This window comes from Nocardiopsis sp. CNZ308, from assembly GCF_004217075.1.
Map to the genome: position 1 here is coordinate 2702505 of NZ_SHKJ01000001.1, position 230686 is coordinate 2933190.

A 230686-nucleotide genomic window follows, 5' to 3' on the forward strand; every position below is an offset into this window, starting at 1 on the left:
GCCGACAGTGAGCAGCCCCAGGACTGATCCGACGACGACCCGTCGCCTGTCGCGTGGCGGGGTGTTCCCGCGTGTCTCGGTGGTCACGTCGGTCATTCGGGGCCGACGCGGGGGCGGATGGGTGTTTCCGCGGAATTTTTTTCGGACCGCGCGAGAAAGCCCGTGACCTGCGGTGACGTGGGGCAGTCGGCGGCCGCCGGAGCGCCGCCCGTTGCCCGCCACCCGTCCGGGGCGTCCCCACCGCTTGTCCGGGGCTCCCCCGGGCCCCGCTCCCGGAACCCGTTCGAGGCCCGTCCGGGTCCCGCCCGGGGCTTTCGCGCCGACCGGATCGCCCCGCACCGGGCACCGGCCGCCAAGCGGACGTAACCCTCCAACAGAGGGCAGGGTGGTCGGTTCCGCCTCGCGGGTACAGGAGGATGTTGCCCGTACGTCTCCTCAACGATCGGAGTTCCCCCACATGGCGAGGAAGTCGCCCCTACCCCTGGTCGCGCTGGCGGTCTCGGGCAGCCTCCTGCTCAGCGGCTGTACGGTCACCGAGGGGGTGTCCGACTGGTGGTCCGAGACCTTCGGAAACGCGTCGGGCCCGCCCGAGGTCAGGGAGGAGTTCCCCTACGTCCGTGAGGGCCGCATCTTCCAGGACACCGGCCGGGACAACGAGATGCGCTTCGCCGTCACCGGCCTGGAGCGCACCGACGACTACACCGTCATGTACTACGAGGTCACCTACCTCGACGAGTTCACCGGGCCCAACCGGAACATGAGCATGGCCCACACCCTCGTCGATCCGCTCACCGGCCGCGTCTACCGGCAGTTCCTGGACGAGGAGGGCCTCAAGTACGGTTCCGAGAGCCCCAACCAGGACGGCCTCTACCCGGTCCACGACGGGGTCGCCAACGAGTACGTGCGCTACTTCCCGCGCCTGCCCGACGAGGTCCGGCAGGTCACGTTCGTCGGCAGCGGACTCGGGGCCATGACCGGCATCCCGGTCGTGGACGTGGAGGAGGAGCGGGCCGACCCGCAGGACCCCAACGGGGCCGACCACCTCACCCCGGACGACCCGCCGCCGAGCGGGGAGAACCTCACCTTCGCCAACCGCCGCCCGGACGCGGACGCCGTGGCCGACGAGGGCTGGGTGCAGAGCTTCGTGGACTCCGAGATCGCCTCCACCACCCGCGACGGCGACCGGGAGATCATCTCCCTGCACTCCGACGTCATGTTCGAGTTCGACCGCTCGGACCTGACCTCCGAGGCCGAGGACGTGGTGCGCCGCGCGGCCACCAGCCTGGCCCGCAACGTCGATCCCGACGAGCCCGTCATCACCGTCATCGGCCACACCGACAGCATCGGCGACGACGCCTACAACGACAACCTGTCGGTGCAGAGGGCCGAGAGCGTGCGCGACCTGCTCGCCGAGGAGCTGGGCACCGACTACACCCTTGAGGTGGAGGGCCGCGGCGAGCACGAGCCGATCGCCCGCGAGGGCGGCCCCGACGACGACGAGGCGCGGGCGCGCAACCGGCGGGTGGAGTTCTCCTACGTCTTCAACACCACCGTGGAGACCACGGAGGAAGAGGAGTACGACGACGACGCCCTGGGCGCGGCCCAGCGCAACGTCACCTGGCCCGCGCCCTACGACGACGACCCGGGGTCCGTGGTGGCCGAGGGCGAGCTGGACGGGGTGCGCCTGGAGGTCTACCCGCTGCGCCGCGACGGCGCGTACGTCATCGGCACCGTGGCGCTGACCAACACCACCGACGAGCCGACCATGCCCGACATGGGCGGGCAGGAGGCCGTCCAGGCGGGCGGCCCAGAGCAGTTCAACAAGGGCACGCTCGGAGGTTTCCAGCTGCTGGAGCCGGAGAGCGGCCTGGTCCGCTACGTGGCCCAGATGGACTTCGGCGAGGGGCGCTACAGCAGTTTCGCCGAGGAGGTCCACATGCTCCAGCCCGACAACACCTACAGCCTGGTCGCGGTCTTCCCCGCGCCGCCGGTGGACGTGGAGGAGCTGACCCTGCGGGCGGGCCCGTTCGGTGAGTTCGAGGAGATCCCCGTGGAGTACTAGCGGGCTGGCCGGAACTGCCGCCGGTGTGGGTGTGGGGCTGACCCCGTCCCGGCCGGTGTCAGCGTTCCGGGACCGCCACAGGCACGACGAGGCCCTGGCGAGGAGCACCGGGCGCGAACCCTTCGGGCCATCCCCGGGGGCCACCGGGACCGCTCTCACACACGAGGGGGCCGCCGATCGGCGGCCCCCTCGGTCGTTCGCGTCGCGGATCAGCCCCGGATGCGCTCGGCGGCCAGCATGACCACCCGCTCCAGGTCCTCGCGCGGCACCTCCTCGCCGTAGGCGATGGCGGTGACGTACAGCTCGTCGGGCAGCGCCAGGTACAGGTGGCGGCTGGAGCCGTCCACGGTGCCCACGTACTCCAGGTCGCCGCCCAGGGAGTCGGACTCCTCGGTGTGGTAGGTGTCCACGTCCACGTCGATGTCCACCTCCCAGTTCATCTGCTCCTGCTCCCCGGGCACCCGCACCACGTCCGGGTTGGCGCTCGGGTCGGCGTTGAGGGTGAACACCAGCGTGAACGAGGAGGCGCCGGGTCCGGTGCTCCCGTCGCTGAACGAGCACACGACCTGCTCGGCGCCGTCGACTCCCTCCACCTCACCGACCTCCTCGGTGAGCACCTGCCCCGGGGCCAGCTCGCCGACCACCTCCGCGGCGCCGGCGGCAGCGCACGACTCGGGCAGCCCGTACTCCGGCGCGGCCTGCTCCGGCTGTTCCTCCTCGGGGCCGGGCGAGGCCCCGGCCTCCTGTTCCGGCGCCTCCTCACCGTCCCCGAAGGGCAGGTCCACGCCGTCTCCGAAGGACAGGTCCATCTCGAACTCGTCGAGGTCGATCACGCCGAAGCCGACGAGGGCGAACCCGCCGACGACGGCGACGGCGGCGGCCGTGCCCAGGCACGACAGGGGAGTGGACGGGATCAGGCGCATGGATGGCTTTCGGTCGGGGGAGCACCGGAGTTCGGGGTGGGGATCCGGCGGGGACACACGAAACTTAGCAAGTCCGCGGAGCGCCCGCGGCAGGGGTCGCCGTCCGCCTCCGACGGACGCCGCCTTCGCGGGTACGGCGCGGCCCCGCCGCCCTCCCGGGGCGGCGGGGCCGAGGGCGCCGGTGCGTCACATGTTGATCATGTGACCGGCCAGGCCGTGCACGGCCTCCTTGACCGCCTCGCTGAGCGTGGGGTGCGCGTGGATGTTGCGCGCCACCTCGTGCACTGTCAGGTCCCACTGCTGGGCCAGGGTCAGCTCGGGCAGCAGCTCGGTCACGTCCGGGCCGATCATGTGCGCGCCGAGGAACTCCCCGTACTTGCCGTCGGAGAGGATCTTGACGAAACCGCGCGTGTCCCCGAGGCCGTGCGCCTTGCCGTTGGCCATGAACGGGAACTTGGCGACCTGGACGTCGAAGCCCGCCTCCCGGGCCTCCTTCTCGCTGTAGCCGAAGCTGGCGATCTGCGGCTGGCAGTAGGTGGCGCGCGGGATGAACCGGTAGTCGATCTCCTGGGTCTCGGCGCCCGCGATGGTCTCCGCGGCGACGATGCCCATGGCCTCGGCGGTGTGGGCCAGCATCAGCTTGGCGGTGACGTCGCCGATCGCGAAGATGTGCGGGACGTTGGTGCGCCCCCGGGAGTCGATGCCGATCGCGCCCCGGTCGGTCAGCTCCACGCCGGTCTTCTCCAGGCCGTAGCCCTCCACGTTGGGGGCGAAGCCGATGGCCTGGAGGAGCTTGTCGGCCTCCAGGGTCTGCTCCTTGCCGCCGCCGCTGACGGTGACGCGCACGCCCTCGCCGGTGTCCTCGACCGACTCCACCCGGGTGGAGGTCATCACCTTGACGCCCAGCTTCTTGTAGGCGCGGCCCAGTTCCTTGGAGACCTCCTCGTCCTCGGTGGGCACGAGGCGGTCGAGGAACTCCACGATCGTCACGTCCACGCCGTAGTTGGCCAGGACGTAGGCGAACTCGACGCCGATGGCGCCCGCGCCGGCGATGACGATGCTCTCCGGCAGGGTGTCGGTGAGGATCTGCTCCTCGTAGGTGACGACCCGCTCGGACAGCTCGGTGCCGGGGAGCAGCTTGGTGGAGGAGCCCGCCGCGATCACCGCGTGGTCGAAGGTGACGGTCTCGGTGGCGCCGTCCTCACCGCTGACCTCGACGGTGTGGTCGTCGGTGAAGGTGCCCCGGCCGTTCAGCTCGGTGATCTTGTTCTTCTTCATCAGGTAGTGGACGCCCTTGACCCGGCCGTCCGCCACCTCGCGGCTGCGGCTGTGCGCCTTGCCGAAGTCGAACTCCACCTTGCCGTCGACCTTGATGCCGAAGAAGTCGGCCTCGTTCTGGAACAGGTGGGCGAGTTCGGCGTTGCGCAGCAGCGCCTTGGAGGGGATGCAGCCCACGTTGAGGCAGACCCCGCCCCAGTACTTCTCCTCGATGACGGCGGTCTTCAGTCCGAGCTGGGCGGCGCGGATGGCGGTCACGTAGCCGCCGGGGCCCGCGCCGAGAACCACCAGATCGAAGTGTCGCTGTCCCATGACGGGATCTCCTTGAGTGTGTTTGTGACGCACCCAGCGCAGTCGGCTTGCCCGGGTTGTCGGATTGCCGAACGCCAGCCTAGTCGGGTGCCCCCGGCGCGTGGGTGACCAGCCGCTTCCTTCACGGTACTTTCCGTGGAAGCGCCTGGTCGCGGCGGATCGCGCGCGTTCGGCGGCGGGAGGTCCCGCTCCGCGGTGCCGGTCCCGCGGTGTCAGCCCCGCGGGTCCCGCGCCCTCTCGTCATCCTGCGCCGCTCCGGCCCCGTCAGCGGCCTCGGCCTCCTCCGCGGTCCCGGCCTCCTCTACGGCCTTGGCCTCCTCCGCGGCCTTGGCCCTCTTCTGCGCGCGGTTCTGCTTGAACACGGGGACGAAGGCCATGACGACGACGATGGCCAGGGTGAACCAGAGGGCGTACCTGTCGACCAGCAGGACGATGTCGACCCCGGTCTGGCCCGCCGCGTAGCCGACGGAGGCCACGGACGCGGTGAGGACCAGGGCCCCGAGGGCGTCCAGCAGGAGGAAGGGCACCAGGCGCATCCCGGTCCAGCCCGCGATGACGAGGACGAACACGGTGGGGATGCCCGGCAGGTAGCTGAGGATGAGCGCGACCGGCATGATCCACGGGTTCATGTCCTGCGCCCGGTCGGCGAAGCGCTGCGCCCTGTCGCCCGGCGCGATGAGGTTGACGAAACCTCGGCCCCAGCGCCTGCCGACCCACCAGAACAGCCAGTCGATCTTCACCTTGCCGACGACGCCCGCGACCACGACGAGCCACAGGGGGATCTCCCCGATCCGCGCGAACGCCGCGGCCGCGCCGATCGCCGCGTTGCTGCCGGTGACGAACTCCAGCAGGACCGGGTGGTGGGCGATCAGGAAGGGCTTGAGCGGCGTCAGGGCCATGAAGAAGAGGGGAACGCCGACGAAGGCGGCCATCAGCGCCTTGTCCTGCCGGGTCGCCCTGCCCTCCCAGGGCTTGATCGCGCGCAGGGCGGCCCGGGCCTCCTCCTTCTGCGCCTCCCTCTCGGCGGCCTTGCGCTCCTCCGCGGACAGGGGTGCGCGGTCCGCGCGCGGGGAGTCCTCACCGGCGGGCGCGGTCCCGGACGCGGACACGGTTCCGGACCCGGATCCTGTTCCGGCTCCGGACTCGGCGTCGGTGCCGGGGCGGTCGCTGTTCAACGTCGTCATACCCCCAAGCTTGGCCGACCCGGGAGGCCCGCCCCCAGACGCAGGAGTCACCGGGTCGGTGTGAGAGCCGCCTGTGTCGCGGCATGACACCTGTCATACGGCGGTACCGGGGCGTGGCCCGGGCCGGCGGTCCCGAGCACGTGTCCCGGACCCGTGACCGCCACCCGGTCCGCGGCCGGGAACGCCCTCACCGGCGCCGCGGGCCGTCCCTCAGTCGGACGAACCGGGAGGCGCGGGCCACTTCCAGCCCGGAGCCCACGCCCAGCTGTCCGAGACGCCCGGCGGCATGGGCGGCAGCAGACGTGCGCCGGGGCGCCTGTCGTCGCCGTGGTCCCCGGAGTCCGCCGGGTCCTCCGCCCGGTCCTCCGGCTGCCCCCAGGCGCCCAACGGGTCCTCCGGGGCCACGGGGTCCCAGGACCGGTCCGGGCCCGTCCGGCCCGCCTGCCCCATGTGCTCCTCGGGTTCCACGGGGGGCAGGGAGTCCAGCGGCTCGGGAGCGCGCCATTCGCTCATCGGCTCCGCGGGTTCCGCGGCGCTCCAGGAGTTCTCCGAAGCCGCCAGGGGCCAGGGCCGGGCCCGGTCCGTGCTCTCGTCGGCCTCCGTGGGGGCCCGGAAGCCCGGGTGCTCGGGGCTGCGCCATTCGCTCATCGGCTCCGCGGGTTCCGCCGTGCTCCAGGAGTCCGGTTCCTCCGCCGTTCCTCCGGACCGCCAGGGCTCCCTCGGACCCGAGAGCGGGTCCGAGAAGGGGTCCGCGAGCGGGTCCGGGAGCGGGTCCCCGGCCCGGGGGGCCTCCGGCGGTTCCGGACGCGTGCGGGAGGGCAGCGGGTCGGCGGCCCACGGGTGCGGTTCGGGCGCTTCGGTCCCCGGGGGCCCGCCCCGGTCCTGCGACGGGGCCTCCCACGGATCCGGCGGGGACGGCGGTTCCTCGGCCGCGGCACCGGTCCCGCCGGGAAGCGGGTCGTCATCGGCCTCCGGTTCCAGCGACCGGAACGAGGCCGACATCGGGCCCGAGTCCACCTCGGCGAAGTGCGCGGCCACACCGAAGTGGCGGGGCGCCTGCGTCCGGTGGGTCCCGGTCTCGTCGTGCTCGATCGGCGGCGCCATCGGATGGCGCACCGAACCGGCCATGTGGATCCGCGTCCACCACGCGGCCGCGTCCTCGTGGCGCAGCTCCTCCAGCACCTCCAGCGACCCCGGGATGTGCGGGTGCCTGCGCCCCGCGCGCCAGGAGTGGCTGAGCGACTGCGGTTCCAGCACCAGCACCCGCGTGCCGTCGACCAGCGGGATGTCCCCGGGAAGGGCCTCGTTGCCCACCCACGTGCCGTCGCCGCCGACCAGGTCCCACTCGCCGCGCACCACGTCCGCCAGCGGGTCCACCGGCGCGTCCAGGCACGCGGCGGTCCAGCGGGGGTCGGGCCGGGTGCCGGGCACCAGCCGTCCCTCCTTGCCGATCAGCGCGTCCGCGAGCAGCGTGTGCAGCTGGAAGTTGTCGCCGATCCCGTCGAAGCGCACCTGGAAGCCCCGGCGCGAGGTCCGGTCCAGCACCAGGAGCGTGCTCGCCTCCGCCATCCGCAGCAGTTCGTTCACCTCGACGAACTCGCTGAGCTGCGTGGACAGCGCGTGCACGATCTGGGTCAGCCCCTCCAGGGCGCTGGAGTCGGCGCGCACGGCCGCCCGCACCCCGGGGTCGCCCAGCATGGCCTTGGCTGCCAGCCCGTAGCGCAGGGACGTCCACCAGCCCACGGTGGCCAGCGGGGCGTTCTCCCCGAGGACCTCCTCGACGCGCTGCTCGTCGGCCGCCGACACGTCGTTGGGCGCGGGCAGCCGTCCGCCGCCGGTCTTGTCCCACGCGTGCATGAAGGCCACCGCGGCCTGACCGTAACTTCCCAGCTGGCGCAGCACCTCCAGCCCCACCTGTCCAGCGGGCGCTCCGGCCTCCACGAGGGCGCCGGCCAGGACGGCGAGGTCGGCCGCGATCCCGGCGACGGGTTCGCTGTCGCCCAGAACCGGGGCCAGCGCCTCCATGGCGATGGCGAGTTCTTCGACGGGCACCTGGGAGGACAGCCGGAACACGTCGTGCACGGCCGCCGGAAACGCGGGTGCCTGGCTGGCTGCGGTGTCGAGCACGCGTTGGAACGCGGCACGGAACTCATCGGTCACCTGTGAATCCTTCCATACCTACACGTAGTGTCCGTGGTCCGGTCACATGCGCCGATGTCGGACACCGAAAAGGATCCCGTCGGAGAGGACCCGCCCGTGTCCGCCTGGACGTGCGGCGGTCAGGCGGGCGACGCGAACCGGACCTCGTGCGCGTCGCGTTCCGGCGCCAGGAAGGCCAGCAGCCGCAGCCCCTCGGCCTCCGCCTCCTCGCGGTCGGCGGCCCCGATCGGCCGGAACGGCGTCACCTCCACGGCCGCCGTCCCCTTGGCGCGGACCACCTTCCAGGAGCCGCGCACCTCGCCGTCCACGAGCACCGTGGCGGGCGGCATCCCGTTGCGGGAGGCGAGCCGCTTCAGGTCCTCGGCGGAGAGTATCCGGCCGCGGTCGGCGTGGCCGCGCAGCACGTTGTCGAAGTCGTAGAGGAAGCGGACCGGCGCCGGGACGTCCGGTCCGGGGCGCGGGGCGTCGGGGAGGTCGAACAGCTCGGCACCGTCCTCTCCGCGCAGGACCACGAGGCGCTCGCGCAGGCGGTCGACCACCGCGCGCAGCCGGGTCAGCCCCGACCAGGCCTGCACGTCCTTCACGGTGGCCGGTCCGAACGCGGCCAGGTAGCGCAGCACGAGCGCCTCCGGATCGGGCTCGGCGTCCATGGCCAGCCCGGTCCAGGTGTCGGCGGGGGCGAACGCGGGCGGTCCCGAGGAGCCCCACACCCCGCGCGGGGGTATCTGGACGACGGGCAGCAGGGAGCGCACCGCGTAGGACAGGTCGTCGCCGGGAACCCCGGGCCACCGCTCGGCCAGGCGCGCGCCCAGCTCGCCGGGGGTGAGCGGCTCCTTCACCAGCAGGGCGCGCCCGGCGTCCACCACGGCGTCCAGGCCGGTCCCGGCGAGGGCCCTCCCGTGGCCGCTGTGCGCCAGGCCGCGGGCGATGACGGGTTGGACCGTGGGGCGCAGCGCGCGGAAGTCCTCGGGGGTGACCAGGTGCAGGGTGCCGCGCATGAGGGTGGCGCGGACGAGTTCGCCCTCGGTGAGCTGGCGGCCGACGTCCTCGGGGGAGGGGTCCTCGATCCGGTTCTGGAGTCCGACGTACCAGGTGTGCGCGGTCTGCGCCTGGAGGCCGGCCAGGTGGGAGACGACCTCGGTCACCGGCCGGTCCACACGCCGCAGGAGGAACTGGCGGGCGAGGGTGGCACGGCCCAGCGCACGCCGGGAGAGGACGGTGTCGGTGGCGGCCATCGCTCGGTTCCTCCAGGATCGCCGGTCGGTGGGGGCACACTACCGGCCGGGTCCGACAGGCGGGCGCCGCGCGCGGGGCGGCCCGGTGCGTTCCCGGACGGCGGACGGGCGGCGGGCGGGACGGCGGCTGTGTGGGGTACCCCACTCGACGGGCGGCCCGAGGGGCGACACTACAATCCGCAACGGACATAACGCCGTACACCGGAGGAGTGCCCATGTCGTGGTCCGAGCAGTCGCGTGTCCGGTTGGAGAACGAGCACGTGCTGCTCACCCCCCTGGTGGAGACGGACCGCGAGGGGTGGCGTGAACAGGCCATGGACTCCGACATCTGGACGCACTTCGTGGCCCGCGTGGACGACGAGGCGAGCTTCGTCCGGTTCTTCTACTCCTACCTGGCCGCCAGCGACGGCGGAGAGCGCTCCACGTTCACCGTCACCGACAAGGCGAGCGGACGCATCGCGGGCAGCATGAGCTACGGGCACATGTCCGAGCCCGACCTGCGGCTGGAGATCGGCAGCTCCTGGCTGGGGCGCGACTTCCGGGGCCGGGGGGTCAACCACTGGTCCAAGTACCTGCTGCTGCGGCACGCCTTCGAGGAGATGGGCGCCGAGCGGGTCGAGTTCAAGACCGACGTGCTCAACGAACGGGCCCGGCGCGGCCTGCGCTCCATCGGCGCCACGGAGGAGGGCGTCCTGCGCAGCTACAACGTCATGCCGGGCGGGCGCCGCCGGGACGCCGTGTACTACTCGGTGCTGCGCAACGAGTGGCCGGGCGTGCGCGAGCGCCTGGAGGAGGGCCCGCGCTTCCGGTGAGGCCCGCGTCGGCGGCGGGCGGGTTCGCCCACCCGCGCCCGAACCGGTGGATGGTGGGGACGCCTGGCGAGGGGAAGACACCCCCCTCAACACCGCCCCCCCCGGTGTCACGGGCGGCTCCCGTCCCCTGGGAGCCGTCCGCCCTGCGGGCGCGGGTTCCGCCCGGGAGGGAACCGTTCCCGCCCCGCGCAAGTCGTAGATCCGAAACATCCTTCGTCCCGCTCACGACCCCGACCGGGAAGGCGTCTCCCCCGTGAACCCCCACACCCCCGCACCCCCGATGCCCGGCACGCTCAAGGCGGTCCGCGTCATCCTCGTCATCAGGATCGTGCTCGCCGTCGTCATCTACTCCCTGGCCCTGATCGGTCTCGTCGCCCTCGTCAACCTGCCCAGCGCGCAGGTCGAGGCGGAGATGGGCATGGGCGTGGGCGGACTCGTGGCCATCCTGGTCTACGGCCTCGCCCTCACGGCCTTCGAGGCCTACGTCGTGATCGCCCTGAAGAAGGGCGGGGCCAAAGCGCGCACACTCGTGCTCGTGGTCGTGGGCCTGGGGCTCGCCAGCGCGCTCCTCAACCTGCTCAGCGACGCCTCCAACCCGGCCGTGGGCGTGATCCTGATGGTCGTCATCGTGATCCTCATCCGGACCGAGAGCGCCCAGGAGTGGTTCCGCGTGACCGACCCCGGGTACCGGCCCCTGCCGGGCGGACACCCCGGCCAGGGCGGTCACCCGGGTCACCCGGGTCACCCGGGCTACGGCGGCCAGCCGGGCCACCCCGGTCACCCGGGCCAGCCGGGCTACGGGGGCCAGCCGGGCCACCCCGGCCAGGGCGGGTACCCGAACCAGCCCGGCCCCGGCGGTCACCCCGGCCAGACGGGTCCCACCGGTCACTGAGCGGTCCCGCCCAACGCCGCGGGTCCCTCCCACGGCGAAGGGGCGCCCGTGGACCCGCTCCCCCCGGCCCGCACGGGCCGGGGGGGAGCGCGCCGCGGACGCCCCTTCGGGTCCTTCAGAGGCGGTCGAGCAGCTGGGCGCAGCGGATCAGGCCCAGGTGCGAGTACGCCTGCGGGTGGTTGCCCAGCGCCCGCTCGGTGACCGGGTCGAACTCCTCCGGGATGAGCCCGGTCGGTCCGGCGCAGTCCACCAGGTGCTTGAACAGCTCGTCCGCCTCCGCGCGGCGGCCGGTCAGCAGGTACGCCTCGATCAGCCACGCGGTGCACAGGTGGAAGCCGCCCTCACCGCCCGGCAGGCCGTCGTCGCGGTGGTACCGGTACACGGTAGGGCCGCTGCGCAGCTCCGCCTCCACGGCGGTCACGGTGGCCTGGAAGCGCTCGTCGGCCGGGTCGATCAGACCGGACAGGCCGATGTGCAGGGACGCGGCGTCCAGGTCGGTGCCGTCGTAGGCGGTGGTGAAGGCCTGCGCCTCCTCGTTCCAGCCCTTGTCCAGCACCTCGGCGGCGATGCCGTCGCGCAGGTCCGGCCAGGACGGGTCCACCTCGCGGCCGTAGGCGCGGGCCAGGGAGACGGCGCGGTCCAGGGTCACCCAGCACATCACCTTGGAGTAGACGCGCTGGCGGGGCTCGTCGCGCTCCTCCCAGATGCCGTGGTCGGGCTCGTGCCAGCGGCGGGCGACCGCCTCGGCCATCGACCGCACCAGGTCCCAGTCGCGGTCGGCCAGGGTGCCGCGCACCGAGGACAGCTTCTCGATCAGCTCCACGACGGGGCCGAACACGTCCAGCTGCACCTGGTGGTCGGCCAGGTTGCCGATCCGCACCGGCCGCGAGCCCGCGTACCCGGACAGCGACTCGATGACCTCCTCAGGGCCCAGGTCCGTGCCCCGCAGCGAGTACAGCGGGCGCAGCGTCTCCGGGCCGGGCAGCGAGTCCACGACCCGGTGCACCCAGTCCAGGAACTCCTCGGCCTCGGCGGTCGAGCCCAGGGAGACCAGCGACTGCACGGTCAGGGCGCCGTCGCGCAGCCAGCAGTACCGGTAGTCCCAGTTGCGGACGCCGCCGATCTCCTCGGGCAGCGACGTGGTCGCGGCGGCCATCACGCCCCCGGAGGGGGTGCACAGGCCGCGCAGGGTGAGCGCGGAGCGCGCCGCCAGCTGCTGGGCGGTGTCGGGCAGGGTGAGCCCGTCGAGCCAGCGCGACCAGTGCTCGCCGGAGGTCCGCTGACGCTCGGACTCGGGCAGCGTGCCGTGCACGAGGGAGTCGGTGCCGCAGCGCAGCTCCAGCACCACGGGCTGCTCCGAGCGCGGGTGGACGACCGCGCGGGCGAGGTCGGAGACGCCGTCGTGGTCGATCTCCCACTCCACACCGGGCGAGTACAGGGCCATCGGGAAGTCGGCGCCCTCGACGAGCAGGCCGTTCTCCTGTGGCGTGATGCGCACCGGCGCGCGGCCGAAGTCGGGGCGGGGGGCGAACTCCACCGTGGCCGGGGTGACGCCGCTGATCACCCGGATCAGGTCGGTGCGCCCTTGGGGGGTGCCGTGGGCGAGGTAGTCGGTGACGTCCATGCGCGACCAGCGTGTGCGCACGGTCATGGTGCCCGGCAGGTAGCGCTGGCCCAGCGGTCGGCCGCCGTGGGCGGGGGCGACGGCGAACACGCCCGCCTGGCGGCCGCCCAGGACCTCGGCGAACACGGCGTTCGAGTCGGGCTCGGGGTGGCAGAACCACAGCAGGCGCGCGTCCGGGCCGACGAGGGCCACGGAGCCCTGGTTGGAGAGCATCGACATGCGCTCGATGGGCGTGGGGCGCTCGCCGAAGACCCAGAAGCGGCGCTCGGCGGCCAGCGCGGACAGCAGGGCCGCGGCGGTCGGGGTGTCGGCCACGCGGTGGGAGGCCACGGTGGGGCCCTCGCCGACCCGCACGCCCGCGTCGGCGCCGGTCAGCCGCATGAAGACGGGCTCCTCGCCCTCGCCGCCGCCGATGTAGAGGATGGCGGTGGCCTCGACCTGGTCGCGCAGCAGCTCCAGGGCGGCCGCCTTGTCCGAGGGCGAGTCGGCGTTGCGGTGGTCGGGGTCGACGGTCACGTCGGTGTCGAACTCGGTGCCGTGGGCGCCCACGAGGCGCACCTCGGCGGGCAGGCGCGAGAGCGCGGCCAGGTCGCGCAGGGGGCGGCCGGAGATGACCGCGCACACGGTGCCCGGCAGGTCGGCCAGGTCGCGCAGCGCGCGCAGGGCCTCGGGCAGGGGGCGCCGGTCGGCCGGGTCGACCGTGGAGAGGGCGCCGTCGTAGTCGCAGGCCACCAGGAGCCGTGAGGTTCTGGCGAGGGCGGAGACGCGTTGCCGGACGTCCACGGGCATGAGCGCGGGAGCGGTGTCCCCCGGCATGCCCGGAACCGCTTCGACCGCTTGGGTGACCGTCACGCTGCCTCCTCCGTTGGTCCGCGTTGACCTGGGGAATCGGATGATCTGTAGGACTCCGCGCGCATGCTGCTGGTTCACTCTGATATGGGTGTGCACAAGAGTGAGCCCAGGGCTTGTGGCGCGGGATGGGACTTCCGGGGACGTCAGAGGGATCCTCAGGAGCTCTTCACGTGTGCGCGGGCGAGAGGTGGTGCCGAACGCAAAGATCCGGTCCGCAAGAAGTCAACGCGAGACTACCTGCGTCCCACAGGTACCTGCGACCTCAGATTCCAGTGATGCAGGTCACGAATCGGCCGCAAAACAGGGCGAAGGTCGCGGATCCTGACCCGGGCGAGCCCGTGACCACCCACCGTCGCCGAGGATGTGGCTGGTAGAGGGGGCGGGTGCGTTCCCTCGGCGCGGGACGTGCGATGGGACACGTCGGCGCTCGGCGGCGGACCCCCGGTCACCGCACCGGTCCGGCGGTCCCCGTTCCGCCCGGGACCCGGGTCACGGCAGCCGGTAACCCACGCGGGGCACGGTCTGGATGGGGTTCGGGGTGCCCAGCTTGCGCCGCAGGGAGCGGATGGTCACGCGCACGATCGTGGTGAACGGGTCGATGTTCTCGTCCCACACCCTCTCCAGCAGGGCCTCCGCCGACACCGGGGCGCCGTCGGCGCGCAGCAGCTCCTCCAGCACCCCGAACTGCTTGGGCGACAGGTGCAGCGGCCTGCCGTCGCGGAAGGCCTCGTAGCGGGTGGAGTTGAGCCGCAGGCCCGAGCGCTCCAGAACCGGCGGTTCGGCCAGGCCGGGCCTCCGGGCCAGGGCGCGGACCCGGGCGATCATCTCCTCGCGGTCGAGGGGCCTGATGAGGTAGTCGTCCGCGCCCAGCTCGAAACCGGCGAGTCGCTCCTTCGGGCTGGTGGGAGAACTCACCATGAGCACCCGCACCTGACCGTGCAGGGCGGTGGCCACGCGGCACACCTCGTTCCCGCTCAACCCCGGCAGCGCCCGTTCGAGCAGCATGACCCCGTACTCGTTGACGGCGAGCTTGTACAGCGCCGTCTCCCCGTCAGGGGCGGTGTCCACGGCGAAACCGGCCTCCCGCAGCCATGAGGCGGTCGGCTGTGCGGGGTCCTCTCCGTGGTCCACGACCAAGACCCTCATACGCTCTTCCTTCTCCCTCCGCGCGCGGCGGGCGTTTCCGTAGGACGTGGCGAGGGGGGCGCTCACACTCTGTTCACAGCGCGTCGTGTCTACTTCTTGGTCATGCCGTCGACCGACCCCGGGGAGCACCCGCTCCACCTCCCCGGCCACCCGGCCTCGCCCCTGGGTGAGGCCCTCGTTGATATAAGCGCGATCGCCCACAATGTACGGTTCATGGCAAAGCGGACCAATTCCGAAATTCTTGCCGTCGTCAAGGCGAACGGCTTCGGCCACGGGGCCGTGGAGGTCGCCCGCGCCTCCCTGGAGGCCGGAGCGACCTGGCTGGGCGTGACCTCCCTGGAGGAGGCGCTCGCCCTGCGCCGCGCCGGGCTGCGCGCCCCCGTGCTGTGCTGGCTGCACCGTGCGGACCAGGACTTCGACTCCGCCGTCGCCGCCGACGTGGACCTGTCCGTCCCCTCGGTCGGCCACCTGCGCGCCGTGGCCGACGCCGCCGTGCGCACGGGCCGTGTCGCGCACGTCCACCTCAAGGCCGACACCGGGCTGAGCCGCAACGGCGCGCCGCCGGACGCCTGGCCCGGACTGGTCGGTCTGGCCCGCGTACTGGAACTGGACGGCCTGGTCCGGGTGCGCGGTGTCTGGTCACACCTGGCCTCCGCCGACCTGCCCGGCGCGGGGACCACCGCGCAGCAGGTCGCCGCCTTCGAGGGGGCGCTCTCCCAGGCCCGCGCGGCCGGGCTCGACCCGTCGCTGCGGCACCTGGCCAACACGGCCGCGATCCTCAACGAGCCCGCCACGCACTTCGACCTGGTCCGGGCGGGGGTCGGCCTCTACGGAGTGGAGCCCGTCGAGGGCAGGCGCTTCGGCCTGCGCCTGGCCATGACCCTGCGCGCCCGGGTGGCCATGGTCCGCCGGGTCCCCGCGGGGACGGGCGTCAGCTACCACCACGCCTACACCACCCCGCGCGAGAGCCTGCTCGCCCTCGTCCCGCTCGGCTACGCCGACGGCGTGCCCCGGGCGGCGGGGGACCGGGCCTACGTGTGGATCGCCGGACGGCGGTGCCCCGTGGCCGGACGCATCGCCATGGACCAGTTCGTGGTCGACGTCGGCGGCATGGACGTGCGCGAGGGCGACGAGGTGGTCGTGTTCGGCCCCGGCGACCGCGGCGAGCCCACCGTCGAGGAGTGGGCCGACTGGGCCGGAACCATCCCCCACGAGATTCTCACCGGTGTGGGCGCGCGCGTGCCCCGCCTCCACCAGGACCTGGCGCGGCCCGTGCCGCGCGAACCGAGCAAGGAGAGATCGAGTGCCTGAGGCAAGGACACGCGTCGCCGTCGTCTTCGGTGGACGCAACGGGGAGTACGACGTCTCGTGCGCGTCGGCGATGTCGGTCCTCACCCACCTGGACCGCGACCGGTACGAGGTCGTCCCGGTGCGGATCACGCGCGCCGGGGCGTGGGTGGTGGGCGCCGACACCGACGACCCCGCCGCGCTGGACGCCGAGCGCCTGCTGGCCCTGACCCCCGAGCCCGGCGGCGAGAGGGAGCTGCGCACGGGCGACGGCCTGGGCGAGGCGATCCTCGCGTTGGGCGGGGCGGACGTGGTCTTCCCCGTCATCCACGGCCCCTACGGGGAGGACGGCACGATCCAGGGGATGCTCGAACTCCTGGGAGTGCCCTACGTGGGCAACGGCGTGCTCGCCAGCGCCACCGGTATGGACAAGGCGACCACCAAGACGCTGCTGCGCGCGGCGGGGCTGCCGGTCGCGCGGGACGTGGTGCTGCGCGGACCGGACGACGAGGTCTCGCCGCAGGAGCGCGCCGAGCTGGGGCTGCCCGTGTTCGTCAAGCCCGCGCGCAGCGGCTCCAGCCTGGGGGTGACGCGGGTCGGCGACTGGTCGGAGCTGGAGGCCGCCGTCAAGACCGCGCGCGAGTTCGACACCAAGGTCCTGGTGGAGGAGGCGGTCGTCGGCCGCGAGGTCGACCTGGCCGTCCTGGAGCTGCCCGACGGCGCGCTCAAGGTCGGGCCGCCGCTGGAGATCCGGGTCGCGGACACGGAACGCTTCTTCGACTACGACACCAAGTACGGGGGCGACGCGGTCTTCGACATCCCCGCCGACCTGCCGGTCGGGCTCCAGACGCAGCTGGGCGACCTCGCCCTGGGCGTGTTCGAGGCGGTCGGCTGCTCCGGCCTGCTGCGCGTGGACTTCTTCCTGCGCGGGGGCACCGAACCCGTCGTCAACGAGGTCAACACCCTGCCGGGGTTCACCGCGCACTCGCAGTACCCCCAGATCTGGCGGGCTACGGGCCTGGAGTACCCCGAGCTGCTGGACAGCCTCATCCGGACCGCGCTGGCCTGAGGGCCGCGTCCGTCCCGGGAAACGCGGGGGCCCGCCACACGTGTGGCGGGCCCTTCCCTGTGGCTGTGGGGGGGAGGGGGCTCAGCCCTTCCCCGGCTTGCGCAGGTGGTGCACCCACGCGGGCGGGACGTTGGCGAACACCTTCTCGGAGCCGATGCCGTAGCGGTCGATCCACTCCTGGACGAGCCAGCTCGTGCGGACCTGGCGCAGGTAGTCCTCGCGGCGGGCGATGACCGCCTTGACCTCCTTGGTGTACAGGTACCCGTAGAAGGACATGGTGCCGCCCGGTTCGAGCACCTCGAAGTAGTAGTCCAGGATCTCCCGGACGGCGTCGGCGGTGAAGTTCGCGAACGGCAGGCCCGACACGATCACGTCGTAGGACCGGTCGGTGCCCATGTCGTTGACGAGTTTGGCGTGCACGCGGGAGCCGTCGGCCACCCGCGACATGACCGGGTCGGTCTTGAGCAGACCCTCCACGTGGGCGGCGAACTCGGGGTTGGCCTCCACCAGGTCCAGGGTGTCCCCCGGCTGCATCGAGGCGGCGATCCCGCGGCTGATCGCGCCGGTCCCGGCTCCGGCCTCCAGGATGCGCAGCGGGCGGTCGGGTTCTGGTCGGCGCCGGACGTACTCGGCCATCGCACGCGCCAGCGCACCGCTGCTGGGGAGGATGGAACCCGTGGCGTGGAAGGTGCGCAGCGCCTGGCTGAAGAACAGTCGGGTGTCACGCAGGCGCTCGTCCAACCTCAGGGAGGAAAGGGGTCCGGCAGGGCTGTGGGTCTCGGACATACACGCACGCTAACGCCTCACCCCTCCCCGAAGGGAGTCGGCGCGGCCGCGTTCTGGGAAAACCCAGGTGAAACCGTGTGTGTCCATACCCACCGCGCAAAGGGGAACTCCGACGCCGCGGGGAGCGCCGCGCGGGCCGGGGCGCCGCCGGACGCCGCCGTACGCGCGCGCCGACCCGGCGTCCGCCGAGGCCGCTGTCCCCGCGACCGGTGACGGCCTACCCTGGGGGGATGAGCGAACCGGCCAGCACCTCCGAGACCCCCGCCCACCCACGGACCGCGCTGGTCACCGGAGCCTCCACCGGGATCGGCGAGGAGTACGCCCGCAGGCTCGCCGAACGCGGCTACTCCCTCGTCCTCGTCGCCCGCCGGGGCGAGCTCCTGGAGGCCCTCGCCGAGGAGATCGGCGGACGCTACGGGGTCGGCGTCCAGCCCCTGCCCGCCGACCTGGGCACCGACGAGGGCCTCTCGCTGGTCGTCAAGCGCCTGTCCGCCGACGGCAGCGGTGACGAGGCCCCCGTGGACCTGCTCGTCAACAACGCCGGGCGGGGCGACGGCGGCCCCTTCGTCAAGCAGGAGCCCTCCGAGATCGACGCCATGCTCGACCTCAACGTGCGCGCGGTCCTGCACCTGACCCGCGCCGTCCTGCCGGTGCAGATCGCCCGCCGCGGGAGCCTGCCGGGCCGGACCAGGCTCGGCGTCATCAACCTCTCCTCCGTCGCGGGCGAGATCACCGCCAACCCCGGCGGCTCGGTGTACGGGGCCGGGAAGAAGTTCGTGTCCCTGTGGAGCGAGAGCGTGGCCGCCGAGGTCGCCGAGCACGGCGTGCACGTCACCGCGGTCCTGCCGGGTTTCGTGCGCACCGACATGACCAGGGGCGTCCAGGAGAGCGGGATGCCCGCGTTCGCGTTCGTCCCCAAGGAGCAGGTCGTGCGCGAGTCCCTCACCGCCTGGGCGGCCGGTCGCTCCAGCGTCGTCGCCGGCGCCCAGTACAAGGCGGCCACGGGGCTCCTGCGCTTCATCCCCAAGCCGATCGTGCGCGCCGCCGCCCGCAGGGTGTGGTGAACCGGGCGGAGGCGAGGCGGACCGGGAGCGAGGGCCGCTCTGCGCGGGGACGCGACCGGCGGGGCGCGGCGCGGTGTGGCGCACGCCGCCGCCCACATGATGAGACATCACCGCGAGGGTGCGGCATCGGGGCGCCGGACCGCCTACGCTGGTAGCGCATCTGTCGGTCGAGGAAAGACACCATGAAGACCTTCGAAGAGCTGTTCGCCGAGCTGTCCGAGAAGGCGCGTTCCCGCCCCGAGGGCTCCGGGACCGTCGCCCAGCTCGACGCCGGCGTCCATGCCATCGGCAAGAAGGTCGTCGAGGAGGCGGCGGAGGTCTGGATGGCCGCCGAGTACGAGTCGGACGACCAGGCCGCCGAAGAGATCTCGCAGCTCCTCTACCACCTCCAGGTCCTGATGCTGGCCCGCGGCCTGCGTCTGGAGGACGTCTACAAGCATCTGTAGGCCGACGCGCCGCCCGTGCGCATCCGGCCACCGACGCCACGTCCCCGTACACGCAGCCACGAGAAAGCCGTGAACATGCCCGACATGCTGAGAATCGCCGTGCCCAACAAGGGCCAGCTCTCCGAACCCGCCGTGGAGATGCTCCGCGAGGCCGGGTACCGGCAGCGCAAGAGCAGCCGCGACCTGGTCATGATCGACCCCGACAACGACACCGAGTTCTTCTTCCTGCGCCCCAAGGACATCGCCGTCTACGTCGGCGAGGGCATCCTCCAGGCCGGGATCACCGGCCGCGACATGCTGCTGGACTCCGGCGCCGCCGTGGACGAGGTCCTGCCGCTGGGCTTCGGCGGCTCCACCTTCCGCTTCGCCGCGCCCGGCGGCGCCGGCATGAAGGTGTCCGACCTCAACGGCAAGCGCATCGCCACGTCCTTCGACGGCCTCCTGCGCTCCTACCTGGACGAGCAGGGCGTCGACGCCCGCGTCATCCACCTGGACGGCGCGGTCGAGAGCTCCGTCCAGCTCGGCGTCGCCGACGCCGTCGCCGACGTGGTCTCCACCGGCACCACCCTGCGCCAGGCGGGCATGGAGACCTTCGGCGAGCCGATCCTGGTCTCCGAGGCGGTGGTCATCCGTCCGTCCGGGGCCCCCGAGAACCCCAGGTTCGACACGCTGCTGCGCCGTCTGCGCGGCGTCCTGGTCGCCCGCGACTACGTGATGATGGACTACGACGTGCACGCCGAGCGCCTGGAGGCGGCGGTCGCGCTCACCCCGGGCATGGAGGGGCCGACGGTCTCCCCGCTGCACAGGGAGGGCTGGGTCGCGGTCCGCTCGATGGTGCGGAGCAAGGACGCCCAGCGGATCATGGACGACCTGTGGCAGCTAGGCGCCCGCGCCATCCTGGTCACCGACATCTACGCCTGCCGCCTGTAGGCGGTGTCCTGAGCGACGGACCGGCGGGGACCGGCATGACGCCGGTCCCCGCCGGTCCTTTCGCGCTGCTGAAGGGTGTCCGCGCCCCTCGGAGCCGTCGGTCGGCCCGACGCCGTCCGTCAGTCCGGTGCCGCCCCGGTGCGCCGCTCGCGACGTGAACGGGTGAGGCCGTGGGCCGTGCGGAGCAGCTCCCTGGCCGCCTCCCCGGTCCGCGGCCCCGGGTTCACCACGGCGAGCCAGCCCAGGCCGCCGTAGACGGGGTGCGCCACCACCGTGTCCGCCGCGCTCGGGTCCGCGTCCGGATCGGCCGCTTCGCGGGGCTCGTGGCCCGTCCAGCTGACGAAGGCCTCCCTTCCGGCGGCGACGTTCAGACGGAAGACGCCGGGCCGGTCCAGGCGCGACGCCCGGTCGTCGGGGTAGTCCTTCGTCACGATGGTCGCGAAGGGCTGGGTCGCGGTGGGGACGACGCCGTCGGGCGCGTAGTAGAAGAACGTGTCGCCCCAGCTGAGTTCGGGCGAGCCGTCGCCGGGCCGCGGCCTGAGGGTCAGTACGCCCTCAAGGCCCTCCAGGAACGCGGTGATCTCTTCGATGCTCATGTGTTCCAGCGTTACATTCATGTGGTTGTGGAGACTTTTCCCCGAAGAGTGCGAGGTGGGGGAGTGAAAAGTCGCGACTCGACCGCCATGCGCACGGTCGACGTGGCCCGGAGCTCCGGGTACTCCGTCCAGCAGGTGCGCAACCTCGAACGCGACGGTGTGCTGCCCCCGGCGGCGCGCACGGCCTCGGGCTACCGGGTCTACACCGAGGCGCACGTGTGCTCGGCCCTGGCCTACCGGGCCCTGGCCGCCGGAACCGGCCCGGTCGAGGCCGGGCGGATCGTGCGCGCCGCGCACGGGTACCCGGCCTCGGACCTGCTCGCCCTCCTGGACGCCGCGCACGCCCGGCTCCACACCGAGCGCCGGGAACTCGGGCTGGCCAGGCAGGCCGCGGAGGCGATCGCCGCGGAGCCGGTCGGGGACGTCCGCCCGGCGGACTCGATGGGAGTCTCCGAACTCGCCGCCGCGCTCGGCGTGCGTCCCTCGACGCTGCGGCACTGGGACGCCGAGGGGCTCGTCGTGCCCGGCCGGACCTCCCCCGGGGGAGCGCGGAGGTACTCGCCCGCCGACGCCAGGGACGCGCGGATCGTCCACCAGCTGCGCATGGCCGGGTACCGCGTCGCACCGCTCCGTTTCCTGATGCCGCAGCTGCGCCGCGCGCACCGGTGGGACGAGGTGATGGCCGCGCTGGCCGCCCGGGACGCGAGCATCGACGCCCGGTCCGCGGCCCTGCTCGAAGGCGCCGCCGCGCTCGGCGCCCTGCTGCGGTCGGCGCGGACCCCGGGCCCTCACTCCGGAGCCTCCGACAGGGGCCGCAGCCCGACGGCGAACTCCACACCCCCGTCGTACTCCGACTGACGGAGGGCGCCCACGTCGGCGAACATGCCCTCGACCTCGTGCCCGAACAGGTGGGTCAGCGCCAGGGTGAGGCCGCCCAGGCTCTCCCGCCCGGGCATCAGCAGCCGGACCTCGGTGCCCTCCCCGTACTCCACCAGCTCCACGCCCTCCGGCAGCGGGGACGGGGAGGGACCGGTCTCCGCGACCGGCACGCACACCCGGTAGCCCGCGCCCTCCGACCCCGGCTCCAGGCTCTTCCACCACCGGCCGTCGGAGCGCCACCCGCGCTCCTCGACCAGCGCGCCGAGCCGCCCGGCGAGGGCGTGCACCTCGGCGCGCTCCCGGTCCAGGTCGAAGTCCCCGTCCGAGGAGAGCGCGGTCACCCCTGTCAGGGCCGTGCGCGCCCGCCGGGGCCGGACCTCCACCCTCGGCTCCCACGCCAGGACCGCGAGGGCCTCCGCCAGTGCCCGGTCCTGGGCCTCCCGCTCGCGCCGGAGGTCCTCGGCGTGCCGGCGCAGCGCGTCCGGGGCCAGGCCGGGGTCGTCCACCACGCGCCGGACGGTGTCCAGGCCCATGCCCGCGCGGCGCAGGGTGACGATCTGCCCGGCGCGCTCGATCTGGTCGACGGTGTACCAGCGGAACTGCGTGTCCTCGTCCACGCGGGCCGGGACCAGCAGCCCGAGGGAGTGGTAGTGGCGCAGCGCCTTGTGCGAGAGGCCGGTGAGTTCACTGAAGGAACCGATGGGAAGCATGGTTCCACTGTGGCTCCTCCCCCCAGGGGAGGGGCAAACGGGCGCTCGGGGCCCGCCGACGTCCCGGCGCGGGGCGCCGTCAGTCCTTCCGGTCCCCGCGGCGGGCTTGGAGGGCGGCCCAGACGAGCGGGATCTGGAGCGGCACGCGGCCCCAGGCCACGAGGCGGTTGTCGGCCGGGCCCCGGAGCCTGCCCGTACCCGAGTCGAGGGCCATCTGGACGTTGGCGGGCCACACGGCGAGCAGCAGGGCCGCGCTCGCCGGACCGGCCCACGCCCTGCGCGTCAACAGCCCCGCGCCGCAGACCAGTTCGGCCGCGCCGCTGCCGTAGACCCACGCGCGCGGCGCGGGCAGGGAGCGGGGCATGATCGCCTGGAAGGGTCCGGGCACCGCGAAGTGCAGCACGCCCGAAGCCGCGAACAGGACGCCGAGGGCGTGGGGAGCGACCCCGCGCACCCGGTCGAGCGGTCCGCCGCGCCCGCGCTTCACCCGCATGGAGTCCTCCTTCGGTGGGGTGGACATCGACCCTACTCTTGGGTAACCCCACGGTCCGGGACGACCCCGCGGACAGCGCCCCGTCCTTCCCCCCGGCGGGAGCGCGGGCGCGCCCGCCGGGCGGGCACAATGTGGGGTATGGACCAGCCGACGACGTACACCGCCCCGGTTTCCCGTGAACCCGAGGAGGAGACCGCCACCCTGGCGAGGGTGACCGGGGAGACCGGCGGCGACCTCGTGCTTCGCCGCGTGGGCGCGCACTACGAGATCTACTCCAACGGGGTGTTCCTCATGGACACCCGCGACGGCACCTCCGAGCGGGAGATGGTGCGCGCCAGCCTCGCCGCCCTCCCCGCGGGCCGCTCGCGCTCCCGGGTGCTCATCGGCGGCCTGGGCGTGGGCTTCTCCGCCCGCGAGGCCCTGGAGCACGCCCGGGTGGCGGTGGTGGACGTGGTGGAACTCGAACCCCACGTGATCGCCTGGCACGACGGGGAACTGGGCGAGGCCGCCGAGTACGTGCACCGGGACCCGCGCTGCCGGGTGGTCAACGCCGACATCGTGGCCTGGCTGGAGGAGGCGTCCTCGGCCGCGGCCCCCGTCCGCTACGACGCGATCTGCCTGGACACCGACAACGGGCCCGACTGGACGGTGGTGGAGAACAACAACCGCCTCTACGAGGCGGCCGGGCTGGACCGGCTCACCCGCCTGCTCGCCCCCGGCGGGGTCCTGGCCTTCTGGAGCGCCAACGCGGTGCCCGCCTTCGAGGAGTCGCTGCGGGGCAGGTTCGCCTCGGTGGAGGTCATCGAGGTGCCGGTCGCCCGCGGCGTGCCCGACACCGTCTACCTGGCGCGCGAGCCGCGCTGAGGCGGGCGGCCGCGTTCGCGGCGGTGCCGCCCGCGGGCGGCACCGTGGGGCGGCACCCGCCGGGGGCTCAGCTCCTGGTGTCGGACATGTAGGCCGTGAACTCGTCCAGGGTGATCAGCCTGTCGCCGTCCTGGTCCATGGCCTCGATCGCACGCAGGGCCTGCTCCTCCGTGCAGCTGTCCCCGAGGCGGTGCATCAGGTCGGCGTACTCCTGTGCGGAGATGCGGCCGTCGCTGTCGGCGTCGACGAACGCGAAGGTCGTCGCGTACTCGTTGGTGTCGGGCATCTGCGTTCGTCTCCAGGGAGTCGCGGTGGCGGGTCCGGCGCAAGATTACCGGTGAGGGGGCGGTTCGGGAAGCCGGCGGGACGTCGGCGCCCGCGGAGCCGAAGGGGCCGCGCACCGGAGGTCTCTCCGGCGCACGGCCCCACGGGGTCGGGCTGTGTCAGCGGCTGCCCACGGAGGCCCGCGAGCCGATCCACCGCGCGATCACGGTGAACAGCAGCACCAGCAGGAACAGGCACAGGGCGGCGCCCCACGCGCGGTCGATACCGGCCTCGAAGGGCTGCATGGCGCCCCGGTACAGCTGCATCGGCACGGCGCCCTGAGGCTCGCCCTGGAAGGCGGTCACGACCAGGCCGGTGCCGAACGCGGTCAGCAGCAGCGGGGCGGTCTCGCCGATGCCGCGGGCGACGGCCAGCATCGAACCGGTGGTCAGGCCGGGGGCGGCGGCGGGCAGCACCGTGTGCACGATGGTCTGCCACTTGCGCGCGCCCAGGCCGTAGCTGGCGTTGCGCATCTCGTTGGGCACGAGCCGCAGCATCTCCTCCGCGGACCGCGTCACGATCGGCAGCATCATCATGGCGATCGCCAGAGCACCGGCGAAGGTGCCGAAGCCCATCTGGCCCCAGCCGATGACGATCAGGCCGTAGACGAACAGACCGACGAAGATCGAGGGGATGCCCGTCATCACGTCGGTGAAGAAGCGGATCGCGCCGGTCAGGCGGTTGGGCCCGTACTCCACGACGTAGACGGCCGTGGCGATGCCGAACGGGATCGACATCACGACCGCGAGCGCCATGATGTAGAGCGTGCCGAAGAACCCGGCCGCGTAGCCGCCGCCCTCGCGCCGCGGCGGGGGCTCGGTCGCGGTGAAGAACTCCAGGTTGACGACGCCGATGCCGCGCCGGGTGACCTCGAAGATGATGAGGACCAGCGGGATCATCGCCAGGACCATCGCGGCGGTCAGCGCCACCGACGCCGAGCGGTCCTTGAACCTGCGGAAGCCGGAGCCGGGCGGGCGCTGGCTCAGGGGGGTGTGCCGGGCGTCCGGAGGAGTGGTGGTTGCTGTGCTCATACGGCGGAGTCTCCCGTGAACTGCCCCAGGCGCCAGACGATGACGCGGGCCAGGATGTTGACGATCATCGTGACCAGGAAGAGGGCGACGCCGATCGCCATCAGCGCCGTCCGGACCTCGGGCGAGGCCTCACCGAAGGACGCGGCGATGTGCGAGGCCATGCTGCTTCCGGTGCCGAACAGGCTGCCGCTCCACCCCTGGGTTCCGCCGATCAGCATCAGCACGGCGATGGTCTCGCCGAGGGCGCGGCCCAGCCCCAGCATGGCGGCGGCCACGATCCCGGAGAAGCTGGCCGGCAGGATCACCTTGGTGATGACCTCCCACCGGGTGGAGCCCAGGGCGTAGGCGGCCATCTGCTGCTCGATCGGCTGGACGACGACGACCTCGCGGATGAGCGCGGTCATGATCGGCAGGATCATGATGGCCAGCACGATGCCCGCGGGCAGGTAGCCGACACCGCGCACCGGTCCCTCGAAGAGGAAGAACCAGCCGAAGGTGCCCTCCAGCCAGACGAAGAAGGGGCGCATCACGTTCGGCAGGAACCAGTGCAGGCCCCAGAGGCCGAAGATGACGCTGGGCACGGCGGCGAGCAGCTCGACCGTGTACGACAGCGGCTTGGCGAGGCGGCGCGGGGCCAGGTGGGTCAGGTAGACGGCGACCATGATCGCCAGCGGCAGCGCGATGACGATCGCGATGGTCGCCGTGACCAGGGTGCCGTAGATGAAGGGCCAGGCACCGTAGGTGCCGGTGATCTCCGTGCGGGAGCCGCCGCTCTGCCAGTTCTCCCCGAGGAGGAAGCCGAAGAAGCCCTCCTTGGCGAAGACCGGCCAGGCCTCGCTGGTGGTCCGGATGACCATCAGCGCCAGGATGACCAGGACGATGGTGCCGCAGGCCGCGACGGCCCACTTGAAGATCGGATCGCCCAGGCGCCCCTTGCCGGACTTCAGCGTCCCCCGCCGGGAGTCCTCGGGGGCCTGGGGGGCCTCACGGGCCTCGGTGGACATGTGCTTCTCCTCTGTGGCTTTCGTGGGGAGTGGAGAGCGTCCCGCCCCGGGACGGGGGCGGAGGTTGGGAAGAAGGCGTGCGGGGCCGGGATGGCTCTCCCGGCCCCGCGGGGCGTTCCTACTCGGTGGTGGCGTCGGCCTCGGGAGCGCTCTCCTCGGCGCTCTCCTCGGTTCCGGCCTCCTCCTCGGCACCGGCGTCGGCGCCGCCCTCGGCGGAGTTGGTCTTCTCCAGCTCGGCGACGACGCGGTCGGTCAGCTCCTGGCCCAGCGGCGCGTAGCCCAGCTCACCGGCCAGGTCGCGGGCGCCCTCGTCGGTCAGGGCCCAGGTCCAGAAGTCGATGATGGCGTCGGCGCTGGCCTGCTCGTAGCCGCAGGTGTAGGTGAAGATCCAGTTGGAACCGGCAATCGGGTAGCCCTCGCCGCCGATGTTGTCGATCGCGAACTGGAAGTTGTCCGGGATCTCGGCCTCCTCGGAGGCCGCGATGGTGGACTCCAGGGTCGGCTCGATCGGGTTGCCGTCCTCGTTCACGATGTGGGCGACGGACAGGCCCGCCTCCTGCGCGAAGGACTGGTTCACGTAGCCGATGCCGCCGGGGTTCTGGGTGATGCCCTGGGCGACGCCGTCGTTCTGCTGGCCGCCGACCAGGCCGTCGGCCCACTCGATCTCCTTGCCCTCGCCGTACTTCTCGGCCCAGGAGTCGACCTCGGTGCTCAGGTAGTGCGAGAACACGTAGGTGGTGCCGGAGCTGTCGGAGCGGTGGACCGGGATGATCTCGTCGCCGGGCAGCTCCATGTCCGGGTTGAGCTCGGCGATGGCCGGGTCGTCGAACGTGGTGATCTGGCCGTCGTAGATGGCCGCGATGGTCTCCGCGTCCAGGACCAGGCCGTCCAGCTCGGGGTTGTTGAAGGCGATGACGACCGCGCCGAAGACGACCGGGAACTGCACGGCCTCACAGCCGCGAGCCTCGGACGCGGCCGCGAGGTCCTCCTCGCCCAGCGGCTCCTCGGAGGAGCCGAAGTCGACGGTCTGCTCCAGGAACTGCTCCACGCCGGCACCGGAGCCCACGCTCTGGTAGTTGACGCTGACGCCGGGCTGGACGTCGTTGGAGTAGGTGTAGATCCAGTCCTGGAACAGGGGGTCGGGGAAGCTGGCCCCGGCACCGGTCAGGGAGGCGCTGAGGTCGCCCCCGCCACCGCCGGAGCTGTCGCCGCCGGTGTCGCCTCCGCTGCTGCACGCCGCCGCGAGCAGGGGGATGGCCGCCAGGACGGCGAGCTTGGAACGCCCGTTGCGCATGTCGTAGTTCTCCTCGTTGAATCACCGCTGTCGGGGCTGACGTGAAATGACAGTAAGCGCGCAGGAAGACGCTGTGTCATCGAGATGGAGGCGGGATGGTAGAAGAAGGGTGAATGCGGAGTGAATGGCGGTAACCATCTGATAACGGGTGCGTGTTTTTCGGCTCCGCGCGGATCCTGTCATGTTCTGGGGACAGGCGGTGATGACCTGCGGGTATGGCCGTGGAGTCCGGGATGGCGCGGTGGTCCCCCGGTGGTGAAGGTGACACGTCGGATTGTTCGGTGATTCATCTTCGCGTTCGTCTCGGACCGAGGTGACGTGAAGATGAACAAGGGGTCTCGTCGGCATCACCGAAAGGACCCGGCGGAGGGGAATTCACCGACCCCGTCCCGCGCTTTTCCTCCGCTCAGGAACCGTTCGCCGTGTCCAGCCGGTAGCCGATTCCCCGGACCGTGTGGATGAACCTGGGCTGTGCCTCGGAGTCACCCAGCTTGTGCCGCAGGCGCCGGATGTGCACGGCGATGGTGTTGTTCACCGGAGGCAGCGGCTTGTGCCAGACCTCGGTCCACAACTCCTCGCGGCTGACCACCCTGCCGCTGTGCCTCAGCAGGAAGTCCATGATCCCGAACTCCCGCAGCGCCAGGTTGACCGGGTTGCCGTCCACGAAGAGCCGGTGCCCCAGCGCGTCCAGCTCCAGGGCGCCCGAACGCAGCGCGGCCGGGGAGGCGGTGCCGTCCGGGCCGCCGCCGTCCGGTCCCGGGAGGGAGCCGCGCAGCAGCGCCGCCAGCTCCGGGATCCGGTAGGGGCGGTTGACGCACGCGGTGGCTCCGGCCGCCAGCGCGCGCATCGCGCGCTGGGAGTCGCCGGGGCCCACCCCGATGAGGATCGGGATGTCCGTCGCCCGCCGGGTCACCCGCACCAGCGTCTCCAGGTCCACCTCGGGCGGAGTGGCGCTGGTCACCAGGGTGTCCGGCCGCATCATCCCCACCCGCAGCAGCGCCTCGGCGCCGTCCACGCACACCGTGATGTCCACGTCGTGCCCGCTCAGCGACAGCACCAGCTGGTGCGACTGCTCCGATTCGGGCTCCACCAGCAGGACCCGGAGCGGTCCCTCCGACCGTTCCGAGCGCTCGACCGTTTCGTCCTCGACCGGGGCACCCGGGAACGGGACGGATGCGGACGTTGTGAGCGCGGGCATGGGAGGTCCACTTCGTCGAAGGAACAGTGGGGCGGATCCCCGGGGAGGGTGCTCCGGCCTGACCGAAACGGCCCTCCGATCGGCGGTCGCGACCGGAGGGCACGCGGCCGTGGGAGGGCCGGAGGAGAGCGGTTGGGCCGAGGCGGCCTCGCCGATCAGCGGTCCCGGTCCGTGGGAGGGCCGGAGGTCAGCGGTTGGGCCGAGGCGACCTCGCCGATCAGCGGTCCCGGTCCGTGGGAGGGCCGGAGGACAGCGGTTGGGCCGAGGCGACCTCGCCGATCAGCGGTCCCGGTCCGTGGGAGGGCCGGAGGACAGCGGTTTAGCCGAAGCGACCGCTGATATAGTCCTCGGTCCTCTGGTCGGACGGCTTGCTGAAGATCGTCGCGGTCTCGTCGAACTCCACCAGGCTGCCGTAGCGGTCGCCCGCGTCGTCCACACCGGCGGTGAAGAAGGCCGTGCGGTCGGACACACGCGCCGCCTGCTGCATGTTGTGCGTGACGATGACGATGGTGTACTCGCTGGCCAGCTCGTACATCAGGTCCTCGATCTTGAGGGTGGCGATGGGGTCGAGCGCCGAGCAGGGCTCGTCCATCAGGATCACCTCGGGGTTGACCGCGATGGTGCGCGCGATGCACAGGCGCTGCTGCTGGCCGCCGGAGAGGGCGAAGGCACTCTCCTTGAGCTTGTCCTTGACCTCGTCCCACAGGGCGGCCTTGGTCAGCGTCTCCTCGACCAGGTCGTCCATGTTGCCGCGGACGCCGTTGATCTTGGGGCCGTAGGCCACGTTGTCGTAGATCGACTTGGGGAACGGGTTGGGCTTCTGGAAGACCATGCCGATCCGGCGGCGCACCTCGATGGGGTCCACCTCCGAGGCGTACAGGTCCTCGCCGTGGTAGGTGACCTTGCCCTCGATGCGGGCTCCGGGGATGAGGTCGTTCATGCGGTTCAGGGTCCGCAGGACGGTGCTCTTGCCGCAGCCGGACGGCCCGATCATCGCCGTGATCTGACGGGGGCCCACCTTCAGGTCCACGTCGCGCACGGCCTTGTTGGAGCCGTAGTAGATGGAGAGCCCGGAGACGTCGAAGACGGGGTCGCCCAGGTCGGGAACCTCGCGGTTGTACCGGACGGTGTCGGGGGCGACGCCGCGACCGGTCTCGGTGCCGCGAGGGGAGGCGGTGTTGCTGACAGACATGAGGCCACTTCCGGGTCGGACTGTGCGTGCGCGGGAGGTGCGCGGCCGGAGCCGCGGGGCGCGGTCGAACCCATGCAAATATGTCCGTATGAAGCAACGGTGAACGAACCCCGTGGCGAAGGTGAACGTGGGCGGTGAACTCGGAGGCGTGGCGATCGCGAGGCGTTGTCCTCCCGTCACCGAAGGAGGTGCGGACCGCCTCTGGAGTGCGGTTCGTCCCGTCTGGGAGGATCGGGCCCCGGGCGGGCCGAAACCCGCCGGGCGGGTGGGCAGGTGACCGGTCGCAAACCTCTTGATGACGTTTCGGTCTTCCTGATTCACCCTTTTCGGTCCTACCAGGGCGGGGTCCAGTCTCCTGCCGGGGTGGGGCGGCGTCTCGCCCGGAGGCCGCCGCCGCGCCCGCCCGGCCCGGCCCCGTCCGGACGCGCGAACGCCCCGGACGCCGCCCTCCGGGGGAGGGGGCGTCCGGGGCGCGCGGAAACGGTCCGTGTCGCTCCGGGGAGTGGTGCTCCGGAAGTGTTACTCCGGAGAGCCGCCCTGCTCGGCGATCTTCTCCCGCACCTCGTCCATGTCCAGCTCCTTGGCCTGCGTGATGAGGCTCTCCAGAGCCTCGGAGGGCAGGGCCCCGGGCTCGTTGTAGATGACGGTGCGCTCGCGCACGATCATCAGGGTCGGGATGGACTGGATCTTGAACTCGAAGGCGAGTTCGCGCTGCGCCTCGGTGTCCACCTTGGCGTGGACGATGTCGGTGTGCTTCTCCGAGGAGGTCTCGAACACCGGGGCGAACTGCCGGCAGGGACCGCACCAGTCCGCCCAGAAGTCGATGAGGACGAAGTCGTTGTCCTTCAGCGTCTCCGCGAAGTTGTCCTTGGTGAGCTCGACCGTGGGCACGTGGTCTCCTGTATCTGTTCGTTGGTTGGTGTCGACCGTCGGCCAACCGCCATCTCTCAGTGCTACAGCGGTCGTGCCCGTTCGTTTGTTCCGCATGCCTGCCGCGGCCGGTGAACCACCCCGCAGTCCGGTTGTTTTACGCCATAACACGCCTTACATACCTGTTTGGGAGGAAAGAGGCGCGACGGCTAGTGTCGACTGGAGGGACGCGGGCCCCGCGTGGCGGGCCCGGCCCGGTTCGGGGGCGAACCCGGGATCGTCCCTGTCGAAAGGGGGGAGCGGGATGGGTTCCGAAGCCTCTCCGCGGGACCCGGAGGGTCCTTCCGTGGACTACCGGTTCACCCTCGCCAACGAGCGGACCTTCCTCGCCTGGGTGCGCACCGCGCTGGCCCTGCTCGCCGGTGCCGTCGCCGTCCTGCACCTGCTCCCGCTGGGCTGGGCGGAGGGGCCGCGCACCGCGGTCGGCCTGCTGCTGGCGGTGCTGGCCGGGGTCATCACCGTCTACGCCCCGCTGCGCTGGTACCGCGTGCAGCAGCTCATGAGCCGTGGCGCGGCCCTGAAACTGAGCGCGCTCCCGCTGGTCACCGCCCTGGCGGTGGGGCTGGTGTGCGTCCTGGTCCTGCTGGGCAACCTGCTGTGACCACTCCCGTCGAACGCGACCCCGGCATGCAGCCGGAGCGCACCCTGATGTCCTGGCACCGCACGATCGCCCTGCTGGTCGTGGTGGGGCTGCTGTTCCTGCGCGGCTCCCTGGCCCCAGGCGACGACGCCTTCCCGCAGGCTCCGCCCGAGGTGCGCGTGGCCACCGCGGTCGGACTGCTGCTCCTGGCGGGGGTGCTGGCCGCGCACGTGTGGCTGCGGTGGCGGGCCGGCGGGCACGGTGCGCCCGTTCCGGGAACCGGGCGGCCCTCGCCGTCCGTGGCGGGCCCGTGGGCGATGGCGCTCCTGTGCGCGGGCGTGCTCGCCCTGAGCTGCGTCCTGGTGGTGACGGTGCTGCTGGCTCTCTGAGGACCCGGCCCCTCGTCCGCGCCGCCCGGAGGCGGACGCACCCGTCCATGCCCTTGGCGGGCCCGGGGTCCACCGGCGCCGATCGCCCTCGTGCGGGCATGGGGGAGCACCGGACACGTCGGGGACGCGCGACCGTCCCGTCGGGGGAAGGGTCGGAGCCGTGGCCCTTCGTCTCCTTGTCCCGTGTCGGTCGGCCGAGGCGGAGAGGGCGCCCCGGACCGGACCCTTCAGGTTCGGTTACGCCGGCTGCGGTACGGAGCCGACCGCGCGGCGGTGTTCCATGATCGAACGGATGATGTCGTTGAGGTCGCGCTCGGGGCGGTACCCGATCAGCCGCGCGGCCAGCGAGGTGTCCGGGTAGCGGCGCTGCATGTCCTCGTAGCCCTCGCCGTAGGCCTCCTCGTAGTCGACGTAGGTGACCGCGCTCCTCGAACCCGCCAGCTCCACGACCCGGTCGGCCAGGCCCTTGATGGAGACCTCCTCGTGCCCGCCGAGGTTGACGGCCTGGTTGTAGGCCTCGGGGGTGTCCATCAGCCGCAGGAGCGCGGGCACCACGTCGAACACCGAGCCGAAGCAGCGGCGCTGCGTCCCCGTCCCGTACACGGTGATGGGCTCGTCCGCCAACGCCTGGTCCACGAAGCGCGGGACCACCATCCCGTACCGGCCCGTCTGGCGGGGGCCGACCACGTTGAAGAAGCGGGTGATGACGCACGGCACGCCCGACTCGACGCCGTGCACGTAGGCGACGAGCTCGTCCAGCCCCTTCGCCGCGGCGTAGGACCAGCGGCTCTTGGTCGCCGGCCCGTAGACGCGGTCGTCGCCCTCCTTGAGACCGTCGGCGTCGTTCTTGCCGTAGACCTCGCTGGTCGAGGCGACCATGTAGGGCACGCGGTGCGCCACGGCCGCCTCCACCACGTTCTCCGTCCCGTGCAGGTTGATCCGCAGGGAGCGCAGCGGGTTGTCGACGATGTTGTACACGCCCACGGCCGCCGCGAGGTGGAACACGGCGTCCGCCGGGGCGACCAGGGAGTCGACCAGTTCCCGGTCCAGGACGTCCCCCTCCACGAACCGGAACCCGGGCGAGCCCTGCGCCTGGACCAGATTCGCCAGGGATCCGGTCGACAGGTCGTCCAGGACGGTGACCTGGTGGCCCCGGGCGATCAGGTGGTCGCACAGGTGTGAGCCGATGAAGCCGGCTCCTCCGGTGACTACAGCCTTCATGGTTTCCCCTCCACTCGGTGTTCTCTTCCGCCGTTCCCCGACTGGGAACGGCGTGTGCGCGCGGTCGTCGCGGCCGCGCACGGTGGGGCGGCGCACGGCGCCGCCGGCCGCGGGTCCGGGAGCGCTCAGGCCAGGCAGCGCAGCACGTGGAACCCCTCCCCGAGCGCCACGCCCGCCTGCATGCCCCGCAGGACGGCGAGGCTGCGCAGGGTGGGCTCGGAGCGGGTGTGCGGGTGCTGGTGGGACTGGGATCCGTACAGCTGCATGCCGTGGAGCTTGTCCACCACCTGCACCTCGTCCAGTTCGACGATGAGGTTGGGCGGGCACAGCGGCTCCGAGCGCCAGTGGTCGGCGGCCTCCTCGTAGGCCAGCGCCAGGCGCGGGTGGTGGCGCAGCGCGGTGTTGGACGGGCGCAGGGCGGTGTGCACCGCCTCGGCCACGGCCCGGTGGTCCTGGTTGTAACTGGAGTGGTGCGGTCCGAGCACCACGGTCGGGCGGAGCCGCTCGATGGACAGCGGGCTCTCGCGCTCGATCAGCTGGGCGAGCTCCACCCGGGCGACGGAGTCGAGCCTGAGGTGGTACTGGTCGCCGGGCAGGGCCATGTGCCAGTCGTCCCAGCGGAAGTGGTCGGCGACCTTCTTGATCTCCGCGTAGCGCTCCTCCGCTGTGGAGAAGCCCTTGGGAGACATGTCGGCCGTGTCCCCGACGGTGAGGAACTGGACGAACACCTCGGCGCCGGCCGCCTTGGCCTTGCTCATGAGGCCGCCGCAGCCGAGCGTCTCGTCGTCGGGGTGGGGCGCGAACACCAGGATGCGTTCCTGGGACCAGTCCGTCGTCATACCGTTTTCCGTCCTTTGCCTAGAGAGCGATCGGGTTTTTCCCGGGGAGCGGCGCCGCGCCCGGTGGCTCGGCGCTGTGGTGGACCCGTGTTCGGGTCAGCTCTGGGTTCTCGCCTGCCGGAGCACGTGCAGTGCCTCCGGGCCGGTGTTGAGGAGAAGGTCGATCGCCGACAGACGAGGGACGAAGTCGGCCGGGGCGCGCCCGTGCTGCGGGTACACCGGGTGGCGGAAGTCCTGCCACCGGACGCCGATCCCGTAGCGGCGCAGGGTCTCGGGCTCCAGGTAGTCCCGGGCGCCGTCGCCCGAGAGCATGGTGTGCGCCCCCGTTTTGGCGCAGATCTGGGCGAGGAGCTCGCTCTTGCGGCCGGGGAAGTCCCCGATCTCACTGGCCAGCGTCAGCGGCGTGTCGATCCCGAAGCACCGCATCAGCATGCGCGTGGTCGCCACGCACAGGTCCGCGAGACCGTCCCACTCCTGTTCGTACAGGTGGGCGATTTCGTCGCGGTAATCCTTCCAGTAGGGCGCCTTGCGGTAGCAGTGTTCCGCGAGTGACTTGTAGTGTCTTGACTTCCAATTCTGACTGTTATCAACAACCTTGTCCCGTATGCGGTCGTCCCGACTGCCCTGGACGACCGGAACGGTCAGCAGGACGGGTTTCCCGCTGCCGCCGATGTAGTTGCGGTTCTGCCATCCGCGACGTTCGAACTGGACGTTGTCGAGGATGATGAAACGGTCGGAACGGTCAATTTTATCCAAAAGCCCCAGCCACGGAAGGTAGTGCGGCTGGTGCAGTGCCACGGTGCGTGACGCACCGTCCTGGCTGCTCATGGCGGAGCGACCCCCCGGGCTGGTGGCCTGTGGGATTCGAGTGGAACCGGATGAGGATGAGGACGGAACGCCGATCACTCCGAGCATTCTCCTTCTCTCCGCTGGTCACTTTCCGCAGACTTTTCCAGAACCTGGACAATGATGGACAAACCACAGACGAGCCGTAGCTACAGCTCACAAATATCCTCTTATGGTTACCATCTTCCGCAAGCCCGTGTATACGATTTGTGTGGCCTACATAGGACGCGAACCCGGGTGAACCTCTCGGTGTCGTAGGGCGTCAAGATAACACCGACTTTGCGGGTTAATGTCGGTCCGAAACCGAGAACTTCGGAGGGTCCTAGCGCTGTGCGTACCGCACGTTTCATAGGCGGCCTGCTGATCGGGCTCATCGCCCTCGCCCTGGCCGCGGCACTCTTTGTCTACTGGTTCGGCTACGCGACGGACGTGGCCGAGGCCTCCGGTCTCGGCGCCCTGGGTTACGTGTTCCTGTGGTTGGCCTTCGGCGCCAACCTGCTGCTGTGGACCACCGTCGGACTCGTGCGTCTGGGAGAGGACTCGGTGCGCGCCGTGCTCCGGTCACCGCGCGCCGGGCACCGCGGCGCCGTCGGGGGCGGGGCCCGCGAACGCGTCCTGGTGGGCGCGGGCGGTTCCGGCGGCACCGCACTCGCCGAGCGGGGCGGCGACGCCTCCGAGGGGGGCGCCTCGGCGGCCGTGGCGGCCCGGGCGGAGGGTTCCGGGCGGGAGGTGTCCCTGGCCGTCATCATCCCGGCGCACAACGAGGAACCCGTCATCGGCGGCGCCATCGCCTCCGCCATGGGGCTGTTCGAACGCTGGGACATCTACGTGGTCTCGGACTCGTCGAGGGACTCCACCGCCCAGATCGCGGCCAAGACCGGCGTGAACGTCCTCGAACTCCTCGCCAACCGCGGCAAGGCCGGGGCCATCGAGGCGGTCATCGAGGAGTTCTCGCTGACCGACAACTACGACGGCGTCCTCATCCTGGACGCCGACACCGAGCTCGACCCCGGGTACGTGGAGGGCGCCCGGAGGCAGCTGGCCGACCCGTCGGTGGCGGCGGTCGCGGGCTTCGTCGTCTCGGAGTGGAAGCCCGGGGAACGCGGTTTCGTCGGCCGGATGATCTCGGCCTACCGGGACCGCCTGTACTTCATGCTCCAGTACCTCATGCGCTTCGGGCAGACCTGGCGGCACGCCAACACGGCCTTCATCGTGCCGGGCTTCGCCAGCGTCTACCGCAGCGAGGCGCTCAGGGAGATCGACGTCAACCCCAAGGGGCTGGTGATCGAGGACTTCAACATGACCTTCGAGGTGCACCACAAGCGCCTCGGCAGGGTCTCGATGAACCCCGACACCAAGGCCTACAGCCAGGACCCGTTCACCTTCCGGGACTACTACAAGCAGGTCACCAGGTGGACGCTGGGCTTCTGGCAGACCGTCCGGCGCCACCGGGTGTGGCCGAGCCTGTTCTGGGCCTGCCTGGCGCTGTACATCCTGGAGGTCGTCCTGGTCTCCGCCGTGCTGCTGGTCACCACCGTGGTCGGCCTGTTCGTCCTGGCGGGGACGCTGGGCGGCGAGTTCTTCCTGAGCCTGCCCTTCGTCGGGGAGGCCTTCACGGCGGTGACGGCCTTCCTGCCGCTGCTGGCGATCGCCATCGGCCTGTTCATCCCGGACTACATGCTCACCTGCCTGATGGCGGCGATCCGGCGGCGGCCGTCCTACCTGGTCTACGGCCTGCTCTTCTTCCCGATCCGGCTCGTGGACGCCTATCTCGCGCTGCGGATGATCCCCAAGGCGTGGACCACCGAGTCCGACGGCCGGTGGAGCAGCCCGGACCGCGTCTCGGGCAGGTGACCCGACCTGCGGTGATGTGAGATCGTCCGGCCCCGGGTACCCCGGGCGCCCGGGGTACCGGACAGCGTTTAGGCTGATTTTCGCCCGCCCGCGGACCTGTCCCGCCGGAGCGGGGACGCAGTCGTCTGAGGGGGATCAGCCGTGGACAAGAGGCGCGTGTCGTTCGCGTTGTACCGGGTGCTGGCGTACGTGACCGGAGTCTTCCTGGTGGGCCTGACCTTCGTGGCCATGCCCGCCAAGTACCTGGTCGGGGAGACCGCCCGGTTCTCCCTGGTGGCCGCGCCGCAGGGCCTGGAGCACTGGTTCGGCCCCGAGTCGCCGCTCATGCTCTACATCGCGATGCCGCACGGCTACATCTACATGGCCTACGTCTTCGTGGTCCTGTGGGTCGCCCTGGACCGCCGCTGGAGCGCCTCCCGCACGCTGGGCGTGGCGCTCGCGGGCACCATCCCCGTGCTCGGCTTCGTGGTCGAGCACCGGATCGTGCGCTCGGAGCGGGCCAAGGACCGCGAGGCCGGACGGGCTCAGGAGCCCGCGACGGCGGGCTGATCCTCCCGGGAGCCGCCCTCGCGCAGCTCCCGGCGCATCAGCAGGATCCAGAAGACCACGGCGGAGACGCCGAACATCGCCCACTGCACGGTGTAGCTGAGACTGCGCCAGTTGACGGTGAACCCCGTGGGCGGCTCGGGCGGCGGCGCGGGGACGAGCGAGGCGGTGGCCGGATCCGTCTCGGGCAGGGTGACGTAGCCCTCGTAGAGCGGGTGGTCCCACTCGTTGACGAGCACGGACGTGGCGATCCGCTCGACCTGGCCCTCGGAGACGTCCACCGGCACGACCCCCTCCGAGCCCGCCGGGGGCAGCAGCCAGCCGGTGACCGTGACCTCGCCCCCCGGCACGGGCGGGATGTCCCGGCCCTCCTCGGCCCAGCCCCGGTTGACGGTGACGGCGGCGCCGCCGTCGTCGGTGACCAGGGGGACGATGACGTCGTAGCCGCGCACGCCGTCCACGACGCGCGGCACCAGCAGCTGGGCGTCGGCGTCGTAGCTGCCGCTGGCCTCCACCGCGCTGTTGGCGAAGGAGTCCGGGTGCATGTACTGGCCCGGTTCGAGCAGGTCCGAGACGGGCACGGCGCCGGCCAGGTCCGCGACCGGGTTGGTGATGACCTCGCGGTCGGGCTCGAAGGCGCGGACGAACTGCCAGGCGGTACCGGCGACGCAGACGACGCCGACCAGCAGGGCGAGCAGGTGGATGCCGAGCCACCGTGGGCTGAGGAGCGGTGATCTCACCAGACCAGGCTAAGCGCGGTCCCCGAGCGCCCCGTCATGACCCCGGTTTGACGCTGCGCACACACACTTGGCCCGCCGTCTGCCGAGGAATGACGATCACTTTAAGTAGTTCATCGTGACTCAGGGTTGTTCTTCGAGGTTGTGGTGGGTAGTGTCTCCATCAACGCGGGACGATCGGGTCGTTTCCGCGGCAGGCCTTCAAGGCCGCGACTCCAGGGGGGAGGAGTCGCTGGCCGCTTCCCAGCGCGAGGGTCGCTTCCGTACTTTGAGGGGGGATGCGGAAGCGACCCTCGCCACCTCGTAACCGGGGGCGTTCCCACTGGTCAGTGGGGACGCCCCCGTCGTTTCCGTTTTCCGTGTGGTTTTTCGGAACGCGGATCTCAGCGGGGGCGTGCACGGAAGTCGCTCCAGAGGTCACCGCCCGGGGATGCCCGGCTTCCGGCTCCTCCTCCGGGAGGAGGACCTTCTTCAGGACCTCGGGCGCTGCGTCCGGACCGAGTCGCCGCAGATCGTCGATGGTGGCGGCGGGGAACCGGACTCTGTGCTCCGTGCGTGTTCCCCGCCGCCGGTACCGCCCGGCAACCGGTTCGGGTGGGCGTGCGTGTCAGCCCATGCTCTTCTGGCCGTCCAGGGCCTCGCGCAGGATGTCGGCGTGCCCGCAGTGCTGCGCTGTCTCGCGGATGACGTGCAGCAGCACGTCGCGGGCGGACCAGGACGCGCCCTCGGGGAACCACGGCGCGTCCGGGAGCCGGTGGCTGACCTCCAGGTCCGGCAGGCCGTTGACGAGCTCCTCGGTCTCCCGCGCGGCCAGTGCGTAGTCCGCCAGGACGCCGTCGAGGGTCTCGCCCTCCAGCAACCGGAAGCTGTCGGCCTGCTCCTCCCAGGTGGCCGGGTCCTCGTAGTCCACCTTCGGGTGGACCGCTCCCTCACGGACGAATCGGATCCAGTTGCGCTCGGCCCGGGTCACGTGCTTGACCAGTCCGCCGAGGGTCAGCTCGCTCACCGTGGTGCGCCGGGCGGCCTGTTCGTCGTCCAGGCCCCGGACCGTGAGGCGGAGGAAGTCGCGCTGGTCCTCCAGGAACCGCAGGAGGCTCGCGCGCTCCACGTCCACCGTGCTCGTCACCGTCGTGACCACCATGACCACCGCTCTCTCGCCCTGTCCGACTCGGTACACGAGGACTCTAGGAAGAGTGGAGGTCAGTTACCGTCCTCCACCGGATGGAAAACGGGAGAAAACGGTGCGGCCCCGAACGGGGCTCTGCCGATAACCTGGCGTTCTGGCGACTCGGAGGTTCCATGGCCTTGATTCCGCTCCAGTACCGGCTCGACGGACCCCGGCACGCGCCCGTCGTACTGCTCGTGCCGCCCTTCGGCACCACGATGTCGGTCTGGGAACCGCAGCTGCCCGAACTCACCCGCGACCACAGGGTCCTGCGGGTCAACCACCGGGGGCACGGCTCCTCTCCTGCCCCGGAGGGCCCCTACACCGTCGAGGAGCTCGCCCTGGACCTGCTCGGGGTCCTGGAGGCCCAGGGCCTGACCCGGGTCCACGCGGTGGGCGCCGGGCTCGGCGGGGCGCTGCTGGTGTGGATCGCGGCCAACTCGCCGCGCACCCTGGAGCGCCTCGTGCTGCTGGCCGCGGCGCCCCGCACCCCGCGGACGCACCGGTGGGACCTCCTCGCCTCCCGGGTGCGCTCGTCGGGCCTGGACTCGGTGGCCGCGGACGTGGTGCGGCCCTGGTTCACCCCGGACATGGGCGAGGGGCGGCCGCGGGTCGTGGCCCGCCTGACCGAGGAGTTCGGCGGGCTCGACCCGGACGGCTTCGCCGCGGTGTGCGACGCCGTGGCCGGGATGGACCAGCGCAACCTGGTGGCCTCCGTGCGGGTGCCGACCCTGGTGGTGTCGGCCGCCCACGACCCGATGCTGCCGCCCGGCCACGGCCGCAGGCTGGCGGACGGGATCCCCGAAGCCCGGTTCGAGGTGGTCTCCGGCGCCGCGCACCTGCTCGGGGTCGAGCGCGCGGACCGGGTGAACGAGCTGCTGGTGGAGCACCTGTCCGGCTGAGGGGAGCCCGTCCGGGGCAGCGGGATCAGACCTGCGCCACGGGGATCAGCGGGCTGTTGATCTCCAGCAGGTAGCCGTCGGGGTCGCGGAAGTGCGCCGCGCGGATGCCCCATGCGGTCCAGTCACGCGGCTCCATCACCTGCCGGGCGCCGTCCGAGACCAGTCTGGCGGCCGTGGCGTCCACGTCGTCCACCTCGAAGATCACCGCGAACCGGTCCTGGTTCGGCAGCGCCGGGTCGGCGGTGTCGGTCTCCAGGGCCTCCGCCATCACCTCGCGCTGGTTGATCGCCAGCCGCGTCCCCGACTCGACGTCGAACTCCGCGTAGCGGCTGCCCTCGTCCCCGCGCAGCACGGGGAGCTTGAGCACCTCGGAGTAGAAGCGGAAGCAGGCCTCGTAGTCGTTGACGAGGAGCCTGATGTAGCTGCAGCGCATGGGGTCTCCTGCCGTTCGGCGTCGGTGTCAGCACCATTGTCCCGTTCCGGGCGTCGCGTGGGGGGTTGTCCACACCCGTTTTTTCTCTTCCCCGGCACCGGGTTCGAAACGCGCTCTCCGCGTCGCGGCTCGGGCTCCCCGCTCGGGGCGCGGTCCACCGCGTTCCGTGGTCCACCTTCGAACCCGACCTGTATCCCCTGTTATTCAGGATGTAGTACATGTACTATCAATGGCAGCAGGAAGACGACGGAACGGAGAATTGGTGTGATGAGTGCGGATGCCCGGTCGGGCGCCGAGGCGGTCCGGGAGAGGGCGGTGCGGAGTGTCCGCTGAGAGCGGTGGGGCGACCGGCCGCCGTCCCAGGGCCGCAGCCGGAGGCGGCGAGGCCGTCTACAACCGGATCGCGATGCTGCGGGCGGAGCGCGGCGTGTCCCGCCGCCAGCTGGCCGAGGCGCTGGGCGTGCACTACCAGACGGTCGGCTACCTGGAGCGGGGCGAGTACAGCCCCAGCCTCCACCTCGCGCTGCGCGTCGCGCGCTACTTCGAGGTTCCGGTGGAGGTCGTCTTCTCCACCGAGCCCTTCCCCCGCATCGGCCAGTGACCCCACCAGGAAGAAGAGGTGAACCCGTGTCCCCCACCCACGACACCACGACGTCCCGCATCGCCCGGCTCCGGGCCTCACGGTCCCGGCGGCGAAACCACACGCTCCTGCTCGTGCTGGTCTTCCTGGTCGCCACGGTGCTCCTGACCGCGGCCCTCTTCCAGCCCGGCGCGACGCTGACGATGATCGTGCTGGTGCCCGCCTACCTCGTGCTCCTCGTCGCGGCGGCCGTGGTCCACAGGCGACTGAGCCGGGCCACGGGGGTGACGGCGGGTTACCGCAACCTGGACGAGCGCCAGCGCGCCGAACTGGACCGGGCCACCCGGCTCGGGCACAGGGTGACGTCGGCACTCATCTTCGCGCCGTTCCTCGTGATCGCGGTACTGGAGGGGCCCACACCCGACCACCTGTACTTCCCGGAGGAGCTGTTCATGCCCGTGCTGTGGGTGATCTACATGGCCCACGTCGCGGTTCCCACCCTGTACCTGGCCTGGACGCAGCCGGACGAGATCCCCGACGACGAGGAGGTCTGACGGGCGGGCCTCAGAGGATGTCCGGGCCCGCCCAGCCGTAGGCGTCGCGCTCGCGGACCCGGGCCAGCTCGTCCTCGGACAGCACGCGGGGCTCGCCGATCTGGCGGGCCCTCAGGTACGCGCCGCTGAGCCAGTCGAGCAGCCGCAGGTTCTCCAGCGCGTGCCCGAGGTCGCGGCCCAGGGCGAGGCCGCCGTGGTCGGCGAGCAGCGCGGCGTCGCGGCCCTTGAGCGCCTTGACGGCGTGGTCGGCGATCTCGCCGGTGCCGTAGGTGGTGTACGGGGTGACGGCGACCGCCCCGCCCAGGCCGGCGGCGCGGTGGTGGATCGGGGGCAGCTCGGCCAGGACCGAGGACACCGCGACGGTGTCGGTCGTGAACGCGTTGACCACGGCGGTGACGTCGCGGTCGTGCTCGGCGGCCAGGCGGTGCACGGCCATGTGCAGGGTGGCCTCGGCGGCGGGGTCGCGCCTTCCCTCCAGCACGCGGTCGTCGAGCGACATCACCGGGCAGTCGGCGGGCTGGATCTGGTCGAGGCGGACACCGTGGGGCGTGACGACCACCAGGTCGCCGCTGCGGACGCTGACGGTCCCCGACTCGCCGGGCGCGGTGCCCGGGTCCGCGGCGAGGGCGCGGGCGGTCAGACACACGTCGCGGCGTTCCTGTTCGAGCAGCATGCCTTCCTCAAGGGGTGCGCGGTGGGCGCGGTCCGTGCCGCGGGGGCTCGGGAGTCCGGACGAACCCGCTTAGGTATGCCTCAGCTAAGGGCACACCTCAATGTACGTCAAACTCTCGTTCCCGTCTTCCCCAGGCGGGGGTGTTCCACCGCTCCCCCGATCGTCACTCCGAGTAGTTGTTGGCCCGGGTGTGGCGTGGGCCGGACCACGGGCGACTCCGCTGGGTCGGGTCGTTCGCGCAGATCAGGCCGGTTCACAGGGTGTATATGGCGGAAGAGTCTGATGAGACGAGGCTGTTTGTGACTAACGATCCCGGGCAAACCGGACCCGTGAACGAGCTCTACGCAACCCTCCCGTCCGTGCCGTACCTGGCGGAACCCGGGTCGGCGACGGCCACCAGCCTCTACATCGACGGCCGGTGGCGGGCGGCCGGGAACGGCCGGGTGCGGGAGATCCTGAACCCCGCCGACGCCTCCGTCCTGACCATCGTCAGCGAGGGAGGAAGGGCCGACTCCGAGGAGGCCATCGCCGCGGCCCGCCGCGCCTTCGACGGCGGAGAGTGGCCCCGCACCCCCGCCGGGGAGCGCGGACGCGTCCTCGACCGCATCGCCGACCTGCTCCAGCGCGACCGCGAGGAGATCGCGGTCATGGAGTCCCTCGACACCGGCAAGACCATCGAGGAGGGCGGGATCGACGTCGACGACGTCACCGGCGTCTTCCGCTACTACGCCGGTCTCGCCGACAAGGACACGGGCCGCCTGGTCTCCGCGCCCGAGGGCGTGCACAGCAAGGTGGTCTACGAGCCCGTCGGCGTCTGCGGCATGATCACGCCCTGGAACTACCCGCTGCTCCAGCTCGCCTGGAAGATGGCCCCGGCCCTGGCCGCGGGCAACACCATGGTGGTCAAGCCCAGCGAGATCACACCGGTCACCACCGCCAAGCTGGTCGAGCTCACCACCGAGGCGGGCGTCCCGGCGGGCGTGGTCAACCTGGTCACGGGCAGCGGCCCCGACGCGGGCGCCCCGCTGTCCGAGCACCCCGACGTGGACCTGATCTCCTTCACCGGCGGTCTGGCCACCGGCAGGCGGATCATGGCGGCGGCCTCCGCGACGGTCAAGAAGATCGCCCTGGAACTCGGCGGCAAGAACCCCAACATCATCTTCCCGGACGTGGACCTGGACACCGCCGTGGACTACGCGCTCAGCGCCGCGTTCTTCCACTCCGGGCAGGTCTGCTCGGCCGGGGCGCGCCTCATCGTGCACAACGACGTCCACGACGCCTTCACCACCGAACTCGCCCGCCGCGCCGAGGCCATCCGCATCGGCCGCGGCCAGGACGAGGGCGTGCGCTGCGGCCCGCTGGTGTCGGCCGAGCACCGCGCCAAGGTGGAGGCCGCGGTCGCGCGCGGCGTCGAGGAGGGCGCCCGGATCATCGCCGGGGGCAGGCGGCCCGACGACCCGGACCTCGCGCAGGGCTACTTCTACCGGCCCACCGTGTTCGTGGACTGCGACCGCGCCATGGACATCGTCCAGACCGAGGTGTTCGGCCCGGTCGTGACCGTGGAGCGGTTCGAGACCGAGCAGCAGGCCGTCGAGCTGGGCAACGACACCGACTACGGCCTCTCCGGCGGCGTGTGGACCGACGACACCGCCCGCGGGGAGCGCGTCGCCGCGGCCCTGCGCCACGGCACCGTCTGGATCAACGACTACGGCCCCTACTTCCCCGGCGCCGAGTGGGGCGGCTACGGCCGCAGCGGGATCGGCCGCGAACTCGGACTCGCGGGCCTGGACGAGTACCGCGAGGCCAAGCACGTCTACCGCAACCTGTCCCCCGAGCCGCAGCGCTGGTTCGGCTGACGGTGACGAGTGACGAGAGGACCCGGACCGTGGACCCGACCGAGAGCACCTATGACTACGTGATCGTGGGAGGCGGCACCGCGGGATCGGTGATCGCCAACCGGCTCACCGAGGACCCCGGCACCACCGTGTGCCTCATCGAGGGCGGTCCCGACGACCGCGACCTGGAGCACGTCCTGCGCCTGCGCGACTGGCTCAGCGTCCTGGACGGGGAACTCGACTACGGCTACACCACCGTCGAGCAGCCGCGCGGCAACTCCCACATCCTGCACTCCCGGGCCCGCGTGCTCGGCGGGTGCTCCTCGCACAACACGCTCATCAGCTTCCGGCCGTTCGCCGAGGACCTGGACGACTGGGTCGCGGCGGGCGCCGAGGGCTGGGACAACGCCACCGTGCAGTCCTACGCGGACCGGATCAAGTGCAACATCGTCCCGGTCGCCGCGAAGGACCGCAACACCATGGTCAAGGACTGGGTGGCCTCGGCGGCCGAGGCGGCCGGCGTCCCGGTGGTGGAGGACTTCAACGCCCTGACCTCGCACGGAGGCGGCTTCGCGTGCGGGGCGGGCTTCCTGTCCATCGCCTACGACCCCTACACCGGCCACCGATCCTCGGCCTCGGTGGCCTACCTCCACCCCATCATGGACGTGCGCGGCAACCTCACCGTCATGCTGGAGACCTGGGTCGACCGGCTGCTGTTCGACGGCGACCGCGCCACGGGGGTCAGCGCCACGGCGAAGGACGGCACGCGCACCACCGTCAGCGCCCGCCGGGAGGTGATCCTGTGCGCGGGAGCGGTCGACTCGCCCCGGCTGCTCATGCTCTCGGGGGTCGGCAACGCCGGGGAACTGCGCGAGGTGGGCGTCGAACCCCGCCACGACCTGCCCGGCGTCGGCGAGAACCTGCTCGACCACCCCGAGTCGATCATCATGTGGGAGACCAGCAGGCCGGTCCCGACGAACACGGTGATGCACTCCGACGCGGGCCTGTTCGTGCGGCGCGACGACTCCGACCCGCGCCCGGACCTGATGTTCCACATCTACCAGGTCCCCTTCGACGACAACACGAGGCGGCTGGGCTACGAGTCCCCGCCCGACGGATACGCGGTCTGCATGACGCCGAACATCCCCCGCGCGCGCTCGCGCGGCAAGCTCCGCCTCGCCAGTAGCGACCCCCGCGAGAAGCCCGAGCTGGACTTCCGGTACTTCACCGACCCCGAGGGCTACGACGAGAGGACGATCGTGGACGGCCTCAGGATCGCCCGCGAGGTCGCCGCCACCGAGCCGTTCCGGTCCTGGATCACCAGGGAGGTCGCCCCAGGCCCCGGTGTCCAGAGCGACGAGGAGCTGTCCGAGTACGGCCGCCGCGCCGCCCACACCGTCTACCACCCGGCGGGCACCTGCCGGATGGGCGCCGCCGCCGACGACGGCGCCGTGGTCGACCCGCGCCTGCGCGTGCGCGGGCTGCGCGGCCTGCGGGTGGCCGACGCGTCGGTGTTCCCCACGCTGCCGACGCCCAACCCCATGGTCATGGTCCTGGCCCTGGGCGAGCGCGCCGCCGACCTCATCCGCCAGGACGCCCTGGCCGGGGAGGGCACCGCGGACGCCTGAGCCGGCCGGGGGAGCGGCCGGGGCGGCGAGGCCCCCGCCCCGGCCGCTCCCCCTGATTCCGCTGGTCACCGTCGGCAGCCGGTGAGCCGCTTCGCGCCGGGGGCGGGGCCCGTGCCCCCGCCCCCGGCGGCGCTTCCGGAAACCGCTACCGCTCGACCCCCTTGCCACGGCGGGCGCGGAACATGAGAATTCCTCGTGTCCACCGAGGAAGCGGAGGGCCATGCGCCGGGACCTGCTCGCCGCCGCCGTCGGGACCGTGCTGTTCCTGGACGCCCTCCGGGTGTTCCTGCCGTCCCTGATCACCGTGTTCGGCCAGGCCGGGACGACCGATCCCGCGCTGATGGGCGCGTTCGCGCTCGCCTGGTTCCTCGCCCCGTTCCCCTTCGTCCCCCTCGCCCGCCGGATCCCGCCCACGGCCATGGCGGGCACCGCCGTCGTGGTGATGGCGGCGGGGCGCCTGGCGCTCCAGGCCACCGGGGGCGGCGACCCGCAGCTGTACGTCTCCGCGGCCACGGTCGGCGCGGGAACCGTGTGGCTGGTGTGCACCGCGATGGCGTCCGCCGTCGACGGGCGCCTGCACGGACGCGAGGTGGTGACCGTGGTCGTGGCCGCGATCGCGGCCACCGCGGTCGTACGCTCCCTCTTCGGCGCGATCGACCTCGTGTGGTGGCCGACGCCCCTGGCGTGGGCGCCGGTCATCGCGGAGGTCGGGCTCCTCCCGCTCCTGCTGCTCAACGTCCGGGACACCGCCCCGGAGCCTGCCCGTCCCGTGCCGCCCCGGGCCTGGCTGGTGCTGGGGCCCCTGTTCTTCCTCACCGGCCTGTACACCGCCAATCCGGCGGTGGGCCAGACCCTCGCGGGGTCACCGCTGGGCGCCGCGGCCGTCGCCACGGGCGCCGTGCTGTCGGTGGGCCTCGTCCGGCGTCCGCTCCTTCCGGGCCGGAGCCGGTGGGCGGCCCCCGCCGTGCTCCTGGCCGCGCTGGCGTGGCTGGCCTGGGCGTCCTCCGACGGTGTGCCCCCGGACGCGACGGCCCTGCCGTCCACGGCGGCGCTGGTCGCCGGACAGCTCGCCCTGGCCGCCTGCGCGGGCCGGGCCGTGCTCGCCCGGCCCGGGCGGGCGTCGGCGGCGCGCAGCGGGCTGGCCGCCGCGTCGGGTCTGCTGTCGTTCGTGGTGCTGGTGTTCGCGTTCTACTCCGCCTACGACCTGTACGTGCCCAACGCGTACGTGCCCTTCCTCGCCGCGGCCCTGCTGCTGCCCGCCGTGTCCTCACGGGTTCCGGAGGTCCGTGAGCCTCCGCGTCCGCGCGCACTCGCGCTGACCGCCGGGGCGGCCGTGCTCACCCTGGCCGCCACCGCCCTCTGGCCCGTGTTCGCGGCCCGGACGTTCGCACCCGCACCCGCGAGCGGGGCGGAGGGGCTGCGCGTGGCCGCCTACAACGTGCGGATGGGCTTCGGCATGGACGGCCGGTTCTCCGTCGCCGAGCAGGCTCGGGCGCTGCGCCGCCTGGACGCCGACGTCGTCGTCCTCAGCGAGGTGGACCGGGGCTGGCTGCTCAACGGCGGCAACGACGTGCTGTCCCGGCTCGCGCTCGAACTGGGCATGGCCGCGCACTGGGGGCCGGCCGACGGGCCGCTGTGGGGCGACGCCGTGCTCACCTCCCTGCCCGTCACCCGCGAGCGGAGGCACCCGCTCACGCCGAGCGGCCCCACCGGGGCCCAGGCGCTGGAGGTGACCGTGGACCACGGCGGCACCGGGATCACGGTGGTCTCCACCCACGTGCAGCCCGCCGACCTCGGCTTCCGCGCGGAGTCCTCCCGGCGCCAGCTGCGCGAGATCGCGGAGATCGCCCGCCGGGCGCGGGAGCGCGGAACGCCCGTCGTGGTGGCGGGGGACCTCAACATCGAACCGGACGCCCCCGCGTGGGGCCTGCTCACCGAGCACGGGCTGCTCGACGCGTTCCGGGACGCGCGCCCCTTCCCCACCCTGCCGGGGGAGACCGGCTCCGACCAGCAGATCGACCACGTCCTGCACACCGGGGACCTGGCGCCGAGCGATCCGGCCAACCCGGACGTGCCCCACTCCGACCACCGGCCGGTGGCCGTCACGCTGACCCCGGTCGCCTGACGGTCAGGGGGAGGGGTGTTCGTACCTGCGGCGCCTGGACACCCAGTACACGTTCACGCACGCGGCGACGAAACCCGCGCCGAGCAGGACGACCAGCCAGAGCTGGTCGGTCCACATGTACGCGGCGATCGCGCCGGACAGCAGTACCAGGGCGCCGAACACGGCCAGCACCGCGCGGAAACCCAGGGCGCTCGCCGGGCGCTCGTGGCTGCCCAGGGGGCCCTTCAACCTGCCGCGTCGCATGACGTCCGCTCCCTTCCGTCGCCGTACGCTCCCGGTTCCCGCGTGGGACCCGGTCCACCGCTTCTTCCCGGTCCCCTACCCAGCCAGCGGCAACCACGCGGAAAACCTCCTCCGGGAGCCGGTCCGGCCTCCACGCTGGCGAACACGGACAGCCGGACCCGTGATCGGCGGGTCGCGATCCGCGGACTCCAACGTAACGCCGACGCGTTGTTCGACCGGGCGCGGCAGGGGGAGTGCTTCACGGCCACCAAGCGCGGTCAGCCCGTCGGCCGTGTCGTTCCTCCGCCGAGTGACGCTCCACTCCGCTTCCCGGAGCCGACGAGTCAGGTCAGTGGCGGTCCTGATACCGAGAGACGGTATCCCGCGCGGAACACCTCTGTGGGTCCTACGTGATGGACCCGCAGCGGGAGGCAGACGGATGAGCGGTTACCGGGAACTGGAGGGGCAGCGGTCGGCTGAGACGACGCGGCGGGGGCGCCCCGAAGGACGCCCCCGCCGCGAACGGCCAGTGTCACACGCCGTCCATCAGGGCGGGCAGGGCCGCCTCGTAGGAGGCGCGCAGGTCGGTCAGCGCGATCTCCACGGCGCCGCCGGGGTGCGTGACCGACAGGGTCTCGCCGCCCACGACGCCGATCTGCTCCACCGGCACGCCGTGCTCGTTGGCCAGCGCCACGAACGCCTCCTCCTCGCCCGGCCGCACCGCGACGACCGCGCGGGCGCCGGACTCGCTGAACAGGGCGGTGAACACGTCCCCGTCCACGGTCACCCGCACGCCCCGGCCGCCGCGCATCGCCGACTCGGCCAGCGCGACCGCCAGGCCGCCGTCGGACAGGTCGTGCGCGGCCTCGGCCAGACCCCGCTCGGCGGAGGCGGCCAGCACCTCGCCCAGGGCGGCCTCGGCGGCCAGGTCCACCCGCGGCGGCAGTCCGCCCAGGTGGCCGTGGACCGTGTCGGCCCACGCCGAACCGCCGAACTCCGGCCGGGTCTCGCCCAGCAGGAACACCCGGGCGCCGTCGGTGCCGAACGCCGTCCGCAGCCGGGTGCGCACGTCGTCGATCACGCCGAGCACACCGATCACCGGGGTCGGGTTGATCGCCACGTCACCGGTCTGGTTGTAGAAGCTCACGTTTCCGCCGGTCACCGGGGTGCCCAGCTGCTGGCAGGCGTCGGCCAGCCCGCGGGTGGACTCGGCGAACTGCCACATCACCCCGGGGTCCTCGGGCGAGCCGAAGTTGAGGCAGTTGGTCACCGCCAGCGGGCGCGCGCCCGTGGCGGCGACGTTGCGGTAGGCCTCGGCGTAGGCCAGCTGCGTGCCCGTGTACGGGTCCAGCCGGGTGAAGCGGCCGTTGCCGTCCGTGGACAGGGCCACGCCGCGGTGGGAGTCGTCGGAGACGCGGATCATCCCGGCGTCGTGCGGGGTGGAGACCACCGTGTCGCCGCGCACGTAGCTGTCGTACTGCTGGGTGATCCACGTCGGGTCGCCCACGCCCGGGGCGCCCAGCACGCGCAGCACCTGTTCGCGCAGCTCGGCGTCGCCGGAGGGCCGGGGCAGCTTCCCGGCGTCGTCGGCCTGGAGCGCGTCCTGCGAGGCCGGGCGCGAGTACGGGCGCTGGTAGACGGGGCCCTCGTCGGAGGCGGTCCGCGGCGGCATGTCCACCACGGTCTCGCCGTGCCAGGTCATCACCAGGCGGCCGCCGCGCTCGGCCTCCTCGGGGGTCACGTCGGTGACCTCGCCGATCTCGGTGGCCAGGATCTGCCACTTGTCGCAGATGGCCAGGAACTCGTCCAGCTTCGCGGGCTCGACGATCGCCATCATGCGCTCCTGCGACTCGCTCATGAGGATCTCCTCGGGAGTGAGCCGGTGGTCGCGCAGCGGAACCCGGTCCAGCTGGACGCGCATGCCGCCGGTGCCGCCCGCGGCGAGCTCGGTGGTGGCGCAGGACACGCCCGCGGCCCCGAGGTCCTGGATGCCGACGACCAGGTCCTTCTCGAACAGCTCCAGGCTGCACTCGATGAGCAGCTTCTCCATGAACGGGTCGCCGACCTGCACGCTGGGCCGCTTGGCGTGCGACTCCTCGTCGAAGGTGGCGCTGGCCAGCACCGAGGCGCCGCCGATCCCGTCGGGGCCGGTGGTGGAGCCGAACAGCACCACCTTGTTGCCCGGTCCGGGCGCCTGCGCCAGCTTGATGTCCTCGTGCCGCATCACGCCGACGCACAGCGCGTTGACCAGCGGGTTGCCGATGTACCCGGCGCCGAAGCCGATCTCGCCGCCGATGTTGGGCAGGCCCAGGCAGTTGCCGTAGAAGGAGATGCCCGACACCACGCCGGGCAGCACCCGCTTGGTGTCGTCGGCGTCGGCCGGGCCGAAGCGCAGCGCGTCCATCACCGCGACGGGGCGGGCGCCCATGGTGAGGATGTCGCGCACGATGCCGCCCACGCCGGTGGCCGCGCCCTGGTGCGGCTCCACGTAGGAGGGGTGGTTGTGCGACTCGATCTTGAACGTGACCGCGCGGCCGTCGCCGACGTCCACCACGCCCGCGTTCTCACCCATGCCGACGAGCAGGGCGTCGTTCTCGGGCGCCTTCTCCCCGAACTGGCGCAGGTGCACCTTGGACGACTTGTAGGAGCAGTGCTCGCTCCACATGACCGAGTAGATGGCCAGCTCGGCGGAGGTGGGGCGGCGGCCCAGGATCTCGCGTACCCGCTCGTACTCGTCCTTGGCCATGCCCAGTTCGGCGTACGGCTGGGGTGTGTCGGGGTTGTCGTGCGCCACGGCGACGGTGTCGAGACCAGGTGCTTCAGACATGCGTGGTTCCGTTCGGGGTGTTCGGGTGGAAGCCGGGCCGTGGCGTCCGACCAACGGCGCGGAAGGTCGGGTCAGGACGTTCGGGGCCCGCTCGCGTCGCCGAGCATCAGCGTCGCCGGGGACTCGGGTTCGTCGTGGGCGGAGGTGTCGGCCAGCATGTGTTCGCCGTCGCTGAGGAAGACCTGCTCCTCGGGCGCTCCCTGGGGCTCCTGTTCCTCCCAGCCCCGGCCGAGGAGGTGGGAGACCACCGTGTCGACGGTCTCGCGCGAGTCCTCGGTGAGCTCACCGTCCTCGGTCACGACCATCACCAGCCGGACGCACTCGGTGCCCTCGCAGTAGACGTCGGCCTCCGGGTCGGAGACGTAGGACAGGCCGGAGGGCGCCTGGCCGAGCACGTCCACGTCCGGCGGCGGGTCCTGGGACGGAGCGCCGCCCCGGTCCCCGTCCTGCTGGCCCTGGGGAGGGGGCGAGGCGACGGGTGCCGAGCCGATGGCGTTGAACAGGCCGATGCCCGCGGACACCACCAGTCCGACCACGACCAGCCCCACGAGGACGAACATCGTCCTTCTGGAGCGCAGCAGTCCCATCATCGGCCAACCCTCCAGTTCGGGATGCGGCTCAGGCGTTCACCGGCGAACCGGCGGCCAGGTGGGCGAGGATCGAGGAGAAGAAGCCCAGGCCCTCGTCGGAGGGGCCGGTGAGCGCTTCGACGGCGTGCTCGGGGTGCGGCATGAGACCGACGACGTTCCCGTGCTCGTTGGTGATCCCGGCGATGTCGCGGCGGGAGCCGTTGGGGTTGCCGCCGGCGTAGCGGACCACGACGCGGCCGGTGGCCTCCAGCTCGTCCAGGGTGTGCTCGTCGGCGACGTAGCTGCCCTCACCGCTCTTGAGCACCACCAGGATCTCCTGGCCCTCGGTGTAGGCGCCGGTCCACGCGGTGCCGGTGTTCTCCACGCGCAGCACCTGGTCGCGGTTGACGAACCGCAGCGAGGAGTTGCGGGTCAGGGCTCCGGGGAGCAGGTGGCTCTCGCACAGGATCTGGAAGCCGTTGCAGATGCCCAGGACCGGCAGCGCGCCCGAGCGGGCGGCCGGGACCAGCTCCGACATCAGGGGGGCGAACCGGGCGATGGCCCCGCAGCGCAGGTAGTCGCCGTAGGAGAAGCCTCCAGGCAGGACCACGGCGTCGACGCCCCTGAGGTCGGCGTCCGCGTGCCAGAGCGAGACGGGTTCGGCGCCCGCCAGCGCGACGGCGCGCGCGGCGTCCTTGTCGTCGAGGGAGCCGGGGAAGGTGACGACGCCCACACGGGCTGTCATGAGCACACTCCGAGAGATCGGGTCGAGTCCGTCCCCGCGTGACACGGGGAGAGTGCGGCGAGGGAGACGCCGCTGCCTGGCCCCGTCCCTGGGGACGGTGCGTCCGCACTCCGCAGCGTACCCGCTCACCTGTGGTCGGGTACGACGGCGGAACCCCTCGGGGGCCTTTCCTTTGGAGGATGCTCCGAACTCCGGTGGTCACGCACCGCGTTCCGGTGTGGCATTCCACAGGCGGAAACGGTGGTGTCGGAAGGGTCCTGTGTGATGCGTCACGGGGATGGTCCGCGGTCGCGGCGGGGCGGTGGACGCGCGCATCGACGGCGCGGTCCGGGCCCTGGCCGGGGGCCGCCGCGTCCCGGGGCCGGGGGACACGCGGCTCGGCCCGCTCACATCAGGGCGTAGCGCTGGGCCGGCACCTGATCGGCGGCCCTTTCGTCCGGCGGTCCGTCGCAAGCCGTGAGCCGCTTGCGCAGCAGGACCGTGGTCCTTGGTTCCCCCTCGAAGGCGACCTCGTCCATGAGGTAGCGCATCAACAGAATGCCCCTGCCCGATTCCGCTTCCAGACCGGGGAGGGGCGTGTGGTCGGTGGTGAACCGCTCCGCGAGCGCCACGGGATCGGGCGCTCTCCCGGTATGGGAGATCCGCAGTTCACACCATCGCCCGCCCATCTCCGCCTCGACCCTGTAGTCGCGGGCCGGCCCGCCGTGGTCGATCGCGTTGGCACAGGCCTCGGAGACGGCCAGGAGGATGTCGTCGACGCAGTCCCCGCACACTCCCGCGCGAACGAGGAGGGTGCCCAGGACATCGCGGGCGACGGCGACCGTGTACGCCTGCCTTGGGAGGGAGATCGAGAAATCGGCGTCCATTCGTACACCTCTCGTGCTCCGTTGTCGTGTTCATCCCGGCATGTTAGGAACCTTCCCCGAGGGCGGACGGAGTAAAACGAACAGCCGTGTCCCCGGCGGGGACACGGCTGTTCTCTCCGGCACTTCGGGCACGTCGGACACCGTGCGGACGAATTCCCACGAATTTCCCCGCGGGTTTCCCGCGGCGGCGGAATCCGGGAGGGGCGCGGCGCGAGGAGTGCCTCGGGTCACACGCGCGGAGGTCAGTCCTCCACGCGCACGCTGTACTCCTCGATGACGGTGTTGGCGAGGAGGGTCTCGGCCAGACGGCGGACGTCGGCGAGCTTGGCCTCGTCCACCGCGCCCTCCACCTCGACCTCGAAGCGCTTGCCCTGGCGGACCTGCTCGATCCCCTCGAAGCCCAGCCGGGAGCAGGCCCCGGCGATGGCCTGGCCCTGGGGGTCCAGGATCTCGGGCTTGAGCATGACGTCAACAACGACGCGGGCCACAGGGTCCTCCACAAGGAAAAGGGGTGTGCCGCACGTGCCTGCGGCGGGCGGGCCGCCTCCCCGGACCGGCGGGGAGGGGGACGTCGCAAGCGTACGGCACGCGCAAACGGGTAGGCATCCTGACCAGGAGGCGCGCCGGGCCTTTACCCCACGTTGGGCAGTACTGGTGACTGTTTCGGGGATCCCGTGACTCGTATCACGTGGATTGATGTCATCATTGGAGGCCTGCGGCGGCGTCTTACACAGTGGAAGTGACCGTCCGGTCGTCCTGAGGGGGAATCTTGACGACTATCGAAATGGACCAGGCCTCCACGACCGGTGAGACCCGCGAGGGGGAGCAGACGCTGGACTTCGCCACCGCGGTGACACCGTTCGCCGACCAGCTCTACCCCACGGCCCTGCGGATGACCCGCAACCCCGCCGACGCGGAGGACCTCGTGCAGGAGACCTTCGCCAAGGCCTTCGCGAATTTCCACCAGTTCCGCGCGGGTACGAACCTGCGAGCCTGGCTTTACCGGATCCTGACCAACACCTTCATCAACAGCTACCGCAAGAAGCAGCGCGAACCGCGCCAGGAGACCACCGACGAGATCAAGGACTGGCAGCTCGCCGCCGCCGAGGCGCACACGTCCTCCGGCATGAGGTCGGCCGAGAACGAGGTCCTGGACCACCTGCCCGACTCCGACATCAAGCAGGCGCTCGCACGCCTGCCCGAGGAGTTCCAGGAGGTCATCTACCTCGTCGACATCGAGGGCTACGCCTACAAGGAGGTGGCCGAGCGGATGGGGACGCCCCTGGGGACGGTCATGTCCCGGCTGCACCGCGCCCGCCGCCAGCTCCGCGAGATGCTCGCCGACTACGCCCGCGACCGCGGCATGAGGGTCCCCGCCTCCAGGGCGCACGCCGCGGCCGAGTAAGCCGAGTAACCGGCCGCGCAGGGCCCCTCCCCCGGGTCCGAACGACCCTGCCCGGTACTCGAACCGGGCTCATGGGCGGATCCCGCGATCCCCCGCTCCGGTCACGCGTTCCGTTCCGCCACCGGGGTCGGGGCCGCCTCCACGGGGGTCGCCTCCGGTCCCCTCCCCCGCGTGCGCAGCCACACCACGGCCGTGATCGCGATGAGGAGGACGCAGGGCACGAGCATGACGGGCGACCCGGCGCCCACCGACCGGTCCATCCCCTCCATGAGGTCGGCGTGCGTGACGATGGTGATGAGGAAGGCGACCGTGTTGTTGACCGCGTGAATGACCACGGCGACCTCCAGGCCACCCGTGCGCCACGTGATGAGGGCGAGGGTGACGCCCATCGTGAAGTAGTACAGGTTGAGCCACGGGTCGAACGCCAGGTGCGCCGCCATGAACAGCAGACTCGACACGAGCACGCCGAGAACGAGGCTGGTGCGCGCGCCACGGCCCCAGCTGGCGGCGACGCGGAAGGCGAGCCCGCGGAAACCGTACTCCTCGCCGGCCGACTGCAACGGTGCCAGCAGCACGATGACGGCGAACATGGCGATGAGGTCGGTGAACAGCCAGGAGGTCTCGGGGTAGGGCGTGAAGACGGAGAAGACGGCCAGGTAGACCGTCCAGACGGGCAGGATCACCAGGAGGGACCGCCCGAACAGGTCGGCCCGGAAGAGCGACCGGACCGAATGCAGCGAGGCGCCCCTCACGCCGTAGAGCCACCGTTGGATGAGCATGCTCCACGGCAGCAGCAGGGCGAGCCCGAGCAGAGCGGAGGCCTGGGTGACGGGCGTGAACTCGTCCCCGCCCAGCATCACGCTGGAGCGGCCGAGCGCCAGGTCGGCGAACGCGCCGAGGATCCCGGCGGCGAAGGAGAAGACCAGCATCCCGCCCATGAAGAGGACGAGAGCGGCGACGCCGCGCCAGACGCGGCGCTTCTCGTGGGCGAGGACACGGTGGTAGGGCACACCCGGCGGGACCGGGCGGGGGCCGCGCCGCCGCCGGGTCTCGGGTGATGGGTGCTCGGGGCCCGCACTCGGGGCCGGGGGATCCGTCCGGAGCGGTTGCGCGGGGGGATGTTCGTCGTCGCGGTGCATGTTCTGAACCTAGTTTCGGCGGATTGCGCACAGTAGTACCGCTGATCATCTGATTTTTCCGCGTTTCACAGCGATCGTCGTATGACGGTTGTCATGCGGGCGTGCCCGGAGGCGCCTCGGATCGGCACTCCGCGCCGGTGCCGGAGAACCGGGTGCGCGGTGCCTCCGGGCCCGTGACGGAAGGCGTCCCCCGCACGCCGACCGGTGCGGGCGGGCGGGCGTTCCCCGTGCCGGGGCGGTTCTCGTGTCCCCTGGCCCCTCCGCGGGCCGCGCGGGTCGCGGCCACGTCCTCGAAAAGTCGTTGGAAACCCTTGTAAGTGCTAGGAAGCCCTGGTAATCGCACTGGTCGGGGATCGGGGATCATGGGGCCCGCAGCTGAAAAGGTGACGCTGAGGGCTTGCGCTCTCCATGGTGAGTTCTGTCACGATATGGAGAGGGCTGTCCGACTCCCGCCCACCACCCCGGGTGGGACGAGGACCGTGATTCGGCCGATCAGCGTTCACCCACGCGAATTCGGCCCCGAGAACCCGAGGGAGCAACGTGTCGGACACGACCGTGCACGAGGAACCGGAGCTGATCCAGCTCCTGACACCGGAAGGGGAGTTGACGGGGCACCCCGACTACCCCCTGGACATCAGCGCCGAGGAGATCCGCGCCCTGTACCGCGACCTGGTCCTGGTGCGCAGGTTCGACAGCGAGGCGGTCTCCCTCCAGCGCCAGGGCGAGCTGGGCCTGTGGGCCTCGCTGCTGGGCCAGGAGGCCGCGCAGATCGGCTCCGCACGCGCGCTGGGCGCGAAGGACATGGCCTTCCCCTCCTACCGCGAGCACGGCGTCGCGTGGTGCCGGGGCATCGAGCCCCGCGAACTGCTCGGCATGTTCCGCGGCGTCACCAACGGGGGCTGGGACCCCCACGAGCACGGCTTCCACCTGTACACGATCGTCATCGGCAGCCAGGCCCTGCACGCCACCGGCTACGCCATGGGCGTCCAGCGCGACGGCGCCGTCGGCGAGGACGGCACCGCCGTCATCTCCTACTTCGGCGACGGGGCCACCAGCCAGGGCGACACCAACGAGGCGTTCAACTTCGCCTCGGTCAACAACGCCCCGGTGGTCTTCTTCTGCCAGAACAACCAGTGGGCGATCTCCGAACCGCTGGAGCGCCAGGCCCGCGTGCCCATCTACCGGCGCGCCGCCGGGTTCGGCTTCCCCGGCCTGCGCGTGGACGGCAACGACGTCCTGGCCTGCCTGGCCGTGACCCGGGCCGCGCTGTCCAACGCCCGCGAGGGCAACGGCCCCACGCTCGTGGAGGCGTTCACCTACCGGATGGGCGCCCACACCACCAACGACGACCCCACCCGCTACCGCGCGTCGGCCGAGCTCGACGAGTGGAAGGCCAAGGACCCGATCCTGCGGGTCCGCCGCTACCTGGAGCGGGGCGGCCACGCCGACGAGGAGTTCTTCGCGTCCGTGGACGCCGAGGCGGACCGGCTGGGCGAGCGGGTGCGCACCGAGTGCCGGTCCCTGCCCGACCCCGAGCCCCTCGACATCTTCCACGAGGTCTACGCCGAGCCCAACGTCCACATCGACCAGCAGCGGTCCGAGTTCGCCGACTACCTGGCCTCCTTCGAGGGCGCGGGCGCGGAAGGGGGCCGTTAGGCCATGGGAACCAACCTCACCATCGGCAAGGCCATCAACGCCGGCCTGCGCGCCGCCATGGAGCACGACCCCAAGGTCCTGGTCATGGGCGAGGACGTCGGCAGGCTCGGCGGCGTCTTCCGGGTCACCGACGGCCTGTACAAGGACTTCGGCGCCGACCGGGTCATCGACACCCCCCTCGCCGAGTCCGGCATCGTCGGCACCGCGATCGGCATGGCCATGCGCGGCTACCGCCCCGTGGTGGAGATCCAGTTCGACGGCTTCTTCTTCCCGGCCGCGAACCAGACCTTCACCCAGCTGGCCAAGATGCGGCGCCGCTCGGCGGGCACGCTCAGCATGCCCGTGGTCATGCGCATCCCCTACGGCGGCGGCATCGGCGCGGTCGAGCACCACAGCGAGTCCCCGGAGGCCTACTTCACCCACACCGCCGGGCTGCGCGTGGTGTCGGTGGCCAACCCCGAGGACGCCTACTGGATGATCCAGCAGGCCGTGCGCTCCGACGACCCGGTGATCTTCCTGGAGCCCAAGCGGCGCTACTACGAGAAGGCCGAGGTCGACACCGAGGCGTCCATCGCCGAGGCCGCCCCGATGGGCGCCGCGCGCGTGATCCGTCCCGGCACGGACGTGACCCTCGTGGCGTACGGGCCCATGGTCAAGACGGCGCTCCAGGCCGCCGAGGCCGACACCGACCACTCCGTCGAGGTCGTCGACCTGCGTTCGCTGTCCCCCGTGGACTACCCGACCCTGTTCGCCTCGGTGAAGAGGACGGGGCGCCTGGTCGTCGCCCACGAGGCCCCCCTCTCCGGCGGCCCCGGCGCGGAGATCGCCGCCCGGGTCACCGAGGAGTGCTTCTACCACCTGGAGTCGCCGGTCATCCGCGTGGCCGCGTTCGACACCCCCTACCCGCAGTCCCGGCTGGAGGAGCACTACCTGCCGGACCTGGACCGGGTTCTGGACGGTGTCGACCGGGCGTTCGCGTACTAGGGATCGGGGAAACCGAAGGACATGGCGATTTCCAAGAACGAACCCGCCGTCGGCGGAGTGCAGTCGTTCAAGCTGCCCGACGTCGGGGAGGGCCTGGTCGAGGCCGAACTCCTCTCCTGGTACGTCAAGCCGGGTGACGAGGTCGGGGTCAACCAGATGATCTGCGAGATCGAGACCGCCAAGGCGGTCGTCGAGCTCCCCAGCCCGTACGCGGGGACGGTGCGCGAGCTGCTGGCCGAGGAGGGCCAGACCGTGGAGGTCGGCGCGGTGATCATCACCGTGGACGACGGCTCCGGCGGTTCCGCCCCGGAGGCCGCCCCGTCGGCGGACTCCGAGGAGCGGGAGAAGCCGCTGGTCGGCTACGGCGAGAAGGCGGCCTCCACCCAGCGCCGCCCGCGCCGCCGCCCGGGCCCCTCGGCGCCGGTGTCGCCGCCCGTGCCGCGCGTCAGCGAGCCCGCGCCCGCCAACACGCCCGCGGTGCGGGAGACGCGGGCGGCCCCGGCCCCCGCCCCGGCGCGGGCGCCGGGCCGTCCGCTCGCCAAGCCGCCGGTGCGCAAGCTGGCCAAGGACCTCGGCGTGGACCTGGCGTCGGTCATCCCCACGGGGGACAACGGCGTCGTCACCCGCGAGGACGTGCGGGCCGCGGTCGGTCAGGCTCCGGGGGGCCCGGCGGCCGCGGAGACCGTGCAGGCCGCCCCCGCGGCGGCCGTGGACCGCACCGCGCGCGAGCGGCGCGTGCCCGTCAAGGGCGTGCGCAAGCACACGGCCGCGGCGATGGTCGGCAGCGCGTTCACCGCTCCGCACGTCACCGAGTTCCTCCAGGTGGACGTCACCAGGACGATGAAGGCGGTCGCGCGCCTGCGCGAGCGGCCCGACTTCGCCGACGTGCGGGTGTCCCCGCTGCTGCTGGTCGCCAAGGCCCTGCTCATGGCGGTCCGGCGGCACCCGGAGGTCAACGCCTCCTGGGACGAGGAGAACCAGGAGATCGTGGTCAAGGACTACGTGAACCTGGGGATCGCGGCGGCCACCGAGCGCGGTCTGGTGGTGCCCAACATCAAGGACGCCGACGCCATGACCCTGCCGGAGCTGGCGGCGGGGCTGAAGCGGCTGACCGAGACCGCCCGGGCGGGCAAGACCAGCCCGGCGGACATGTCCGGCGGCACCATCACGATCACCAACGTCGGCGTGTTCGGCGTGGACGCGGGCACCCCGATCCTCAACCCGGGTGAGGCGGCCATCCTCGCCTTCGGGCAGATCCGGGACATGCCCTGGGTGCACAAGGGCAAGCTCAAGGTCCGCAAGGTGACGACCCTGTCGCTGTCCTTCGACCACCGCCTGGTCGACGGGGAGCTGGGCTCCAAGGTGCTGCGCGACATCGGCACGGCGCTGGAGGACCCGGAGCTGACCGCCCTGGCCTGGGGCTAGGGACTCTCGCGGAGCGGGTCAGGGGGCCGGTGCGCGTATGTCGCACCGGCCCCCTTGCGTGGCGGGGGAAGCCCAGCCCCCGAGGGTCTCCCGGCCGGACTACGGGGTGCCGTCCCCGCAGTCCACGTAGTCGGCGACGCTGGCCGCGTACTCCTCCTGGGTGTCGAGGGTCTCCCAGTGTTCGTCCATGTAGGCGTCGACGAACTCCTCACCGCCGACGGGTTCACCGCACCAGGTGACCTCGTTGGAGTACATGGCGTCGATGAGGGCGTCATCGACCCTCGCGGTGCCGTCGACCCCCTCGGTGCTCCACGCGTCCTTGTCGAGCTCGACGGCGTATCCGTCCTCGGTCTGCTGGAGAACGCCGCTGTCGAGGAGCCTGTCCCGGCTGCCGCCGATGTCTGCGACGACTTCTTCGGAACCGTTCTCGGTGAGCATGCGGTCGAGTGTGCGCACCATGGCCTCCCGTTCGACCCAGAAGCGGGAGACGCTGTCCGCCGGAGGACTTCCTTCGGGTTCGGGCTCGGGCGCGGAGCACGCGGCCAGGGTCAGGCACACGGACAGGGGAATCGTCAGGAAGACGGGCGCACGGCCTCCGAGGTGTGTCACAGGGCCTCCAGAACGGGTGGGTTGGCGGCGGTCACGCGGATCACGAGCCTCCGGGCGGGTTCCCGAACGTTTCGAGTCCGCCTCCGAAGTAGGTCTCCGCCTCCTGGTAACCGCCCATGTACTGGTCGGTGAACTGCTCCACCCCCTCGTGGGCGGGCGTGCTGTGGTCGACCGTGTACCCGTACTCGTCCTCGTAGGTGATGTTGACGGTGGTGCCGTCCATGACGGCGCTGAGCGCGTCGTCCATCCCGGAGAGCGCGTCGTCCTCGTTGTCGCTCCACCGGTTCGGGTCCGTTTCGAAACTCATCGTGACGGAGTCGTCGATGACGAAGTCGTTGGGGATGTCGGCCGCACCGAGTGCCACGCCGTTCTGCTCGATGGTGAGCGCACCACCGTCGACCAGCGCCCTGAGGTGACCCCGTTCCACGCCGTCGAACGCCCCGGGGTCGCTGTGAGCGAGGAAGTCGAACGTGGCCGCCTGGAAGGCGCGCGTTGTGCTCTCCTCGCCGGTGTAGACGGGGTGGCGGGGGGAGACCTCGTACTCGCCGTCCACGATCGCGTTCACGATGCTCTCCTCGGCCAGACCCATCCCCATCGACAGGGCCTTGCCGATGACCGGGACTTTCTCGGAGAGGCCTCCCGCCTCGCCCACCACGAACTCGGCGATCTGCGTGTTGCGTTCGATGGTCTTGTCGAGGTCGGCGCTCCGATCCTGCGAGTCCAGGTACAGGGCGCGTTCCAACAGCCCCTGGAGCTGTCCGGCGCCGCGCGCGGCGGTCGCTTCGTTGCCGGACTCCAGGAAGGCGATGGATTCCAGCTGCTTGTACACGTCCACCGTGTTGACCATGCGTCCGGCGGTTTCGTCGTTGCCCACGAGGAGCTGCATGTACAGGGCGCGCTCCTCGGCGCCCAGGCGCACGGTGCCCGTCTCCGGATCGAAGTCCCCGATACCCGTCACGGGGTTCTCGTTGAGGTCCAGGATGTCGGTGTTGGCGAAGCTGTAGATGTGCGCGTCGAAGACGTCGGCGAGGCTGTCGGCCAGTTCCCCGTTGAACTGGGTGAACGAGGCGTCGGAGTACTCGTTGTCCCCCTCGGTCACGTCCACGCCGGTGTTGACGAGGGCCTCGTGCATGTCCTTGTCGGTGATGGTCTCCATGAACCCGGCGAAACCGTCCCCGGCCCGCTGGCGCACGTCGGGGTCCTCGCTGTGGATGTCCTCGGCCAGCCAGTCGGTGAGCTGGCGCGCGGTGCGGCCGTCGTCGTGCCACTCGTGGGTGAGCGTGCCCTCCAGCGCCCGCGTGCGCAGGTCCTCGTCGCCGTGGTCGACGCCCTCCTCCGCGTTGATGTGCTCGCCGGTGAGCATGTAGTAGTTGGCGTCGGTGTTGCGGCTGGCCACGTCGATGATGTGGGAGACCTGCTCGGAGTCGGGCAGCACCCCGTCGGGGTCGGGGTCGTCGCCCCAGGCGTCGAGGAACGCGCCGGTGGTCAGGTGCAGGTTGGTCGACAGCCCGTAGCCGCCCTGGAGGCCCTCGTCCGTGTGCTCCATGAAGGCGGAGAGCGCCTTCATGTCCATCCCCATGCTCACGGGCGTGCCGGGGAGCTTGTTCTCGGCGTCGGGGTTGATCCAGGAGCCCTCGACGGCGTACCGGAAGCTCTCGGGCAGGTTGTCGTACCCTCCGCCGAGCGCGGGGTCCGAGAGCGCGAGCAGCCCGTTGCCGAGGACGCCGAGGGCGTCCTCCCGCTCCTCGTCGCTCATGCCGGACTCGTTCATGAGGTCGGGGTAGACCATGATGCCCGCCCCGACCCCGTCCCTGCGGTAGGGCTCCTCCAGCTGGGCGTAGAACTCCTCCAGGAACGCGATCTCCTCGGGACTGAGCTCCGTGCCGTCCTGCTGGTTCTGCCGGGCGCCGGTCCCCACCATCGTGAGCACGAGCATCATCTCGTGGTAGCGGTCGTCCAGCGGCTTGTCACCGGACCAGTAGGCGGCGAGCTCGTCGGCGTACTGCTCGGCGTTCTCGGGCGTGAGCTCGCTGTCGTCGATGAGCGAGGAGTAGCGGGAGGGGTCCAGGTTGAGGAACGCCCAGTTGGCGTTGCCCGTGTCCATGAGCTTGCGGACGTTCTCCGGGGTCGGGCCCTGTTCGAGCATCGTCCGGACGTCCTCGGCGCCGTCCTGGAGCTTCTGCCAGTTGGTCTGCTCCTGGCTGATGAGCCCCTCCTGCACGGTGGCGAGCTCGTCGTAGAGGGCCCGGCACCGCGCCTCGTCCCCCGCGCCCCAGTCCGTCCACAGGAAGCCGTCGGCCTGGGGGTGGGACGAGGTGATGTGGTCGTCCTGGTACTTGGCGGGGACGGCGTTCTCCTTCTCCGTCCTGCTGCTCTCCCAGGCGGTGACCTGGGAGTCGCGCTCCTCGTGGAAGGCCTTCACGATGTCCCCCCACCTCTCGGCCACCGAGGCCGCGTAGGAGACCGAGACGGCGGCGTCCCGCCAGTTCTGGAGGTCCTCCTCGGACAGGCTCCGGATGTCCCAGGCGATGACGTCGGTGAACTCGCCCGCGGCCGAGTCGAAGCTTCCGCTGAGGTCGTCGGCGCGGCCGAGGAGGCGCGCGTTGAGGACCTCCAGGTCCGCCGCGCAGTCGTAGACGGGTTTGGAGTCGTAGTGGAAGTCGCGGGGGACGAAGACGAGAGAGAAGGTTGCCACGGTCTTCCTCGGAGGGGCGGGGGAGGCGGGTACGGAGGGGGAGGGGGAGGGCGCCGTCAGCCCCCGAAGTTGATGTCCCGGTGGGACTCCCAGGGGTGGTCGAAGTCCTCCGAGCTGTCCAGGTCGTTCCGCGCGATCTCCGCCGCGCCCGCCTGGACGTTGTCGGCCAGGGACAGGCCGAGTGTCTGGACGTCGATGAGCGCCTGCGCGGTGTTCTCCTTGAACGCGCTGAACCCGGCCCTGACGTCGTCGTGGCCGGAGACGCTCTCGGCGTCCTCCATGAGGAGGTCGAACGCGTCGGCGAGTCCCGCCATGGCGGCCGCGAGTGTTTCGGCGTACTCGCCGCCCCGCATCCCCTCGATCGGGTTGCCGCCCGCTTCGGTGGTCATGTGGGGGTCTCCTCTCTCCTCGAACGCGGGACCCGCGGGGAGGGGGCACGGCGCCCTCCGCGCACGGAAGGCCCGTCCGCGGCCGTCGGGGCCGCCGGAACGGGTCCGGATGAAGGGTGGGACGCGCGGACGGGGGCAGGAGTTCCGCCGATCCCCTGAACTGTGGGGATGCTACCCGGATAGGCGCCGCATGTGTACCTTTCGCCCCGGGATGTTAGCTCCTTGTTCAGCCGACGCCGGGGTTCGGGGGGTCCGGAACCGGCACGGGGCTCCGGACCCGGGTCCGCTCAGGACACCAGCCACACGAAGCCGTACTGGGCCCCCGTCACGATGACGGCCGTCGCGGCCAGGACGACCAGGGAGAGGTGGATCCGCCCGGCCGGGCGCAGCCACCCCCTGACCCAGGCGGTCACGGCCACGGCCGCGGTGGCCAGGGTGAGCGGGACGGCGACGGCGAGCGGCAGGGTGAGCGCGAGGGACTCGCTGAAGATCCACTGCTGGAGCGTGTGGCTGTCGAACAGCCCGTACGCGACGAGTCCGACGGCGACGAAGCAGCTCAGCGCGGTCAGCGAGGCCAGCGTGCGGGCCAGGACGGTGAACCGGTCCGGTGCGCGGCGGAACTGCACGAACGCGGTGAACAGGACGAGCAGCCCGGCGGCGGCGACCACGCCGTGCGTGATCGGGCTGGTCAGCGGGGTGGTCCGCTCGTAGACCTGGGTGGCGTTGGTGTCCGTGGCCAGGGCGACGACCTCGCCGTCCTCCTCCAGGAAGGTCAGCCGGTCCGCGCCGTTCTGCGCGGCCATCCGTCCCCCGCCGAGGGGCAGCCAGCGGTCGTCCGCGGCCATCGGGCCGCTGACGGAGAGGGTGCCGTCCCCGGCGTCGCGCACGGTCATGTTGTCGAAGAGGGAGACGATCTGGCCGGGCCCGCTCACGGAGCGGCGGCTGCTGATGTAGGTGCCCGTGTAGGCGCCGAGGTCGGCGCCGGTGTCGGCCTCCCCGGACGGCGCGGCCTGCGGGTCGAACGTGTCCCAGAACTCCTGGGCCACCGTCATCCGCAGGTCCTCCAGGGGGTTTCCGGGGACGGAGTCGTCGCCGTTGACCGCGACGAACATCCCGGCGTCGATCCCGGGGATCAGGGTGTAGGCGGTGTGCATGCCGTCCAGGTCGCCGGCGTGGCCGATGACGGGGGAGTCCCCGCCCCGCCACTGGTAGGTGCCGTAGCCCACCGCGGGGGCCTCCGGGTGCGACTCGTGCTGGCTCGCCAGCATCTGCTCGGCCACCCCGGCGGGCAGCACGCGCTCGCCGTCGATCTCTCCGTCGCCCAGCAGGGCCAGCATGAACCGGGCCATGTCGTCGGTCGAGGCGAGGGAGGCGCCCGCGGGAGCCTGGGAGACGTGCAGGTCCCCGGCCCTGCTGCCGTCGGGCAGGTGGAACGCCGGGACCTCGTAGACCTCGCGGGCGTCGTAGATCTGGAGGAACGCGCTCCGGTCCATGCCCAGCGGCTCGAACAGGTTCTGGGCGACGTACTCCTCGAAGGGCTGGCCGCTCACCTCCTGGACGACGTACCCGGCCAGGCCGTTCCCGTGGTTGGAGTAGGCGGTGAACCGGCCGGGCTCGTAGAGCTCCTCGGGCTTGAGGGTGCTGTACACCTCCTCAAGGTCCAGGTGCCGTTCGGTGTCCCCGGCCGAGGGGAAGTCCAACACCTCCGCGAACCCCGCGGTGTGGGTGAGCAGGTGGTGCATCGTGACGCCGTCCATGGGCAGCCGGGCGGCCTCGGGCAGGTAGGTGTTGACGTCCTCGTGCAGGTCGATCTCCCCCTCCTCGGCCAGGAGGAGGGCGGCGGCCGCGGTGAAGGACTTGGACACCGAGCCGGTGGGAAGCGTGTGGACCGTGTGGTCCATGGGGGTCTGGGTGGCGAGGTCGGCGTACCCGTGGGAGGCGGAGGCGACCTGCTCGCCCCCGGCCACGACGGTCACGGCGACGCCGGGCGCGCCGTGCTCCTCCAGCAGTTCGGCGACGCGGGTGTCCACGAACTCCCGCGCGGTCTCGGGGTTGAGCGGCGCGGCCTCGGCCGGGGCGGTCGGCGGGGCCGCGGCGGCGCCGGGCGCGGCGGCGGCCGAGGCCGCCCCGGGCGCCAGGACGGCGGCGATCATCAGGGGCGCGGCCAGCATCGGCAGGACGCGTGGAACTCGTGGCATCAGGGGCTCCCAGGGTGTTTTTCGCTACCCCTCGAACCTAGGATTCGGCGCTGTTCGGAGCACTGGTGCGGGCGGGCGTCCCGGTACTACAGCCAGCTGCACCACCGGGGGTCCCGAGCCCGGAGCGGAAGGGGAGCGAACGGGTGCGGCCGGGGAGGATCCGCCAGCTGGGCGCGGTGTTCGCCGCGCCGCTCAGCCGCTCCGGGACGGCCCGGGGCGGGCTCCGTCCCGGCTCACCCCAGCAGGAAGGTGACGGTGAGCAGCGCGGGGATGGTGAGGAAGGTGGTCACGAGCACCACCTCGCGGACCATCACCTCGCCGGTGCGGTACTGGGTGGCGTAGTTGAAGACGTTCTGGGCCGTGGGCAGGGCCGCCAGCACGACGACGGAGAACAGGCTGGAGGCGTCCAGGTCGAAGACCAGGGCGCCCAGGGCCCACGCCGCCAGCGGCTGGACCACGGACTTGAGCGCCACGGCGAACAGCATCGGCACCCGTTCGGGGCCCCGGCCGGGGAACGGGCTGCCGTGCAGGGAGATCCCGAAGGCCAGCAGCATGGCGGGGACGGCCATGCCGCCGATCAGGTGGAAGGGCTCCATCAGGGGTTCGGGCGGCACCCAGCCCGAGGCGGAGACGGCCACGCCCGCCAGCGACGCGATCACCACGGGGTTGCGGACCGGCGTGCCCAGCGCCCGCCGGAAGACGGGGCCCACCCCGCGCACGTCGCCGTCGGCCAGGTCCAGGAGGGTGAGGCCGACCGGGGCCAGGACCAGGAGCTGCGTGAGCAGGATGGGCGCGACCAGGGACGCGTCGCCGAGCACGTAGACGGAGATGGGGATGCCCAGGTTGCCCGCGTTGACGTACGAGGAGGCGAGCGCGCCGACCGTGGTCAGGCCGACGCCCTGGCGCCGGACGAGCCCGAACACGACGAAGGCGAACGCCACGACGGCCACGCTGATGACGCTGACCAGGACCGGCCCGGACACCAGGACGGAGAGGTCGACGTCGGCCAGGATCGTGAACAGCAGCGCGGGGCTGGCCACGTAGAAGGCGAGCTTGCTGAGCACCTCCCTGGCCCCCGGGCCGAGGAGCGGGATGCGCCCGAGCATGTAGCCGATGACGACGATGCTGGTGATGACACCGAAACCGATCAAGACCCCGGACAAGAGGCGCCCCCACTGCGCACGCGCGACACAACCCGAAGACGCTATCCGAGGTCGGGTTTCGGCGATACGTCCCAGATCACACCGGTATGTGCCTTCGGTTGTCTAAGGCGAGGTTCGCCGTGCGCGGCGGGGGCTTCGGGACGCGGCCGCTCCCGGGACGGTACGGGTTCCGGCGCGGCGCCTCACTCCGCGGGCTCCTCCGGGTCGGGGGACGGCGAGGGCTCCTCCTCGGCCGCCTCCTCCTCCGCCTCCCGGGCGGCCTCCTCCTCCGCGGCCTCCTCCTCGGCCAGGCGCTCGGCCTCCGCCTCGGCGCGGTCCGCGGCGCGGGTCGTGCAGACCTCCTCGGCTGGGGATGCGGAGCCGTCCACGGCGATCACCGTGAAGCAGTACTCCATGCCCGTGTAGCCGGTGGCGACCTGCGCGGTCACCACCCCGGGGCCGGTCCGGGCCAGGGTGGCGGCCTCGTGGCCGAAGGGGCCGCCCAGCACGAAGAAGGAGGCGGTGCCGCCGCTGTTGTCGGTCCAGCTGAGTTCGACGGCGTTGAGGCTGTCCGCCAGGACGACGCCGGTCGGCGCGGAGACCTCGGGCGGTGCCGAGGGGGCGACGACCGGTTCGGCGGCCTCCTCGTCCGCCGCGGGCTCCGGCTCGGCCTCCTGCTCGGCGGCCGCGACCACCGGGGCCGGCGACTCCAGCGCGGCGAACACCCCGGAGACGCTGGTGACCATGAGGATGCCGCACACGGTCACGGCGATGTGGAGGTGGCGGCGCCACCGCGGCTGGTGCTGTTCGGTCTCGGGCACGGGGCCCCAGGAGGGGGTGTCGTCCTCGGCCCGCGTGGACTCGTCCACGGGCAGGGCGCAGGATTCGGCGGTGCCCGTCCAGCCCTCCAGGCGCGACCAGGCGCGCAGCGCGGAGATCTCCTCGCCGCGCAGCTTGGCCATCATGATCTCGGCGGTGCCGCCCGCGTCGACGGCCGGGAGCCTGCTCCCCTCCAGCCCGGTGGGCCGGGGCCTGAGTTCCCGTGACCGCGGCGGCTGCGGCTGTTGCGGCTGTTGCGGCCCGGTCGCCGGGTGCCGGGCCGCCTCGGCGGGGAACGGCGGCGGTGCGTGCGGCGGGACGTGCGGGGCGGCGGGCGCGTGCGAGGCCTGGGGGCCCGAGGGCCGGAACCACGCCGTGGCGGGCGGGTTCTGCGGCCCCGAGGACGGGAGGGCGGGGGAGGGCGGGGCGTCCGTGCCGGGCGGGGTCTGCGGTTCGGGAGGCGCCGGGGGAGGGGTCTGGGGGCCCGTCCAGGGGGTGTAGGCGTCCTGCTGGGGGCCAGCGGCGTACGGCGGAGGCGGGAGCTGGGGCCCGGTGTGCGGGGTCCGCGTGTCCGTGGTCGGGGGCTGGAAGTTCTCCATGGGCGCCTGGGCGCCGGACATGGGCGTCTGCGGCCCCGACACGGGCGTCTGGGGCCCGCTCATCGGCGCCTGGGCACCGGACGCGGACGTCTGCGGGTCCGGTGCGTGGGGGTGCTGCTCCCACACGGGGGCTTCGGGGCCCGGTACCGGCTGCTGCGGGCCGGAGGCCGAGGACCGCGGTGCCGCCGGGTCCGGCGCGTACGCGGGGCCCTGGGCGCCGGACATGGGCGTCTGCGGCCCCGACACGGGCGTCTGGGGCCCGCTCATGGGCGCTTGGGGGCCGGACACGGACGCCTGGGGCGGTGCCGTCGGGTGCTGGGGTCCGGTGTGCGGGGTCCGCGTGTCTGTGCTCGGGGGCTGGAAGCCCTCCATGGGCGCCTGGGCGCCGGGCAGGGACGTCTGCGGCCCCGACATCGGCGCCTGCGCACCGCTCAGGGGTTCCTGGCCGCCGGTCGCGCCCAGCGTCGTGGCGGGCCGGGACGTGCGCGCCTGCTCGAAGGCCGAGGCGAACGCCGCCGGGGTCGCGAAGCGCTCCTCGGGCAGCTTGGCCAGCGCCCGGGTGAGCACACCCCGCAGCTTGCGGGAGATGTCGGAGCGGGGAACCGGCTTGGGCTCCTGTGTCAGGACGCGCTCGGCGTAAGCGCGGGGGTCGAACGGCGTTCCGTCCGTCGACGAGAACGGCGTGTACCCCACCAGCATCGTCCAGACGGTGGACGCCAGCTGGTAGACGTCGGAGGCGGGCGTACGCGGCTCGCCCCGCAGTGCCTCGGGCGCCGCGTGCAGGAACGACTCCGTCGCCGGGTCGGGCGGGGGCAGGGCCTCCCCGGACCGGTGGACGGAACCGAAACCGGTCAGCACCGGTGTGCGGCCCGCACGCAGGACGTTGCCGGGGCACACGTCCCCGTGCAGCAGCCCGCGCCCGTGCATCGAACCCAGCGCGGCCGCGACACTCCGCGAGACGGCCGCCGCCTCCTGGATCGGAGCGGGCCCCCTCCGGGCGAGCATGTCGCCGAAGGAGCCGTCCGCGTAGAACGGCAGCACCACGAACAGGTCACCGTCGGCGGTGGTCCCCGCGTCCAGCAGGGGGACCACACCGGGAACCCCGCTGAGCTCGCGCAGCTGGTTCAGCTCGGCGCGCCCCAGGTGCTCGGGCAGGACCTTGAGCACGACGTCGGCACCGCTCGTGGACCGCGTGGCCCGCACGATCCGGGCGCGGCGCCCCTGGCGGAGCAGGGCCGGGTTGCCGTAACCGGGCGCCCAGGCGGCGTGCTCGGAGCCGGACATGGGAGAGCGACCCCCTGGTGGTGTTCGTGGTGTGGAGGATCCCCGTCAGGCGGCGGGGAGGGCGGCACCGGGTGCTACGGAGACGAGGGCGCCTCGGTGGCCGGGCTCTGGAACGTCTGCTGGCGGGCGCCCCAACCGCGCTCCTCGTTGACCTCCTGCTGCCTGCCGAAGGCCCCGATGAGGGCGATGACCCCGCAGATCAGTGCGACCAGGATGAGCCCGCCGATCACCGCGGGCCACACCTGCTGCCGCCGCCGCCAGTACCGGCTCGAACCGTACATGAGGGCCGACCGCAGCTGCCGGTGCCGCAGGGCGTCCGCCTGGAGGACGTACTTCTCCTCGTTGGGCGTGTAGTGGAACGCCTCGGGGAGCTGCGGATCCGGGTCCGCCGGGGCGGACGCGGGGGATGGGGACGACATCGCCGCTCAGCCTACTAGAACAGTCCGTCGAGGTAGCGGGTCAGCCTGCCGTAGTTGTCCGCGGTGTTGCTGGTCGCGGCGATCACCTTGGCGAAGGCGGCGTTGACCTCGGAGAACTGGGTGTCGAACTCCGTGGCCTTGGCCTGGAACTGGGCGCTGCCCGAGCCCTCCCACTGGCTGACGGTGCTCTCGGACTGCTCGTTGATCTGGCTCATGATGGCGGAGAAGCGGCCGAGGTGGGCCTGCTGGTCCTCGGCCAGGCCCTGGAGGCCCGCGACGTCGCCGTACACGTCGAACTGACTCATGGGAAACCTTTCTGGGGAGAGCGTGGGGGACGACTCAGGCGTTGACCGGGCGGGAGAGGCCGCCGAGGTCGCTTCCGGCCTGGGAGTAGTCGGAGCTGGAGTCGGAGTCGGTGATGTTGAACTGCCCCTGGCCCTCGTTCAGCTTGATGCCGTTCTGGCTGCACCAGGACATCAGCTCGTCGAAGCGCTCGGTGAGCTGCTCGCGGGCCTCGCGGAAACGGGCGAGGGCCTCGCCCTGGAGGGCGTCGGCGTCGTTGCTCATGTCCTGGATGAGCTGGTTCATCTGGGTGCGGATGCCCTCGGACTCCAGTCCGAGCTGCTCACCGCCGACCGCGAGGCTGTTGACGTTTTCAAGACCGGCGTGGGACATCTGTGCCTTTCCCGGGAGTTGGGGGTGGAAGGGGCCGCCTCTTCGTTCCGTCTCGGGCCGCGTTCGCGTGGGGATTCGTGTGGCCACGGTAAAGAGGGGAGATTACGGACGATAGTAAGGATCGCACCTTTCGGTCAACGGAGGTGCGCTTCTTGTGACATCGGTCGTCGGGCGGCGAACGGCCTGATCGCAGGCAGTGCCCCGCACGCGGCGGCTGACCGCTTCCGGCCACGGTTTCGGCCCTGACCGGAGCCCGGCCGCCCTCACTGGCCGCCGTCCGCGCCGGGGCTCGCGCCCGGGTCCGCGGCCACCGGCTCCGTCACCCAGCGCACCGCCAGCGGCCAGCCGTCCATGGACGAGTCGTGGAAGCGGGGGAAGAGCTCGGCGGCCTCTCCCGCCTCGCCCTCGGCCAGGTCCACCCGGTGCCAGGACCGGCTGGTCTGGAGCAGGACCGCGTCGCGTTCGGGCGAGGGCGCATACTGCACCACCGGCCCGTCTCCCTCCTCCAGCAGCCGTGTGGCCGTGTGGCCCTGCCCCTCCACCGTCACCAGGTACGCGCCCGCCGGGGGCTCCCCGCCGCCGGCGGGCGCGTCCGGGCGCAGCAGCGCGGTGCCCCCGCCCCAGACCAGGGAGTTGTCGAAGGTCTGCCACTGGCCTCCGTCGACGTTGAGGGTCGCATTGACGACGCTGTCCGCCGTCTCCCGCACCACGAGGGTGCCACCGTCGGCGGCGTTGCTCTGCCGGGTCTGCACGCTGTTGCGGATGTGCAGCGACCCGTCCGGGGTCAGCGCCCAGTCGCTGGGCCGCTGGTTCTCGCCGATCAGGAGGCTGCCCTCCTGGTTGGGTGTGCCCGTCGGGGCGTCCAGGGGCACCGACAGCACCTGCGGGGGCACGCCGTCCTGCGGGGTGTCGGAGACGAACCACAGCCGGTCGCCGTTGACGACCGGACGGGACAGGACCTCCCCCTCCGAGGCGGGCACGGACTCGACCGGCTGGTAGGAGACCTCCTCGGCGCCGGACTCCCGCGGATCGGTGAGCGTCGCCACCTGCACGGCGTGGGGCTCCTCGGTGACGTAGGCGAAGTACGTCCAGTCGGCGGAGAACTGCGCGTGCACGGGCAGGTCCCGGGCCATCGGATCGACCGCGCCGTCGGGCAGCGCGATCCGCTGGAGCGGCTGCCCGGTCGCGGGGTCGTGGAAGACCAGGACCTGGTCGGTCTCCGGGTCGCCGCCCTCGAAGCCCCGGTGCAGCAGGGCCAGGCCGGACAGCCCCTCCTCGGCCACTTCCTCCCCGGCCCCGGATCCGCCGCCGGAGCCGCCGGGCGTGTCGGTGCACGCGGTCAGGGCGAGCAGGCACACTGCCGAGGTCAGGGCGAGGGGGCGCCGCATGGAGCCGCCTTTCGGGGGACGACGGGGTCGGTGGGGAGGCCGCGGGGGCACGGGGTGGGACTGTCCCGGGGACGCCGAGGTTCGCTCCGGGACGCGGTACCCATTATCCGGTCCGCGACGACACGACGCCCCGGCCGGGAAGCCGAGCCGCCGCTCCGCGCCTCGCGGAGGACGCGGGTCGCGGCCGGGCAGGCCCGTCACGCGGGCCCCGCCCGGGCCGGGAGGGCGGTGAACGCCCTCCCGGGGAACGCAGACCACACGGGTCCGCCTGGCCACATCCGGCCACGGCGGGCGAACCCGCGCCGCGCCGGGACCGGCACCGCCCGGAGGCCGGGGCCGCGCGCAGCCTCCACCGGGGGAAGGCCCTCGTCACCCGAGGAGCCGTACCGCCCGGAGGCCCGCGCCGCGCGCCGCGCCGCGGGCCCCCGGGTCACGCGGGCGGTTCGCTCCATCCCACCTGGACCAGGTCCGGGCGCTGGCCTCGGCGGGCCAGCTGGGCGCGGCCGACCGGCAGCTGCTTGGACGCCGTGCCGTTGGCCAGGCGCCCCTCCATCCGGTCTCCGGAGAAGAGCACGCCCGGCGTGGCCATGTCGCTGAGCGCCTGGAGCACCGGCTCGAACATCGCCCGCGCCGAACCGCCCGTGCGGCGGGCCGCGATGATGTGCAGCCCCAGGTCGGAGCCCTGCGCGATGAAGGGCACCAGCGGCGCGAGCGGGTTCGCCCTCGCCCCCAGCATGTCCATGTCGTCCACGACGATGAACAGGTCCAGGCCCTTCCACCAGCTGCGCTCACGCAGCTGCTTGGGGGTCACGTCCGGCCCCGGCAGGCGCTGCTTCAGCGATCCCGCGAGGTTCGCGGCGACCGCCTGGGTCTGCTCCGCGCTCGTGCAGTAGGCCAGCAGGTGGTCCTCCGGGACCAGTTCCAGGTGGCTGCGGCGGAAGTCCACCATGACCACGCCGATCTCCGTGGGCGGGCGCTGCACGATCTGCTTGACCAGCCCGCGCAGGAGGGTGGTCTTGCCGGTCTGCGGGTCGCCGTACACCACCAGGTGCGGGTCCCGGGACAGGTTCGTGGTGACCGGTGCCAGCGTGCTCTCGGCCAGGCCCACCACCAGTTCGGCGGCGCGGCCCTTCGGCGCCCGGCGGCCCTTGAGCAGGTCGGACAGCTCCACCTTGGAGGGCAGCGTCTTGACGCCCTGGACGGCCTTCTGCGGCCAGCGCTCCCCGATCCGCTTGACCAGGTCCCGGATCCCGTCGGTGACGTCCTCGTCGCTGGCCACCGCGTCCACCCGGGGCAGGGCCACGTGCGTGTGGTGCTCCTCGGCGGTCAGGCCGCGCCCCGGGGTGTCCTTGGGCAGCGCCTCGGCGACCTTGCGCCCGATGCCCGAGTCCATCGGGTCGCTCAGCCGCAGCTCGAACCGGCCGCCGAACAGCGCCTGCAACCGGGACCGGATCTGCGAGGAGGCGGCGCCGGTCAGGATCGTGTGCACGCCCAGGGACGGGCCCCGGGTCGCGATGTCCATCAGGACCTCGTCGGCCTCGTCGAAGGTGTCGCGCACCGAGGACCAGCCGTCGACCAGCAGGAACAGGTCGCCCACCACGTTCGCGGGCACGGTCCCGTCCGCGCGCGCCTGGCGCAGCGCGGCGGGGGAGTCGAGCCGGTACTTGCGGAACACGCGCTGGCGCCGGTCCAGCTGGGCGCGCACGTCCACCAGCACCCGCTGCACCTTCTCCGGGTCGGCCCGCCCGGCCACGCCCGCCACGTGCGGCAGCTCCTCCATCGCCTGGAGCGCGCCGCCGCCGAAGTCGATCGCGTACACGCCCACGCGGCCCGGCGGGTACCGCCACGCCAGGCTCGCGATCACCGTGCGCAGCAGGGTCGACTTGCCGGACTGGGGTCCGCCCAGGACGATGACGTTGCCCTCGGCGCCGGTGAAGTCCATCTCGGCCGGAACGACGCGCTGCTCGCGGGGGATGTCGGTCAGGCCGATGACGGCGCGCATGTCCGAGGGCCGCGGCTCGGTTCCGGGGCCCTCCAGGTCCTCGCCCTCGCCCAGGTCCTCCAGGACCCTGTCGAGGGTGAGCAGTCGCGGCAGCGGCTCCAGCCAGATCGGCCGGACCTTCTCCGCGCCCGAGGCCACCAGCCGGTCCACCGTGACCTGGAGCGTGGTGCGCTTGTCCTCCCCGCGCCCTGACCCCTCGCCCCTGCCGCGGATCGACTCCACCAGCGACTCCACCAGCGAGCCCGCCCCGGTCACCTTGTTCAGCCCGTTGAAGGAGAGCAGGGGCAGCACCGGTTCGTGCTCCTCCTTCTCCTCCCGGACCGGCGGCTCGTAGGGCTGCGACACCATCGCCGCCTTGAACCGCTCGAAGACCGACGTGTCCACCTTCAGGTAGCCCGAGCCCGGCTCGGGCGGCAGGTGGTAGGCGTCGCCCACGCCGATGGCCTCGCGGCTCTCCGCCTCGGAGAACGTGCGCAGGCCCACCCGGTAGGACAGGTGCGACTCCAGGCCCTTGAGCTTGCCCGACTCCAGGCGCTGGGTGGCCAGCAGCAGGTGCACGCCGATCGACCGGCCGATGCGCCCGATGGCCACGAACAGCTCGGCGAAGTCGGGGTGCGCCGTGAGCAGCTCGGAGAACTCGTCGATGATGATCAGCAGGTGCGGCAGCGGTTCCAGGCCGGGGTCGTTCTCCCGGGCCGCCTCGTAGGCGTGCAGGTTGGGCAGGTTGCCCGCGTCCTTGAGGATCTGCTGGCGGCGCACCAGCTCGCCGTAGGTGGCCTCGCGGAACCGCAGGACCAGCGAGTCGTCGTCGGCCAGGTTGGTGATCAGGCCGGTGCTGTGCGGCAGGCGGTCGGTGTCGGCGAAGGTCGCGCCGCCCTTGAAGTCCACCAGCAGCAGCGCGAGCGACTCCGGCGAGTGGTTGATGACCAGCGAGGCCACCATGGTCCGCAGCATCTCCGACTTGCCCGAACCGGTCGCGCCGACCACCAGGCCGTGCGGACCCATGCCGCCGAAGGCCGACTCCTTCAGGTCCAGCAGGACCGTGTTGCCGCTCGGTCCGACGCCGATCGGCACCCGCAGGTAGTCGCCCGTGCTGCGCCTGCGCCAGGTCTGCCGGGTGTCCAGCTGGGCGACGTCGGCCACGCCCAGGATCTCCGGGAGCCCCACGGTGGCGTGCATGGCGTCGTCGCCGTCGGTGACGGCGATGCCGTACGGGGCCAGGATGCGGGCCAGGGAGGTCAGGTGCGCGACGTCGGACCGGTCCGCGCGGCCCTCCAACGGGACGCGCGGGGCGTCCTCGGAGGTGTCGGCGTGCTCGGTGACCTCGGTCAGCGTGCCGTCGGCGTCGATGCGCAGCCGCAGGTCCACGCCCTCCGGCTCCTCGCGCCGGTCCGCCACCAGGGCGATCACGTGGATGCCCAGGTCGGCCAGGGAGGTCACCGGCGGTTCGGCGTGCAGTCCGGACAGGGTCGACTGGTACTCGCCGTCCAGGACGACGACCAGGCGCTGGGTGCCCGGGCCGGGCGGGGCGCCGCGGCGCCGCTGGAGGTCGACGGTGCGCCGTTCGATCTCGTCGGAGAGCAGTTCGGCGATCTGCACGGTGTTGACCGCGACGAAACGGGCGGGCATCGGCCCGTCCTTGGCGTCGTCGAAGGTGTTGTGCGGCAGCCACTTCAGCCACTCCCAGTGGGACCGCAGCTTGTTGTCGCGCACCACGCCGATCCGCAGGTCGTGCGGGGAGTGGAAGGTGGCCATCTGCGCGACGAGCGCGCGGGCCAGCCCCCGCGCCGCCTCGCGGTCGCCCACGACCGACACCACGCCGTGCTCGCGCAGCGGCAGGACCAGCGGCATCTCGGGGACGTTGGCGTACAGCTCGATGAGCTGGTCGGCCGCCCCCTGGCACACGGGGTCGTAGACGATCAGCGGCGAGGAGGTGTCGACCTTGAGCCTGAGCCGCCGCGCCAGCGGCCGCGTCCCGGTGCCCGCCCGCAGGTCCAGGAAGTCCGGGTCGGCGGCCCGCCGCTCCCACCGGCGCGTCCGCGACCGCGCCGGATCGACGAGCAGCTGCGGGTCGGGGTGGCGGAACGCGCTGTCGGCGCGCTGGACGGAGGCCACGTCCCGGACGATCTCGCGGAGCTGGTCGAGGTAGTCGACGTAGCGTTCGCGCTGCTCGCGGATGCGCTTGCGCGGGCCGTTGTGCTGGGCCACGAACATGATGATGCCGACGACCACGCTGGCGATCATGATCATCACACCGGCGACGGCCATCAGGGGGCGGTGGCCCATGGTGATGGACATCAGCAAGGAACCCGAGCCGGTGATGATCGGCATGATGATCATCGCGCCGGAACTCGACGAGGGCGGGTTCTCCGGCATCTGCGGAGGGGTCGCGATGACGAGCGGAGTGTTCCCGGGGGCGGTCGGGACGCTGCGAGCTGGGCGGGGTACGGGTCTCGTCGCCACGGGGATCTCTTTCGGTCCGCCTACGGGGGCTGGTGTCTGGGTGGCTACGCTAGGAATGATCTCGCGATCCCCGCGAATCGCCTAATTCGCGTCCGTCCCTCCCCCGAGGGTGACAACCGCCCACGACGAACGACAAAGGAATTCTTGGTGTGAGTGGATACTGCCGGGTCACGGTGACCGGACCGGAACGCTGGGCCGATCTGGCACTTCCCGGAACGGTTCCCGTGGCCACACTGATGCCCCGCATCCTGGAGGTCTGCGCACCCGAGGAGGAGGGCACCGAACCCGCCGCGTGGACGCTCACCACCGTGGAGGGCGACCCCGTCCACCCCGACCAGCCGCTGGAGAGCGCGGGCGTCTACGACGGCGACGTGCTGGTGCTGGACCGCCGCACCGCGCCGGGCAGGCCCGCGCACGTGGACGACGTCCGCGGCGCGGTCGAGGACCGCGTCGACGCCACCGCGCACATCTGGAACCCCACGACCACGCTGTCCTTCGGCCTCCTCGTCGCGGCCATCGGCCCCCTGCTGCTGCTCGGGCTGATGACGCGGCTGAGCCCGTCCGCCTGGCACCTGGGGATCGCCTCGGCGGGAACCCTGTTCACGGTCGCGGTCATGCTGCTCGCCGCGCGCAGGCCGCTGCCCGCCGTCGCGCACGTGCTGTTCACGACGGCCTGCGCGTGGGGCGCGGTCACCGCCGTGCTCGCCGCGAACCTGCTGACCGACGCGAACTTCCTGGTGCAGGCGGCCTTCGCGCTCTCCGGCGCCCTGCTGGTGGCGGTGATCGGCTGGACGATGCACGAGACGGGGCTGGCCTACATCTGCGCGCTCGGCGTGCTCGCGGTGACGGCCGGAGTGCTCGTGGTGGTGGGCGTCTTCGTGGAGCCGGTGCAGGGGGCGCGGTCCATGGGGCTGGTCCTGGCACTGTGCGTGGGCGCGCTGCCGCGCGTGGCGATGGTGATGGGCGGGCTGTCCGGGCTCGACTACGAGGTGGGGCGCTCGGGGCAGGTCACCACGGACCGGTTCGAGGACACCTTCGGCAACACCGACCGCATCCTGTTGGGCGTCGTGCTGGGCGCGGCGGTGAGCGGCGGCGCGACGACCGTGCTGCTGGCCTACCTGGCCACGGGCCTGCCCGACCTGCTGCTGTGCGCGCTGCTCTCGCTGCTGCTGGTGCTGCGCTCGCGGCTGTTCGACCGGATCCGGCACGTGCTGCCGCTGCGCCTGGCGGGGGTGCTGGGCCTGGGCGCGGCGGGTGTCGCGACGGTCGGCGAGTACGCCTTCCTGGCGCCGTGGCTGCCGCTGGTCGCGCTCGTGGCGGGGATCGCTCTGGGAGTGCTGAGCTGGGTGCGGCTGACCGACGTGCCGCGTGCCTCGCTGCGCCGCCTCCTCAACTGGACGGAGATCCTGGTGATCATCGCGATGTGCGCGGTGTTCGCCTGGGGGATGGGCCTGTTCGCGTTCGTGGAGCGGATGACCTCGTAGAGGAACAGGTTGCGCCGCGCCGCCTCACCGAGGAAAGAACGGATATCCGTTTCTCGTGATCACCGGGGAGGACAACGGTTTCTGGAGGGAGTGGGATTGGCGTGAGCGCCTACTCCACATCTGTCCTGGCGGCGTGGTGGAGCACGACCGGAATCCGCGGCATATCGCGTAGGAGACTGCGGATATTGCTGGCGGTTGTGGTGGCCCTCGTTGTGCTGACGGCGGGTCAGTCCGTGTGCTCGCAGGAGGTCCGCGCGGCCTGGTGGGACTCCCGCATCGCGGTCAGGGCGCGGCGGCGGCGCGCCTCGCGCAGCGACACGCCCACGATGCGGGTGGCCGCGGCGGCCGTCACCACGGCCAGCGGGATGACGAGGAGCGAGGCGGGCTGCCGGATGGGACGGTACCGCGCCCCCTCCCGGTCGATCAGCAGGAAGCCCGCGGGCCGCACCCGGACGAAGCCGCTGCCCCCGGCGCCGTCCCCTCCCGCGACGAACAGGCGGCTGGAACCCCCGCCCATGATGGTCAGCGCGGTCACCCGGGCCACCGGGACGACCGTGGCCCCCTCCGCGACCACGGCCTCGCCGAACGCCGACGAGGACCGCGCCGAGGCGCCGGTGTTCTCGATCAGCCTGGCCAGCGCGGACAGGGCGGGACTGGTGCGGCGGGCACGGCGGCCCAGGGCGGTGTCCGGCATGGCGGCGGGTCCCTTCGTGGCGGTTGCGTACCCGCCCCATTGTGTAACGCGGCCGCGGTGCTCGGAACGTTCCTGGCCTGTTCCGGACACCGGGTCGCGGCCCGCGGAAGGCGGCGCTGTCCGGGACGCTGTGTGACGGAATGTGAGGGGAGGGCGATATGGTGTCCGCCGTTCGCGTTCCCCAGGAAGGAAACCCCCGGTGCCCCCTGCGCCCCACACGACGAAGACCGCGACCGCGCTGGTCCTGGCCCTCCTGCTGACCGCCTGCGGCGGCGCGGAGCCGGAGCAGGCCGCGGACGCCCCCGACGCCGCCGCGGCCGACGCCCGGGACTCCCCGCCCGAGGGGACCCCCGAGGCGGCGGTCGAGCTGGTGGACCCGATGGAGCTGGCCCCCGACGACCTGTGCCAGGTGCTCTCCGAAGAGACCAGCACCGAGCTGCTCGGTCCGCCCGAGGACCGGGCCGGCAACCAGGAGTCCGATGCCGGTGTCCCCGACGCCGAGGACGTGGAGAATCTCGGTGGCCTCTCCATGACGTGCGTCACCGTGGCTACGAGCATCGGCCCGCCGCCGCGCAGCCACAGTCTCACCTACCGCCTGGAGATCAACGAGGGCCTCTACGAGGAGGACACCTCGGCACCCGCGGAGGAGGACGCCGACCCCTCGATCGAGATCGGTGACTACGCGGTCGTGGAGGTCGACCCGGAGGGCACCGACGTCGACCTCCAGGTGGTCCAGGGCCAGGTCGGTGTGAGCGTCGACTACTCGGCGACGGAGGTCGTCGACTACGAGGGCGTCCCCTACGTCGACGAGGAGGAGATGGTCGCGCGCGCCCTCATGGCGGCGGAGGAGATCCTCGCCGCCACCGGTGTCTAGCGTCTCCTGAGGTCGGTACAGCGGCGGCCCCAGCGCCTCCGGGCCCCGGGCCCCACCGGGGCGATCCGCTCCTCGGGGGTGGCCGCCGCTTCCCGGACGGTGATCGCGCCGCCGTCGTCGGTGGCCCCGCGCTCGGGGTCCGCGAACACCGCTCACGCGGCCCGGCTCAGGGCGTGAGCACGTTGAGCAGGCTCAGTTCGGTGTCGTAGACGGCGACGTCGCCGGTTCCCGTGCGCAGGCCCGCCACCCGGGACCCGTCCTGGGACAGGGCCATGGGGAACACCCGGGGCAGGTCCGGGCCCAGCGCGACCTCGGTCGCCGAGGCGTACCGCCACGCGACCATGTCGCCGCGGCCGGTGGAGGGGTCCAGACGGGCGGCGAACACGCGGCCGCTCGCGGCGCTGTACGCGACGTCCACCAGGATGCCCTCGTCCGAGCCGGGAACGAACTCGCGGACGATCGCTCCGGTCCCGGGCACGACGAGGAACACGGAACCGGAGCGGATGAGCAGCACGGCCGAGCCGTCCGGGACGAGGTCGAACGAGGCCGCGCCGACACCGGCGCGCTCACGGATCAGGCCCCGCAGCGAGAGGCTCCCGGTGTCCCACACGGCGATCCCGCCGCCCTCCTCGCCGCCCGCCACCACGCTGCCGTCGAGCGAGTACCTGATCGAGCCCAGCACGCCCGAGCCGGACAGCCGCGCCTCCAGCTCCCAGGTACGGGTGTCGTGCAGGTGCAGGTGGCGTCCGTCGGGGTCGCCGCGCACGCCCAGCGCGAGTGAGGAGCCGTCGGGGCTGAAGGCGATCGACCGCACGGCCCTCTCCTCACCGACGTCCCGCCTCCTGCCGGTCTCCAGATCGACGACGGAGGCGCCGTCGAGGGTTCCGTAGGCGAGCAGGCACCCGTCGGGGCTGAACGCCGCCGGGGTCGGCGGCACGGCGGAGGAGTCGTGGTCGATGCGGGCGATGGCGCGCGACTCCCGCCAGTCCCACAGGGTCACCGTGTCGATCTGGGAGACGGCCAGGACGGAGCCGTCGGGCGAGAAGGACAGCGCGAGCGGCACGTCCTCGGGGAAGGAGGTCATCTGGGTTCCGGTCGGCGCGAGGCTGCCGGAGACGGTCGATCCGGTCGCGGAGCAGTCGGCGGCGCCCTCGGCCGCCTCGGGGTCCCAGGAGGGTGCGGTGAAGGAGTACAGCCCCACGCTCACCAGGAGCACCACCACACCGGCAAGCGCCGTCGCGCGCAGCAGGGAGCGGCGGCGGCGTTCCCCGAGGTGTGAGGGTTCTTCGGGGTGGAGGGGGCGCATGGGTCCTCTGGGGGGGTGTTACAGGGGTGAGCGAGGACGGCCCGTCGTTTCCGGACCGGTGCGTGTGTGGTTGTCAGCAGCCACCGTAACCCCAGAAGACCGCTGGTGGGGAATGGTTCTGGAGGGTTCGGACAGGTTATGTGCCTGTCTGTCAGTTTTTGGTGCCTTGGGTCCGAAGATCTCTCGGCTGGAGGAGGGCCGCAGGGACGCGCGGCGGGCGAAAGGTCCGCCGGGGCCCGTGGAAACGGGACGCGGGAACGCCCACGTGCCAGGGGATTTCGGCTTTACGCCGGACCGGGGCGTGTCGAGCCCTTCTGCGCGGGTAGGCGAAGGGGCAAGAGATCGTCCGCACGCGCGCCGGACAGGTGGCCGAGGGGCGTGTGCGGGAAGAGGGTCGTCTCCACGGGAGAGCGGCGCCGCGCGGGGCGACGGGGTCCGCGCGCGGGGTCCGGGAACGCCGACGGGCGTGCCGGGCGCGTTCGGCGCCCGTACGGGGCCGTGCACCGCACAGGGGAGTGCGCGGGCGGGTACGTTTGCGGAGCGGGCTCCGCGGGCGGCAGCCGAGGCCTCAGCGGTGCTGGGCTGGCCGGGAAGGTCTCAGATCCGGCCGCGTGGCCTCAGGCCGCGACCGTGTGGTTGATGACGCTGCCGTGGCCGTAGACCGGCTCGGGCCCCTGTGCGAAGGGGTTGAGGAGCTCGGCGGCGCCGACGGGGTCGCTCGCGGGGTGCGAGACCGGGCCGCCGTGGAACAGGTCGTTCCAGAAGAAGCGGCCGTCGCGACACCAGACGTTGACGTCCCGCTGGACCGAGACGACGGCCAGCTCGGAGCTGCCCGACCAGTAGAACTGGCGGGGGGTCACGGAGGCGAGCTCGCCCAGGAGTGCCGTGATCGCGCGCTGGGCGCAGAAGGCGTGGCGGGGCTTGTGCTTGATTCGCCTGGCGAGGGCCGATTTCGCCCGGGAGGCCCGGGGGTTGTTCAGGCGCCAGTGACTCAAGGTCGTCTCCAGTGGTCTAGGTTGCCGCGGTGCCGTGTTCGCTTGTGCGGCCACGTCGCCGCGATCCGAGGTGCTCCGCCTCAGGTGGCCTTGGCGGGTTCCCTCCACAAAGTTGGTGAGGCGTGAACGATGTCGTTACCTCGTAGTTATTCTTTGCGCTCCGGATGCTAGCAGCAACTGACCCCTTGTAGTCGAGGCTTCTACAAGTGACCAATGTCACATTTAACGAATGTGTCTCGACTTCACCAAACCAAGAACCACCAGCTCAGGACATGTATTCCGAACACCAGACCGTTTTTTGGGCGGCGCGAAAAGCCTGTCCATTTGCGGGAGGGATGTCGCCAGTGTCACTCGTTGCGGCGACTCTTGGCGTGTTTGTCGTGACTCTCCGCGACTTCGTGCAGGTTACGGGCCCTTGACCCGGTCAAACCCCGGCTTTGCCGTCTGCGCGTCCTCCCGACATGCCGGTGTTCCCGTCGGTTTTGCCCGCGCTTTCACCCCGGTGTAAGGGCTGGTCCCGTATGTGGAGGACACTGGAACGGTCGTACGAAACGGAGAGAAGTCGCCCAGTGACACAGACCGAGACATCCGGTGACCGGACTACTGCACGGGAGGGCGTCGTGGCCTCCGAACCCGCTGGCGGCGCCAGGGCCTGGCTCGTGTGGGGCGTCGCCGTGGGCGGGTACTTCCTGGCGATGCTGCACCGCAACGGTCTCGGTGTGGCCGCCCTGGAGGCCCAGTCCCGCTTCGACGTCGGACCGGCTCTGCTGTCCCTGCTGCCGATGCTGCAACTCCTGGTGTACGTGGTCCTCCAGGTGCCCGCCGGGCTGCTGGCCGACCGGCTCGGACCCCGCTACACGCTCGTCATGGGCATGGCGGCGATGACGGTCGGCGCGTGCCTGTTCGCGCTCGCCCCCGGCATCGAGGTGGCGGTGGCCGGGCGGTTCCTCATCGGCCTCGGCGACGCCCTGGTCTTCCTCAACGTCATCCGGCTGGCGGCCCTGTGGTTCCCGCGTGCGCGCTACGCCCTCGTCAGCGGGCTCACCGGCGTCGTCGGCGGAACGGGGCAGGTGGCCAGCGCCGCGCCGCTGGCCTGGGCCCTGGACGGATTCGGCTGGGTGGCCGCCTTCCTGGCCACCACGGTCCTGACCGCGCTGATGGCCCTGCTGATGCTGGTGGTCGTGCGCGACCGCCCGGCCGGGGCGGCGGGCCGCTCCACGGTCGCAGACCCGATCTCGGTGTGGGCCGCGCTCAAGGAGGCGCTGCGCTCGCGCGGCCCGCAGATCGGCATGGCCCACCACGCGGCCGTCATGGCCCCGTTCACGATGATGATGGTGCTGTGGGGCTACCCGTTCCTCGTGGGAGGCCTGGGACTGTCCGAGGACACCGCCGCCCTCACCCTCACCGCCCTGGCCGCGGGCGGGCTGTGGATGGCTCCGCTCGCGGGCGTCGTGATCGGGCGCAGCCCCGGCGTGCGCCGGTGGCTGGGACTCACCCTGAGCACGACGCTGAGCCTGGGCTGGCTGCTGATGGTGGCGTGGCCCGGGGGAGTCCCGGTGGCCGTGGGGCTGACGGTGCTCGCGGCGAGCGCGATCGGCCAGACCCTGGCGCCGACGGTCTCCTTCGACTTCGCGCGCGACGGGATCCCCGCGAGCCGGACCGGCGTCGCCTCCGGCCTGGTGAACATGAGCGGGTTCACGACCGCCGTGGTGTGCACGGTGGCGGCGGGCGCGCTGCTCCAGACGCTGCCGGAGGGCCCCGAGGCCTACCAGCTGGCGTTCGTGCCGATGGCCGTCGCCACGGTGTGCGCGACCGCGGCGCTGTACTACTTCGTCCTCCGCCGCCCCCGCGCCTAGGACCCCGCCTCGCGCGCGTGCGCGGGGACGCGGGGACGAGGACGAACCGCCTCCCCGGTGCGCGGCGGACCCCGCGCGCGTGCGCGCGTGAGGACAAGGGACAGAAAAAGGGGCGTGCGTGCCCCTTGTGCCTCCCCGGGCCGCGTGGGATTTTCTCTGTCATGAGGTGGAGTCCGGAACGGTCCAGGGAGATGTTCGCGCGGAGCCGCGTCGCCAGGCTGGCCACGGTGGGCGAGCACGGGCAGCCCCATCTGGTGCCCGTGGTGTTCGCGGCCTACGGCGACACGATCGCGATCCCCGTTGACCACAAGCCCAAGACCACGTACCGGCTCAGGCGGATGCGCGACATCGAGGGCAACCCCCGGGTGTCGCTGCTCGCGGACGAGTACTCCGACGACTGGGACCGGCTGTGGTGGGTCCGCGCGGACGGTGAGGCGCTGGTCCAGCACGACGGCCCGGCCTGGACCGAGGCCCGCGACCGGCTGGTGGAGCGCTACCCCCAGTACCGGGACACGCCGCCCGAGGAGGCGATCATCCTGGTGGAGGTCCACCACTGGTCCGGGTGGTCGGTCGCGGAGGAGCCCGGCGCGGAGTCCGGCACAGGGCCCGGCGCGCCGAAACACTGACGGCGCGGTGCGCTGACGGCGCGAGACACGGACGACACGGTGTGCTGACGACACCGTGCGCTGAAGGCGTGGAACATGGACGCCCCGGTGCGCTGACGGCTCGGCGCGGGGCGCGTGCGTCCGGTGGTGGTCCCGTTTCCGGCGCCACCGTCGGCGGCCGACGGCGGTACCGCAAACGGGACCCTCTGAGGGGGGACCGCCGCGCACGGCCCGCGGGGTGACGCCGGGGCGGGCCGGAGCCACCCCGCCGACCGCGGCGGCGGATCCCGGGTGCGGCCGGAGGTCAGCCCGCTCGCCAGGTGGCGTCCTGGAGCGCGCCCCCCGCCTGCGGGCCCATCAGGGAGAGCCCGCCGTCCACGAACAGCGAGGCGCCGGTGACGTAGGACGCCTCCGGCTTGGCGAGGAAGGCCACGGCCTCCGCCACCTCGTAGGCGTGGCCCGGCCGGGACAGCGGGTACCCGGCGCGCGAGTCCAGCGCGGGCTCCTCCTCGTGCTGCCCGGTCATGGGCGTGGCGATCTCGCCCGGCGCCACCGCGTTCACGGTGATGCCGTACAGGCCCAGTTCCAGGGCCAGGACGCGGGTGAGCAGCTTCAGGCCGCCCTTGGCGGTGCAGTAGGCGCCCGCGGTCACCCGCGGGAACTCCTCGTGCACGCTGGTGATGTTGACGATGCGGCCGCCGCGACCGGCGTCGCGCATGTGCGTGGCCGCGATCTTCGAGCAGAGGAAGGGCGCGTCCAGGTCCACGGACAGGACCTCGCGCCAGCGCTCGTAGCTGGTCTCCAGCAGGTGCTCTCCGGAGCCGGTGCCCGCGTTGTTGACCAGGACGCCCACGCCGCCGAGGTCCTCGATCAGCTCGGAGACGGCCTCCGAGCCCCGCACGGGGTCGGAGAGGTCGTGCTGGCGCACGGACACCCGGCGGCCGGTCTCGCGGATCTCGGCCTCCGTGCGGTGCACGCCCTCCTCGTCGTGGTGGAAGGTGACACCGACGTCGAAGCCCTGCTGCGCGAGGCGGATCGCCGTCGCCCGGCCGATTCCGCTGTCCGCGCCCGTCACCACCGCCACGCGGTCGTAGTCGTCGAACTCGGTTGCTCCCTCGACGCGGTCGTCGCGTGCCATGCTCTGCCCCCTTCCGTGCGCCTCCCGGCGGCGCACGCGCTCGGGTGAGCGGCTACCCAGCGCCACCCCCCGTACACGTGGGACCGGTGGCGCGGACGTGCGGGGACCGTGGGGCGGGGAGCCCCGCCCGGCCGCCCGAGAAAACCGGTTGACCTGCGCGGGGAAGTCCGTAGGGTCGCCCCGTGACGACGAAGCGGGGCCTGCTCAGGGCCTATGACGAACAGATGCGGGGCGTACCCCGTACCCTCCCGGCCGGGGTCCGTGCCGAACCGGACGGTCCGGTGACGCGGCTGGTCGGACAGCGCAGGGGCCTGGTCTGCGCACCGCCCGACACCGGCGTGCGAGGGGCCGAGCTGGACCGGCTGATCGCCCGCCAGCGCGACCGCTTCGCGGAGCGCGGGGAGTCCGTGGAGTGGAAGACCCACGGGCACGACCTGCCCGAGGACCTGCCCGACCGCCTCCGCGCTGCGGGGTTCGTGCCCGAGGAGCGCGAGACCGTCCTGGTCGGCCGCACCGAGGCGGTCGCCACCGCGTCCACCCCGCCCGACGGGGTCGTGCTGCGCAGGGTGGCCGAGACGGTGGACCTGCGCCGGATCGCCGACATGGAGTCCCGGGTGTGGGGCGAGGACTGGGGGTGGCTGGCCGACGACCTGGCCGCCCGGATCGCCGCCGACCCGGAGGGGACCGTCGTCATGACCGCCGAGGCCGGGGACGAGGTGGTGTCCGCCGCGTGGCTGGTGTTCCACGAGGGAACGGACTTCGCCGGGCTCTGGGGCGGTTCCACACTGCCCGAATGGCGGGGCCGGGGGATCTACCGGGCGCTGGTGTCCGCCCGCGCCCGGATCGCCGCCGCGCGCGGGGCCCGCCACCTCCAGGTGGACGCCTCCGACGACAGCGCGCCGATCCTGCGCCGCCTGGGCTTCGAGGAGGTGACCACCACGACCCCCTACGTGTGGTCCCCGCCGGAGGAGGGGTGACCGAAGGGCGGGGCGGATCTGTGGCCGCCCCGCCCTCGTGGCGGGGTCCGTCGTGCGGGGTCCGGGGCTGCCTGGAAGGCGGACTCGGGGACGTCCATCAGGTCCACCGTCACGCCCTCGGCAGCAGGGACGCTCAGTGATATCCTTGGATATCACTTGGAGGTGGTCCCATGGCCGACGTACTGATCCGCAACGTGCCCGAAGACGTCCTGGAAGCCATCGACGCGGACGCCAGGAGACAGGGGCTGTCGCGTAGCGAGTACCTGAGACGCTTACTGGAGCGGACAGCGCACGCCTCCGGCGGTGCGGTGACCGTGGACGATCTGACGCGCTTCTCCGAAGCCTTCTCCGACCTCGCCGATCCCGAGGTCATGAAACGGGCGTGGGAATGATCTGGCTCATCGACAAATCCGCGTTCGTGCGACTGGCGGCCAGCCCCGACGCACAGGAGTGGGCCACGCGGATCGAACGCGGCATGGTGCGTATATCCACGGTGACCCGTCTGGAGGTCGGGTTCTCCGCCAGGACCGGCGGCGAGTTGCGCAACTTCCTCGGACGGCCACCGCTCGCTGTGATGCCCGTCGAGTACGTCACGCCAGCGATGGAGGACCGGGCCGTCGAGGTCCAGGCGATGCTCGCGGACCGGGGACAGCACAGGGTTCCGGGCATCCCCGACCTCCTCATCGCGGCGGTGGCCGAACGCGCCGGGCTCACCCTCCTCCACCTCGACAAGGACTTCGAGCTGATCGCGGAGATCACGGGACAGCCGGTGGAGCGGCTGAGAACGGTCTGACCTCAGCGCCCGGCGGAGGCGAGGGCACACGCCGAAGGGCGGGGCGGCCCGGTGGCCGCCCCGCCCTCTCCCGGGGTCCGACGTGGTTAGAAGGCGGACTCGGGGACGTCCATCAGGTCCACCGTCACGCCCTCGGCGATGCGGCGCTCGGCGGCGATGCGCGGCAGGAACTGCTCGGCGAAGAAGCGCGCGGCGGCGATCTTGCCGGTGTAGAAGTCCTTGTCCTCGTCGCTGGCGCCGTCGATGCTGTTCAGGGCCACCTCGGCCTGGCGCAGCAGCAGCCAGGACAGGACGACGTCACCGAAGGCCATGAGCAGGCGGGTGGAGTTCAGGCCCACCTTGTACAGCTCGCGCGCGTCCTCGGCGGAGCCCATCGCGTGGCCGACCATGAGCTCGACGATCTTCTCGACGTTCTCGGCCGCCTCCAGGAGCAGCGCGCGCTCCTGCTTGAGCTGGCCGTTGCCCGCGTCGCTCTGCGCGAAGGCCTTGATCTCCCCGGCCAGCTTGCCCAGGGCCTGGCCGCCGTTCCTCACGATCTTGCGGAAGAAGAAGTCCTGGGCCTGGATCGCGGTGGTGCCCTCGTAGAGGGTGTCGATCTTGGCGTCCCGGATGTACTGCTCGATCGGGTACTCCTGGAGGAACCCGGAGCCGCCCAGGGTCTGGAGGGACTCGGCGAGCAGCGCGTAGGAGCGCTCGGAGCCCACGCCCTTGACGATCGGCAGCAGGAGGTCGTTCATGGCCTCCAGCTCCGCGGCGTCCTGGCCCGTGCGGTGCGCGATCTGGATCGCGTCCTGCTGGGTGGCGGTGTAGAGCACCAGGGCGCGCATGGCCTCCACGTAGGACTTCTGCGTCATGAGGCTGCGGCGCACGTCCGGGTGGTGGGTGATGGTCACCTTGGGGGAGTCCTTGCCCGCGGCCAGGTCGTTGCCCTGCACGCGCTCCTTGGCGTACTCCAGGGCGTTGAGGTAGCCGGTGGACAGGGTGGCGATCGCCTTCGTCCCGACCATCATGCGCGCGTACTCGATGACGAGGAACATCTGGCGGATGCCGTCGTGCTTGTCGCCCACGAGGTAGCCGATGGCGGGGTGCTTGTCGCCGAAGGTCAGCTCACAGGTGGTGGAGGCCTTGAGGCCCATCTTGTGCTCGACGTTGGTGACGTAGGCGCCGTTGCGCTCGCCGGGCGAGCCGTCCTCGTTGATGAGGTACTTGGGGACCAGGAAGAGCGAGAGGCCCTTGGTGCCGGGGCCGGCGCCCTCGGGACGCGCGAGCACCAGGTGGAAGATGTTCTCGGTCATGTCCTGCTCGGCCGAGGTGATGAAGCGCTTCACGCCCTCGATGTGCCAGGTGCCGTCGCCCTGGTCCACGGCCTTGGTGCGGCCCGCGCCGACGTCCGAACCGGCGTCCGGCTCGGTGAGGACCATGGTGGCGCCCCAGCCGCGCTCGATGGCCAGCTCGGCGAACCGCTTCTGCTCCTCGTTGCCCTCCGCGTGGAGGATGCTCGCGAAGCCGGGACCGGCCGAGTACATGTGCACGGCGGGGTTGGAGCCGAGGATCAGTTCGGCCGCGGACCAGACCAGGGAGCGGGGGGCGCCCAGGCCGCCCAGCTCCTGGGGCAGGTCGAGGTTGTACCAGCCGGCGTCCATGTAGGCCTTGTAGGACTTCTTCAGGCTCTCGGGGATCGCGACGGTGTTCGTCTTCGGGTCGAAGACCGGGGGGTTGCGGTCCGCGTCCTCGAAGGACTCCGCGATGACGCCCGTGGCGAGGCGGTTGATCTCGTCCAGGATCGTGCGGGCGGTCTCCTCGTCCAGCTCCTCGAAGGGGGCCTGCCCCAGGACGTCCTGGCGCTTGAAGACCTCGAAGAGGTTGAACTCGATGTCGCGCAGGTTGCTCTTGTAATGCGTCATGGACAGCTCCGCTGTGTCCCTGGCCGCGGTGTCTGTACACGCGGATCTACCGACTAGTAACAAGTCAATGTTACTACCCAGTAGCGACCGGCGCCAGTGGGAGGGAGGGAGTTGTGTCCCAGGGGATACCAAAAGGAGGGGCGGGTTTTGGTGAGGCGCGCTGAACGGGCTGTTCGGGGGCTCGCGCGGGGCGGGGAGGCGCTGGCCGGGGCCTCCCCGCCCCGCGCGGAATCCGGTCTCAGTCGAGGAGGACATAGGGGCGCGTGGCGGGCGGTGCGCCACCCGTGGGGACGGCGAACGTGGCCCACACGTGGGTGCCCAGGTCGGCCCAGGGTGCGAGGCGGAAGTGTCCCCAGGCTGTGGACAGGTTCTCCACGAGCAGCAGCCCGCGCTGGCCCTCGGCCCAGCTCCACTCGTCCTCCGTCCGTTCCTCCGGGACGGCCGGGATCGCGCCGCCTCCGCCGCAGTCGCTCACCGAGAACCGGAGCGTTCGCGCGTTGGGCATCGACAGCGCGCGGACGACATCGCCGTCCCTCTCTCCCGAATCCGTGTACTTGACGGAGTTCGCGAACAGCTCGCTGGCGCACAGCCGCACGGTCTCGACCAGGTCCCCGTCGAAACCGTCCAGGTCGGCCGCGAGGTCGGCGCGGACCCGCGCGAGCTGGGCGAGGCTGCCCGGGTAGACGCGGTGCTCCCAGCGGACGAGGGGGCGCGGAACCTTGGGCGTGGTCAGGAAGATCATGCCGGGACCGCCTGTCGGCAGTGCTCCGCGCGGGGCTGGGGTGCCTGCCGTGCTCGCTGCGTCCGCTCGGCTCGTTGCTGCTGCTGGTCGAGCCAGACGCGGGCGAGCCGGGTGAACGCGCGCCAGTCCTCGGGGTCCTCGCACGCGGGGGACGGTGCGCGGGGGGCGGGTGCCGGAGCCGGTGCGGGCTCGGAGGCGGGGGCCTGCGCCGGGATCGGGGCGGGAACCCGGGCCGGGGCTGGGGCCGGAACCGGGACGGAGCCGATCGCCAGGAGGTCGCCGGAGAACGGGGTGTTCGTGCCGGGCCGCTGGTCGGGGTGGGCGGTCGCCTCGCTGCGGACTCGTGCGACTCCGGGTGCGCGGGTTCCCTCGCGGGCCCCTTCGCGGGCCGCGTAGTAGGGGCGGACCAGGGCGATGTCGTCGGCGGGGAAGCGGGCGCTCGGTGGGGCCAGAAGGCGCGCGGGCGCGGGGAGGGGAAGAGGGCCGGGGACGGGGCCGGGAGCCGCGGGGCGCTCGGGGCGTTCTGGGGCCCGGTTGGTTCGTGTGAGAGGTGCGGGAGGCGCTGTGGCCTCGACCGGAGCGTAGACCTGGGCGGGAACCGGGACGTAGCGGCGGACCCGGGTGGAGCGGCGGCGACGGCCGCCGGTGGTGGAGTGGCGTCCGCACGGGGGCGCGAAGAGGGCCTTGACCATGCCGAAGGCGCGGATCAGGGCCGCAGCGCTAAACTGGCGCATGCTGGCAATCCTTGTTGTTAAAGGGGTGAAGTTGCTGGCCACGGCCCCGGACGGTGAGTAACCGTCGCGGGGTCATTGCGTGGATGGAGTTGTGTGTCCGGTGCCAGATTAAGGGCAGGGGCGGAGTGGAAGCGAACTTTTCTGCGGACTACTCCCGAGTAATTTCATGCCGGTCGCATCATCGCAGCTCATGGATGCTTTGTGGGTCTTGATCGGCCCCCCGGTTGTCTTTTGTATGACCCTGATGTCGGAATTCATTGCTTTTGCTCATAATTTCGGTTCTTGTATGGCGATGTGAAAGGCGAGCCGGGTGTCTTGTCGGCTCTGCTAGAACCCCTGGCTCGGTCCAGGCGTCGGGGTTAGCCTTTCCCGTATGGAGCACGAGGGCTGTGGTCACGCGGACGTGCGGTTGCCTTCACCGTTGGAGGAGGTCAACGACGAGTTCCTGCGCGAGCACGGGGTCCGTCTGCTGCTCAAACGCGATGACCTCATCAGCGCCGAGGTGCCGGGGAACAAGTGGCGCAAGCTCCACCTCAACCTCCGGGCGGCGCACGAACAGGGCCGTTCCACGCTGCTGACCTTCGGCGGCGCCTACTCCAACCACATCCGCGCGGTGGCCGCGGCCGGAAGGGCGTGCAGGTTCTCGACCATCGGCGTCATCCGGGGAGAGGAGCACCTGCCGCTCAACTGGTCGCTCGCCTATGCCACGGGACAGGGGATGCGACTGGAGTACCTGGACCGGACCGCCTACCGGGCCAAGCACACGTCCGGGGTCATCGACGGGTTGCGCGAGCGGTTCGGTGACTTCTACCTGCTGCCCGAGGGCGGGAGCAATGCCCTGGCCGTGCGCGGCTGCGCCACGATCGCTGGCGAGATCGACGAGGACTTCGACGCCGTCTGCTGTGCGTGCGGTACGGGCGGAACCCTCGCTGGCCTGGCGGCGGGGTTGTCCGCCGGGCAGGAGGCCATTGGTTTCTCGGTGCTGAAGGGCGGTGACTTCCTCAACGAGGAGGTACGCCGGTTCCAGGAGGACGCGGGCGTGGTGACTGGTAACTGGTCGATCGAGACCGGGTACCACTTCGGGGGGTTCGCCAAGTACCCGCCCGAGCTGGCCGCCTTCATCCGGGAGTTCCACGCGCGCCACGGGGTGCTGCTGGAACGGATCTACGTGGCCAAGATGCTCGCCGGGGTCTACGACCTGGCGGCGCGAGGAAGGTTCCGCCGGGGAAGCACGGTGGTCGCGCTCATCACCGGCCCGCCCGAGGGCGCGGATGACCAGAACGCGGGAGGCCGGGCGGCGACCTGAAAAGGGCGGTACCCCTGGCGGAGTACCGCCCCGTAGCTCCCGGTGGCTAGCCGAGGGTCTTGAGCGAGTCCACGAGTGCGGTCCACTCAGCAGCCGTGAACGACAGGTGTCCCAGCTCGCGGTTCTGCGTGTCCCGCACGGCCGTGGTGACGCCCTCGGCGACCTCGACGCAGTTGGTTTCGCCTGCGCTGTAGGTGGACTTGTGCCATGAGGGGGTGTTCAGGCGGGCTTCCACGCAGTTGGTGTCGCCCCTGCTGTACGTGGACTTGCGCCACATTCCTTCGGTGATCACTCGATCTCTCCTAGTACTTTCTTGATCAGCGACCGTGACTGATCGGGAGGGAAGGCTAACCCCCGCAGATCCCCCAGCCGGGAGATGTGCTCATCGACCGTGCCAGCGTCGGTGATCACTCCTCCGCTTGACTTGGTTTCCAAGTACAGGAGCATGCCCGCGTCCGGGACTCTTAACAGAGTGAACCCACTGTCCAAGCCTGGGTGGTCCCAGGTGTCTGCGGGGATGACCAGAACCTCCACCCGGTTCCAGACGGAGACCTCCAGCAGGTGCCCCAACTGTTCCCTCATGATGTCAGGGCTGCCAAGGCGTCGGTGCAGCGCGGTCTCGTCCAAGACCACTGAAAGGAAGGGCGGGTCTTCGCGGCGCAGGATGGTCTGACGTTCGGTGCGTTCCGCCACCTTGGCATCCACCGCCGCCTGTGGGACAGGGCGGTTGCTCGCCCTAATCGAGGCGCCCGCATACCCTCGCGTTTGTAGAAGTCCAGGAACGAGGAGCGGCTGGTACTGCTGAATCTGGGTGGCCCGCTGCTCCACGATCGGCAGCTTCCTGTACCAGTCCGGCGGCTGGTATGCCTCGTGCTGTTCCTCCCACACGGCGATCAGCCGTCCTCCGCTGTTAAGCACCTGGTCAATTCGTTCCGCCGTGTCCTTTTTGGCAGGTGTCTTTCCCAGCTCGATATCACTGACCGTCGCCTGGGACGCTGGTAGCAGGCTTGCCAGCCTGCTCTGCGAAAGCCCCGCCTGTTCACGGAACCGGCGCACCTCAGCGCCGAACTTCCGAGCCTTCGGATCGACCTCGTTCGCCATGCACAGCTTCTTACCAGTCCGCTATCAGGCGCCAACAGGGTTTACCAGAGAATTTCGCATTCCCCAGCGATCGGTAGATCAGACGAGGCTTCCGATGAGACTGTGACGACGGCCGAAGAAAAGTCCCGGCGGCTGTACTGACAACCCCGGGACCTGGTCCGGAACCCGTGCTTCTCACGACAACAGGTACGAACATGAACCAGGCTATCCCTCGTCAGTCCGCCCCGGAAGGCGTCCCCAGCCGCCGAACGCCGACGCTCCAACCGCCCTGGCGGATGCGGTTCGAGGACTCCGACCGCTGCGGCATCGTCCTGGGCAGCGACCCCCGCCACGTCGGGATCGCCCGGGACTGGGCCTACCGCAACGCCCGCTCCCCGCGCCGTGCGGCCTTTCCGCTGGTGCTGGCCGTGAGCCTGCTGGTCACCAACGCGCAGCAGCACAGCCGGTCCGGCGACCCCGGCGGCACCGTCCGGGTCACGCTGCACCGCAAGCCCCACACCTACACCCTGACGGTCACCGACAACGGCCCCAGGCCGGACCAGCCCATTCTCTTTCCGCGCCCGCGAAAGCCCACGGAACCGCTGGAGGCCACCGGCAACGGGCTGCTGATGCTGGACGAGCTGTCGGTGTCGTGGGACTGGACGGGGAACGCGGGCGGACCCCTGACGGTGCGCGCCCTCATCGACCGCGCCGGGCACCAGTGGACCGAGGCCCTCACCGCCAGCGCCTGAGGAACGGCACTGCCTCACGCCACGCCCACCTGACGAACACGGAAAGCACCTCATGCCCGACTACAGCTACCTTCTCGACGGCCGCCCCGATGTTTTCACCCCCGGCGAAGTCGCCCAACTGTTCAACATCCGACCCCGCAGCCTCCACCGAGGCGACTGGGACCGCGTCCTCCGGCCCTTCCGCACCCCGGGCGGAGCACGCCGCTACCCCAAGGAACACATCGCCGCACTCCTGAACCAGCCGGACGCCTCCGGTCCCTACCTGTAGGGCCGCCACGAGCCGTCCGCGCATCCGAAACGGCCTGCCGACCTGGCCGAGACCCCGTGGGAGACACGGACTCAGCGGCACGGCGAAAGCTCCCCGGTTCCGCGGGCACCGTCCGAGCGGAACTGGTGGAACCCCGCACTGACCTGGTGCGAGGTATCCGAGCAAGGAAGGAACTCCCTATGCCCACGAACCTCTCGACACTGCTGGAGTCACCCGACGGAGAGTCCCGCACGCAGATCGCCCGCCTCATCGACACCCTCCGCACCATCACCTGACCCAGCAGAAGACCGCACTTCCTCCGCCCGCGCCCGGTCACACGGACAGACCGATCCCGGCCAATGTCCTGACGCAGCGTGCTGGCGGGACTACCTTCACATCAACCGCCCCTTCACACCGAGGAGACCGCCATGGGCAAGCATGAAGACGACTCGAACAGTGACGGCCACAAGCCCGACCGCCCCATCCCGCCGCCCTCCCCCAACGACGGGGGCAGTGGCGGAGGAAAGCACGAGCGCGACGGCAAATGATGGGTGCCGAAAACCTTCGGTCCCGCCTCGCTGAGGAGATCAACCCCTCCTCAGCCTGGCGGGGCACCTTCGAGCGGGTTCCCCGCCACCGCTTCATCCCCGATCGAATCTGGGTCGAGGACGGGGACGAGCTAGCAACCCTCGACAGGGCCGACGACCCCGACGCGTGGTTGCGTGCCTGCTACGCCGACCGGCCGGTCATCACCCAGATCGACGATGGAGACCCGACCGGGCGCGGTCACCGGTCCTCGTCGGCGTCCATGCCGAGCATCGTGGCGCTGATGCTGGAGGCCACCGACCTCGCCGCCGGGCAGCGGGTGTTGGAGATCGGCACCGGAACCGGGTGGAACGCCGCGCTGCTCGCTGACAGGGTCGGCGCCGGGAACGTGACATCGGTGGAGATCGACCCGGCCGTGGCCGCGCGGGCCGAGGAGAACCTGGAGGGCCGCGGTGTCCGTGTGGTCGTCGGGGACGGTGAGAAGGGTTATCCACCTGACGCCCCCTACGACCGGGTGCTGGCGACCGCCGCCGTCCAGCGGGTTCCCTACCCGTGGGTGGAGCAGACCGCACCCGGCGGGCGGATCGTGACCCCGTGGGGGACGAGCTTCCACAACGGCACGCTGCTGCGGCTCCAGGTCGGCGCGGACGGGACGGCGTCCGGGCGCTTCGGCGGGAACGCGGGCTTCATGTGGGTGCGCGGCCAGCGGACGCCGCACGGCACGCTCGATGAGCGCGTCCGTCCCGACCACGAGTACACCGAGACCACCACGGACCTGCACCCGTACGAGCCGGTCGGTGACTTCGACGCGAGCTTTACGATCGGTCTGCGGGTTCCCGGTATGAAGGACCTGCTGGTCTTCGACGATGACGTGCCGGGCAACCCGGACTACACGGTGTACCTGATGGACCCCGGTTCGGGTTCATGGGCCTCGTGGCGGGTCCGGTCCGGCGCTCGTGAGTTCGGGGTCCGCCAGCACGGCCCGCGCCACCTCTTCGACGAGCTGGCCGCGGCCTACGCCTGGTGGCGGGAGGCGGGCCGCCCGGAGCACTCCCGGTTCGGCGTGACCGTGACCCGCGGGGGCCAACGCGTGTGGTTGGACGATCCCGGCAACGTCCTCCCCGTGGGGCAGAGCGCCGCCGGACAAGCGGAGAACGGCCAGGCATGACCCGAGTCGTTCACGAACTCTCGTCCGGGCTCACCGACCGTCGTACCAGCACGTGTGGTTCGGCTCGGCGGAGTGCGACCAGCGCTGGCCGCTGTCGCTTCCGTAGGCACCAGCCTTCCTGTTCTGGAAGAGGCCCGACTCAAGGACATCAGTGACCTCCTCCTTTCCCGAGACAACGCCTGGCCTCCACCAGGCGTGGCACCACGCGGTCGCCGCCCTGAACCTGGCCGCACCCGATGACGATGGTGTCGTTCTGCATCCCGGGGTGAGTGGCCGGACCCTCAGCGGTCCGGCCACCACCACCGAGGGAACACCCGTGTGGCTACGCGTCATGGCCGCGCCCCAATCAGGCGGGAAGGTGTGGGAAGGCGCGGCCCTAGCCGATGCGTTGGTAAGCGCCGATGTTCCCCGGCCGCGCCTACTCGCCGAGCACACCTGGGGCGAGAACCCTGCGTTCCAAGCCCTGTTGTGGGAGCACACGCCGGGGACTGTAGCCTCACGGACCCCAGATCTGACCGTTCCCGTGAAGACCGACGCCCGCTGGTGGCACGACCTGCGCCATGCGCTGACTGTTCTCCGTGCCGCTCCCGCTCCGGAGGAGCGACAGGTGTTCTCCCAGGCGTTCGTCCACCGCATCCCCAACCACATTCCCGAGATCGCGTCGGCCGACGTGGATCTGGACGTCCGGACGTGGGTGGCCTCCCACGGGGATCTGCACTGGGCCAACCTGGCCCGCGATCCGCTGATGATCCTGGACTGGGAGGGCTGGGGCCTGGCACCGCTGGGCTACGACGCCGCCGTCCTTCACGCCTACGCGCTGGCCCAACCCGAGACGGCGGCCGAGGTCCGCGAGGTCTTCGCCGACGTGCTGAACACCGACGCGGGGAGACTGGCGCATCTGATCATCTGCGCCGAGATCGTCCAAGCGGCCGAGCGGGACGCCGTCCACGCGCGTCTGGCTCCCTACGCACACAGGTTCGCGGCGGAGCTGTTGACCGCGCGGTAGCAACGACCTCCCTCCCGCTAGGGGCCGGTGTGTGCACGGCCGCCGCGCGGAACGGCTGGGAGAGCAACGGGAGAGGGGCGGCGCTCCGTGGAGGAGTGCCGCCCCTTCGGGGCCTCTCGACCGCTGTCCCGGTTCCCGTGGATCAGGCCTGGAACTCGGTGATCGTCTGGGCGATACCGTCCTCGACCACGACCCCGGCCAGAACGACGGTCCCGTCCTTCAGCTCAGCATCGAACTCCTCCATGCTGCACTCCACGGTCCCGGTCATGTCGTCGTTGGGGACCTCGGGCGCGCAGGTGTACAGGCCGCCGAGGATCTCGGTGTCCTCGGTGACGTAGAACGCCTGGTCACCGACGATGTACTCGTACGGAGCCAGGTACACGACCTCGCCGGAGAGGGTTCCGGTGAACCCTTCGGCACCGGCCTCCACACCCTGGGTCTCGGCTCCTCTCTGCTCGGCGGCCGCCGCCGGGCTGAAGCCGGTCGCACCGAGGGTGAGCAGGCCAGCGGAGAGAACGGCCAGCGCGCTGGTACGGATATCGCGATTCATCGCGTTCCTTTCCTGTGGGGAGCGGTGTGTCAATGGACTCGCCAGGGATTGGGGGATGAGTGCGTTATGCGTGGTCGTGCCCCCGGGCTGGCTACTCAAACGCTGATCGTGGATATCGGGGAGAATCCCGAGGGTGTCGGAGTCGTATCGGCCCGAGGAGGTCAGAGGGTTCACCGTCGAATTTCAAGGATTGAACATGGTGGAGCGGTTTGTGCTGTCCGGGTGAGGGAAGGGTGGCCCTTCGCCTGGTCGGAGCCGCTGTCCGTACAGGCTGGCGCGACCCCGGGCGTTCCGTGTCCGGGAGGGGCCTTGCCGCCTGTGCCAATGATCAATGACGGAAGCTAAATATCCCGTTAGGCTGTGCTGTTTTCGCAGATTTGTCCACGGCGAGACGACCGTCTCTTGTCGGCGGGCATGGAAGCGGTTGGAAACCGGCCTGATTCGCCTTGGACGCGCGTTCGGGTTCCGTGGTTCTCCCGTCCGGGAAAATACGTGGATTATCCGGGGCGGACCCCGGTGAATCCGCGCCACCCGAACGGTCCCCGGAAGACCCTGGGCCGTCCCGCCGCCCGCCTCCGCCTCCGCTTCCGCCTTCCGACCCTGGCCCGTGCGCTCTCGGCGCGCTCGTATCCTCGGACCCGGACCCGTCACCCGAGGTGGAGAGCGACGACGCGATGCTGGAGATGCTGCCCGGACTCGTCCGGATCTACGAGGAGTGGGCGGAGCGGTACCCCGACGTGCAGCCGCTGACCATCCAGTTCGCGCCGGACGGCGAGCCCGCCGACGGCCTCGACGGGGTGCTCGCCTACCCCCTGGAAGGCCACTGGCTGCTGGTGTCCTTCGGCCTGACCGAGCTGGGGGAGAAGACCAGCGAGGAGCCCCGCGTCTCCGGGGCGGGCTTCGAGTTCACCTGCCGCCTCCCGCGCGAGGACGGCGACGAGACCGTGCCCGCCTGGATCCTGCGCGTCATGCACGCCCTGGCCGACCGCTTCGTCGCGGGCAGCGACCTGGACGTGGGCCACTGGATCGTCACCCCGTCCCCGCTCGGCGGCGAGCCCGCCAACGGCGACATGACCTCCCTGGTCATCGTCCCCGACACCGAGATCCGCGCCATGGACACCCCGAACGGGATCGTCCTCTTCTTCCAGCTCGTCGGCCTGCTGGCCGAGGAGGGCGAGGCCATGCAGCAGGCGGGGACCGCCGCCCCGCTCGTCGCCCTCCTGCGCGACCGCGACCCGAGGATGGTCACCGACCCCTCGCGGGAGCCCGTCCGCCTCTGACCCCCGCGCGCGCGGCTCAGGAGCCCTCAGCAGAGAAGTGGGTCCTGATCACGTGGACGACCTTGTGCACATCGGTCCACGGATAGTCCTCGTAACAGTCCGCACGGGTGCGCGCGGCGTGTTTGCAGGCAGAGGCCAGCCCGTCCGCGAAGTCGGAGAAGTCGGTTCCTGACTTGCCGCGCCTGCGCTCGCCCTTGGCCCAGCCGGGCACGGTGGCTCTGAGGAGCTTCTCGCAGTCGGCCGGTCCGTGGCAGCCGTTCAGCATGCCGCGGTCCAGATGATGCAGCAGGAGCCAGATCTCGAACGAGGGATGGGAGACGGCGGTGTGGACTGCGGCCTCGGCGAGGGAGGAGGGAGTTTCCTGAACCTGTCGGCGCAGGGGTGTCACGGTTTCACCCTCGGTGTCGAAGACAGCCCAGATCTCGGAATGTCCCTCGGCCCTTCGGCTGAGAGCTTCCTGAACGATGAGCCTGGCCGCAGTCCGACGGGCTGGTTTGACGTCCACCGGGTCAGGTTGGCACCTCTGCCCGGGCTGGTTCGGCCGGAGTGATTTGAGGTGTTCTTTGAGTCCCTCGAAGTACGCCACCTCGGTCTCGCCCTCGCATAGGACGAGGACCTTCTTGCATTCCTGCTTCGGGCCTGGACGTATTCCCTTGCTAGGGCCCTTTTTCATCAAGGGGATTCCTTCTCTGTTTTTTCCTCCCCTGCTGGGGCGAAATTCGGAACCAGGGCCTTCGCCAGGAGGTCCTCATCCACGAAGGGAACGGCCCCGTAACGTCCGACCAGGTAGCGGCGATCCCGGTTCTCCTCGCCGGAGCTCTCGTAGCTGGACATCGGAAACAGAGAAGTGCAGCCGTCGGTTCCCTTCTCCGTCAGCCAGATCTCGTCTTCGGTGAGAACCTCACGGCCGTGCACACGGCCGAGTAGGCTGGTGTCGTGGCTGGTGAAGAGCAGTTGTGCTCCCAGCGGGTTGTTGCCAGGGTCCTTGAAAAGCGAGATCAGGTTCCCCGATAGCAGAGTGTGCAGACTGGTATCGATTTCGTCCACCACCAGGGTTCCTCCGCGTTCGAGGAGGTTGATGAGGGTTACCCCCAAGGCGAGGACGGCCTGTGTCCCGGCCGACTCGTTGAAGTAGTCCAAGGGATGGTTCTCACCTGAGGCCCCCCTGTGGTGGAACAGGACGCGGCCGTTCTCCCGCTGCCTGATGACGGAGAGAGCGCGTTGTTTGCCGAGGCTCTCCTCTATCTCCCTGCGCTCCTCCTCACTGAGGAAGTCGCGCTCCACGCTGTAGCCGTTGATTCCGGTGTCGACCGCTTGGGCCAGCACTTGGAGGCGATCGAGGAGTTCGGGATTGTTGAGAGGAAGCCGGCTGCGTGGGGAAGAGAGCCTTGGTTCGCCCAACCTGACACGCAGTGACCGCCGGAACCACTGGCGTACACGTGTCAGCGCGGCCACCGCCTCTGAGTGGAACATGGTGGGGCTGGCGTTCGCGAGAACGGAGATGAGGAGCGCGTTCGGCTCGACACTGAGGAAGTCGGTGAGTTCCGGTGCCTCTGGGTCGCGTTCTCCGTAGGTGAAGGTGAGTCCCTCCCGCTCGAAGACGACCTGGTCGACCCCGTCCCCCGACTGGAGGTGAAGCCACTCCTCCACCACCGTGGTGTCATCGACGGCGAATCCGTAGGAGTGTCTTTTCCCGTCAAGGAGGAGTTCGACCGCGAACGCCGAAGGCCGGTCCGCTGAATCCCTGTCCAGCAGGAACGGTTCCCGGGGGATACGGTCTTCGTCGTCATCCTCTGGCCCGAAGAGGGGGCGCTGCTTGAGGACCATGCCCGGAGGGCCGTAGGAGACCATTCTCTCCATGAACCAGAGAGCCTTCACCAGGGCGGACTTACCGGACGCGTTGGCCCCGAAGATTCCCGTCGCACGGAGGGGGGAGATCTCCGAGGGCGGAGGGAATCCCTGCGTGCTCTGGTTCGCCGGGATGAGGAGAAGCTCCTGTTCGTCACGGAGTGACCTGTGGTTCTCCACCCGAAAACTCAGCAGCATGCCATCTTCTCCCCGATCGGTGCGACGCCCCCTGGGCTTGGCTCCAATATGCCCTACCAACCCTAGAGGAGCGGGGACTCGCTCTTCGGTGGACAAGCCACTTCTTCGAACGGAGCGGGCCGCGCCACCTCCTGCGGGCGGCGGCCCGCACGTGTCACCCGGTCAGCGCCTGGAGCCCCGTCCCGCTCGACCATGGCGCCTGTCCCGCCCGCCGGAACCTCCGCCCTCCGCTCAGAGTGCCGGGCACCGGCTGAGGACACGGAAGGGGCGGCACTCCGTGGAGGAGTACCGCCCCTTCGAACCCGGTCGCCCGCTCTCCCGGATCCCGCAGATCAGTTCTGGTATTCGGTGATCGTCTCAGCGACCCCGTTGACGATCGCGACCTCGGCGTAGACGTAGGTTCCCTCCGCGAGGGCGGTTTCGAGCTCGTCGAAGGGGCACGACAGGTTTCCGTGACCGTCCTCGTGGAGGCCCTCCGGGCCGGGGCAGACGTAGATGCCGCCGACGTGCTCCGTGGTCTCGTCCACGTAGAACGCCTGGTTGCCGACGAGGTACTCGTACGGGGCCAGGTACGTGACCTCGCCCGTCAGGGTCGTGGTCACCCCTTCGGACGAGGAGTTCCCGCCCCCGGAACCGGAACCGTTCTCGGGGTCCCCGTGGCCGTCCGTCCGGTACTCGGTGATCGACTCGGCGAACCCGTCCACGATCGCGACCTCGGCGAGAACGGCGGTTCCCCCCTGAAGGGCGGCGTCGAGCTGGTCGTAGGAGCACTCCACGATTCCGTAACCGGTCTCGTCGACGCCGTCCTCGGCGGGGCAGACGTTGATCCCGCCGAGGACCCGCGTGGTCTCGTCGACGTGGAACGCCTGGTTCTCGACGAGGTACTCGTTCGGGGCCAGGTACGTGACCTCGCCCGCCAGGGTCGTGGTCACCCCTTCCGCGCTGACGCTCTCGGCGCTCTGGGCCTCCGCGTCGAACGCCTCCACGACCGCGTCCGGGCTGAAGCAGCCGGTCGCGCCGAGGGTGAGCAGACCGGCGGTGAGAAGGGCGAAGAGGGAGGAACGGGTGCTGCGGCTCATCATGTTCGTTTTCTTTCAAGGAGTGGATGCGCGAGAGGTTCACACCGGAGTTCGAGAGCTTTGGTCGACCGCTTCAACGGGTTTGCCGGGGCTTCCCGAAACGTCTGGCGAAGGTGAAGGAGGGAGTTACAGGGTCATGGGAACCGCGCCCGCCCTGACAACTCCTTGAATGTACCACCGAATTCCGGTCGCCCTTGTCCTGCAAAGCCCTTTTTCGTCTCGGCGCTGAGCGGTCCGCATTGCGGGGCGGTCCGCGGCGCCGGGCGGGCCGCACTGCGGGGCCTGGCGGCGAAGAGCCTGGGAGGTCGAACGCGGCTCTCCCCATAAGGCCAGTTCAAGCCGTGTACGGGCCTCGCGCGCGACTCTCTTGTCGCGTGTCCGTCCGGTCACATTGCGTTTCTCCGAAAAAAGTTCTGTCAAGAATGGGCCAATATTTCGAGGCATGGAGAAAGGATCCGGTCGGGCGGTGCCGGTCCCCCCTGTTTGTTACTGTGAAGCAGATCACTCTTATTGTTTTATTGGTTTTCCTCGGATTCCCCCTTGTGGGGGAGGGCGCTTTAGATGGCTGCGCGGGCCGTGGGGTTCTCGCCTTCTGTGGGTTTTCGGGGTCTCCGGGCGGCCCCGTGCGGGACGGCCGCCGACGGGCGCCGTGTCCGGACCGTCACCCTCCGGCGCGACCGCGACCCGGGCACGGCCACCGGCCCCTCACCCGCACCCGTTCGTCTCCGACCCCGACGGCCTGACGGCGCCCGCACCCGCGCACACGGGCCGTCCCCGCGTTCCCCGCGCGCCGCCGGGACCTGCCGCTTCCCCGCCTGCGGGGCTCACACCCGCACCCACGCGAACGGGCCGCCACCCCCAGGGGGTGGCGGCCCGCACGTGTCACCCGGTCAGCGCCCCGAGCCCCGTCCCCGACCGATCGCGGTGCCGATCTCGCCCACCCGGTCGGCCAGCAGGCCCATCGCGCCGATGGCCCTGGTCATCGGGTCGTCCTCGGCGCCGCCCAGCGCGCGGCTCCGCCGGAAGGCCTCCTTGACCTGCGTCCACCGGGCCTCCTGCTCGGGGGTCATGACCCCGCGCAGCTCCGCGAGCTTGAGCAGGTTGGCCTCCGCGCCCGAGGTCAGGGTCTGCGCCTCGCCCAGGTAGTGGTCGTCGATCACGGCCTCCACCTCGGCGTCGTTCATGACCGGCACGATCCTCTCCGCCAGCCGGTTCATGTTGCGGTACGAGCCCTGGAGCCGGAACGGCGGCTCGGTGCGCGCCTCCTCCGACTGCGCCGCGGAGGCGATGTAGGCCGCGTTGTTGGCCATCACCACCTCCTGCACCCGCAGCAGCTTGCGCAGCACCGACACGATCCGGTCCACCTCGACCGCCGAATAGGGGTGGTCGAACTGGTCCGCGCCCACCGAGTCGTCGCCCCGCGCCATCCGCACGAACCGGTACACGTCCCCCCTGCTCCGCGTGGACAGCGGGGCCAGGGTCGGGTTCGAGGTGAGCGCGTTCTCGACGTAGCTCAGCGCGAACAGCTCATCCCTGCCCGCCAGCACGTCGCCCAGGTTGTACACGTCGGCGCGGTTGGCCAGCATGTCCGGGATCCGGAACCGCTCGCCCTGCTCCGTGTACGGGTTGCCCGCCATGCACACCGCGAAGCGCTTGCCCCGCAGGTCGTAGGTCCGGGTCCGCCCGTTCCACACCCCCTCCATGCGCCGCTGGCCGTCGCACAGCGAGATGAACTTCTGGAGCAGCTCGGGGTTGGTGTGCTGGATGTCGTCCAGGTACAGCATCGTGTTGGCGCCCATCTCCAGCGCGAAGGAGATCTTCTCGACCTCCTGGCGGGAGGTGGCGTCCGGCGCCTCGTCCGGGTCCAGCGAGGTCACCGCGTGCCCCAGCGCCGGGCCGTTGACCTTGACGAACACCAGCCCCAGACGGCTGGCCACGTACTCCATGAGCGTGGTCTTGCCGTACCCGGGCGGGGAGATGAGCAGCAGCAGGCCGCTCTGGTCGGTGCGCTTGTCGTCCCCGGCCGCGCCCAGCTGCTTGGCCAGGTTGTCGCCGATCAACGGCAGGTACGCCTCGTCCAGCAGCCTGTTGCGGACGAACCCGCTCATCACCTTGGGCCGGTACTCCTCCAGCCGCAGCCGCTCGCGCTCGGCCGCCACCAGCTCGTTGCGGCGCCGCTGGAAGTCCCGGTAGGCGGGTACCTCCTCCAGCCGGAACCGGCGGGTGCGCGGCAGGAACTCGTCCAGCCGCAGCTCCAGGGAGCGCTCGCGCACGCGCGGGTGCGACCCCAGCAGCCCGTCCACGTCCTCCGCGACGGCCGCCGAGGACTCGTACCGCTCCAGGGCGCCGCCGGTCAGCTCGATCGCGGCGGCCTCGGGCAGGTCGCCCGGGTCCACCTCCTCCAGCGTGGTCGCGAACGCCTCCAGCCAGGCCGCCACCAGCTGGTGGCGCGCGTTCAGGTCGCCGTCGAGGGCGCGCAGGTCCTCCTCGAAGGCCCTGCGCGTGCTCTCCCGGGCACTGTCCACGGCCCGGTGGAACCGGTCCAGCAGCGTACGGGCGCCCGCGCCGGTCACGAACCCCCGTTCCCCGGGCCCCTCCGCCGCGATCTCCTCGAACAGGTACTCGCCCACCAGGTCCAGGTCGGCCTCCTGGTGGAGCCCGGTGTCGGTGAGGAACCCGTCCACGGCCGCCGCCAGCTCCGCGCGCAGCGCGTCCACCGCCGCCGACCCTCGCACCCCGAACACCTCGCGGGCCCGCGCCAGCGAACCGGCCCGGGTCCGCCACGCCGACCGCCGCTCCTCGTCGGCGCCGAAGGCCCAGAACACCTGCGCCGCGGCACGCGTCGCGCCCGGGTACCGCAGCAGCCCGGCGCCCGCGCGCAGCCGCAGCAGCACCGACAGGATCCGCGCGGCGTCGTGGTCGTGCACGCCCCGCTCGTACCCCTCGTCGTAGCGGGCCTCGGCGAAGCCGCGCACCAGGTCCAGCAGCGACGACCCGTCCCGGCCCCCCGCGTCCGCCTCGGCCAGCCGCTCCGGGGTCAGGCCCTCCGCGCCCTCCTCGGCCGCGGCCAGGACCGACGCGGCCAGGTATTCGGCCCGGTACACCTGCGGGCTCTCCGACACCAGCACCCGGTCCCACAGGTGCCGCGTCCGCCCGAACCCCTCGTCGGTGACCGGTGCGCGGAAGTCGGTGCCGGTGATCGCCACCGACATCTCCCCGCCGTGCGGGGTGAGGGTGAGGTCGATCGGCTGGGTGTTCACGGCGAAGCGGTGCCTGCCCAGCCGGATCGTCTCGCCGCCCGCGCCGCCCTCGAACAGGTCGGCGCGGTCCCGCAGGGCCCGGCCCGCCTCCTGCCGGGCGGCCAGGACCTGCCCGTCCAGCTCCTCCGCGCGCACGGTCTCGCCGAGCGCGCGCAGCTCCTCGGAGGTGCGGCGCAGCCGCGCCACCATCGCGTCCGACGCGAAGTAGGTGTTGACGTCCTCCAGCGTGTCCAGCGCCGCGACACGGCGCCGCACGCTCTCCAGCACGCGGGCGGCCGACGACGCCAGGCGGTCGGCCCGCCGCGCCCGCTCGTCCACCAGACCCTGTTTGCGGGTGGAGAACGCCTCGTACACGTCCTCGCGCTTGTCCGCCAGCTCCCCGAGGAAGTCGTCGAACTCGGCGAACCGCGTCTCCAGGTTCTCCAGCTGGAGCATGATCCGCCCCAGCTGCTCGTCGCACCGGTCCGGGGTGTCGGCGGCGGCCAGCGCCCCCGTGATCGCCTGCCCGAGCAGGGCGAACTCGGCGGCGAACTCCGCCCGCCCCTCCAGGGCGAGCAGTTCGCCGCGCCGCGCCTCCAGCGTGGCGCGCGCCCGGTTGATCCCGGCCATCACCTCGCTGACCCGCTCCAGGATGCGCGTGCGCACCTGGGCGTCGCCGATGTCCAGTGAGCCGACGACCTCGGTGACCACCTGGAGGCCCTCGGTCTGCTCGGCGATGCGCTCGCCGACCGCCGTCGCCGCGCTGACCGCCCCGATGCCCTCGGCGTCGGCGACCAGCCGCTCCACCTCGTCGTGGTACCCGGCGAAGGCGTCGTCGCGTTCCAGGAAGGCCACCGTGCGGCGGCCGGTGGCGTCGATCTCCTCGGCGAGCCTGCCGTCCAGCTCCTCCAGGCGGTCGGTGTCCACGTAGCGCGTCTCGCGCAGCGTGGCCGCCTGCCCCTGGGCGCGGCGCAGCCCGGTCAGCCGCGCCACCCAGCCCTCCGCCGTGCGCGGGGCCTCCCCGCGGGCGGTGCGGATGAGCGAGGCCGCCTTCTCCTCGGCCTCGGCCAGGGTGTCGGCGGCCTGCCGGGTCAGGGTCTGGACGGTCTCGAACTCCTCCAGCACCCGCGCGGCGGTGTCGCGCACCTGCGACAGGGGCGCCGCCAGGTCGCCCAGCTCCTCATCGCCCAGCCAGTGGAAACGGTCCGACACCCGGCGGCAGGCGGCCATGAGCGCCTCGAACACCTCGGTGGAGGGCCGCATGTCCTCGGCCATGCGCGCCACCGACAGGCACTCGGACACGCCCCGCACCAGCTCGGCGTTGCCGATCCGCTCCAGCGGGCCCGTCCCCACCGGCTGCGCCGCCGCGTACACGTCCGACGCGTACGGCGTCTGCCACACCTGCATCGGGTGCACCCGGGTCGGCTCGCCCGAGCTGTCGCGGAACACCGTCATGGTGCCGTCGTCGAACAGCGAGTACCCGTGGCAGACGATCGGGGTGGCGACCTCCTTGCGGATGGTGTTGTAGGGCAGCAGCAGGCTGCGGCCGTCCGCGCGCGAGTGGAAGACGTAGAGCACGTCCTCGCCGTTGGGCGAGCGCACCACGCGCTCGAACTCCAGGTCGGTGACGTCGGTGTCGAAGGTCCGCGCCACCCCCGTGGCCAGGTAGTAGCCGCCGGGGAAGATCAGCCCCTGGTCGTCGGGCAGGCGCTGGCAGGACTGGCCGATGCCGTCGAGGCGCTCGACCTCCTTGGTGCGCGTGTTGAAGACCAGGTGGCGCCACTCGGTCTCGTTGTAGGGCAGCACGCGCAGCAGGATGAGCGGGCCCACCCGCGCGTGGTGCACGGACGCGTCGGCCAGGCTCTGCAACGGCTCGTCCACGGGCTCGCTGTAGACGCCCTCGCCGACCTCGGTGTTGTTCTCGACCTTGATGGTGAGGTCGCCGCCGACCGTCTCCACGAACAGCTCGTCGAGGATCGAGATGTGCGGGTGGCGGCCCGCCACGTGGTCCTCGCGCGTGGCCTCCACCCACGTGAAGTCGTGCGCGGGCGGGAACACGTGGTCGCGTTCGCCGCGCGCGTCGAGGTAGGCGATCTCGCCCGTCGGCGACACCGACCACCGCAGCACGCGCACGTCCTCGGTGCGCGGGCCGGTCTGGAACACGGCCAGCAGCCGCTCCTCGACCCGGCGCAGCTGGAGCAGGCGCGCGTCGCGGTAGTACCGGTAGAGCTGGCCGAAGTCCTGCTGGAACCGCTCGTCGTCGAGCAGTCCGGGGACGGCGCCCCCGTCGGCGTCGGCGAAGGCGAAGCCGTCGTCGGCGCGCTCGTAGCGGTGCAGCGAGAACACGTCGGGGACGTGGGTCTCCCGCTGCATGCCGATGAACACGTTGTAGCCGAACAGGATCACGGCGCCGTCGGCGCCGTCCGCGGCCGGGCGCCCCACGCTCACGATGTCCCGGGGCACGCAGTTGTGCTCGGTGCGCACGCGCTCGGTGCCGAGCAGGGTCAGCTCGGTGCCGCCGAACACCTCCAGCCGTCGCGCGTTGAGCCGCTCGGTCCGCCGGGCCAGCTCGCCGGTCTGCTCGCGCAGCCGGGCGCGGAGCACCTCGTAGGTGCCCGCGTCCAGCGCACGCGCGTCCCCGGCGTCCGGCCCCTCGGTCTCCTGGGACAGGGCCTCTGTCACGAAGGTTCCCCTACTGCTTGGCGAGGGCGGAGGCGGGCAGCTGGTCCACGCCCAGCGAGCGGGCGGTGCCGAGCAGGCCGTCGAGTTTGTCGGCCTGCGGGCCGCCCGCGCCGATCAGCTTGAGCAGCAGCGCGGAGACGGTGAGGTTCTTGACGTCCTCGGTGGACACCGACTCCATCACCCTGCGCATGTCCGCGGCGAAGTCGCCCTCGCCGTTGAGCCAGTTGCCGCCCAGCGCCTGCACGGTCTTGGAGTTGCCGACGAAGCCGTCCACGGCCTTGCCCAGGCCGATGGAGCCCACCATGCGGTCGAAGAAGGCGCCGTCGCCGCCGACGATGTTGATGTCGGCGTTCTCCAGGCCGGTGGCCAGCACGGTGGCCTGGGCCTCGGCGACCTCGCGCTGCACGTTGATCCCGGCCAGGCGGATCTCCTTCTCGGCCTCCAGGCGCAGGCGGTACTCCTCGTGCTCGCGGCTGACCTGGTCCAGGGCGGCCATGGCCTCGGCCTTGTCGGTGAGACCGGCGGCCTCGGCGCGCAGCTTCTGCTCCACGGACTCGGCCTCGACGCGGGCCTTCTCGCTGGCCACGGCGGCCTCGGCGCGGCCGACCTTCTCGATGGCCTCGGCGTCCTGCTGGCGGACCTGCACCTCGGCCAGACCGGTCGCGGCGGCCTCGGCCTGGATCCCCTCGGCGAGGCGGATCTTGGCGCGGGTGTCCAGTTCGGCGGCCTGCTGGCGGGCCTCGGCCAGGGTGAGCTCCTCGGCGGCCCGGTGCTTGGCGGCGGCCTCCGCGGCCTCGGCGGCCTTGATGTCCTTGACCAGGTTCTCCTGGGCCTCGGCCTCGGCCTGGATGATGACGGCCTGGCGGGTGCGCTCGGCCTCCTCGACGGCGCGCAGGCGCTTGATGGCCTCCTCCTGCTCGGCCACGGTGCGGTCCACGGCGATCCGCTCGCGGACGACGTCGGCGACCTCGCGCTTCTCGGCCTCGACCTCCTTGTCCTTGGCGATGCGGCTCAGCTCGGTCTCGCGCTCGCGCCCGATGACCTCCAGCAGGCGGTCCTTCTCGATGCGCTCGCTCTCGATGGCGATGACGCGCTCGCGGTTCTTCTCGGCCACCGCGATCTCGCGCTGCTGGTTCTGGTGCTGCACGCCCAGGGCCTCGGAGGTGCGGATGTTGGCGGTCTCGGCCTTGAGGCGCTCCTCGGCCTGCACGCGGGCGGTCTCGGCCTCCTCGCGGGCGCGGATGATCTCGATCTCGCGCTTGGCCTTGGCGGCGGCCTCCTCGCGGCGCTTCTCCAGCTCGGCGAGGGTCTCGGCGGTCTCGGTGTTCTGCCGGTCGAGTTCCTTGCGGCGGTCGTTCTCGAACTCGTTGGTGCGCTTGTGCTCGATCGCGGTGCGCTCGGTGATCTTGGAGATGCCCTGCGCGTCGAGGATGTTGTTGGCGTCGTGCTGGTGCAGCGGAGTCTGCTCCAGCTCGTCGATGGCCACGTCCTCCAGGCTGTAGCCGTTGAGGTCGGTGCCGATCAGGGAGATGATCGCCTGGCGGAACTGCTCGCGGTGCGTGAACAGCTCCTCGAAGTCGAACTGCTTGCCGACGGTCTTGAGGCCCTCGGAGAACTTGGAGTTGAACAGCTCCTGGAGCGTGTCCTGGTGGCTGGCGCGCTCGGTGCCGATGGACTTGGCGACCTTCTTGACGTCCTCCGCGGTCTCGTTGACCCGGACGTAGAAGTACACCTTGATGTCCGCGCGGATGTTGTCCTTGCAGGTCAGACCCTCGCGGCCGCGCCGGTCCACGGTCAGCGTCTTGAGGGAGATGTCCATGATCTCGGCCTTGTGCAGGACCGGCAGGACGATCGCGCCCGTGAAGGTGACGTGGACGTCGCGGACCTTGGAGATGATCAGCGCCTTGCCCTGCTCGACCTTGCGGAACAGGCGGGTGACCATCAGGAGCAGGGCGATGAGGACGACGACGCCGACTGCAAGGGCGACGCCGACGGTCAGGAAGGCCGCGTCCGCGGCCTCCTGGCCGTTCGCGGTGGCACTCAGCAACACGTGGGGGTCTCTTTCTGCAAGGGGATGTGCGTAAGAGGGGGGAAAGCGCGTCGGAGCGGGGGCTTGCGGCTGCGGGGATCCGGCCCCCGGTCGGGGGCGCTCGACAGATGTGACGCGGCGCGGTCGCGAACGGTTCCGCGTACCACTTCTCCGTTTGGCGGGCGAGAGTGCGGACGGGCGGGTGAGGCGAAGCCCCGGGGCGCTGTACGGGTGTTCGCGGGTTCCCGCTCCTCGGGCGCTCGCGGAGGCCCGGGGAGGTACGGGTCAGCCCTGGCCGGGGTCCAGCGCGGCGTCGAAGTAGGTGACCAGGAAGACGTCCCGCTCGGCGCTGTGGTCGAAGATCAGGGCGGTGCTGCCCACCGGCAGGACCTCGCCGCCGGTGGTGCGCACCGGGATGGAGATCGACGCGCCGCCCGCGGTGGTGATCTCGGCCTGGCCGAAGCCCTCGTTGGCCTCGCCGATGCGGATCACGCAGGTGCGTCCGACCAGCTCGTTCCTGGAACCGCTGCCGCGGCTGGGCAGGAAGCGCTGCACCGACATGACCAGGCCGCTGGTGACCGCCCACGCGGCCACGAGCGCGATCAGCAGGACCACCAGGCCCAGGGCGATGAGCAGGGGGGTGGAGGTGGTGTGGAGGAGGCTGGTCATGATGCTTCCCATCATGCTCACGAACCAGGCGACGCAGATCAGCGAACTGAGCGCCACGGTGACCGGAACCCTCCCCAGCCCCACGCGGCTCATCAGGGAGTTCAGGCCCGAGGCCTCGCCCGAGTCGTCCACGCTGTCGAGCGCGTCGGAGCCGGTGGCGCCGACCGACACGAGCAGCCAGTAGACCGCGACGACGACCAGCAGCGGGGTGAACAGCACGGTCGGGAAACCGAAGGCGGTGTCCAGGAACATCCCCACCCGCTCACCCTCCTCCGCGCCGCACCGTGCCGGAACTCTACCGAACCGCCCGCTTTCCGGTGCGGGCGGGCGTCCCCTTGGCCGTTTGCGGCCACCGGGACGGGTCGCGGACCCGACGGTCGGCTGCCGCGAGGCCGCGGTGACGGCGCGACCGGCGCCGGACACGGTTGTGGAGGGAGAGGAGGGAGGCGGGTGACGCGGTTTTCCACGGCGACCGGGGGTGTGTTCGCTGTTCAGGGGTCCGGCGTGCGGTGCGGCGGAGGCGCGGAGAAAATCCCCGAGAAAAAATTCGGGGAGGTGTCGATCCGGCCCGGTGCCGTTCGACGTGTGGATGAGAGCGGGGGAACGGACCCCCACACCGCACGAGAGGCGAACACCATGCGCTACATGATGACGATCATGTCCACGCCCGAGTCCGAGGCCGCCGACTACGAGCCCAGCCCGGAGGTCTTCGAGGCGATGGCCGCCTACAACGAGCAGATGGTCAAGGCCGGTGTCCTGCTCGCCGGGGACGGTCTGGCCCCCGCCTCCGAGGCGACCCGGGTCACCTTCAGCAACGGTGCCGCGACCGTCACCGACGGGCCCTTCGCCGAGGCCAAGGAGTTCGTCGCCGGGTACTGGGTCATCCAGGTGTCCTCGCACGAGGAGGCCGTGGAGTGGGCCAAGCGCTGCCCGCACCCGCCGGAGGGCGACGACACGGAGATGAGCCTGGTGCTGCGGCGCATCTTCGACACCGACGACTTCGGTGACGAGATGCCCGAGCACCTCAAGGAGCGCGAGCGCGAGCTGCGCGCCGAGGGGTACTCGCACGGCGGCTGACCCGCCCGCGCCGGTGCGGCCCGCGGTGCTCCCGAGCACCCGCGGGCCGCGGCCCGTTCCGGGCGTGGCGTACGGCCCGCGCGGCGGTCGGCGACGGCCGCCGCGCGTGCTTGCGGTGGGCCGCCCGCGGTGCTGAGATTGCCCCGTGAGCCACACCGACGCCACGCGCGCGGTCGAGGCGGTCTGGCGTATCGAGTCGGCCCGCCTCGTCGCAGCGCTCACCCGCATGGTCGGCGACGTCGGCCTCGCCGAGGAGTTCGCCCAGGACGCGCTGGTCAGCGCACTGGAGAAGTGGCCCGGCGACGGGGTTCCCGACAACCCCGGCGCCTGGCTGACCACCGTCGCCAAGCGCCGCGTGCTCGACCGCTGGCGCCGCGACGAGCGCTTCCAGCGGCGCATGGCCGACCTCGGCCGCGAGATCGCCGAGCACGACGGGCAGGCCGAGTTCGACGCCGTCCTGGAGGAGGACTTCGGCGACGACCTCCTGCGGCTGATGTTCGTGTGCTGCCACCCGGTGCTGTCCACCGAGGCCCGCGTCGCGCTCACCCTGCGCCTGCTCGGCGGGCTCACCACCGAGGAGATCGCCCGGGCCTTCCTGGTTCCCGAGTCCACCGTCGCCCAGCGCATCGTGCGCGCCAAGCGCACCCTGGCCAAGAGGAGGGTGCCCTTCGAGGTGCCCGTCGGCGAGGACCGCGACGCCCGGGTGGCCTCCGTGCTGGAGGTCGTCTACCTGGTGTTCAACGAGGGCTACACCGCCACCTCGGGTACGGAGTGGACGCGTCCCACGCTGTGCGGGGAGGCCATGCGCCTGGGCCGCGTGCTCGCCCAGCTGCTGCCCGGGGAGCGCGAGGCGCACGGACTGGTGGCGCTGATGGAGCTGCACGCCTCGCGGCTGCGCGCCCGCGTCGGGCCCGACGGGGAGCCCATCCCCCTGGCCGAGCAGAACCGCGCGCTCTGGGACCGCCTGCTCATCACGCGCGGGATGGAGGCCCTGTTCAGGGCCCTGCCGCCGGACCGGAGCCAGCCCGGCGGTCCCTACGTGCTCCAGGCGGCCATCGCGGCCGAGCACGCCAGGGCGGTCACCGCCGCCGACACCGACTGGACGGTCATCGCCGGACTGTACCTGGCCCTGGTCAGGGTCACCGGGTCGCCGGTCGTGGAGCTGAACCGGGCGGTGGCGGTGTCGATGGCCTCGGGCCCGGAGGCCGCGCTGGAGATCGTGGACGCACTGCGGGACCAGCCGGGGATGGGCGACTACCACCTGCTGCCCTCCGTGCGCGGCGACCTGCTCGTGCGGCTGGACCGCCGGGCCGAGGCCCGCGCCGAGTTCGAGCGCGCGGCCTCCCTGACCCGCAACGAGCGCGAGCGCTCGCTGCTCCTGGACCGCGCCCGCGGCTGTCGGGACTGACCGGGCCGGGGACCACGCCGTCGGGGTCGCCCGCTGACGGAAGGACGCGGGGGGCCCGGCGGGCGGGGACCCCTCCAGGTCACCGAGCCCGCGCCGGGCGAGCTCGTCCACGGTGACGGTCGGCTCGTCGGTGTCGGTGTCGGGGGCGCGCGGGTGCTCGCGGCGGCGCTGAGGCCGCGGCTGGTCCCGGACACGATCCAGGCCACCACACGCGGCCACGCCCGGCCCCGGCCGCTCGGCCGCTCCGCCCCGTAACCGCGCGGGTGGCCGGAAGCGGCCATTCCCGCGAAGGCCGATGCCCTTTCCGGCTGTGCGCGGAAGGCTGTGATGGCGTCTTTTATCCCGGGGTCGCATAACGAAAGTCAGGGCGCGTACTGACGAAGGATGTGTCGGCGATCGCGCGGTCCGTGCTTCTCTCTCGAACGCTTTCTCCCCTCGGCGCGCTCTCGCGGTGGATGGCGCATATCCGCTGGGCTGAGTGGTGTGCAACCCACGAAAGTCATGCTCTCCGGTTTCCTGGCGGGCTCGTGATTCATCGCTCGTGGGACGAAAGGAGCCTTGTTAGGATCCTCGCGGATCCCCGGCGGGGAACGCGGAAAGGAGAATGGCCGTGTCTCTCGCTGAAGGTGCTTTCCATTACTCCTCCGACGAGAGCGAAATGCATGCCAGCGATCGAGATAAGGAACGTGTCCAAGACGTTCCGCGGCCAGCAGGCCGTTGACCACGTCTCCTTCACGGTGGAGCCCCGCACGGTCACCGGCTTCCTGGGCCCCAACGGCGCGGGCAAGACCACCACCCTGCGGTGCCTGCTCGGCCTGGTCCGCCCCGACAGCGGCGAGGGGCTGGTCAACGGCCGCGCCTACACGAGCCTGCCCAACCCGCTGACCGAGGTCGGCGCGGTGCTGGAGGCCACCAACCTGCACCCGGGGCGCACCGGCCGCAACCACCTGCGCGTCATGTGCGACGCCGCGGGCCTGCCCCTCTCCCGTGCCGACGAGGTGCTGGACGAGGTCGGGATCGCCGGTGCCGGGAACAAGCGGGTCGGCGGCTACTCGATGGGCATGCGCCAGCGCCTGTCGCTGGCCGGGGCGCTCCTGGGCGATCCCCGGGTGCTGATCCTGGACGAGCCCGCCAACGGGCTGGACCCGGAGGGCATCGAGTGGCTCCGCCGGTTCCTGCGCCGCCAGGCCCACGACAGGGGCGTCGCCGTCCTCGTGTCCAGCCACGTCCTGGCCGAGGTCGAACAGACCGTCGACAACGTCGTCATCATCGCCAGGGGACGTCTGGTCCACCAGGGGGCCCTCGGCGGCCTCACCGGCGGCGGGGAGAGCCTGCACGACGCCTTCCTCCGCCTCACCGCCTCGGGGACGGCCGCCCACCCGTTGGGAGACCGCCAGTGACCGCTCTCGTCAGATCCGAACTCCGCAAGGTCCTCACCACCCGGTTGTGGTGGATCCTGCTCCTCGCCGCACTGGCCTGGGTGGCCCTCTCCCTGGGCCTCGCGGTCTTCGCCTCGGGGGTGGAGGGCGGCCTCAGCCGCGACAGCACCGCGTACGCCGCCTCCGTCTGGACCATGGGCGCTTCGGGGAGCCTCTTCGCCATGGTCGTCGGCATCATGACGGTGACGTCGGAGTACCAGCACCGCACGATCAACGTCACCTTCCTGACCAGTCCGCGGCGTCCGCCCGTGATCCTGGCCAAGGTCGTGGCCGCGGCTCTGGTCAGCCTGCTGTTCGGCGTGGTCGTCGTCGGACTGTCCTCCCTGGCCGCCGGGGCCTCCATCCTGACCGGGGGAGGCGGGTTGGACCTGGTCGACAACCAGGTGCCGCGCATCCTCGTCGGCTCCGTGGGCGTCTACGTCGCCTACGCCATGATCGGCGTGGGCGTCGGCGCACTCATCCGCAACCAGGTCGCCGCTCTGGTGTTCGGCATCCTGTGGGTGTTCATGCTGGAACCGCTCCTGACCGTCGTCCCCCAACTTCAGGACGTCGGCAAGTGGCTGCCCGGCGGCGCGTCCACCGCTCTCTACGACACCGGGATCGTCCCCGGCTTCGCGGGACTGCTCCCCGTGTGGGGCGCGGCCCTGGTCCTGGTCGGCTACGCCGCCGTGGCGGTCGCCCTGGCCTCGGTCACCACGCTCCGCCGCGACGTGACCTGAACACCGGTTCTGCCCTGAGCAGGCAGCCCTGGCGGGTCGGGGCCGGAACCGGCAGACTCCCGGCCATGAGACTTCTGGTTCTGGGCGGTACCGAGTTCGTGGGGCGGGCGGTCGTGGAGGGCGCGCTCGCCAGGGACTGGGACGTCACCGTCTTCCACCGCGGCAGGCACCCCGCGCCCCCCGGTGTCACCGCCCTGCACGGGGACCGCACCGAGGCGGGCGGGCTCGACGCGCTGGCCGACGGGCGCTGGGACGCCGTCGTGGACACCTGGTCGGGCGCCCCGTCGGCGGTGGCCGCCGCCGCGAGGCTCCTCGCCGACCGGGCCGGGCACTACTCCTACGTCTCCAGCCGCTCCGTCTACGCGTCCCCCGCCCCGCCCGGGCTGGACGAGGACGGGCCGGTCGTGGACGCCTCGCCCGAGGCAGCCAGCACCGACTACGCGCGGGACAAGCGGGGCGGCGAGCTGGCGGCGGAGGCGGCCTTCGGGGATCGGGCCCTGTCCGTGCGCGCGGGACTGATCCTCGGCCCGTACGAGAACATCGGCCGCCTGCCCTGGTGGCTGGAGCGGATCGCCCGGGGCGGCCCGGTCCTGGCCCCCGGACCGCGCGACCTGCCGTTGCAGTACGTGGACGCGCGCGACCTGGCCGCCTGGACCCTCGACGCCGCCGAGGCCGGACTGGGTGGCCCCCACAACCTGGTGAGCCCGCCGGGGCACACCACCACCGCGCGGCTCCTGGAGGCGTGCGCGGCGGTCACGGGCTCGGACGCCGAACTGCGCTGGACCGACCCCCGGGTCATCCTCGACGCGGGCGTCCAGCCGTGGACCGAACTGCCCGTGTGGGTGCCGCCCGGCGAGCTGTACGACACCCTGCACCGGGGGGACGTGTCCAGGGCGCTCGCGACCGGGCTGCGCTGCCGCCCGGTGACCGAGACCGTCGCCGACACCTGGGCGTGGCTGCGGACCCTGGAGGGCGGCGCGCCCCAGCGCCCGGACCGCCCCCGCGTCGGCCTGGACCCGCAGGTGGAGGCCCGCCTGCTCGCGGGGGCCTGACCCGGCCGGGGACACGGCGCGGGGCCGCCCCCCCAGGGACGGCCCCGCGCTGCTTCTACATGTGCGACCCGGCGCCCGGCTCAGGCCACCGGCGCCTCCTCGGCGCCGCGCGAGGTCACCCGGAGCCTGTCCGCGCCCTCGTCCACGTCCACCACCACGGTGGCGCCCTCGGCCAGGTCGCCCGACAGCAGCTCGCGCGCCAGCGGGTCGCCGATCGCGGACTGCACCAGGCGCCGCAGCGGACGCGCGCCGTAGTTGGGGTCGTAGCCGGTCAGCGCCAGCCACTCGCGGGCACCCTCCGTCACCTCCAGCCCCAGCCGCCGGTCCGCCAGCCGCCGGGCCAGCTTGTCGATCTGCAGGTCCACGATCCGCGTCAGGTCCTCGGTGGACAGCGCGTCGAACATGATCACGTCGTCCAGCCGGTTGAGGAACTCCGGCTTGAACGTCGCGCGCACCACGTCGAGCACGCGGTCGCGGCGCACCGACTCCTCCAGCGACTGGTCCACCAGGAACTGCGACCCCAGGTTGGAGGTGAGGATGAGGATGGTGTTGCGGAAGTCCACCTGACGGCCCTGGCCGTCGGTCAGGCGGCCGTCGTCCAGCACCTGGAGCAGGGTGTCGAACACCTCCAGGTGCGCCTTCTCCACCTCGTCCAGCAGCACCACCGTGTACGGGCGGCGGCGCACGGCCTCGGTCAGCTGCCCGCCCTCCTCGTACCCCACGTAACCGGGGGGCGCGCCCACCAGGCGCGACACCGAGTGCTTCTCGGAGTACTCGCTCATGTCGATCCGCACGATCGCGCGCTCGTCGTCGAAGAGGAACTCCGCCAGCGCCTTGGCCAGCTCGGTCTTGCCCACGCCCGTGGGGCCCAGGAACAGGAACGACCCCGTCGGCCGGTCCGGGTCGGAGATGCCCGCCCGCGCCCGCCGCACCGCGTCCGACACCGCGGCCACGGCGTCCTTCTGCCCGATGAGGCGCCTGCCCAGCTCGTCCTCCATGCGCAGCAGCTTGGAGGTCTCGCCCTCCATCAGCCGCCCCACGGGGATGCCGGTCCACGCCGACACCACGTCGGCGACCTCGTCGGCGCCCACCTCCTCCTTGACCATGGTGGCGGTGCCCCGGCTGGCCGCCCTCTCCTCGTCCCTGCTGGCCTCCTCGACCTGCTTCTCCAGCTGCGGGATGTCCCCGTACATCAGCCGGGAGGCCTCGCCGAAGTCACCCTCGCGCTGGGCCAGCTCGGCCCGCGTGCGCAGGTCGTCGAGCTGCCCCTTGAGTTCGCCGACCCGGTTGAGACCGGCCTTCTCCTGCTCCCAGCGGGCCACGAGCCCGTTGAGCTGCTCCTGGCGGTCGGCCAGGTCCGCGCGCAGCCGCTCCAGCCGCTGGCGGCTGGCCGGGTCCGACTCCTTGTCGAGCGCCATCTCCTCCATCTTCAGGCGGTCCACGGCGCGCTGGAGCTCGTCGATCTCCACCGGGCTGGAGTCGATCTCCATGCGCAGCCGGGACGCCGCCTCGTCGATGAGGTCGATCGCCTTGTCCGGCAGGAACCGCGCGGTGATGTAGCGGTCGGACAGGGTCGCGGCGGCCACCAGGGCCGAGTCGGCGATCTGCACCTTGTGGTGCGCCTCGTAGCGGCCCTTGAGCCCGCGCAGGATCGCGATCGTGTCCGCGGCCGAGGGCTCGCCCACCATGACCTGCTGGAAGCGCCGCTCCAGCGCGGGGTCCTTCTCGATCTTCTCCCGGTACTCGTCCAGGGTGGTCGCGCCCACCATGCGCAGCTCGCCGCGCGCCAGCATGGGCTTGAGCATGTTGCCCGCGTCCATGGCGCCCTCGGCGGCGCCGGCGCCCACCATCGTGTGCAGCTCGTCGATGAACGTGATGACCTGGCCCTCGGACTCCTTGATCTCCGAGAGCACCGCCTTGAGCCGCTCCTCGAACTCGCCCCGGTACTTGGCGCCCGCCACCATCGCGGACAGGTCCAGGCTCACCAGGCGCTTGCCCACCAGGGACTGGGGCACGTCACCGGCCACGATCCGCTGGGCCAGGCCCTCCACGACCGCGGTCTTGCCCACGCCCGGCTCGCCGATGAGCACGGGGTTGTTCTTGGTGCGGCGGCTGAGCACCTGGATGACCCGCCGGATCTCGCCGTCGCGGCCGATCACGGGGTCCACCTTGCCCTCGCGGGCCCGCTCGGTCAGGTCCACCCCGTACTTCTCCAGGGCCTGGTAGGTGTCCTCCGGGTTCTCCGAGGTCACCTTCCCCGAGCCGCGCACCCGCTCGAACCCCTCCAGGAGCGCGTCGGGGGTGGCACCGGCCTCGGTGAGCAGCTTCGACGCCTCGCCGCCGTCCGCGGCCAGCCCCACCAGCAGGTGCTCGGTGGAGACGTACTCGTCCTCCATCTGCTGCGCGCGCTGGGCCGCGGTGTTGATGGAGACGATCAGCTGACGCGAGGAGCTGGGCGAGCTGACCGTGGAACCGGCCGCCTTGGGCAGCGCGCCGACGGCCGCCTCGACCTTGTCCCGGAGCGCGTCCGGGTTGGCGCCGACCTCCTTGAGCAGCGGGCGGGTGATGCCCTCCGCCTGGTCCAGCAGGGCCGCCAGCAGGTGCACGGGCTCCGTCTGCGGACTGCCGTCCGTGGTGGCCCGGCGGATCGCCACCGACAGGGCCTCCTGGCTCTTCTTGGTGAGCTTGTAGTTCATGCGCGGTGACTCCTTTCACAAGTCGTGTCACGGGGAGTGATGTCCGACGGCCGACCGCGCCCCGTGTCGCCGTGGCGGAGTTCCGTCAGTCCTGCTCGTCGTCGGCGCGGCCCGGGGCGCCGCGGCCCCTGCCCCGCTCCTCGTCGTCGTTCCTGGGCTCGGCGGTGTTGAAGATCGTCACGCGGGTGCGGCGCACCAGCTCGCCGCGCACCCCCGTGCCGCCGTCGGCCGGGCGGCCCCGGCGGGCCACCGCACGGCGGGCCGCCTCCAGCTCGTTGGCCAGGTGGAACACCTGCTCCCGCAGCTGCTCCACCTCGTGTTCCAGTTCCAGGATCCGCTTGATCCCGGCGAGGTTGATGCCCTCCTCCTGGGACAGCCGCTGCACCTGGCGCAGCGTCTGCACGTCGCGCATGGAGTAGCGGCGCCCGCGGCCGGACGCGCGGCCCGGCGAGACGATCCCCAGTCGGTCGTACTGCCGCAGGGTCTGCGGGTGCATCCCCGCCAGCTCCGCGGCGACCGAGATCACGTAGACCGGAGCGTCAGCGCCGAAGGAGTCGTTCACGTCGTTCACGCACCCTTCGCCCGCGTTTCGAGTCCGTCGCGCGGGTCGTAGTCGGAGGTCGCCGCGCGGAACTTCTCCAGAGCCTCGCGTGCGTCTCCGTTGAGAGTCCTCGGTACCGCCACCTCGATCGTGACGAGCATGTCGCCCGTGGTGCCGTCCTTGCGGTTCGCGCCCTTGCCGCGCACCCGAAGCTTGTGCCCGTTCTGCGTGCCCGGCGGGACCTTCACGGTCACCGGGAAGCCGTTGAGGGTGGGGATGCGCACGTCCGCGCCCAGCGCCGCCTCGGGGAAGGTCACCGGGACGGTGATCGTCACGTTGTCGCCGCTCCTGCCGAACACCGGGTGCTCCTTCACGTGGACGACGACGTAGAGGTCACCCGTCGGGCCGCCGTTCTCGCCCGGCGCGCCCTTGCCCTTGATCCTGATCCGCTGCCCGTCGGACACGCCGCCGGGGATGCGGGTCTGGACGGTGCGGGTGCTCTTGCCGCGCCCGCTGCCGTTGCAGGTGACGCAGGGGTCGTCCACGACCAGGCCGCGGCCCTTGCACTCGCTGCACGGCTCGGACAGCGAGAAGCCGCCCAGGTTGGTGTTCTCGTGCCCGGTGCCGGAGCACTTGGGGCACATCCGCGGGGCGGTGCCCGACTTGGCGCCGGTGCCCTTGCAGGTGGGGCAGGCCGACTCGCTGGCCAGCTGGAAGGAGCGCGTGGCCCCCTCGGCCGCCTCGCGGAAGGTCAGTGTCGTCTCGGTCTCGATGTCGGCGCCGCGTCTGCTGCGGGTGGTCCCGCCGCGCCCTCGGCCGCCGAACAGCCCGCCGAAGAGGTCGCTCAGCCGCTCGCCGCCGCCCGCGGTCCCCGTTCCGCCGGTGCCCTGGCCGAACAGGTCGCCCATGTCGAACCCGCCGGGGCCGGTGCCGCCGCCGGGGCGGTAGGAGCCGCCGAACAGCGACCGCGCGTTGTCGTACTCCTTGCGGCGCGTCTCGTCCGACAGGACGTTGTAGGCCTCGGAGATCTCCTTGAAGCGGTCGGCCGCGCCGGGGTCGTCGGCGTTCGCGTCCGGGTGGTTCTCCCTGGCCAGCTTGCGGTAGGACTGCTTGATCTCGTCCTTCGAGGCGGTCTTTGAGACTCCCAGGACCTTGTAGTAGTCCTTCTCCAGGTAGTCCTTGGTGCTCATCGACTGGTGCCTTCCCCCGCTGGTGCCGGTTGCGTCCGATGCTTCCATGTGACCCCGCACCGTGTCGGGCCGGGGTCCGCCTCCGGCCGCGGCCGCCGCTCACGCGGGGCCGCGGCCGGAGGATCAACGGGTGGACCCGTTACTTGTCGTCTTCCCCGCCGTCGGCGCCGTCCGCGGCCGGGGACTCCCCGCCGGGGGCGTCGCCCTCGGCGGCGGAACCGGACGCGGCCTCCGCGCCGCCGTCGGCGGGGTCGCCGACGACCACGCGGGCCGGACGCAGGATCCGCTCACCGATGCGGTACCCGGGCTGGAACACCTCGATCACGGTCTGGACCGAGATGCCCGGGACGGGGACCAGGGTGAGCGCCTCGTGGAGGTTGGGGTCGAACTCGTCGTCCTTCTCCGCGTACCGCTCCAGGCCCAGCTTGGTGACCACGGCCTCCAGGGCCTCGCCCACCGCCTTGAACCCGCCGTTGAGCTCGTCGTGCTCACGGGCCCGGCCGACGTCGTCCAGGATCGGCAGCAGTTCGCCGAGGACCTGGGCGGTGGCCATCTCACGGACGGCCACGCGGTCGCGGTCCACGCGCTTGCGGTAGTTGGCGTACTCCGCCTGCACCCGCTTGACGTCGTTGGTGAGCTCGATGACCCGCTCGTCCGCGTTGATCGCCTCCGACACCACCGACTCGGGGGCGTCGGGGACCTCGACGTCCTCCAGGTCGGCCTCGACGACCTCCTCCTCGGCGATCTCGGGGATCTCCTCGGTCGCGTCGCCCTCGGCCTCGGGGTTGCGGACCTGCCCGGTCTCCGGGTCGATCCGGCGGTTGTCCCGGATCACCGGCCCCTGGCGCTCCTCACCGTCGCCGGTGCCGTTGGTGTTCTCCGACGGTGCCATCTGAGACACGCCTCCTTCCTCGACTCGACCCGGGATCAGGACTGCTGGTTGCCCTGGGTGCCCTTGTTGTCCTCGTCGACGATCTCGGCGTCCACGACGTCCGCGTCGTCGGCGGAGCCCTGGGCGCCCTGGGCGGCGTCGCCCTCGGTGCCCTGCTGGCCCTGGCTGTAGATGGCGGAGCCGATCTTCTGGCTGGCCAGCGCGACCTTCTCGCTCGCGGTGCGGATGGCCTCCACGTCGGAGCCCTCCAGCGCGGTCTTCAGCTCGGCGACGGCGGCCTCGGTCTCGGAGCGCACGTCCGCCGGGACCTTGTCCTCGTTGTCCTTGATGACCTTCTCGGTCTGGTAGACGAGGGACTCGGCGTTGTTGCGGACCTCGGCCTCCTCGCGGCGCTTGCGGTCCTCCTCCGCGTACTGCTCGGCCTCGCGGACCATCTTGTCGATGTCGTCCTTGGACATCGCGGAGCCGCCGGAGATGGTGACGGACTGCTCCTTGCCGGTGCCCAGGTCCTTCGCGGTGACGCTGACGATGCCGTTGGCGTCGATGTCGAAGGCGACCTCGATCTGCGGGACGCCGCGCGGCGCCGGGGGCAGACCGGTCAGGTCGAAGACGCCCAGCTTCTTGTTGTACTGGGCGATGTCGCGCTCACCCTGGTACACCTGGATCTGCACGGACGGCTGGTTGTCGTCGGCCGTCGTGAAGATCTCGGAGCGCTTGGTCGGGATGGTCGTGTTGCGCTCGATGAGCTTGGTGAACACGCCGCCCTTGGTCTCGATGCCCAGCGACAGCGGGGTGACGTCCAGCAGCAGGACGTCCTTGACCTCGCCCTTGAGCACACCGGCCTGGAGCGAGGCGCCGATGGCCACGACCTCGTCCGGGTTGACGCCCTTGTTGGGGTCCTTGCCGGTCATCTCCTTGACCAGGTCCACGATGGCGGGCATACGGGTGGAGCCGCCGACCATGACCACGTGGTGGATCTGGTCCAGGCTGATCCCGGCGTCCTTGAGGACCTGCTGGAACGGGGTCTTGGTCCGCTCGACCAGGTCGGCGGTCAGGCGCTGGAACTCGGCGCGGGAGAGCTTCTCGTCCAGGTGCAGCGGGCCCTCGGCCGAGGCCGTGATGTAGGGCAGGTTGATCGCCGACTCGCTGGAGCTGGACAGCTCGATCTTGGTCTTCTCCGCGGCCTCGCGCAGGCGCTGGAGGGCCATCTTGTCCTTGGACAGGTCCACGCCGTTGGAGTTCTTGAAGCGCTCGACCAGCCAGTCGACGATGGCCTGGTCCCAGTCGTCGCCGCCCAGGTGGTTGTCGCCGTTGGTCGCCTTGACCTCCACGACGCCGTCGCCGACCTCCAGGAGGGAGACGTCGAAGGTGCCGCCACCGAGGTCGTAGACCAGGATGGTGGCCTCGTCCTCCTTCTCCAGGTGGTAGGCCAGCGCGGCCGAGGTCGGCTCGTTGATGATGCGCAGGACGTTGAGGCCCGCGATGGTGCCGGCCTCCTTGGTGGCCTGGCGCTGGGAGTCGCTGAAGTAGGCCGGGACGGTGATGACCGCGTCGGTCACGTCCTCGCCCAGGTAGGCCTCGGCGTCGCGCTTGAGCTTCTGGAGCACGAAGGCGCTGATCTGCTGGGGGTTGAAGGTCTTGTCGTCGATCTTCACCGTCCAGTCGGTGCCGATGTGGCGCTTGACCGAGCGGATGGTGCGGTCGACGTTGGTGACCGCCTGGCGCTTGGCGACCTCGCCGACGAGCACCTCACCGTTCTTGGCGAAGGCGACGACGGACGGGGTGGTACGGGCGCCCTCGGCGTTGGCGATGACCGTGGGCTCGCCGCCCTCCAGGACCGCGACACACGAGTTCGTCGTACCGAGGTCGATTCCGACCGCACGTGCCATGGTTGCTTCCTCCGTCAAAGTTGAGTCGTTCAGACGTAATTTTGCTTCGTCGGTTGAGGGCTGTCAAGTCAGTTGAGTTGACCCGACTCAAGTTGGTTCCTACGTCCTGACAACGGGCGGCCGGACCGGGATGTTCCCGACCTGGGCACTCTGATCGGGGATATGGGCGAACCCCGGGACAAGTCGGGGAGAACCTTGACCCGCAAGATCAGGGAGGGTCGGGGTTCCCCTGGGGTGGCTTCGGGGACTGCGATCGCCGGCGGCCTCGCAGACGCGGTCACCGGAGGGGCGCCTTCCGGTCAAGCGGAGGGAAACGCCCGTGTCGCGGCGCCGGGCGCCCCCGGTCGGCGGCCGACGATGGCCCTGCCGCCGACGCGCTGGTGCCGACGGGCGGCGACCGCCGCGGCGGCCTCCCGCCGCGTCCGCCGTACCCCTGAAACGGAGACGCCCGTGACTCCCAAGGCCCTGCTCGCCTCCGCTCTCGCCGCCGCTGCGCTGCTGCCCGCGCTGGGCGCCGCCCCCGCGTCCGCCCAGGACGAACCGCGGTTGACCGGGGACACCACCGCACCCGTCGTGGAGTCCTCACCGCCCGCCGCGGAGGCCCCACCGTCCACCGGCGGCGTCGAGCTGCGGCCGGGGGAGACCGCCGCGACCTCCGGCGACGGTTCCGCGACGGCCGGGGACGCTGCCGCGACCGCCGGGGAGGGCCCCGGGTCCGCCGGGGACGCTGGGGACGCTGGGGACGCCGGGGACGCCGGGGACGCTGGGGACGCTGGGGACGCCGGGGACGCCGGGGACGCCTTCTCGTCCACGTACCGGCACAACACCTTCGAGCGCCCGGCCGCGGGCACCGCCTACACCCTCGACGAATGGGAGAAGGACGGCTGGTACGCCTCCAGCGCCAGGGGCCTGGAGGAGCGCGCCGTCATCGACGACTCGGTGCCCGCCCACGGGGGCGGACAGTCGCTGCGCGTGCTCTACCCCGAGGGGAGGATCGGCGCGCAGGAGTCCGGCGGGCTGGCGCCGTTCCAGCTCTCCCCGGCGCGCGAGTACTACCTGTCCTTCTGGGCGCGCCTGGGCGAGGACTTCAGCTGGGGTACCACCTCGTTCGGCGGAAAGCTGGGCTTCGGGCTGGCCGGGGGCGCGGGCTGCTCGGGCGGGGACGTCTGCACGGGCGAGAACGGCTACAGCTCGCGCGTGGTCTGGCGCCGCGACGGCAAGGCGGAGCTGTACTACTACCACATGGACAAGGCGGGCGAGTTCGGCGACTCCGAGCCCCTCGTCGCGGACGGGTCCGTCGTCCACCTCCCCCGGGGCGAGTGGGTGCACATCGCCCAGCGGGTCCGCGTCAACACGGTCACCGACGGCCGCGCCGAGCCCGACGGGGAGATCGAGGTCTTCTACAACGGCGAGCCCGCCGCGCTGGTCACCGGCCTTCGCCTGGTGACCGACGACGACCTGGTGGACAAGGCCTACCTCTCGACCTTCTTCGGCGGCTCCACCGAGGGCTTCGCCCCGGCCCACGACAGCTACGTCTGGTACGACGACCTGAAGGTGTCCACCTCGCGCGCCGACATCTGCGAGCTCGGCGGCTGCGCCTGAGCGCCGACGGCCCCGCCCGGCCCGCTCCGCCGGGGCCCGTCCGGGGCGGGCCCCGGCGGAGCGCGGCCCGGCGTCCGCTCCGGGGAGCCGTCCCCAGGCGGAGGGTGGGCGTTGTCGGAGGCCGGGTCCCTTCGCGAGACTGGAAGACGGGGGGTCCCACGGAGTCCCCGGCTTCGCCGTGCCCGCGCGCCGCTCGTGGGGGGCAGTCCCCGCGCGCCGCGCGCCGTTCGCGGGGATGGTTCCCGCGCGCCGCGCGCCGTTCTCGGGGGCGGCCTCCGGGTGGCGGGGCGGCCCGGCGGAGGCCCCCGGCGGCGGCCCCCGGGCGCGACCCCGCCCGAGGCACCCCGCCGGAGGCGCCCGGGGGTTGTCCACAGCCGCGGATCCGTGGTTGTTCCACTCCCGGCGATGCCGCAACCTGGTAGTAGGGGAGAGACGGTGAAGTCACCGATACCCCCGTCGAGTCGTCCCGCGTCCGCCGTCCGCTACATATAGGACGTGCGGTGTGCCCGAGTCCCGTTCGGGCGCACCCGCGCGGTCCTGTCACACCGGCACCGGCGCCCGCGCCGGGCGGCACCGACGTACGCGCGCCGACCGGGTTCCGCGACCCGGCGGCCCGCGGCGACGGCGACGGGGGTGTCCGGCCCACCCGTGGTGGGGCATCCGGTGGCGACCGCGGCATTACTCGCTAGTAACATATAGTTCGACCCCCGGTGTGTGGCGCACCGGACGACGAAGCAGGATGGGAGGCCACGGACGATGCTGTACCTGACACTGGGCATCATCACCTCGGTCTTCGCCGTGGTCGCGTTCACCATGTTCGCTCTGGGTATCCGCCAGATCGTGCGAACCGTGGGTGTGGGCCGCTCGGTGGAGCCGGAGCGCAAGGGGCCGTTCGGACAGCGGTTCACCATGGCGCTCATCGAGATCCTCGGGCACGGGCGGATGCTCAAGCGGCCGTGGATCGGCGTCGCCCACTGGTTCGTCATGGTCTCGTTCCCGCTGCTGGTCTTCACCGTCGTGGAGGCCCAGGGCGAGGTCTTCGACCCGCACTTCAAGCTGCCGATCATCTACGACTGGGCCCTGTACGGCCTGGCCATCGAGCTCATCGCCGCGGCCAGCCTCGTCGGCATCGTCGGCCTGACGGTCTACCGCCTGCTCAACGGGCCCAAGCGCCTGGGCCGCCAGTCCCGGTTCGCCAACTCCCGGCACTGGACCGCGTACTACGTCGAGGCCTACCTGTGGGGCCTGCTGATCTCGATCTTCGTGATCCGCGGTCTCAAGTCGGCCATGGGCGACTTCCCGTTCCCGGCCTGGGCGACGCCGATCTCCACCGGCCTCGGCGCGATCCTGCCCGGCGACCCCGCGATCGCCGAGCCCGCCATCGCGCTGGTCGCCGCGTTCAAGCTGATCATCAGCTACCTGTTCTTCGTGGTCATCGCCCGCGTGCTCACCATGGGCATCGGCTGGCACCGCTTCCTCGCGCCGGTCAACATCTACTTCAAGCGCAACGCCGACGGTTCCCCGTCCCTGGGCGCGGCCAAGCAGATGATGGACAAGTCCGGCACCAAGCCCCTCGACTTCGAGGAGGCCGACCCCGACGAGGACCCGTTCGGCGCGGGCAAGCTGGAGGACTTCACCTGGAAGGGCCTCCTGGACTTCACCACCTGCACCGAGTGCGGGCGCTGCCAGTCCCAGTGCCCCGCCTGGAACACGGGCAAGCCGCTCTCGCCCAAGAAGGTCATCCTCGACCTCCAGCAGCACACCTACGAGAAGGCCCCGTACCTGCTCCAGGGCATCACCGAGGAGACCCTCGCCGAGAAGCCCGACGAGAGCCACGCGGGCGTGGACGTCCTCGCCCTCCTCAACCGGCCGCTGGTCGGCACCGAGGAGGAGAACGGCGTCATCCACCCCGACGAGCTGTGGGCCTGCACCAACTGCGGCGCCTGCGTCGAGCAGTGCCCGGTGGACATCGAGCACATCGACCACATCCTCGACATGCGCCGCTACCAGGTGATGGTCGAGTCCAACTTCCCGTCCGAGGCCAACACGCTCCTCAAGAACCTGGAGAACAAGGCCAACCCGTGGGGCATGGCCGAGGACCGGCGCATGGACTGGATCGAGGAGCTGGCCTCCCGGGAGGAGAACCCGGTCGAGGTCCAGGTCGTCGAGGACAAGCTCCCCGAGGGCACCGAGTACCTGTTCTGGGTCGGCTGCGCCGGTGCCCTGGAGGACCGCGCCAAGAAGACCACCAAGGCCATCGCCGAGCTGCTCGACATGGCGGGCGTCAAGTTCGCCGTGCTGGGCGGGATGGAGGCCTGCACCGGTGACCCCGCGCGCCGCCTGGGCATGGAGTACGTCTTCCAGATGCTCGCCCAGCAGAACGTGGAGACGCTGAACGAGGCCGGTGTCACCAAGATCGTGGCCAGCTGCCCGCACTGCTTCAACACGCTCGCCAACGAGTACCCGCAGCTCGGCGGCACCTACGAGGTCGTGCACCACAGCCAGCTGCTGGCCAAGCTCGTGGAGGAGGGCAGGCTCACGCCGGTCAACTCCGTGGAGGAGAACATCACCTACCACGACCCCTGCTTCCTGGGCCGCCACAACAAGGTGTACACGCCGCCGCGCGACATCATGGCGCAGGTGCCCGGCGTCAAGACGCAGGAGATGCACCGCCACAAGGAGCGGGGCTTCTGCTGCGGCGCCGGCGGCGCCCGCATGTGGATGGAGGAGCGGATCGGCAAGCGCATCAACACCGAGCGGGTGGACGAGGCGCTGACCACCAACCCCGACACCGTCTCCACCGCGTGCCCGTTCTGCCAGGTCATGCTCGGCGACGCGATCAACGAGAAGAAGTCGCAGGGCGAGGCGAAGGAGACGCTGGAGGTCGTGGACGTCTCCCAGCTGCTGCTGCGCTCGGTCCGGGGCGAGGCCCCCAAGGAGGAGGCCGAGACCGCCGACGCCCAGGGCTGACGCGGGGGTCCGGACGAGGGCATCAAGCCCGCGCGGGGGCCGGGGAGCCGACAGCACGGTCGGCGCCCCGGCCCCCGCGCCGTTCACCGGCGGTCCGGCGCGCACCGTGCCCGGTCTCCGTGTCCCGTCCGCGCGCTCCGGGCCGTGACGGCTCGCGGGGAGGGCCGGAGCCGCTGGCGGCGAGGGGCCGTTCGGCGGCCGGGGACAGAGCCGTTCACAGGGCGGAGGCGGCGCCGCCCACGGCCGGGGGCAGGGGCGCTTCCAGACCGGGGGCGGAACCGCTCACGGCGAGGCGGCGAGGTGTTCGTCGAGGAACCCGTCCAGGCCGTGCCGGGTGACCTGGCTGGCGAACCCTCCCCAGTTGAGGTCGAACATGTGCTCCGCCCAGGGGATCTCCAGGTGCCGGTGCGGGACCCCGGCAGCGTCGAGCCGGGCGGCGAGGCGGCGGTTGTCCTCCGGCCCCAGGAACAGGTCGTGGCCGGGCGTGATCAGCATCGTGGGCGGAACCTCCGGCGAGACGTACGTGATGGGCGAGCTCATCGCGTACTCCTCGGGCAGCTCCGCCACGGAGCCGCCCATCAGGCGCTCGCTCTCCTCCAGGAGGTCGCCGCCCATCGGGGAGTTGCGCTGGCGCCAGGGCACCTCGGGCGCCCCGGCGGTGCCGTCGGCCACCGCGTACCAGGCCACGACCGCGTCGACGCCGGTGTCGGGCACGTCGCAGCTCGGGGGGATCTCCTCGTCCGAGCCGTACCCGGCCAGGAGGGCGAGCAGGCCGCCCGCCGACTGGCCGGTGACGGCGACCCGGTCGGGGTCGGCCCCGTACTCCGCGGCGTGCTCACGGGCCCAGCCGATCGCGCACTTGACGTCGGAGACCGGCACCGACCAGTCGCCGTCGGGGAAGTAGCGGTAGTCGACGTCGAACACCACGTACCCGCTGTCGGCCAGCCACACGTCCCAGCGGGGGAGGAGGCTCTGCGGCAGGTCGTCCGCGCCTCCGTGGACGTTCACCACGATCGGCAGCGGGGCGTCCCCCCGCCGCCGCTCGGGCTCCCACACGTCCAGTTCCAGCTCCTGCGGGTCGGAGGCGTCCCCGACCGCTGACTCGCCGGTGCGCAGGTAGACGCGGGTCTCGGGCGCGCGGTCGGCGCTCGTGGCGAGTCCGGCGGCGTACTCGCCGAGGTCGAGCCGGGCGCCCTCGGCGCGGGCGGTGGACCAGACCGACGCGGGCGGGACGAGGGCGGCGACCAGCACCGCGCCGTTGGCCGCGGCTGCCGTCACGGCGAGGCGCCGACGCCGCACCGCTCCCCTGCTTCCCGCGTCCGGACGCCGCCCGGTGTCCTTGCGCGGGCGCGGCCGCCCCGCCGCGAGCAGGGCCGGGACCAGGCCGACGACAGCCAGGGCGGCGAACACCAGGCTGAACTCCAGTACCAGCAGTCCGTACTGCCAGGCGTCCCACGAGGGCGGCGGCAGCAGGACGAGCGCGGCGGCGCCCGCGCCGACAAGCGCGGTCGTGCCCGCGAGGGCGGTCGCCAGCCAGCGGGCGGCCGCGGCGGCGCGGTTCCGTCGGTCCATGGTCTCCCCTTCGAGAACTCCTTCGATACGTTCGTATCGATACGAACGTATCAGAACGGGGGGTGTGTCAGAATGTGGCCGTGCCCAGGTACGTGGACAAGGACGGACGCCGCCGACAGGTGGCCGCCGCCCTGCACCGGATCGCCGCCCGCGAGGGCCTGGAGAGCGTCAGCATCCGCACCGTGGCGGCCGAGGCCGGACTCTCCGTCGGAGCCGTCCAGCGCGACTTCGGGACCAAGGAGGCGCTTCTCCTCTTCGCCATGCACGAGGTCGTCGACGCGGTCTCCGCGCGGCTCGCCCGGGTGCGGATCGGCCCGGGGCTGCTGTCCTTCGCCGAGGGGCTGCGGCAGGTGCTCACCGACCTGCTGCCGACCGACGACGAGCGTCTGGCCGAGGCCCGCGTCTGGTCGGCGTTCTACGCCCGCGCGGCCGTGGACGCCGAGTTCGCGGAGGTCCTGGCCGGGTTCGACGTCCGGGCCCGCGCCGCTCTGCGCGCCGCCGTCGGCTGGGCGGGCGAGCAGGGGGAACTGGCCCCCGGGCAGGACCCGGACGCCCTGGTGGAACTCCTGCTGGTCCTGGTGGACGGGATCTGGCTCAGCGCCGTCCGCCAGCCCCCGGGCACCCCGCTGGACGCCCAGCGCGCCGCGGTGGAGGCGGCGGTCGCGGCGGTCACGCGCGGGTAGACGTCCCGTGTGGGCGGACCTCCCGTGCGGGGACCGCCCGCGCCGGTGCCGTCCCCGTGAACGCGGTGCGGGGGAGGGGCTTCCAGGGAAGGGTGATTTAGGTTAGCCTTACCTGACTGTCTTCTATTCGAGGTGGTCGCCCGTGAACGCCCCCGTTCCCCCTCCCGCCGATCGCGCCCGTTCCACCCTGGCCCGCGGCGGTCCGGTGACCGTGGCGGCGGCCACGGACCGGTTCGGCGAGGCGGGGACCGTGCACCTGGAGGACGCCCCCTGCCACGTGCACGCCGACGGCGCCGTGAGCCTCCTGCTGCCCGACGGCCACCCGCTCACGGACCCCCGCCCCAGGGGCCCCGTGGTGATGGCGGAGTTCACCGACCTGTCGCCCGTGCTGATGCGCGACAGGGTGCGGGCGGTGCTGTGGGTGAGCGGCGCGGTGGAGGCCCTGGAGCACGCCCACGCCCGCGTCCGCGCGGCCCGGCTGCCCGAGGCCGCCACCGACGACCGGCTGCTGGAGATCGGGCACGGCCTGACGATGGTGGTCCTGCGCACCGCCCTGGTGGTCCAGTCCGACCACGACGGGGCCCACGTGCTCGATCCGGCCGAACTGGCCGCCGCGCGCCCCGACCCGTTCTGCCTCTGGGAGGCGCCCTGGCTGCGCCACCTCGACGAGGACCACCCGGACCTGGTGGGCGACCTGCTGGCCGCCGCTCCCGGCGCCGCGCGCGGAGGCCGGCCCCGGCCCCTGGGCGTGGACCGCCTCGGGCTGCGGCTGCGGGTGGAGGCCGCGCGGGGCCACCACGACGTGCACCTGCCCTTCACCCGCCCGGCGCGCACCCCCGACGACGTCGCCGTCCAGGTGCACCGGCTGGCCGGACACCCCGTCCCCCAGGGCTACGACCGCGGATGAGCGGTCGCCGGAAGGCGGGCGCGGCCGAGGGCCCCGAGGGCGCGGCCACGACCGCGCACCAGCGGCCGCCGCACCGGCCCGATGACATTTGTCAGTGCGCGCGCCGGTAGGTTCCCCCGTGCGGCCGGTGATAACGGCGTCTGTTCCGCGTGGGCCGCTCCGCGGGAACCTGGGGACATGACGACGACAGAGAGCACCGCAGCGACCGGCCCCGGCCGACAGGACGCCACCGGCCCGGCGGTGGTCGTCCGCGACCTCCACCAGCACTACGGCGACTTCGAGGCGGTCAAGGGGGTCTCCTTCGAGATCCACCCCGGCGAGCTCTTCGCCCTCCTCGGGACCAACGGCGCGGGCAAGACCACCACCATCGAGACGATGGAGGGCTTCCGCCGCCCCAGCTCCGGCAGTGTCCGGGTCTTCGGCCTCGACCCCTACGGCCAGCCCGCCGGAGTCCGGGAGCGCACCAACGCCGTCCTCCAGGGCAGCGGCCTGCTGGAGGACCTGAGCGTCACCGAGACCCTGCACCTGGCCCGCGACCTCGCGGCCACGCCCAGGGACACGGACGAGACGCTGGAGCTGGTCGGCCTCGCCGACAAGCGCGGGATCGCGGTCCGCCAGCTGTCCGGAGGGCAGAAGCGCCGCCTGGACCTGGCGCTGGCACTGCTGACCAGGCCCGAGGTCCTGTACCTGGACGAGCCCACCACCGGCATGGACGCCGAGGGCCGCATCGAGACCTGGCGCATCGTCAACGACCTCAAGCGGGAGGGCGTGGCGGTCCTGCTCACCACCCACTACCTGGAGGAGGCCGAGCGGCTCGCCGACCGGCTGGCGATCATGCACCGCGGCGAGGTCCGCGTGGAGGGGACGATCCAGGAGGTCCTCGCGGGCTGGGGCGACCGGGTGAGCTTCGTGCTGCCCCCGAACGTGCGCACCGCCAACCTGCCCCGCGTCGAGGGCGCGGACGTCTCCGTGGAGACGCGCGGCCAGGCGCTGTGGGCCACCTACACGGTCACGCGGGGGGACGTCGAGGAGCGGGCGCACCACGCGGTGGCCGCGCTCATGTCCTGGGCCGTGGAGAACGGCACCGTCCTGCGCAGCCTCCAGGTGCGCAGCGCCTCCCTGGAGGACGTGTTCCTCCGGGTCGCCGACGGCGCCGCCGACCTGGTCTGACGCGCGCCGCAGCGCTCCGTGCCCCCCGCCCCAGAGCCCTTCGAGGAGACACCGCGATGACCGCGAACACCACCGCCCCCGCCACTCACGCCACCGGCGTCCGGCCCACCGTCAGCTGGACCAGGCAGGCCGTCCGCCTGGCCCGGACCGAGTTCACCCTGTTCGCCCGGTACAAGACCGCCTGGATGTACCTGGCCCTGCCGCTCTTCTTCGCCTTCATGACCACGAGCCTCCCCGACGACGAGGTCGTCCCCGGCTTCGGGATGGGGCAGATGGCCATGGTCGCCACCATCGGATCCATCGGGCTCATCCTGGGCGTCGGCCACCCCTCCAACGTGTTCACCGCGCGGAGGGAGTCCCTGGTCCTCAAGCGGCTGCGGGTCAGCGGGGTGTCCCAGCTGGCGGTCTTCGGCGGCGTCATCGGGGCCGTGGTGGTCTTCTCCCTGGCGATCACGGTGGTGGTGGCCGCCCTGGTCCTCGTCTTCTTCGGCAACCTTCCCCGGGACCCGCTGATGCTCGTCGTCGCCGTGGTCCTCAGCTCCGTCATGTTCTCCCTGATGGGGCTGCTCATCACCCCGATCGTCCGCAACGCCGAGTCCGCCCAGATGATCTCGATGCTGCCCATGCTGGTCCTGCTGTTCGTGGGCGGCGGTCTCATCCCGCTGGAGTTCCTGCCGGAGACCGCTCGCGTGATCATCGGCTTCGTCCCCTCCGTTCCCGCCGGGGAGATGGCGCAGACCGCCTACTCCGGCTACGACGCCTTCCGGGGCTTCGGGGACGGGCAGGAGAAGGGTTACCTCGCCCTGTGGGCCGCGGCCCTGCCCTCCATCGGGATCATGCTCGCCTGGATCGCGGTGCTGGCCCTGCTGGTGCGCCGCTACTTCAGGTGGGACCCCCGCCAGCCGTAGGGCGGGCGCGGGGCGCCGGGGAGGCCGGGGACGGACGGCCTGCCCCGGCCTTTTCCGTGCACGCCCGGAAAGGCCTGTGGACAACCGTTCGGAGGGGGCCGCGGCTTCTACGGTGGTTGTGGTGCGGCCGACGGCGGTCGCGGAGGAGCCGTCGGCCACGGCGGAGGAGAGGAGGAGCGGTGGGTACCCGGGACACGTTCACCGCCGGGCACGGGTCAGCGGACTCGGCGGTCCCCTCTCCCGTTCCAGGGGCCGACGCGGGCATGAACCCCCGTTTCCTGCGCAGGCTCCGGTTCGCGCGGTGGTGCATCCTGTGGACGTTGGGCTCGCTGGCGCTGATGGTGCCTTTCGCGCCGTTCATGGAACTGCTCCTGTCCGGGGTCCGCTCCGTCGGCTCGGAGGACGGGTCCAGGACCTGGCCTCCCGCGGTGTCCACCGCGGTCGCCCTGTTGTGCGCGCTGCTGTGCCTGTGCATGATCCGGAGCCGGGTGGACGGGAGGAGGACCGCCGACCCCCGGCTCTACTGGGGCTCGCTCGCTCTGCTCTTCCCGGTGTGCCTCCTCATACAGGTCACGCCGTACGTCTTCCTCACCTGCACGTGTTGGTGGGGGTGGCGGCCTTCTCCGCCCCCTGGAGGCGTTCCCTCCTCGTCGGCCTCGCCCTGCTGGTGCTGCCCTGGCTGCACCCGTCCGTCACACTGGTGGACCTACCCCTCTTCGTGCTGGTGTTCTCCAGCCTGTTCTCAGTGGGCTGGACCCTCATGATCTGGTTCGTCGCCCTGACCATGTTCCGCCTGTGGGAGGCCACAAAAGAGGCTCTGGAGGGGGAGCACGCCCGCACCCGGCTGGCGGTGAGCGAGGAGCGGCTCCGGTTCGCCCAGGACATGCAGGGGGTGATCGGCCAGGGCCTGAGCGCGCTCGAAGCCAGGGCCAGACGGGCCGAGCTGCTGCTGGAGAGCGATCCGGCGGGCTCCGCGGCCGAGATCAACGAGGTGCACGAGCTGGCGCGACGGGTGCTCCAGCAGGTGAGGTCGGCGGTCAGCGACTACCGGGGTGTGGACCTGGCCGCGGAGGTCGAGTCGATCGGCGCGGTCCTGCGCGCCAACGGCACCGAGACCGTGGTCACCGGAACGGCGGCCCCGGAACGGTTCCCGGCCGTGACCGCGCTGGCCGCCCGGGTGCTGCGCGAGGGGGCCACCAACGTCCTGCGGCACAGCGACGCCCGCCGCTGCCGGATCTCCTTCTCCGTGGACGGGGACACCGGGCGCGGGGGGAGGTCTCTCGTGGTGGAGGTGTCCAACGACCGTGCGCGCGGCGGCCCGGAGGACGGCGCGGCCTCGGCCAGCGGTCTGGCCGGGCTCTCCGAACGCGTCGCACGGGAGGGTGGCACACTGTCGGCGACCCGTACGGACGACGGCGGTTTCCTGCTCAGAGCCGTTCTTCCGCTGTCCGGCGGAGTCCACCACACCGAGGAGTCACGTTGAGCGACCACGGCACGCCCACCGCCGAGTACACCGCCTCCGACCGGGAGGGCGACCGCAGGGTCCGCTTCGCCCGGCGCATCGTCATCGTCTCGGTGGGCTTCACCTCGCTGCTCGTCGTGGGGATGCCCCTGATCGACGTGGTCACGGCCGCGGCCTCGGAGTGGCCCCTGTGGCGCTCCCTGACCGGGGTGGTCGCCTCCGTGCCGATCGCCGTGCTGCTGATCGTGATGCTCCGGGCCAGGCTGGACGGCAGGCGAAACCCGGACCCGCGCGCCTACTGGACCTCGCTCGGACTGATCGTCGTGGTCGCCCTGTGCCTCCAGGAGCCGATCAACACCGTGTTCTTCCTGGCCGCGTGGTGGGGGACCGGGGTCTTCCTCGCCCCGCGCAGGCGCAGCGCGTACGTCACCGCCGCCCTGCTGGCGCTGCCCTGGCTCGTGGTCCCCTTCTACGGGTTCGAGACGCGGTTCCAGCCGCTCCTCTACCTGCTGGTGTGGCTGGTGATGATCTTCAGCGGGCTGATGTTCGCCGGGGCCTCGCTCTCCATGATCTGGCTGTGGGACATCAGCCGCGAGGCCGTCGCGGGACAGCGGGCCCGCGCCCAGCTCGCGGTGAGCGAGGAGCGGCTCCGCTTCGCCCGCGACATGCACGACCTGCTCGGGCACAGCCTCTCCGCGCTCGCGGTCAAGGCCCAGCTGGCCGGGCGGCTCGTGGAGCGGGACCCCGGCCGGGCGGGCGCGGAGATGGCGGAGGTGCAGGTGCTCGCCAGACAGGCGCTCCAGCAGGTGAGGTCGGCGGTCAGCGGCTACCGGGAGGTCGACCTGGCGGGCGAGACGGAGGCCGTCCGCGCGGTCCTCGACGCGGGGGGCACCAGGACGGTCACCACCGGGCTGGAGGGACTGGACCTGCCGCCGCGGACCGCGGCGCTCGCCGCCTGGGTGGTGCGCGAGGGCGGCACGAACGTCCTGCGGCACAGCGACGCCCACGAGTGCCAGATCAGCTTCACCCTCGCCCGTGACAGCGCCGCGGGCCCCCGGACGCTCGTGGTCGAGGTGTTCAACGACCGCGCCCGGGGCGGCGGCCAGGGCGGGAGGGAGTCGGGCAACGGGCTCGCCGGCCTGTCCGAGCGGGTGGCCATGGGCGGCGGCACCCTCTCCGCGGCCCGCACCCCGGAGGGGGGCTTCCTGCTCCGCGCGGTCCTGCCGCTCTGACCCCCCGGTTCAGCGCGTGCCCACCGAGTCGAAGGCCGCGTCGATGTCCCCGGTGGCGCCGTCCCCGCCCTCGGTGTTGACCCCGAGCATGAACGCGCCCCGGCCGTCGTCCAGCTCCACGATCACGAAGCGGCCGTAGGTGTCCCCCGAGTCGCTGCCCATGGTCGCCCCGAAGGCGGGCAGCCCGTCCACGTCGGTCTGGCCGGAGGGCTCGGCCCACACGCCGCCCTCGGCGGCCAGGTCGGCGGCCATGTCCACGGCCAGCCGCACCCCGGCCACCGCGATCGGCTCCACCGAACCGAGTTCCTCGGTGCCGGTGACGATGACCGCGTCCGGGTCCTCGGCCGGGCCGAGGACCGCGTAGGAGGTGTACTCCGAGGGGACCTCCCCGTCGTCGAGCCTGTGCCACTCCTCACCGGGGAGTTCGTAGGCCAACCCGGCCGGGGGGTCAGCGCCGGTGTCCCCGCCGCCCGCAGGGTCCCGCGGGGTGTCCTCCGTGCCCCCCGCGCCGCCGTCGCCCTCCCCCGCGCCACCGCCGTCGGCCGCGCCACCGCCCTCCTCGGCGGACTCCGAAGCCGAACCGGACAGGGGCCCGCCGTCGGAGAGGAACCAGCCGAGTCCGGCCGCGGTGGCCAGCAGGAAGGCGAAGGTCACGACGAGGGCGATGACGAGGGTGACCCGACGGGCGTTGTCGGGCTCGCGGCCGTCGGTGCGGGGGCGCGGACCGACGCGGTGTCGGTCGCCGCGGTCCGGCCTGTCCGGTCCTGGTGGCATCAGGGGCTCCTGCGCGCTGCTGGGGGCTCCCGGGGGTCGGGGCCCACAGAAGCACTACCCAGACCGGGGCGCGCGGAGACGGGCCGCCGTGGCCGGATCGGGCCGCCACCGGTCAGCGCGGTCGGTCGGTGCGGCCGGTCTCCGTCCTTTCGGGCAGGCCGGAGGGGCCTGCGGGCCGTGGGAGGGGAGGGACGGACGGCCTCAGACGTGCCAGGGGGCGAGGGGCAGCGGGGACCACAGGATGTGGGGCTCGGGCACGTCGCGGGGCGCGGGCAGCACCGCGGGCGGCAGCCGGTACTCGGCCGGGAGCGGATCGGTGGACCACGAGCGCCGCGTGCCGGGGCCCCCGTCGCGCGGTCGGGCGGGGCCGGGCACGGGACCCGCCGCCCGGGGAGGCTGCTCGGGGGCGGGATCGCGGACGTGTGCCGTCCGGTCGGCGGGACCGGGGCCGTCGCAGGGGAGGGGGCTGGCGGAGCGGGCCGGTCCGGCGGGGGCCGCGGGCGCCCCGGACAGCCCGAGCACCCGGTCGATCTCCTCGGGGCTCAGCGGGCGGTCGGCGTCGGCCACCGCGATGAGCACCTCGGCGTACAGTTCGATCTCGTCCAGCGCGACGTGGTCGTGGAGGTGGTCGTGCAGGTCGAGGCTGTGGTTCACGTGAGCTCACCCCCTGAGACAACGGTGTCGCGGCAGGACGGGACACCCCGCGCCGGAGTGCCGTGGGTACGGGTGCGACGGATCCGGACCCACGCGGGCGTGAGGAGTACCAGGCTACGCGCGGGGCGGGCCGGTGCGCATGACCCGTGAGGACCAGGCGGCGGAGTCACCCGGGTTAGCCAGGAATGGGCCCCGCCTGGGCGGGCGCGGTGCTTTCGGACCACCGCGCCGGTGCCCCGGCTACGACTTTCGTTCCGACCCGGCGTGACGCTAGGCCCAGGTGACGTCCTGGTGCTGGGCGGCGAGCGCCGCGTAGTGGGCCGGAGTGTGCTGGAGCACCAGCCGGTCGTTGTCGTTGAGCTCACGCACCACCTTGCCGGGCACGCCCGCCCACAGCGTGTCCGGCGGGACGGTCTTGCCCGGCGGCACGAGGGAGCCCGCCGCGACCAGGGCGCCCCGGCCGACGCGGGCGCCGCCCAGCACGATGGCGCCGATGCCGATGAGCGCGCCCTCCTCCACGACCGCGCCGTGCACCATCGCCTTGTGGCCCAGGCTCACGTCGTCGTGCAGGATCACGGGCTCACCGGGATCGGAGTGCAGGCCGCACTGGTCCTGGATGTTGACCCGGTCACCGACGACGACGTCCTCGGTGTCGGCGCGCAGCACCGACCCGTACCACACGCTGCTCCGGGCGCCCAAGCGCACGCGGCCGACCACCACCGCGCCGGGCGCGATCCACGCGCTCGGGTGGACCTCCGGTCGTCCGAAGTCCGCTCCGCCCACGCGGGGCCCCGCGGGCCCGCCTTCCGTGCGGCCGTTGTCCATCTCGTGGCCCTCCCTGCGTCTCGTACCGCCGTGTCCGTCTCCCCCGGGAGGGGGCGGATCAGCGGGAAGTTGACCGCTCTGCCCCCGTACGGGGATGATCGCGCATACCTTAGTAAGAACGTGACCGGGGTCCGCACGGCGATGTCCGGTCGGGGATCTTGACGCGGCCGCGCCGCGCGTGTCTACCTTGGTCGCCTGGACGGTGTCCACGGCGTTACGCTCCGCTCCCGACCGGTGCCCCAGGCGGCCGAGCCGGTATGCAGAAAAGGGCACTATCGGGCGTATGTCGCTAACGAGACCGGTCAGGTGTCGTGGTGACAATGGGTACGGGTCAACTCGCACCTTCTGCGTCGTACAGTCACAACGGTGTAAGGACATGAAGGGCACATGAGCGATATGTTGCCGGGCGGCGGACTCCAGCAGGACAGGTTTCCGACGGTGCGCAAGGGCGGCTATGACAAGGCGCACGTCGACGACTACTTCGTGCGGACGGACAACCAGGTCAAGAGTCTGCGCGAGCGCCTCCAGCGGCTGGACGACGAGCTGGAGCAGTACAAGCGCGACCTCGCCATCGCCCGCGAGAAGGCGCAGGTCAAGCCGGAGCACGAGCAGATCAGCGAGCGCATGGCCGAGATCCTGCGCATCGCCGAGGAGGAGGCCCAGGAGCGCCGCTCCAAGGTCGAGTCCGAGGTGAAGGAGGCCGAGAAGAAGGCCCAGGACGAGATCGCCAAGTACCGCAAGGACGCCGAGGAGCACGCCGAGCGGATCCTGTCCTCCGCGCGCTCGGAGGCCCACTCGATGGTCGACAGCGCCAAGAAGGAGTCCGACCAGCTCCGGGAGCAGGCCAAGCAGGAGGGCGAGCGCCGCCTGAACGAGGCCGAGGCGCGCGCGAAGAAGATCCACGACACCGCGGACCGCAGGCTCGCCACCCTCACCGCCACGCACGCCGAGGCGCTGCGCCGCCTCAAGGACATGCACTCGACCCTGGCCGACCTGGTCGCGGCCGAGGACAAGGCGGGCGCGCTGGAGAGCGGGCTCTCCCGCGACGAGGTGGCCGCCGCGTCCGCCCCGGCCAAGCCGGCCCCGGCCAAGCCCGCCGCGGCGGCCAAGGCCCCCGAGCGCGCCGCGGAGCCCTCCCGGCCCCAGCCCCGTCCCGAGGCGGCCGCGCCCGCTCCGGCCAAGCCGGCCCCGGCCGCGCCCGGGGACAAGGACGAGGCCACCACCAAGCTGCCTCCGCTCCAGCAGCAGCCGGACGAGGCGACCGTGCGCATCAGGCCGGTGGCCAAGCCGGAGCAGACCGGCCAGGACCCGGCGGAGGACTCCTCCCCGAAGGACCAGGCCCAGTCCGCTCCCCGCCCCCCGCAGGGCGCCCGCTTCACCGGTCCCGCCCCCGAGGGCGACCAGAAGCCGCAGTCCGGCCCGCAGCAGGGCCAGGCGGGCCCGCAGCAGCCGCAGTCCGGTCCGCAACAGGGCCAGAAGGGCCAGGAGCAGGGCGGCGATCCGGGCATCACCGGTATCTACCGCCACCCGGAGTCCGGCCACAACCAGCCGCCCAAGGGCGAGGACGGCGTCCGGGTCATCCGCAAGCCCTGACCCCGCGGCTCCGCTCGGACGGGAGCGCCCGGGGAGCCCTTCCCGGCCAGTCCTCTCCGGGCCCGCGGCGAGCCCTCGCGGCGCACCGGCCCGGAACGCGGTCCGGGGGCGGGGACCACGTCCCCGCCCCCGGCGTTTTGTGTCCCGATGTAGGGTGACGTCCGCCTTGTCGCAGGCTGTCGGCTACGATGCCGACAGCCATGATTATCCGCGCGGCCATCCGGTCGGACCTCGGTGCGATTCTGCGTCTTCTCAGGGAACTCGGCGACACCACCCACGCGCAGAGCGCGCACGTCCGCATGTCCTCCGCCGCCGTACGCGCCTGGACGCGGATGGAGAACGACCCCGACCGCACGATCCTCGTCGCCGAGCAGCGCGGCCAGATCATCGGCACCCTGGACCTGCTGGTCGTGGCCAACCTGACCCACGACGCCCAGCCCTGGGCCGTGGTGGACAACCTCGTGGTCGACCCCCTGGCCCGGGGCCGGGGCATCGGCCGGGCGCTCATGGAGGACGCGCTCGACCGCGCCACGCGGGCCGGGTGCTACAAGGTGGAGCTGCTGGCGCACGAGAACGGCCAGGACGTCCACCGGTTCCACACCGCGCTGGGCTTCGACAGCTCCGCCGAGGGCTTCCGCCGCTACCTGTGACCCGCGGGCGTCAGCGCTTGGCCGCCGAGCCCCCGCTCAGCGGCACACCCCGCATGAACACCACGGTGACCAGCCCGATCACGGCGATCGGGATCCCCGCCAGGAACACGCCCTGCATGGCGTGGTCGAAGGCGCCCACGACCACGTCGCGGACCGGCTCCGGCAGCGAGTGCACCAGTTCGGGGGAGCCCTGCGCGGCCTCGGCCGCCCCCGACAGGCCGACCGACAGTTCCCGCGCGCCCGAGTCGGTCCCGGCCGCGGCGTCCGCCGCCACCTGGGCCCGCGCGTCGGCCGACGCCTGGGCCAGTTCGCCGTTGAGCCGTCCCACCATCACCGCGCCGAACGCGGCCACGCCGGTGGCGCCGCCCAGGTTGCGGAAGAACACGACGGAGGCCGTACCCGTGGCCATGTCCGACAGGGGCAGGGCGCTCTGCGTCGCCAGCAGCAGGATCTGCATGCACAGGCCCAGACCCAGGCCGACCATCATCTGGCCCGCGACCACCGTGGTCAGCCCGGTGTCCAGGTAGGCCAGGCTGAGGGCGGCGAACCCGAACAGGCACAGGGCCATGCCCGCGACCGGGTAGGCCTTCCAGCGGCCGCTGCCGCCCACCGCGTAGCCGGAGCCGATCGAGGTGAGCAGGAACGACGCCACCAGCGGCAGCGTCATCAGGCCCGACACGGTCGGCGTCATGCCGTGCACCATCTGGAGGTACTGCGGCATGTAGATGATCAGGCCGAACATCATCATCCCGACGCAGGCCGACCCGAGCGAGGACAGCACGAACGTCCGGTCGCCGAACAGGCGTGCCGGGATGATCGGCTCCCGCGCCCGCCGCTCGACCACCACGGCCGCGGCTGTGAGCAGGGCGGCCCCGGCGCCCAGGGCGTAGGACAGCGGCGAGTTCCACGGGAACTGCGTGCCGCCCAGGCTGAGCAGCACGATCACGGTGCTCGCGGCGCTGAAGATCAGCCCGGCGCCCAGCCAGTCCACGGGCGCGTCGCGGCGGGGGACGAAGGGCATGGTGAACATGAACTGGATGACGACGAAGGCGAACAGGGCCAGCGGCACGGTGATGAGGAAGCACCACCGCCAGCCGAGCGGGCTGTCCACCAGGAACCCGCCCACCAGCGGTCCCAGCACGGTGGACACCCCGAACACCATGCCGATGAGGCCGCTGTAGCGGCCGCGCTCGCGGGGCGGGACCACGTCTCCCAGGATGATGTTGGGCAGCGTGGCCAGCCCGCCGACGCCCAGCCCCTGGAGGGCGCGGGCCGCGATCAGCCAGTTGATGTCCTGCGCCAGGCCCGCGGCGACCGAGGCCACGATGAAGATGCCCAGGGCCAGCTGGAAGAGGAGCTTGCGCCCCCAGATGTCGGAGAGCTTGCCCCACACGGGGGTGGAGGCGGTCATCGTGAGCAGGGCGGCCGTGGCGACCCAGGCCAGGCGGTCCTGGCCGCCCAGCTCCCCCATGATCGTCGGCAGGGCGGTGCCCACGATGGAGTTGGTGAGCATCGAGGTGAGCATGGCCAGGACCAGGCCGACCATGATGCGGCGCACCACGCGGCGCGAGGGCAGCTCGGGGGCCTCGTCGGCGGCGGGGACGGCCGGGACGTCCGCCGCGGGGGCGTCCCCGGGGGCGTCCCCGGCCGGGACGTCGCCGGGCGGGGCGTCCGTCAGCGGTGTTTCGGTGAGGGGATCACCGCAGGTCCGTGTCCGCGCGACCGCCCGGGGTTCGACGCCCGGGGGAGTGTCCCCGGCTCCGGCTCCTCCACGCAACGACTGTTCCACACAAGCCCCCGATCGTGGACGCACAAAAGGCCCCGCGGCGTGCTGCCGGGGGCGTCGTCCTGTCCTCAGGTATATGTAAACACTGTTGACCTGTCAAATCCATATCTCTCCGCACGTTTCGGTATGCGTCGGTTCTCCGGAAGTGTCAACCTGGAGTACTGACCGCCAGATCGCAGCCGCCAAGGGGTACGCAGATGGACCGTCCGGAGGAAACCGGAGGCGGCCCCGGGCCGACGAGGGGGCGGGAGGCCACCAGAGCCCGCATCCTGGCCAGCGCCAAGGAGCTGTTCACCAACGAGGGCTACGGTTCGGTGTCGTCGAGGATGATCGCCGCGCACGCGGGGGTCAACGTCGCGCTCATCAACCGCTACTTCGGCGCCAAGAGCGGACTGCTGACCGAACTCCTGCGCGAGGACGGCGTCTTCCCGGGGCTGATCGAGGGCGAAACCGCCACCCTCACCCGGCGCCTGGCCGAGCACGCGGTGAGCCGCCTGCACGGCGAGGCCACCGCGCTCCAGCGCGCCCTGGACGACTCCGCGGGCGACCCCGACCTCCAGGCGGTCTACCAGGGGCGGATCACCAGCGCGATGATCGACCCGCTGACGGTCTACCTCGGCGGGAACGACGGCCGGGCGCACGCCTCGCTGATCTCGGCCGTGATGCTGGGGCTGACCCGGGTGCGCGTGGTCGAGGGGGCCACGGCGCTGCGCGCGCTCGACCGCGACCGGCTCACGGACCGGATCCAGGCGCTGCTGGACCTGTGCATGGACGACTTCGCCGAGGGCGCCGGGGACGCGCCGGGGAGCCGGTGACCGCCGGCGGTCCCGTCCTCCCGGGCGGACGACACGTTTTGCCGGGACGGCAAAGAACGTCGCGCCCCGCGGACCGCGCGTGGAGAGTGGGGCGCGGAGGTGGTCGACATGACCGGTGAACACGCGGCGGACTCCCTGCCCGAGGAGATGGGCGAGGACTTCTGGAACGAGCGCTACCGCTCACAGGAACGGATCTGGAGCGGCAGGCCCAACCGCCACCTGGTGGCCGAGGCGGCCGACCTCGAACCCGGACGGGCGCTGGACGTGGGCGGCGGTGAGGGCGCCGACGCGATCTGGCTGGCCGAACGCGGCTGGCGGGTGACCGCGCTCGACATCTCGACCGTGGCTCTGGACAGGGGCGCCGCCCACGCCCGCGAGCGGGGCGGGGAGGTACCCGGGCGCATCACCTGGAAGCGGGCGGACGTGACCCGCTGGTCCCCGGACGAGGACGCGTTCGAGCTGGTGACCTCGCAGTTCATGCACCTGCGCGAGCGCTGGCGCGCGCGGTTCTTCGCCGCGCTGGCCTCGGCGGTCGCGCCCGGGGGAGAACTCCTGGTCGTCGCGCACCACCCCCGGGACCTGGAGGAGGGCGTGCCCCGCCCGCCGGACCCGGACCTGTTCTACACGGGCGACGAGGTGGTGGCGGCCCTGCCCCGGGAGGAGTGGACCGTGCTGGCCGACGAGGTCCGCGCGGGGACGGCCGTCCTGGACGGGGAGACCCACACCGTCCACGACCTGGTGGTCCGCGCCCGCCGCGAGGCCTGACGGGGACCCGTCGCAGGAGGCGGGGCGCGGACGGGTGCGCCCGTCCGCGCGGTCCGCGGGGCGCGGGCGGCGCGGCGCGGCGCCCTCCGGGGCTGTCCGCGGGCGCGACTACAGTGCCGGGATGCCTCCCCCACACCCGGTGCGGCGGGTCCTGCCCGCCGCCGTCCTCGTCCTCGGACTCGCGGTCATCGCGGGATCCGCGCTCCTGCTCCTGCTGACCGGTGAGACCGGCATCCGCTACAGCGCCGACCACGACGGCACCGTGCCCATGTGGACCCGCTGGGTCCCCGCCCTCGCCGGTGTCGCGCTCGTGCTGGTGCTGCCCCGGCCCGAGGCCCCCGCGGACGGGTCCGCGCCCGAGGGGCGGCCGCTCCCGGAGGCGCTGGCCCTGACCGGCCTGGCCCTGCTGTTCGCGGTGGCGCTGTACGCGCTGGGCGGGGGGAACCGGCGCACACCCTGCTCAAACTGGCGCTCCTCCTGGCCGCGCCCTCACTCCTCTTGTGGTGGCCGCGGCGCTCGGGACGGGCCTGGCGGGAGGCGGGCCGCCCCGGGCCGGTCCGGCACGGCTGGGCCCCGGCGGTCCCGGTGCTGGGGTGGGCGGTGCTCACCTACGCCGGGCCGTTCGCGATGCCGCCCAGCGACTACGGCCGCACGGTGGACGCCCTCACCCTGGTCGCCACCGTCGTCGTGGTGTTCCTGGTCAACGCGCTGTTGGAGGAGGTCTTCTACCGGCGCTGGCTCCAGAGCAGATGGGAGGCGGTCCTCGGCGCCTGGCCCGCGATCGTGCTGTCCTCGCTGCTGTGGGCGTGCTGGCACGTGGCCATCCAGGGGCGGGGCGACCTCCCGCTGGACCTCGCCATGGTCTTCGTCAACCAGGGGGTCCAGGGGCTCTTCCTCGGCCTCCTGTGGAGCCGGTACCGCCGGATGTGGCCGATCCTGGTCGTGCACGGCCTCGTCAACTCGGGAGGGATCCTGCTCGGCCTCCTGTGAGGGGCCGGGCGCCGGCGCGGGGGCCCGCGGCGTCCGGCGGTCGGCCGGGGCCCGCGCGGGTCCCGGCCGACCGGTCGGGGCTCAGTCCCGGAGCTTGGCCACCACGTCGATCTCCACGAGGATGTTCGCCAGGTCCGAGCCCACGGTGGTGCGCACGGGGTAGGGGGCGCTGAAGTGCTCCTCGTACACGGCGTTGAACTCCGGGAAGTCCGCCTTGAGGTTCTCCAGGTGGACGGTCGCCTTCACGATGTCGTCCAGCGTCAGGCCGTGCTCGGCGAGCACGGCGGAGATGTTGGCCAGCACCTGGGCGGTCTGCTCGCCCACGGTCGGGGCCACGCGGCCGGTCTCGGGCTCCTGCGGGCCGAAGCCCGCGGTGTACAGGAACCCGCCCGCGACCACTCCCTGGCTGTACGCCCCGGCCGGAGCGGGGGCGTTGTCGGTGCGGACCGCCTTCTTGGACATCCGTGGACTCCTTCGCTGGTCTGCTCCGGCGGCGCGTGCGCGCGCCGGTGCTCGTGCCGTTTCACGGGCGCTTTACTGGCAACAAAGTTACCAATTTTCTTCCGGGCAGCGTATCTTGGCCACACCGGACACCGGTCGGCCGCGCGCCGCGCCGGGGTGACCGGTACGTCGAACGGAGGAACAGTGCATTCCGAGACCGTACTCACCGGCGGACTGGTGGTCGACGGCACCGGCGGTCCCTCCCGCCGCGCCGACCTCGTCCTCCGCGACGGCCGCATCGCCCACATCGTCCCACCCGGCGGCGCGCGCACCACGGGCACCGTCGTGGACGTGGAGGGGCTCGCGGTCACCCCGGGGTTCGTCGACATGCACTCCCACTCGGACCTGGCCGTCCTCGCCGACCCCGCGCACGAGGCCAAGACCCTCCAGGGCGTCACCCTGGAGGTCCTGGGCCAGGACGGGCTCGGCTACGCCCCCGTCACCGACGACACCGCCGGGGAGCTGCGCGCCCAGCTCGCCGCGTGGAACGGCCGGCCCGACCTCGACCACTCCTGGCGCACCGTGGGCGAGTACCTCGACCGGATCGACGCGGGCGCCCCCGTCAACGCCGCCGTCCTCGTCCCCCAGGGCAACGTGCGCATGGCCGTCCTGGGCGGCGAGGACCGCCCGCCCACCGACGACGAGCTCGACCGCATGCGCCGGATCGTCGCCCAGGGCATGGCCGACGGCGCGCACGGACTGTCCACCGGCCTGACCTACACCCCGGGCATGTACGCCACCGACGACGAGATCGTCGCCCTCCTCGAACCCGTCCGCGCCGCGGGCGGCTACTACTGCCCCCACCACCGCAACTACGGCTCCCGGGTCGTGGAGTCCTACCGCGAGTGCCTGGAGACCGCGCGTCGCGCCCAGGTCGCCCTGCACCTGGCGCACTGCCACGTCAACTTCCCGCAGAACCGGGGCCGCGCCCCCGAGGTCCTGGACGCCATCGACGAGGCCACCGTCCACTACGGCCTCGACGTCACCCTCGACAGCTACCCCTACCGGGCCAGCGCCACCCACCTGGGCGCCCCGCTGCCCAGCTGGGTCCAGGTCGGCGGAACCGCCGCCACCCTGGAGCGCCTGCGCGACGCCCCCACCCGCGCGCGCGTCCTGCGCGAGATCGAGGAGGAGGGCACCGACGGCAACCACGGCGTCCCCATGGACTGGTCCGCCATCGTCGTCACCGGCGTCGCCGACCCCGGGCTCTCCTGGGCCGTCGGATCCTCCGTCGCCGACCTGGCGCGCACGCGCGGCCGCCTCCCCGGCGACCTCTACATGGAGCTTCTCGTGGCCGACGAGCTGCGCAGCGGCTGCCTGCTCCAGGTGGGCAACGAGGAGAACATCCGCACCATCATGCGACACAGCTCCCACACGGCCGGGAGCGACGGCATCCTCGTCGGCGCCAGGCCGCACCCGCGCGGCTGGGGCACCTTCCCCCGCTACCTGGGCCACTACGTGCGCGAACTCGGCGTACTCACGCTGGAGGAGTGCGTCCGCCACCTCACCTCCCGGCCCGCGCGTAGACTCGGCCTCACCGACCGCGGCGTCATCCAGGCCGGCGCCGTCGCCGACCTGGTGGTCCTGGACCCCGCCACCGTGGACGCCCTCGCCACCTACGAGGAACCGCGCCTGGCCCCCCGGGGCATCCACCACGTCCTCGTGTCGGGTGACTTCACCGTCCGGGACGGCCGCCGCACCGACCGCCTGCCCGGCCGATCCGTCCGGAGGAACCGCCGATGAGCGAGCACCCGACCCCCGCGGGGAGCGACCCGACCAACAGCGCCGACGCCGTCTGCGTCGGCGAGACCATGGCGGTGCTCGCCTCGGCCGAGGCGCTCGCGGCCGGAACGAAGCTGGTCGTGGGCACCGGCGGCGCGGAGTCCAACGTGGCGGTCGCCCTGGCGGCCCTGGGGCACACCGCCGCCTGGGTCAGCCGCGTCGGCGACGACCCCTTCGGCCGCATCGTCACCGGTGCCGTCGCCGGGTGCGGCGCGGACGTGACCGGAGTGGAGGTGGACCCCGAGCGCCCCACCGGCCTGTACGTCAAGGACACCGGCCCCGGCGGCGCGGGCGTGCTGTACTACCGCGCCGGTTCGGCCGCCTCCGCCCTGTCGGCCGCCGACGCCGAGCGGGTGTGGGCGCGCGACCCCCGGGTGGTCCACCTGTCCGGCATCACCCCGGCCCTGTCCGCGCGCGCCTCGGCGCTCGTGGAGCACCTGCTGGACCGGCGGACCGGGAACGGCGCGCTGCGCTCCTTCGACGTCAACCACCGGCCCGCCCTGTGGGGGGCCAGGACCGCCGCGCCGGTGCTGCTCGACCTGGCCCGCCGCGCCGACGTGGTCTTCGTTGGCCGGGACGAGGCCGAGCGGCTGTGGGGCACCCCGGCGGCCGAGGACGTGCGGGCGGTGCTGCCCGAGGTGCCGGTCCTGGTGGTCAAGGACGCCGAGCACGGCGCGACCTGCTTCGACTCCGAGGGGGCGGTGTTCGCGCCGTCCCCGCCGGTGGACGTGGTCGAGGCCGTGGGCGCGGGCGACGCGTTCGCCGCCGGTTTCCTGTCCGGCCTGCTGGACGGGCTGTCCGTGGAACAGCGGCTGCGCCTGGGCCACGCGGTCGCGGGCGCGGTGCTGCGCTCTCCCGGGGACGTCCTGGAGGCCCTGCCCGGGGACGTCGCCCGGATCCGCGGCTCCGCGGGGGCCTGAGCTCCCGCCCGGCCCTCAGCCGATGACGATGGCGCCCGCCAGGACCGGATCGCCGAAGCTCACCGAGCCGTGCCCGGAGGCCAGCGCGCGGCTGCCCTGGCAGCTCGTGCCCGCGAAGAGCGCGAACTTGACCCTGCTCTCCGTGGAGATCCCGGTGACGCCCCCCTGCCCCGTCTTGAGGGTGCGGCAGCCCCCGTTCTCCACGGTCTGCTGGTAGCCGGACTCGAAGGTGACCCGGACCGGGGGAGCCTGGTCCTGTCTGCTCGACAGTCCGGCGATCGCTCCGGCGATGGTGGCGGACATGGTGGCGAGGTTCGCAGGGCGGATCGGCACGGTAACTCTCCTTCTCTGCCGGCCCGCACGGGGCTCCCGGCGAGCACGGAGTTGGTTACTCTGTGTCATTTAGCTACAGCTTCGCGAGAACCGAGAGGAGCCCCGGCGGAGTGTCGGCGGATTTCTGCGCCCGTCGGCCGCCGCTGCCGCGCGCCCCGGGACGCGGCCGGGCGTTGTGGGGGCGCCGCCGCCGCGCATAGAATGCGGTTCGACCGGAACGGGGAGGTGAGGGCGCCGTGAGCCTCCTTCTCGCGTTCTTCGAGTTCCTGATGCTGGGCGTGGTCCCCGCCGAACTCCTGCCGGTCCCCGGCTCCCTGGCGCTGCTGGTCGCCGCCGTCGGCGCGGCCGTCGCCTGGTACGTCCTGCACGGCACCTGGGCCTGCCCGGCGCGCGACGCCGCCGCGGGCGCGGTGCGCGCGATGCGCCGCAGATCCGCGCGCCTGCCCGTGCTCACCCTGTGTGACCCCGACGCGGCGGGACGGCCCCGGCCCAGAGCCCCCGGCAAGGCCCTTCCGGCCGCTCGCTGACCCCTTCTGCGACATGCTCCCGCGTGCGTGCGTACGCGTGCGCGCCCCGCCCCGGGTGTGTGCTCCGCCCCGTGCGGGCGCGGTCGCGAGCGGCCCGACGTCTGTTCCCCTCCCACCGGACGAAGGGCCTTCCCGCCTTGTACAGCCTCGGGCCGATCGCGGCCGCCATGACCCTGCTCTCGACCGTCCTGTCCGCCCTCACCTCACTGCTCACCCCCCTCACCGGAAGCCTGGCCGCCGGGCTGGCCGTCGTCGCCCTGACCGTGGCCGTGCGCCTCCTGCTCGTCCCCCTCGGGGTGGTGCAGGTCCGCGCCGAGAAGGCCCGCGCGCGCCTGGCCCCGCGGCTGGCGAAGATCACCGCCCGGCACCGGGGGAACCCCGAACGGCTCGTCGCCGAACAGCGCCGGGTCTACGCCGAGGCGGGCACCTCCCCGCTGGCGGGCTGCCTGCCCTCCCTCGCCCAGATCCCCGTCATGATCGCCCTCTACGGCGTGTTCATCGGCGCGGGGAGCGGCGAGGAGGAGATGCTCGCGCACACCTTCGGCGGCGTTGAACTGGGCGCGACCCTGACGGGCGGCGCGGGCGGGGCGTACGCGGCACCCGTGTTCGCCGTGCTCCTGGCCCTGATCGCCCTCGTGGCCTGGGCCAACCGCCGCTACCTCATGCTGCCCGCGATGCGGGCGGGCGCCGAGGCGAACCCGGACCAGCCCCAGCTCCCCGGGCTCCTGACCTACATGCAGTTCACGACCGTGGCGGTCGCCGCGTTCGTGCCGCTGGCCGCTGGCCTGTACCTGCTGACCTCAAGCGCGTGGGCGCTGGGGGAGCGGCTCCTGCTGCGCCGGGTCGTCCCGGACTGAGCCGCGGCGCGGTCCCCGGACCGGGCCGGGGACCGCCGGTCCGTCAGAAGTCCACGCTGACGCAGGCCAGGCGGTCGCCCGCGGTGCCCGCCTCGCCCTCGCCGGTGTGGGTGTGGTGCTCGTGCAGCACCAGCGACCGGGCCTCGCCCTCGCGGAACTCCCAGTCCACCGTGCTGGTCGCGCGGGCGTTGCCGTCGTCGTCGGTGGTGAAGTCCAGCCAGACCTCGTTCTCGGGGTTGGCGTAGGCGGGGTCGCTGGAGGGCTCGTCCTCGGTGGCGGCCGGGTCGGCCTCGTTCTGGTAGTGGGGGCCCGCGTCGGCCGGGTCGTCGCCGCAGGGCCGGGTGTGCACGTGGGCGCCGAAGTCGCGGCTCCCCTCCAGGCTGGTGCCGGTGAACTGCACGTGGGTCTGCCCGTCCTGGGTGCGCACCTGCACGTCGGAGGTGGCGCCCTCGGGCACGGCGGTCTCGTCGTAGGTGATGGCGCCCGCGCCCTCGCCGGGCGGCAGGAAGATCGACGCGGTCACGCTGGGGGAGGCGCTGGGCGTGGTCTGCGGGGACTCCTGGGAGGCCGAGCCGCCGTCCTCGGCGGTATCGGGCTGCGCGCATCCGGCGGCGAGGGTCGCGGTCAGGGCCAGGCCGACGGCGAACGGTGTGATGCGCATGACGGAACTCCCGGTTGCTCTCAACGGACGCCCGCAAGACTACCCAAGGTACCCGAGGGATGACTAGGCGTGCGGAACGCGATCTGCCGGGGGCGGGAAGGGCGACCTGAGTGTGAAGGCCTCGGGGGTGGGGCCTTCGGCGCGCAACAGGTCCAGGCGCCTTCCGGCCTCCTCGACAGTGGGGATCGTACCGCTGGGAACCCACCACAGGACCAGATACGCCTCCCGCAGGTGCTCGAACCACTCCCGGCGTCCGCGCAGCAGCTCCAGGTGCTCACTGCGGTAGGTGAAGTTCCACAGCGACTCCACGTCCCGCCAGACGGAGTAGTTGATCAGGAGGGCGCCGCCGAAGGGCCGCAGGCCGGTGGCGTCCTCCTTGCCCTCCTCCACCAGTCGCCACACGAACCCCGGGGCGCTGTCGGCCAGTGCGTTGATCGGGTCGATGCGGGCGGTGAAGCCCGCCATGGAGGGGTCGTCGAGGGGGGCCTTGAGGACGCCGACGTTGATCTGGGCCAGGTGGTACCCGGAGGGGGAGGTCTCGTTCACGGGACACAGCACACCACGGCCGGTCTTCTATGTCAATGTTCGTTGTTTTTGGAAATCACCACGCAGCACCGGCCCGGACGGGCGTCCATCCGGGCCCTCACGCCGTCCTCTCCGCGCCCCTCCAGCAGGCCGCGCAGCAGCTCCAGGTTGAGACCGCAGGCGAGCGGGGGGAAGGCGCGGGCCAGGGTGTGGAAGGGGCAGTTGAGCAGCCGCACGCCGCCGTCCTCCTCCGGGGCCTGGTCCGGCCCGGAGCCGTCCCCCGGGGCGCGGGCCGCCCCCTCCTCGGGCTCGTAGCCCCGGGCGCGCAGCAGGTCCACCAGGGGTTCCCCCCGATGCCTCGCACCGATGCGGCGGCCCTCCTCGCGGGCGGCGGCGTGCAGGGCCTCCTCGGCCCCGTGCCGCTCCACCGCCTCCGCCAGCACGTGCGCGGCCAGCTCGTAGTCCCTCGGCGGCAGGTGCAGCGACAGCTCCCGGTCCGCGCGCCGGTACAGCTTGGCCGGGCGGCCCGACCCCGGCCCCTCGCGGCCGCTCACCTTGCGGCGGGCCACCTCCAGCAGACCCGCGTCGGCCAGCCGGTCCAGGTGGTGCGCGGCCAGGGTGCGCTGGATGCCGAGGGCGTCCGCGGCCTGGCCGCGGCTGACCTCTGCGCGCGCCGCCGCCACGTACTCGTACAGCCTGCGGCGCACGGGGTCGGCGAGGGCCTGCGCGGCGTCGATCGAGGAGTCGTCCATGCCCCCATTGTCGGCGCGGCCCGGTACGGCGCGCAGTGGGACACTGGTGGACGACCACGACCCCTGCCGAACAGGTGACATGCGAACGATCAGACACGGCGGCGAGCACGAGCTGGAGATCCGCAGGTCCCGCTTCGTCTGCGCCCTGGCCAGGGCGGACACCGAGGACGCCGCCCGCGCGTTCATCGCCGAGCGACGTAAGGAGCACTGGGGCGCCAATCACAACTGCACCGCCTACGTGCTCGGCGACCAGGGCGAGGTCCAGCGCTCCAGCGACGACGGCGAGCCCTCCGGGACCGCGGGGCTGCCCATGCTGGAGGTGCTGCGGCGCCGGGAGATCACCGACACCGTCGCCGTGGTCACCCGCTACTTCGGCGGGGTCAAGCTCGGCGCGGGAGGGCTGATCCGCGCCTACGGCAACGCGGTGTCCGCCGCCGTGGACGCGCTCGGGGTCCTGGAGCGCCGCGAACTCCTCGTCGTGGACGTGTTCGCCGACTACGTGCTCGGCGGGCGTCTGGAGAGCGACCTGCGCGACTCCTCCCTGACCGTGCGCGACGTCGCCTACGCCGACAGGGTCCGGATCGAGGTGGCCCTGCCCGAGGCCGACCTGCCCGGGTTCGGGGTCCGCCTGGCCGAGCTGACCGGAGGGAAGGCGGAGTTCGAGGTGCGGGGGACCACGGTCGTGGAGGTGGAGCCCTGAGCCCGCGCCACGTCCCATGGCTGTAACGACTCGCTCTCCCTGTGTCCGCCCGCCGCGGCGCGGCTTAGGATTTGCCGTAAACGTCATCGTTCGTGGGGAGAAACCGTCCATGCGCCGCTCACGGGTGCCCAGGGCCCTCACCTGTGGACTCGCGGTGCTGCTGGCCACCGCGTGCACCGGTGATCCGGAACCCTCCGCGTCCCCTCCAGGCGAGGAGCCCGCCCCCGTCCCCACCGCGTTCGAGGGGCAGGCGCCGCCCGGTGTCGAGGGCGAGGTGCTGCGCTACCTGCACGGCGGTTCCGCCGACGTCCACGAGATCTTCGCCGATCCCCTCGGCGTGCGCATCAGCCCGGTCGGCGACGCCTTCCTGGTCAGCTCCGGCAGCGAGGACCGCCACCTGCTGCACGACGCCGCCACCGGCGAGACCCTGTGGGAGGGCGCGGCGCGCTTCGACGGCTTCGGCACCGACCGCGACGGCGAGCGGGTGCTGCTCATGGCGGACGCCGACGGTTCGCCGTTCGTCCTCGACGCCCGCGGGCAGCGGCTGTGGGAACCGGCGCGGGAGGGCGACGCCTACCTCGACGGCCTCGCCGTGCGCCGTCCCGAGGGGTGGACCGCGGAGGAGCCCCACGGAACGTTCTCGCTGCTCGACGACGGGGGTGACGAGCTGTGGGACTACGAGTTCGAGGCTCCGGCCGAGCCGCAGGAGGAGACCGCCGGGGGCGACGGCGGGCCCGACGGGACCGGATCCGACGAGGAGGCGCGGGAGTCCGGGGAACCGGCCCTGGGCGTGCCCGTGGCCGCGCGCGAGGATCTGGTCCTGCTCGCCACCGGAGGCCCCGTCCTGCACGCCCGCTCCGTGGGCGCCGACACCGCGGGCGAGGAGCTGTGGACGGTGGACGGTGAGGACGAGGAACTGGGTCTGCCCACCTCCTCCCCGGTTCCCGCGCCGCAGGTGATCGGCTTCTACACGCTTCCCGAACCGGACTCCGCCACCGAGACCGCGAGCGAGTCGGAGTCCGCGAGCGAGTCCGCGTCCGAGGGCACCGGGGACGGAGAGGGCGGAGAGGACGGGGAGGACCCGGGGGAGGCCGAGCCCGGGGGAGAGGACGTCCTGCTGCTGCGCTGGGCCCGGTCCGAGGCGCCCTCGACCCTCTCCGCGCACGACCCCGACAGCGGCGACCTGCTGTGGACCCTGGAGGAGCCGGGCACGAACCCGGTCGCCGGGGCCTTCGGCCCCGACGGCGTCGCGGGCAGCCTCTACGACGGGGCCACCGGAACCCTCCTGCTGCCCCAGGCCAGCGGTGCTGCGCCGGTGGTCGCGGTCGACCTGGCCGGGGGAGAGGTCCTGTGGGGCCTGGAGGAGGAGGCGGGGTCGATCTCCCCGGCCTTCGCCTTCGACGGCCTCGTCTACGGGGACTCCCGCGCCAGCGGCGGACAGGACCGGCAGCTGGTGCTCGACGCCGTCACGATGGACGTGGTCGAGGACGAACTCCCGGCGTACGTGGAGGCGGTCACCGAGAGCGGGCACGCCATCCTCGTGCACGACCGGCAGCGCTTCGTCTACGGACCCCTTCCGGACGAACCCTCCGAGGGGGAGTCCGAGGAGCCCTCCGACGCGGAGGGTTCCGGGGCCCCGGGCGACGACGCCAGCTGACCGGCGGCGCCGAAGGTCCCCGTGCTCCGGGCGCCCGGACACGGACTGGAGCGAAGCGGAGCTCCAAAGACACTGCCTGGGCACGAGGACACGGCGTGGGGAGCGGGCCAGCGGGCCGCGCACGCCGCTGGCCCGGCGGCGGCCTCCGGGCCAGCGGGCCGACGGGATCAGCCCCTGGGTTCGGGCACCCGCAGGACCACGTCGATCCCCAGCGCGCCCGTGTGCACCGTGCCGTCGTCGAAGGCCTCCCACTGCCAGCGCGCGGTGTGCGAGGAGCCCGCGGCGACCACGATCATGTCCGGCGGCAGGCTCGTCAGCACGTGCTCGTCGGCCTGGCCCAGCGGGCGCGGGACCACCACCACCGTCGGCGCCTCCGTTCCCGGGTCCAGCCCGTGGATCGGGTCCGGGGCCGCCACCACCGGGATCGTGTCGGGGACCAGCGAGCGCAGGGGACGCCCCTGCCTGAGCACCCGTACCCGGAGGCCCGCGGCGTGCAGCCCGTCGGCGACCACGCGCACCGCGTCGGCGGCCACCCCGGGGTCCCCGTCCACCGCCAGCAGCCCGCGCATGCGGGTGAAGTCCACGTGCACCAGGGCTTCGGTCCCCTCCTTCCGCCCCAGGCACACCAGCACGCCCCGCAGCGCGGCCCCCGTCATCGTGTGCACGGACGTGCCGAAGCGCACCGGTGCCGACGACCTGCCGCTGCCGTAGCGCCAGGTGGTCGTGTCCACGGCCCGCCAGGAGGAGGCCGGAGGGGTCGCCCCGGCGGGTACCACCGCGGTCGTCTCCGAGGGTGTGGTCAGCAGGGCCACGGGACGCGCGGGCACGTCGGCGGGCGCGCCGATCAGCTCCGCGTGCGCGGTCCCGGCCCGCCTCGCGGCGTCGGGGTCGGAGGCGACCAGGTCCGTCGCGGCCCGGCGGCGCCGCGCGGCCGCTCCCGGGCGCGAGGGCCGCCGCTTCCGCGGACGGTCGGCCCGGGCCGCCGCGACCCTGCGGAACGGCCAGGCCAGAGCCCGGCCGATCGGCTGCCAGAACAGGGTGATGAGGGTCAGCAGGACCAGGCCCGCCGCACCCGCCGCCAGCACGCGCGGGTCGATGCTCGGCTCCTCCTCGGCCGCGGCGTCTCCCGAGGAGCCCTCCGCGGAGGACTCCTCCTCCGGAGGCGGCGTGTACGCGGGCGGGGCGGGAGGAGGCGAGGGCGGTTCCTGCCCCAGCGCGTTGGCCCGGTCGACCGCGACCACGCACAGGGGGTCCAGGCCCTCGTAGACACCCTCGCCGCCGGAGTCGAAGGGCACGACCAGGCGCCACTCGGGGAGCACCTCGCGGTCCTCGCCGAGGGCGCCGCCGTCCGCCTGGGTGCGGCCCGCGTTGTACTCGTAGATCTCGTCCGCGCGCTCGGGGTCGCCCAGGACGAGGTCGGCGATGCCCTCCAGACCGGGGGAGCCCTCCGGGACCACGTAGTAGTACACGGTGGGGCAGATGTCGTAGGTGCTGGTGGCGGTGTCCGCCGCGGCCGGTGCCGCGGACGCGGCGCACCAGGCGGAGAGGACCGCCGTGAACGCCCGGGCCCCGCGCGCCGGGCGCGCGCGCGAAGATCCGGACCGTGCCGCCGCTGTCAGGGTCACTCGCTCTCTCCTGTGGCTGTCTTCGCTGCTGAGGAACACCTTCCGGGCCGCGCGGGTCGGTGTCGCCGAGCCGGGGGCCGGTTCCGCGGGCTGCGGGCACTGTCAGGGATGACGAAGGCACACCCTATGAGGTTCGGGAGAACTTTGCGCGCCCCTGGGGCATCTGCTCAGTCGTGGGCGTGGCAGTCTATGATGTCGGACTCTCCGAGCGCCCCCGGTCCCGGGCCCGCACAGTCCGTTCCCGACCCCCGTGGCAGGTGTGAGATCGCCTGAACCGCGCCGTTCTGCGATCCGGAAAGCGAGCGATACGGGACGTGGCCAAGCAACCGCGCACTCACCACAGGTGGGACCTCCTCGGCAGGGAGGGGGACCCGGTTCCGTGGTCTGCCTACGACGTACGCTCGCTCAGGTCGTTCTACGAGGGGCTGGCGGACGCCGCCGAGCAGGCCGCCGCCGACCTGCGCAGGCTGGACAAGGGGCGACTGGGCGAGGGCAGCACCGTCGAGGCCCTCAAGGAGCTCATCGAGGAACTGCCCAAGTACCTGGACAAGGCCCACGACGCCTACGAGAAGGGCTACAAGGCCCTCGACGCCTGGACGGGCGCGCTGGAGACGGCCCGCGAGCAGAGCGGGATCATCGTCTTCGAGGCCGAACAGGCCTACCTCGCCCTGGAGGACCCCGAGGCGTGGAAGCAGGAGACGGACGGCGACGACCCCGTCCGCGACGCCTACGTCACGCGCCTCCAGACCGTGCTCGGCGACATGGACGACGCCGTCGGCACCTGCAAGAACGCCCTGGAGGAGGCCAAGCAGGGCGACCCGAACGAACTGTGGGGATGGCTCGACGCGATCGTCACGTGGGTCGAGGAGAACCCCCTCGTCTACGCGGCGATCCTCGTGGTCGGCGGTATCGCCGCCATCTTCATCCCGGGCCTGGGCATCGCCCTGGCCCTCGGCGCGCTCGCGATCAGCGCGTCCACCCTCCACCGCGAGGGCAAGCTCGGGTTCAACATGGAGACGGTCACCACCCTCGGCCTGGACCTGATCTCCCTCGTCCCCGGCGGTGTGCTCCTGCGCGGCGGACGCGCGGTGACGCGGGGGGTGTCCGCCGCCGCCCCGCGTGTGACCGGAAGCATCTCCTCGGGAGTGCGCAGCGCCTCCTCCGCGGTACGGGGCGCCACCAGCGGGGTGCGGGGCGCGGTGGGCGGCAACCGCGCCGTCCGGACCGTCACGTCGACGGTGAGCCGCGTCAGCCGGGACCACCCGGTCATCTCCACGACCATCACCACCGGCGCCCGGGACACCGCCGTCGGCATGGGCTCCTCGATCGCGGTCCAGATGGCGGCCGGTACCTCCTGGGAGGACATCGACCTCGGGTACGAACTCGCCAGCGCCGCCGCGACCAACGTGCCCGGCGCCGCCGTGGGCGCCGCCCGCGACCACGGATCGCTGCCGTCCTTCCTCGGCGGCTCCGACGGTTCGGGCGGCGGCCCCGGCCCCGCCTCGGGGTCCGACCCCGCGCCCACGGCCGGCGACGGAGCGTCCCCGGGACCGGCCGCCGCCCCGGACGCTCCGGATGCGGCCGGGGCCTCCGCCGACTCCGACACGGCCGGGACCCGGACCACCCCGGACACGGGCGGGGCCCCGACGACCCCGGACACGGGCGGGGCCCCGACGACCCCGGACACGGGCGGGGCCCCGACGACCCCGGACACGGGCGGGGTCCCGACGACTCCGGACACGGGCGGAATCCCGTCCGCTCCCGACACCGGCGGTGCTCCCGCCACCGCCGACACGGGCGGTACCCCCGCAGCCACCGATCCCCTCCCTCCCGCCGGGGACGGACCGAACGCCTCCCCGCAGGGCGGTACGGCCCCCTCCGGCGCCGTCGACGGGACCGGGGCCCCGGACATCCCGACGTCCTCCGGCGAGACCGCCCCGTCCAACCGCACCGCGGACACCTCCACCGAGGGAGGCTCCCCGCCCGGCCACCCGTCCGCCGACGCGGGCGGCGGTCCCGGCCCCGAAGACCAGCGCTTCGAGGGCGGGTACGGGGGCTCCACGGGTGGGGCCAACGCCGCGGGTGAGGGCGTGCGCCTGCCCTCCCAGCGTCCGGGCCAGCCCGGGGAGCCGACGGTCGACGACCGCGCCCCGTACCGGAACGACGCCCCCACCGCCGGGCGGCCCGGCGGGGAGTCCTCGGCCACCTCCGACCGGACGGGCGCGGACGAGGGGACCGCGGCTCCCGCGGGGCCGCGGGCGGAGGACACTCCGCTCCGCCCCGGCGACGGCGTGCCCGCGGGCACGCACGACGGCACGGGAGCGGCGGAGGGCCGCACCGCGGCCTCCGGCGACTTCGGCGAGTACCGCACCAGCCGGGGGCCGGACGGGGAGCAGAACGTCTCCTACCGCTATCCGGCGGACGGCGGCGACTACACCATGAACGTCACCCGCGACGGAGTGGACGTCGGCGGCACCTCCGTCCGGCGCACCGAGGACGGGTTCCAGGTGACCGGCGCGGACGGCTCGTCCGTCACCGCCTCGCGCGGCTCGTCCGGAGGCGTCACCCTGACCGGCCCGGACGGGGTTCCCGGGGCCTCCTACCGGGACGGCGAGGTGCGCGTCCCCACCGCGGACGGGGACGTCACCGTCTCCCGGGACGGGAACGGCTCCACCATCCGGACCGGCGACGGGCTCACCGTCCAGCAGCCCCGCGGCGACGGCGACGTCCGCATCACCCCGAACGGAGACCGACCGGTCGACCTGCGGTTCGGGGACGGGGGCCCGGAGATCACCCGGCCCGGGAACGACGGCTCCTCCGCCGTACCGCGCACCCGGGTGACCGACCCCGCCACCGGCAGGAGCACGGAGATCGGCTCCGACGGCTACCGGCTCGACACCGGGGGCGGGACCTCCCAGAGCTACGACCGCGGGACCGACAGCGCCACCGTGGAGTCCGGCGACACCCGGGTCCGGGCCGACCAGCACGAGATCAGGGTGACCGACGGCGAGCGCGGAGTCGACCTGCGGCAGAGCCGTGACGGTGTGGGCACCGCCGCGGGCGCCGACTCCAGCGCGGTCGTCCGTTCCGACGGCAGCGCCGAGATCAGGACGAACAACCCCACGCTGACCCCGCGGGCCGTCCAGGACGCGAACGGCCACGTCACCATCGGGGACACCCGTACCGCGCCGGGGCGTGTCCGCACCGAGGACGGCGCCACCGTCGGGATCACCGAACGGGACGGCCGGACCGTGGTCGAGGTGCGCGGAACCGACGGGGCCACGCGCTCCTACGGCACCGACGGCCGCCCCCACGGCCCCTACCCGCCGCTGCGCACCGATCCCGCGACGGGCCAGCCCTGCGTGCTCACGGGCGGCACCAGGGTGACCCTCGTCCAGGGCACGGACCCCGCGCTGCGGGTGGACACCCCCCAGGGCTGGACCGTGACCACCTCGCGCGACGGCCAGTCCTCCGTGAGCACGCCTCCGGACGCCCGGGGCGACCGGCTCCAGACGGTCCGCAACCCCGACGGTTCCACCGCGATGAGGACCGGCGACCACTGGGTCGTATCCGGATCCGAGTCGCCCGGCGGCCCCGGGCGCGTGGTGGCGGGCGGACCCGACGGCGTCCACGCCCGCAGCTCCGCCGACGGCGCCCACGTGTCCGACGGGACGACGCGGACGGACGCCAGACCGGGGACCTCCCCCGGTCTGGGGAGGGGGGAGACCACGCACGCGGCTCCCCCGTACGCGCCGGTGGCCGAGCACTCGGGCACGGGAGGCCGCGTGACCACCGACGACGGGGTCACCGTCCACACGCGCGCGGACGGGCTCCGGGTGGACGTGCCCCGCGACGCGGACCGCACCGTCCGCGACGGCGACCGCACGATCGGAGTCGGCCCCCGCGGCACCGACGTGCGCGGGCCCTCCCCGGACGGCCCGGGCAGCCCCCCGCCGCGCGCGGGCGGGACCGCCGGGGACGCGGGCCGGGTTCCGCCGCGCTGGCACGCGTCCGCGGACTCCGAAGGAGGCATGACCGGACACACCCGCCCCGACCACGGCGTCAGCGTGCGACCCGAAGCGGGCCGGCTCCCGAACCCGTTCCGCGGGTCCGACGAGGTCAGCTTCCGCGCGGGGGACGTCGAGGGCGCCCAGACGCGCTCGGGCCGGACCACGGTCACCGACGGCGACGGCAACACGGTCCGGGACGGCCGGGGAGGGGTCCGGGTGGACGGCGGTGACGGCCGCCCCGCCCTGCGCGTCACCGACGACCACGTCCGGGTCACCACTCCCGAGGGCGCGCAGCACCGGGTGGACGTTCCCGGCGCCCGCGCCGACGGCGGCGGCGTCACCGGCACGCCCCGCACCGACGGCGCCCCGGGCGTCCGGCCCGACGGTGACGGGGCTCCCGCCCGCACCGACGACACCACCGGTGCCTCCGGCGGCCGGCGGGACGGTGACTCCCCGAGCGGGGACCGCCCCCCGGTGCGGCCGAGCCTCAACAGCTTCGGCGCCATGGTGGAGGAGATGCGCCTGACGCTCGCCAAGAACTTCGTCAACGTCCTCGGCGGCCTGGGAGTGGAGATCGCCTGGCAGGAGTTCGCCGACGGCGACTTCACCGGGACCGACGTCGTCCAGGCCGTCGTGCAGCTGGGCACCGCCGTTCCCAAGGGGCTGGCCGAGGGCCAGCTCTCCGGGACCACCGCGCTGCCGACGGACGGCGTGGGTTCGCACCTGTCGGCCTTCCCGCTGGAGATGGGCCACCAGGCGATCCGCAACGACCTCCGCGACCTGATCACGAACGAGTACCTCGACGAGGAGGTCGCCATCGCCGCGGAGAGGGAGGCCGTCGGCGGACAGGCCGCGTTCCTGGAGGGCGAGCTGATCCCCGAGCTGAGGGCGGAGATCGAGGCCGCCCGCGCGGACGGGAAGCGTCCGGAGGACCTGGAGAGACTGAACGCGGTCCTGGACGCGGCCGAGGCGCTGAGCGCGGACCTGGCCAAGAGGGACGCCGAACTCGACGAGAGGGTGAACCTCCTCTAGGCCCCGGACCGCACACACACCGAGGAAGGAGACACACATGGCCCGTGTCGTGAGGATCGACATCGGCGCCCTGGAGGAGATGGAGCGCTCCCTGGGGCGCATCCAGAACGCCTTCGCGGGCGAGAACGTCGAGAGCCCCGAGGACAGGTCCGAGGACATCGGCCCCGGCGACCTCGTGGACAAGGCCAAGGACTACGGCGAGGACTGCAAGAAGAACTACGAGCGCCAGGCCGAGGACCTGGGCGCCCTGCTCCAGGCGATCACCCCGGTCATCGACAGCTTCCGGGAGGCCGACGAGAAGCTGGGCGGGAGCCTGACGGAGGGCGACAAGCCCGCTCCCCCGCCCCACCAGGTCTCCGTCTGACCCCGAGGCCGTAGAGGAGAGGCACCTCCATGCCCTACCAGTTCGAAGAGGACGTCCCCAAGGTCGACATCCTGTTCGACATCGCCGTCCCCGAGACGTGGACGCAGTACGACCTCAGCGGGGACGCCCTCGCCCGGCTGCGTGCCCAGGCCGTCGAGATGCACGGGAACAGGCCCGAGGAGCTGGACGCCCTCAACGACATGTTCGGTGACATCGCCCAGGTGACGAGCGACGTGGTCGGAGCGGGCCTGCTGGCGGCGGCGGGTGTCTTCGAGGAGTACGACGACGGTTTCTTCATGGCGACCGTCTGCGTGTTCGCCTTCCCCGCGGGGAAGGGAGCGCACGCCATGGACCCGATCCGGATGATCGAGCACGTCTACCCGGACACCGCCACCGCGCGTGAGGGCACCTGGCTGCGCAAGGACGTGGTCGACCTTCCCGAGTCCGGTGCGGGGACGTGCGGTCGCGTCCTCGGCATCGCCGACCACGACCTGGAGGACGCCGTCGTCCGGTCGGTGGTCATGCACACCGCCTTCGAGCTCCCCGGGCTCGACAGACGCGTCATGGTCAGCTGCACCAGTCCGAACTCCCAGCAGGTCGAGGAGGTCCTGGACCTCTTCGACGCCGTCACCGGAAGCGCGCGGTTCCGCCTCCGCGAGGTCGAGCCGACCACCTGAGAGGCACCGGAACCAGCGGCGAACGGGGCGAACCACCCCGCCGGATGACGTATCCACCACAATGGTGCCCGCGGAGGCGGCCCGGGCTCCCGCCACGGCCGCGCCGACCGGGCACGAGCGACCCCGACCCGCACGACCAGACCAGCAGGAGGCACACATGCCCGTGTACAACGTCGACAGCGACAAGACCGAGGAGACCTCGTCCTCCCTCATCCAGGAGTTCAACGAGTTCACCGAGCGTCTGGAGGGCATCAAGAGCAAGGTTGACGGCCTCATCTCGGACGGCTACAGCACCCCGGCCGCCGAGAAGCACTTCCGCCCTTTCTTCGAGGAGTTCAACACCGGTTTCGAGGGTGTGAACAAGGGCCTCGAAGGCATCGGCAAGTACATCAAGACCGTCGGCGAGACCTTCAGCGAGACCGACGACAAGCTGGGCGAGGGCCTCAGGGGCTGATCCCGGCGAGGGAGACCCCGGCATCACCCGGAAGGCGGGGCGGCGCCTTCGCGCCGTCCCCGCCACGACCCGACGACGAACCCGGAAGCAGTCCCACCGTGCGCCTCCTCTTCACAGCGACCCCAGCCACCGGTCCGGCCGGGGAAGGCCCCGACGGCAGCGGCCCCGTGGCGTCCTCCGCCCTGCGCCTGGACGTCCTCGTCGACGCCGATCCCAGCTCCACGGTGCGCCAGCTCGCCGAGGCCGTCGATCCGATGGTGCGCACCCTGCCCCGCCCGCCCGGCCAGGACGTGCCGCTGTACCTGGGCGACCGGCTCGTGGACCCGTCCGCCTCCCTGGCCGACGCGGGCTTCCTCGACGGTTCCCTCGTCGGCGTGGGCGGTCCCGCACCGGTCAAGGGCGAGCCGCCCGGCGTGGTCGAGGTCCGCGTGGTCTCGGGCCCCGACGCCGGGCGCGTGGCCCGCCTCGACCCCGGCGACTACGTCGTCGGCGACGACGAGGTCGCCGTGCTCGCCGTGGAGTCCGAGGGCTACTGGGCGCGGATCCGGGTCGTCCCGGACGGGACCGTCACCATCCTGGGCACGAGCGGGGGCCGGGGATGCTCCCTGGAGGGCGACGAGGTCGGCCCGGACACCGTCTGGCCGCAGGGCGAGCAGCTCACCCTGGGCGGCACCCTCTTCGAGGTGTGGCCCAACCACCGTCCCGACGCCTCCGTGGTGGCCTCCGACGACGGCACCGGGCTGGACTACAACCGCCCGCCCCGCCTGCACCCGGCGCCCACCAAGACCAGGTTCAAGCTGCCCGCCCCGCCCGAACCGCCGGACCGCCCGATCACCCAGTTGATCATGATGATCCTCATCCCGATCACCATGGCGGTCGGCAGCGCGCTCATCATGGGCCGTCCCCAGTACCTGCTCATCGGCCTGCTCGCCCCCGTCTCGGTGCTGTTCATGCAGATCATGCAGCGGCGCACCACCAAGGCGCGCTACGACAAGCAGCTCACCGAGTACGAGGAGAAGAAGGAACGCGTCACCCGCGACGCACGCGACGCCCTCGTCGCCGAACAGCGCAAGCTCCGCGACACCTGCCCCGACCCCGCCGCCGTGCTGCTGCTGGCCACCGGCCCGCGCGCACGGCTGTGGGAGCGCCGCCAGATCGACGAGGACTTCACCCAGCTGCGCGTGGGCACAGGCAGCATCCCCTCCCAGGTGGTCCTGAGCGACCCCACCAAGGACGAGCACCGCCGCGACGTCACCTGGGACATGCGCGACGTCCCGGTGAGCGTGTCGGTCAAGGACAACGGGGTCGTGGGCGTGGCCGGGCGCGGAGAGGGGGCCGAGGCCCTGGAGCGCTGGCTGGTCGCCCAGCTCGCCGCCCTGCACAGCCCCGCCGAACTGCACCTGTACCTGCTGTCCATGGAGGGCGACCACAACCGCTGGCGCTGGACCCGTTACCTGCCCCACCTGCGCGGCGACCGCCCCCAGCTCTCGCTCGGCCGGATCGGCATCGACGCCACCACCTGCGCCCGCCGGGTGTCGGAGCTGCTCATGCTTCTGGAGGCCCGCCAGCAGGCCCGCCGCGACCTCGCCGACCAGCCCGCGGTCGTGGTCGTGCTCGACGGCGCCCGGCGCATCCGCTCGCTGCCCGGTGTGGTCCAACTGCTGCGCGAGGGCCCCGGCGCCGGGATCTACGTCCTGTGCCTGGACGCCGAGGAGCGCCTGCTCCCCGAGGAGTGCCAGGCCGTGGTCAGTTCGACCCCGCACGGCATGCGCCTGCGCCGCACCTCCTTCGACAACGTCGAGGATGTGCGCGCCGACGTGCCCTCCGCGGCCTGGGCCGAACGGCTGGGCCGCGCCCTGGCGCCCATGCGCGACAGCAGCGTCGGCGAAAGCGGCGGCGCGCTCCCGCGCAGCGCCCGCCTGCTCGACGTCATCGGCCTGGAACCGCCCAACGGCGAGGCCGTCGCCGCCCACTGGGCCTCCGGAGGGCGCAGCACCGTCGCCACGCTCGGCATGGGCCTGGACGGCCCGTTCTCGGTGGACGTGCGCCGGGACGGCCCGCACGCCCTCATCGCCGGTACCACCGGTTCGGGCAAGTCCGAGCTGCTCCAGACCCTCGTGGCCTCCCTGGCGGCGGTCAACCGCCCCGAGTCCATGTCGTTCGTGCTGATCGACTACAAGGGCGGCAGCGCGTTCAAGGACTGCGTGGAACTGCCGCACACCGTCGGCATGGTCACCGACCTGGACACCCACCTGGTGAGCCGGGCCCTGGTGTCGCTGGGCGCCGAACTGCACCGCCGCGAGCACATCCTCGCCAAGGCCGGGGCCAAGGACATCGAGGACTACCTGGAACTGCTGGACCGCGATCCGCGCATGCCGCGGATGCCCCGCCTGATGCTGGTCATCGACGAGTTCGCCTCCATGGCCCGCGAGCTGCCCGACTTCGTCAAGGGCCTGGTCAACATCGCCCAGCGGGGCCGCTCCCTGGGCATCCACCTGGTACTGGCCACACAGCGCCCCGGCGGTGTGGTCACCAACGACATCCGCGCCAACACCAACCTGCGCATCGCCCTGCGGATGACCGACGAGGCCGAGAGCAGGGACGTCATCGACGCCGTCGAGTCCGCGCACATCGGCATCGACACCCCCGGCCGCGCCTACGCGCGCCTGGGGCACGCCTCCCTGCTGCCCTTCCAGTCCGGCCGGGTGGGCGGGCGCAGGGTCGTGGCCGCGGCCAACGCCTCCGACCCGGTCGCGCACGCCGTGAAGTGGTCGGACCTCGCACTGCCCGCGCCCGCGACCGTCCAGGGCCCCGCCGACACCGGCGACGTGGAGGTCACCGACCTGACCGTCCTGGTCGCCGCGGTCAAGGAGGCCGCCGAGCGGTCGGGCGCCCTCCGCCAGCCCAGCCCGTGGCTGCCCGCGCTGCCCACCGCGCTCACCCTGTCCGAGCTGCTGCGGGGCCGTTCCCCGCAGGCCGTGCACGGCCGGGTGCAGCCCGCTCCGGTGGGGCTGGTCGACGTGCCCGCCCAGCAGCGCCAGTTCCCGTACGTGTTCGACCTGGGCAGGACGGGACACCTGCACATCATGGGCTCGGGCCGCACCGGCCGGTCCCAGACGCTGCGCACCATCGCCGCGTCCCTCGCCCTGGCCCACCACCCCGGCGACGTGCACATGTACGGTCTGGACTGCGGCAACGGCGCCCTGCTGCCGATGGAACGGCTCCCGCACTGCGGCGCGGTGGCCCAGCGCACGCAGGGAGAGCGGGTCGTGCGCCTGCTGGGCATGCTCGGCGAGGAGCTGGACCGGCGCCAGAAGCTGCTCGCCTCGCACGGCTGCGCCGACCTGGAGGAGCTGCGCGCCAAGCTGTCACCGGACGAGCGCCCCGCCCACGTGGTGCTGTTCATCGACCGGGTGGACGCCTTCGAGCAGGCCTTCGGCGAGTACAACTACGGCGCCCTGGTGGAGGGCGTCACCACCCTCATGCGCGACGGGGCGGGCGTGGGCGTGCACGTCGTGGCGACCGGCGACCGCCTCCTGACCCGCACCAAGTACTCCTCCACCACCGAGGAGCTGCTGGTGCTGCGCTGCAACGACAACGGCGACTACAGCGCCGCGGGGCTCAACGCCCGCTCGCTGCCCGAGGAGATCCCCGACGGCAGGGCCTTCCGCGCCGGGGACGCCATGGAGGTCCAGATCGCCCTGCTCAACCGCGATCCGCAGGGCGCCGTGCAGGGCGCCGAGCTGGGCCGTATCGCCGACTTCGTGTCCCGGCGGCCCCAGGAGGGCGTCGGACCGCGCCCGTTCCGGGTGGACGTCCTGCCCGACCAGCTCACCTACGCCGACACGGCCCGCTACCGTTCCGGTTCCCCGCGTCCGCTGCACGCGCTGCTGGGTGTGGGCGGCAACGAGCTGACCGCGATCAGCGCCGACCTGTCACGCGTCCCGACGTTCCTGGTGAGCGGACCGCCCCAGTCCGGGCGTTCCAGCATGCTGGCCACGATGGCCAGGTCGCTGCTGGAGGCCGGCACCGAGCTGCTGCTGGTCACCCCGCGCTCCTCGCGCCTGGCGGACCTGCGCCACCAGTCGGGGGTCCAGGGGGTCCTGGACGCGGCCGAGCCCAAGCTCTCCCAACTGCACGAGGCGCTGGGCCGGTTCCAGGGTGAGACCGCCGTGGTCGTGATCGACGACGCCGAACTCCTCCTCCAGAGCGACCTCGGCAAGGAGTTCACCCGTATAGCCCGCGGCATGGTCGGCGCCGGGTGGGGCATCGTCGCGGCGGGCACCAACGAGGCCCTCCAGGGCGGCTTCAACGGGTGGCACGTCCACCTCAAGCGCAACCGCGTGGGAGCCCTGCTCTCGCCGCAGGCCCAGAGCGACGGCGAGGTGCTGGGCATGCGCCTGCCCAAGGGAGTGCCCAGTCCCCGCCTCACACCCGGCACCGCCTACCTGCACCTGGGCGACGGCCGTATCCAACAGGTCAGGGTGCCGCTGCCGTGACCGCCACCGGCCGCCCCGAGCGGGGCGGCCGGACCAGAACCGGTGATATCCATGAGTGTGCCCCCTCCTCCCCTTCCCCTCTCCGGGGGAGGACCCCGTGCCCCCCGACCCCGCCCCGAACGAGACCTGTGAGCAGACAGCAGTGAGTACGCACCCCTCAGCCGTCACTCTCCCCGCGACCGCGACCGAACTGACCTCCACCGACCCCGCGCGCATCGGCCCCTACCGGCCGCTCAGGCGCCTGGGCTCCGGAGGGATGGGCGTCGTGTACGCGGCCCGTGACCAAGACGGCGCTCTGGTCGCGGTCAAGCTCATCCACCCCGAGTACTCCGCCGACCCGGAGTTCCGGGCCCGCTTCGCCCGCGAGGTGGAGCTCCTGCGCCGGGTGGGCGGCGCCTGCGCCGTGCCGCTGCTGGCCGCCGACACCGAGGCCGAACGGCCGTGGCTGGTCACCCCGCTGGTGCGGGGCATGACGCTCAGCGCCTACATGCGCAAGAACGGTCCGCTGGGCGAACAGCTGCTGCTCGGCCTGGCCGCCGGGGTGGCCGAGGCGCTCGCCCAGATCCACGAGGTCGGCATCGCCCACCGCGACCTCAAACCCGCCAACATCGTGCTGTCCCCGGAGGGCCCCCGCGTCCTGGACTTCGGCGTGGCCCGCGCGATCGACCAGACCGCGCTGACCCGCACCGGGTCCGTGCTGGGCTCACCCGGCTGGATCAGCCCGGACCACTACCGGGGCGCGCCCCCCAGCACCGCCGACGACATCTTCGCCTGGGGCGCGCTGATCGCCTACGCGGCGACCGGGCGCCCGCCGTTCGGCACCGGCGACCCGGCGGCCGTCGCGCACCGGGTGATCAGCGGCGAACCCGACACCGCGGGCTTCACCGGCCCCCTCGCGGACCTGGCCGCCCGTGCGCTCAGCAAGGAGGCGTCCGAGCGGCCGACGGCGCTGGAGCTGGTCGGCGGGGTGGTCGCCGCGGGCAATCCGGGGCGCTCCTACGCCCCCGTGGAGTCCGCCGCGGCGGCGGGCGGCGTCATGGCCGCCGTGGTCGACCACACCTGGCAGGGCGTACAGGCCGCTCCCGAGCGCGAGTTCGCGGTGGCCCCCGAGCGGAGTTCCGGGGGCTCGGGCAGGGTGCTGGCCCTGGTCGGCGCCACCCTGGGCGCCCTGGTCCTGCTCGCGGGGCTGGCCTTCGGCGGCGTGGCCCTGGCCAGCAACTGGGACTCCCTGCCGATGGCCGCCTGGTTCGGGGGCGAGTCGGCCGACGCGGCCGACGCGCAGCCGACCGCGGAGGAACGGCGGCGCCCGGGGCCGGTGGGCCAGGAGCCTCAGGAGAGCGCCTCCCCTTCCGAGGAGCCCTCCGCGAGCCCCTCCGAGGAGGCGTCCCAGAGCGAGGAGGATGAGGAGGGCTCCGGCGGCGGCTCCACCACCACGACGGCCGCGGTGGGCGCCGGGGTGGGCGCGAGCGGAACGCGCCCACCGGGCGAGCACGTCGTGGCCTTCCAGCCCTCCGGCGGCTCGGGGCAGTACGCCGTGCTCGACGGCGCCACCGTGGTGTGCGCGTGGAGCTTCTGCCAGAGCCAGGGCGGATCGGTCGGCGACGGCGGCGCCGGTTCGGTCGCCTCCAGCCCCTCGGCCCTGACCGGCTACGTCAACCAGGGCAGCCGCGTCATCACCGCCGAGGTCACCTACACCACCGGCGCCGACGGCACCGTCACCATCACCCGCCTGGTGGAGCGGCACAGCACCAGCGGTACGGGCACCCCGCCGTGGTAGGGGCCGGAACTCGAAACGACGGGAGAGACATGCCGAAGACCCTCGTACGCGGGGCCGCCGCCGTGGCGGGCCTGGCCCTGACCATGGCGGTGGGCACCCCCGTGCCCGCCACCGCCGCCTCCTACGGCGGCCAGTGCGGGAGCGGATACGGGGTGGTCAACGAGGCCTCCGTCAACGGGGGCACCGTCTTCCTCACCTACAACAACTCCAACGGCCGCAACTGCGTCGTCGTCGTGCGGACCGACCCGGGCAGCGCCGTCAACATGGACGCGGCCCTCAAACGCAGCGACTCCACCTCCTGGGACACCGACCCGGGCGACTGGACGGAGTACGCGGGCCCGGTCTACGCCGACGCCGCCGGCCACTGCGTGGACTGGGGCGGCGTGGTCGGCGACGAGTGGGTCCTGCGCAACGGCACCAACTGCGGCTGACACAACAGGAGAGGGCGCTTGTGAACGTGCACCACCCGTGGTGGATGAACCCGGTCAACACCCTGCTCAGACCCTTCGACAACAGCCTGGGGGCGGCCGAGGGCGCCTTCGACGCCATGCTGGCGGAGGCCTCCGCCAGCAGCGGGCTCCCCTGGCCCTCCGACGAACCCTTCCTCTCGGACACGCGCGTGCTCCACGACGCCTGGCAGGCGGTGCCCGGCGTCACCCCGATCGGCCGGATCGGCCTGCGGGGCGAGATCCGGCGGCGGCTGGAGACGCGCCTGCGCATGCTCCACCTGCTCGACGCCAACCCGGAGGTCGCGGCCCAGCCCGTCGAGCGGCCGGTGTTCATCACCGGACTGCCCAGGACGGGCACGACGTTCGGCCACGGCCTCCTGGCCCAGCACGTCCGGGCCCGCGCCCCGCGGCTGTGGGAGATGCTGAGCCCGGTCCCCGACACGGGCAGGCCCGGGGAGCGCACCGTGGGCAGGCGCGAGCGCCTCGCGCTGGCGCGGAGGCTGGTCCGGGGCATGGACGCCATGGGACCGGGGTTCCAGACGATCCACCCCATGCACCCGCTCGAACCCGAGGAGTGCGTCTTCCTCCTGCCGCAGGGGATGTTCTTCCACGTCCGCGCCGCCTCCCCGGACTACCGCGCCTGGGTCGAGGGGCGCGACGCCACCCCCGACTACGCCTACCTCAAACAGCAGCTCCAGGCGTTGCAGTGGAAGCGGCCCGCGCGACGCTGGGTGCTCAAGTCGCCCCTGCACCTGCTCAACCTGGACGCCCTGCTCAACGTCTTCCCCGACGCGGTGGTCGTCATGACCGACCGCGATCCGGCGCGGGCCATGGCGTCGTGGGCCAGCCTGACCGAGACCTCGATGCGCATCCACAACAGCGACGTGGACCCGCACTGGATCGGCCGCGAGTGGCTGGGGATCTGGGCGGCGGGCGCCGAACGGGCCCGCCGCGTGCGCCGTGAGCACGGTCCGGAACGCTTCCTGGACCTGCCCTACGGCGAGCTGACCTCCGACCCGCTCGGGGCGGCCGAACGCGTCTGGAGCGGCCTCGGCGAGGACTTCGACCCCGACACCCGGGCCCGCACGCTCGCCTACACGCGCGCGGACCGGCGCAGGAACCCGGGCGGCCACCGGTACGACCTGGAATACTACGGCCTCACCGCCGAGGAGGTGCACGCGGCGTTCGGCCCGGACCTGACCGGCGCCGAGGCGGCCCGCGCCGGAGGGGGCGGGACCTGAGGGGACGCGGTGCGCGCCCGGCCGGACCCGGCCCACGCCGTGGCGTGCGCCCGGTCCGGACCGGGGTCGCGTCCGCGCTGCCCGGTCCGGACCGGGTCGGCGTCCGCGCCGTCGCGGCCCCGGCGACCTTCCGGACGGCCTCCGCGACCGCACGGCGTCAGCGCGCCGTGCGGCCCAGCGGCCGCCACGACCACCAGACGGCCGTCCACGCGGCCAGGCCCAGCCCGGTGCCGGTGACCGCCCCGACGAGCAGGCACCGCACGAGGTCGTAGCCGCTCACCTGCGCGCGGTCGGACAGACCGCCCGCCACGGCGCCCGCCACCGCGCACACGGCGAGGGCGGACAGGGCCAGGACGCGCACGCGGTCGCCGGGGGCGGCCCCGGAGCGCTCACCCGCCTCCCGGCCCGCGAGCCCGGCGCCCGCGCGGCGGGCGCGCTCGCGGTGGACCCACCAGGCCAGGACGGCCAGGCCGCCCGCCGAACTCGCGTACATCAGCACGTTGTAGAGCAGGTGCGGGCCCGCCACCGGAGTGCTCAGCAGCGGCCAGGCCCGCACCAGGGCTCCGCCCGTCTGGGTGAAGGAGTCCCAGGCCATGTGCGTGACCGAGCCCACCGCCAGCGCCGCGGCGGTCAGCGCGGCCGCCCGCGCCGTCTCCCGCGCCGACCGGGGAGCCCGGACGCGCGGGAACCGCGTACGTGCTCCGGCCAGCGCGTGCAGCGCCGGCCGGAGCACGTACGCGTACACCGCCAGCACGGCGCCGCCGAGCAGCACGTCCAGCCACAGCCCCGCGGGGCCGTGCGCGGTCGCCGCGGCCACGGGCAGCGGCAGGTAGTACGGCAGGTCCGGCGCCACCGACCCGACGACCAGGGCCGCCGGCGGCAGTCCGGTACGCGCCAGGGGCAGGACCGCCGCGACATGGCTGGGGGTGAAGGGCACGTCGTCCTTCCTCGGCCGGGGCCCGCGCGGGCCCCGGCGGGCCTGGCTACTGCGCGTCCAGGTACTGGTAGGTGGCCAGGGTCCCCCCGATGAGCACGAAGACCTCGTAGGGGGAGACCGTGTCCTCCGGGGAGTCCGACCCCGCGAGCCCTCCGTCCCGGGCGTAGCAGAGGTAGGGGGCCCGTTCCGCGCCCGGCTCGACGGCCACGACGTCGTCCATGTCGCAGTACACCGCCTCGACTCCGTGGTCGAAGCGGATGGTGTCCTCGACGACCTCGCGCACGGTGGGCAGCTCCGGGTACTCGAACCGGAAGGCGGCGCCGCCGTCCCCGGCCAGGACCGGGAACTGCATGTCCAGGCCGCCGTAGGTGAGGGTGCAGCTCAGGCCCGGTTCGACGGGTTCGGTCATCTGCTCGGGACACGCGGCGGCGGCGCCCGGATCGACGCTGGAGGCCTTGCGGGTCACCTCCGTCAGCAGGGCCCAGGCCGCCCGCTCGGACACCGACGCGGAGGCCTCGGGCTCGGGGGGCAGGGCGGACTCGTCCACCTGGGGTCTGGAGATGGGAACGGGTGCTTCGACGAGGAGCCCGGCGAGCTCCTCCTGGGACAGCGCCTCCGGCGGAGTGCCCTCCGCGGCGGTCGTCTCCTCGGCGGCCTCTTCCGAGGGCGCCGAGGCCTCCGCGGGGTCCTCCCCGCCGCCACAGGCGGACAGGGCGAACACGAGCGAGAGGGAGACCGCCGGGGTAAGGGCGAAGCGGCCGTGAGGGGGGAAGAAGGGCATCTCTGTCCTTTTCGTCCTTGGTGGGGGTGGGGGGAGGGGGATGCCAGTGGACCGTGAAAAGCATGGGGTGGCCCGCCATTCCGACTCCCGTCACCCTCCGTCGGTTCACCGAATACCAGGAGTGTGTTCCACTTCACTGAAAGAACGCGTGTGGTGACACTTCGGTGAAACGCGGAACCCATGAGGAGCCGAAGACCCCTGAGGCGTCCGCCCCGGCCGTGAGCAGGGGAGGAGGCGCGCACACGCCGCCGCGGCCGTGCGCGTGCGCCGCAATCCCCGGGGGCGGGGGCGTGGCGGCGCGGGAGGAGGGGTCCGGCGCGTCCTCCGGCGGGCCGGGGCCGGCGCCGGGGTGTGCCGCGCCCCACACCCCGGGGCGGCGCGACCGAACGAGATTCTCTACCATCCACTATATGGACGTCCCTGAGAGCGGGGCCGCCGGATCCGGCGCCCCCAACCCGGCCGACGGGTTCCCCGCCGCCACACACGAGCGGTGGCGCGAACTCGTGGCGGGGGTGCTGCGCAAGAGCGGTGTCCCCGAGGACCGGCTCGCCGACACACCCGAGTCGGCACTGGCCACGCACACCTACGACGGGTTCGACATCGAACCCCTCTACACCGGCGACCCCCCGGCCGCCGACCCCGGCTTCCCGGGGCTGCCCCCCTTCACCCGGGGCCACCGGCCCGGCGGGTCGGTCCCCGAGGGCTGGGACATCCGCGCCCGCCACACCGACGCCGACCCGGACGTCCTGCGGCGGCGCCTGCACGCCGACCTCATGAACGGCGTCAGCTCGCTGTGGATCGCCGCCGGCGGCACCGGCCTGCCCGTCTCCGCGCTCGGCCGGGCCCTCGGCGACGTCCACCTCGACCTCGCGCCCGTGGTCCTGGACGCCGGGGCCGACCACGCCGACGCCGCCACCGCGCTGCTCGACGCCCACGCCGACGCGGGCGTCCCCGACGGCCGGATCATCTCCCACCTGGGCATCGACCCCCTCGGCACCGCGGCCCTGGCCGGTGAGCGCCCCGACGTCATGGACCCCGCCCGCCTGGCCGCGGAGCTGGCCCGCGGGCGCCCCGGCCTGGGGCTGTTCGTGGCCGACGGCCGCCTCGTGCACAACGCGGGCGGCTCCGACGCCCAGGAACTCGGCTTCGCCGTCGCCGCGGGGACCGCCTACCTGCGCGCCCTGCACGCCGCCGGGATGGACCTGCCCGACGCCGCGCGGCGCATCGAGTTCCGCCTGGCCGCGAACGCCGACCAGTTCGGCGTCATCGCCAAGCTGCGCGCCGCCCGCGCCATGTGGGACCAGGTCCTCGACGCCAGCGGGGTGCCCGCCGACCAGCGCGCCATGCGCCTGCACGCCGCCACATCCGAGGCGATGATGACCCGGCGCGACCCCCACGTGAACATGCTGCGCACGACCGTGGCCTGCTTCGCCGCCGGGGTCGGGGGAGCCGACGCGGTCACCGTCGCCCCCTTCGACTCCGCCGTGGGCCTGCCCGACGACTTCGCCCGCCGCATCGCCCGCAACACCCAGTCCCTGCTCATCGAGGAGTCCCACTTGGCGCGGGTCATCGACCCCGCCGGAGGCTCCTTCTACGTCGAGGCGCTCACCCGCGACCTGTACCGGGCGGGCTGGGCGTTCTTCCGGGAACTGGAGGCCGGGGGCGGGGCCGCCGAGGCCGTCGAGCACGGCCTGCTGCGCGAGCGCGTGGACGCGGTGTGGACGCGCCGCCGCCTCGACCTCGCCCACCGGCGCTCCCCGCTCACCGGCGTCAGCGAGTTCCCCAACGCGGACGAGGTCCCGCTGGTGCGGCCCGCCGACCCCACCCGCCCTCAAACGACGCCTGCGGCGCGGTCCCGCCCGCTGGCCCCGGGCCCCGGCGGGTTCCCGGTGCGCCGCTACGCCGACGACTACGAGGCGCTGCGCGACCGCAGCGACGCCCGCGCGGGCGACACCGGCCGACGGCCCACCGCCTTCCTGGCCACGCTGGGCCCGGTCGCCGCGCACACGGCCCGCGCGTCCTTCGCGGCCAACCTGCTGGCCGCGGGCGGCATCGCCTCCCACGAACCCGGCCCGCTCGACGGCGCCGCCGCCGTCGCGGAGGCCTTCGCCGCCTCGGGCAGCCGCGTCGCCGTGCTCTGCTCCTCCGACGCGGTCTACGCCGAGCAGGCCGGGGACGCCGCGCGGGCGCTCAGGCGCGCGGGGGCCCTCCGGGTCCTGCTCGCGGGCGCGCCCGACGACGCCTACCGCGAGGCCGGGGTCGACGCCTTCGCCCACCGGGGGTGCGACGCCGTCGCCCTCCTCACCGACCTGGTCGACGTCCTGCTCACCGATCCGCCGGCACCGTCCGCCACTGCCGAGGGAGCGCACGCATGATCCCCGACTTCTCCGACGTCCCGCCGCGGCTCCCCGCCTTCTCGGGCGACACCGCCTCCGGACACGCCGCCTGGCAGAGAGCGCTGGAGGCCGGCACCGGCAAGGCCGCCGACGCCCTGGAGTGGGAGACCCCCGAGGGCATCGGCGTCAAGCCGCTGTACACCCCCGCCGACCGCGCGGGCCTGGACTTCGTGGACGGACTGCCCGGCATCCCGCCCTACCTGCGCGGGCCCTACCCGACCATGTACGTCAACCAGCCGTGGACCATCCGCCAGTACGCCGGGTTCTCCACCGCCGAGGAGTCCAACGCCTTCTACCGGCGCAACCTGGCCGCCGGGCAGAAGGGCCTGTCGGTCGCCTTCGACCTGGCCACCCACCGCGGCTACGACTCCGACCACCCCCGGGTGGCGGGCGACGTCGGCATGGCGGGCGTGGCCATCGACTCCATCTACGACATGCGCCAGCTGTTCGACGGGATCCCGCTGGACAGGATGAGCGTGTCCATGACCATGAACGGCGCGGTGCTGCCGGTCCTGGCGCTCTACATCGTGGCCGCCGAGGAGCAGGGCGTCCCGCCGGAGAAGCTGTCCGGGACCATCCAGAACGACATCCTCAAGGAGTTCATGGTCCGCAACACCTACATCTACCCGCCGCGGCCGTCGATGCGGATCATCTCCGACATCTTCGCCTACACCTCGCAGCGGATGCCGCGCTTCAACTCCATCTCCATCTCCGGCTACCACATGCAGGAGGCCGGGGCCACGGCCGACCTGGAGCTGGCCTACACCCTGGCCGACGGCGTGGAGTACATCCGCGCCGGGCAGCGCTCCGGGCTGGACGTGGACGCGTTCGCGCCGCGCCTGTCGTTCTTCTGGGCGATCGGCATGAACTTCTTCATGGAGGTCGCCAAGCTCCGCGCCGCCCGCCTGCTCTGGGCGCGCCTGGTCAGGGACCTGGGCGCGACCAGGGACAAGTCGCTGAGCCTGCGCACCCACTCCCAGACCTCGGGGTGGTCGCTCACCGCCCAGGACGTGTTCAACAACGTGGTCCGCACGTGCGTGGAGGCGATGGCCGCCACCCAGGGGCACACCCAGTCGCTGCACACCAACGCCCTGGACGAGGCGCTGGCCCTGCCCACCGACTTCTCCGCGCGCATCGCCCGCAACACCCAGCTGCTGCTCCAGCAGGAGTCGGGCACCACCCGCGTCGTGGACCCCTGGGGCGGCAGCTACTACGTGGAGCGCCTCACCCAGGAGCTGGCGGCCAAGGCCTGGGAGCACATCCGGGAGGTGGAGAAGGCGGGCGGCATGGCCGCCGCGATCGACGCCGGGCTGCCCAAGATGCGCATCGAGGAGGCCGCCGCCCGCACCCAGGCGCGCATCGACTCGGGCCGCCAGCCGGTGATCGGCGTCAACAAGTACCGCCCCGACACCGCGGACGAGATCGAGGTCCTCAAGGTCGACAACTCCCGGGTGCGCGCCCAGCAGCTGGAGAAGCTGCGCCGCCTGCGCGAGGAGCGCGACGAGGACCGGGTGCGCGCCGCGCTCGACGCGCTCACCGCGGCCGCCGGGGGCGGGTCCCGGGCGGACGAGGCCCTGACGGGCAACCTGCTGGCGGCGGCGGTCGACGCGGCCCGCGCCAAGGCCACCGTGGGCGAGATCTCCGACGCCATGGAGAGGGTCTTCGGCCGCCACTCCGGGCAGATCCGTACGATTCAGGGTGTGTACAGGGACGAGGCGGCGGGCAGCGCCGACGCGGCCGACCTCATGGAGCGCGTGACCCGCCGGGTGGAGGAGTTCACCGAGGACGAGGGCCGCCGCCCCCGCATCCTGGTGGCCAAGATGGGCCAGGACGGCCACGACCGGGGCCAGAAGGTGATCGCGACCGCCTTCGCCGACCTGGGCTTCGACGTGGACGTCGGCCCGCTGTTCCAGACCCCGGCCGAGGTCGCCGCGCAGGCCGTGGAGGCCGACGTGCACGTGGTCGGGGTGTCCTCCCTGGCCGCGGGGCACCTGACCCTGGTGCCCGCGCTGCGCGAGGAGCTGGCCAGGCTGGACCGCGGGGACATCATGATCGTGGTGGGCGGGGTCATCCCCCCGGCGGACTTCGCGCCGCTGCGGGAGGCGGGCGCGTCGGCGATCTTCCCGCCGGGGACGGTCATCGCCGAGGCCGCCGTCGACCTGCTCGACCAGCTGGAGGAACGGCTGGGGTAGGGGAGACGCCAGGGGGCCGACCGCGGGGCCGGCCGCCCCGGCGGCGCGGGCACACGGAGGACGCGGCGGGCGAGGGCCCGGCAGGGGCAGGACCGGCCGGGCCGGGACGCGGCCCCCGGGCCGGGAAGAGGGAGGCAGGCGTGGCGGAGCAGGGTTCCGTGCCGGGCGCGCGGCGTTCGGGGCGGCGCCGCCCGGTGGACGTGGACGCCCTCGCCGAGGGGGTCCTGGCCGGGCACCGGCCCACCCTCGCGCGGGCGATCACCCTCGTGGAGTCCCGCCGCCCGGACCACGCGCGCGCCGCGCAGGAACTGCTGGTGCGGCTGCTGCCGCACACGGGCGGGGCCCGCCGGGTGGGGATCACCGGGGTCCCCGGCGTCGGCAAGTCCACGTTCGTCGACGCGCTGGGCACCCGACTGACCAAGGCCGGGCACCGGGTGGCGGTGCTGGCCGTGGACCCCTCCTCCACGCGCACCGGAGGCAGCATCCTGGGTGACAAGACCCGGATGGAGCGCCTGGCGGCGGACCCCAACGCGTTCATCCGGCCCTCGCCCACGGCGGGGACCCTGGGCGGCGTCGCCCGGGCCACGCGGGAGACCATGCTGCTCATGGAGGCGGCCGGGTTCGACGTGGTCCTGGTGGAGACGGTGGGCGTCGGCCAGTCCGAGGTCGCGGTCGCCGCCATGGTGGACTGCTTCTGCTTCCTCACGCTGGCCCGCACGGGCGACCAGCTCCAGGGCATCAAGAAGGGCGTGCTGGAGCTGGTGGACGTGGTCGCGGTCAACAAGGCCGACGGACCGCACGCCGACGACGCGCGCAAGGCGGCCCGCGAGCTGTCGCGGGCGCTGCGGCTGCTCCAGCCGGTGCACCCGGACTGGCGTCCGCCGGTCCTCACGTGCAGCGGCCTGACCGGCGACGGGCTCGACGAGGTGTGGGACGCCGTGACCCGGCACCGCGCGGTGCTGGAGAGCGACGGCGCGCTGGCCGAGCGCCGCAGCCGCCAGGGGGTCAGCTGGATGTGGGACCAGGTCCGCGACCAGCTCATGGACGCCTTCCTGCGCGATACCCGGGTGGCCTCGCTCCTGCCCGGGACGGAGGAGCGGGTGCGGTCGGGGGAGACCACGGCGACCCTCGCCGCGCGCACGCTGCTGGACTCCTTCACCCGGGACCGCGGGTTCCCTCCGCCGGGTGGACCCGGAGGAGGCGCGGGGCCGGAGCGCGGCACGGAGCCCTCCCGGGACCCGGGTCCGTCCGACGGGTGAACGCCGGGGAGGCGCGGCCCCGCGCCTCCCCGGACGGGACGCGGGTTCCGTCCATCGGGTGAACGTTCCGTGACGGCGGCGCCGCCGTGCAGCGTTGCCCGGGCGTCCATGGCACATCCCATGTCATGAAATGACCCGGGGACAACGGTAGATAACGGGCGCTCACCGCCGAGTTCGTGCCCAGGAGGCGAAAATTTCTTCCGGTATGCCATTCCCGAACGGGCGGTTCGCTTATACCGTGTGTGTCCAACGACTTACCAGGCTCGCGGACGTACCATACGCTCCCCCCTGACGTCGGACCGGCTCTGTGGGAGTGGCGCCGGTCCGGGTGGGCGTGGTCCGCCGGTCTGCGTATGGTTAAGCGAAGGGACCCCTCACCATCTCAACGTGGGGCCGGGAGGAGTGAACGTGCACAGGCTTGGGCTGAGCACGCGGGTGGAGAGCCGCAGTGTCATCGTCGCGATCGAGGGAGAACTCGACATCGCGACCGCCGCCGACCTCCAGGAGCACATCCAGTCCGCCGTCGAGGACCACGGTCCTTGGCTGATCCTGGACCTGTCCGCTCTGGACTTCATGGACTCCAGCGGTCTGAACGTCATCATCAACGCCTACAGAACCGTCCGTGAACTGGGCGGATCGCTGGCGCTGGCCGCTCTGAACGAACGCGTCACCAAGGTCGTCCGCCTGGTCGGCCTGCACCGCCAGGTCCCGGTCCACCAGACCGTGGCCACCGCCGTCGCCGCCATGGAGGCACTGGAGGCCAAGCGCCAGGCCGGATAGCCTCCGGGCGTATGGGTCCAGTCCTTCCCCCCAGTCCCGTGGACATCTCCTGGGACCACAACAGCCACTACCACGAACACCTCCTCCGCCACGTGCCCCCGCACTGCACCCGAGCGCTCGACGTCGGGTGCGGCGGCGGTAGGTTCGCCAGGGCCCTGGCCTCACGCGGGATCGCCGTCGACGCGATCGACCCCGAACCGCGGATGGTCTCCATGGCCCGTGAACGCACGCCCGCCCGGCTGCCGGTCCACTACCGGGTGGCCGCGCTGGAGGAGACGGAGCCGCCTCCCGGGGGGTACGGGTTCGTCAGCTCGATCGCCAGTATCCACCACATGCCGTTCGGGCCCTCGCTCGAACGGATGGCCGCCGCCCTCGCCCCCGGCGGCACGCTGGCCGTCCTCGGCCTGTACGCCGAGAGGGACGCCGCCGACGTCGCGACCGGCCTGGCCGCGCTGGGCCCGCAGTGGGTGATCGGGGCCGGCCTGCGGCTGGGCCGCGCGCTCACCGGCACGCCGAACCCGCACAAGGCGGGGCCCACCGCCGAGATGCCGATGCGCGACCCGGAGATGGGCCTGCGCGAGATCGCGGAGGAGGCCGGTGAGGTGCTGCCCGGCGCACGTCCGCGGCGGCTGCTGTTCTGGCGCTACTCCCTGGTCTACACACGACCGGCCTGACCCCGTTCGAGGTCAGGCCGGTCGCTTCGTGTCGGTCGCGGCGAGCCGGTCGCACCCCTGTGCGGGGCCGGTCCGCCGGAGATCAGTCTCCGCCACCGCCACCGCCGCCGTCACCGGAGGAGGAGCCTCCCCCGCCGTCGGAGGAGGGGCCCGCGCCGCCGCCGGAACCCCCGCTGCCGCCCGGGCTCCAGCCTGTGCCGCCCCCGGGTCCACCGGGCGGGGGCTGGTGGCCCTCCGGTCCGGGGTGACCTGCGGGCCCCGGGTGACCTGCGGGCCCGCCGCCGGGGTGGCCGTATCCGTACCCGGGGCGGTCGTGTTCGGGCGGCGCCGGGTGGGCCTGCCCGAACCCGTACGGCTGGCCGGTCGCGGGCGGTGCGAACGCGTGACCGGCCGCGGGGCCCGAGGCGGCCGGACCGGCGGCGCGGGCTGCGGCGGACTTCGAGCGGACCAGGGCCGCGGCGAGCGCGACCAGCGCTCCGGTGACCAGGAGCCCGTACAGGAGCTCCACGATGACGTTCGTCAACCCGGTGGCCGTCATGACCGCTTCGAAGGACAGGTCCATGGCCCCGACGGCGAAGGAGGCCACCGAGCTCGCGACCTGGACGAGCGCGGCGGCCGTGAGCAGCGCCCCCGCGGTCCGGACGGCGCCGGGGAAGGGCGATCCCTTCGCGCGGACGAGGGCGGTGACCCCCACCGCGAGGAGGAGGACCGTGCCGAGGACGTAGAGGAGCGGACCCAGGATCGTGGGGAGGGAGGACATCGGAGGGCTCCTCGTGTCAGCGGGTCGGGAAGGGCTGCGGACCGGGGCGGTGGCCGGGCGGCGGTGGCGGAGCGGCCGTCCGGGCCGTGAGGCGCCTCGCCGCGGCCAGCACCAGGGCGAGCAGGCCGCCGACGAAGAGCAGCGTGAACACCAGGTGCAGGGCCGGGAGCACCATGGTGTGCACCGCGATGTCCACGCCCGCGTACATGGGGGTGAAGGACCAGATCTGGACCGCCAGGTCGCCGAGGGCGCTGAGGACGATCAGGGCGCCGCCCGTCGCCACGAGCCCCCTGCGGTCGGAGGCCACCACGCCGCTGAGGGCCAGCACCAGGACGCCGAAGAGCAGGTAGACGCCCTCGAACAACAGGGAGACGACGGAGGAGACGGTGTAGAGAGGGGAGATCAGGTGCATCCGGGGCCTTTCCTGGGGGTCGCGGGCGGATCCAGACTCTCACGCCGGGCTTTTCGCCTGGTCAGCACCGGCGAGAGGGACCGTCGTCGCCCGCGCGGGACGGGGCGGCGGGACCGTCCGCGGTGGCGGCGGGGCGCCGCGGTCCGCGTACGCGGGGTGGGACGGCGGGCCCGCCGCAGGAGTTTTCCACAGTTCCCTTCCGGCTATGGCGGCCCCCGCCTCCGGCGAGGAACATGGGAAGCGGTCGCACAACAGCCGGAGGTGACGTCGTGCTCGTGGTGGAACTGGATCGGATCGGCGGGGTGGAGACCGACCTGGTCGGCGGCAAGGCCGCCGGGCTGGCCGGGGCGATCGCGGCCGGAGAACCCGTGCCGCCGGGTTTTTGCGTCACCACCGAGGCCCACCGCTCCGGGAGGCTGCCGGAGGAGGAGGTGACCGCCGCCTACGAGGCCCTCGGCGGCGGCCGGGTGGCGGTACGGTCCAGCGCGACCGCGGAGGACCTGCCGGACGCCTCCTTCGCCGGACAGCAGGACACCTACCTCGGCGTCGAGGGCAGCGACGACCTCCTCACGGCCATTCGCCGGTGCTGGGACTCCCTGTGGACCGACCGCGCCGTCGCCTACCGGCGCGACCGGGGCATCGACGACGACGGGGTGTACATGGCCGTCGTCGTGCAGCGCATGGTCGAGCCCCGGGCCGCGGGGGTGCTGTTCACCGCCAACCCGGTCACCGGCACCCGGGGCGAGACCGTCCTGGACGCCGTTCCCGGCCTCGGGACCGCGGTGGTCGACGGCACGGTCCGGCCCGACCACTACGTCGTGGCCGCGGACGGCGGGACCGAGGGACCGGACGACGGGTGCCTGTCCCCGCAGGAGGTGGCGGCGCTGCACGCCGCCGGGCAGCGGCTCCAGCGTCACTTCGGCTCACCGCAGGACGTCGAGTGGGCCCTGGACCGCGACGGAACCCCCTGGATCCTCCAGTCCCGCGCGGTCACCACCCTCTTCCCGCTGCCCGACCACCACGACGACGGGCCCCGCGCCTACTTCGAGGTCGGCAACATGCAGGGCATGCTCCGCCCCTTCACCCCGATGGGCCTGTCCGCGATGGGGATCATCGCCTCCGCGTGGCTCGGCTCCCGGAGCACCGGCCCCGACGGCGAAGACGCGGCGGTGGTCGACGTGGCGGGCAGGTTCTACCTGGACCTCACCCCCTACCTGCGCAACCGCTGGATCCGCGGCGCGTTGCCGGGCAGCATGGTCGTCTACGGCCCCCGGGCCGCGGCCGCCGTCCGCTCACTCCTGGACGACCCTCGGTTCGCCGCACGTCCGGGCGGCCGGATCGGTTGGGGCAGGGCGGTCGGGGCCGTCGCGCGGGCGCTGCCGCTCACCGGCAGGGTCCTCGGGGACGCCGTGGCCGCGCTCGTCGACCCCGACGACGCCAGGCGACGCTTCCTGCGGGCCGGTGCGGTGCTCCGGCAGCGGGCCACCCGCGAGCCGGAGCACGCGCTCACCCCCGGGGAGCGGCTCCAGCACGCGATGGACCTCCAGAACGAGGCCCTGACGGAGGGGATGGTCCCGATGATGGGGCCCCTGTGCGTCGCCATCCTCTCCGCCAGGGCGCCCGAACTCCTGCTCGGGGGGATCGCCGAACCGGGCGAGGTGGCCGCCGTCCTCGGCGGGATGCCGCACAACGTCACCACGGAGATGGACCTGGCGCTGTGGCGGCTGGCGGTCGGGGCGCGCGGGCACGGCGAGCTGTTCAGGGAGACCCCTCCCGAGGAACTGGCGTCCGGGTACCGGGCCGGGACGCTTCCCGACATCGGTCTCGACGACTTCCTGGAGCGGTACGGGCACCGCGGCGCCGCCGAGGTCGACGTGGGCGTGCCCCGGTGGTCGGAGGACCCCGCGCCCCTGTTCGCTGCGATCGCCAACTACCTGCGGGTGAGCGACCCGGAGCAGGAACCCGACCGGAGGTTCGCCCGGGCCGCCGCCGAGGCCGAACGCACACGGGACGCGCTGGTCCGCAGGGCGCTCGCCTCCCGGCCCGTCCGCGCGCGTCTGGCGTCGTTCTCCTTCGACCGTGCGCGAGCCCTGGCCGGGATGCGGGAGTACCCCAAGTTCTCCTGGCTGTTCGCCATCGCCGAGACGCGTCGGCAGCTCCTCCTCGTCGGCGCCGAGATGGCCGGGGCGGGGCGGCTGGACGCGCCCGACGACATCATGTTCCTCCGCATGCCGGAGGCGCGCGCCCTGGTGGAGGGAGCGGACCAGCGCGCGCTCGTCGCCGAGCGCCGTGCCGGGTACCTGCGTGAGCGCGGACGCCGCCGGGTGCCCCCGGTCCTGCTGTCCGACGGCACCGACGTGGAGGCGGCGCTGCCCGCACCGACCTCCGGACGGGACGGGGAACTCCTCGGCGTGCCCGCCTCCTCGGGAACCGTGACCGGGGTGGCGAGGGTGGTCCACGACCCGGCCGGGGCCACGCTGGAACCGGGGGAGATCCTGGTGGCCCAGAGCACGGATCCCGGATGGACCCCCCTGTTCATGACCGCCGGAGGGCTGGTGGTGGAGACGGGGTCCACCATCGCGCACGGGCCGACGGTGGCCAGGGAGTACGGCATCCCCGCCGTGATCTGTATTCCCCGGGCGACCGAGGTGATCCGGGACGGGCAGCGGATCACCGTCGACGGCGCCGCGGGCACGGTCCGCGTCGAGGACGGGGAGAGACCGGAGGAGCCCGGACCGGTGGAGGGTTAGAAGCCGCCCCCGCCGCCTCCGTCGGCCCCGCCGCCGTTGTGGCCGCCTCCGCCGCCGTCATGGTGGCCGCCCCCGCCGTCGGAAGCGTCGCCGCGATGGCCGGGATCGCCCGTTGCCGCGTGGGAGTTCGAAGCGTGCGCGGAGGACCGGCCACCGCCGTACGGGGCACCGCTTGGCCGTCCGCCCCGTGGTTCCGGCCGCGGCTCCGGCCGTCGCGGCACGGTTCCCCGGGGCGCGTGCCGCCGTCCCCGGGAGCTGATCACCGCGCACAGCAGCAGGACGAGCGCCACCGCGAGCAGCACGTGGACCCCGATGTCGAGGGCGAACAGCACCGGGAACGGGACCGGCACCTCACCGTTCTCCACCAAGGACGGGAGGAAGAGGAAACGGAACCAGAGTTCCCGGGTCCCCTGGACGACGCTGAGGAGTACGAGCAGGCCGCCTCCGGCGCGTACGAAGCCGCGCCCGCCGGGAGCCCTCCCGGCGAGGGTCAGCGCCAGGACCCCCGCCAGCAGAGGGGGGAGCACGACGGTCAGCAGGGACAGGAGGAAGCGCACCAGGTCGGGGCCCTGCTCGGTCATCGCCAGGCCTCCTCGTGCGGTCCGTCGAAGGGGGAGAACGACGGAGGGGGCGGTCCGGCCCGCGACGTCCTCCGGGTGGCGGCCAGGACCAGCAGGAGCATGCCCGCGCCGAGGAGGGCCGCGGACAGGTAGTACGACACGCTCGTGATCAGCGCGGTGGTCTCGGAGTCCGCCACCTGTTCGCTCAGCCATCCGGAGAGGAGCTGGTCGAGCAGGGACAGGACGGAGGAGGCCAGCAGCGCCGCCGCGCCCAGCCCGGTGAGCGTGCGGCGCTCCGGCGCGGCGGCGAAGCAGCAGACCAGTGCGAAGAGGCCCACCAGCAGGAGGAGGAGAGGCCCGATCAGGTAGGGCAGGTGGAGGTTCACTGCGGTCCTCTTCGGTGGGGGAGTCGACGGGGCCGTGGCGCGGTGTTCGTGCGTGCCGCGAGGAGAACCTACCCACCCGGGGGGTGTCCGAGGCGGCCACGGCCGCTTGTGGCCAGACAGGCCCGTGGGACCCGAACCCGCTCCGCCCCGGCCGCGTCCCGAAGCACACACGTCAACCTCGTGCTGCGGGACGTGTTCGTCCTGGACGTGCGGGTCGAGGAGGTCGCGGGCTCCCGGATCGGGGTGTACTACCGCTAGCCACGGGGACACCGGCACCCGCGGCCCCGACGGGTTCGGCCTCCGAGATGTACAGTCCGGTTCGTCCGCTCTTATCCTTGGGTCATGAACGCCCAGCCTCCCAAGCCCCCCGCGCGCACCGCTCCCCCCGCGGACCTGCGCGCCTCCCACGCCGACCGGGACGCGGTGGTGGAGCGACTGCGCGACGCGGCGGCCGAGGGGCGCATCGACCTCGACGAGCTGGATACGCGCCTGGAGCAGGCGCTGAATTCCAAGACGCACGCCGAGCTGGCCGTCCTGACCGCCGACCTGCCTCAGCCGCAGCTCCCCGAAAGCCGGCCGCCGTTGGTGGTCAAGGGCGGTATGCACGGCGCGTCCCTGGGCCCCGGGCGCTGGGAGGTGCCCGGGCACGTGATCGCCCACGGGGGCATAGCCGGGGTGAAGATCGACTTCAGCCGGGTCGAGTGCCGCTTCACGGAGGTCGTGGTGGAGGCCTACGGAGAGGCGGCCGGTGTCACGATCGTCATCCCCGACGGCTGGGCGGCGGACACCGGTGGCGTGGACCCCGGCATGGGCGGTCTCAAGGACAAGACGACCCCCGACCGGCTCGCGGGAACCCCGCTGATCCGGCTCACCGGATCCGGCGGCATGGCGGGGGTGGTCATCCGCCACCCCAACCGCTGGGAACGGCGCAAGCTGAACAGCAACCCGAAGCAGGATTAGCCGCCCCGCCCGAAGCGTTCCGTGCGGCGGATCCAGCCCGTTGTCCGCACGCCACTCCCATCACGGGCGGCCCCGATCGTCCAGGACGGCCGCACCGGCAGCGACCACCAGGCTGTTGGGGGCCGGTGGTGTTCGGATCGTCAGGGAACTCAGTACGGGCCACCACACCTCATTGCGCGTCGGGGTGCTCATGCCCGGTGAGTGCGTTACGGGCGCGCTTCACCAGTTCGAGGGCCGCGCGGCCCCGCACAGCGGAACGCGAGAGGGCCGAGAAGGCGCGCCGATAGGGCTCGACCGCGTCGTCGTCGGTCAGGCACAGTTCGGCCCCGATGGTTTCCACGATCACGCGGTTGTCGTCGTAGAGCCAGAATCCGTGCATGGGCGAAGCCATCAGTTGTGTCGCCAATGGAATGACCCCGATGCCCTCGGGGCCACGGCGAATGCACTCTGCCAGGTGGTCGAGTTGTTCCACCTGCACCTTCGGAGACGCCTGCCGTGTGCGCAGAATCGGCTCCCACAGCAGGATCTGCAACTGCTTGTCATGTGCATTCAGGATGGCGCGGCGTTCCATCCGTTTGCGCACGCCTTCTTCCACGTCGGTCGGAGTTCCGTGGAGTTCCACGGCTCTTGAGATCATGGCACGGGCGTAACCGGGCGTCTGTAGAAGCCCGGGGACGCACACCGACTCGAAGACGTACAACTTACGCGTGCGGCTCTCCAAGTCGACGGCGTTCTGCTGTCGCGCCTGGTTTCCCGCTGAAAGCCTGCGACGCCAACTCGTGTAGTGGGTTTCCAGTGTGCCCAGTTGCGCGACGAGCCCCTCGGCGGCGTCGTCGCGCCCGCACAGCCGCGCCCAGCGGCGCAGGTCCTCAGCCATAGCGGTCTGGTTGCCGCGTTCCAGACGCGACACCTTGGAGGGGTGCCAACCGGCTCGAAAAGCCAGTTCACGACCGGACAGCCCGGCCTCGTCCCGGAGTTCGCGCAGGCGGACACCGAGGGAGACCCGGGCTGTCTGGTAGTCGGTCATTCCGCCCTTGTCGCCATGTACTGAGTGAACGTCAGTGCATGGTGCCATGCGGCGTCGCGCGCCTGTAGGGCGGTGAGTACCTGAGTGAGGTCCTCACTCAACGAGGCACCGAGGACTCTGCCCTGTTCGTCGAACTCCAGTCGGGCTACCGTACGGCTATCGAACACCCAGAAGTCGTGGTCGGGGAGTTCCGCCACAATCGGATGGGTACGCGGCAGGTAACGGATGTCCTCACCGACACCGAGGTTGTAGGGGGTGCCCCACAGCTCCCAACGCAGGTAGTCGGAAGGCGGGTCGTCGATGAGCCGGACCCGCTCCATGCGCTTGCCGGTGGCTAGTTCGGCGCGCATCATCTTCAACCAGGGCTTGAACCACTCAATGTCGGTGTCGTCCCCGACCAACCACCGCTGAAAGGGCTCGTTCTCGTGCAGGACTCCGTAGAAGGTACGGGTTTCCAGACGCCAGGCGGTATGGCGATACTGCCGGAAGAGGTCATTGAACCCCTCTCCGGAAACGAGATCGGACACGTTACCCCTTCGGTGAGAATCGGGTCAGGAGTTCGCGGGGCACCACGACGAACTCCTCGTCGGGCAACACGTCCGCGAGTTGGGAGAGTGCCTCGGGGTCGGTGAGCCGGTAGCCCTGGACGACGATGCTTCCGCTGTCGGTCTCGTACAGCGTGGGACAGTTTCCACCGTGTGAGGTCGTGCCGAGTTTCCGGAGCTTCATGGTCCTCCTCGGTTCAGGGGGTGCGCTACGAGTATCCCGGGCCGAGGGCAGCCGGAGCAGGTGTTGGCGTATCTCGTGGACGCAATCTCGCGCAATCCCCGCACCCCGCGTACCCCTGCCTGCCTACGTTCGTGCTGTCCCCGTTCTCCTCGGCTGCCAAGGCGGTACCGGCCATGTCCCCTGACGCTGTCCACCACGATCCTCCGCGCGTACTCGCCCCCTACGTTCGCGTCGGGGTCCAGGACGCGACCCTGTTCCTCGGTTTCGGTTCGATACGCCAACCCGTACACGACCGGACGCTGTGGGAGCCGCTGTTGCACCTGGCCGACCACTTCCGCGAACCGCGAACCCGGCAGGAGGCCTCGGACCACCTACGCTCCTCCTGCGGCACCGACCCCGCCTCTGCCGAGGCGGCGATGCTGCTGCTCGAACACGGCAACTGCCTGATCCCCGCCCACACCTACGACCGCGCCGACCGTTACAGCAGGCACGCGCTGTTCTACGAACTCTCCGGCACCGACGCCGAACGGGTACAGCGGCGCCTGTCCCAGGCCCATGTCGTCCTGCTCGGTTGCGGCGGCATCGGCAGCCTGGTCGCGGTCACCCTGGCCACGGCCGGGGTAGGGGAGTTGACCCTCGTGGACGGTGACCACGTGGAACTGAGCAATCTGACCCGCCAGTTCCTGTTCACCGAGGCCGACATCGGTCTGTCCAAGGCGGAGGTGCTCGCCCGGGAGTTGGGACGGCGGAACTCCTCGTGCCGGGTCCGGCCGGTCGTGCGCGGGATGGCGGACTCGGCTGACCTGGTCCACCTGCCCGCGTGCGATCTCCTCGTGGTCTCGGCGGACTCGCCCGGTCTCACGGGGACGATCAACGCCCACTGCGTCGCAACGGGAACGGCCTGGCTGAACGCCTGCTACGTCAACGACATCGCGGTGTGGGGACCGCTGGTGGTGCCGGGGGTGACCGGATGCTGGGACTGCCGACCGCTGACCGCGCGCCCTCCCGAGGACGACGCTGGGCTGGCCGCCCTCGTCGCACGCGTCAACGGGCGCTACCAGGCGCCCTCCAACGGCCCTGTCAACATGCTGGCCTCCTCCCTGGCCGCGCTGGACGTGCTGCGCCACCTGGGCGGGTTCGGCACACCGGCCTCGCTGAACCGCCGTGTGGGGGTGTGGTCGCACGATCTGGCCCTCGACCAGCAGGCGGCGGAGCGCGACCCCGACTGTGCCACCTGCTCCGAGGCCACTCTGCCCTCGTCTCTCGAAGGAGTCCGATGAACGCCGACCGCGACGCGAACTGCGTCTTCTGCCGGATCGTGTCCAGGGACGCACCCGCGCACCGGATCTGGGAGGACGACGACCACCTGGCGTTCCTGTCGATCTTCCCCAACACCGAGGGGTTCTCGGTGGTGATCCCCAAGGCCCACCGCACCAGTTGCGTGGTCGATCTGGAATCGTCGGAGTACGCGGCCCTGCACCTGGCCGCACGCGAGGTCGCCCGCCGCCTGGACGCGGCCTTCCCCGACGTGGCGCGCACCGGGATCATGTACGAGGGCTACGGGGTGGACCACGCCCACGCCAAGCTCTTCCCCATGCATGGCACCGCGGGCAACGCGGGTGAGGACTGGCGCGAGGTGGCCTCACCGATCGAGGGCTACTTCGACCGCTACCAGGGCTACCTGTCCTCGCACGACCACACCCGCGCCGACGACGCTTGGCTCGCGGCCGTGGCCGAACGCGTTCGGAAGGCCGCTCTCTGAACCCAACGGTCGTGCACTCAACGCGCACGTGAGCGGGGCGGCCCTTGGAGAGCCGCCCCGCCGTCGTGGTGCTGTTGCCCTAGTTGTTGCCGTCGTCGTTCACAGCGGGCCTCCTCCTCGTTGCGGGGGTTCGTTCGCGGGCTGTGGGCGTCCCGGGTGGCCCAATGGCCCGCGACAACCATGAAAGCCGGTGCTGAGGGCCCAGCCAACGCTCTTGCGCGAGATTGCTCCCGGCGCGCGGAAACGATGACGCGCTCGAAGGGTTTTCTGGGGCCGTCGATTGCCCGGGACGTGGACGGCCGGTGCCGGGAAGGTGTGACGGCCGCGCCGGGCCCCGAACCGATGCTCGCTGTCGACTCCGGGACGCCCCGGCCCGCCGCGCGCCCTTCGGGTCGTTGGTCCCATGTGCGCGGCGCGCCCGGGGGTAGTTCGCCGGTATGAACAGGAACCGCGACATCCCCCGTGCCCCAGGGCGGTTCGGCACCCTCATGGGCCGACTCACCATCTACGCCCAGAACAACCCGCGTCAGTTCGGTCTCCGTACGGCCCTGGGTGTCGGCGTCTTCAGTGTCTTCTTCGCCTCCCTGCTGTTCGGCCCCCTGTTGGTGGCCGAGGGCTTCGGCGGGCTGCTCCCCGTGATCGCGGCAGGCACTCTGGTCGGGGCACTGGTCGTCGCAGCGCTCGGCGGTCTCGTCGGCACGTGGATGATGCGACGCATGGTCAAGGGCAGGCCGCTGCCTGTGGACGCCGACCCGGCCAAGGTCTGGGCCGCGAACTGGCAGATCATCCGGGGCACCCTCCACCCGGATCCCGAGACGAACCGGCTCGGGCGCATCCTCGCCGACCAGAGCGACACGTCCCGCTCCCCGAAGTTCATGCTGGTGTTCGGCTGTGTCCTCGTCGTGCCCAACGTCGCCAACGCCCTGCTCCAGTACGCCAACGGAACTCCGTTCGCCCTGGTCAACCTGTTCCTGGCGGGAGCGCTGGTGGTCATGATCGCGACCTTCGTCCCGCTCTCCGTGCGCCGTCAGCGCATGGTCCGCCAGTTCCGTGAGACCTACGACCTCGCCGCCGCGGGCTCCTCCGGTACGCTCGGACGCGAGGACTGACCACGGTGCCCCTTCCCCCTCACCCCCACGCTCCGTGACCGCTCCTCGCCCGGCGGCGCCCATCGGCTCCGCGCCGGGACAACACGGTGCGCAACAGCGCATCGAATCGGTTCGATAACGGACGGGACGGCACGGTGCGGATCTCCGATGTGGCCCGGCACGCTGGCGTGTCGCCGAGCACGGTCTCCTACGTCCTCAGCGGCAAGCGGTCGATCTCCGAGACCACCCGGCGGCGCGTGAGGGAGAGCATCGACGCCCTCGGCTACCAGCCGCACGCGGGCGCCCGCTCCCTGGCCAGCCGCCGCAGCAACGTGATCGCCCTGGTCATCCCGCTCCGCGGCGACGTCCACGTCCCCGTCGCGATGCGCTTCGCCGTCTCCGTGGTCACCGCCGCCCGCGCGCACGACCACGACGTCCTCCTGCTCACCCAGGGCGAGGGCCCCGACGGCCTGCGCCGGGTCTCGGGCAGCGCCATGGTGGACGGCGTCATCGTCATGGACGTGGAGGCCGACGACGCCCGCGTCCCCGTCCTGCGCGAACTGGACCTGCCCTCGGTCCTCATCGGCGTCCCCGAGGACACCGAGGGCCTGACCTGCGTGGACCTCGACTTCGCCGCCGCCGGTGCTGCCTGCGTGCACCACCTCGCCGACCTCGGCCACACCGACCTCGCCTTCGTCGGCCAGCCTCCCTCGGTGTACGAACGGCGCACCGGGTTCGCCGAGCGCACCACCACCGGCTTCGAACGCGCCGCCGCCGAGCGCGGTGTCCGCGCCACCCTGCACCCGTGCTCCCCCGACACCGCGCACGGCCTCGCGGAGGACCTGCTCCGCGAGCGGCCCGGCCTCACCGGCCTCATCGTGCACAACGAGCCCTCTGTCGGTCCGCTGCTCGAATCCTTCGCCGAGCACGGCCGCGTCCCGCCCGAGCTGTCCGTGGTCGCGATCGGCCCGGTCCCGCCCGGCGCCCCGCCGCTGACCTCGGTGGACCTGCCTGCCGAGGAGGTCGGGGCCCGCGCGGTCGGCCTGCTCATGGACAAGATCGACGGTCCCGGGAACCCCGGGGTGACCCTGCTCGAACCCCGGCTCACCTCCCGGGAGAGCACCGCCCCGCGCGCCTGACCGTGCTCCACACTCGACCGTGGGCCACGCCCGAACAGGGAGTGTGGCGGGGGACACCGGAAAAAGTGTCCCCGGGTCGTGGAATACCCACCCCCACCCTCCCGTTGTAGGGGGTGCCGGAAGGTGCGGTAGAAAGTGTCCCCCGGGCTCCACTCAAAGCCTTCACGGAATACCGCGCCCGCAAGGGCGGCAGGAGCCGTGTTGTGCACCGCGCCGTGAGGCGACCGCCGCACCGTTCCGGTGTACGTGACGGCCCCGCAGGGCAGCTGCCCTGCGGGGCCGTTCCACGTCCCGCGCCCCGAGGGGCGCCCCAAGGGGAACTCAGCCGCGCCGGGCCTTCTGCACGGCCTCGGCCAGCTCCTCCTTGTTCATCTTGGAGCGGTTCTCGACGTCCAGCTCCTTGGCCTCCTCGTAGAGTTCGCGCTGCTTGGGCACCCCGCCCCCGAGGCCGAAGCGCTTGAGCTCCTGCTCACGCCGCTCCCAGAACGCCCTGCCCAGCTCCTCGGCCCGCTTCTGGCTCACGGCCTCCTTGAGGCCGGGCAGGACGTCGCTCTCCTCCTCCTCGACGTGGTGCTTGACCGCGTCGACGAACTCCTTGCAGCGCTTGTCGAACTCCTTGCTCTTCGGGTCGCAGTCCTTCAGCTTCCGGAGCAGCTCCTCGGCCTCCTGGTGCTCCTCCGTGCCGTGGCGGACCTCCGGTCCTTCGCCAGCGGCCTTGGCGGCGGCCGGGTACACCTCGTCCTCCTCGGCGCGGCTGTGCGCGGTGAGGATCGCCTCGATCTCCTCCAGCAGGCGCGGCCGCTGGTCGGGCTCGGACTGGAGCCGGTCGAACAGCTCCTCCATCGTCCGGTGGTCCTTCAGGATCAGGGTGACGGCGTCCTCGGCCATGTTCTCCTCCGCTTCGGTGGTGGTGCTTCCGACCACCGCCACTACCCACGGGCCCGCTGTCCAGACACGGCGCCGACCGGTCAGCCCCGACCCCACCCGGTCCGCCTCGGCCGCCGCCCCGACCCCGGAAACAGCCGGGGCCGCGCCCCGCGCCTCGCGCGGAACACGGCCCGGATCCGGGAACGGAAGGTCAGCGCAGGCCGAACAGGTGCTCCATGGCGAGCTGGTCCAGCCGCTCGAAGTGGTAACCCCGCCCACCGACCTCGGCCAGGTCGATCTCCTCGGCCAGCAGGTCGGACAGGGACTCGCCCTCGCCCAGCGTGGACTGGGACAGCTCGGGCACGCGCGATGCCGCGAGCGCCTCCACCACCTCGGGATCGGCGCGGAACGCCCTGGCCTTCTCCTTGAGGATGAGGTAGTTGCGCATGCAGGCCGCGGCCGACTCCCACACGCCGCTCATGTCCTCGGTGCGCGGCGTCTTGAAGTCGAAGTGCAGCGGGCCGTCGTAGCCCGCGCTCTCCAGCAGGTCCACCAGGAAGAACGCCTCCTTGACGTCGCCCGAGCCGAAGCGCAGGTCCTGGTCGTACTTGATCCCGCGCTGGCCGTTGAGGTCGATGTGGAAGAGCTTGCCCGCCCACAGGGCCTGCGCGACGCCGTGCGCGAAGTTCAGCCCGGCCATCTGCTCGTGGCCGACCTCCGGGTTGACCCCCACCATCTCGGGGTGCTCCAGCTCGTTGATGAAGGCCAGGGCGTGCCCCACCGTGGGCAGCAGGATGTCGCCGCGCGGCTCGTTGGGCTTGGGCTCCAGGGCGAAGCGCAGGTCGTGGCCCTGCTCGCGCACGTAGCCGCACAGGATGTCGAAGGCCTCGCGCAGCCGGTCCAGGGCGGCGTGGTCGTTCTTGCCCGCCTCGGTCTCGGCGCCGTCCATGCCGCCCCAGCACACGTAGGTCTCGGCGCCCAGCGACACGGCCAGCTCGATGTTGCGGATGACCTTGCGGATGGCGTAACGGCGCACGTCGCGGCTGTTGGAGGTGAACCCGCCGTCGCGGAAGACCGGGTCCGAGAACAGGTTGGTGGTCGCCATCGGCACCTTGAGCCCGGTCTCGTCCAGGGCCGCGCGGAACCGCTTGAGGATGTCCTCGCGCTCGGTGTCGGAGCTGCCGGGCGGGATGAGGTCGTCGTCGTGGAAGGTGATCCCGTGCGCGCCGAGGTCGGCGAGGCGGCGCACGGCGTCCACCGGGTCGAGCGCGGGGCGGACGGGGTCGCCGAAGGTGTTCACCCCGCGCCACCCCACGGTCCACAGACCGAAGGTGAACCTGTCCGCGGGCACGGGCTGGTAGCTGCTCATGTCGTGTCTCCTGAGGTAGGCGCAGGACTCCGGAATAGTTTGTCTAGAGTCACAACTAATTGTCAACGGGGTGGCCGCGCAGCACCGCCACCCCGCCGCCCGGCAGGGTCATCCCCTGTGCCGAAACGCCCGACACCAGGTCGCGGGCGCCCGCGTCCAGCCCGAACCGGGCCGGGTCGATCCACCGGGGCCGGTCGTCGTGGTTGGTGACGAACACCCACGCGCCGTCCCGGTCCACCCGGCGCACCACCTCCAGCCCCGGCTCCGGGAACGGCCCCGTCCCCGCCGCCTCGGCCAGCAGCCGCGCCAGGCCCCGGTCCGACAGCCGGGCCGACAGGTACCAGGCCTCGCCCGCGCCGTGGCGCCGCCGCGTCACCGCGGGCAGCCCGTCCAGCGGCCCGCCCGCGTAGTGGGCCACCGCCTCGGCCCCCGCCAGGTGGACGTGCTCGCTCCACAGGGTGGCCTCCTCGCGCACCGAACCCAGGTCCACGCCCACCGACTCCCCGGGCGGCAGCGGGTGCATCTCCTCCACCCGCACTCCCAGCAGGTCCCGCAGCGCGCCCGGGTACCCGCCGGTGCGCACGGTCCCGTCCGGGTCGGCGGCCCCGCTCAGGAAGGTCACCACCAGAGTTCCGCCGTCCTCGGTGTAGCGGGCCAGCCGCTCGGCCCCCTCGTCCGAGAGCAGGTACAGGGCGGGCACCACCAGCAGCGGCACCCGCGGCAGGTCGCGGTCGGGGCGCACCATGTCCACCGTGCGCCCCGACCGCCACAGCACCCGGTGCACCTGGCGCGCCGCCTCCAGATAGTCCACGCCCCGCGCGGGCAGCGACGGGCTGCCCAGCGCCCACCAGCACTCGGGGTCCCAGGTGAGCGCCGCGTCGGCGACCACGTCGGCGTCGCGCGCCTCCGCCACGCGGGGCAGCACGCTCCCCAGTTCGCACACCTCGCGGAAGATCCGCGAGTCCGGCCCGGCGTGCGGCACCATCCCCGAGTGCCACTGCTCGGCGCCGCCCCGGGACGCCCGCCACTGGAAGAACATCGCGCCCCGCGACCCGCGCGCCACGTGCGCCAGGCTGTGCCGCGCCGTCTCCCCGGGGGCCTTGGGACGGGTGGCCTCGCCCGTGTAGGTCACCCCCGCCGCCTGTTCCATCAGGAGCCACGGCCGACCCGGGCCGGGCACGCGCTCCGCCCACGAGCGGGCCAGGTCGGCGGCGAAGGCGGTCTGCTCCGCCCCGCCCTGTCCCGTCCGGTCCGGGTAGTCGTCCACGGCCACCAGGTCCAGGTGCTCGGCCCACCGCCACGGGTCCACCGGCACCCAGTCGCCGAAGGCCAGGTTGGTCGTGACCGGCACGTCCGGCCGGACCGCGCGCAGCACGTCGCGCTGGGACAGGAAGTGGTCGAGCATCGCGTCCGACAGGAACCGCCGGAAGTCCAGCACGTGCGCCGGGTTGGGCAGGTACTGGGTCGCGCGCGGCGGCTGGACCTGCTCCCACTCCGAGTAGTGCTGGCTCCAGAACGCCGTGGTCCACGCCGCGTTGAGCCGGTCCAGGTCCACGTGGCGGCCCCGCAGCCAGTCGCGGAAGGCCCCGGCGGTGTGCTCGGAGTGCGACCACGTCCCGTACTCGTTGTGCACGTGCCACAGGCGCAGCGCCGGATGCCCGGAGTAGCGCTCCGCCAGCGCGCGGGCGATGCGCACCGAGGCCTCCCGGTAGGCGGGGGAGCACACGTCGTAGGTGTCGCGGCTGCCGTGGGTGAGCCGGGTCCCGTCCGCGGTCACCGGCATCGCGTCGGGGTGGGCGAGCCCGAACCACGGCGGGGGAGAGGCGGTCGGGGTGGCCAGCGCGACCCCGATCCCGGCGTCGGCGAGCCGGTCCAGCACCCGGTCCAGCCACTCGAACCGGTACTCGCCCTCCTTCGGCTCCAGGAGCGCCCAGGAGAAGACGCCGACCGTCACGAGGTTGACCCCGGCGCGGCGCATCAGCTCCACGTCCTCCGCCTGGACCTCCTCCGGCCACTGCTCGGGGTTGTAGTCGCCGCCGAACCACAGCGGAGAGGACATGGGGAACTCCTTCTGGTTTGGTGTGTGCGCCAACAAAGTAGGGCGAAAACCCTTCCGGGCGACACCCCCCACACGAGGAGAGCGCATGTCCGCAGCACGACGGGTCCGCACCCGCCATCCGGTCGGGAACTGGGAGGACGCGCTGGTCACCGGCAACGGGCGCCAGGGGGCGCTCGTGCACTCGACGGCGGAGCGCGTCCGCCTCACGCTGGGCCACGAGCGGCTGTTCCTGCCGGTCACGGAGCCCCTGCCCGCCCCCGCGACCGCCTCCCTGCTGCCCGAACTGAGGGAGCTGCTGCGCCGGGGCCGCTCCCGGGAGGCCGCCGGGCGGATCACGGAGTTCGCGGCGCGGGAGCACCCGGGCTACGCCGACACCCGGTGGATCGACCCGCTGGTGGGGGCCGCCGTGCTCTCGTTCGCCCCGCGCGGACCCCGGCCGGGCCCGGTCACGCGCACGTGCGACCTGGACTCGGGACTGGTCGCGGAGGAGCTGCCGGACGGAACCGTGCACCGGGTCTTCACCTCCCGCCCCGACGACGCCGTGGTCGTCGAGCTCGCCTCGCCCCGCGGCCTGGACGGAACGCTGCGGCTCACCGCGCTGGAGGAGGCGCCGCCGGTCCCGGTGGCGGTGGTCCGCGAGGCGGCCCCCGGCCTGCTGACCCTGCGGGCGGACTTCCCCGAGCGCCCGCCCGGCGGCCTGTCCGGGTACACGGTGACCTGCGCCGTCAGCGCCGAGGGCGGTCGGGTCGGCGCCGACGGTGAGGGGTTGGACCTGCGGGGCGTCCGGCGGCTGCGGCTGGTGGCGCGCGTGCGGGTGGACGGGTTCGCCGCGTCCGCCGGGATCCCGGAGGACTTCGCCGGGGCGCTCGAACGCCACCGGGCGGTGCACGGCGACCTCATGTCCCGCTTCCGGCTGGAGCTGGGCGGGGACCGCCACGGCTCCGGCGCTCCCGGCGGGGCCCCCGGCAGTCCCGACGCGTCCGGCACTCCCGGCGGGGCGCCCGGCGGCCCCGACGCGCTCGGCGAGGACCTCCTGGCGGCGGGGTCCACCCCCGACCTGGTCGCCCGCCTGGTCGACGCCGGGCGGTACGCGATCATCTCCAGCTGCGGCGACCTGCCGCCCACCCTCCAGGGGGTGTGGAGCGGCACCTACGACCCCCCGTGGCGGTCGGGGTACACCTTCGACGGCAACCTGCCCTCCGCCCTCGCGGCCCTGCACACCACGGGCACGCCCGAGCTGATGACCGGCCTGTTCGACCTCCTCGACGGCATGGCCGACGACCTGGCCGACAACGCGCGGAGGCTCTACGGCTGCCGGGGGATCCTGCTGCCCGCGCACGCCTCCACCTCCGGCAGGCACAACCACTTCGGCCCCGAGTGGTGCCTGACCTGCTGGACCGCGGGCGCGGCGTGGGCGTCCCGCCTGTACTGGGACCACTACTCCCACACCCGCGACCGCGCGTTCCTGCGCGATCGCGCCCTGCCCTTCCTCACCGCCGCCGCGGAGTTCCACGAGGACTTCCTCACCGAGGAGGGCTTCTCCCCCTCCTACTCGCCGGAGAACACCCCCGGGGACGGCGACGGCCAGGCCGCCGTCAACGCCACCATGGACGTCGCGGCCGTGCGCGACCTGGTGCGCAACCTGCTGCGGGCGCACCGCGTGCTCGGCGTTCCCGGCTCCCGCCGCTGGGCCCGGCTGGGGGCGCGGCTGCCCGGCTACCGGGTCGCCCCGGGCGGCGAACTCGCCGAGTGGGCGGGCCCGGCCGGGCCGGTCGGGCAGACCGAGCGGCACGCGCACCGGCACGCCTCCCACCTGTACCCGCTCTGGTACGAGACCGACCCCGCCCTGGCCTCGCCCCGGCTGCGCGCGGCGGCGGTCGCCGCCGTGCGCGCCCGCCTGGCGTGGTGGCGCGGGCAGGAGTCCGACGAGATGGCCTTCGGCCTGGTCCAGCTGGGGTTGGCCGCGGCCAACCTGGGCCTGGCCGCCGAGGCGCACGAGACCCTGTCCCTGCTGGCCACTCGCTACTGGCGCCCCACCCTGGTGCCCACGCACAACCGGGGCAGCCTGTTCAACGTGGACATCGGCGGCGGGTTCCCGGCCGTGGCGGCGGCGATGCTGGCCCGGTCCGCCGAGGGGCGCCTGGACCTGCTGCCCGCCCTGCCCCGGGAGTGGGCCTCGGGCCGGGTGGAGGGGCTGCGGGCCCGGGGCGGGGTCGTCGTGGAACTCCTGGAATGGTCAGGAGGCCGGGCCCGCGCGCGGCTGCGGGCCGTCGAGCCCCGCGAGACGGTGGTGGCGCTTCCGGGAGGGGAGCGGCGCAAGGTGGACCTGGTACCGGACCGGACGGTGTCCCTGCAATTCTCCGCGGTTACCGAGGAGGAGTCGAAGCGCTTCGAAAATTCCCGCGCAACACCCCTTGCCGGGGGTTAGTCGGCTATCCAGACTAATGGGGAATTCGCGTCCGCCCCGGGACCGGATTTCCCGGGACGGGCGTACCCCCCCAGATTCCCCCAAGGAGCCCGCACATGCCTCCCGAACAGCACCGGCCCCCCAGACGCGGGCGGGGCCTACCGGCGCTCGCCGTCGCGGCGGCCACCGCACTGGCCGCCTCCACCGTCGTCGCCACCACCGCGGCCGGGGCCGCTCCCGCCGAGCCGACCGCGGCGCAGGCCGCCTACGAGTGGGACAACGTCGAGATCGTCGGGGGCGGCTTCGTCCCCGGCATCGTCTTCAGCGAGACCGAACCGGGCCTGGCCTACGCCCGCACCGACATCGGCGGCGCCTACCGGTGGAACCCCGACACCGAACGCTGGATCCCCCTGCTCGACTGGGTCGGCTGGGACGAGTGGGGCTACACGGGCGTCGTCAGCATCGCCACCGACCCCGTGGACCCCGACCGCGTGTACGCGGCCGTGGGCACCTACACCAACGGCTGGGACCCCAACAACGGGGCCATCCTCAGCTCCGACGACCGCGGCCGGACCTGGGACGTCGCCGAGCTGCCCTTCAAGCTCGGCGGCAACATGCCCGGCCGCGGCCTCGGCGAGCGCCTGGCCGTGGACCCCAACGACAACAGCGTCGTCTACTTCGGCGCGAGCGGCGGCAACGGCCTGTGGCGCAGCACCGACCACGGCGCCACCTGGGCCGAGGTGGAGGCCTTCCCCAACCCCGGCGACTACGTCCAGGACCCGGGCGACGAGTCCGGCATGATGTCCGACATCACCGGCGTGACCTGGGTGGACTTCGACCCCAGGACCGGGTCCGAGGGCTCGGTCACCCAGGACGTCTACGTCGGTGTCGCCGACCTGGACGACCCGGTCTACCGCAGTCAGGACGGCGGACAGACCTGGGAGCCCGTCCCCGGCGCGCCCACGGGGCACCTGCCCGCGCACTCGGTCGTGGACCACGAGGGCGGCCAGCTCTACATGGCCACCACCAGCACCCCGGGCCCCTACGACGGCGACTCCGGCGACGTGTGGCGCCTGGACCTGGAGACGGGGGAGTGGAGCAACATCAGCCCCGTCCCCTCCGACTCCGAGGACAACTACTTCGGCTACGGCGGCCTGACCATCGACCGGCAGGACCCGGACACGCTGATGGTCGCCACCCAGATCTCCTGGTGGCCCGACATCCAGATCTACCGCAGCACCGACCGCGGCCGGACCTGGACCCAGGCGTGGGACTGGGGCGCCTACCCCGAGCGCACCGCGCGCTACGAGATGGACATCTCCGGAGCCCCCTGGCTGGACTTCGGCGGCACCGGGACGCCTCCGGAGACCCAGCCCAAGCTCGGCTGGATGACCCAGGCGATGGCGATCGACCCGTTCGACTCCGACCGCTTCATGTACGGCACGGGCGCCACGATCTACGGCAGCGACAACCTCACCAACTGGGACGCGGACACCACCTTCGACATCGGCGTCAGGGCGCACGGCCTGGAGGAGACGGCCGTCAACGACCTGATCAGCCCGCCCGAGGGCGCGCCCCTGCACTCGGCCCTGCTCGACGTCGGCGGCTTCACCCACCAGGACCTGGACACCGTCCCCGAGCAGATGTACCAGCAGCCCTACTGGGGCCACGGGACCAGCCTGGACTTCGCCGAACTCCGGCCCGCGACCATCGCGCGGGTCGGCGGAAGCGACGAGGAGGCCGCCATCGGCCTGTCCACCGACGGCGGCGAGAGCTGGTGGGCCGGGCAGGAGCCCGGCGGCGTGACCGGCGGCGGCACGGTCGCGGTGAACGCGGACGGCTCGTCCGTCGTGTGGAGCCCCGACGGCACCGGCGTCCACGTCTCCACCACCCTGGGCTCGTCGTGGACCGCCTCCACCGGCGTTCCGGCGGGCGCGAGGGTGGAGGCCGACCGGGTGGACCCGGACGTGTTCTACGCCGTCTCCGGCGGCACCTTCTACACCAGCACCGACGGCGGGGCCACCTTCACGGCGGGCTTCGACGGGCTCCCGGCCGAGGGCAACATCCGCTTCGGCGCGGTGCCCGGCCACACCGGTGACGTGTGGGTCGCCGGAGGCGCCGGTGACCACTACGGCATGTGGCGGAGCACGGACGCCGGAGTCTCCTTCGAGCGGATCGGGGCCGTGGACGAGGGCGACGCGGTCGGCTTCGGCGCGCCCGCGCCGGGCTCGGACTACCCGGCGGTGTACACCAGCTCCAGGATCGACGGCGTGCGCGGGATCTTCCGCTCCGACGACGCGGGTGAGAGCTGGGTGCGGATCAACGACGACCAGCACCAGTGGGCCTGGACGGGGGCGACCATCACCGGCGACCCCAACGTCTACGGCCGGGTCTACGTCGGCACCAACGGCCGGGGGATCGTCTACGGCGACCTGGCGGGCGGGGGCGGCGACCCCGAGCCCTCGCCGGACCCCGAGCCCACCCCGGAGCCGTCCCCGGACCCCGAGCCCGGGGACTGCGCGGTCGAGTACACCGTCACCAACACCTGGAGCGGCGGGTTCCAGGCCGGGGTGACGATCACCAACGACGGCGACGAGGCCCTGGAGGGCTGGGAGGTCGGCTGGGAGTTCACGGCCGGTGAGGAGGTCACGAGCCTCTGGAACGGCGCGCACACCCAGAACGGCGCGTCCGTGCGGGTCACCGACGCCGGGTGGAACGCCCGGATCGCCCCGGGCAGCTCGGTGACGGTCGGCTTCAACGGGACCGTCGACGGCGAGCCCGCGCAGCCGACCGGGCTCACCCTCGACGGGGAGGCCTGCGGCTGACGCCCTGACACACCGACACGGCGGGGCCGGGAGCCGCGGGGGCGGTTTTCGGCCCTTCGCCGTGCCCGGACGGGGACCGGCGGACGGACCTCCCCGGGGCCGCCGGAGCCGTCACGGAACCCGGACACACCCGCGCCCCCGGGGTTCCAGGAGGAGGGAGAACCCCGGGGGCGCGGGCGGACCTGAGGCGGCGCTACCCCTTCACGGCGCCGATGATGACGCCCTTGGTGAAGTGCTTCTGGACCAGCGGGTAGACGAACGTGACCGGCACGAGGGCCACCACCACGATGGCCATCTGGATGGCCAGGTTGGGCGCCGAGGCGGTGCCGCCCTGCATCGCGTCGCCGATCACCGAACTCGAACTGAGCTGCTGGCCCTGCTGTACGTACTGGCGCAGCACCAGCTGGAGCGGCCACTTGGCGTTGTCGTTGATGTAGAGGATGGCGTTGAAGAAGGCGTTCCAGTAGCCCACCGCGTAGAACAGGCCGACGACCGCGGTGACCCCCTTGGACATGGGCAGGACCAGCCGGGTCATGATGGTCCACTCGCTCGCCCCGTCCACCCGGGCGCTGTCGCCGATCTCCTGGGGCAGGTTCATGAAGAACGCCCGCATCACCACCAGGTTGAACGCGTTCACCGCCGTCGGCAGGATCAGCGACCAGTAGCTGTCGATCAGGCCGACGTTGCTCACCAGCAGGTACAGCGGGATCATCCCGGGCGCGAACAGGAAGGTCAGCAGCACCGCGAACAGCAGCGGCCGGTGCCACAGCGACCCGGGCTGGGACAGCCCGTAGGCGGCCAGGACGGTCGCCACCAGGCTGACCAGCGTCCCCACGGCCGTGACGCCCAGGCTGACCAGCACGGCCCGGGTCACCACGCCGCCGCTGAACAGGTCGGCGTAGGCCTGGAAGGAGATCCCCTGCGGGACCAGCACCAGGCCGCCCGCGCTGTTCACCGCCGAGGCGGGGGACAGGCTGGTCAGGATCACGACGTAGAGCGGGAAGAGGATGACGACCGCGATCACGGCCAGGGTGGTGTTCTTCGCGGCGCGTGCGGGAAGGCTCGGGCGCTCCGCCCACACAGGGCGGTCCTTGAACAGTGTGCTCATGCTCGTCGGTAGATTCCGTTCTCACCCATCTTGTGGGCCAGCTTGTTGGCCAGAACGATGAGGACCAGTCCGACCACGCCCTTGACCAGGCCCGCGACCGCTCCCGCGCTGAAGTTCCCCGTCACCAGGGTCTGGTGGTAGATGAAGGTGTCCAGCACCTCCGACACGCCCGATCCGAACGCGTCGCGCTGGAGGTAGAACTGCTCGAAGCCGACGTTGAGGATGTCGCCGATCTTGAGGATGAGCAGCAGGATGATCACCGGGCGCAGGCCCGGCAGGGTGATGTGCCACATCCGCCGCCAGCGCCCGGCGCCGTCCACGGCCGCGGACTCGTAGAGGTTCTGGTTCACGGCCGCCAGCGCCGCCAGGAAGATGATCGTGCCCCACCCGGCGTCCTTCCAGATCATCTGGGAGGTGACCACGAACAGGAACGCGTCAGGATTGGACATGACCTCCAGCGGCGCGTACCCGTTCTGCCGCAGGATCTGCGAGAACAGTCCGGCGCCGCCCAGGATCTGCTGGAACAGGGTGACGACCAGGACCCACGAGAAGAAGTGCGGCATGTACACGATGCTCTGGAGCACCATCCGCAGCCTGGGGCTGAGCACGCTGTCCAGCAGGATGGCCAGCGCGATCGGGATGGGGAAGAAGAACACCAGCTGGACGGCGGCGATGACCAGCGTGTTGCCCGCCGCGGACCAGAAGCGGGGGTCGGTGAACAGCCGCTCGAAGTGCGCCAGTCCCACCCACGGGCTGCCCCACACCCCGTCCCAGGGGTTGTAGTCCTGGAAGGCGATGATGTTGCCGAGGGTCGGCGTGTAGTGGAACACCGCCAGCAGGCCGATCGCCGGGACCGTCATCAGCAGCAGCTGCCAGTCGCGGCGCAGCCTCGCCCCGAACGGGACCCGCCTGCGCCCCGGGGACGCGGGCCCGCCCCGGCGGTCCGGGACGGCGGGGGGCCGCCCCCGGCCCCCGCGTCCGCGGGACGCGTCGGCCGGGGAGGGCGGTCCGCCCTTGGTCATGGTCCGCTCAGTCACGGCCGTGCTCCTGGAGGACCCGCATGTAGAACTCGCGGCCCTCGTCGCCGCCGTCGCGGCGCCAGTCCGCGACGGCCTGGTCCAGGGCGCTGAGGTCCTCGCGGCCCCGGATGATGTCGTTGACCCTGTCGGTCATCGGGGTCTCGGCCCCCGAGAAGCGCTCGGGGCGCTGGATGCGGATGCCCGCGAACGGATCGTCCTCGGTGAACTGGGCGGCGTGGTTGTACCAGTCGCACTTCCACTGCACGAAGTCCGGGTACTGGCTCTCGGTGATCGCCTGGGGGCGTCCGCTGATGAAGTAGTAGCCGTCGTTGACCTCGGCGTTGCCCGTGTCGGTGAGCTGCGGGGCCCCGTCGTCGTTGAGCTCGTGGTGCGCGCCCGCCTCGCCGTAGCGGTAGTCCATGTACTCCCGCGTGCCGAACGGAGCGGCGCAGTAGTTGATGATGCCGAGGATCTCCTCGACCTGCTCCGGCTCCATGCCCTTGCGCACGAACACGGACTGGGCGGAGGGGTCGCTGCGGTGCATCACCGGGTCGGCGCCGCCGTTGCCGAAGGCCGGCATCAGGTCCAGGCGGAAGTCGGGGTTGTCGCCGAGCATCTGCATGTAGGCCTCGTGCCAGGCGCCGATGCCGTCCTGGTTGAAGAGGATCTGCCCGGAGTTGAGCAGCTCCTTGGAGTTGTCCCCCAGGGCGACGATGTCGGGGTGGACGAGCCCCGCGTCGAACACCCTGCGCATGTACTCGATGCTGGCCCTCCACTCCTCGGTCTCGAACATGTGGATGAGCTCGCCGCCCGCGTAGCGCCACTGCTTGGGCGCGCCGAAGACCTGGCGCATGGTGAGGTTGAAGTCGCCGAAGGCCCAGCGGTTGTTGTCCGGGTCGTTGACCTCCTCGCCGATCGCGAACAGGTCGTCGGGGCTGGTCGGGGCCTCCAGGCCGTACTCCTCCAGGAGGTCGCGCCGGTACAGGACCCAGTTGCCGAAGGGCTCGGCGGGCCAGGGCACCCCGTGCAGCTGCTGGTTGAAGACGTTCCAGCGCCAGGCGTCGCTGTCCAGGTTGGCCAGCAGGGGGTAGGCCTGCGCCGCGTCGCCGGCCAGGTGCGGCGTCAGGTCCTCGAACAGCTCGCCGACGGCCCGGTTGAACTGCGGGATCAGGTTGATGACCCAGTCGGGGATCATCGTGATGTCGGCGACGTCGCGCCCGGCGATCACCGCGTTCATCTTGTCGATGACCGAGTTGCCGTCCTGGAAGTTGAACTCCACCGTGGCGCCCAGGCGCCCGTTGACGTACTCGAAGAAGGAGTTGGCGCCCAGGCCGGGCGGGATCGGCCCCCACAGCGGGGTCATCGCGGTGTAGCTCCCGCCCCTGCCGGGGGCCTCGGCCACGGCCTGGACGAACTCCCGCGGGTAGGCGGTGAACCCGTCCGGGGCGCCGTGCTGTCCCGGGATGTCGGGGGTGACCCCCTGGAACGGGATGTGCGTGGGGATCAGGTCGTCCAGCGAGCTGGCGGAGGAGGCGGACCCTCCGCCGCTGGACGACTCCGAGCCGCAGCCGGCGAGCGTTCCGGCGGTGAGCGCCGCGGCGGTGGAGGCGCCCACCAGGCCGAGGAAGCGGCGTCGGCTGGGGGGCGGGCGCAGGGGGGTGGTGCGCATAGCGTCGTTCCTTCGGTTGAGCAGGCCGGGGAGCCCAGGGGGGTAGGAAACGAAGGGCCATTTTGCTATGAATTAGTTGGCCGTTTAGACAAACAAATTACTCCACTGTGATGTGGCACACAAGGTCTTCAGGTATCGAAGTCGAAGCGGTTCGATTTCGAAGGACAATACCCTCGCGCACGAGAGGCGAACACCCCCCATGACCCTCCAGCCGCACCTGCCGCCGTACCGGGACCCCGCCCTGCCGACCGAACGGCGCGTGGACGACCTGCTCGCCCGCCTCACTCCGGAGGAGCGGATCGGCCTGCTCCACCAGCACCAGGCGCCCGTCGAGCGCCTGGGTGTGGGCCCCTTCCGGACCGGGACCGAGGCGCTGCACGGACTGGCCTGGCTCGGACCGGCCACCGTCTACCCGCAGGCCGTCGGCCTGGCCAGCACCTGGGACCCCGGCCTGCTCCGCCTCGTCGGCCGGGCCGTCGGCGACGAGGTGCTCGCACGCAGGGGCGCGGGCGCGTCGCCCAACGTCTGGGCGCCCGTGGTCAACCCGCTGCGCGACCCCCGCTGGGGCCGCAACGAGGAGGGCTACTCCGAGGACGCGTGGCTGACCGGGCTCCTGGCCGCCGCCTACGCCCGGGGGCTGGCCGGTGACGGCGACACGCTGCGCCTCGCGCCCACCCTCAAGCACTTCCTCGCCTACAACAACGAGGAGGGCCGCTGCGAGACCTCCAGCGACCTGCCGCCGAGGGTCCTGCGCGAGTACGAGCTCCAGGCCTTCCTGCCCGCCCTGGCCGAGGGGGCGGCCGTGGCCGTCATGCCCTCCTACAACCTGGTCAACGGGCGGCCCGCGCACCTGAGCCCGCTGATCGGCGACGTGCTGCGCCCGGCCGCGCCCGACCGCCTGCTGGTGGTCAGCGACGCCTACGCGCCCGCCAACCTCGTGGAGACGCAGCACTTCCACCCCGACCTGCCCACGGCCTACGCGCACGCGATCCGGGCCGGTCTCGACAGCTTCACCCAGGACGACGACCGCACCGAGGCCACCCTCGGGCACGTGCGCGAGGCGCTGCGCCGGGGGCTGCTCACCGAGGCCGACATCGACCGCGCCGCGCGCAACGTGCTCTCGGTCCGGATCCGGCTGGGCGAGTTCGACCCCGTCATGGGCGGGATCGCCGGAGCGGGCGGGGACCTGCTGGCCGGGGACGGCCCGAACGGTGAGATCCGGGACGGGGGCGCGGGGGACACCGGGGTCGGTGGCGCCGTGGGGAAGAGCGGGGACGGGGACACAGGCGAGGCCGGGGGCGGCACCGGGGCTGCGGGGGCCGCTGGGCCCGCTGGGGCCTTCGACACCCCCGAGCACCGGGCGCTGGCCCGGGAGGCGGCCACCCGCTCGATCGTCCTGCTCCGCAACGAGGGCACGCTCCCGCTGCGCGACGTGCGCCGGGTCGCCGTCGTCGGCCAGCTCGGCGACACCGTGCTGGAGGACTGGTACAGCGGGACGCTGCCCTACGCCGTCACCGCGCGCGCCGGGATCGCCGAGCGGGTGGAGACGGTGTTCTGCGAGGGCGTGGACCGGATCCGGCTGCGTACGTCCGGACACGGGCTCGTCGTGGACCCCGGCGACGGGGGCCCTGCCCGGCTGGAGTCCCACGGCGCCTGCGGCGGCCATCGGGGCGCGGACGCGCGGACCGGGGAGGACGTGGTCGAGGGCGCGGACTTCGACCTCCTGGACTGGGGCGGCGGCGCCTGCGCCCTGCGTTCGGCGCGGACGGGGAGGTACCTCGACGCGGGGCCCGGAGACGTCCTGGCCTTCACCGCGCCGGGGCCCGGCACCTGGGAGGTCACCCAGACCTTCCGTCTGGAGGAGTACAAGGGCCTGCACACCCTCGTCCACGTGCGCAGCGGTCGCGGTGTCACCTCGGATCCGCACGACGGGACCCTGCGCCTGGCCGGAGCCGGGGAGGAGGACCTGTTCATCGTGGACGGGCTCGGCACGGGAGCCGAGGAGGCCGCGCGGGTGGCCTCCGCCGCCGACGTCGCGGTCGTCGTCCTGGGCGACCACCCCATGGTCAACGGGCGCGAGACCGAGGACCGGACCGACCTGGACCTGCCCGCCGCCCAGGAGCGGGTGCTGCGCGCCGTGCGCGCGGCCAACCCCGCCACGGTCCTGGTGCTCAGCAGCGGCTGCCCGTTCGGGATCACCTGGGCCGACGAGCACGTCCCGGCCGTCCTGTGGTCGGCGCACGGCGGTCAGGAGTACGGCCACGCGCTCGCGGACGTGCTCTTCGGCGACGCCGAGCCCTCCGGGCGGCTTCCGCAGACCTGGTACCGCTCCGCCGACGACCTGCCCGGGATGCTCGACTACGACATCGTCGGCGCGCGCGGCACCTACCTGTACTTCGAGGGCGAGCCGCTCTACCCCTTCGGGCACGGCCTCGGCTACACGTCGGTGGAGTACGCGGCCCCGGTGGTCCGGGTGGACGGCGGCCGGGTCACCGTCACCGTCATGGTCGCCAACACGGGCACGCGGCCCGCCGACGAGGTGGTGCAGGTCTACACCCGCCAGCTGGCCTCGCGGGTGCGGACCCCGCTGCGCGCGCTGCGCGGGTTCGCCCGGGTGCGCGTGGAGCCGGGCCGCGGCGCGCTCGCCACGGTCTCCTTCGACGTGGAACGGCTCGCGCTGTGGGACACCACCCGCGACCGCTTCGTGGTGGAGGACGCGCCGCGCCAGGTGCTGGTCGGGCGCTCGGCGACCGACATCCGCGCCACCGCGGCCCTGGACGTGCCGGGGGAGGCCATCCCGCCCCGCGACGCGCGCACGCCGTGGTCGGCCGCGGGCTACGACGACGCCCGGGGCACGTCCCTGTGCCCGCTCACCCCCGAGCGGGGCGACGCGGTGCGCTCCCGGGAGGGCGGCGCGTGGGCGGCCTTCCGCGACGTGGACCTCGGCGCCGGGGTCACCGGGTGCCGCCTCACGGTGAACGCCGAACACGCCTGCACGGTCCGCGTCCGCCTGGACGACCCCGAGGACGGGCCGACCGCCGCGGTGGCCGACGTCCCGGCGGGCAAGGACGGCTACGACTTCACCGAGGTCGGCGCGGCCTTCGACGACGCGGGGGGAGCCGGGGGGGTCCGTGACCTGTACCTGGTCTTCGACCGGCCGGGTACGGCGGTGGCCGACCTGGTCCTGACCGGCGGCGCCCCGGCACCGGAGGCGGACTGAGCCGCAGGGGGCCGGACACGGTCCGACCGGTACCGAGCCCGAGCCGGGGCAGACCCGGGAAGGGCGTGACCGACAGTGAGCCGGGGGCGGCTCGTCCGGACACCCGGACGGGCCGCCCCGGCCGCCCGGGTGTCCGGCGGCGGTCGCGACAGCCCGGTCCGGGGCCGCCGTGCGACTCCCGGGTCAGCGGGGCCCGGAGGGGCTCACCGGAACTGGGCCACCAGCTGGGCCAGGATGTTGTGCGGCAGGCTGCGGGGGAGCATCTGGTTGACGGTGCCGGAGACGTGGAGGCCGAGTTCCGGGACGTGGTAGAGCACGTTCCCGAAGGCCCCGGAGTGGCCGATCATCTCCGGGCACGGGGTGGACGGCGTCATCCAGCGCGGGAGTCTGAACCGCATGACCCCGATCCCGTAGTCGATGGGGACCAGGCGTGAGAACACCGGGTTCCAGCGCGCGGTCATCTCCGCCAGGTACCGCGCGGGGAACAGTTCGCCCCCGACGAAGGCGCGCAGGAGCCGCAGCTGGTCGGCCGAGGTGGAGACCACCGCTCCGTCGGGCGGGAACGAGGCGATCGTCCTCGGCACGCGCAGCCGGGCGCGGCCGTGCAGGAGCGTGGCGACCTCGTCGTAGCGGTCCAGCGTGTGCGGGGTGAACAGCCAGGTGTCGTGCAGCCCGAGCGGTTCGAGGATCCGGGCGCGCAGGGCCCGGTCGTAGCCGCCGGACGTGGCCACCTCGATGACGCGCCCGAGCAGCTGGTAGTTGGTGTCGCAGTAGTGCGCCCCGCCCGGGGTCGAGGGGGCGAACCGGCTCGGCATGGCCCTGGCCATGCCGAGGAAGTCCTCGAAGGTCCAGGCGGCGTCCTCGCGGAGCATGTCGCCCAGGAACGTGGTGCCGTCGGGGCGCTTCTGCTCGAAGTAGTCGGGGATCCCGGACGTCTGCGTCAGCAGTTCGCGCACCGTGATCACCGGGCCGTGGTCGCGGCCCCCGTACGTGTTCAGCCCGCGCATCGTGTCCGCGCCGAGCAGGTCCGCGACGGGTGTGTCGAGGGTCAGGGCCCCCTCGTCGCGCAGCTGCATGACCATCGCGACGGTGTACAGCTTGGTGATGCTGGCGACGAAGTACGGCCGCCCGGTGTCGCCGTGGCTCCAGGAGAACCCGGTGGACGGCTGCTCCACGGCGAGGCTCATCAGCGACACCCCCGGCTTGGCGGCGTAGCGCGCCGCGATCCTGTCGAGCCGGGCCGAGATCCGCTCACTCACGGGGCGTCCTCCTCCAGCAGCCGTTCGGTGGCGTCGAGCCAGTCCAGCTCCGCCCTGGCCAGGGTGATGCCGTAGGAGAGCGTGGCCAGGCGGAGCGCCTGCCCGAGCCCGGCGGCCTCCGCCGGGACGGCGATCGCCTCCAGCGCGGCCAGCTCCCCGCCCACCTCCCGCCTGCGGGTGTCCAGCAGTTCCCGGATGTCCTCCGTGCTCATCCTGTCCGCGAAGAACAGACGCGCCAGGAAGGGGTCCCGGGTCGGCGGGGTGCGCAGGGGGGAGGTGAGCCAGCGGTCCAGCTCGGCCAGCCCGGGGGCGGTCACGCTGTGCAGGTGCAGGTTGGGGCGCTCCTCCTGCACCACGGTGCGGCGGGAGGCCAGGCCCTCCTCCACCAGGCCGGTGAGCGTCCGGTAGATCTGCGACTGGTCCGCCGTCCAGAAGTGCCCGACGCTCTCGTCGATCACCTTCTTCAGGTCGTAGCCGCTCATCGGCTTGATGGACAGGAGTCCGAGGATGGCGTGTCGTAGGGACATGGGTAGAGGATAACGCCAATATATGTGTTGTCCACTATGAGAGAGCGCATGTAGCCGGGGGCCGGTGTGGCTTCGGATCCGGAACGCCGGAACGAGGGTGAACCCCCTGCTCAGGGCGGGGTGGACGCCGCCCCGCACGGCCCTCCGGTAGCTGTCCGGAAAGGTCAGCGGTGTGCCGCGAGGGGTTCCGACCTGCCCCTGGGCGGGGTCGGGCGGACGAGACGCGCCACGAACACGGAACCCCGGCGGCGGGGGCGGGTCCGGCGGCCCCTTACGGTCACGGCACTAGGCAGTGTTTTTTGGACCTCCGCTTCGCTTCGGTCCGTGTTCGGGCGCCCGGAGCACGGGAACCTTCGGTGTCTCCGGCGGGTTCGCTCGTTCCTCACGAACCCGCCTCCGCCACCTCCAGAACCCCGTGGGCGCCCGAACCACCCGCCCACAAGCTGAGACCGGTTCAAAAAACAGGCCCTAGGCGGTGTCTGCGGTGCTTCCGTCCGGCTGCGCCGCGCCCGTCGCCGGGAGTCCGGCGGGCTCGACAGCGGACTCCTCGCCGGAGGCGGGACCGGGAGCCTGGACCACGGGCCCGGGCAGGGGCAGCAGTCCCGCGTCGAGGGAGTGGATCATCGCGGTGGCCCCGCCCCGGGCCGCCGCGCTCAGCCCCAGCGACGACAGCTCCACCCGGCAGCCGCCCGCCTCCGGGGCGAACGCGCTCGCGGCCGCCTCCGCCCGGCAGTTCGGCAGCAGCCACGGGCCCAGGGGCACGAAGTAGCCGCCCAGCACCACCAGCCTCGGGTTGGTGACGTTGATCAGCACTGCCAGGCCCCGGCCCAGCCACGTGCCCGCCCGCTCCAGCGCGCCGACGGCGGTGCCGTCGCCCGCCTCGGCGCGTTCCACGGCCGTCCCCACCAGCTCGGCGACGTCGCTGCCCGACAGCGGGTGGTCCGGGAACCGGTCGGGGACGGCCCCGCGCAGGATGGCCCCGATCCCCGCCAGCGCCTCCAGGCAGCCGCGGCGCCCGCACGCGCACTCCGGGCCGTCCGGGGCCAGCGACAGGTGGCCCACCTCGCCCGCGAACCCGCTGGCGCCGCGCAGCAGCTCGCCCCCGGTCAGGATGCCCGCGCCGATCCCGACCTCGCCGGTCAGGTACGCGAGGTCGGCCGTCCCCGCGAACGACCCCACCCGGTACTCGGCCACCGCGCCCAGGTTCGCGTCGTTGTCCACCCGCACCGGGACGCCCTCCACCCCGGCCTCGCGCAGCAGCTCCGACAGCAGGTCGCGCAGCGGCACGTCGCGCCAGCCCAGGTTGGGCGCGTGCGTGACCGTCCCCGAGGGGGCGTCGATCAGCGCCGGGACCGCCACGCTCACCCCCACCACGGTGCGTCCGCGCAGCGCGGGGTCGGCCACCGTCGCGCCCAGGGTGCGCGCGATGTGCCGCGCGCACGCCTCCGCCCCGGCCGACCGGGCGTCGAAGGGGACGTGGCGGCTGACCAGTTCGCGCTGGAGCAGGTCCACGGCGACCACCGACAGGTAGTCCACGTTGACCTCCAGGCCGATCGCCGCGATCGAGGAGTCGTCCAGGTCCAGCAGCACCCCCGGGCGCCCCACCCGCTGCCGGGAGGAGCGCCCGGTCTCGCGGACCAGCCTGCGCGCCATGAGGTCGGCGACCAGGCTGGACACGGTGGTCTTGTTCAGCCCGGTGGCCGCGGCCACCGCCGCGCGCGAACAGGGGGCCAGCTCGCGGACCGTGCGCAGCACGACGCCCAGGTTGGTCTCCCGGACCGTCTGGAAGCTCACCGTTCCCGAACCGACCGACACCTGGTCCCCCTCGTCCCGTCCGACACGGCACACCGTGCCCGGATCGTACAGGCAGCCGGCGGCGTGAGCGGGGGCGCTGCCCCGGCAGGGCGCGGCCGCGGAGACGGACGCGGCGGAGGGGACGGGTGTGGCCGGACCGGAAAAGCCGTTGCGCCCGGCCGACCCCTCTGGTGGGATCCCGGGCATGGTGCCTCCCGACGTCTTCCGCGACCAGCCCGTCCTCACCGGGGAGAGGGTCCGCCTCGAACCGCTCGACGCCAGGACCGGTGAGCACTTCATCGAACCGGTACTGCGCATGGATCCCGAGGTGCGCCGCCTCACCGGCACCCACCGGGAGTTCACGAGGGAGGAACTGGTGCGCTGGGCCGCGACGCGGCCCGACCACCACGACCGCGCCGACTGGGTCGTCTTCGAGAGGGAGGGCGGCGCGGCCGTGGGCGAGTGCGCGCTGATCGACCTCGACCCGGACAACGCCAGCGTCGGCTACCGGATCGCGCTCAACAGCGTGTCCGTCACCGGGAGGGGCTACGGCACCGAGGCCACGGACCTGGTGCTGGAGTACGCCTTCACCACGGCCGGGCTGCACCGGGTCGCCCTGGAGGTGTTCGCCTTCAACACCCGCGCGCAGAGGTCCTACGCCCGGTCGGGGTTCGTCCGGGAGGGCGTCTGGCGCGAGTCCCTGCGCTGGGACGGCGAGTGGCACGACGCGGTGCTGATGTCGGTCCTGGCCGAGGAGTACGCCGAACTCCGCGCCGCCCGGGGGAAGGGCTGAGGCGCGTTCCGCGGGCGCCGCCCGCCGCGCAGCGGGGCGGGTACCCGCGGAACGCGTCCCGGGGCTACCCTCGGGCCCATGCCCGTTCCTGACTTCCTCCTCGCCCTCCGCAGCCACGTCGGCCACGGCCTCCTGCCCCTCGTCGGGGTGACGGCGGTGGTGGTCAACGAGGAGGGCGAGGTCCTCCTGCACCGGCGCGCGGACGACGGCCGCTGGGCCACGCCCGGCGGCATCCTGGAACCGGAGGAGGAGCCCGCCCGGGCGGTGGTCCGCGAGGTGCGCGAGGAGACCGGGGTGGAGGTCGAGGTGGAGCGGCTCACCAGCGTGCTCGCCCAGGAGCCCTTCACCTACCCCAACGGCGACCGCGTGCAGATCCTCGACCTGGCCTTCCGCTGCCGCCCCGTGGGCGGGGCGCCCGACGCCAGCGGCGACGAGAGCCTGGACGTGCGCTGGTTCCCGCCCGGGGCGCTGCCGGACATGCCCCAGCGCATCCTGGACCGGATCGGCCACGCCCACGAGGACCGCCCGGGGCCGTTCTACGTCACCTGAGCCCCGGCGCCCCGGACTCCGGCCCGCACGGGCGTCCCGGACCCCGGCCCCGGACCGAGCCAGGTGCCGCCACCGGGCAGGCCGTGAGCGGTCCGGCCCGGAGTCCCGCTCCCGAGCCCGCACCCGCCCCCGGCGACGGGCCCGGGCCCGAGCCCGGTGCCGGACGGGGCTCGACGCCGACCCCCACGTCATCACGCCGAGGCCCGACGACTCCGAGACCGGAGGACTCTTCGGGCTCCGCTTCCGAGCCGCCCCGGCCACGCGGGCGACCGCCCCTGCGCGGCCCGGGGCCGCCCCGCTTCGCGGTGACCCCGGTCAGGGCTGTCCGGCGGGCAGGGAGAGCAGCCCGTCCACCGTCCGGGCCAGGTCGCGGTCCGAGACGTCCGGCGGGGCGAAGACCGACGGGAAGCGCCCCTCCAGGTGGGAGGACCAGCCGGTCACCAGCCCCGCGTTCCGCGCCCCGGCGACGTCCCATCCGTGCGCGGTGACCAGGGCCAGCCGCTCCGGGGCGGTCCCCAGCGACCGCGCGGCGGCCCGGTAGGCGCCCGGCGCGGGCCGCCACTCCCCGGCGGGGCGGGCGTCCAGCACGCCCTCCACCAGGTCGGGCAGACCGGCGCGCTCCAGCAGCCTCCGGGCCAGCGCGTCGTCGTGGTCGCCCAGGACCGCGACGGGCACCCCGGCCCCGCGCGCGGCGCGCAGCGCGGCGGCCGCCTCGGGGCGGGGGTCGAGTTCGGCCAGCCCCTCGACGATGGCGTCCTCCGCGGAGGGGGCGATCTGGTGGCCGGTGATGTCGCGCAGCGCTCCCCGGACCACGTCCTCGAAGGAGCGGTCGGCGCCGTCGCCGCCCACCAGGGCCAGGGCGAACGAGTCGCGCAGCAGATGGTCCGACCAGCGGGTCATGAGCACCCGGGGGATTCCGGCCTCCCGGAACCGCCACTCCAGGGGCGCGAGGGGGAAGAGGGTGTCGAGGACGTCGAGGACGAGGGCGGCCGGGCGGAGCGGTCGCCCGGCGGGGCGTTCGGACATGGGAGCGGCTCCAGGGAGGGGGTCGGGAACGGCCACCCCGTTCCTACCCGGGCGCGGGGCCCTTCGCGCCTCCCGGACACCCGGTCGCCGCCCTCACGCCTCGCGGACACCCGGTCGCCGCCCCCGCGCCCACCGTCCCGCGACCGCTACCCGGCGCGCCCCCTCCCGCCTCCGCCGCACGGCACCCCGGAACCACTCCCGTTCCCGGGGCCGCCGCACGGCTCAGAGCGCGTCCAGGCGGGGGATCTGCTCCACCGCCCACGGGCTCAGCAGCCACGGTGTCCGCTCGGCCACCGCCACCAGGTCCGCCCACTCCGCCCACGCGTACTCGGCCACCTCCGACGGGTCGGGGTCCGGGCCCTCCTCCGCGCGCGCCCAGAAGACGGGGCAGAACTCGTTCTCCACGATCCCCTCGGCCGACACCGCCCGGTACCGGAAGTCGGGCAGCGCGGGACGCACCCCGCTGACGCGCATCCCCAGCTCCTGGCCGACCCGGCGGCGCACGGCCGCGTCGAGGTCCTCGTCCGGGCCGGGGTGGCCGCAGCAGCTGTTCGTCCACACCCCCGGCCAGGTGGTCTTGCCCAGGGCCCGGCGGGTGATCAGCACCCGCCCGTCCGCGTCCAGGACGTAGCAGGAGAACGCCAGGTGCAGCGGTGTCTCCCGGGTGTGCACGGTGGCCTTGTCGGCGACGCCCACGCGCTGGTGCTCCTCGTCGAGCAGAACCACGAGTTCGCGCTCGGCCCCGCCCTCCGCGCCCGCGGCGGCCCTGTGCTGGGTCACGGCTCCTACCCCCCGCTTCCGGGACCGCCGCGCTCCGCCCGGTCGGCCCTCGTTCCTGGGTCACACGCGTACGGTCCGTACTCCCCACGCGGCGACGTTCTCCCCTCCCATACTCACCCGTCACTCCCACCCGACGCGCACCGGCTCCACCGGACCGTGCTCCGCGCGGTCCCGGGGTGCGCATACAGTTCCTGATGGCCCCGAGTCGGGAGCCACCGGACACAGGGAACGGAAGGCCGGCCGCGACGACCGCGGCGCGGCGGTGGAGCGGTGACAGAGACGATGACGGACACGGGTACCCGGACGCTGCCGGAGGAGCTGGAGCACCCGGCGGAGCGGATCGACCCCGACCGGTTGGCCGCGTGCCTGGACGTGATCGCCCGCGCCGGTGAGCTGCCCAGCGACCACCCGGACTCGGTCGCCCTCCAGCGCGCGACCGCCCGCCTGTTCAAGAACGTCAAGGAGCGGCGCCGCAAGGAGCGCCAGGCCGCCCGCCAGGCCCACGACAGGGCCGTGTTCGCGGCCACCGCCACCGCGGCGCCGGACCGGATCGATGACGAGACCAACGGCCGCGCCCTCAGCAGCGGCAGCGGCGGCGCCCTCGCGGGCGTGCTGAGCAGGCCCCGGCCCTGCTACATCTGCAAGGAGAGGTACCGGGAGGTCGACTCCTTCTACCACCAGCTGTGCCCCGCGTGCGCGGCGTTCAACAGGGAGCGCCGCAACGCCCGCACCGACCTGACCGGGCGCCGGGCCCTGCTCACCGGAGGCCGGGCCAAGATCGGCATGTACATCGCGCTCCGGCTGCTCAGGGACGGCGCGCACACCACCGTCACCACGCGCTTCCCCAACGACGCGGTGCGCCGGTTCGCCGCGATGCCCGACAGCGGCGAGTGGCTGCACCGGCTGCGGGTGGTGGGCGTCGACCTGCGCGACCCCGCCCAGGTGCTGCGGCTGGCCGACGCGGTGGCCGAACAGGGGCCGCTGGACGTCCTCATCAACAACGCGGCCCAGACGGTGCGCCGTTCGCCCGGCTCCTACGGGCCGCTGGTCGAGGCCGAGGCCGAACCGCTCACGGGCGAGGGCCTGCCCGAGCCGCTGGTGCTGGGCGGCGTGCGCCCGCGAGCCCTGGAGGACCGCACCGGCCCTGAGCGGGACGCCCCGGCGACCCACGCGCTCACCCCGGCCATGCTCACCTCCCTGGCGCTGACCACGGGCTCCGCGTCGATGGAACGGGTGCGCACCGGGACGGCGATCGACGCCGGAGGGCTGGTGCCCGACCTGGCCCCGGTGAACAGCTGGACGCGGCGGATCGGCGAGGTCGACCCCGTCGAGATGCTGGAGGTGCAGCTGTGCAACGTGAGCGCGCCGTTCCTGCTGGTGGACCGGTTGCGCCCGGCCCTGGCCGCGTCCCCGGCGCGCCGCACCTACATCGTCAACGTGTCGGCGATGGAGGGGGTGTTCGGCCGAGGCTACAAGGGGCCGGGGCACCCCCACACCAACATGGCCAAGGCCGCGCTCAACATGCTCACCCGCACCAGCGCCCAGGAGATGCTGGAGTCCGACGGCATCCTGATGACCAGCGTGGACACCGGGTGGATCACGGACGAGCGCCCGCACCCGGAGAAGGAGCGGCTGGCCGAGGCCGGGTTCCACGCGCCCCTGGACCTGGAGGACGGGGCCGCGCGCGTGTACGACCCCATCGTGCGGGGCGAGCTGGGCGAGGACCTGCACGGGTGCTTCCTGAAGGACTACGCCCCCGCCAACTGGTAGAGGGCAGGCGGAGACCGGGCGCCCCCATGGACCCCCCGTATTCCAGGAAACCGCATCGGGCCCGGCGGCGGTAGAGGCGGCGGGAGGCTGTGGACGACCGCCGCCCGGGGGCGCCTGAGGGCGTCCCGGGCCCCGGAAGCGGTGCGGCGCGCAGGGGGTCGCGTTCCGCCGCCAGAGGGTTCCGCTCCCGCCGCCGCGCCACCTCGGGGCGCACCGGCTCCGCCCCGAGGAGGCTCCGCCTACTCCGCGTGCCCGTTGCGGTAGGCCCAGGCCGCCACCTCCACGCGGTTGCGCGCCCCGAGCTTGGCCTGCACGCTCGCCAGGTGCGTCTTGACCGTGCTCACGGTCACGAACAGCTCCCCGGCCACCTCGGTGTTGGTCAGCCCCCGCGCCACCGCGCGCACGATGTCCAACTCCCGCACGGTCAGCCCGCCGTCCCCCGGCGCGGACCGGGGCGCCGCCGCGAAGTGCCGCAGCAGCCGCACGGTGACCCTCGGGGAGACCAGGGCGTCGCCCCTGGCGGCGGCCCGCACCGCCTCCACCAGCAGGGCCGGTCCGGCGTCCTTGAGCAGGAACCCGACCGCCCCTCCGGTGATCGCCGCGTGCACGTACTCGTCCAGGTCGAACGTGGTCACCACGACCACCCGGAGCGGGTCGGCCACCCCCGGACCGGCCAACCGGCGGGTGGCCTCCAGGCCGTCCACTCCCGGCATGCGGATGTCCATGAGCACCACGTCCGGGCGCAGCTCCCGCGCCAGCCGGACCGCCTCCAGGCCGTCACCGGCCTCGCCCACCACCTCGACGCCGTCCTCGGCCGCCAGCATGTACCGGAACCCGGTCCGCACCATGGCCTGGTCGTCCGCCAGCAGCACCCGGATCGGCGCCTCGCCGCCGCCGGGCACCGCCCGCTCCCCTTCGGTCCCCGCCGTCACCCCTGCTCCCCTCCGGTCTCCCGGGACTCCCCGCGTCACCCTCACCCCTGCTCCCCGACAGTCGAACGTCGCGTGCCCTCGCCCGCCCGGTCCAGCGGCAGCCGCGCCGCCACCTCCCAGCCCCGGCCCCGGTCACGCGGACCCGCGGAGAACACGCCGCCGAGCAGGCGCACCCGTTCCGCCATGCCGACCAGGCCGAACCCGCCCCCGGTCGGCCCCGCGGCCCCCTGGCCGTCGTCGCTCACCCGGACCTCGGCCTCCTCCGCTCCGGCCTCCACCGTCACCTCCACCCGGGTGGCGCCCCGGGCGTGCCGCAGCGCGTTGGTGACCGATTCCTGGGCGATCCGCAGCACCGCCGTTCCGGCGGTCGGCGGCAGGGCCTCCACGGATCCCCGGCACCGTACCGCCACCTCCGGGCGGCTCCCGGCCGCCGGTGTCGCCAGCCGGTCCAGTCCCGCGGCGGTGTCCGGGGCCAGCGGCACGTCACCCGGTTCCCGCAGCCGCGAGACCATCCCGCGCATGGACTCCAGGGCGCGCGCCCCGGCCGCCTCGATCTCGGGCAGCGCGTTCCGCACCGCGCCGGGGTCGCGGTCGGCGATGTGGCGCAGCGCCTGCGCCTGGACGACGATGCCGGTCACCTCGTGCGCCACGACATCGTGCAGGTCGCGGGCGATCGCCAGTCGCTCCTGGGACCGGGCGTGCTCCACGTGGGAGCGCCGCTGGGCCTCCCGCCACCGCAGGTACAGCCCCGGGGCCAGTCCCACGGCCACGAACGTCAGCGACGTGTTGGCCAGGCTCGCGTAGTAGGGGACGGGCTCCCGCAGGTAGTCCGAGAGGGTGGCCGCGAAGGCGCACAGGGACACCGCGCCGATCTGCCAGGGGCGGCACCGCAGCCCGGCCAGCGCGAGCAGCACCAGCAGCCCGCTGACCTCCGAGCCCGTCAGGGCGTATCCGAACGCCTCCCCCATGGGCAGCGGCCACAGCACCGCGGAGGCCGCCAGCACCGAGGCCGCGGCCGCCGCACCGGACACCGCGGTCGCCACCGGTCCCGAGGACGGGCGCAGGACGGACAGCGCGATCACGCAGACCACCCCGCCGGAGACCACCGGCACGTAGTCCATGGCCGAGTGCGGGGGCCCCATCCAACCCGGGAGGGAGAAGTCGCCGTGGACGCGCAGCAGGTCCAGTGCCCACACCACCGCGAGCACGCACGCCACGGCCCACGGCGCGAGCCGGGACAGCGCACCGCTGGTCCGGCCGCCGCCGAGCGCCGCGAACACCCTGTTCATGACCATGGCGACCAGCGTAGGCCGCGCGGACGCGGCGGGCCTCGGCCGAAGGTACGAGGCGGGCGGGTCCGGTCGTCGGCCGTTCGGTCGATGTGCGCGCACGGGCCCGCAGGCGAGGCTGGGAGCCGTTCGACGTCGGAGGGGGAGAGGGCACCGCATGAGCGAGGCGGGGTACGACACGACAGGGGCACGACGGCACGGGGACGGGACGCACCACCCGGCCGGAGCCCGGGGGCAGTACACGGCCGGGACACGGCACGGGGGCGGGGCGCTCCACACGGCCGGGAGCGGGGAGCCGCACACGGCGGGGACGCGGCGCACGACCGCGTCCGACGGCGCCGGCCCCGGCCTCGCGCCCCCCGCGCGGCGGGTGGCCTTCCTGGACGTCGCCCGGGCGCTCGCGATGATCGGCGTGGTCATGATGAACGCGTCCTCGGTGGTCTATCCCGTCGAGATGTCGGGCCAACGGGCCCCGGGCCCGCTGAGCGAACTCGTGGACGGCGGGCTCACCCTGCTCATGTCGGGCAGGGCCAGGACGATGCTCATGATCCTGCTGGGCGCGGGCGTGGTCCTGGCGTGGCGGGCCGCCTCCCGGCGCGGCGGACGGCCCGCGGCGGTGATGCTGCGCCGCTACGCCGTGCTGGGGCTGCTGTTCGGGCTTCCGCACCTGGCGGTCTTCGACGGGGACATCCTCACCCAGTACTCGGTCGCGGCGCTGCTGCTGACCCCGCTGGTGCCGCTGCTGCTCGGCGGGTCCCGCCGCAGACCGCTGGTCGCGGCGGCCGTGCTGTTCGCCGCCGTACCGGTGTCGGACCTGCTGCTCTCGCCGTTCCTCGGGGACCACACCTGGGGGGCCTCGGCGATGCTGGTTCCGCAGACCCTCGGGTTCTTCTGCGTCGGCGTGTGGCTGGCCCGCCGCCCGGAGCTCACCGCCGAGCCCGGAACCGGCACGGAGGGGACCTCCCGCCTGCCGCTGCGCATGCTCGTGTTCGGCGCGGTGGCCCAGGGCCTGAGCGTGGTCCTCATGCTCGTCGGCAGCGTCGTGTTCCCGACCGAGTTCGGCGCCGACGGCGCGCCGGTGCGGTCCGTGGGCGAGACCGTGGTCGTCCTCCTGGGGAACACCTTGCTGAACCTGGGCGGAGCCCTGCTCTACCTGGGACTGGTGTGGTGGCTGGTTCTCAGGGGGCGGGGAGCGGCGCGCGTGCTGGGAACCCTGGCCCCGCTCGGGCGGATGACCCTCACGGTGTACCTGGGCAGCACGGCGGTGTTCCTGGCGGTCATGGGCCCGTTCGAGGGGACGGTTCCCCAGTTGGCCCAGTACGCCCTGGCCGCCGCCTACTTCGTCGCGACCGCCGTCCTCGCCCACCTGTGGGCGCGCCGGTTCCGGCTCGGCCCGCTGGAGTGGGTGTGGCGGAGCCTGACCCACCTGCGCCCGGTGCCCCTGCGCGCCGAGCGCTCCGGTCGGCGGTCCGGCCTCCCGGCCGCCGGCGGGGACCCGGCCTGACACCGGGACCCGACCGCTTCCGGGGGTGGCGCCGTCCGCCCCCCGCCGGGACCGCCAGGAGCCCTCAGCCCCCGGCGACCGAGGGCAGCACGCGCACGTCCGCGCCGTCGCGGACCGGCGCCGCCAGCCCGCCGACCCCGCGGCACTCGTCCTCGTCCACGAACACGTTGACGTAGCGGCGCAGCCGCCCCTGCTCGTCGCGGATCCGCCGGTCCAGCCCCGGATACCGGGCGGTGAGCGCGTCCAGCACCCCGCCCAGCGCGGTCCCGTCCTCGACCTCCACCGGGACGTGGGCCGCGCCGTCGGCGTCGGCCCTCAGCAGACCCGGCAGGTGTACCGTCACCCGCATCTCACACCTCCGCGGCGCGTACGCACAGGACGTCGGGCAGGTGCTGGACCACCGGGTGCCAGCCGTCGCCGTCGTCGGTGGCGGCGTAGACGTCGCCCGACCGGGTGCCGAAGTAGAACCCGGGCACGTCCGCCCCGTCGGTGCAGGCGCCGTCGCGCAGCACGATCCCGAAGTAGGGCTCCCGCGGCAGGCCCCGCGTGAACGGCCGCCAGCTGCCGCCCCCGTCGTCGGTCCGGTACACGCCCAGCCGGTGGTCGGGCGGCAGGTGCACCTCCTGGCTGACCACGGGGAAGTTGAGCGCGGTCTCCGGCCGGTGCGGGTGGGCGACCACCGCGAACCCGAAGTCGGTGGGCAGGCCGGTCTCCACGGCCGTCCACCCCCTCCCCGCGGGGTCCGAGCTGCGGTACACCCCGTGGTGGTTCTGCGCGTAGAGCACGCCGTCCGGCCCGGCGGCCACCTTGTGCACGCACTGGCCGTACTCGGGCTCCTCCTCGGGCAGGAACACCGCCGAGATCCCCCGGTTGGCCGGAGCCCAACTGGCACCGTCGTCGCGGGTCTGGTAGACACCACCGGTGGACATGGCCACCGTCACGGCTCCGGGCACGCGCGCGCCCGCGCCGAGGATCCCGGGCAGGATCGTGTGGACCGCGCCGCCGCCCGCCCCGGGGAACCAGTCGGCGCGGTGCGGGTGGTCCCACAGGGCGCGGACGAGTTCGAAGCACAGCCCGCCGTCGGAGGACCGGAACAGGGCGTGCGGCTCCACCCCCGCGTACACGGTGTCGGCGTCGTCGCCGAAGGCGAACTGCCAGGCCCGGACGAGGGAGGCGTCGGTGTCCTCGGGGAAGGCGATGGGCGCGGACCCGGGCTCGTGCCAGGTGGCGCCCCCGTCGTCGCTGTACCAGACGCTCGGACCGAAGTGCGAGCTCTCCGCTCCGGCGAGGATGCGGCCGCTGTGCGGGTTGACGCCGACCGCGTACACCGCGCTCATGCTGGCGTAGTCCGCGGAGTCGAGCCGGTGCGGGCCGCTCACCTCCCACGCGCGCCGATCCTCGCTGCGGGCGGTGAAGAGCCCCTTGCGTGTGCCGATGACCAGGAGATATGCCATGACCAGCTCCAGAATGGGATCGAGGTCTCCACTGTGGCACAGGCCACTGACAATCGGCGGTCGCGCGCCCCGGCGGGCCGCGTTCCCCGGCCGGGAAACTGTAAGGAGACCGAACGTTTTCCTGGAAGATGTTCAATGGGGACTGATCCGGAATGGCTCCCGCTCCGGCCGCGCGGAAGGCGAAATCCGCTGAGAGGCGAACCGCTTTCCGGGTAGATGTTCCGCACGGTCCGGAAGGCGGTTGTCAGACGAACCCCGCTCTGCAATAAAATTCCGGGCCAACCAGTGCGCCCGCGTGGGTTTCGGACTGTGCCCACCGGATGCGTTCCCGCTACAACAGGACAGACGACTTCCCGCTCCCCGGTCTCGCGGTGCGTTTCAGGACTACCGTCCCAATGGTCCCGCGTACCAAAGAGAACCGGATCCCCACTCGATAGGGTCGCCTCATGCACCACCCCCCCGACACGCTCCACGCCCGCAAACGGCGTAAGGCCCGGGCCATGATCGTGTCAGCAGCCTTCCAGCTCTTCGCGGAGCACGGATTCGACAACGTCACGGTCGCCGCGATCGCCGAACGCGCGGAAGTCGGCCGGACCACCTTCTTCAGGTACTTCGGCGACAAACAACAGGTGCTGTTCGCCGACGACGGGGCGGAGGCCGACCGCATGTGCGCCTACGTGCTGGAGAAGGCTCCCCGGCCGCTGGGCGAGGACCTCGGCGCCGCCGTCGAGCTGCTCAGGGAGGCCGACGCCGCCGTCAGGCCGCACACCGCGCTCTCCCCGGCCCACTCCGCCGTCCTGGCGCGCCTGCTCCGGGAGAGCGGTGAGCTGCGCTCGCGCTACCTGCTCACCCGCCAGCAGCGCGCCCACCGGTTCGCCGGTGCCCTGGTGGAGGCGGGTGCGGCCGAGAACGTCGCCGTGCTCGCCGCCCACACCGCCATGGCCTGCGAGCTGACCGCCATGCGGCTGGCGGAGAACCCGGAGGCCTTCCCCGCCCGCCTCGACGAGGCGCACGTCCTCCTCCACGCCATCGGCAGACCGGCGGCCCCCTGACCCGGGCCCCCACCCCACACCGACCCGGGGCGCACCGATACCGGTACCGGCCGCCCCGGGCCGCGTCGCGCGGCCGGCGCGCCCGCGGCGCCCCGGCACGTGCGCGGCGTCAGGGCGTGCGCCGGGCCGCGTCGAGGGCCGCCTCCACGCCCTCGTCGTAGCGCAGCGCGGCGGTGATCAGGCCGTGGCGCACCTCGAACAGGGTCGCGGTGCGCACCGGGGCCGCCTCGGGCCCCGAGTCGGCGCGGCCGGGCCAGGCGGCGTCCTGCTCCACCACGACGCGGTGCTCGTCCACGGTGTGCCAGCCGACCGGTTCGATGCGGATGCCCGAGTCGCGGACCCAGTCCAGGAAGGCGTCCACGCCCTGCGCGGCGCCCTGGGGGCCGCCGACCCTGATGTCGGGGTCGGCGACCGCCTTCGCCGCCATCAGGTCCCGTGCGCTCACCGCCGCGTGCCAGTCCCTGACCGGCGCCCAGCGCGCGTCGTCGGTGTCCGCGCTCATGTGCATCGCCCTCTCTGCGTCGGGTGTCCGTTCCTTCGGCCCGCGTGTTCCCGCGGGCTCCCCAACCCGCTACCCGCAACCGGGCGGTCGTGATCTTCCCCCTCCGGGAACAGGGGTGCGCGCGGGTCGCGGAGGAAGCCCCCCCGGGTCTTCGGGGCGGTGCGCTTTTCCCTCCGGAGGGAAACGGAGTTCCCGTGGGAAAAGGCGGCGAGGGCGTTTTCCCGATTTCCGGTCTGATGGTTTCCCCGGTGTCCGGATAGGCCGGGAACGCCGTTCGGAAGCCGTTCTCCGCGGGCGCCGTCGCGGGAGGGCGCGCGCCGCTCCGGCGCCGCCGCGCACGGGCGGCCGGGCCGCGGGTGCCGACGGGGGAGGGCGCGGCCCGGACCTGGTGTTCCGCGTGTCCGGGGCGCCCCCGGAGAGGGCGTGAGAAGTGGTTTCCCCTGGGTCCCCCGCTGGCGATCTTTCCCCGGCGCGGAATCGGGGACGACGAGGACGCGCGGGAAAGCGCATCGGAACAAGCGCGGGAAACAGAGGGAAAACGCCTCGGAACACGCGGCGGAGAAAACCCGCGACGCATTCCCGCGCCGGAATCCCTCTCCGAAACCCCCTGTGGAGAGGCGCGCGGGGAGCCCCTCCCCGTCCTCCCCGCGCCTCCCCGGCCGCCCGGCCCGGGCGGGCCCGCCGATCGGGACCCGGCCCTCCCGAGGCGGCCCCGCTCCGTCCCCGGCGGCTCCCCGCGGCCGGGGTCAGTGCACGACGGCGGCCCGGTACGGCTCGGCCCTGAGCAGGGTGACCCCGATGACCGCGCCCCGGGGCGCGGTGAACGTGCGCCGCTCGCCCTGGCGGGCGCCCACCAGCGCCGCGCCCAGCGGGGACTCGGGGGAGTACACCGTCATCCGGTCCGCCACGGACGCGTCCCGGACGCCGAGGAGGAACACCTCGTCCTCGTCCTCGCCGTCGTAGCGGATGGTGAGCACCTTGCCGGGAGCGGCGATCCCGTCGTCGGGCGCGGCCTCGTCCACGACGGCCTCGCTGAGCAGCCGCTCGATGGTGTGCACGCGCGCCTGCCGCACGGCGGGGTCGTGAATGTAGCGGGGCGCGGGGAGTACGTCCCCCGCGCCCCGGTCCGCCCCGGTGCCGGGGTCGTCGTCGGGGAGCGCGCGCAGCGTCCGGAGCTCCTCCCGGAGCCGCTCGTAGGCCTCCCGGGTCATCCATCGGTCGGTGGTCCTGGCCATGAACGTTCCTTGTCTTCAGGGCCCGCGCCGCGGACCGGGTCCGCGGACGGGGCGAGCACAGCGGTGGCCGACACGGGGGCCCTCGCCTACCACGAGTGTGTCCACGGGGGCGGGGTCGGGCGTTATCCTCGGGCGACAATCAGGTGAGGCCCCTTTGTGGCCGCGGAACAACTCCGCCGCCGGGGAAAGGAGCGGGCGTGATCCACCTCGACCGTCTCGTCAACGTCCTGGGCGGCTACGGCGCCCGGCTCGTCGGCCCCGAGCCGCTGCGCCGCAGGGAGCTGCGCAGCGTCGCCATGCACGACCCCACCGACGACGTGCCGCAGCTGGGCGACGCCTTCCTCGCGGTCGGCGTGGACTCGGCCGCCGAGGCGGTGCGCCTGGCCGAACAGGCCCGCGCGACCGTCGTCATCATCCGGTCCGCGACCGAACCCGGCGACGACGTGCGCGCACGTCTGGGCGAGGGCGGCCCCGCCCTCCTGGTCGTGGAGCCCGCCGTGTCGTGGAGCCAGGTCTCCGGGGTCGTCTACGGGCTGGTCCTGGAGGGGCGCGAGACCGAGGCCGGGCGCGGCCCCAGCGACCTGTTCACCCTGGCCGACACCGTCGCCGCCGAGGTCGGCGGACCCGTCACCATCGAGGACCGCGCCTCGCGCGTGGTGGCCTACTCGGCCTCCCAGGGCGGTACCGACCGGGTGCGGCGCGACACCCTCGTCGACCGGCGGGTCCCCGAGCGGGTCCGCGAACGCCTCGACGCCGACGGGGTGCTCACCCGGCTGGCCGCCGCGACCGGCCCCCGGTTCGTGCCGGGGATACCCGAACTCGGCATGGGCGGACGCACCGCCGCGCCGATCCGGGTGGGCCGCGAACTCCTGGGCACGCTGTGGGTGGCGTGCGACGCCCCGCTGGACGCGGAGCGCTCCCGGGCGCTGAGCGAGGGGGCGCACACGGTCGGGCTGCACATGCTGCGCGCCAGGGTCAGCAGCGACCTGGAACGGCAGGTGGAGTCGGAGTCGGTGATCGACCTGCTGGAGGGCTCGGCCGACCCTGCGCAGACCGCCGGGCGGATCGGCCTGCTCGGGGCGGGGCTGCGGGTGATCGCCTTCCAGGCACGCGCCCGCACCGAGCCCGAGGCCGCGATCCTGCACCTGTTCGAGCAGGTCACTACCGGTTTCGGCTGGTCGCGTCCGGGACGCAGCACCCTGCTCGGAACCACCGTGTACACCGTGCTGCCGTGCGGGGACGACCCCGCTCCGGCGGTGGAGTGGGTGCGCTCGACGCTGCGCGGCCTGCCCGACCGGCTGGGCGTGGTGGCCGGGGTGGGCGGCGCCGCCGACGCCGCGGGCCTGCCCGCCAGCAGGCAGGAGGCGGACGAGTGCCTGACGCTGCACGGACAGGCGCCCGAGGGCGCCGACGCGGTCGTCTACGACGACGCCTGGGACTCCGTGCTGCTGCGCCGCCTGCGCCTGGTGGCCGAGGCCGGGCGCATGCCCGTCCGCAACCCGGTGGCGGACCTGGTCCGGTACGACGCCGAGCACGGCACCGACCACGCGCGCACGCTCCGCGCCTGGCTGTACGTGCACGGGGATTTGGGACGGGCGGCGGAGCTGCTGGGCCTGCACCCCAACACGGTGCGGTACCGGCTGCGCCGGATGGGCCGGGTCGCGGACCTGCCGCTGCACGACCCGCGGGCCCGGGTGGCGATGACGGTCGCGCTCGCCGCGCTCGTGGCGGACCCGCCCGGCGAGGAGGGGCCGCACCCGCTCTGAACCGACACCCGTGTCCGCCTGCTTCCGCGTGCCGCGCGGACCGGCGGCGCACCCGCTCCGGGCGGGCGGCCGGGTGTGTTCCGGCGCACTCTCCCGAGTTCGGGCAATGCCCGGGTGCGCGGGTCCGCGGATCGCTACCGTTTGCGCATGAGCACACTGATCAAGGACCTGACAGCGTTGTTGGGGACCGCGGCGGCGACCACCCGGTGGGACGGGCGAGTGGAGGAGGCGCTGGCCCAGCCCCTGGTGGAGGCGGGCCTGGCCCGCAGGACCCCGGCCGGGACCTACCTGACCCCCGCCGGGCGCGACGCCCTCCCCGACGGCGCCACCGCGCGCGAGCTGCGCCCGCGCTTCGACTGGGGCAGCGACCCCTATCCGGCCGCGCCCCCGGCCGCGCCGACCGTGGAGGACGTGCGGGCCTACCCCGCCTACTGGCTCTGCGGCCCGGGCAGGGAGCGCGTCCGCGAGGAGTGCTGAGGCGGGCACCGAGGGGGACCCGTCCGTCCGGGACGGGTCCGCGCGTCACGCGTGACAGGCGGTGCGTCACGCGGAGCAGGCGGTGCCTTTCCGCCCGGGACGGGTCCGCGCGTCACGTGGGACAGGCGGCGCCCTTTCCTCGAAGGCCCCCCCAACACGGATCGGGCCCGCGCGCGGGGCGGGGCGACCACGGAGGCGGTCGGCCCCGGCTCACGCGGCACCGGGACCGCGCGCAGGGGACGGGGAGCGGCCGGTTCGCCCCGGCCCCTTGTCAGAAGGGGCGGGCGCGGATTCAATCGGGGTGTCGGGCGGTCCGTCGGCACGGTCCGCCGTCGCCTCGGCGGAGGGAAGCGCGCATGCCGGGACCGTGGAACGCGTGGCCGTGGGAGGCCGACCCCGAGGCCGTGCGCCGGGACGTGGCGGTCGCGCACGCGCGCTTCACCGACTCCGGCCGGGTCAGCGGCCCGGTCCGCCCCGTCGTCGGCGCCTCCTGGAGGCGCAGCGCCCAGCACGGCGTGGACCCCGACACCGCCCTGCCCCGGATCGAGCTCACCGGCCCCGACCTGCGCGCCCACCGCGACGCGCACCCGCTGGCCGCCGTCATGCCGCTGCTGCGGCACCTGCTCGTCGACACCGCGCCCGGCCCCCAGATCCTCGCGGTGGGCGACGCCTCGGGCCGCCTGCTGTGGGTGGAGGGCGACCACCGGCTCCGAGGCCGCGCCGAGGACATGTGCTTCGTCGAGGGCGCCAACTGGCACGAGCACGCGGTCGGCACCAACGCGCCCGGAGTCGCCCTCGCCCTCGACCACGAGGTCCAGGTGTTCGCCAGCGAGCACTTCGCCCGGGGCGTGCAGCACTGGAGCTGCTCCGCGGCGCCCCTGCACGACCCCGGTACCGGCGCCCTCCTGGGCGTCCTCGACCTCACCGGGGACAGCCACCTCGCCTCGCCGCAGGCCCTGGCCCTGGTCCGCGCCGCCGCCACCGCGGCGGAGGCGGAGCTGCGCGCCCTGCGCGCCGGGGCCCGTGGACCCGAGCCGAGACGGCGGCGGGCGGGCCGCCCGCCCACCGGTCCACGCGCAGGCGCCGCCTCCGACGGAGCCCGCGGACCCGCCGGGGGCGGCCGGCTCCGCGTCCTGGGACGCGACGGCGCCCGGCTCACCCTGGACGGCCGCGACCTGGCCCTGAGCACCCGCCATTCCGAGATCCTGCTCCTGCTCGCCCGCAGTCCGCGCGGGCTGACCGGCGACGAGCTCGGCGCCCGGCTGCACGAGCGGGACGCCTCCCCGGTCACCGTCCGCGCCGAGGTGTCGCGCCTGCGCCGCCTCCTCGGCCCCGGCCTGCTCGCCTCCCGCCCCTACCGGCTGTGCCGTCCACTGGCCACCGACGTGGACGAAGTGCGCCGCCACCTGGTCGCGGGCGCCTACCGGCGGGCCCTGGACGCCTACGCCGGGCCGGTCCTGCCCCGCTCGGAGGCGCCCGGCGTGGCCGAGGTCCGCGACGGCCTCCAGGCCGAGGTGTGCGAGGCCCTGGGCGCCAACGCCGCACCGGACGTGCTCCTGGACTGGGCCGAGCACCCCGAGTGGCGCGACGACCCCCGCGTCCTGGCCGCCGTGCTGCGCGCCCTCGACCCCGCCTCCCCGCGCCACGCCGCCCTGCGCGGCAGGCTGCGCTGGCTCGGCGGCTGACCCGCCCGCAACGTGGTCGCAACGTGGAGGTGACTAGCGTCACCCTCCCGACCTCCCCGGAAGCGGCTGCCGGCCCCACGGCCGGAGCCCGGCGAACCAAGGAGACCTCCATGGCGATCTACACACCCCCCGGCCAGCCCGGAAGCGTCGTCGAGTACGCCGCCCGCTACGACAACTGGATCGGGGGCGAGTGGGTCCGGCCGGTCCGGGGCCGCTACTTCGAGAACCCCAGCCCCGTCAACGGCCGCGTCTTCACCGAGGTCGCCCGCAGCGGCGCGGAGGACGTGGAACTGGCCCTGGACGCGGCCCACGGCGCCGCCCCCGCCTGGGGCCGCGCCTCCGCCGCCGAGCGGGCCCTGGTCCTCAACCGGATCGCCGACCGGATCGAGGAGAACCTGGAGAGGCTCGCCGTCGCCGAGTCCTGGGAGAACGGCAAGCCCGTCCGCGAGTGCCTGGCCGCCGACCTGCCGCTGGCCGTCGACCACTTCCGCTACTTCGCCGGGGCGATCCGCGCACAGGAGGGACACACCTCCCAGATCGACGGCGACACCGTCGCCTACCACTTCCAGGAGCCCCTGGGCGTGGTCGGCCAGATCATCCCGTGGAACTTCCCGCTGCTCATGGCCACCTGGAAACTCGCGCCCGCGCTGGCCGCCGGGAACGCGGTCGTGCTCAAGCCCGCCGAGCAGACCCCCGCCTCGATCCTGCTGCTCATGGAGCTGGTCGCCGACCTGCTGCCTCCCGGCGTGGTCAACGTCGTCAACGGCTTCGGCGCGGAGGCGGGCAAACCGCTGGCCAGCAGCCCCCGCGTCAGCAAGGTCGCCTTCACCGGCGAGACCACCACCGGCCGCCTCATCATGCAGTACGCGTCGGAGAACCTCATCCCGGTCACCCTGGAGCTGGGCGGCAAGAGCCCCAACATCTTCTTCGCCGACGTGGCCGCGGCCGACGACGCCTTCTACGACAAGGCCCTGGAGGGCTTCACCCTCTTCGCCCTCAACCAGGGCGAGGTGTGCACCTGCCCCTCACGGGCCCTGGTGCAGGACGCCGTCTACGACCGCTTCATGGGCGACGCCCTGGCCCGCGTCGGCCGGATCCGGCAGGGGAACCCGCTGGACACCGACACCATGGTCGGCGCCCAGGCCAGCAACGACCAGCTGGAGAAGATCCTGTCCTACATCGACATCGGCCGCCAGGAGGGGGCCGCGGTGCTCGCCGGAGGGGAGAGGGTCGATCCCGGTGGAGACCTGTCCGGCGGCTACTACGTCGCGCCGACCGTCTTCGAGGGCCACAACGGCATGCGGATCTTCCAGGAGGAGATCTTCGGCCCGGTGGTGTCGGTGGCCCGCTTCGACGACTACGACGACGCCCTCAAGACCGCCAACGACACCCTCTACGGGCTGGGGGCGGGGGTGTGGTCGCGCGACGGCAACACCGCCTACCGCGCGGGCCGCGACATCCAGGCGGGCCGCGTGTGGGTGAACAACTACCACGCCTACCCGGCGCACGCGGCCTTCGGCGGGTACAAGCAGTCCGGCATCGGCCGCGAGAACCACAAGATGATGCTCGACCACTACCAGCAGACCAAGAACCTGCTGGTCAGCTACTCCGACAAGGCGATGGGGCTGTTCTGATGGACCCCCGCGCCGACGGCGCGGCCGTGGAGAGGGTGGCCGTCACCGACGCGGCGGCCGCCCTGCTCCGCGAGCTGCGCGCCGAACACGGGCCGCTCATGTTCCACCAGTCCGGCGGGTGCTGCGACGGCAGCTCGCCGATGTGCTATCCGGCGGGGGAGTTCCGCACCGGGGCCTCGGACGTGCGCCTGGGCGACCTGGACGTGGGCGCGCCCGAACCGGTGCCGGTGTGGATGTCGCGGGCGCAGTTCGAGCTGTGGAGCCACACCCACCTGACCATCGACGTCGTCCGGGGCAGGGGCGCGGGCTTCTCCCTGGAGGCGCCGACGGGCAACCGGTTCCTCATCCGCTCCCGGCTGATGACCGACGACGAGGCCGAACGCCTCTGAGCCCGCGCGGAGGCGGCGGGGCGGAGAGCGCGCTGAGGCCGCCCTGGCGGCGTCGGACGGGGCGGCCTCCCGGGGGGAGCGCGGGGGAGCGGCCTTCCGGTCCGCGCCGCCCCGTCCTCCGTCAGGCGTTGCCGGGGTCCGGGCGCTCGTCGGTCCGCGCGCTGCCTTCGGAGGCGCGGAGTTCCTCGTTGATCCTCTGCGCCTCCTCCAGCTGGTCCTCCAGGATGATGATCCTGCACGCGGCTTCGACCGGAGTGCCCTCGTCGACGAGTTCGCGGGCGCGGGAGGCGATCCTGAGCTGGTAACGGGAGTAGCGGCGGTGCCCGCCCGCCGAGCGCAGGGGCTCGATCAGCCGGGCCTCGCCCAGGGCGCGCAGGAAAGCCGGTGTGGCACCGATCATCTCCGCCGCGCGGCCCATGGTGTAGGCGGGGTAGTCGTCATCGTCGAACCGTTCTTCGGTTTCGGGACGGGACAAGCGTTTCTCTTTCTCTCCTCATCGCACGCCGAGGGCCCCAGCGCCGAACAGCGCTGGGGCCCGAGAGTTCAACACCATCTACCGGCTGCTGCCGGTCTTCCGCTTCCCGAGGTCAAACTGGGACGGGAGCGCGGGGATCGCGGTTGTGTGACCGTGGACCACCTTCTTCCGAACCGGGGCCTGCGGTACCCGAGTGGGACCTCCCCACACCCGGGCGATCCTCGATGGCATCTACTCCTCTCGATCTCACTGCGTACACTTCACACCTGCCGCGGCGTCCCCCGTGCGGGCGGGACACCGGTCCTGCGGTACTGCCTTACCTCTGTACTGCGGTGTCGCTGTCCTACCGGCTCCCGGCGTCTTGAAGCACGTGCACACCGGTCGAGCCGACCCGCTCTGTCACTGCGCGGCCCTTCCCGTGCGGGCGAAGAACCGGTCCTGCGGTACTGCGTACTGCCTTACCTCTGTACTGCGGTCCTACCGGCTCCCGACGCCGTACGAAAAACCTCTGCGTCGGTCGAGCCCTACCGCGTTCTCCCTGTTGCCGCGGCGTCCCCCGTGCGGGCGGGACGCCGGTCCTGCTCCCCACCGGCGCATCCGGTGGTCCACCTCGTGGATCTCTGTGGCTACGACAGGAAATGTATCAGCGCTTCCGACGGATGTCTACTCTGGCCGATGTAGGTTTCGGTGAGTCTCGCGAGCAGGTTCTCCGGGGCGCCGTCTCAGCCCGCCTCGGCGTACACCGGGGCCTCCAGGGACGCCCGCAGCTGCTCGGCCAGCGGTTCGTCGAGGCTGTGCGGCAGGCCCCCGTGGCGGGGGTCCCGGCACGCCCGACGGAAGGCGTCGGGGTCGCCGGTCAGCTCCGCGGTGGCGTTCCTGAGATCCTCCAGCGCCCGACGGAGGCGGTCGGGAGTGCTCCCCCACGCTGTCTCGTAGGCCCGGAGGGCGCGGAAGAAGCGGACGCACGCGAAATGGGTCGTCTCCCGGTGGTCGTGGCGCTGGATGTGCTCGGCCACCGCGCGGGTCCTGCGGAGTGTGGAAGGCATCGGATCACTGCTTCCTGAGGGGAGGGACACGGACACTGCTCAGGGGCGGGCGGCCCGGCCGGAGCCGGGCCACCGGGGCTCAGGCCCGGATGCTGCGGGGCTGGCCCTCGCCTGTGCCGACGCTGATCTTGCGCGGCTTGGCCTGCTCGGCGACCGGGATGCGCAGGGTCAGGACGCCGTCGGCGTAGTCGGCCTGGATGGCGTCGGTCTCCAGCGTCTCGCCG

Annotated in this window: 199 protein-coding genes (2 of these 199 only partly in view); 94 read left to right on the top strand and 105 right to left on the bottom strand. The window is 72.6% G+C overall.

The window, feature by feature from the left end; all coding sequences use genetic code 11:
* Positions 1 to 96 carry the beginning of a molybdopterin-dependent oxidoreductase gene (locus EV372_RS11750; protein ID WP_130396025.1) on the bottom strand. 1542 nt of this gene lie to the left of the window's left edge, so only the first 96 of its 1638 coding nucleotides appear in the window; it begins with the start codon at positions 94 to 96; the stop codon falls past the left edge of the window.
* A gap of 361 nt (positions 97 to 457) precedes the next feature.
* Between EV372_RS11750 and EV372_RS11755 the strand changes: the two genes are divergently transcribed.
* On the top strand, positions 458 to 2062 hold the full coding sequence (locus tag EV372_RS11755; protein WP_130396026.1) for an OmpA family protein: 1605 nt from the start codon (positions 458 to 460) through the stop codon (positions 2060 to 2062).
* 209 nt (positions 2063 to 2271) lie between these two features.
* Here EV372_RS11755 and EV372_RS11760 read toward each other — a convergent pair whose 3' ends face one another.
* The 5 genes from EV372_RS11760 to EV372_RS11780 form a co-directional block, all read right to left on the bottom strand.
* Complete coding sequence (locus EV372_RS11760) at positions 2272 to 2985, bottom strand: hypothetical protein (protein WP_130396027.1); 714 nt, start codon at positions 2983 to 2985, stop codon at positions 2272 to 2274.
* A 186-nt stretch (positions 2986 to 3171) separates the two neighbouring features.
* Positions 3172 to 4575: a dihydrolipoyl dehydrogenase gene (gene lpdA, locus EV372_RS11765; protein WP_013156354.1), complete on the bottom strand. Its 1404-nt coding sequence runs from the start codon at positions 4573 to 4575 to the stop codon at positions 3172 to 3174.
* A 212-nt stretch (positions 4576 to 4787) separates the two neighbouring features.
* Complete coding sequence (locus tag EV372_RS11770) at positions 4788 to 5759, bottom strand: VTT domain-containing protein (protein WP_130396028.1); 972 nt, start codon at positions 5757 to 5759, stop codon at positions 4788 to 4790.
* A gap of 210 nt (positions 5760 to 5969) precedes the next feature.
* Positions 5970 to 7919, bottom strand: coding sequence for a hypothetical protein (locus tag EV372_RS11775; protein WP_130396029.1), 1950 nt, complete (start codon positions 7917 to 7919; stop codon positions 5970 to 5972).
* Positions 7920 to 8038: 119 nt separating this feature from the next.
* The gene (locus EV372_RS11780; RefSeq protein ID WP_130396030.1) at positions 8039 to 9154 is read right to left on the bottom strand and encodes a winged helix DNA-binding domain-containing protein; all 1116 of its coding nucleotides are present in this window, start codon (positions 9152 to 9154) and stop codon (positions 8039 to 8041) included.
* Between the two features lie 215 nt (positions 9155 to 9369).
* Between EV372_RS11780 and EV372_RS11785 the strand changes: the two genes are divergently transcribed.
* Together EV372_RS11785 and EV372_RS29230 are read left to right on the top strand one after the other, a co-directional pair.
* Positions 9370 to 9966: a GNAT family N-acetyltransferase gene (locus EV372_RS11785; RefSeq protein ID WP_013156358.1), complete on the top strand. Its 597-nt coding sequence runs from the start codon at positions 9370 to 9372 to the stop codon at positions 9964 to 9966.
* 253 nt (positions 9967 to 10219) lie between these two features.
* The gene (locus EV372_RS29230; protein ID WP_130513896.1) at positions 10220 to 10858 is read left to right on the top strand and encodes a hypothetical protein; all 639 of its coding nucleotides are present in this window, start codon (positions 10220 to 10222) and stop codon (positions 10856 to 10858) included.
* A 115-nt stretch (positions 10859 to 10973) separates the two neighbouring features.
* Here the strand turns inward: EV372_RS29230 and EV372_RS11795 are convergent, their stop codons facing one another.
* Both EV372_RS11795 and EV372_RS11800 read right to left on the bottom strand, forming a co-directional pair.
* The gene (locus tag EV372_RS11795; protein WP_130396031.1) at positions 10974 to 13334 is read right to left on the bottom strand and encodes a trehalase-like domain-containing protein; all 2361 of its coding nucleotides are present in this window, start codon (positions 13332 to 13334) and stop codon (positions 10974 to 10976) included.
* Between the two features lie 489 nt (positions 13335 to 13823).
* Entirely contained in the window at positions 13824 to 14480 is a 657-nt protein-coding gene (locus EV372_RS11800; RefSeq protein WP_013156361.1) for a response regulator transcription factor, read from the bottom strand.
* A gap of 102 nt (positions 14481 to 14582) precedes the next feature.
* Here EV372_RS11800 and alr point away from each other — a divergent pair, with 102 nt between their 5' ends.
* Together alr and EV372_RS11810 are read left to right on the top strand one after the other, a co-directional pair.
* Positions 14583 to 15791: an alanine racemase gene (gene alr / locus EV372_RS11805; RefSeq protein WP_197044250.1), complete on the top strand. Its 1209-nt coding sequence runs from the start codon at positions 14583 to 14585 to the stop codon at positions 15789 to 15791.
* Positions 15784 to 16836, top strand: a complete 1053-nt coding sequence (locus tag EV372_RS11810; protein ID WP_130396032.1) for a D-alanine--D-alanine ligase family protein — start codon at positions 15784 to 15786, stop codon at positions 16834 to 16836. Before alr ends, EV372_RS11810 begins: the two co-directional genes overlap by 8 nt.
* Positions 16837 to 16917: 81 nt before the next feature.
* Here the strand turns inward: EV372_RS11810 and EV372_RS11815 are convergent, their stop codons facing one another.
* Positions 16918 to 17622: a class I SAM-dependent methyltransferase gene (locus tag EV372_RS11815; protein WP_130396033.1), complete on the bottom strand. Its 705-nt coding sequence runs from the start codon at positions 17620 to 17622 to the stop codon at positions 16918 to 16920.
* A 230-nt stretch (positions 17623 to 17852) separates the two neighbouring features.
* On the opposite strand from EV372_RS11815, the gene EV372_RS11825 reads away from it, so the two are divergent.
* From EV372_RS11825 to hisG, 3 genes are all read left to right on the top strand, one after another.
* Positions 17853 to 18686 carry an SDR family NAD(P)-dependent oxidoreductase gene (locus EV372_RS11825; RefSeq protein WP_130396035.1) on the top strand — a complete coding sequence of 278 codons (834 nt, stop codon included), beginning with the start codon at positions 17853 to 17855 and terminating at the stop codon, positions 18684 to 18686.
* A 182-nt stretch (positions 18687 to 18868) separates the two neighbouring features.
* Complete coding sequence (locus tag EV372_RS11830) at positions 18869 to 19132, top strand: phosphoribosyl-ATP diphosphatase (protein ID WP_013156366.1); 264 nt, start codon at positions 18869 to 18871, stop codon at positions 19130 to 19132.
* Between the two features lie 75 nt (positions 19133 to 19207).
* Positions 19208 to 20062 carry an ATP phosphoribosyltransferase gene (gene hisG / locus EV372_RS11835; protein ID WP_130396036.1) on the top strand — a complete coding sequence of 285 codons (855 nt, stop codon included), beginning with the start codon at positions 19208 to 19210 and terminating at the stop codon, positions 20060 to 20062.
* 119 nt (positions 20063 to 20181) lie between these two features.
* On the opposite strand, the gene EV372_RS11840 is transcribed toward hisG, so the two are convergent.
* Positions 20182 to 20658: a DUF6194 family protein gene (locus EV372_RS11840; protein WP_130396037.1), complete on the bottom strand. Its 477-nt coding sequence runs from the start codon at positions 20656 to 20658 to the stop codon at positions 20182 to 20184.
* A gap of 63 nt (positions 20659 to 20721) precedes the next feature.
* Here EV372_RS11840 and EV372_RS11845 point away from each other — a divergent pair, with 63 nt between their 5' ends.
* Positions 20722 to 21516 (top strand): MerR family transcriptional regulator, encoded by a 795-nt coding sequence (locus EV372_RS11845; RefSeq protein WP_253795856.1) that lies wholly within the window; start codon positions 20722 to 20724, stop codon positions 21514 to 21516.
* Here EV372_RS11845 and EV372_RS11850 read toward each other — a convergent pair.
* Complete coding sequence (locus EV372_RS11850) at positions 21447 to 22247, bottom strand: MerR family transcriptional regulator (protein ID WP_130396038.1); 801 nt, start codon at positions 22245 to 22247, stop codon at positions 21447 to 21449. The two genes, EV372_RS11845 and EV372_RS11850, sit on opposite strands and share 70 nt — an antisense overlap.
* Positions 22248 to 22326: 79 nt before the next feature.
* Complete coding sequence (locus tag EV372_RS11855; protein WP_130398887.1) at positions 22327 to 22740, bottom strand: DoxX family protein; 414 nt, start codon at positions 22738 to 22740, stop codon at positions 22327 to 22329.
* Positions 22741 to 22878: 138 nt separating this feature from the next.
* On the opposite strand from EV372_RS11855, the gene EV372_RS11860 reads away from it, so the two are divergent.
* The gene (locus tag EV372_RS11860; protein WP_130396039.1) at positions 22879 to 23604 is read left to right on the top strand and encodes a spermine/spermidine synthase domain-containing protein; all 726 of its coding nucleotides are present in this window, start codon (positions 22879 to 22881) and stop codon (positions 23602 to 23604) included.
* A 67-nt stretch (positions 23605 to 23671) separates the two neighbouring features.
* On the opposite strand, the gene EV372_RS11865 is transcribed toward EV372_RS11860, so the two are convergent.
* The 7 genes from EV372_RS11865 to trxA all read right to left on the bottom strand — a co-directional run bounded on the left by EV372_RS11865 (position 23672) and on the right by trxA (position 30538).
* Positions 23672 to 23890 (bottom strand): EF-hand domain-containing protein, encoded by a 219-nt coding sequence (locus tag EV372_RS11865; protein WP_130396040.1) that lies wholly within the window; start codon positions 23888 to 23890, stop codon positions 23672 to 23674.
* 157 nt (positions 23891 to 24047) lie between these two features.
* Positions 24048 to 24959, bottom strand: coding sequence for a phosphate ABC transporter permease PstA (pstA, locus tag EV372_RS11870; protein WP_130396041.1), 912 nt, complete (start codon positions 24957 to 24959; stop codon positions 24048 to 24050).
* Complete coding sequence (gene pstC / locus EV372_RS11875; protein ID WP_130396042.1) at positions 24956 to 25963, bottom strand: phosphate ABC transporter permease subunit PstC; 1008 nt, start codon at positions 25961 to 25963, stop codon at positions 24956 to 24958. Before pstC ends, pstA begins: the two co-directional genes overlap by 4 nt.
* A 118-nt stretch (positions 25964 to 26081) precedes the next feature.
* On the bottom strand, positions 26082 to 27257 hold the full coding sequence (gene pstS / locus EV372_RS11880) for a phosphate ABC transporter substrate-binding protein PstS (RefSeq protein WP_130396043.1): 1176 nt from the start codon (positions 27255 to 27257) through the stop codon (positions 26082 to 26084).
* 406 nt (positions 27258 to 27663) lie between these two features.
* Positions 27664 to 28455: a response regulator transcription factor gene (locus tag EV372_RS11885; protein ID WP_130396044.1), complete on the bottom strand. Its 792-nt coding sequence runs from the start codon at positions 28453 to 28455 to the stop codon at positions 27664 to 27666.
* Between the two features lie 319 nt (positions 28456 to 28774).
* Positions 28775 to 29647 carry a phosphate ABC transporter ATP-binding protein PstB gene (gene pstB, locus EV372_RS11890; RefSeq protein ID WP_013156377.1) on the bottom strand — a complete coding sequence of 291 codons (873 nt, stop codon included), beginning with the start codon at positions 29645 to 29647 and terminating at the stop codon, positions 28775 to 28777.
* Between the two features lie 519 nt (positions 29648 to 30166).
* A complete protein-coding gene (gene trxA / locus EV372_RS11895) occupies positions 30167 to 30538 on the bottom strand; it encodes a thioredoxin (protein WP_013156378.1) in 372 nt (123 codons plus the stop codon).
* Positions 30539 to 30821: 283 nt separating this feature from the next.
* Here trxA and EV372_RS11900 point away from each other — a divergent pair, with 283 nt between their 5' ends.
* The gene (locus EV372_RS11900) at positions 30822 to 31178 is read left to right on the top strand and encodes a YidH family protein (protein ID WP_165435982.1); all 357 of its coding nucleotides are present in this window, start codon (positions 30822 to 30824) and stop codon (positions 31176 to 31178) included.
* Positions 31175 to 31546, top strand: coding sequence for a DUF202 domain-containing protein (locus tag EV372_RS11905; RefSeq protein WP_130396046.1), 372 nt, complete (start codon positions 31175 to 31177; stop codon positions 31544 to 31546). Before EV372_RS11900 ends, EV372_RS11905 begins: the two co-directional genes overlap by 4 nt.
* Positions 31547 to 31783: 237 nt before the next feature.
* On the opposite strand, the gene EV372_RS11910 is transcribed toward EV372_RS11905, so the two are convergent.
* From EV372_RS11910 to EV372_RS11920, 3 genes are all read right to left on the bottom strand, one after another.
* On the bottom strand, positions 31784 to 32767 hold the full coding sequence (locus EV372_RS11910; RefSeq protein WP_130396047.1) for an NAD-dependent epimerase/dehydratase family protein: 984 nt from the start codon (positions 32765 to 32767) through the stop codon (positions 31784 to 31786).
* Positions 32768 to 32892: 125 nt separating this feature from the next.
* Positions 32893 to 33606, bottom strand: a complete 714-nt coding sequence (locus EV372_RS11915; protein WP_130396048.1) for a PIG-L deacetylase family protein — start codon at positions 33604 to 33606, stop codon at positions 32893 to 32895.
* A 96-nt stretch (positions 33607 to 33702) separates the two neighbouring features.
* Positions 33703 to 34434 (bottom strand): WbqC family protein, encoded by a 732-nt coding sequence (locus EV372_RS11920; RefSeq protein ID WP_130396049.1) that lies wholly within the window; start codon positions 34432 to 34434, stop codon positions 33703 to 33705.
* A 348-nt stretch (positions 34435 to 34782) separates the two neighbouring features.
* Between EV372_RS11920 and EV372_RS11925 the strand changes: the two genes are divergently transcribed.
* The gene (locus tag EV372_RS11925; RefSeq protein WP_130396050.1) at positions 34783 to 36306 is read left to right on the top strand and encodes a glycosyltransferase family 2 protein; all 1524 of its coding nucleotides are present in this window, start codon (positions 34783 to 34785) and stop codon (positions 36304 to 36306) included.
* A 141-nt stretch (positions 36307 to 36447) separates the two neighbouring features.
* Positions 36448 to 36855: a DUF3817 domain-containing protein gene (locus EV372_RS11930; protein WP_130396051.1), complete on the top strand. Its 408-nt coding sequence runs from the start codon at positions 36448 to 36450 to the stop codon at positions 36853 to 36855.
* Here the strand turns inward: EV372_RS11930 and EV372_RS11935 are convergent.
* Together EV372_RS11935 and EV372_RS11940 are read right to left on the bottom strand one after the other, a co-directional pair.
* Positions 36831 to 37592, bottom strand: a complete 762-nt coding sequence (locus EV372_RS11935) for an SURF1 family protein (protein ID WP_130396052.1) — start codon at positions 37590 to 37592, stop codon at positions 36831 to 36833. The two genes, EV372_RS11930 and EV372_RS11935, sit on opposite strands and share 25 nt — an antisense overlap.
* A 604-nt stretch (positions 37593 to 38196) precedes the next feature.
* Positions 38197 to 38730 (bottom strand): DinB family protein, encoded by a 534-nt coding sequence (locus tag EV372_RS11940; protein WP_130396053.1) that lies wholly within the window; start codon positions 38728 to 38730, stop codon positions 38197 to 38199.
* A gap of 158 nt (positions 38731 to 38888) precedes the next feature.
* On the opposite strand from EV372_RS11940, the gene EV372_RS11945 reads away from it, so the two are divergent.
* Positions 38889 to 39656 carry an alpha/beta fold hydrolase gene (locus tag EV372_RS11945; RefSeq protein WP_130396054.1) on the top strand — a complete coding sequence of 256 codons (768 nt, stop codon included), beginning with the start codon at positions 38889 to 38891 and terminating at the stop codon, positions 39654 to 39656.
* Between the two features lie 25 nt (positions 39657 to 39681).
* Here EV372_RS11945 and EV372_RS11950 read toward each other — a convergent pair whose 3' ends face one another.
* On the bottom strand, positions 39682 to 40089 hold the full coding sequence (locus EV372_RS11950; RefSeq protein ID WP_130396055.1) for a VOC family protein: 408 nt from the start codon (positions 40087 to 40089) through the stop codon (positions 39682 to 39684).
* A gap of 322 nt (positions 40090 to 40411) precedes the next feature.
* Between EV372_RS11950 and EV372_RS11955 the strand changes: the two genes are divergently transcribed.
* Both EV372_RS11955 and EV372_RS11960 read left to right on the top strand, forming a co-directional pair.
* On the top strand, positions 40412 to 40690 hold the full coding sequence (locus tag EV372_RS11955; RefSeq protein ID WP_130396056.1) for a helix-turn-helix transcriptional regulator: 279 nt from the start codon (positions 40412 to 40414) through the stop codon (positions 40688 to 40690).
* Between the two features lie 26 nt (positions 40691 to 40716).
* Positions 40717 to 41223 (top strand): hypothetical protein, encoded by a 507-nt coding sequence (locus EV372_RS11960; RefSeq protein ID WP_130396057.1) that lies wholly within the window; start codon positions 40717 to 40719, stop codon positions 41221 to 41223.
* A 10-nt stretch (positions 41224 to 41233) separates the two neighbouring features.
* Here the strand turns inward: EV372_RS11960 and EV372_RS11965 are convergent, their stop codons facing one another.
* Positions 41234 to 41896, bottom strand: coding sequence for a class II aldolase/adducin family protein (locus EV372_RS11965; RefSeq protein ID WP_130396058.1), 663 nt, complete (start codon positions 41894 to 41896; stop codon positions 41234 to 41236).
* Positions 41897 to 42255: 359 nt separating this feature from the next.
* Here EV372_RS11965 and EV372_RS11970 point away from each other — a divergent pair, with 359 nt between their 5' ends.
* The 3 genes from EV372_RS11970 (at position 42256) to EV372_RS11980 (ending at position 47484) form a co-directional block, all read left to right on the top strand.
* On the top strand, positions 42256 to 43752 hold the full coding sequence (locus EV372_RS11970; protein WP_372497332.1) for an aldehyde dehydrogenase family protein: 1497 nt from the start codon (positions 42256 to 42258) through the stop codon (positions 43750 to 43752).
* A 29-nt stretch (positions 43753 to 43781) separates the two neighbouring features.
* Positions 43782 to 45359: a GMC family oxidoreductase gene (locus tag EV372_RS11975; RefSeq protein ID WP_130396060.1), complete on the top strand. Its 1578-nt coding sequence runs from the start codon at positions 43782 to 43784 to the stop codon at positions 45357 to 45359.
* A gap of 220 nt (positions 45360 to 45579) precedes the next feature.
* Complete coding sequence (locus tag EV372_RS11980) at positions 45580 to 47484, top strand: endonuclease/exonuclease/phosphatase family protein (RefSeq protein WP_130396061.1); 1905 nt, start codon at positions 45580 to 45582, stop codon at positions 47482 to 47484.
* A gap of 3 nt (positions 47485 to 47487) precedes the next feature.
* Here EV372_RS11980 and EV372_RS11985 read toward each other — a convergent pair whose 3' ends face one another.
* The 6 genes from EV372_RS11985 to purS all read right to left on the bottom strand — a co-directional run bounded on the left by EV372_RS11985 (position 47488) and on the right by purS (position 53201).
* Positions 47488 to 47727, bottom strand: coding sequence for a hypothetical protein (locus tag EV372_RS11985; RefSeq protein WP_130396062.1), 240 nt, complete (start codon positions 47725 to 47727; stop codon positions 47488 to 47490).
* Positions 47728 to 48238: 511 nt separating this feature from the next.
* The gene (gene purL, locus EV372_RS11990; RefSeq protein ID WP_130396063.1) at positions 48239 to 50533 is read right to left on the bottom strand and encodes a phosphoribosylformylglycinamidine synthase subunit PurL; all 2295 of its coding nucleotides are present in this window, start codon (positions 50531 to 50533) and stop codon (positions 48239 to 48241) included.
* A gap of 71 nt (positions 50534 to 50604) precedes the next feature.
* A complete protein-coding gene (locus EV372_RS11995; RefSeq protein ID WP_130396064.1) occupies positions 50605 to 51123 on the bottom strand; it encodes a hypothetical protein in 519 nt (172 codons plus the stop codon).
* 28 nt (positions 51124 to 51151) lie between these two features.
* Positions 51152 to 51847 carry a phosphoribosylformylglycinamidine synthase subunit PurQ gene (gene purQ / locus EV372_RS12000; RefSeq protein ID WP_130396065.1) on the bottom strand — a complete coding sequence of 232 codons (696 nt, stop codon included), beginning with the start codon at positions 51845 to 51847 and terminating at the stop codon, positions 51152 to 51154.
* Between the two features lie 386 nt (positions 51848 to 52233).
* On the bottom strand, positions 52234 to 52713 hold the full coding sequence (locus EV372_RS12005) for an ATP-binding protein (protein ID WP_130396066.1): 480 nt from the start codon (positions 52711 to 52713) through the stop codon (positions 52234 to 52236).
* Between the two features lie 242 nt (positions 52714 to 52955).
* The gene (purS, locus tag EV372_RS12010) at positions 52956 to 53201 is read right to left on the bottom strand and encodes a phosphoribosylformylglycinamidine synthase subunit PurS (protein WP_013156400.1); all 246 of its coding nucleotides are present in this window, start codon (positions 53199 to 53201) and stop codon (positions 52956 to 52958) included.
* Positions 53202 to 53482: 281 nt separating this feature from the next.
* Here purS and EV372_RS12015 point away from each other — a divergent pair, with 281 nt between their 5' ends.
* Positions 53483 to 54118, top strand: coding sequence for a sigma-70 family RNA polymerase sigma factor (locus EV372_RS12015; protein WP_013156401.1), 636 nt, complete (start codon positions 53483 to 53485; stop codon positions 54116 to 54118).
* A 101-nt stretch (positions 54119 to 54219) separates the two neighbouring features.
* Here EV372_RS12015 and EV372_RS12020 read toward each other — a convergent pair whose 3' ends face one another.
* Positions 54220 to 55257, bottom strand: coding sequence for a CPBP family intramembrane glutamic endopeptidase (locus tag EV372_RS12020; RefSeq protein ID WP_275101136.1), 1038 nt, complete (start codon positions 55255 to 55257; stop codon positions 54220 to 54222).
* Between the two features lie 540 nt (positions 55258 to 55797).
* Here EV372_RS12020 and pdhA point away from each other — a divergent pair.
* Genes pdhA through EV372_RS12035 form a run of 3 tightly spaced genes read left to right on the top strand, consistent with a single transcriptional unit; the run spans position 55798 to position 59322 of the window.
* Positions 55798 to 56913, top strand: a complete 1116-nt coding sequence (gene pdhA / locus EV372_RS12025) for a pyruvate dehydrogenase (acetyl-transferring) E1 component subunit alpha (RefSeq protein WP_130396068.1) — start codon at positions 55798 to 55800, stop codon at positions 56911 to 56913.
* Between the two features lie 3 nt (positions 56914 to 56916).
* Entirely contained in the window at positions 56917 to 57897 is a 981-nt protein-coding gene (locus EV372_RS12030; protein WP_130396069.1) for an alpha-ketoacid dehydrogenase subunit beta, read from the top strand.
* A 21-nt stretch (positions 57898 to 57918) separates the two neighbouring features.
* The gene (locus EV372_RS12035; RefSeq protein ID WP_130396070.1) at positions 57919 to 59322 is read left to right on the top strand and encodes a dihydrolipoamide acetyltransferase family protein; all 1404 of its coding nucleotides are present in this window, start codon (positions 57919 to 57921) and stop codon (positions 59320 to 59322) included.
* Positions 59323 to 59421: 99 nt separating this feature from the next.
* On the opposite strand, the gene EV372_RS12040 is transcribed toward EV372_RS12035, so the two are convergent.
* The 11 genes from EV372_RS12040 to eccCa all read right to left on the bottom strand — a co-directional run bounded on the left by EV372_RS12040 (position 59422) and on the right by eccCa (position 75935).
* Positions 59422 to 59931 carry a hypothetical protein gene (locus EV372_RS12040; RefSeq protein ID WP_130396071.1) on the bottom strand — a complete coding sequence of 170 codons (510 nt, stop codon included), beginning with the start codon at positions 59929 to 59931 and terminating at the stop codon, positions 59422 to 59424.
* A gap of 40 nt (positions 59932 to 59971) precedes the next feature.
* Entirely contained in the window at positions 59972 to 62626 is a 2655-nt protein-coding gene (locus EV372_RS12045; RefSeq protein ID WP_130396072.1) for a TPR repeat domain-containing protein, read from the bottom strand.
* Positions 62627 to 62682: 56 nt separating this feature from the next.
* A complete protein-coding gene (locus EV372_RS12050) occupies positions 62683 to 63015 on the bottom strand; it encodes a hypothetical protein (protein ID WP_013156408.1) in 333 nt (110 codons plus the stop codon).
* A gap of 287 nt (positions 63016 to 63302) precedes the next feature.
* Positions 63303 to 65213 (bottom strand): serine hydrolase domain-containing protein, encoded by a 1911-nt coding sequence (locus tag EV372_RS12055; protein WP_253795861.1) that lies wholly within the window; start codon positions 65211 to 65213, stop codon positions 63303 to 63305.
* Positions 65214 to 65446: 233 nt separating this feature from the next.
* Positions 65447 to 66376, bottom strand: a complete 930-nt coding sequence (locus EV372_RS12060; protein ID WP_130396073.1) for an AEC family transporter — start codon at positions 66374 to 66376, stop codon at positions 65447 to 65449.
* 182 nt (positions 66377 to 66558) lie between these two features.
* On the bottom strand, positions 66559 to 69057 hold the full coding sequence (locus EV372_RS12065) for a serine/threonine protein kinase (protein WP_130396074.1): 2499 nt from the start codon (positions 69055 to 69057) through the stop codon (positions 66559 to 66561).
* A gap of 74 nt (positions 69058 to 69131) precedes the next feature.
* Positions 69132 to 69476 carry a hypothetical protein gene (locus tag EV372_RS12070; RefSeq protein ID WP_019609213.1) on the bottom strand — a complete coding sequence of 115 codons (345 nt, stop codon included), beginning with the start codon at positions 69474 to 69476 and terminating at the stop codon, positions 69132 to 69134.
* Between the two features lie 14 nt (positions 69477 to 69490).
* Complete coding sequence (locus tag EV372_RS12075; RefSeq protein ID WP_013156413.1) at positions 69491 to 69781, bottom strand: WXG100 family type VII secretion target; 291 nt, start codon at positions 69779 to 69781, stop codon at positions 69491 to 69493.
* A 34-nt stretch (positions 69782 to 69815) separates the two neighbouring features.
* The gene (locus EV372_RS12080; RefSeq protein WP_130396075.1) at positions 69816 to 70151 is read right to left on the bottom strand and encodes a hypothetical protein; all 336 of its coding nucleotides are present in this window, start codon (positions 70149 to 70151) and stop codon (positions 69816 to 69818) included.
* A 263-nt stretch (positions 70152 to 70414) separates the two neighbouring features.
* On the bottom strand, positions 70415 to 71539 hold the full coding sequence (locus EV372_RS12085; protein WP_130396076.1) for a hypothetical protein: 1125 nt from the start codon (positions 71537 to 71539) through the stop codon (positions 70415 to 70417).
* A 430-nt stretch (positions 71540 to 71969) separates the two neighbouring features.
* Complete coding sequence (gene eccCa / locus EV372_RS12090; RefSeq protein WP_486484129.1) at positions 71970 to 75935, bottom strand: type VII secretion protein EccCa; 3966 nt, start codon at positions 75933 to 75935, stop codon at positions 71970 to 71972.
* Between the two features lie 218 nt (positions 75936 to 76153).
* Between eccCa and eccD the strand changes: the two genes are divergently transcribed.
* Positions 76154 to 77488: a type VII secretion integral membrane protein EccD gene (gene eccD / locus EV372_RS12095; RefSeq protein ID WP_013156417.1), complete on the top strand. Its 1335-nt coding sequence runs from the start codon at positions 76154 to 76156 to the stop codon at positions 77486 to 77488.
* A gap of 226 nt (positions 77489 to 77714) precedes the next feature.
* Here eccD and EV372_RS12100 read toward each other — a convergent pair whose 3' ends face one another.
* Entirely contained in the window at positions 77715 to 78182 is a 468-nt protein-coding gene (locus EV372_RS12100) for a GerW family sporulation protein (RefSeq protein WP_071621028.1), read from the bottom strand.
* A 199-nt stretch (positions 78183 to 78381) separates the two neighbouring features.
* Between EV372_RS12100 and EV372_RS12105 the strand changes: the two genes are divergently transcribed.
* Positions 78382 to 79056, top strand: a complete 675-nt coding sequence (locus tag EV372_RS12105) for a hypothetical protein (protein ID WP_013156419.1) — start codon at positions 78382 to 78384, stop codon at positions 79054 to 79056.
* 166 nt (positions 79057 to 79222) lie between these two features.
* Here the strand turns inward: EV372_RS12105 and EV372_RS12110 are convergent, their stop codons facing one another.
* Complete coding sequence (locus EV372_RS12110) at positions 79223 to 80362, bottom strand: WD40 repeat domain-containing protein (RefSeq protein ID WP_130396078.1); 1140 nt, start codon at positions 80360 to 80362, stop codon at positions 79223 to 79225.
* 617 nt (positions 80363 to 80979) lie between these two features.
* Positions 80980 to 81357, bottom strand: coding sequence for a hypothetical protein (locus EV372_RS12115; RefSeq protein WP_019609224.1), 378 nt, complete (start codon positions 81355 to 81357; stop codon positions 80980 to 80982).
* Between the two features lie 569 nt (positions 81358 to 81926).
* On the opposite strand from EV372_RS12115, the gene EV372_RS12120 reads away from it, so the two are divergent.
* Complete coding sequence (locus EV372_RS12120) at positions 81927 to 83213, top strand: MFS transporter (RefSeq protein WP_130396079.1); 1287 nt, start codon at positions 81927 to 81929, stop codon at positions 83211 to 83213.
* A 161-nt stretch (positions 83214 to 83374) separates the two neighbouring features.
* Positions 83375 to 83839 (top strand): TIGR03668 family PPOX class F420-dependent oxidoreductase, encoded by a 465-nt coding sequence (locus EV372_RS12125; RefSeq protein ID WP_130396080.1) that lies wholly within the window; start codon positions 83375 to 83377, stop codon positions 83837 to 83839.
* 283 nt (positions 83840 to 84122) lie between these two features.
* Here the strand turns inward: EV372_RS12125 and EV372_RS12130 are convergent, their stop codons facing one another.
* Entirely contained in the window at positions 84123 to 84956 is an 834-nt protein-coding gene (locus tag EV372_RS12130) for an SDR family oxidoreductase (protein WP_130396081.1), read from the bottom strand.
* A 182-nt stretch (positions 84957 to 85138) separates the two neighbouring features.
* Between EV372_RS12130 and EV372_RS12135 the strand changes: the two genes are divergently transcribed.
* The 3 genes from EV372_RS12135 (at position 85139) to EV372_RS12145 (ending at position 86726) form a co-directional block, all read left to right on the top strand.
* Positions 85139 to 85933, top strand: a complete 795-nt coding sequence (locus tag EV372_RS12135; protein ID WP_130396082.1) for a GNAT family N-acetyltransferase — start codon at positions 85139 to 85141, stop codon at positions 85931 to 85933.
* A 170-nt stretch (positions 85934 to 86103) separates the two neighbouring features.
* Entirely contained in the window at positions 86104 to 86325 is a 222-nt protein-coding gene (gene vapB, locus EV372_RS12140) for a type II toxin-antitoxin system VapB family antitoxin (protein ID WP_130396083.1), read from the top strand.
* Positions 86322 to 86726 (top strand): PIN domain nuclease, encoded by a 405-nt coding sequence (locus EV372_RS12145; RefSeq protein WP_130398889.1) that lies wholly within the window; start codon positions 86322 to 86324, stop codon positions 86724 to 86726. The genes vapB and EV372_RS12145 overlap by 4 nt, the downstream gene beginning before the upstream one ends.
* A gap of 86 nt (positions 86727 to 86812) precedes the next feature.
* Here the strand turns inward: EV372_RS12145 and EV372_RS12150 are convergent, their stop codons facing one another.
* The 3 genes from EV372_RS12150 to EV372_RS29030 all read right to left on the bottom strand — a co-directional run bounded on the left by EV372_RS12150 (position 86813) and on the right by EV372_RS29030 (position 90106).
* Positions 86813 to 88630, bottom strand: a complete 1818-nt coding sequence (locus tag EV372_RS12150; RefSeq protein ID WP_130396084.1) for an acyl-CoA dehydrogenase — start codon at positions 88628 to 88630, stop codon at positions 86813 to 86815.
* Between the two features lie 238 nt (positions 88631 to 88868).
* Positions 88869 to 89372, bottom strand: coding sequence for an ATP-binding protein (locus tag EV372_RS12155; RefSeq protein WP_130396085.1), 504 nt, complete (start codon positions 89370 to 89372; stop codon positions 88869 to 88871).
* Entirely contained in the window at positions 89369 to 90106 is a 738-nt protein-coding gene (locus EV372_RS29030) for a hypothetical protein (protein WP_156095241.1), read from the bottom strand. Before EV372_RS29030 ends, EV372_RS12155 begins: the two co-directional genes overlap by 4 nt.
* A 373-nt stretch (positions 90107 to 90479) precedes the next feature.
* Between EV372_RS29030 and EV372_RS12165 the strand changes: the two genes are divergently transcribed.
* Positions 90480 to 91412 carry a 1-aminocyclopropane-1-carboxylate deaminase/D-cysteine desulfhydrase gene (locus EV372_RS12165; protein WP_130396087.1) on the top strand — a complete coding sequence of 311 codons (933 nt, stop codon included), beginning with the start codon at positions 90480 to 90482 and terminating at the stop codon, positions 91410 to 91412.
* A gap of 46 nt (positions 91413 to 91458) precedes the next feature.
* On the opposite strand, the gene EV372_RS12170 is transcribed toward EV372_RS12165, so the two are convergent.
* Both EV372_RS12170 and EV372_RS12175 read right to left on the bottom strand, forming a co-directional pair.
* Positions 91459 to 91704 carry a DUF397 domain-containing protein gene (locus tag EV372_RS12170; protein ID WP_253795874.1) on the bottom strand — a complete coding sequence of 82 codons (246 nt, stop codon included), beginning with the start codon at positions 91702 to 91704 and terminating at the stop codon, positions 91459 to 91461.
* A complete protein-coding gene (locus tag EV372_RS12175) occupies positions 91701 to 92513 on the bottom strand; it encodes a helix-turn-helix domain-containing protein (RefSeq protein ID WP_130396088.1) in 813 nt (270 codons plus the stop codon). The genes EV372_RS12170 and EV372_RS12175 overlap by 4 nt, the downstream gene beginning before the upstream one ends.
* A gap of 194 nt (positions 92514 to 92707) precedes the next feature.
* On the opposite strand from EV372_RS12175, the gene EV372_RS12180 reads away from it, so the two are divergent.
* The 4 genes from EV372_RS12180 (at position 92708) to EV372_RS29235 (ending at position 96211) form a co-directional block, all read left to right on the top strand.
* Complete coding sequence (locus EV372_RS12180) at positions 92708 to 93244, top strand: ATP-binding protein (protein WP_253795876.1); 537 nt, start codon at positions 92708 to 92710, stop codon at positions 93242 to 93244.
* Between the two features lie 52 nt (positions 93245 to 93296).
* Positions 93297 to 93512, top strand: a complete 216-nt coding sequence (locus EV372_RS12185; RefSeq protein WP_061079694.1) for a hypothetical protein — start codon at positions 93297 to 93299, stop codon at positions 93510 to 93512.
* A 523-nt stretch (positions 93513 to 94035) separates the two neighbouring features.
* Positions 94036 to 95205, top strand: coding sequence for a methyltransferase domain-containing protein (locus EV372_RS12190; RefSeq protein ID WP_130396089.1), 1170 nt, complete (start codon positions 94036 to 94038; stop codon positions 95203 to 95205).
* 523 nt (positions 95206 to 95728) lie between these two features.
* The gene (locus EV372_RS29235) at positions 95729 to 96211 is read left to right on the top strand and encodes a phosphotransferase (protein WP_253795878.1); all 483 of its coding nucleotides are present in this window, start codon (positions 95729 to 95731) and stop codon (positions 96209 to 96211) included.
* A 142-nt stretch (positions 96212 to 96353) separates the two neighbouring features.
* Here the strand turns inward: EV372_RS29235 and EV372_RS12200 are convergent, their stop codons facing one another.
* Positions 96354 to 96761: a hypothetical protein gene (locus tag EV372_RS12200; protein WP_130396090.1), complete on the bottom strand. Its 408-nt coding sequence runs from the start codon at positions 96759 to 96761 to the stop codon at positions 96354 to 96356.
* Between the two features lie 674 nt (positions 96762 to 97435).
* Between EV372_RS12200 and EV372_RS12205 the strand changes: the two genes are divergently transcribed.
* Positions 97436 to 98041, top strand: a complete 606-nt coding sequence (locus tag EV372_RS12205) for a suppressor of fused domain protein (RefSeq protein ID WP_130398893.1) — start codon at positions 97436 to 97438, stop codon at positions 98039 to 98041.
* Positions 98042 to 98057: 16 nt separating this feature from the next.
* On the opposite strand, the gene EV372_RS12210 is transcribed toward EV372_RS12205, so the two are convergent.
* The 6 genes from EV372_RS12210 to EV372_RS12235 form a co-directional block, all read right to left on the bottom strand.
* The gene (locus EV372_RS12210) at positions 98058 to 98714 is read right to left on the bottom strand and encodes an RloB family protein (protein WP_253797575.1); all 657 of its coding nucleotides are present in this window, start codon (positions 98712 to 98714) and stop codon (positions 98058 to 98060) included.
* Positions 98714 to 100087, bottom strand: a complete 1374-nt coding sequence (locus EV372_RS12215) for an AAA family ATPase (RefSeq protein ID WP_130396092.1) — start codon at positions 100085 to 100087, stop codon at positions 98714 to 98716. Before EV372_RS12215 ends, EV372_RS12210 begins: the two co-directional genes overlap by 1 nt.
* A gap of 332 nt (positions 100088 to 100419) precedes the next feature.
* Complete coding sequence (locus EV372_RS29420; protein WP_253795885.1) at positions 100420 to 101166, bottom strand: hypothetical protein; 747 nt, start codon at positions 101164 to 101166, stop codon at positions 100420 to 100422.
* 890 nt (positions 101167 to 102056) lie between these two features.
* Positions 102057 to 107087, bottom strand: coding sequence for a DNA repair ATPase (locus EV372_RS12225; RefSeq protein WP_130396093.1), 5031 nt, complete (start codon positions 107085 to 107087; stop codon positions 102057 to 102059).
* Between the two features lie 10 nt (positions 107088 to 107097).
* Entirely contained in the window at positions 107098 to 109137 is a 2040-nt protein-coding gene (locus EV372_RS12230; RefSeq protein WP_130396094.1) for an SPFH domain-containing protein, read from the bottom strand.
* Positions 109138 to 109401: 264 nt separating this feature from the next.
* Complete coding sequence (locus EV372_RS12235) at positions 109402 to 110043, bottom strand: OB-fold-containig protein (protein WP_130396095.1); 642 nt, start codon at positions 110041 to 110043, stop codon at positions 109402 to 109404.
* Between the two features lie 378 nt (positions 110044 to 110421).
* On the opposite strand from EV372_RS12235, the gene EV372_RS12240 reads away from it, so the two are divergent.
* From EV372_RS12240 to EV372_RS12260, 5 genes are all read left to right on the top strand, one after another.
* Positions 110422 to 110862, top strand: coding sequence for a YciI family protein (locus EV372_RS12240; protein WP_130396096.1), 441 nt, complete (start codon positions 110422 to 110424; stop codon positions 110860 to 110862).
* Positions 110863 to 111007: 145 nt separating this feature from the next.
* Positions 111008 to 112270 carry an RNA polymerase sigma factor gene (locus tag EV372_RS12245; protein WP_130396097.1) on the top strand — a complete coding sequence of 421 codons (1263 nt, stop codon included), beginning with the start codon at positions 111008 to 111010 and terminating at the stop codon, positions 112268 to 112270.
* A gap of 686 nt (positions 112271 to 112956) precedes the next feature.
* Positions 112957 to 113670: an ATP-binding cassette domain-containing protein gene (locus EV372_RS12250; RefSeq protein WP_130396098.1), complete on the top strand. Its 714-nt coding sequence runs from the start codon at positions 112957 to 112959 to the stop codon at positions 113668 to 113670.
* Positions 113667 to 114428, top strand: coding sequence for an ABC transporter permease (locus EV372_RS12255; RefSeq protein ID WP_130396099.1), 762 nt, complete (start codon positions 113667 to 113669; stop codon positions 114426 to 114428). Before EV372_RS12250 ends, EV372_RS12255 begins: the two co-directional genes overlap by 4 nt.
* A gap of 65 nt (positions 114429 to 114493) precedes the next feature.
* Positions 114494 to 115480 carry an NAD-dependent epimerase/dehydratase family protein gene (locus EV372_RS12260; protein WP_130396100.1) on the top strand — a complete coding sequence of 329 codons (987 nt, stop codon included), beginning with the start codon at positions 114494 to 114496 and terminating at the stop codon, positions 115478 to 115480.
* Positions 115481 to 115560: 80 nt separating this feature from the next.
* Here the strand turns inward: EV372_RS12260 and clpB are convergent, their stop codons facing one another.
* From clpB to dnaK, 5 genes are all read right to left on the bottom strand, one after another.
* A complete protein-coding gene (clpB, locus tag EV372_RS12265) occupies positions 115561 to 118176 on the bottom strand; it encodes an ATP-dependent chaperone ClpB (RefSeq protein ID WP_130396101.1) in 2616 nt (871 codons plus the stop codon).
* Positions 118177 to 118261: 85 nt separating this feature from the next.
* The gene (locus tag EV372_RS12270; RefSeq protein ID WP_130396102.1) at positions 118262 to 118747 is read right to left on the bottom strand and encodes a heat shock protein transcriptional repressor HspR; all 486 of its coding nucleotides are present in this window, start codon (positions 118745 to 118747) and stop codon (positions 118262 to 118264) included.
* Positions 118744 to 119907 (bottom strand): molecular chaperone DnaJ, encoded by a 1164-nt coding sequence (gene dnaJ / locus EV372_RS12275; RefSeq protein WP_130396103.1) that lies wholly within the window; start codon positions 119905 to 119907, stop codon positions 118744 to 118746. The genes EV372_RS12270 and dnaJ overlap by 4 nt, the downstream gene beginning before the upstream one ends.
* A gap of 139 nt (positions 119908 to 120046) precedes the next feature.
* Entirely contained in the window at positions 120047 to 120799 is a 753-nt protein-coding gene (grpE, locus tag EV372_RS12280; RefSeq protein WP_130398894.1) for a nucleotide exchange factor GrpE, read from the bottom strand.
* A 35-nt stretch (positions 120800 to 120834) separates the two neighbouring features.
* Positions 120835 to 122688, bottom strand: a complete 1854-nt coding sequence (gene dnaK, locus EV372_RS12285) for a molecular chaperone DnaK (protein ID WP_130396104.1) — start codon at positions 122686 to 122688, stop codon at positions 120835 to 120837.
* 450 nt (positions 122689 to 123138) lie between these two features.
* On the opposite strand from dnaK, the gene EV372_RS12290 reads away from it, so the two are divergent.
* Positions 123139 to 124290: a polysaccharide lyase gene (locus EV372_RS12290; protein ID WP_130396105.1), complete on the top strand. Its 1152-nt coding sequence runs from the start codon at positions 123139 to 123141 to the stop codon at positions 124288 to 124290.
* 756 nt (positions 124291 to 125046) lie between these two features.
* A complete protein-coding gene (locus EV372_RS12295; protein WP_130396106.1) occupies positions 125047 to 127260 on the top strand; it encodes a (Fe-S)-binding protein in 2214 nt (737 codons plus the stop codon).
* A 282-nt stretch (positions 127261 to 127542) separates the two neighbouring features.
* Here the strand turns inward: EV372_RS12295 and EV372_RS12300 are convergent, their stop codons facing one another.
* A complete protein-coding gene (locus tag EV372_RS12300; protein ID WP_130396107.1) occupies positions 127543 to 128832 on the bottom strand; it encodes an alpha/beta hydrolase in 1290 nt (429 codons plus the stop codon).
* A gap of 74 nt (positions 128833 to 128906) precedes the next feature.
* Between EV372_RS12300 and EV372_RS12305 the strand changes: the two genes are divergently transcribed.
* From EV372_RS12305 to EV372_RS12330, 6 genes are all read left to right on the top strand, one after another.
* On the top strand, positions 128907 to 129515 hold the full coding sequence (locus EV372_RS12305) for a TetR/AcrR family transcriptional regulator (RefSeq protein ID WP_130396108.1): 609 nt from the start codon (positions 128907 to 128909) through the stop codon (positions 129513 to 129515).
* Positions 129516 to 129657: 142 nt separating this feature from the next.
* Positions 129658 to 130422 carry a DUF2470 domain-containing protein gene (locus EV372_RS12310; RefSeq protein ID WP_130396109.1) on the top strand — a complete coding sequence of 255 codons (765 nt, stop codon included), beginning with the start codon at positions 129658 to 129660 and terminating at the stop codon, positions 130420 to 130422.
* A 177-nt stretch (positions 130423 to 130599) separates the two neighbouring features.
* Complete coding sequence (locus EV372_RS12315; RefSeq protein WP_130396110.1) at positions 130600 to 131592, top strand: ABC transporter ATP-binding protein; 993 nt, start codon at positions 130600 to 130602, stop codon at positions 131590 to 131592.
* Between the two features lie 56 nt (positions 131593 to 131648).
* A complete protein-coding gene (locus tag EV372_RS12320; protein WP_130396111.1) occupies positions 131649 to 132500 on the top strand; it encodes an ABC transporter permease in 852 nt (283 codons plus the stop codon).
* Between the two features lie 598 nt (positions 132501 to 133098).
* Positions 133099 to 133983 (top strand): sensor histidine kinase, encoded by an 885-nt coding sequence (locus EV372_RS12325; RefSeq protein ID WP_486484399.1) that lies wholly within the window; start codon positions 133099 to 133101, stop codon positions 133981 to 133983.
* Positions 133980 to 135194 carry a histidine kinase gene (locus EV372_RS12330; protein WP_130396112.1) on the top strand — a complete coding sequence of 405 codons (1215 nt, stop codon included), beginning with the start codon at positions 133980 to 133982 and terminating at the stop codon, positions 135192 to 135194. The genes EV372_RS12325 and EV372_RS12330 overlap by 4 nt, the downstream gene beginning before the upstream one ends.
* Before the next feature lie 9 nt (positions 135195 to 135203).
* On the opposite strand, the gene EV372_RS12335 is transcribed toward EV372_RS12330, so the two are convergent.
* From EV372_RS12335 to EV372_RS12345, 3 genes are all read right to left on the bottom strand, one after another.
* The gene (locus EV372_RS12335; protein ID WP_130396113.1) at positions 135204 to 135968 is read right to left on the bottom strand and encodes a hypothetical protein; all 765 of its coding nucleotides are present in this window, start codon (positions 135966 to 135968) and stop codon (positions 135204 to 135206) included.
* A gap of 201 nt (positions 135969 to 136169) precedes the next feature.
* The gene (locus tag EV372_RS12340) at positions 136170 to 136622 is read right to left on the bottom strand and encodes a hypothetical protein (RefSeq protein ID WP_130396114.1); all 453 of its coding nucleotides are present in this window, start codon (positions 136620 to 136622) and stop codon (positions 136170 to 136172) included.
* Positions 136623 to 136892: 270 nt separating this feature from the next.
* Positions 136893 to 137447, bottom strand: coding sequence for a gamma carbonic anhydrase family protein (locus EV372_RS12345; protein WP_013156469.1), 555 nt, complete (start codon positions 137445 to 137447; stop codon positions 136893 to 136895).
* A gap of 396 nt (positions 137448 to 137843) precedes the next feature.
* Between EV372_RS12345 and EV372_RS12350 the strand changes: the two genes are divergently transcribed.
* Together EV372_RS12350 and EV372_RS12355 are read left to right on the top strand one after the other, a co-directional pair.
* Positions 137844 to 139040: a F0F1 ATP synthase subunit B gene (locus tag EV372_RS12350; protein WP_130398895.1), complete on the top strand. Its 1197-nt coding sequence runs from the start codon at positions 137844 to 137846 to the stop codon at positions 139038 to 139040.
* A 200-nt stretch (positions 139041 to 139240) separates the two neighbouring features.
* Complete coding sequence (locus EV372_RS12355; RefSeq protein WP_019609259.1) at positions 139241 to 139690, top strand: GNAT family N-acetyltransferase; 450 nt, start codon at positions 139241 to 139243, stop codon at positions 139688 to 139690.
* Between the two features lie 10 nt (positions 139691 to 139700).
* Here the strand turns inward: EV372_RS12355 and EV372_RS12360 are convergent, their stop codons facing one another.
* Entirely contained in the window at positions 139701 to 141467 is a 1767-nt protein-coding gene (locus EV372_RS12360) for an MDR family MFS transporter (RefSeq protein WP_130396115.1), read from the bottom strand.
* 206 nt (positions 141468 to 141673) lie between these two features.
* On the opposite strand from EV372_RS12360, the gene EV372_RS12365 reads away from it, so the two are divergent.
* The 3 genes from EV372_RS12365 (at position 141674) to EV372_RS12375 (ending at position 144046) form a co-directional block, all read left to right on the top strand.
* On the top strand, positions 141674 to 142291 hold the full coding sequence (locus EV372_RS12365; protein WP_130396116.1) for a TetR family transcriptional regulator: 618 nt from the start codon (positions 141674 to 141676) through the stop codon (positions 142289 to 142291).
* A 108-nt stretch (positions 142292 to 142399) separates the two neighbouring features.
* Positions 142400 to 143056, top strand: coding sequence for an SAM-dependent methyltransferase (locus tag EV372_RS12370; protein ID WP_165435985.1), 657 nt, complete (start codon positions 142400 to 142402; stop codon positions 143054 to 143056).
* A gap of 600 nt (positions 143057 to 143656) precedes the next feature.
* The gene (locus EV372_RS12375; protein WP_197044251.1) at positions 143657 to 144046 is read left to right on the top strand and encodes a CPBP family intramembrane glutamic endopeptidase; all 390 of its coding nucleotides are present in this window, start codon (positions 143657 to 143659) and stop codon (positions 144044 to 144046) included.
* 81 nt (positions 144047 to 144127) lie between these two features.
* Here EV372_RS12375 and EV372_RS12380 read toward each other — a convergent pair whose 3' ends face one another.
* Positions 144128 to 144508, bottom strand: coding sequence for a RidA family protein (locus EV372_RS12380; RefSeq protein WP_130396118.1), 381 nt, complete (start codon positions 144506 to 144508; stop codon positions 144128 to 144130).
* Positions 144509 to 144691: 183 nt separating this feature from the next.
* Between EV372_RS12380 and EV372_RS12385 the strand changes: the two genes are divergently transcribed.
* Positions 144692 to 146290, top strand: a complete 1599-nt coding sequence (locus tag EV372_RS12385) for an N-acyl-D-amino-acid deacylase family protein (protein WP_130396119.1) — start codon at positions 144692 to 144694, stop codon at positions 146288 to 146290.
* Entirely contained in the window at positions 146287 to 147249 is a 963-nt protein-coding gene (locus tag EV372_RS12390) for a sugar kinase (RefSeq protein ID WP_130396120.1), read from the top strand. Before EV372_RS12385 ends, EV372_RS12390 begins: the two co-directional genes overlap by 4 nt.
* A 15-nt stretch (positions 147250 to 147264) precedes the next feature.
* Here EV372_RS12390 and EV372_RS12395 read toward each other — a convergent pair whose 3' ends face one another.
* Positions 147265 to 147582, bottom strand: coding sequence for a hypothetical protein (locus EV372_RS12395; protein WP_013156478.1), 318 nt, complete (start codon positions 147580 to 147582; stop codon positions 147265 to 147267).
* A gap of 236 nt (positions 147583 to 147818) precedes the next feature.
* On the opposite strand from EV372_RS12395, the gene EV372_RS12400 reads away from it, so the two are divergent.
* Both EV372_RS12400 and EV372_RS12405 read left to right on the top strand, forming a co-directional pair.
* Entirely contained in the window at positions 147819 to 148109 is a 291-nt protein-coding gene (locus EV372_RS12400) for a DUF6412 domain-containing protein (RefSeq protein ID WP_130396121.1), read from the top strand.
* Between the two features lie 137 nt (positions 148110 to 148246).
* Complete coding sequence (locus EV372_RS12405; RefSeq protein ID WP_130396122.1) at positions 148247 to 148966, top strand: YidC/Oxa1 family membrane protein insertase; 720 nt, start codon at positions 148247 to 148249, stop codon at positions 148964 to 148966.
* A 43-nt stretch (positions 148967 to 149009) separates the two neighbouring features.
* Here EV372_RS12405 and EV372_RS12410 read toward each other — a convergent pair whose 3' ends face one another.
* The 3 genes from EV372_RS12410 to EV372_RS12420 all read right to left on the bottom strand — a co-directional run bounded on the left by EV372_RS12410 (position 149010) and on the right by EV372_RS12420 (position 150904).
* Positions 149010 to 149627 (bottom strand): superoxide dismutase family protein, encoded by a 618-nt coding sequence (locus EV372_RS12410; protein ID WP_130396123.1) that lies wholly within the window; start codon positions 149625 to 149627, stop codon positions 149010 to 149012.
* Between the two features lie 63 nt (positions 149628 to 149690).
* A complete protein-coding gene (locus EV372_RS12415) occupies positions 149691 to 150185 on the bottom strand; it encodes a DUF3291 domain-containing protein (protein WP_130396124.1) in 495 nt (164 codons plus the stop codon).
* A gap of 20 nt (positions 150186 to 150205) precedes the next feature.
* Positions 150206 to 150904 carry a helix-turn-helix transcriptional regulator gene (locus EV372_RS12420; RefSeq protein ID WP_130396125.1) on the bottom strand — a complete coding sequence of 233 codons (699 nt, stop codon included), beginning with the start codon at positions 150902 to 150904 and terminating at the stop codon, positions 150206 to 150208.
* Positions 150905 to 150983: 79 nt separating this feature from the next.
* Here EV372_RS12420 and EV372_RS12425 point away from each other — a divergent pair, with 79 nt between their 5' ends.
* Positions 150984 to 151604: a YigZ family protein gene (locus EV372_RS12425; protein WP_130396126.1), complete on the top strand. Its 621-nt coding sequence runs from the start codon at positions 150984 to 150986 to the stop codon at positions 151602 to 151604.
* Positions 151605 to 151713: 109 nt separating this feature from the next.
* Positions 151714 to 153261, top strand: a complete 1548-nt coding sequence (locus tag EV372_RS12430) for an outer membrane protein assembly factor BamB family protein (RefSeq protein WP_130396127.1) — start codon at positions 151714 to 151716, stop codon at positions 153259 to 153261.
* 167 nt (positions 153262 to 153428) lie between these two features.
* Here EV372_RS12430 and EV372_RS12435 read toward each other — a convergent pair whose 3' ends face one another.
* The gene (locus EV372_RS12435; protein ID WP_130396128.1) at positions 153429 to 154886 is read right to left on the bottom strand and encodes a hypothetical protein; all 1458 of its coding nucleotides are present in this window, start codon (positions 154884 to 154886) and stop codon (positions 153429 to 153431) included.
* 314 nt (positions 154887 to 155200) lie between these two features.
* Between EV372_RS12435 and EV372_RS12440 the strand changes: the two genes are divergently transcribed.
* The 8 genes from EV372_RS12440 to EV372_RS12475 all read left to right on the top strand — a co-directional run bounded on the left by EV372_RS12440 (position 155201) and on the right by EV372_RS12475 (position 169389).
* Positions 155201 to 159928 (top strand): hypothetical protein, encoded by a 4728-nt coding sequence (locus tag EV372_RS12440; RefSeq protein ID WP_130396129.1) that lies wholly within the window; start codon positions 155201 to 155203, stop codon positions 159926 to 159928.
* Between the two features lie 37 nt (positions 159929 to 159965).
* Positions 159966 to 160292, top strand: coding sequence for a hypothetical protein (locus EV372_RS12445; protein WP_130396130.1), 327 nt, complete (start codon positions 159966 to 159968; stop codon positions 160290 to 160292).
* Between the two features lie 29 nt (positions 160293 to 160321).
* Positions 160322 to 160969: a hypothetical protein gene (locus EV372_RS12450; protein WP_130396131.1), complete on the top strand. Its 648-nt coding sequence runs from the start codon at positions 160322 to 160324 to the stop codon at positions 160967 to 160969.
* Positions 160970 to 161126: 157 nt separating this feature from the next.
* Positions 161127 to 161423 carry a WXG100 family type VII secretion target gene (locus tag EV372_RS12455; RefSeq protein ID WP_017563317.1) on the top strand — a complete coding sequence of 99 codons (297 nt, stop codon included), beginning with the start codon at positions 161127 to 161129 and terminating at the stop codon, positions 161421 to 161423.
* Between the two features lie 167 nt (positions 161424 to 161590).
* A complete protein-coding gene (locus EV372_RS12460; RefSeq protein WP_486483973.1) occupies positions 161591 to 165922 on the top strand; it encodes an FtsK/SpoIIIE domain-containing protein in 4332 nt (1443 codons plus the stop codon).
* A gap of 142 nt (positions 165923 to 166064) precedes the next feature.
* Positions 166065 to 167699, top strand: a complete 1635-nt coding sequence (locus EV372_RS12465; RefSeq protein WP_130398897.1) for a serine/threonine-protein kinase — start codon at positions 166065 to 166067, stop codon at positions 167697 to 167699.
* Positions 167700 to 167728: 29 nt separating this feature from the next.
* Positions 167729 to 168130: a spore-associated protein A gene (locus EV372_RS12470; RefSeq protein ID WP_130396133.1), complete on the top strand. Its 402-nt coding sequence runs from the start codon at positions 167729 to 167731 to the stop codon at positions 168128 to 168130.
* A gap of 20 nt (positions 168131 to 168150) precedes the next feature.
* A complete protein-coding gene (locus EV372_RS12475) occupies positions 168151 to 169389 on the top strand; it encodes a sulfotransferase family protein (RefSeq protein ID WP_130396134.1) in 1239 nt (412 codons plus the stop codon).
* A gap of 157 nt (positions 169390 to 169546) precedes the next feature.
* On the opposite strand, the gene EV372_RS12480 is transcribed toward EV372_RS12475, so the two are convergent.
* Together EV372_RS12480 and EV372_RS12485 are read right to left on the bottom strand one after the other, a co-directional pair.
* Entirely contained in the window at positions 169547 to 170326 is a 780-nt protein-coding gene (locus EV372_RS12480) for a DUF4184 family protein (protein ID WP_130396135.1), read from the bottom strand.
* 46 nt (positions 170327 to 170372) lie between these two features.
* On the bottom strand, positions 170373 to 171107 hold the full coding sequence (locus EV372_RS12485; protein ID WP_130396136.1) for a hypothetical protein: 735 nt from the start codon (positions 171105 to 171107) through the stop codon (positions 170373 to 170375).
* A gap of 410 nt (positions 171108 to 171517) precedes the next feature.
* On the opposite strand from EV372_RS12485, the gene EV372_RS12490 reads away from it, so the two are divergent.
* The 5 genes from EV372_RS12490 (at position 171518) to EV372_RS12510 (ending at position 178408) form a co-directional block, all read left to right on the top strand.
* Positions 171518 to 173482 (top strand): methylmalonyl-CoA mutase family protein, encoded by a 1965-nt coding sequence (locus EV372_RS12490; RefSeq protein ID WP_130396137.1) that lies wholly within the window; start codon positions 171518 to 171520, stop codon positions 173480 to 173482.
* The gene (gene scpA, locus EV372_RS12495) at positions 173479 to 175695 is read left to right on the top strand and encodes a methylmalonyl-CoA mutase (RefSeq protein WP_130396138.1); all 2217 of its coding nucleotides are present in this window, start codon (positions 173479 to 173481) and stop codon (positions 175693 to 175695) included. Before EV372_RS12490 ends, scpA begins: the two co-directional genes overlap by 4 nt.
* Positions 175696 to 175835: 140 nt before the next feature.
* The gene (gene meaB, locus EV372_RS12500; protein ID WP_130396139.1) at positions 175836 to 176954 is read left to right on the top strand and encodes a methylmalonyl Co-A mutase-associated GTPase MeaB; all 1119 of its coding nucleotides are present in this window, start codon (positions 175836 to 175838) and stop codon (positions 176952 to 176954) included.
* 408 nt (positions 176955 to 177362) lie between these two features.
* Complete coding sequence (locus EV372_RS12505) at positions 177363 to 177734, top strand: STAS domain-containing protein (protein WP_013156533.1); 372 nt, start codon at positions 177363 to 177365, stop codon at positions 177732 to 177734.
* A gap of 38 nt (positions 177735 to 177772) precedes the next feature.
* Positions 177773 to 178408: a class I SAM-dependent methyltransferase gene (locus EV372_RS12510; protein ID WP_130398898.1), complete on the top strand. Its 636-nt coding sequence runs from the start codon at positions 177773 to 177775 to the stop codon at positions 178406 to 178408.
* An 82-nt stretch (positions 178409 to 178490) separates the two neighbouring features.
* Here EV372_RS12510 and EV372_RS29040 read toward each other — a convergent pair whose 3' ends face one another.
* Together EV372_RS29040 and EV372_RS12525 are read right to left on the bottom strand one after the other, a co-directional pair.
* Positions 178491 to 179168, bottom strand: a complete 678-nt coding sequence (locus EV372_RS29040; protein WP_156095242.1) for a hypothetical protein — start codon at positions 179166 to 179168, stop codon at positions 178491 to 178493.
* Positions 179169 to 179184: 16 nt separating this feature from the next.
* A complete protein-coding gene (locus EV372_RS12525; protein ID WP_130396142.1) occupies positions 179185 to 179580 on the bottom strand; it encodes a hypothetical protein in 396 nt (131 codons plus the stop codon).
* A gap of 269 nt (positions 179581 to 179849) precedes the next feature.
* Between EV372_RS12525 and EV372_RS12530 the strand changes: the two genes are divergently transcribed.
* Positions 179850 to 182330 (top strand): PEP/pyruvate-binding domain-containing protein, encoded by a 2481-nt coding sequence (locus tag EV372_RS12530; RefSeq protein ID WP_130396143.1) that lies wholly within the window; start codon positions 179850 to 179852, stop codon positions 182328 to 182330.
* Here EV372_RS12530 and EV372_RS29240 read toward each other — a convergent pair.
* Positions 182327 to 182911 carry a hypothetical protein gene (locus tag EV372_RS29240; protein WP_197044252.1) on the bottom strand — a complete coding sequence of 195 codons (585 nt, stop codon included), beginning with the start codon at positions 182909 to 182911 and terminating at the stop codon, positions 182327 to 182329. The genes EV372_RS12530 and EV372_RS29240 overlap by 4 nt on opposite strands.
* Entirely contained in the window at positions 182908 to 183276 is a 369-nt protein-coding gene (locus EV372_RS12540) for an MFS transporter (protein ID WP_130396144.1), read from the bottom strand. The genes EV372_RS29240 and EV372_RS12540 overlap by 4 nt, the downstream gene beginning before the upstream one ends.
* Before the next feature lie 108 nt (positions 183277 to 183384).
* Here EV372_RS12540 and EV372_RS29045 point away from each other — a divergent pair, with 108 nt between their 5' ends.
* On the top strand, positions 183385 to 183534 hold the full coding sequence (locus tag EV372_RS29045) for a hypothetical protein (protein WP_156095243.1): 150 nt from the start codon (positions 183385 to 183387) through the stop codon (positions 183532 to 183534).
* Positions 183535 to 183618: 84 nt separating this feature from the next.
* Complete coding sequence (locus EV372_RS12545; protein WP_130396145.1) at positions 183619 to 184236, top strand: DUF1707 SHOCT-like domain-containing protein; 618 nt, start codon at positions 183619 to 183621, stop codon at positions 184234 to 184236.
* Between the two features lie 169 nt (positions 184237 to 184405).
* Here EV372_RS12545 and EV372_RS12550 read toward each other — a convergent pair whose 3' ends face one another.
* Genes EV372_RS12550 through EV372_RS12560 form a run of 3 tightly spaced genes read right to left on the bottom strand, consistent with a single transcriptional unit; the run spans position 184406 to position 185992 of the window.
* Positions 184406 to 185263, bottom strand: coding sequence for a helix-turn-helix domain-containing protein (locus tag EV372_RS12550; protein ID WP_130396146.1), 858 nt, complete (start codon positions 185261 to 185263; stop codon positions 184406 to 184408).
* Positions 185260 to 185790: a DUF6879 family protein gene (locus EV372_RS12555; protein ID WP_130396147.1), complete on the bottom strand. Its 531-nt coding sequence runs from the start codon at positions 185788 to 185790 to the stop codon at positions 185260 to 185262. The genes EV372_RS12550 and EV372_RS12555 overlap by 4 nt, the downstream gene beginning before the upstream one ends.
* Position 185791: 1 nt before the next feature.
* Complete coding sequence (locus EV372_RS12560; RefSeq protein ID WP_130396148.1) at positions 185792 to 185992, bottom strand: hypothetical protein; 201 nt, start codon at positions 185990 to 185992, stop codon at positions 185792 to 185794.
* A gap of 173 nt (positions 185993 to 186165) precedes the next feature.
* On the opposite strand from EV372_RS12560, the gene EV372_RS12565 reads away from it, so the two are divergent.
* The 4 genes from EV372_RS12565 to EV372_RS12580 all read left to right on the top strand — a co-directional run bounded on the left by EV372_RS12565 (position 186166) and on the right by EV372_RS12580 (position 189981).
* The gene (locus EV372_RS12565; protein WP_130396149.1) at positions 186166 to 187272 is read left to right on the top strand and encodes a HesA/MoeB/ThiF family protein; all 1107 of its coding nucleotides are present in this window, start codon (positions 186166 to 186168) and stop codon (positions 187270 to 187272) included.
* Positions 187269 to 187754: an HIT family protein gene (locus tag EV372_RS12570; protein WP_130396150.1), complete on the top strand. Its 486-nt coding sequence runs from the start codon at positions 187269 to 187271 to the stop codon at positions 187752 to 187754. The genes EV372_RS12565 and EV372_RS12570 overlap by 4 nt, the downstream gene beginning before the upstream one ends.
* Before the next feature lie 437 nt (positions 187755 to 188191).
* Positions 188192 to 188863: a hypothetical protein gene (locus EV372_RS12575; protein WP_130396151.1), complete on the top strand. Its 672-nt coding sequence runs from the start codon at positions 188192 to 188194 to the stop codon at positions 188861 to 188863.
* Between the two features lie 134 nt (positions 188864 to 188997).
* The gene (locus EV372_RS12580) at positions 188998 to 189981 is read left to right on the top strand and encodes a LacI family DNA-binding transcriptional regulator (RefSeq protein WP_130396152.1); all 984 of its coding nucleotides are present in this window, start codon (positions 188998 to 189000) and stop codon (positions 189979 to 189981) included.
* A gap of 321 nt (positions 189982 to 190302) precedes the next feature.
* Here the strand turns inward: EV372_RS12580 and EV372_RS12585 are convergent, their stop codons facing one another.
* From EV372_RS12585 to EV372_RS12595, 3 genes are all read right to left on the bottom strand, one after another.
* The gene (locus EV372_RS12585) at positions 190303 to 190905 is read right to left on the bottom strand and encodes a hemerythrin domain-containing protein (RefSeq protein ID WP_486483974.1); all 603 of its coding nucleotides are present in this window, start codon (positions 190903 to 190905) and stop codon (positions 190303 to 190305) included.
* A 154-nt stretch (positions 190906 to 191059) separates the two neighbouring features.
* Positions 191060 to 192217, bottom strand: coding sequence for a xylose isomerase (gene xylA, locus EV372_RS12590; RefSeq protein ID WP_130396154.1), 1158 nt, complete (start codon positions 192215 to 192217; stop codon positions 191060 to 191062).
* A gap of 55 nt (positions 192218 to 192272) precedes the next feature.
* Positions 192273 to 194276, bottom strand: coding sequence for a beta-galactosidase (locus EV372_RS12595; RefSeq protein ID WP_130396155.1), 2004 nt, complete (start codon positions 194274 to 194276; stop codon positions 192273 to 192275).
* A gap of 85 nt (positions 194277 to 194361) precedes the next feature.
* Here EV372_RS12595 and EV372_RS12600 point away from each other — a divergent pair, with 85 nt between their 5' ends.
* Positions 194362 to 196704, top strand: coding sequence for a glycosyl hydrolase family 95 catalytic domain-containing protein (locus EV372_RS12600; RefSeq protein WP_130396156.1), 2343 nt, complete (start codon positions 194362 to 194364; stop codon positions 196702 to 196704).
* A 95-nt stretch (positions 196705 to 196799) separates the two neighbouring features.
* Entirely contained in the window at positions 196800 to 199508 is a 2709-nt protein-coding gene (locus EV372_RS12605) for a cellulose binding domain-containing protein (protein WP_130396157.1), read from the top strand.
* Positions 199509 to 199701: 193 nt separating this feature from the next.
* Here EV372_RS12605 and EV372_RS12610 read toward each other — a convergent pair whose 3' ends face one another.
* From EV372_RS12610 to EV372_RS12620, 3 genes are read right to left on the bottom strand one after another with little or no spacing between them, the layout of a single operon-like run.
* Positions 199702 to 200616 (bottom strand): carbohydrate ABC transporter permease, encoded by a 915-nt coding sequence (locus EV372_RS12610; protein ID WP_130396158.1) that lies wholly within the window; start codon positions 200614 to 200616, stop codon positions 199702 to 199704.
* Complete coding sequence (locus tag EV372_RS12615; RefSeq protein WP_130396159.1) at positions 200613 to 201653, bottom strand: ABC transporter permease; 1041 nt, start codon at positions 201651 to 201653, stop codon at positions 200613 to 200615. The genes EV372_RS12610 and EV372_RS12615 overlap by 4 nt, the downstream gene beginning before the upstream one ends.
* Positions 201646 to 203304, bottom strand: coding sequence for an extracellular solute-binding protein (locus tag EV372_RS12620; protein ID WP_130396160.1), 1659 nt, complete (start codon positions 203302 to 203304; stop codon positions 201646 to 201648). The genes EV372_RS12615 and EV372_RS12620 overlap by 8 nt, the downstream gene beginning before the upstream one ends.
* 199 nt (positions 203305 to 203503) lie before the next feature.
* Here EV372_RS12620 and EV372_RS12625 point away from each other — a divergent pair, with 199 nt between their 5' ends.
* On the top strand, positions 203504 to 206524 hold the full coding sequence (locus EV372_RS12625) for a glycoside hydrolase family 3 protein (RefSeq protein WP_130396161.1): 3021 nt from the start codon (positions 203504 to 203506) through the stop codon (positions 206522 to 206524).
* Positions 206525 to 206727: 203 nt separating this feature from the next.
* Here EV372_RS12625 and EV372_RS12630 read toward each other — a convergent pair whose 3' ends face one another.
* The 3 genes from EV372_RS12630 to EV372_RS12640 form a co-directional block, all read right to left on the bottom strand.
* Positions 206728 to 207783, bottom strand: a complete 1056-nt coding sequence (locus tag EV372_RS12630) for a serine hydrolase domain-containing protein (protein WP_130396162.1) — start codon at positions 207781 to 207783, stop codon at positions 206728 to 206730.
* A complete protein-coding gene (locus EV372_RS12635) occupies positions 207780 to 208310 on the bottom strand; it encodes a PadR family transcriptional regulator (RefSeq protein WP_130396163.1) in 531 nt (176 codons plus the stop codon). The genes EV372_RS12630 and EV372_RS12635 overlap by 4 nt, the downstream gene beginning before the upstream one ends.
* Before the next feature lie 468 nt (positions 208311 to 208778).
* Entirely contained in the window at positions 208779 to 210125 is a 1347-nt protein-coding gene (locus EV372_RS12640) for an ROK family protein (protein ID WP_130398899.1), read from the bottom strand.
* Positions 210126 to 210309: 184 nt separating this feature from the next.
* Between EV372_RS12640 and EV372_RS12645 the strand changes: the two genes are divergently transcribed.
* Together EV372_RS12645 and EV372_RS12650 are read left to right on the top strand one after the other, a co-directional pair.
* A complete protein-coding gene (locus tag EV372_RS12645; protein WP_197044253.1) occupies positions 210310 to 210897 on the top strand; it encodes a GNAT family N-acetyltransferase in 588 nt (195 codons plus the stop codon).
* Between the two features lie 78 nt (positions 210898 to 210975).
* Complete coding sequence (locus EV372_RS12650) at positions 210976 to 211446, top strand: NUDIX hydrolase (protein ID WP_013156557.1); 471 nt, start codon at positions 210976 to 210978, stop codon at positions 211444 to 211446.
* A gap of 315 nt (positions 211447 to 211761) precedes the next feature.
* Here EV372_RS12650 and EV372_RS12655 read toward each other — a convergent pair whose 3' ends face one another.
* Together EV372_RS12655 and idi are read right to left on the bottom strand one after the other, a co-directional pair.
* The gene (locus EV372_RS12655) at positions 211762 to 212472 is read right to left on the bottom strand and encodes an HAD family hydrolase (protein WP_130396164.1); all 711 of its coding nucleotides are present in this window, start codon (positions 212470 to 212472) and stop codon (positions 211762 to 211764) included.
* Between the two features lie 222 nt (positions 212473 to 212694).
* Entirely contained in the window at positions 212695 to 213252 is a 558-nt protein-coding gene (idi, locus tag EV372_RS12660; RefSeq protein WP_019609343.1) for an isopentenyl-diphosphate Delta-isomerase, read from the bottom strand.
* A gap of 282 nt (positions 213253 to 213534) precedes the next feature.
* Here idi and EV372_RS12665 point away from each other — a divergent pair, with 282 nt between their 5' ends.
* On the top strand, positions 213535 to 215022 hold the full coding sequence (locus EV372_RS12665) for an SDR family oxidoreductase (protein WP_130398901.1): 1488 nt from the start codon (positions 213535 to 213537) through the stop codon (positions 215020 to 215022).
* Positions 215023 to 215261: 239 nt separating this feature from the next.
* Here EV372_RS12665 and EV372_RS12670 read toward each other — a convergent pair whose 3' ends face one another.
* Both EV372_RS12670 and EV372_RS12675 read right to left on the bottom strand, forming a co-directional pair.
* Positions 215262 to 215924, bottom strand: coding sequence for a response regulator (locus tag EV372_RS12670; RefSeq protein ID WP_041553483.1), 663 nt, complete (start codon positions 215922 to 215924; stop codon positions 215262 to 215264).
* Between the two features lie 71 nt (positions 215925 to 215995).
* Positions 215996 to 217249, bottom strand: a complete 1254-nt coding sequence (locus EV372_RS12675; protein ID WP_130396165.1) for a sensor histidine kinase — start codon at positions 217247 to 217249, stop codon at positions 215996 to 215998.
* A gap of 151 nt (positions 217250 to 217400) precedes the next feature.
* Here EV372_RS12675 and EV372_RS12680 point away from each other — a divergent pair, with 151 nt between their 5' ends.
* The gene (locus EV372_RS12680) at positions 217401 to 218747 is read left to right on the top strand and encodes a DUF418 domain-containing protein (RefSeq protein ID WP_486483975.1); all 1347 of its coding nucleotides are present in this window, start codon (positions 217401 to 217403) and stop codon (positions 218745 to 218747) included.
* 64 nt (positions 218748 to 218811) lie between these two features.
* Here the strand turns inward: EV372_RS12680 and EV372_RS12685 are convergent, their stop codons facing one another.
* Positions 218812 to 219096, bottom strand: a complete 285-nt coding sequence (locus EV372_RS12685; RefSeq protein WP_017563261.1) for a MoaD/ThiS family protein — start codon at positions 219094 to 219096, stop codon at positions 218812 to 218814.
* A 1-nt stretch (position 219097) separates the two neighbouring features.
* On the bottom strand, positions 219098 to 220201 hold the full coding sequence (locus tag EV372_RS12690) for a WD40/YVTN/BNR-like repeat-containing protein (RefSeq protein WP_130396166.1): 1104 nt from the start codon (positions 220199 to 220201) through the stop codon (positions 219098 to 219100).
* 446 nt (positions 220202 to 220647) lie between these two features.
* On the opposite strand from EV372_RS12690, the gene EV372_RS12695 reads away from it, so the two are divergent.
* A complete protein-coding gene (locus tag EV372_RS12695) occupies positions 220648 to 221253 on the top strand; it encodes a TetR/AcrR family transcriptional regulator (RefSeq protein ID WP_130396167.1) in 606 nt (201 codons plus the stop codon).
* 109 nt (positions 221254 to 221362) lie between these two features.
* On the opposite strand, the gene EV372_RS12700 is transcribed toward EV372_RS12695, so the two are convergent.
* Both EV372_RS12700 and EV372_RS12705 read right to left on the bottom strand, forming a co-directional pair.
* A complete protein-coding gene (locus EV372_RS12700) occupies positions 221363 to 221755 on the bottom strand; it encodes a nuclear transport factor 2 family protein (RefSeq protein WP_253795947.1) in 393 nt (130 codons plus the stop codon).
* 746 nt (positions 221756 to 222501) lie between these two features.
* Entirely contained in the window at positions 222502 to 222990 is a 489-nt protein-coding gene (locus tag EV372_RS12705) for a GreA/GreB family elongation factor (RefSeq protein WP_130396169.1), read from the bottom strand.
* Positions 222991 to 223187: 197 nt separating this feature from the next.
* On the opposite strand from EV372_RS12705, the gene EV372_RS12710 reads away from it, so the two are divergent.
* The 5 genes from EV372_RS12710 (at position 223188) to EV372_RS12730 (ending at position 228941) form a co-directional block, all read left to right on the top strand.
* On the top strand, positions 223188 to 224756 hold the full coding sequence (locus EV372_RS12710; protein ID WP_130396170.1) for a PucR family transcriptional regulator: 1569 nt from the start codon (positions 223188 to 223190) through the stop codon (positions 224754 to 224756).
* 147 nt (positions 224757 to 224903) lie between these two features.
* On the top strand, positions 224904 to 225233 hold the full coding sequence (locus EV372_RS12715) for a hypothetical protein (protein WP_130396171.1): 330 nt from the start codon (positions 224904 to 224906) through the stop codon (positions 225231 to 225233).
* A gap of 356 nt (positions 225234 to 225589) precedes the next feature.
* Positions 225590 to 226918, top strand: coding sequence for a GAF domain-containing protein (locus EV372_RS12720; RefSeq protein WP_130396172.1), 1329 nt, complete (start codon positions 225590 to 225592; stop codon positions 226916 to 226918).
* A 110-nt stretch (positions 226919 to 227028) separates the two neighbouring features.
* Positions 227029 to 228552 carry an acetaldehyde dehydrogenase ExaC gene (gene exaC / locus EV372_RS12725; RefSeq protein WP_130396173.1) on the top strand — a complete coding sequence of 508 codons (1524 nt, stop codon included), beginning with the start codon at positions 227029 to 227031 and terminating at the stop codon, positions 228550 to 228552.
* Positions 228552 to 228941 (top strand): DUF779 domain-containing protein, encoded by a 390-nt coding sequence (locus EV372_RS12730; protein ID WP_130396174.1) that lies wholly within the window; start codon positions 228552 to 228554, stop codon positions 228939 to 228941. Before exaC ends, EV372_RS12730 begins: the two co-directional genes overlap by 1 nt.
* Before the next feature lie 121 nt (positions 228942 to 229062).
* Here the strand turns inward: EV372_RS12730 and EV372_RS12735 are convergent, their stop codons facing one another.
* From EV372_RS12735 to EV372_RS12745, 3 genes are all read right to left on the bottom strand, one after another.
* On the bottom strand, positions 229063 to 229416 hold the full coding sequence (locus tag EV372_RS12735; protein ID WP_130396175.1) for a MerR family transcriptional regulator: 354 nt from the start codon (positions 229414 to 229416) through the stop codon (positions 229063 to 229065).
* 722 nt (positions 229417 to 230138) lie between these two features.
* Positions 230139 to 230462 carry a hypothetical protein gene (locus EV372_RS12740; protein WP_130396176.1) on the bottom strand — a complete coding sequence of 108 codons (324 nt, stop codon included), beginning with the start codon at positions 230460 to 230462 and terminating at the stop codon, positions 230139 to 230141.
* Between the two features lie 79 nt (positions 230463 to 230541).
* Positions 230542 to 230686, bottom strand: partial view of an Hsp20/alpha crystallin family protein gene (locus EV372_RS12745; RefSeq protein ID WP_013155877.1) — the 3' end only. Its footprint extends 284 nt past the window's final position; 145 of the gene's 429 nt are visible here — the last part of the coding sequence; its start codon lies off the right edge, out of view; it ends in the stop codon at positions 230542 to 230544.

Bases quoted from the DNA above. Each gene is read 5' to 3' on its own strand.
- EV372_RS12085 (WP_130396076.1), bottom strand. From the start codon at position 71,539: ATGCGGCGCCCCCTCGCCCTGACCTCGGCAGTGTGCCTGCTCGCCCTG.
- EV372_RS12345 (WP_013156469.1), bottom strand. From the start codon at position 137,447: ATGGACAACGGCCGCACGGAAGGCGGGCCCGCGGGGCCCCGCGTGGGC.
- pstA (WP_130396041.1), bottom strand. From the start codon at position 24,959: ATGAGCACAGCAACCACCACTCCTCCGGACGCCCGGCACACCCCCCTG.
- EV372_RS12490 (WP_130396137.1), top strand. From the start codon at position 171,518: ATGGACGTCCCTGAGAGCGGGGCCGCCGGATCCGGCGCCCCCAACCCG.
- lpdA (WP_013156354.1), bottom strand. From the start codon at position 4,575: ATGGGACAGCGACACTTCGATCTGGTGGTTCTCGGCGCGGGCCCCGGC.
- EV372_RS12740 (WP_130396176.1), bottom strand. From the start codon at position 230,462: ATGCCTTCCACACTCCGCAGGACCCGCGCGGTGGCCGAGCACATCCAG.
- EV372_RS12675 (WP_130396165.1), bottom strand. From the start codon at position 217,249: ATGGTCATGAACAGGGTGTTCGCGGCGCTCGGCGGCGGCCGGACCAGC.
- EV372_RS12175 (WP_130396088.1), bottom strand. From the start codon at position 92,513: ATGGCGAACGAGGTCGATCCGAAGGCTCGGAAGTTCGGCGCTGAGGTG.
- EV372_RS11900 (WP_165435982.1), top strand. From the start codon at position 30,822: ATGGGTTCCGAAGCCTCTCCGCGGGACCCGGAGGGTCCTTCCGTGGAC.
- EV372_RS11995 (WP_130396064.1), bottom strand. From the start codon at position 51,123: ATGATGGGACTGCTGCGCTCCAGAAGGACGATGTTCGTCCTCGTGGGG.
- purQ (WP_130396065.1), bottom strand. From the start codon at position 51,847: ATGACAGCCCGTGTGGGCGTCGTCACCTTCCCCGGCTCCCTCGACGAC.
- EV372_RS11755 (WP_130396026.1), top strand. From the start codon at position 458: ATGGCGAGGAAGTCGCCCCTACCCCTGGTCGCGCTGGCGGTCTCGGGC.
- EV372_RS12200 (WP_130396090.1), bottom strand. From the start codon at position 96,761: ATGAATCGCGATATCCGTACCAGCGCGCTGGCCGTTCTCTCCGCTGGC.
- EV372_RS29040 (WP_156095242.1), bottom strand. From the start codon at position 179,168: ATGTCCTCCCTCCCCACGATCCTGGGTCCGCTCCTCTACGTCCTCGGC.
- EV372_RS12595 (WP_130396155.1), bottom strand. From the start codon at position 194,276: ATGTCCTCTCCGCTGTGGTTCGGCGGCGACTACAACCCCGAGCAGTGG.
- EV372_RS12080 (WP_130396075.1), bottom strand. From the start codon at position 70,151: ATGTCCCACGCCGGTCTTGAAAACGTCAACAGCCTCGCGGTCGGCGGT.
- EV372_RS12150 (WP_130396084.1), bottom strand. From the start codon at position 88,630: ATGACGCATTACAAGAGCAACCTGCGCGACATCGAGTTCAACCTCTTC.
- EV372_RS12525 (WP_130396142.1), bottom strand. From the start codon at position 179,580: ATGCACCTGATCTCCCCTCTCTACACCGTCTCCTCCGTCGTCTCCCTG.
- EV372_RS12100 (WP_071621028.1), bottom strand. From the start codon at position 78,182: ATGCCGGACACCGCCCTGGGCCGCCGTGCCCGCCGCACCAGTCCCGCC.
- purL (WP_130396063.1), bottom strand. From the start codon at position 50,533: ATGTCTGAAGCACCTGGTCTCGACACCGTCGCCGTGGCGCACGACAAC.
- EV372_RS12720 (WP_130396172.1), top strand. From the start codon at position 225,590: ATGCCGGGACCGTGGAACGCGTGGCCGTGGGAGGCCGACCCCGAGGCC.
- EV372_RS12560 (WP_130396148.1), bottom strand. From the start codon at position 185,992: ATGAAGCTCCGGAAACTCGGCACGACCTCACACGGTGGAAACTGTCCC.
- EV372_RS29420 (WP_253795885.1), bottom strand. From the start codon at position 101,166: ATGAGCCGCAGCACCCGTTCCTCCCTCTTCGCCCTTCTCACCGCCGGT.
- EV372_RS12370 (WP_165435985.1), top strand. From the start codon at position 142,400: ATGACCGGTGAACACGCGGCGGACTCCCTGCCCGAGGAGATGGGCGAG.
- EV372_RS12005 (WP_130396066.1), bottom strand. From the start codon at position 52,713: ATGGACGCCGATTTCTCGATCTCCCTCCCAAGGCAGGCGTACACGGTC.
- EV372_RS12690 (WP_130396166.1), bottom strand. From the start codon at position 220,201: ATGGCATATCTCCTGGTCATCGGCACACGCAAGGGGCTCTTCACCGCC.
- EV372_RS12550 (WP_130396146.1), bottom strand. From the start codon at position 185,263: ATGACCGACTACCAGACAGCCCGGGTCTCCCTCGGTGTCCGCCTGCGC.
- EV372_RS29240 (WP_197044252.1), bottom strand. From the start codon at position 182,911: ATGACCGAGCAGGGCCCCGACCTGGTGCGCTTCCTCCTGTCCCTGCTG.
- EV372_RS12570 (WP_130396150.1), top strand. From the start codon at position 187,269: ATGAACGCCGACCGCGACGCGAACTGCGTCTTCTGCCGGATCGTGTCC.
- EV372_RS12260 (WP_130396100.1), top strand. From the start codon at position 114,494: ATGAGACTTCTGGTTCTGGGCGGTACCGAGTTCGTGGGGCGGGCGGTC.
- EV372_RS12130 (WP_130396081.1), bottom strand. From the start codon at position 84,956: ATGGCACGCGACGACCGCGTCGAGGGAGCAACCGAGTTCGACGACTAC.
- EV372_RS12320 (WP_130396111.1), top strand. From the start codon at position 131,649: ATGACCGCGAACACCACCGCCCCCGCCACTCACGCCACCGGCGTCCGG.
- EV372_RS12450 (WP_130396131.1), top strand. From the start codon at position 160,322: ATGCCCTACCAGTTCGAAGAGGACGTCCCCAAGGTCGACATCCTGTTC.
- EV372_RS12380 (WP_130396118.1), bottom strand. From the start codon at position 144,508: ATGTCCAAGAAGGCGGTCCGCACCGACAACGCCCCCGCTCCGGCCGGG.
- alr (WP_197044250.1), top strand. From the start codon at position 14,583: ATGCCGTCGACCGACCCCGGGGAGCACCCGCTCCACCTCCCCGGCCAC.
- EV372_RS12430 (WP_130396127.1), top strand. From the start codon at position 151,714: ATGCGCCGCTCACGGGTGCCCAGGGCCCTCACCTGTGGACTCGCGGTG.
- EV372_RS12240 (WP_130396096.1), top strand. From the start codon at position 110,422: ATGCGCTACATGATGACGATCATGTCCACGCCCGAGTCCGAGGCCGCC.
- EV372_RS11815 (WP_130396033.1), bottom strand. From the start codon at position 17,622: ATGTCCGAGACCCACAGCCCTGCCGGACCCCTTTCCTCCCTGAGGTTG.
- EV372_RS11985 (WP_130396062.1), bottom strand. From the start codon at position 47,727: ATGCGACGCGGCAGGTTGAAGGGCCCCCTGGGCAGCCACGAGCGCCCG.
- exaC (WP_130396173.1), top strand. From the start codon at position 227,029: ATGGCGATCTACACACCCCCCGGCCAGCCCGGAAGCGTCGTCGAGTAC.
- EV372_RS12125 (WP_130396080.1), top strand. From the start codon at position 83,375: ATGAGGTGGAGTCCGGAACGGTCCAGGGAGATGTTCGCGCGGAGCCGC.
- EV372_RS12665 (WP_130398901.1), top strand. From the start codon at position 213,535: ATGACGGACACGGGTACCCGGACGCTGCCGGAGGAGCTGGAGCACCCG.
- EV372_RS12055 (WP_253795861.1), bottom strand. From the start codon at position 65,213: ATGCCACGAGTTCCACGCGTCCTGCCGATGCTGGCCGCGCCCCTGATG.
- EV372_RS11980 (WP_130396061.1), top strand. From the start codon at position 45,580: ATGCGCCGGGACCTGCTCGCCGCCGCCGTCGGGACCGTGCTGTTCCTG.
- EV372_RS12645 (WP_197044253.1), top strand. From the start codon at position 210,310: ATGGTGCCTCCCGACGTCTTCCGCGACCAGCCCGTCCTCACCGGGGAG.
- EV372_RS12215 (WP_130396092.1), bottom strand. From the start codon at position 100,087: ATGCTGCTGAGTTTTCGGGTGGAGAACCACAGGTCACTCCGTGACGAA.
- EV372_RS12065 (WP_130396074.1), bottom strand. From the start codon at position 69,057: ATGTCCGGCTCCGAGCACGCCGCCTGGGCGCCCGGTTACGGCAACCCG.
- EV372_RS12445 (WP_130396130.1), top strand. From the start codon at position 159,966: ATGGCCCGTGTCGTGAGGATCGACATCGGCGCCCTGGAGGAGATGGAG.
- EV372_RS11800 (WP_013156361.1), bottom strand. From the start codon at position 14,480: ATGAGGGTCTTGGTCGTGGACCACGGAGAGGACCCCGCACAGCCGACC.
- EV372_RS12145 (WP_130398889.1), top strand. From the start codon at position 86,322: ATGATCTGGCTCATCGACAAATCCGCGTTCGTGCGACTGGCGGCCAGC.
- EV372_RS12365 (WP_130396116.1), top strand. From the start codon at position 141,674: ATGGACCGTCCGGAGGAAACCGGAGGCGGCCCCGGGCCGACGAGGGGG.
- grpE (WP_130398894.1), bottom strand. From the start codon at position 120,799: ATGGCACCGTCGGAGAACACCAACGGCACCGGCGACGGTGAGGAGCGC.
- scpA (WP_130396138.1), top strand. From the start codon at position 173,479: ATGATCCCCGACTTCTCCGACGTCCCGCCGCGGCTCCCCGCCTTCTCG.
- EV372_RS12700 (WP_253795947.1), bottom strand. From the start codon at position 221,755: ATGAGCGCGGACACCGACGACGCGCGCTGGGCGCCGGTCAGGGACTGG.
- EV372_RS11860 (WP_130396039.1), top strand. From the start codon at position 22,879: ATGGACCAGCCGACGACGTACACCGCCCCGGTTTCCCGTGAACCCGAG.
- EV372_RS12705 (WP_130396169.1), bottom strand. From the start codon at position 222,990: ATGGCCAGGACCACCGACCGATGGATGACCCGGGAGGCCTACGAGCGG.
- pstB (WP_013156377.1), bottom strand. From the start codon at position 29,647: ATGTCTGTCAGCAACACCGCCTCCCCTCGCGGCACCGAGACCGGTCGC.
- EV372_RS12410 (WP_130396123.1), bottom strand. From the start codon at position 149,627: ATGCGCATCACACCGTTCGCCGTCGGCCTGGCCCTGACCGCGACCCTC.
- EV372_RS12185 (WP_061079694.1), top strand. From the start codon at position 93,297: ATGCCCGACTACAGCTACCTTCTCGACGGCCGCCCCGATGTTTTCACC.
- dnaJ (WP_130396103.1), bottom strand. From the start codon at position 119,907: ATGAGCACCAAGGACTACCTGGAGAAGGACTACTACAAGGTCCTGGGA.
- EV372_RS12545 (WP_130396145.1), top strand. From the start codon at position 183,619: ATGAACGCCCAGCCTCCCAAGCCCCCCGCGCGCACCGCTCCCCCCGCG.
- EV372_RS12655 (WP_130396164.1), bottom strand. From the start codon at position 212,472: ATGTCCGAACGCCCCGCCGGGCGACCGCTCCGCCCGGCCGCCCTCGTC.
- EV372_RS12565 (WP_130396149.1), top strand. From the start codon at position 186,166: ATGTCCCCTGACGCTGTCCACCACGATCCTCCGCGCGTACTCGCCCCC.
- EV372_RS12635 (WP_130396163.1), bottom strand. From the start codon at position 208,310: ATGTCCCTACGACACGCCATCCTCGGACTCCTGTCCATCAAGCCGATG.
- vapB (WP_130396083.1), top strand. From the start codon at position 86,104: ATGGCCGACGTACTGATCCGCAACGTGCCCGAAGACGTCCTGGAAGCC.
- EV372_RS11760 (WP_130396027.1), bottom strand. From the start codon at position 2,985: ATGCGCCTGATCCCGTCCACTCCCCTGTCGTGCCTGGGCACGGCCGCC.
- EV372_RS11850 (WP_130396038.1), bottom strand. From the start codon at position 22,247: ATGCTTCCCATCGGTTCCTTCAGTGAACTCACCGGCCTCTCGCACAAG.
- EV372_RS12350 (WP_130398895.1), top strand. From the start codon at position 137,844: ATGTTGCCGGGCGGCGGACTCCAGCAGGACAGGTTTCCGACGGTGCGC.
- EV372_RS12605 (WP_130396157.1), top strand. From the start codon at position 196,800: ATGCCTCCCGAACAGCACCGGCCCCCCAGACGCGGGCGGGGCCTACCG.
- EV372_RS11865 (WP_130396040.1), bottom strand. From the start codon at position 23,890: ATGCCCGACACCAACGAGTACGCGACGACCTTCGCGTTCGTCGACGCC.
- EV372_RS11770 (WP_130396028.1), bottom strand. From the start codon at position 5,759: ATGACGACGTTGAACAGCGACCGCCCCGGCACCGACGCCGAGTCCGGA.
- EV372_RS12205 (WP_130398893.1), top strand. From the start codon at position 97,436: ATGCTGGAGATGCTGCCCGGACTCGTCCGGATCTACGAGGAGTGGGCG.
- EV372_RS11885 (WP_130396044.1), bottom strand. From the start codon at position 28,455: ATGCCCGCGCTCACAACGTCCGCATCCGTCCCGTTCCCGGGTGCCCCG.
- EV372_RS12575 (WP_130396151.1), top strand. From the start codon at position 188,192: ATGAACAGGAACCGCGACATCCCCCGTGCCCCAGGGCGGTTCGGCACC.
- EV372_RS12070 (WP_019609213.1), bottom strand. From the start codon at position 69,476: ATGTCGTCCCCATCCCCCGCGTCCGCCCCGGCGGACCCGGATCCGCAG.
- EV372_RS11915 (WP_130396048.1), bottom strand. From the start codon at position 33,606: ATGACGACGGACTGGTCCCAGGAACGCATCCTGGTGTTCGCGCCCCAC.
- EV372_RS11855 (WP_130398887.1), bottom strand. From the start codon at position 22,740: ATGCGGGTGAAGCGCGGGCGCGGCGGACCGCTCGACCGGGTGCGCGGG.
- EV372_RS12180 (WP_253795876.1), top strand. From the start codon at position 92,708: ATGAACCAGGCTATCCCTCGTCAGTCCGCCCCGGAAGGCGTCCCCAGC.
- EV372_RS12030 (WP_130396069.1), top strand. From the start codon at position 56,917: ATGGGAACCAACCTCACCATCGGCAAGGCCATCAACGCCGGCCTGCGC.
- EV372_RS11965 (WP_130396058.1), bottom strand. From the start codon at position 41,896: ATGCTGCTCGAACAGGAACGCCGCGACGTGTGTCTGACCGCCCGCGCC.
- EV372_RS11830 (WP_013156366.1), top strand. From the start codon at position 18,869: ATGAAGACCTTCGAAGAGCTGTTCGCCGAGCTGTCCGAGAAGGCGCGT.
- EV372_RS12210 (WP_253797575.1), bottom strand. From the start codon at position 98,714: ATGAAAAAGGGCCCTAGCAAGGGAATACGTCCAGGCCCGAAGCAGGAA.
- EV372_RS12485 (WP_130396136.1), bottom strand. From the start codon at position 171,107: ATGCCCTTCTTCCCCCCTCACGGCCGCTTCGCCCTTACCCCGGCGGTC.
- dnaK (WP_130396104.1), bottom strand. From the start codon at position 122,688: ATGGCACGTGCGGTCGGAATCGACCTCGGTACGACGAACTCGTGTGTC.
- EV372_RS12155 (WP_130396085.1), bottom strand. From the start codon at position 89,372: ATGATCTTCCTGACCACGCCCAAGGTTCCGCGCCCCCTCGTCCGCTGG.
- EV372_RS12470 (WP_130396133.1), top strand. From the start codon at position 167,729: ATGCCGAAGACCCTCGTACGCGGGGCCGCCGCCGTGGCGGGCCTGGCC.
- EV372_RS12190 (WP_130396089.1), top strand. From the start codon at position 94,036: ATGATGGGTGCCGAAAACCTTCGGTCCCGCCTCGCTGAGGAGATCAAC.
- clpB (WP_130396101.1), bottom strand. From the start codon at position 118,176: ATGAACTACAAGCTCACCAAGAAGAGCCAGGAGGCCCTGTCGGTGGCG.
- EV372_RS12300 (WP_130396107.1), bottom strand. From the start codon at position 128,832: ATGGACCGACGGAACCGCGCCGCCGCGGCCGCCCGCTGGCTGGCGACC.
- EV372_RS12355 (WP_019609259.1), top strand. From the start codon at position 139,241: ATGATTATCCGCGCGGCCATCCGGTCGGACCTCGGTGCGATTCTGCGT.
- EV372_RS12050 (WP_013156408.1), bottom strand. From the start codon at position 63,015: ATGACCACCGAAGCGGGCGGCAACCCGATCGAGGGGATGCGGGGCGGC.
- EV372_RS12625 (WP_130396161.1), top strand. From the start codon at position 203,504: ATGACCCTCCAGCCGCACCTGCCGCCGTACCGGGACCCCGCCCTGCCG.
- EV372_RS12425 (WP_130396126.1), top strand. From the start codon at position 150,984: ATGCGAACGATCAGACACGGCGGCGAGCACGAGCTGGAGATCCGCAGG.
- EV372_RS12620 (WP_130396160.1), bottom strand. From the start codon at position 203,304: ATGCGCACCACCCCCCTGCGCCCGCCCCCCAGCCGACGCCGCTTCCTC.
- pstC (WP_130396042.1), bottom strand. From the start codon at position 25,963: ATGTCCACCGAGGCCCGTGAGGCCCCCCAGGCCCCCGAGGACTCCCGG.
- EV372_RS12295 (WP_130396106.1), top strand. From the start codon at position 125,047: ATGCTGTACCTGACACTGGGCATCATCACCTCGGTCTTCGCCGTGGTC.
- EV372_RS12610 (WP_130396158.1), bottom strand. From the start codon at position 200,616: ATGAGCACACTGTTCAAGGACCGCCCTGTGTGGGCGGAGCGCCCGAGC.
- hisG (WP_130396036.1), top strand. From the start codon at position 19,208: ATGCCCGACATGCTGAGAATCGCCGTGCCCAACAAGGGCCAGCTCTCC.
- EV372_RS11940 (WP_130396053.1), bottom strand. From the start codon at position 38,730: ATGGTGGTCACGACGGTGACGAGCACGGTGGACGTGGAGCGCGCGAGC.
- EV372_RS12730 (WP_130396174.1), top strand. From the start codon at position 228,552: ATGGACCCCCGCGCCGACGGCGCGGCCGTGGAGAGGGTGGCCGTCACC.
- EV372_RS12455 (WP_017563317.1), top strand. From the start codon at position 161,127: ATGCCCGTGTACAACGTCGACAGCGACAAGACCGAGGAGACCTCGTCC.
- EV372_RS11945 (WP_130396054.1), top strand. From the start codon at position 38,889: ATGGCCTTGATTCCGCTCCAGTACCGGCTCGACGGACCCCGGCACGCG.
- EV372_RS12165 (WP_130396087.1), top strand. From the start codon at position 90,480: ATGGAGCACGAGGGCTGTGGTCACGCGGACGTGCGGTTGCCTTCACCG.
- EV372_RS29030 (WP_156095241.1), bottom strand. From the start codon at position 90,106: ATGCGCCAGTTTAGCGCTGCGGCCCTGATCCGCGCCTTCGGCATGGTC.
- EV372_RS12695 (WP_130396167.1), top strand. From the start codon at position 220,648: ATGCACCACCCCCCCGACACGCTCCACGCCCGCAAACGGCGTAAGGCC.
- EV372_RS11825 (WP_130396035.1), top strand. From the start codon at position 17,853: ATGAGCGAACCGGCCAGCACCTCCGAGACCCCCGCCCACCCACGGACC.
- EV372_RS12315 (WP_130396110.1), top strand. From the start codon at position 130,600: ATGACGACGACAGAGAGCACCGCAGCGACCGGCCCCGGCCGACAGGAC.
- EV372_RS12335 (WP_130396113.1), bottom strand. From the start codon at position 135,968: ATGCCACCAGGACCGGACAGGCCGGACCGCGGCGACCGACACCGCGTC.
- EV372_RS11950 (WP_130396055.1), bottom strand. From the start codon at position 40,089: ATGCGCTGCAGCTACATCAGGCTCCTCGTCAACGACTACGAGGCCTGC.
- EV372_RS12035 (WP_130396070.1), top strand. From the start codon at position 57,919: ATGGCGATTTCCAAGAACGAACCCGCCGTCGGCGGAGTGCAGTCGTTC.
- EV372_RS11840 (WP_130396037.1), bottom strand. From the start codon at position 20,658: ATGAGCATCGAAGAGATCACCGCGTTCCTGGAGGGCCTTGAGGGCGTA.
- EV372_RS11780 (WP_130396030.1), bottom strand. From the start codon at position 9,154: ATGGCCGCCACCGACACCGTCCTCTCCCGGCGTGCGCTGGGCCGTGCC.
- EV372_RS12680 (WP_486483975.1), top strand. From the start codon at position 217,401: ATGAGCGAGGCGGGGTACGACACGACAGGGGCACGACGGCACGGGGAC.
- EV372_RS12390 (WP_130396120.1), top strand. From the start codon at position 146,287: ATGAGCGAGCACCCGACCCCCGCGGGGAGCGACCCGACCAACAGCGCC.
- EV372_RS12685 (WP_017563261.1), bottom strand. From the start codon at position 219,096: ATGCGGGTGACGGTACACCTGCCGGGTCTGCTGAGGGCCGACGCCGAC.
- xylA (WP_130396154.1), bottom strand. From the start codon at position 192,217: ATGAGCAGCTACCAGCCCGTGCCCGCGGACAGGTTCACCTTCGGTCTG.
- EV372_RS12600 (WP_130396156.1), top strand. From the start codon at position 194,362: ATGTCCGCAGCACGACGGGTCCGCACCCGCCATCCGGTCGGGAACTGG.
- EV372_RS11910 (WP_130396047.1), bottom strand. From the start codon at position 32,767: ATGAAGGCTGTAGTCACCGGAGGAGCCGGCTTCATCGGCTCACACCTG.
- EV372_RS12715 (WP_130396171.1), top strand. From the start codon at position 224,904: ATGAGCACACTGATCAAGGACCTGACAGCGTTGTTGGGGACCGCGGCG.
- EV372_RS12650 (WP_013156557.1), top strand. From the start codon at position 210,976: ATGCCCGTTCCTGACTTCCTCCTCGCCCTCCGCAGCCACGTCGGCCAC.
- EV372_RS12110 (WP_130396078.1), bottom strand. From the start codon at position 80,362: ATGCGCCCCCTCCACCCCGAAGAACCCTCACACCTCGGGGAACGCCGC.
- pstS (WP_130396043.1), bottom strand. From the start codon at position 27,257: ATGCGCAACGGGCGTTCCAAGCTCGCCGTCCTGGCGGCCATCCCCCTG.
- EV372_RS12020 (WP_275101136.1), bottom strand. From the start codon at position 55,257: ATGCACCGCGACGACGAACATCCCCCCGCGCAACCGCTCCGGACGGAT.
- EV372_RS11785 (WP_013156358.1), top strand. From the start codon at position 9,370: ATGTCGTGGTCCGAGCAGTCGCGTGTCCGGTTGGAGAACGAGCACGTG.
- EV372_RS12420 (WP_130396125.1), bottom strand. From the start codon at position 150,904: ATGGACGACTCCTCGATCGACGCCGCGCAGGCCCTCGCCGACCCCGTG.
- EV372_RS12075 (WP_013156413.1), bottom strand. From the start codon at position 69,781: ATGAGTCAGTTCGACGTGTACGGCGACGTCGCGGGCCTCCAGGGCCTG.
- EV372_RS11920 (WP_130396049.1), bottom strand. From the start codon at position 34,434: ATGAGCAGCCAGGACGGTGCGTCACGCACCGTGGCACTGCACCAGCCG.